This window comes from Mycobacterium sp. M26, from assembly GCF_001494595.1.
In the GTDB taxonomy this organism is placed as follows: domain Bacteria; phylum Actinomycetota; class Actinomycetes; order Mycobacteriales; family Mycobacteriaceae; genus Mycobacterium.
Window position 1 is genome coordinate 2459086 of the sequence record NZ_LN929908.1, and the last position, 230686, is coordinate 2689771.

207 protein-coding genes, 9 pseudogenes and 1 riboswitch (2 of these 217 running past the window's edge) are annotated in these 230686 nt (G+C 68.3%); of the genes and pseudogenes, 64 read left to right on the top strand and 152 right to left on the bottom strand.

Annotated elements, in window-relative coordinates; genetic code table 11:
• From trpB to BN3385_RS21105, 4 genes are all read right to left on the bottom strand, one after another.
• On the bottom strand, positions 1 to 954 hold the 5' portion of the coding sequence (gene trpB, locus BN3385_RS21090; protein ID WP_059019683.1) for a tryptophan synthase subunit beta. 318 nt of this gene lie to the left of the window's left edge; 954 of the gene's 1272 nt are visible here — the first part of the coding sequence; it begins with the start codon at positions 952 to 954; its stop codon lies beyond the left edge, outside the window.
• Positions 955 to 957: 3 nt separating this feature from the next.
• Entirely contained in the window at positions 958 to 1776 is an 819-nt protein-coding gene (gene trpC, locus BN3385_RS21095; RefSeq protein WP_059019685.1) for an indole-3-glycerol phosphate synthase TrpC, read from the bottom strand.
• An 80-nt stretch (positions 1777 to 1856) separates the two neighbouring features.
• Positions 1857 to 2438 carry a TIGR02234 family membrane protein gene (locus tag BN3385_RS21100; RefSeq protein WP_059019686.1) on the bottom strand — a complete coding sequence of 194 codons (582 nt, stop codon included), beginning with the start codon at positions 2436 to 2438 and terminating at the stop codon, positions 1857 to 1859.
• On the bottom strand, positions 2435 to 3955 hold the full coding sequence (locus BN3385_RS21105; RefSeq protein ID WP_059019688.1) for an anthranilate synthase component I: 1521 nt from the start codon (positions 3953 to 3955) through the stop codon (positions 2435 to 2437). The genes BN3385_RS21100 and BN3385_RS21105 overlap by 4 nt, the downstream gene beginning before the upstream one ends.
• Positions 3956 to 4010: 55 nt before the next feature.
• Between BN3385_RS21105 and BN3385_RS21110 the strand changes: the two genes are divergently transcribed.
• Positions 4011 to 4475: a peroxiredoxin gene (locus BN3385_RS21110; RefSeq protein WP_059019690.1), complete on the top strand. Its 465-nt coding sequence runs from the start codon at positions 4011 to 4013 to the stop codon at positions 4473 to 4475.
• Positions 4476 to 4634: 159 nt separating this feature from the next.
• Here the strand turns inward: BN3385_RS21110 and BN3385_RS21115 are convergent, their stop codons facing one another.
• Positions 4635 to 5348, bottom strand: coding sequence for a LysR family transcriptional regulator substrate-binding protein (locus BN3385_RS21115; protein ID WP_059019692.1), 714 nt, complete (start codon positions 5346 to 5348; stop codon positions 4635 to 4637).
• A 29-nt stretch (positions 5349 to 5377) separates the two neighbouring features.
• Here BN3385_RS21115 and BN3385_RS21120 point away from each other — a divergent pair, with 29 nt between their 5' ends.
• Positions 5378 to 5761, top strand: coding sequence for a DUF5997 family protein (locus tag BN3385_RS21120; RefSeq protein WP_059019694.1), 384 nt, complete (start codon positions 5378 to 5380; stop codon positions 5759 to 5761).
• Here the strand turns inward: BN3385_RS21120 and hisI are convergent, their stop codons facing one another.
• From hisI to hisD, 8 genes are read right to left on the bottom strand one after another with little or no spacing between them, the layout of a single operon-like run.
• Positions 5762 to 6106: a phosphoribosyl-AMP cyclohydrolase gene (gene hisI, locus BN3385_RS21125; protein ID WP_059019696.1), complete on the bottom strand. Its 345-nt coding sequence runs from the start codon at positions 6104 to 6106 to the stop codon at positions 5762 to 5764.
• Positions 6103 to 6876, bottom strand: coding sequence for an imidazole glycerol phosphate synthase subunit HisF (gene hisF, locus BN3385_RS21130; RefSeq protein ID WP_059019698.1), 774 nt, complete (start codon positions 6874 to 6876; stop codon positions 6103 to 6105). The genes hisI and hisF overlap by 4 nt, the downstream gene beginning before the upstream one ends.
• A complete protein-coding gene (locus tag BN3385_RS21135; protein WP_059019700.1) occupies positions 6876 to 7679 on the bottom strand; it encodes an inositol monophosphatase family protein in 804 nt (267 codons plus the stop codon). Before BN3385_RS21135 ends, hisF begins: the two co-directional genes overlap by 1 nt.
• Positions 7679 to 8413, bottom strand: coding sequence for a bifunctional 1-(5-phosphoribosyl)-5-((5-phosphoribosylamino)methylideneamino)imidazole-4-carboxamide isomerase/phosphoribosylanthranilate isomerase PriA (gene priA / locus BN3385_RS21140; RefSeq protein ID WP_059019702.1), 735 nt, complete (start codon positions 8411 to 8413; stop codon positions 7679 to 7681). Before priA ends, BN3385_RS21135 begins: the two co-directional genes overlap by 1 nt.
• 2 nt (positions 8414 to 8415) lie before the next feature.
• Positions 8416 to 9036 (bottom strand): imidazole glycerol phosphate synthase subunit HisH, encoded by a 621-nt coding sequence (hisH, locus tag BN3385_RS21145; protein WP_059019704.1) that lies wholly within the window; start codon positions 9034 to 9036, stop codon positions 8416 to 8418.
• Positions 9033 to 9659 carry an imidazoleglycerol-phosphate dehydratase HisB gene (gene hisB, locus BN3385_RS21150; protein ID WP_059019705.1) on the bottom strand — a complete coding sequence of 209 codons (627 nt, stop codon included), beginning with the start codon at positions 9657 to 9659 and terminating at the stop codon, positions 9033 to 9035. Before hisB ends, hisH begins: the two co-directional genes overlap by 4 nt.
• The gene (locus BN3385_RS21155) at positions 9656 to 10789 is read right to left on the bottom strand and encodes a histidinol-phosphate transaminase (RefSeq protein ID WP_059019707.1); all 1134 of its coding nucleotides are present in this window, start codon (positions 10787 to 10789) and stop codon (positions 9656 to 9658) included. Before BN3385_RS21155 ends, hisB begins: the two co-directional genes overlap by 4 nt.
• Positions 10786 to 12114, bottom strand: coding sequence for a histidinol dehydrogenase (gene hisD / locus BN3385_RS21160; protein ID WP_059019709.1), 1329 nt, complete (start codon positions 12112 to 12114; stop codon positions 10786 to 10788). The genes BN3385_RS21155 and hisD overlap by 4 nt, the downstream gene beginning before the upstream one ends.
• Before the next feature lie 78 nt (positions 12115 to 12192).
• On the opposite strand from hisD, the gene BN3385_RS21165 reads away from it, so the two are divergent.
• Both BN3385_RS21165 and BN3385_RS21170 read left to right on the top strand, forming a co-directional pair.
• Positions 12193 to 12831, top strand: a complete 639-nt coding sequence (locus BN3385_RS21165; protein WP_059019711.1) for a LysE family transporter — start codon at positions 12193 to 12195, stop codon at positions 12829 to 12831.
• An 8-nt stretch (positions 12832 to 12839) separates the two neighbouring features.
• Entirely contained in the window at positions 12840 to 13253 is a 414-nt protein-coding gene (locus BN3385_RS21170) for a nitroreductase family deazaflavin-dependent oxidoreductase (protein WP_059022267.1), read from the top strand.
• Between the two features lie 4 nt (positions 13254 to 13257).
• On the opposite strand, the gene nadC is transcribed toward BN3385_RS21170, so the two are convergent.
• The 3 genes from nadC to nadA are packed head-to-tail and all read right to left on the bottom strand — an operon-like array spanning position 13258 to position 16723.
• A complete protein-coding gene (gene nadC, locus BN3385_RS21175) occupies positions 13258 to 14115 on the bottom strand; it encodes a carboxylating nicotinate-nucleotide diphosphorylase (protein WP_059019713.1) in 858 nt (285 codons plus the stop codon).
• Positions 14112 to 15677, bottom strand: a complete 1566-nt coding sequence (locus BN3385_RS21180) for an L-aspartate oxidase (protein WP_059019716.1) — start codon at positions 15675 to 15677, stop codon at positions 14112 to 14114. The genes nadC and BN3385_RS21180 overlap by 4 nt, the downstream gene beginning before the upstream one ends.
• Positions 15674 to 16723, bottom strand: coding sequence for a quinolinate synthase NadA (nadA, locus tag BN3385_RS21185; RefSeq protein WP_059019718.1), 1050 nt, complete (start codon positions 16721 to 16723; stop codon positions 15674 to 15676). The genes BN3385_RS21180 and nadA overlap by 4 nt, the downstream gene beginning before the upstream one ends.
• 48 nt (positions 16724 to 16771) lie before the next feature.
• Between nadA and BN3385_RS21190 the strand changes: the two genes are divergently transcribed.
• Both BN3385_RS21190 and BN3385_RS21195 read left to right on the top strand, forming a co-directional pair.
• Positions 16772 to 17464, top strand: coding sequence for an NUDIX hydrolase (locus BN3385_RS21190; protein WP_059019720.1), 693 nt, complete (start codon positions 16772 to 16774; stop codon positions 17462 to 17464).
• Positions 17465 to 17508: 44 nt separating this feature from the next.
• Positions 17509 to 18840, top strand: coding sequence for a lipase family protein (locus BN3385_RS21195; protein WP_059019722.1), 1332 nt, complete (start codon positions 17509 to 17511; stop codon positions 18838 to 18840).
• 4 nt (positions 18841 to 18844) lie between these two features.
• Here the strand turns inward: BN3385_RS21195 and BN3385_RS21200 are convergent, their stop codons facing one another.
• The 4 genes from BN3385_RS21200 to bioB are packed head-to-tail and all read right to left on the bottom strand — an operon-like array spanning position 18845 to position 21464.
• Positions 18845 to 19570, bottom strand: a complete 726-nt coding sequence (locus BN3385_RS21200; RefSeq protein WP_059019724.1) for a maleylpyruvate isomerase family mycothiol-dependent enzyme — start codon at positions 19568 to 19570, stop codon at positions 18845 to 18847.
• A 51-nt stretch (positions 19571 to 19621) separates the two neighbouring features.
• Complete coding sequence (locus tag BN3385_RS21205) at positions 19622 to 20227, bottom strand: DUF2567 domain-containing protein (RefSeq protein WP_059019726.1); 606 nt, start codon at positions 20225 to 20227, stop codon at positions 19622 to 19624.
• A complete protein-coding gene (gene bsaP, locus BN3385_RS21210) occupies positions 20224 to 20451 on the bottom strand; it encodes a biotin synthase auxiliary protein BsaP (RefSeq protein WP_059022270.1) in 228 nt (75 codons plus the stop codon). Before bsaP ends, BN3385_RS21205 begins: the two co-directional genes overlap by 4 nt.
• 5 nt (positions 20452 to 20456) lie before the next feature.
• Positions 20457 to 21464: a biotin synthase BioB gene (bioB, locus tag BN3385_RS21215; protein ID WP_059019727.1), complete on the bottom strand. Its 1008-nt coding sequence runs from the start codon at positions 21462 to 21464 to the stop codon at positions 20457 to 20459.
• A gap of 58 nt (positions 21465 to 21522) precedes the next feature.
• Between bioB and BN3385_RS21220 the strand changes: the two genes are divergently transcribed.
• Positions 21523 to 22116, top strand: coding sequence for a TetR/AcrR family transcriptional regulator C-terminal domain-containing protein (locus BN3385_RS21220; RefSeq protein ID WP_059019730.1), 594 nt, complete (start codon positions 21523 to 21525; stop codon positions 22114 to 22116).
• Here BN3385_RS21220 and BN3385_RS21225 read toward each other — a convergent pair.
• The 4 genes from BN3385_RS21225 to BN3385_RS21240 form a co-directional block, all read right to left on the bottom strand.
• Complete coding sequence (locus tag BN3385_RS21225; protein ID WP_059019732.1) at positions 22113 to 22640, bottom strand: 2'-5' RNA ligase family protein; 528 nt, start codon at positions 22638 to 22640, stop codon at positions 22113 to 22115. The genes BN3385_RS21220 and BN3385_RS21225 overlap by 4 nt on opposite strands.
• Before the next feature lie 5 nt (positions 22641 to 22645).
• The gene (gene bioD, locus BN3385_RS21230) at positions 22646 to 23320 is read right to left on the bottom strand and encodes a dethiobiotin synthase (RefSeq protein WP_059019733.1); all 675 of its coding nucleotides are present in this window, start codon (positions 23318 to 23320) and stop codon (positions 22646 to 22648) included.
• Positions 23317 to 24465: an 8-amino-7-oxononanoate synthase gene (locus BN3385_RS21235; RefSeq protein ID WP_059019735.1), complete on the bottom strand. Its 1149-nt coding sequence runs from the start codon at positions 24463 to 24465 to the stop codon at positions 23317 to 23319. The genes bioD and BN3385_RS21235 overlap by 4 nt, the downstream gene beginning before the upstream one ends.
• A 141-nt stretch (positions 24466 to 24606) precedes the next feature.
• Positions 24607 to 25899, bottom strand: coding sequence for an adenosylmethionine--8-amino-7-oxononanoate transaminase (locus tag BN3385_RS21240; protein ID WP_059022271.1), 1293 nt, complete (start codon positions 25897 to 25899; stop codon positions 24607 to 24609).
• A gap of 138 nt (positions 25900 to 26037) precedes the next feature.
• Between BN3385_RS21240 and sucT the strand changes: the two genes are divergently transcribed.
• Genes sucT through BN3385_RS21275 form a run of 7 tightly spaced genes read left to right on the top strand, consistent with a single transcriptional unit; the run spans position 26038 to position 35563 of the window.
• The gene (sucT, locus tag BN3385_RS21245) at positions 26038 to 28212 is read left to right on the top strand and encodes an acetyltransferase SucT (RefSeq protein ID WP_059019738.1); all 2175 of its coding nucleotides are present in this window, start codon (positions 26038 to 26040) and stop codon (positions 28210 to 28212) included.
• A 40-nt stretch (positions 28213 to 28252) separates the two neighbouring features.
• A complete protein-coding gene (gene glgX / locus BN3385_RS21250) occupies positions 28253 to 30391 on the top strand; it encodes a glycogen debranching protein GlgX (RefSeq protein WP_059019740.1) in 2139 nt (712 codons plus the stop codon).
• A 17-nt stretch (positions 30392 to 30408) separates the two neighbouring features.
• Positions 30409 to 32694 carry a malto-oligosyltrehalose synthase gene (gene treY / locus BN3385_RS21255; protein WP_059019742.1) on the top strand — a complete coding sequence of 762 codons (2286 nt, stop codon included), beginning with the start codon at positions 30409 to 30411 and terminating at the stop codon, positions 32692 to 32694.
• Entirely contained in the window at positions 32687 to 34411 is a 1725-nt protein-coding gene (treZ, locus tag BN3385_RS21260) for a malto-oligosyltrehalose trehalohydrolase (RefSeq protein WP_059019744.1), read from the top strand. Before treY ends, treZ begins: the two co-directional genes overlap by 8 nt.
• Positions 34412 to 34467: 56 nt before the next feature.
• On the top strand, positions 34468 to 34884 hold the full coding sequence (locus BN3385_RS21265) for a hypothetical protein (protein WP_059019747.1): 417 nt from the start codon (positions 34468 to 34470) through the stop codon (positions 34882 to 34884).
• Positions 34885 to 34901: 17 nt separating this feature from the next.
• On the top strand, positions 34902 to 35168 hold the full coding sequence (locus BN3385_RS21270) for a type II toxin-antitoxin system Phd/YefM family antitoxin (RefSeq protein ID WP_059019748.1): 267 nt from the start codon (positions 34902 to 34904) through the stop codon (positions 35166 to 35168).
• Positions 35168 to 35563: a type II toxin-antitoxin system VapC family toxin gene (locus BN3385_RS21275; protein WP_059019750.1), complete on the top strand. Its 396-nt coding sequence runs from the start codon at positions 35168 to 35170 to the stop codon at positions 35561 to 35563. Before BN3385_RS21270 ends, BN3385_RS21275 begins: the two co-directional genes overlap by 1 nt.
• A gap of 6 nt (positions 35564 to 35569) precedes the next feature.
• Here BN3385_RS21275 and ilvA read toward each other — a convergent pair whose 3' ends face one another.
• Together ilvA and BN3385_RS21285 are read right to left on the bottom strand one after the other, a co-directional pair.
• Complete coding sequence (gene ilvA / locus BN3385_RS21280; protein WP_059019752.1) at positions 35570 to 36850, bottom strand: threonine ammonia-lyase IlvA; 1281 nt, start codon at positions 36848 to 36850, stop codon at positions 35570 to 35572.
• A 59-nt stretch (positions 36851 to 36909) separates the two neighbouring features.
• Positions 36910 to 37587, bottom strand: coding sequence for an energy-coupling factor ABC transporter permease (locus BN3385_RS21285; RefSeq protein ID WP_059019754.1), 678 nt, complete (start codon positions 37585 to 37587; stop codon positions 36910 to 36912).
• Between the two features lie 68 nt (positions 37588 to 37655).
• A riboswitch (cobalamin riboswitch) is annotated at positions 37656 to 37892 on the bottom strand.
• Positions 37893 to 37932: 40 nt separating this feature from the next.
• Here BN3385_RS21285 and BN3385_RS21290 point away from each other — a divergent pair.
• The 4 genes from BN3385_RS21290 to BN3385_RS21305 all read left to right on the top strand — a co-directional run bounded on the left by BN3385_RS21290 (position 37933) and on the right by BN3385_RS21305 (position 41237).
• Complete coding sequence (locus tag BN3385_RS21290; RefSeq protein WP_059019756.1) at positions 37933 to 38547, top strand: TetR/AcrR family transcriptional regulator; 615 nt, start codon at positions 37933 to 37935, stop codon at positions 38545 to 38547.
• Positions 38548 to 38620: 73 nt separating this feature from the next.
• A complete protein-coding gene (locus BN3385_RS21295; RefSeq protein WP_082690580.1) occupies positions 38621 to 40186 on the top strand; it encodes an MFS transporter in 1566 nt (521 codons plus the stop codon).
• Positions 40183 to 40983: an SDR family NAD(P)-dependent oxidoreductase gene (locus BN3385_RS21300; RefSeq protein WP_059019757.1), complete on the top strand. Its 801-nt coding sequence runs from the start codon at positions 40183 to 40185 to the stop codon at positions 40981 to 40983. The genes BN3385_RS21295 and BN3385_RS21300 overlap by 4 nt, the downstream gene beginning before the upstream one ends.
• A gap of 23 nt (positions 40984 to 41006) precedes the next feature.
• Positions 41007 to 41237 carry a hypothetical protein gene (locus BN3385_RS21305; RefSeq protein WP_059019759.1) on the top strand — a complete coding sequence of 77 codons (231 nt, stop codon included), beginning with the start codon at positions 41007 to 41009 and terminating at the stop codon, positions 41235 to 41237.
• Here the strand turns inward: BN3385_RS21305 and BN3385_RS21310 are convergent.
• A complete protein-coding gene (locus BN3385_RS21310) occupies positions 41234 to 41647 on the bottom strand; it encodes an SRPBCC family protein (RefSeq protein ID WP_059019761.1) in 414 nt (137 codons plus the stop codon). The two genes, BN3385_RS21305 and BN3385_RS21310, sit on opposite strands and share 4 nt — an antisense overlap.
• 29 nt (positions 41648 to 41676) lie before the next feature.
• Between BN3385_RS21310 and BN3385_RS21315 the strand changes: the two genes are divergently transcribed.
• Positions 41677 to 42348 (top strand): hypothetical protein, encoded by a 672-nt coding sequence (locus BN3385_RS21315; protein WP_059019763.1) that lies wholly within the window; start codon positions 41677 to 41679, stop codon positions 42346 to 42348.
• Between the two features lie 122 nt (positions 42349 to 42470).
• Here the strand turns inward: BN3385_RS21315 and dnaE are convergent, their stop codons facing one another.
• The 5 genes from dnaE to lspA form a co-directional block, all read right to left on the bottom strand.
• Positions 42471 to 46016 carry a DNA polymerase III subunit alpha gene (gene dnaE, locus BN3385_RS21320; RefSeq protein WP_059019765.1) on the bottom strand — a complete coding sequence of 1182 codons (3546 nt, stop codon included), beginning with the start codon at positions 46014 to 46016 and terminating at the stop codon, positions 42471 to 42473.
• 83 nt (positions 46017 to 46099) lie between these two features.
• The gene (locus BN3385_RS21325) at positions 46100 to 46690 is read right to left on the bottom strand and encodes a SecDF P1 head subdomain-containing protein (protein ID WP_059019767.1); all 591 of its coding nucleotides are present in this window, start codon (positions 46688 to 46690) and stop codon (positions 46100 to 46102) included.
• The gene (rarD, locus tag BN3385_RS21330) at positions 46668 to 47618 is read right to left on the bottom strand and encodes an EamA family transporter RarD (RefSeq protein ID WP_059019768.1); all 951 of its coding nucleotides are present in this window, start codon (positions 47616 to 47618) and stop codon (positions 46668 to 46670) included. Before rarD ends, BN3385_RS21325 begins: the two co-directional genes overlap by 23 nt.
• Positions 47615 to 48541, bottom strand: coding sequence for an RluA family pseudouridine synthase (locus tag BN3385_RS21335; RefSeq protein WP_059019770.1), 927 nt, complete (start codon positions 48539 to 48541; stop codon positions 47615 to 47617). Before BN3385_RS21335 ends, rarD begins: the two co-directional genes overlap by 4 nt.
• The gene (gene lspA / locus BN3385_RS21340) at positions 48541 to 49128 is read right to left on the bottom strand and encodes a signal peptidase II (protein WP_059019772.1); all 588 of its coding nucleotides are present in this window, start codon (positions 49126 to 49128) and stop codon (positions 48541 to 48543) included. Before lspA ends, BN3385_RS21335 begins: the two co-directional genes overlap by 1 nt.
• A 64-nt stretch (positions 49129 to 49192) precedes the next feature.
• On the opposite strand from lspA, the gene BN3385_RS21345 reads away from it, so the two are divergent.
• A complete protein-coding gene (locus tag BN3385_RS21345) occupies positions 49193 to 50110 on the top strand; it encodes an asparaginase (protein WP_059019773.1) in 918 nt (305 codons plus the stop codon).
• On the opposite strand, the gene BN3385_RS21350 is transcribed toward BN3385_RS21345, so the two are convergent.
• The 3 genes from BN3385_RS21350 to BN3385_RS21360 all read right to left on the bottom strand — a co-directional run bounded on the left by BN3385_RS21350 (position 50075) and on the right by BN3385_RS21360 (position 55458).
• Entirely contained in the window at positions 50075 to 51484 is a 1410-nt protein-coding gene (locus BN3385_RS21350) for a DNA polymerase IV (RefSeq protein ID WP_082690581.1), read from the bottom strand. The genes BN3385_RS21345 and BN3385_RS21350 overlap by 36 nt on opposite strands.
• Positions 51485 to 51509: 25 nt before the next feature.
• Complete coding sequence (gene ileS, locus BN3385_RS21355) at positions 51510 to 54626, bottom strand: isoleucine--tRNA ligase (RefSeq protein WP_059019775.1); 3117 nt, start codon at positions 54624 to 54626, stop codon at positions 51510 to 51512.
• 241 nt (positions 54627 to 54867) lie between these two features.
• On the bottom strand, positions 54868 to 55458 hold the full coding sequence (locus BN3385_RS21360; protein ID WP_156432841.1) for a hypothetical protein: 591 nt from the start codon (positions 55456 to 55458) through the stop codon (positions 54868 to 54870).
• A gap of 134 nt (positions 55459 to 55592) precedes the next feature.
• Between BN3385_RS21360 and BN3385_RS21365 the strand changes: the two genes are divergently transcribed.
• The 4 genes from BN3385_RS21365 (at position 55593) to BN3385_RS21380 (ending at position 58801) form a co-directional block, all read left to right on the top strand.
• Positions 55593 to 55949, top strand: a complete 357-nt coding sequence (locus tag BN3385_RS21365; RefSeq protein ID WP_059019778.1) for a transcriptional regulator — start codon at positions 55593 to 55595, stop codon at positions 55947 to 55949.
• 38 nt (positions 55950 to 55987) lie between these two features.
• Positions 55988 to 56722, top strand: a complete 735-nt coding sequence (locus BN3385_RS21370; protein WP_059019781.1) for a hypothetical protein — start codon at positions 55988 to 55990, stop codon at positions 56720 to 56722.
• Positions 56723 to 56791: 69 nt separating this feature from the next.
• A complete protein-coding gene (locus BN3385_RS21375; RefSeq protein WP_059019783.1) occupies positions 56792 to 58039 on the top strand; it encodes a glycosyltransferase in 1248 nt (415 codons plus the stop codon).
• Positions 58040 to 58084: 45 nt separating this feature from the next.
• Entirely contained in the window at positions 58085 to 58801 is a 717-nt protein-coding gene (locus BN3385_RS21380; protein ID WP_059019785.1) for a GAP family protein, read from the top strand.
• Between the two features lies 1 nt (position 58802).
• Here BN3385_RS21380 and BN3385_RS21385 read toward each other — a convergent pair whose 3' ends face one another.
• The 8 genes from BN3385_RS21385 to mutA form a co-directional block, all read right to left on the bottom strand.
• Entirely contained in the window at positions 58803 to 60212 is a 1410-nt protein-coding gene (locus BN3385_RS21385; RefSeq protein WP_059019787.1) for a wax ester/triacylglycerol synthase domain-containing protein, read from the bottom strand.
• A gap of 9 nt (positions 60213 to 60221) precedes the next feature.
• Positions 60222 to 61562, bottom strand: a complete 1341-nt coding sequence (locus BN3385_RS21390) for a WS/DGAT/MGAT family O-acyltransferase (RefSeq protein ID WP_059022277.1) — start codon at positions 61560 to 61562, stop codon at positions 60222 to 60224.
• Positions 61563 to 61576: 14 nt separating this feature from the next.
• On the bottom strand, positions 61577 to 63013 hold the full coding sequence (locus BN3385_RS21395) for a condensation domain-containing protein (protein ID WP_059019789.1): 1437 nt from the start codon (positions 63011 to 63013) through the stop codon (positions 61577 to 61579).
• 25 nt (positions 63014 to 63038) lie between these two features.
• Positions 63039 to 69329 carry a sulfolipid-1 biosynthesis phthioceranic/hydroxyphthioceranic acid synthase gene (gene pks2, locus BN3385_RS21400; protein ID WP_082690582.1) on the bottom strand — a complete coding sequence of 2097 codons (6291 nt, stop codon included), beginning with the start codon at positions 69327 to 69329 and terminating at the stop codon, positions 63039 to 63041.
• A gap of 1006 nt (positions 69330 to 70335) precedes the next feature.
• Positions 70336 to 71604, bottom strand: coding sequence for an esterase/beta-lactamase LipL (gene lipL, locus BN3385_RS21405; RefSeq protein WP_502688084.1), 1269 nt, complete (start codon positions 71602 to 71604; stop codon positions 70336 to 70338).
• A 71-nt stretch (positions 71605 to 71675) separates the two neighbouring features.
• Positions 71676 to 72659: a methylmalonyl Co-A mutase-associated GTPase MeaB gene (gene meaB, locus BN3385_RS21410; RefSeq protein ID WP_059019795.1), complete on the bottom strand. Its 984-nt coding sequence runs from the start codon at positions 72657 to 72659 to the stop codon at positions 71676 to 71678.
• Complete coding sequence (gene scpA / locus BN3385_RS21415; protein WP_059019797.1) at positions 72659 to 74926, bottom strand: methylmalonyl-CoA mutase; 2268 nt, start codon at positions 74924 to 74926, stop codon at positions 72659 to 72661. The genes meaB and scpA overlap by 1 nt, the downstream gene beginning before the upstream one ends.
• Positions 74927 to 74931: 5 nt before the next feature.
• On the bottom strand, positions 74932 to 76791 hold the full coding sequence (gene mutA, locus BN3385_RS21420) for a methylmalonyl-CoA mutase small subunit (protein WP_059019799.1): 1860 nt from the start codon (positions 76789 to 76791) through the stop codon (positions 74932 to 74934).
• A 159-nt stretch (positions 76792 to 76950) separates the two neighbouring features.
• Here mutA and BN3385_RS21425 point away from each other — a divergent pair, with 159 nt between their 5' ends.
• A complete protein-coding gene (locus BN3385_RS21425) occupies positions 76951 to 77685 on the top strand; it encodes a TVP38/TMEM64 family protein (protein WP_059019801.1) in 735 nt (244 codons plus the stop codon).
• Here BN3385_RS21425 and BN3385_RS21430 read toward each other — a convergent pair.
• On the bottom strand, positions 77682 to 78899 hold the full coding sequence (locus BN3385_RS21430; protein ID WP_059019803.1) for an SPFH domain-containing protein: 1218 nt from the start codon (positions 78897 to 78899) through the stop codon (positions 77682 to 77684). The genes BN3385_RS21425 and BN3385_RS21430 overlap by 4 nt on opposite strands.
• Positions 78900 to 78934: 35 nt before the next feature.
• Positions 78935 to 79369 (bottom strand): NfeD family protein, encoded by a 435-nt coding sequence (locus tag BN3385_RS21435; protein ID WP_059019805.1) that lies wholly within the window; start codon positions 79367 to 79369, stop codon positions 78935 to 78937.
• Between the two features lie 78 nt (positions 79370 to 79447).
• Between BN3385_RS21435 and BN3385_RS21440 the strand changes: the two genes are divergently transcribed.
• Complete coding sequence (locus BN3385_RS21440) at positions 79448 to 80320, top strand: Rv1486c family protein (protein WP_059019806.1); 873 nt, start codon at positions 79448 to 79450, stop codon at positions 80318 to 80320.
• Here BN3385_RS21440 and BN3385_RS21445 read toward each other — a convergent pair.
• The 9 genes from BN3385_RS21445 to BN3385_RS21485 all read right to left on the bottom strand — a co-directional run bounded on the left by BN3385_RS21445 (position 80286) and on the right by BN3385_RS21485 (position 89171).
• Positions 80286 to 81359, bottom strand: coding sequence for a ferrochelatase (locus BN3385_RS21445; protein WP_082690584.1), 1074 nt, complete (start codon positions 81357 to 81359; stop codon positions 80286 to 80288). The two genes, BN3385_RS21440 and BN3385_RS21445, sit on opposite strands and share 35 nt — an antisense overlap.
• On the bottom strand, positions 81356 to 82165 hold the full coding sequence (inhA, locus tag BN3385_RS21450) for an NADH-dependent enoyl-ACP reductase InhA (protein ID WP_059019808.1): 810 nt from the start codon (positions 82163 to 82165) through the stop codon (positions 81356 to 81358). Before inhA ends, BN3385_RS21445 begins: the two co-directional genes overlap by 4 nt.
• Positions 82166 to 82199: 34 nt before the next feature.
• Positions 82200 to 82940: a 3-oxoacyl-ACP reductase FabG1 gene (gene fabG1 / locus BN3385_RS21455; protein WP_059019810.1), complete on the bottom strand. Its 741-nt coding sequence runs from the start codon at positions 82938 to 82940 to the stop codon at positions 82200 to 82202.
• Positions 82941 to 83004: 64 nt separating this feature from the next.
• Entirely contained in the window at positions 83005 to 84012 is a 1008-nt protein-coding gene (locus BN3385_RS21460) for a VWA domain-containing protein (protein ID WP_059019812.1), read from the bottom strand.
• On the bottom strand, positions 84009 to 84953 hold the full coding sequence (locus BN3385_RS21465) for a DUF58 domain-containing protein (protein WP_059019814.1): 945 nt from the start codon (positions 84951 to 84953) through the stop codon (positions 84009 to 84011). The genes BN3385_RS21460 and BN3385_RS21465 overlap by 4 nt, the downstream gene beginning before the upstream one ends.
• Positions 84950 to 86077 carry a chaperone MoxR1 gene (moxR1, locus tag BN3385_RS21470; RefSeq protein WP_059019816.1) on the bottom strand — a complete coding sequence of 376 codons (1128 nt, stop codon included), beginning with the start codon at positions 86075 to 86077 and terminating at the stop codon, positions 84950 to 84952. Before moxR1 ends, BN3385_RS21465 begins: the two co-directional genes overlap by 4 nt.
• Before the next feature lie 151 nt (positions 86078 to 86228).
• On the bottom strand, positions 86229 to 86924 hold the full coding sequence (gene ripB, locus BN3385_RS21475; RefSeq protein WP_059019818.1) for an NlpC/P60 family peptidoglycan endopeptidase RipB: 696 nt from the start codon (positions 86922 to 86924) through the stop codon (positions 86229 to 86231).
• Between the two features lie 24 nt (positions 86925 to 86948).
• Positions 86949 to 88415 (bottom strand): NlpC/P60 family peptidoglycan endopeptidase RipA, encoded by a 1467-nt coding sequence (gene ripA / locus BN3385_RS21480; RefSeq protein ID WP_059019820.1) that lies wholly within the window; start codon positions 88413 to 88415, stop codon positions 86949 to 86951.
• 192 nt (positions 88416 to 88607) lie between these two features.
• Positions 88608 to 89171, bottom strand: coding sequence for an Rv1476 family membrane protein (locus BN3385_RS21485; RefSeq protein WP_059019823.1), 564 nt, complete (start codon positions 89169 to 89171; stop codon positions 88608 to 88610).
• A gap of 187 nt (positions 89172 to 89358) precedes the next feature.
• On the opposite strand from BN3385_RS21485, the gene BN3385_RS21490 reads away from it, so the two are divergent.
• Positions 89359 to 92175 carry an aconitate hydratase gene (locus tag BN3385_RS21490; RefSeq protein ID WP_059019825.1) on the top strand — a complete coding sequence of 939 codons (2817 nt, stop codon included), beginning with the start codon at positions 89359 to 89361 and terminating at the stop codon, positions 92173 to 92175.
• Between the two features lie 22 nt (positions 92176 to 92197).
• Positions 92198 to 92761: a TetR/AcrR family transcriptional regulator gene (locus BN3385_RS21495; RefSeq protein WP_059019827.1), complete on the top strand. Its 564-nt coding sequence runs from the start codon at positions 92198 to 92200 to the stop codon at positions 92759 to 92761.
• Here BN3385_RS21495 and BN3385_RS21500 read toward each other — a convergent pair.
• The 16 genes and pseudogenes from BN3385_RS21500 to BN3385_RS21575 form a co-directional block, all read right to left on the bottom strand.
• Positions 92758 to 92949, bottom strand: a complete 192-nt coding sequence (locus BN3385_RS21500) for a helix-turn-helix domain-containing protein (RefSeq protein ID WP_197415253.1) — start codon at positions 92947 to 92949, stop codon at positions 92758 to 92760. The genes BN3385_RS21495 and BN3385_RS21500 overlap by 4 nt on opposite strands.
• Before the next feature lie 98 nt (positions 92950 to 93047).
• A complete protein-coding gene (locus BN3385_RS21505) occupies positions 93048 to 94676 on the bottom strand; it encodes an ABC-F family ATP-binding cassette domain-containing protein (protein WP_059019830.1) in 1629 nt (542 codons plus the stop codon).
• 35 nt (positions 94677 to 94711) lie between these two features.
• Complete coding sequence (locus BN3385_RS21510; RefSeq protein ID WP_059019831.1) at positions 94712 to 95533, bottom strand: enoyl-CoA hydratase; 822 nt, start codon at positions 95531 to 95533, stop codon at positions 94712 to 94714.
• A gap of 34 nt (positions 95534 to 95567) precedes the next feature.
• Positions 95568 to 95930 (bottom strand): thioredoxin, encoded by a 363-nt coding sequence (gene trxA / locus BN3385_RS21515; protein WP_059019832.1) that lies wholly within the window; start codon positions 95928 to 95930, stop codon positions 95568 to 95570.
• Positions 95931 to 95974: 44 nt separating this feature from the next.
• Positions 95975 to 97093, bottom strand: a complete 1119-nt coding sequence (locus BN3385_RS21520; protein ID WP_059019834.1) for an NADH:flavin oxidoreductase — start codon at positions 97091 to 97093, stop codon at positions 95975 to 95977.
• A 38-nt stretch (positions 97094 to 97131) separates the two neighbouring features.
• Positions 97132 to 97380, bottom strand: a complete 249-nt coding sequence (locus BN3385_RS21525) for an anti-sigma factor family protein (protein ID WP_082690585.1) — start codon at positions 97378 to 97380, stop codon at positions 97132 to 97134.
• Positions 97377 to 98009: an RNA polymerase sigma factor gene (locus tag BN3385_RS21530; protein ID WP_059019838.1), complete on the bottom strand. Its 633-nt coding sequence runs from the start codon at positions 98007 to 98009 to the stop codon at positions 97377 to 97379. The genes BN3385_RS21525 and BN3385_RS21530 overlap by 4 nt, the downstream gene beginning before the upstream one ends.
• Before the next feature lie 20 nt (positions 98010 to 98029).
• A complete protein-coding gene (locus BN3385_RS21535) occupies positions 98030 to 98671 on the bottom strand; it encodes a hypothetical protein (RefSeq protein ID WP_059019839.1) in 642 nt (213 codons plus the stop codon).
• A gap of 14 nt (positions 98672 to 98685) precedes the next feature.
• A complete protein-coding gene (locus BN3385_RS21540; RefSeq protein WP_059019841.1) occupies positions 98686 to 99042 on the bottom strand; it encodes a metal-sulfur cluster assembly factor in 357 nt (118 codons plus the stop codon).
• A pseudogene (gene sufU, locus BN3385_RS21545) lies at positions 99020 to 99488 on the bottom strand (Fe-S cluster assembly sulfur transfer protein SufU). The gene BN3385_RS21540 and the pseudogene sufU overlap by 23 nt, the downstream one beginning before the upstream one ends.
• Positions 99489 to 99506: 18 nt before the next feature.
• Positions 99507 to 100763: a SufS family cysteine desulfurase gene (locus tag BN3385_RS21550; protein ID WP_059019845.1), complete on the bottom strand. Its 1257-nt coding sequence runs from the start codon at positions 100761 to 100763 to the stop codon at positions 99507 to 99509.
• Between the two features lies 1 nt (position 100764).
• The gene (sufC, locus tag BN3385_RS21555; protein ID WP_059019846.1) at positions 100765 to 101538 is read right to left on the bottom strand and encodes a Fe-S cluster assembly ATPase SufC; all 774 of its coding nucleotides are present in this window, start codon (positions 101536 to 101538) and stop codon (positions 100765 to 100767) included.
• Positions 101535 to 102584 (bottom strand): annotated as a pseudogene (sufD, locus tag BN3385_RS21560) (Fe-S cluster assembly protein SufD); the annotation flags it as partial. The gene sufC and the pseudogene sufD, both read right to left, overlap by 4 nt.
• Positions 102585 to 102688: 104 nt before the next feature.
• A pseudogene (locus BN3385_RS29480) lies at positions 102689 to 102823 on the bottom strand (Fe-S cluster assembly protein SufD); the annotation flags it as partial.
• Complete coding sequence (gene sufB, locus BN3385_RS21570; RefSeq protein ID WP_059019850.1) at positions 102823 to 104265, bottom strand: Fe-S cluster assembly protein SufB; 1443 nt, start codon at positions 104263 to 104265, stop codon at positions 102823 to 102825. The pseudogene BN3385_RS29480 and the gene sufB, both read right to left, overlap by 1 nt.
• 61 nt (positions 104266 to 104326) lie before the next feature.
• On the bottom strand, positions 104327 to 105040 hold the full coding sequence (locus tag BN3385_RS21575) for a helix-turn-helix transcriptional regulator (RefSeq protein ID WP_059019852.1): 714 nt from the start codon (positions 105038 to 105040) through the stop codon (positions 104327 to 104329).
• A 74-nt stretch (positions 105041 to 105114) separates the two neighbouring features.
• Between BN3385_RS21575 and mptB the strand changes: the two genes are divergently transcribed.
• Genes mptB through BN3385_RS21595 form a run of 4 tightly spaced genes read left to right on the top strand, consistent with a single transcriptional unit; the run spans position 105115 to position 109531 of the window.
• The gene (gene mptB / locus BN3385_RS21580; protein ID WP_059022282.1) at positions 105115 to 106836 is read left to right on the top strand and encodes a polyprenol phosphomannose-dependent alpha 1,6 mannosyltransferase MptB; all 1722 of its coding nucleotides are present in this window, start codon (positions 105115 to 105117) and stop codon (positions 106834 to 106836) included.
• A complete protein-coding gene (locus BN3385_RS21585; RefSeq protein ID WP_059019856.1) occupies positions 106833 to 107765 on the top strand; it encodes an ABC transporter ATP-binding protein in 933 nt (310 codons plus the stop codon). The genes mptB and BN3385_RS21585 overlap by 4 nt, the downstream gene beginning before the upstream one ends.
• Positions 107762 to 108535 carry an ABC transporter permease gene (locus tag BN3385_RS21590; protein WP_059019861.1) on the top strand — a complete coding sequence of 258 codons (774 nt, stop codon included), beginning with the start codon at positions 107762 to 107764 and terminating at the stop codon, positions 108533 to 108535. The genes BN3385_RS21585 and BN3385_RS21590 overlap by 4 nt, the downstream gene beginning before the upstream one ends.
• A gap of 48 nt (positions 108536 to 108583) precedes the next feature.
• Positions 108584 to 109531 (top strand): COX15/CtaA family protein, encoded by a 948-nt coding sequence (locus tag BN3385_RS21595; RefSeq protein ID WP_059019867.1) that lies wholly within the window; start codon positions 108584 to 108586, stop codon positions 109529 to 109531.
• Here BN3385_RS21595 and BN3385_RS21600 read toward each other — a convergent pair.
• On the bottom strand, positions 109481 to 110419 hold the full coding sequence (locus BN3385_RS21600) for an ATP-grasp domain-containing protein (protein WP_059022284.1): 939 nt from the start codon (positions 110417 to 110419) through the stop codon (positions 109481 to 109483). The two genes, BN3385_RS21595 and BN3385_RS21600, sit on opposite strands and share 51 nt — an antisense overlap.
• A gap of 30 nt (positions 110420 to 110449) precedes the next feature.
• On the opposite strand from BN3385_RS21600, the gene BN3385_RS21605 reads away from it, so the two are divergent.
• On the top strand, positions 110450 to 111424 hold the full coding sequence (locus BN3385_RS21605) for a quinone oxidoreductase family protein (RefSeq protein ID WP_059019868.1): 975 nt from the start codon (positions 110450 to 110452) through the stop codon (positions 111422 to 111424).
• Here the strand turns inward: BN3385_RS21605 and BN3385_RS21610 are convergent.
• On the bottom strand, positions 111421 to 112350 hold the full coding sequence (locus BN3385_RS21610) for a heme o synthase (protein WP_059019869.1): 930 nt from the start codon (positions 112348 to 112350) through the stop codon (positions 111421 to 111423). The two genes, BN3385_RS21605 and BN3385_RS21610, sit on opposite strands and share 4 nt — an antisense overlap.
• Before the next feature lie 245 nt (positions 112351 to 112595).
• On the opposite strand from BN3385_RS21610, the gene tkt reads away from it, so the two are divergent.
• Genes tkt through BN3385_RS21640 form a run of 6 tightly spaced genes read left to right on the top strand, consistent with a single transcriptional unit; the run spans position 112596 to position 119463 of the window.
• Positions 112596 to 114689 carry a transketolase gene (tkt, locus tag BN3385_RS21615; RefSeq protein WP_059019870.1) on the top strand — a complete coding sequence of 698 codons (2094 nt, stop codon included), beginning with the start codon at positions 112596 to 112598 and terminating at the stop codon, positions 114687 to 114689.
• A gap of 27 nt (positions 114690 to 114716) precedes the next feature.
• Entirely contained in the window at positions 114717 to 115832 is a 1116-nt protein-coding gene (gene tal / locus BN3385_RS21620) for a transaldolase (RefSeq protein ID WP_059019872.1), read from the top strand.
• Complete coding sequence (gene zwf, locus BN3385_RS21625) at positions 115829 to 117400, top strand: glucose-6-phosphate dehydrogenase (RefSeq protein WP_059019873.1); 1572 nt, start codon at positions 115829 to 115831, stop codon at positions 117398 to 117400. The genes tal and zwf overlap by 4 nt, the downstream gene beginning before the upstream one ends.
• Positions 117397 to 118308, top strand: coding sequence for a glucose-6-phosphate dehydrogenase assembly protein OpcA (gene opcA, locus BN3385_RS21630; RefSeq protein WP_059022286.1), 912 nt, complete (start codon positions 117397 to 117399; stop codon positions 118306 to 118308). The genes zwf and opcA overlap by 4 nt, the downstream gene beginning before the upstream one ends.
• Positions 118309 to 118324: 16 nt before the next feature.
• A complete protein-coding gene (gene pgl / locus BN3385_RS21635; protein WP_059019874.1) occupies positions 118325 to 119068 on the top strand; it encodes a 6-phosphogluconolactonase in 744 nt (247 codons plus the stop codon).
• 5 nt (positions 119069 to 119073) lie between these two features.
• Positions 119074 to 119463: a hypothetical protein gene (locus tag BN3385_RS21640; protein WP_059019876.1), complete on the top strand. Its 390-nt coding sequence runs from the start codon at positions 119074 to 119076 to the stop codon at positions 119461 to 119463.
• Here the strand turns inward: BN3385_RS21640 and BN3385_RS21645 are convergent.
• From BN3385_RS21645 to ppc, 3 genes are all read right to left on the bottom strand, one after another.
• Positions 119460 to 119867 carry a hypothetical protein gene (locus BN3385_RS21645; protein ID WP_059019878.1) on the bottom strand — a complete coding sequence of 136 codons (408 nt, stop codon included), beginning with the start codon at positions 119865 to 119867 and terminating at the stop codon, positions 119460 to 119462. The two genes, BN3385_RS21640 and BN3385_RS21645, sit on opposite strands and share 4 nt — an antisense overlap.
• Before the next feature lie 205 nt (positions 119868 to 120072).
• A complete protein-coding gene (locus BN3385_RS28330) occupies positions 120073 to 120237 on the bottom strand; it encodes a hypothetical protein (protein WP_156432843.1) in 165 nt (54 codons plus the stop codon).
• Entirely contained in the window at positions 120238 to 123171 is a 2934-nt protein-coding gene (gene ppc, locus BN3385_RS21650) for a phosphoenolpyruvate carboxylase (RefSeq protein ID WP_059019879.1), read from the bottom strand.
• Between the two features lie 129 nt (positions 123172 to 123300).
• On the opposite strand from ppc, the gene BN3385_RS21655 reads away from it, so the two are divergent.
• Complete coding sequence (locus tag BN3385_RS21655) at positions 123301 to 124674, top strand: HNH endonuclease signature motif containing protein (protein WP_059019882.1); 1374 nt, start codon at positions 123301 to 123303, stop codon at positions 124672 to 124674.
• Here the strand turns inward: BN3385_RS21655 and secG are convergent.
• The 5 genes from secG to BN3385_RS21680 all read right to left on the bottom strand — a co-directional run bounded on the left by secG (position 124661) and on the right by BN3385_RS21680 (position 128785).
• On the bottom strand, positions 124661 to 124894 hold the full coding sequence (secG, locus tag BN3385_RS21660; RefSeq protein ID WP_059019884.1) for a preprotein translocase subunit SecG: 234 nt from the start codon (positions 124892 to 124894) through the stop codon (positions 124661 to 124663). The two genes, BN3385_RS21655 and secG, sit on opposite strands and share 14 nt — an antisense overlap.
• Positions 124895 to 124924: 30 nt before the next feature.
• On the bottom strand, positions 124925 to 125710 hold the full coding sequence (gene tpiA, locus BN3385_RS21665) for a triose-phosphate isomerase (protein ID WP_059019886.1): 786 nt from the start codon (positions 125708 to 125710) through the stop codon (positions 124925 to 124927).
• 7 nt (positions 125711 to 125717) lie between these two features.
• Positions 125718 to 126926 carry a phosphoglycerate kinase gene (locus BN3385_RS21670; RefSeq protein ID WP_059019888.1) on the bottom strand — a complete coding sequence of 403 codons (1209 nt, stop codon included), beginning with the start codon at positions 126924 to 126926 and terminating at the stop codon, positions 125718 to 125720.
• Positions 126927 to 126931: 5 nt separating this feature from the next.
• The gene (gap, locus tag BN3385_RS21675; protein WP_059019890.1) at positions 126932 to 127954 is read right to left on the bottom strand and encodes a type I glyceraldehyde-3-phosphate dehydrogenase; all 1023 of its coding nucleotides are present in this window, start codon (positions 127952 to 127954) and stop codon (positions 126932 to 126934) included.
• A 105-nt stretch (positions 127955 to 128059) separates the two neighbouring features.
• Positions 128060 to 128785 carry an ABC transporter substrate-binding protein gene (locus tag BN3385_RS21680; protein WP_059019892.1) on the bottom strand — a complete coding sequence of 242 codons (726 nt, stop codon included), beginning with the start codon at positions 128783 to 128785 and terminating at the stop codon, positions 128060 to 128062.
• A gap of 66 nt (positions 128786 to 128851) precedes the next feature.
• Here BN3385_RS21680 and BN3385_RS21685 point away from each other — a divergent pair, with 66 nt between their 5' ends.
• A complete protein-coding gene (locus BN3385_RS21685) occupies positions 128852 to 129871 on the top strand; it encodes an oxygenase MpaB family protein (protein ID WP_059019894.1) in 1020 nt (339 codons plus the stop codon).
• 3 nt (positions 129872 to 129874) lie between these two features.
• Here the strand turns inward: BN3385_RS21685 and whiA are convergent, their stop codons facing one another.
• The 4 genes from whiA to uvrC are packed head-to-tail and all read right to left on the bottom strand — an operon-like array spanning position 129875 to position 134845.
• Positions 129875 to 130852, bottom strand: coding sequence for a DNA-binding protein WhiA (gene whiA, locus BN3385_RS21690; protein WP_082690760.1), 978 nt, complete (start codon positions 130850 to 130852; stop codon positions 129875 to 129877).
• Complete coding sequence (locus BN3385_RS21695) at positions 130849 to 131934, bottom strand: gluconeogenesis factor YvcK family protein (RefSeq protein WP_059019898.1); 1086 nt, start codon at positions 131932 to 131934, stop codon at positions 130849 to 130851. The genes whiA and BN3385_RS21695 overlap by 4 nt, the downstream gene beginning before the upstream one ends.
• Complete coding sequence (gene rapZ, locus BN3385_RS21700) at positions 131931 to 132851, bottom strand: RNase adapter RapZ (protein ID WP_059019899.1); 921 nt, start codon at positions 132849 to 132851, stop codon at positions 131931 to 131933. The genes BN3385_RS21695 and rapZ overlap by 4 nt, the downstream gene beginning before the upstream one ends.
• Positions 132848 to 134845, bottom strand: a complete 1998-nt coding sequence (gene uvrC / locus BN3385_RS21705; RefSeq protein WP_059019901.1) for an excinuclease ABC subunit UvrC — start codon at positions 134843 to 134845, stop codon at positions 132848 to 132850. The genes rapZ and uvrC overlap by 4 nt, the downstream gene beginning before the upstream one ends.
• 26 nt (positions 134846 to 134871) lie before the next feature.
• Between uvrC and BN3385_RS21710 the strand changes: the two genes are divergently transcribed.
• A complete protein-coding gene (locus BN3385_RS21710) occupies positions 134872 to 135333 on the top strand; it encodes a GNAT family N-acetyltransferase (RefSeq protein WP_059019903.1) in 462 nt (153 codons plus the stop codon).
• Here the strand turns inward: BN3385_RS21710 and BN3385_RS21715 are convergent.
• The 5 genes from BN3385_RS21715 to BN3385_RS21735 form a co-directional block, all read right to left on the bottom strand.
• Positions 135320 to 135784: a PH domain-containing protein gene (locus tag BN3385_RS21715; protein WP_059019905.1), complete on the bottom strand. Its 465-nt coding sequence runs from the start codon at positions 135782 to 135784 to the stop codon at positions 135320 to 135322. The genes BN3385_RS21710 and BN3385_RS21715 overlap by 14 nt on opposite strands.
• Positions 135781 to 136260: a 6,7-dimethyl-8-ribityllumazine synthase gene (ribH, locus tag BN3385_RS21720; RefSeq protein ID WP_059019908.1), complete on the bottom strand. Its 480-nt coding sequence runs from the start codon at positions 136258 to 136260 to the stop codon at positions 135781 to 135783. The genes BN3385_RS21715 and ribH overlap by 4 nt, the downstream gene beginning before the upstream one ends.
• A 10-nt stretch (positions 136261 to 136270) precedes the next feature.
• Complete coding sequence (locus BN3385_RS21725; RefSeq protein ID WP_059019909.1) at positions 136271 to 137548, bottom strand: bifunctional 3,4-dihydroxy-2-butanone-4-phosphate synthase/GTP cyclohydrolase II; 1278 nt, start codon at positions 137546 to 137548, stop codon at positions 136271 to 136273.
• A gap of 188 nt (positions 137549 to 137736) precedes the next feature.
• Complete coding sequence (locus BN3385_RS21730) at positions 137737 to 143550, bottom strand: beta strand repeat-containing protein (RefSeq protein ID WP_156432844.1); 5814 nt, start codon at positions 143548 to 143550, stop codon at positions 137737 to 137739.
• 232 nt (positions 143551 to 143782) lie between these two features.
• A complete protein-coding gene (locus BN3385_RS21735) occupies positions 143783 to 144382 on the bottom strand; it encodes a riboflavin synthase (protein ID WP_059019913.1) in 600 nt (199 codons plus the stop codon).
• 176 nt (positions 144383 to 144558) lie between these two features.
• On the opposite strand from BN3385_RS21735, the gene BN3385_RS21740 reads away from it, so the two are divergent.
• Both BN3385_RS21740 and BN3385_RS21745 read left to right on the top strand, forming a co-directional pair.
• Positions 144559 to 145254, top strand: a complete 696-nt coding sequence (locus BN3385_RS21740) for an LppX_LprAFG lipoprotein (protein ID WP_059019915.1) — start codon at positions 144559 to 144561, stop codon at positions 145252 to 145254.
• Between the two features lie 15 nt (positions 145255 to 145269).
• A complete protein-coding gene (locus BN3385_RS21745) occupies positions 145270 to 146808 on the top strand; it encodes an MFS transporter (protein WP_059019917.1) in 1539 nt (512 codons plus the stop codon).
• Here BN3385_RS21745 and lysA read toward each other — a convergent pair.
• Positions 146791 to 148068, bottom strand: a complete 1278-nt coding sequence (lysA, locus tag BN3385_RS21750) for a diaminopimelate decarboxylase (protein ID WP_231748786.1) — start codon at positions 148066 to 148068, stop codon at positions 146791 to 146793. The genes BN3385_RS21745 and lysA overlap by 18 nt on opposite strands.
• 51 nt (positions 148069 to 148119) lie before the next feature.
• On the opposite strand from lysA, the gene BN3385_RS21755 reads away from it, so the two are divergent.
• On the top strand, positions 148120 to 148671 hold the full coding sequence (locus BN3385_RS21755; protein ID WP_059019921.1) for a type 1 glutamine amidotransferase domain-containing protein: 552 nt from the start codon (positions 148120 to 148122) through the stop codon (positions 148669 to 148671).
• Between the two features lie 26 nt (positions 148672 to 148697).
• Here the strand turns inward: BN3385_RS21755 and ribD are convergent, their stop codons facing one another.
• The 9 genes and pseudogenes from ribD to BN3385_RS21800 form a co-directional block, all read right to left on the bottom strand.
• Positions 148698 to 149717 (bottom strand): bifunctional diaminohydroxyphosphoribosylaminopyrimidine deaminase/5-amino-6-(5-phosphoribosylamino)uracil reductase RibD, encoded by a 1020-nt coding sequence (gene ribD / locus BN3385_RS21760; protein WP_059019923.1) that lies wholly within the window; start codon positions 149715 to 149717, stop codon positions 148698 to 148700.
• The gene (rpe, locus tag BN3385_RS21765; protein WP_059019925.1) at positions 149714 to 150400 is read right to left on the bottom strand and encodes a ribulose-phosphate 3-epimerase; all 687 of its coding nucleotides are present in this window, start codon (positions 150398 to 150400) and stop codon (positions 149714 to 149716) included. Before rpe ends, ribD begins: the two co-directional genes overlap by 4 nt.
• A gap of 21 nt (positions 150401 to 150421) precedes the next feature.
• Entirely contained in the window at positions 150422 to 151930 is a 1509-nt protein-coding gene (locus tag BN3385_RS21770; RefSeq protein ID WP_082690587.1) for an RsmB/NOP family class I SAM-dependent RNA methyltransferase, read from the bottom strand.
• On the bottom strand, positions 151927 to 152856 hold the full coding sequence (gene fmt / locus BN3385_RS21775; protein WP_059019927.1) for a methionyl-tRNA formyltransferase: 930 nt from the start codon (positions 152854 to 152856) through the stop codon (positions 151927 to 151929). The genes BN3385_RS21770 and fmt overlap by 4 nt, the downstream gene beginning before the upstream one ends.
• A 3-nt stretch (positions 152857 to 152859) precedes the next feature.
• Entirely contained in the window at positions 152860 to 153396 is a 537-nt protein-coding gene (locus BN3385_RS21780; protein WP_059019929.1) for a LemA family protein, read from the bottom strand.
• Positions 153390 to 155235 (bottom strand): annotated as a pseudogene (locus BN3385_RS21785) (DUF2207 domain-containing protein). Before BN3385_RS21785 ends, BN3385_RS21780 begins: the two are co-directional and overlap by 7 nt.
• Positions 155236 to 155264: 29 nt before the next feature.
• Positions 155265 to 157208, bottom strand: a complete 1944-nt coding sequence (locus BN3385_RS21790) for a primosomal protein N' (RefSeq protein ID WP_156432957.1) — start codon at positions 157206 to 157208, stop codon at positions 155265 to 155267.
• Positions 157209 to 157286: 78 nt separating this feature from the next.
• On the bottom strand, positions 157287 to 157931 hold the full coding sequence (locus BN3385_RS21795; RefSeq protein WP_059022290.1) for a vWA domain-containing protein: 645 nt from the start codon (positions 157929 to 157931) through the stop codon (positions 157287 to 157289).
• Between the two features lie 57 nt (positions 157932 to 157988).
• Positions 157989 to 158696: a lysoplasmalogenase gene (locus tag BN3385_RS21800; RefSeq protein ID WP_231748787.1), complete on the bottom strand. Its 708-nt coding sequence runs from the start codon at positions 158694 to 158696 to the stop codon at positions 157989 to 157991.
• Between BN3385_RS21800 and lipI the strand changes: the two genes are divergently transcribed.
• From lipI to BN3385_RS21815, 3 genes are all read left to right on the top strand, one after another.
• A complete protein-coding gene (gene lipI / locus BN3385_RS21805) occupies positions 158695 to 159636 on the top strand; it encodes an esterase LipI (protein ID WP_059019934.1) in 942 nt (313 codons plus the stop codon). The two genes, BN3385_RS21800 and lipI, sit on opposite strands and share 2 nt — an antisense overlap.
• Before the next feature lie 76 nt (positions 159637 to 159712).
• A complete protein-coding gene (locus BN3385_RS21810; protein ID WP_059019937.1) occupies positions 159713 to 160108 on the top strand; it encodes a hemophore-related protein in 396 nt (131 codons plus the stop codon).
• Between the two features lie 51 nt (positions 160109 to 160159).
• Complete coding sequence (locus BN3385_RS21815; RefSeq protein ID WP_059019939.1) at positions 160160 to 161635, top strand: flavin-containing monooxygenase; 1476 nt, start codon at positions 160160 to 160162, stop codon at positions 161633 to 161635.
• An 8-nt stretch (positions 161636 to 161643) separates the two neighbouring features.
• Here the strand turns inward: BN3385_RS21815 and metK are convergent, their stop codons facing one another.
• From metK to mihF, 5 genes are all read right to left on the bottom strand, one after another.
• Positions 161644 to 162855, bottom strand: coding sequence for a methionine adenosyltransferase (metK, locus tag BN3385_RS21820; RefSeq protein WP_059022292.1), 1212 nt, complete (start codon positions 162853 to 162855; stop codon positions 161644 to 161646).
• 118 nt (positions 162856 to 162973) lie between these two features.
• Complete coding sequence (coaBC, locus tag BN3385_RS21825) at positions 162974 to 164221, bottom strand: bifunctional phosphopantothenoylcysteine decarboxylase/phosphopantothenate--cysteine ligase CoaBC (protein WP_059019940.1); 1248 nt, start codon at positions 164219 to 164221, stop codon at positions 162974 to 162976.
• Between the two features lie 22 nt (positions 164222 to 164243).
• Complete coding sequence (gene rpoZ, locus BN3385_RS21830) at positions 164244 to 164546, bottom strand: DNA-directed RNA polymerase subunit omega (protein ID WP_059019942.1); 303 nt, start codon at positions 164544 to 164546, stop codon at positions 164244 to 164246.
• Between the two features lie 95 nt (positions 164547 to 164641).
• Positions 164642 to 165259: a guanylate kinase gene (gene gmk, locus BN3385_RS21835; protein WP_156432845.1), complete on the bottom strand. Its 618-nt coding sequence runs from the start codon at positions 165257 to 165259 to the stop codon at positions 164642 to 164644.
• A gap of 8 nt (positions 165260 to 165267) precedes the next feature.
• Positions 165268 to 165585 (bottom strand): integration host factor, actinobacterial type, encoded by a 318-nt coding sequence (gene mihF / locus BN3385_RS21840; RefSeq protein ID WP_011894593.1) that lies wholly within the window; start codon positions 165583 to 165585, stop codon positions 165268 to 165270.
• A gap of 486 nt (positions 165586 to 166071) precedes the next feature.
• Between mihF and ctaD the strand changes: the two genes are divergently transcribed.
• Entirely contained in the window at positions 166072 to 167793 is a 1722-nt protein-coding gene (gene ctaD, locus BN3385_RS21845) for an aa3-type cytochrome oxidase subunit I (RefSeq protein WP_059022295.1), read from the top strand.
• A 38-nt stretch (positions 167794 to 167831) separates the two neighbouring features.
• On the opposite strand, the gene pyrF is transcribed toward ctaD, so the two are convergent.
• The 7 genes from pyrF to pyrR form a co-directional block, all read right to left on the bottom strand.
• On the bottom strand, positions 167832 to 168659 hold the full coding sequence (pyrF, locus tag BN3385_RS21850; RefSeq protein ID WP_059019944.1) for an orotidine-5'-phosphate decarboxylase: 828 nt from the start codon (positions 168657 to 168659) through the stop codon (positions 167832 to 167834).
• Positions 168652 to 171993, bottom strand: a complete 3342-nt coding sequence (gene carB, locus BN3385_RS21855) for a carbamoyl-phosphate synthase large subunit (RefSeq protein WP_059019946.1) — start codon at positions 171991 to 171993, stop codon at positions 168652 to 168654. The genes pyrF and carB overlap by 8 nt, the downstream gene beginning before the upstream one ends.
• 85 nt (positions 171994 to 172078) lie before the next feature.
• Positions 172079 to 173218 (bottom strand): glutamine-hydrolyzing carbamoyl-phosphate synthase small subunit, encoded by a 1140-nt coding sequence (gene carA / locus BN3385_RS21860; RefSeq protein WP_059019948.1) that lies wholly within the window; start codon positions 173216 to 173218, stop codon positions 172079 to 172081.
• On the bottom strand, positions 173197 to 173712 hold the full coding sequence (locus BN3385_RS21865) for a PH-like domain-containing protein (RefSeq protein WP_059019950.1): 516 nt from the start codon (positions 173710 to 173712) through the stop codon (positions 173197 to 173199). The genes carA and BN3385_RS21865 overlap by 22 nt, the downstream gene beginning before the upstream one ends.
• Before the next feature lie 73 nt (positions 173713 to 173785).
• Positions 173786 to 175114 carry a dihydroorotase gene (locus BN3385_RS21870; protein WP_059019952.1) on the bottom strand — a complete coding sequence of 443 codons (1329 nt, stop codon included), beginning with the start codon at positions 175112 to 175114 and terminating at the stop codon, positions 173786 to 173788.
• Positions 175111 to 176064: an aspartate carbamoyltransferase catalytic subunit gene (locus tag BN3385_RS21875; protein WP_059019954.1), complete on the bottom strand. Its 954-nt coding sequence runs from the start codon at positions 176062 to 176064 to the stop codon at positions 175111 to 175113. The genes BN3385_RS21870 and BN3385_RS21875 overlap by 4 nt, the downstream gene beginning before the upstream one ends.
• Positions 176061 to 176627, bottom strand: a complete 567-nt coding sequence (gene pyrR / locus BN3385_RS21880) for a bifunctional pyr operon transcriptional regulator/uracil phosphoribosyltransferase PyrR (RefSeq protein WP_059019956.1) — start codon at positions 176625 to 176627, stop codon at positions 176061 to 176063. The genes BN3385_RS21875 and pyrR overlap by 4 nt, the downstream gene beginning before the upstream one ends.
• A 122-nt stretch (positions 176628 to 176749) precedes the next feature.
• Here pyrR and BN3385_RS21885 point away from each other — a divergent pair, with 122 nt between their 5' ends.
• Positions 176750 to 177952, top strand: coding sequence for a serine hydrolase domain-containing protein (locus BN3385_RS21885; protein WP_059019959.1), 1203 nt, complete (start codon positions 176750 to 176752; stop codon positions 177950 to 177952).
• Here BN3385_RS21885 and BN3385_RS21890 read toward each other — a convergent pair.
• From BN3385_RS21890 to BN3385_RS21925, 8 genes are read right to left on the bottom strand one after another with little or no spacing between them, the layout of a single operon-like run.
• Positions 177931 to 178707 carry an inositol monophosphatase family protein gene (locus BN3385_RS21890; RefSeq protein ID WP_059019961.1) on the bottom strand — a complete coding sequence of 259 codons (777 nt, stop codon included), beginning with the start codon at positions 178705 to 178707 and terminating at the stop codon, positions 177931 to 177933. The two genes, BN3385_RS21885 and BN3385_RS21890, sit on opposite strands and share 22 nt — an antisense overlap.
• Positions 178697 to 179785, bottom strand: coding sequence for an ABC transporter ATP-binding protein (locus tag BN3385_RS21895; protein WP_059019963.1), 1089 nt, complete (start codon positions 179783 to 179785; stop codon positions 178697 to 178699). The genes BN3385_RS21890 and BN3385_RS21895 overlap by 11 nt, the downstream gene beginning before the upstream one ends.
• 27 nt (positions 179786 to 179812) lie before the next feature.
• Positions 179813 to 180604, bottom strand: a complete 792-nt coding sequence (locus BN3385_RS21900) for a carbohydrate ABC transporter permease (protein ID WP_502688110.1) — start codon at positions 180602 to 180604, stop codon at positions 179813 to 179815.
• Between the two features lie 20 nt (positions 180605 to 180624).
• Positions 180625 to 181479, bottom strand: a complete 855-nt coding sequence (locus BN3385_RS21905) for a carbohydrate ABC transporter permease (RefSeq protein WP_059019967.1) — start codon at positions 181477 to 181479, stop codon at positions 180625 to 180627.
• 45 nt (positions 181480 to 181524) lie between these two features.
• On the bottom strand, positions 181525 to 182841 hold the full coding sequence (locus BN3385_RS21910) for an ABC transporter substrate-binding protein (protein ID WP_059019969.1): 1317 nt from the start codon (positions 182839 to 182841) through the stop codon (positions 181525 to 181527).
• 23 nt (positions 182842 to 182864) lie between these two features.
• Entirely contained in the window at positions 182865 to 183638 is a 774-nt protein-coding gene (locus BN3385_RS21915) for an SDR family NAD(P)-dependent oxidoreductase (RefSeq protein WP_059019971.1), read from the bottom strand.
• A complete protein-coding gene (locus tag BN3385_RS21920; protein WP_059019972.1) occupies positions 183635 to 185119 on the bottom strand; it encodes an FGGY-family carbohydrate kinase in 1485 nt (494 codons plus the stop codon). Before BN3385_RS21920 ends, BN3385_RS21915 begins: the two co-directional genes overlap by 4 nt.
• Positions 185116 to 185913 (bottom strand): DeoR/GlpR family DNA-binding transcription regulator, encoded by a 798-nt coding sequence (locus BN3385_RS21925; protein WP_197415254.1) that lies wholly within the window; start codon positions 185911 to 185913, stop codon positions 185116 to 185118. The genes BN3385_RS21920 and BN3385_RS21925 overlap by 4 nt, the downstream gene beginning before the upstream one ends.
• 165 nt (positions 185914 to 186078) lie before the next feature.
• On the opposite strand from BN3385_RS21925, the gene BN3385_RS21930 reads away from it, so the two are divergent.
• Entirely contained in the window at positions 186079 to 186885 is an 807-nt protein-coding gene (locus tag BN3385_RS21930) for a BtpA/SgcQ family protein (RefSeq protein ID WP_059019977.1), read from the top strand.
• Between the two features lie 10 nt (positions 186886 to 186895).
• Here the strand turns inward: BN3385_RS21930 and BN3385_RS21935 are convergent, their stop codons facing one another.
• From BN3385_RS21935 to BN3385_RS21960, 6 genes are all read right to left on the bottom strand, one after another.
• The gene (locus BN3385_RS21935) at positions 186896 to 188035 is read right to left on the bottom strand and encodes an acyl-CoA dehydrogenase family protein (protein WP_059019980.1); all 1140 of its coding nucleotides are present in this window, start codon (positions 188033 to 188035) and stop codon (positions 186896 to 186898) included.
• A gap of 52 nt (positions 188036 to 188087) precedes the next feature.
• Positions 188088 to 188645 carry a TetR/AcrR family transcriptional regulator gene (locus BN3385_RS21940; protein ID WP_059019982.1) on the bottom strand — a complete coding sequence of 186 codons (558 nt, stop codon included), beginning with the start codon at positions 188643 to 188645 and terminating at the stop codon, positions 188088 to 188090.
• A 4-nt stretch (positions 188646 to 188649) separates the two neighbouring features.
• The gene (gene nusB / locus BN3385_RS21945; protein ID WP_059019984.1) at positions 188650 to 189129 is read right to left on the bottom strand and encodes a transcription antitermination factor NusB; all 480 of its coding nucleotides are present in this window, start codon (positions 189127 to 189129) and stop codon (positions 188650 to 188652) included.
• Between the two features lies 1 nt (position 189130).
• Positions 189131 to 189694: an elongation factor P gene (efp, locus tag BN3385_RS21950; protein WP_059019986.1), complete on the bottom strand. Its 564-nt coding sequence runs from the start codon at positions 189692 to 189694 to the stop codon at positions 189131 to 189133.
• A gap of 94 nt (positions 189695 to 189788) precedes the next feature.
• Positions 189789 to 190655: a hypothetical protein gene (locus tag BN3385_RS21955; RefSeq protein WP_156432846.1), complete on the bottom strand. Its 867-nt coding sequence runs from the start codon at positions 190653 to 190655 to the stop codon at positions 189789 to 189791.
• A gap of 102 nt (positions 190656 to 190757) precedes the next feature.
• On the bottom strand, positions 190758 to 191852 hold the full coding sequence (locus BN3385_RS21960) for a M24 family metallopeptidase (RefSeq protein ID WP_059019990.1): 1095 nt from the start codon (positions 191850 to 191852) through the stop codon (positions 190758 to 190760).
• 33 nt (positions 191853 to 191885) lie between these two features.
• On the opposite strand from BN3385_RS21960, the gene BN3385_RS21965 reads away from it, so the two are divergent.
• Both BN3385_RS21965 and BN3385_RS21970 read left to right on the top strand, forming a co-directional pair.
• On the top strand, positions 191886 to 192455 hold the full coding sequence (locus tag BN3385_RS21965) for a B-4DMT family transporter (protein WP_082690591.1): 570 nt from the start codon (positions 191886 to 191888) through the stop codon (positions 192453 to 192455).
• Between the two features lie 71 nt (positions 192456 to 192526).
• Positions 192527 to 193342 (top strand): hypothetical protein, encoded by an 816-nt coding sequence (locus BN3385_RS21970; RefSeq protein WP_231748789.1) that lies wholly within the window; start codon positions 192527 to 192529, stop codon positions 193340 to 193342.
• A 4-nt stretch (positions 193343 to 193346) separates the two neighbouring features.
• Here BN3385_RS21970 and aroQ (BN3385_RS21975) read toward each other — a convergent pair whose 3' ends face one another.
• The 6 genes and pseudogenes from aroQ (BN3385_RS21975) to BN3385_RS21990 form a co-directional block, all read right to left on the bottom strand.
• Positions 193347 to 193796 (bottom strand): type II 3-dehydroquinate dehydratase, encoded by a 450-nt coding sequence (gene aroQ, locus BN3385_RS21975; RefSeq protein WP_059019995.1) that lies wholly within the window; start codon positions 193794 to 193796, stop codon positions 193347 to 193349.
• Positions 193793 to 194890: a 3-dehydroquinate synthase gene (aroB, locus tag BN3385_RS29060; protein ID WP_059022297.1), complete on the bottom strand. Its 1098-nt coding sequence runs from the start codon at positions 194888 to 194890 to the stop codon at positions 193793 to 193795. Before aroB (BN3385_RS29060) ends, aroQ (BN3385_RS21975) begins: the two co-directional genes overlap by 4 nt.
• A 164-nt stretch (positions 194891 to 195054) precedes the next feature.
• Positions 195055 to 195550 (bottom strand): annotated as a pseudogene (locus tag BN3385_RS29065) (shikimate kinase); the annotation flags it as partial.
• Between the two features lie 5 nt (positions 195551 to 195555).
• On the bottom strand, positions 195556 to 196764 hold the full coding sequence (gene aroC / locus BN3385_RS21985; protein WP_197415255.1) for a chorismate synthase: 1209 nt from the start codon (positions 196762 to 196764) through the stop codon (positions 195556 to 195558).
• A 63-nt stretch (positions 196765 to 196827) separates the two neighbouring features.
• Positions 196828 to 196989 carry a hypothetical protein gene (locus BN3385_RS28340; protein WP_156432847.1) on the bottom strand — a complete coding sequence of 54 codons (162 nt, stop codon included), beginning with the start codon at positions 196987 to 196989 and terminating at the stop codon, positions 196828 to 196830.
• 13 nt (positions 196990 to 197002) lie between these two features.
• A pseudogene (locus tag BN3385_RS21990) lies at positions 197003 to 197791 on the bottom strand (M24 family metallopeptidase); the annotation flags it as partial.
• Between the two features lie 33 nt (positions 197792 to 197824).
• On the opposite strand from BN3385_RS21990, the gene BN3385_RS21995 reads away from it, so the two are divergent.
• Together BN3385_RS21995 and BN3385_RS22000 are read left to right on the top strand one after the other, a co-directional pair.
• A complete protein-coding gene (locus tag BN3385_RS21995; protein WP_082690591.1) occupies positions 197825 to 198394 on the top strand; it encodes a B-4DMT family transporter in 570 nt (189 codons plus the stop codon).
• Positions 198395 to 198465: 71 nt separating this feature from the next.
• Complete coding sequence (locus BN3385_RS22000; RefSeq protein WP_231748789.1) at positions 198466 to 199281, top strand: hypothetical protein; 816 nt, start codon at positions 198466 to 198468, stop codon at positions 199279 to 199281.
• 4 nt (positions 199282 to 199285) lie between these two features.
• Here BN3385_RS22000 and aroQ (BN3385_RS22005) read toward each other — a convergent pair whose 3' ends face one another.
• The 9 genes and pseudogenes from aroQ (BN3385_RS22005) to BN3385_RS22040 all read right to left on the bottom strand — a co-directional run bounded on the left by aroQ (BN3385_RS22005) (position 199286) and on the right by BN3385_RS22040 (position 207337).
• The gene (gene aroQ, locus BN3385_RS22005; RefSeq protein WP_059019995.1) at positions 199286 to 199735 is read right to left on the bottom strand and encodes a type II 3-dehydroquinate dehydratase; all 450 of its coding nucleotides are present in this window, start codon (positions 199733 to 199735) and stop codon (positions 199286 to 199288) included.
• Entirely contained in the window at positions 199732 to 200829 is a 1098-nt protein-coding gene (gene aroB / locus BN3385_RS22010) for a 3-dehydroquinate synthase (protein ID WP_059022297.1), read from the bottom strand. Before aroB (BN3385_RS22010) ends, aroQ (BN3385_RS22005) begins: the two co-directional genes overlap by 4 nt.
• Positions 200826 to 201068 (bottom strand): annotated as a pseudogene (locus BN3385_RS29070) (shikimate kinase); the annotation flags it as partial. The pseudogene BN3385_RS29070 and the gene aroB (BN3385_RS22010), both read right to left, overlap by 4 nt.
• A 108-nt stretch (positions 201069 to 201176) precedes the next feature.
• Complete coding sequence (locus BN3385_RS22015; RefSeq protein ID WP_502688111.1) at positions 201177 to 201584, bottom strand: prepilin peptidase; 408 nt, start codon at positions 201582 to 201584, stop codon at positions 201177 to 201179.
• 19 nt (positions 201585 to 201603) lie between these two features.
• Positions 201604 to 202432, bottom strand: a pseudogene (locus tag BN3385_RS22020) (shikimate dehydrogenase).
• A complete protein-coding gene (locus BN3385_RS22025; RefSeq protein WP_059019999.1) occupies positions 202407 to 203654 on the bottom strand; it encodes an endolytic transglycosylase MltG in 1248 nt (415 codons plus the stop codon). Before BN3385_RS22025 ends, BN3385_RS22020 begins: the two are co-directional and overlap by 26 nt.
• A complete protein-coding gene (ruvX, locus tag BN3385_RS22030) occupies positions 203647 to 204153 on the bottom strand; it encodes a Holliday junction resolvase RuvX (protein WP_059020002.1) in 507 nt (168 codons plus the stop codon). The genes BN3385_RS22025 and ruvX overlap by 8 nt, the downstream gene beginning before the upstream one ends.
• Positions 204154 to 204158: 5 nt before the next feature.
• Complete coding sequence (alaS, locus tag BN3385_RS22035) at positions 204159 to 206861, bottom strand: alanine--tRNA ligase (protein WP_059020003.1); 2703 nt, start codon at positions 206859 to 206861, stop codon at positions 204159 to 204161.
• Positions 206862 to 206938: 77 nt separating this feature from the next.
• Positions 206939 to 207337 (bottom strand): secondary thiamine-phosphate synthase enzyme YjbQ, encoded by a 399-nt coding sequence (locus tag BN3385_RS22040; RefSeq protein WP_197415325.1) that lies wholly within the window; start codon positions 207335 to 207337, stop codon positions 206939 to 206941.
• 126 nt (positions 207338 to 207463) lie between these two features.
• Between BN3385_RS22040 and BN3385_RS22045 the strand changes: the two genes are divergently transcribed.
• Positions 207464 to 208084, top strand: a complete 621-nt coding sequence (locus BN3385_RS22045; RefSeq protein WP_059020007.1) for an antibiotic biosynthesis monooxygenase — start codon at positions 207464 to 207466, stop codon at positions 208082 to 208084.
• A 56-nt stretch (positions 208085 to 208140) separates the two neighbouring features.
• A complete protein-coding gene (locus BN3385_RS22050) occupies positions 208141 to 208797 on the top strand; it encodes a hypothetical protein (protein WP_059020010.1) in 657 nt (218 codons plus the stop codon).
• Positions 208798 to 208824: 27 nt separating this feature from the next.
• On the opposite strand, the gene BN3385_RS22055 is transcribed toward BN3385_RS22050, so the two are convergent.
• Complete coding sequence (locus BN3385_RS22055; RefSeq protein WP_059022301.1) at positions 208825 to 210153, bottom strand: replication-associated recombination protein A; 1329 nt, start codon at positions 210151 to 210153, stop codon at positions 208825 to 208827.
• Positions 210154 to 210188: 35 nt separating this feature from the next.
• On the opposite strand from BN3385_RS22055, the gene BN3385_RS22060 reads away from it, so the two are divergent.
• Positions 210189 to 211070, top strand: coding sequence for a DMT family transporter (locus tag BN3385_RS22060; protein WP_059022303.1), 882 nt, complete (start codon positions 210189 to 210191; stop codon positions 211068 to 211070).
• Here BN3385_RS22060 and BN3385_RS22065 read toward each other — a convergent pair.
• Positions 211047 to 211628 (bottom strand): TetR/AcrR family transcriptional regulator, encoded by a 582-nt coding sequence (locus tag BN3385_RS22065; RefSeq protein ID WP_059020012.1) that lies wholly within the window; start codon positions 211626 to 211628, stop codon positions 211047 to 211049. The two genes, BN3385_RS22060 and BN3385_RS22065, sit on opposite strands and share 24 nt — an antisense overlap.
• A gap of 75 nt (positions 211629 to 211703) precedes the next feature.
• On the opposite strand from BN3385_RS22065, the gene BN3385_RS22070 reads away from it, so the two are divergent.
• The gene (locus tag BN3385_RS22070; protein ID WP_059020014.1) at positions 211704 to 212516 is read left to right on the top strand and encodes an SDR family NAD(P)-dependent oxidoreductase; all 813 of its coding nucleotides are present in this window, start codon (positions 211704 to 211706) and stop codon (positions 212514 to 212516) included.
• A 6-nt stretch (positions 212517 to 212522) separates the two neighbouring features.
• Here BN3385_RS22070 and BN3385_RS22075 read toward each other — a convergent pair whose 3' ends face one another.
• The gene (locus BN3385_RS22075; RefSeq protein WP_059020015.1) at positions 212523 to 213248 is read right to left on the bottom strand and encodes an IclR family transcriptional regulator; all 726 of its coding nucleotides are present in this window, start codon (positions 213246 to 213248) and stop codon (positions 212523 to 212525) included.
• Between the two features lie 107 nt (positions 213249 to 213355).
• Between BN3385_RS22075 and BN3385_RS22080 the strand changes: the two genes are divergently transcribed.
• The 3 genes from BN3385_RS22080 to BN3385_RS22090 are packed head-to-tail and all read left to right on the top strand — an operon-like array spanning position 213356 to position 215474.
• Positions 213356 to 214225 carry an LLM class F420-dependent oxidoreductase gene (locus tag BN3385_RS22080; protein WP_059020017.1) on the top strand — a complete coding sequence of 290 codons (870 nt, stop codon included), beginning with the start codon at positions 213356 to 213358 and terminating at the stop codon, positions 214223 to 214225.
• Positions 214222 to 214701 carry a nuclear transport factor 2 family protein gene (locus tag BN3385_RS22085; RefSeq protein WP_059020019.1) on the top strand — a complete coding sequence of 160 codons (480 nt, stop codon included), beginning with the start codon at positions 214222 to 214224 and terminating at the stop codon, positions 214699 to 214701. Before BN3385_RS22080 ends, BN3385_RS22085 begins: the two co-directional genes overlap by 4 nt.
• Positions 214698 to 215474 (top strand): SDR family NAD(P)-dependent oxidoreductase, encoded by a 777-nt coding sequence (locus BN3385_RS22090; RefSeq protein ID WP_059020021.1) that lies wholly within the window; start codon positions 214698 to 214700, stop codon positions 215472 to 215474. Before BN3385_RS22085 ends, BN3385_RS22090 begins: the two co-directional genes overlap by 4 nt.
• 25 nt (positions 215475 to 215499) lie before the next feature.
• Here the strand turns inward: BN3385_RS22090 and BN3385_RS22095 are convergent, their stop codons facing one another.
• On the bottom strand, positions 215500 to 216339 hold the full coding sequence (locus tag BN3385_RS22095) for a DUF3097 domain-containing protein (protein WP_059020023.1): 840 nt from the start codon (positions 216337 to 216339) through the stop codon (positions 215500 to 215502).
• A gap of 321 nt (positions 216340 to 216660) precedes the next feature.
• Between BN3385_RS22095 and BN3385_RS22100 the strand changes: the two genes are divergently transcribed.
• On the top strand, positions 216661 to 217491 hold the full coding sequence (locus tag BN3385_RS22100; protein WP_059020025.1) for an LGFP repeat-containing protein: 831 nt from the start codon (positions 216661 to 216663) through the stop codon (positions 217489 to 217491).
• Here the strand turns inward: BN3385_RS22100 and BN3385_RS22105 are convergent.
• The 5 genes and pseudogenes from BN3385_RS22105 to BN3385_RS22125 form a co-directional block, all read right to left on the bottom strand.
• Complete coding sequence (locus BN3385_RS22105; RefSeq protein WP_059022305.1) at positions 217469 to 218509, bottom strand: zinc-binding metallopeptidase family protein; 1041 nt, start codon at positions 218507 to 218509, stop codon at positions 217469 to 217471. The two genes, BN3385_RS22100 and BN3385_RS22105, sit on opposite strands and share 23 nt — an antisense overlap.
• Entirely contained in the window at positions 218502 to 219431 is a 930-nt protein-coding gene (locus BN3385_RS22110) for a transglutaminase family protein (RefSeq protein WP_059020027.1), read from the bottom strand. The genes BN3385_RS22105 and BN3385_RS22110 overlap by 8 nt, the downstream gene beginning before the upstream one ends.
• 76 nt (positions 219432 to 219507) lie before the next feature.
• The gene (locus BN3385_RS22115; RefSeq protein WP_059022306.1) at positions 219508 to 222180 is read right to left on the bottom strand and encodes a circularly permuted type 2 ATP-grasp protein; all 2673 of its coding nucleotides are present in this window, start codon (positions 222178 to 222180) and stop codon (positions 219508 to 219510) included.
• Between the two features lie 88 nt (positions 222181 to 222268).
• Positions 222269 to 225583: a transglutaminase family protein gene (locus BN3385_RS22120; RefSeq protein WP_059020029.1), complete on the bottom strand. Its 3315-nt coding sequence runs from the start codon at positions 225581 to 225583 to the stop codon at positions 222269 to 222271.
• 61 nt (positions 225584 to 225644) lie between these two features.
• Positions 225645 to 226656 (bottom strand): annotated as a pseudogene (locus BN3385_RS22125) (DUF389 domain-containing protein).
• A 41-nt stretch (positions 226657 to 226697) separates the two neighbouring features.
• On the opposite strand from BN3385_RS22125, the gene BN3385_RS22130 reads away from it, so the two are divergent.
• Positions 226698 to 226988: a hypothetical protein gene (locus BN3385_RS22130; protein ID WP_156432848.1), complete on the top strand. Its 291-nt coding sequence runs from the start codon at positions 226698 to 226700 to the stop codon at positions 226986 to 226988.
• Positions 226989 to 226995: 7 nt separating this feature from the next.
• Here BN3385_RS22130 and BN3385_RS22135 read toward each other — a convergent pair whose 3' ends face one another.
• The 3 genes from BN3385_RS22135 to BN3385_RS22145 form a co-directional block, all read right to left on the bottom strand.
• Positions 226996 to 229887 carry an MMPL/RND family transporter gene (locus BN3385_RS22135; protein WP_059020033.1) on the bottom strand — a complete coding sequence of 964 codons (2892 nt, stop codon included), beginning with the start codon at positions 229885 to 229887 and terminating at the stop codon, positions 226996 to 226998.
• A complete protein-coding gene (locus tag BN3385_RS22140) occupies positions 229884 to 230315 on the bottom strand; it encodes an MmpS family transport accessory protein (RefSeq protein ID WP_059022308.1) in 432 nt (143 codons plus the stop codon). Before BN3385_RS22140 ends, BN3385_RS22135 begins: the two co-directional genes overlap by 4 nt.
• Positions 230316 to 230579: 264 nt before the next feature.
• A protein-coding gene (locus tag BN3385_RS22145; RefSeq protein WP_059020035.1) for a hypothetical protein crosses the window boundary here: on the bottom strand, positions 230580 to 230686 show its end. The gene runs 1225 nt beyond the window's last position; the window shows 107 of its 1332 coding nt (coding positions 1226–1332); the start codon falls outside the window, past its right edge; it ends in the stop codon at positions 230580 to 230582.

Below are 230686 nucleotides of genomic sequence, written 5' to 3' on the forward strand. Positions count from 1 at the left end.
TTCGATGGTCTGGCCGTCCTCGTTCTGCAGCAGATACGAGTACGAACCCTGGAACGCGCCTTTCGTGCCACCGGTGAAAGTGGCTGCGTGCCTACCGGTTTCCACACCGTCGCCGGCCGCCTCGTAGCCGACCAGGCGAACAGCCGGATCGTCGATGAACGCGTGGAAGATGCCGATGGCATTGGAGCCGCCACCGACGCACGCGGTCACCGCATCCGGCAACCGGCCGGCCTGGGCCAGCATCTGGGTGCGGGCTTCCAAGCCGATGACGCGCTGGAAGTCGCGCACCATCAGCGGGAACGGGTGCGGGCCGGCCGCGGTGCCGAAGCAGTAGTAGGTCTCGTCGGCGTTGGTAACCCAGTCCCGGAACGCGTCGTTGATGGCGTCCTTCAGGGTCTTGGATCCGGACTCCACCGACACCACCTCGGCACCGAGCAGGCGCATCCGCGCCACGTTCAGCGCCTGGCGCGCGGTGTCCACCGCGCCCATGTAGATCACGCACTCCAGACCCAGCAGCGCGCACGCCGTCGCCGTGGCCACACCGTGCTGGCCGGCGCCGGTCTCGGCGATCACCCGGGTCTTGCCCATCTGCTTGGCCAGCAGCGCCTGACCGAGCACGTTGTTGATCTTGTGCGAGCCGGTGTGGTTGAGGTCTTCGCGCTTGAGGAAGATGCGCGCCCCACCGACGTGCTCGGACAGCCGGACCGCCTCATACAGCGGCGACGGGCGCCCCGCGTAGTGGGTCTGCAGGTTGTCGAGCCGGTCCAGGAACGCCTGATCGGTGCGGGCCTTCTCGTAGGCCGCGGTCACCTCTTCGATGACCGCCATCAGCGCCTCGGGGACATACCGTCCGCCGAACACCCCAAAATGGCCGCGGGCATCGGGATCGTGGGTGGTGGGCTCGGCGACGGCCGCACTGGTACGCGGCACGTTCGGAGTCGAGATGTCAGCCACGACTCAGCGGGCGGGTTTGGGGCAGGACGGATGGGCTCCCGCAGTCACCAGGTCAGCCACCGCACCACGGGGATCCCCGCTGGTGACCAGACCTTCGCCGACCAGCACCGCGTCGGCGCCGGCACCGGCGTAGGCCAGCAGGTCGGCGGTGCCGCGCACGCCGGACTCGGCGACGCGGATGATGTCCGACGGCAAGCCCGGCGCGATCCGCGCGAAGCAGTCCCGGTCCACTTCCAGCGTCTTGAGGTCGCGGGCGTTGACACCGATGACCTTGGCCCCGGCCTGCAACGCCCGGTCCGCCTCCTCCTCGGTGTGCACCTCGACCAGAGCCGTCATGCCGAGGGATTCGGTGCGCTCCAGCATCGACTCCAGCGCCGGCTGCTCGAGGGCCGCGACGATCAGGAGCAGCATGTCCGCGCCGTGCGCGCGGGCCTCATGGATCTGGTACGGCCGGACGATGAAGTCCTTGCGCAGCACCGGAATTCTGACCGCCGCACGCACCGCGTCGAGGTCGGCGAGCGACCCGTGGAAACGGCGCTCCTCAGTGAGCACGCTGATCACCCGGGCGCCGCCGCTCTGATAGGCGCGGGCCAATTCGGCCGGGTCTGCGATGTTGGCCAGCTGGCCGCGTGACGGGCTGGCGCGCTTGACTTCCGCGATGACCGCGATCCCCGGCGCGCGCAGTGCCGCAAGCACGTCGAGCGGGGCGGGGGCGGACTCGGCGGCTGCCTTGACCTCGTCGAGGCTCACAATGGCCTCGCGGGCGGCAACGTCAGCGCGGACTCCCTCGATGATGGAGTCGAGCACGGTTGCCGAACTCATGCCAGTCGGGTCCCTTCTTGCCGGTTCTGACCGTGACATTGATGTCCGTGAAAGGGTAGCCGCTCCATACGTGTCACCCGTCACCGACCCTCGGTGTTGGACTCGGTCGGATCGTGGCCCTCGTCGAGGGCATCCCACATGGTCCGCTCCGACACTTCCCCGCCCTCGGCGACCGTTCGTCGCGCTCCCGGAGCGGCGTACTTGGCGGCCGCCTGCCGGGCGGTGCCCGCTGAGCGCATCATCAGCACAGCGGCCAGTAGCGTGCAGGCGGCAGCCGCCAGCGTCACCACGGCGCCCAGAGAGTGCCGCTCACTGCCCACCAGGGACGCCACCGGCACCTGCGCCAGCTCCGCGGCGCGCGGCGCGATATCGGGCATCACGATCAAGCTGACACCCAGATAACCCAGCACCAGGCTCACCGCCGCCACCAGCACCGCAACCACCCGCAGGCCCCAGCCGTGCACGGCCAGGCCGGCCACCGCGGCGGCCAGCAGCAACACCGCCATCGGCACCAGGGCGTTCGACCACGTCGCCCCGTTCAGGGTCGACGTTTTGGGCTGGCCGAGGCCGTCGGACGACGTGATCGCCGCCCACGGCAGTCGCGAGGCCACCCACAGGCCGATCGCCGAGATGACCAACAGCAGCTGCCCGATCCGGATCACGGGGCGCCCAGGGTCTCGGCAGCGGCGATGGCGTTGAGCACCGCCTTGGCCTTGTTAGAGGCCTCGTTGTACTCGTAGGGCCCGTTGGAGTCCGCGACGACGCCGCCACCGGCCTGGACGTAGGCCGTCCCGTCCCGCATCAGGGCGGTGCGGATCGCGATCGCGAAGTCGGCGTTGCCGGCGAAGTCGAGGTAGCCGACCACCCCGCCGTAGAGCCCGCGACGGGTCTTCTCGACCTCCTCGATGAGCTCCATCGCCCGGACCTTCGGGGCGCCGGTGAGGGTGCCAGCCGGGAAGCACGCCGTGACCGCGTCCAGTGCGGTGCGGTGCTCGGCCAGCAGGCCGGTGACCGTCGACACCAGGTGCATGACGTGGCTGTAGCGCTCGATGTGGCTGTAGTCCTCGACCCGCACCGTGCCCGGCACGCACACCCGGCCGAGGTCGTTGCGGCCCAGATCGACGAGCATCAGGTGCTCGGCGCGTTCCTTCTCGTCGGACAGCAGTTCCTTTTCCAGCAGCTGGTCTTCCTCTTCGGTCTGGCCGCGCCACCGGGTCCCGGCGATGGGATGTGTTGTGGCCCAACCGTCCTGCACTGTCACCAGCGCCTCGGGGCTGGAGCCGACGATCGAAAAAGCCGTTCCGCCAGACTCATTCGGAATCTGCAGCAGGTACATGTAGGGGCTCGGGTTGGTCACCCGCAGCATCCGGTAGACGTCGATCGGGTCGACGTCGGTGTCCATCTCGAAGCGCTGCGAAGGCACCACCTGGAAGGCCTCGCCGGCCTCGATCTCCTTGACCAGACGCTCCACCACGGCGCTGTACTCCTCCAGCGTCCGCTGCGACCGCTGCCGGGGGGCGGGGCGGGAGAACGTGGCGACCGTGGACGGCAGCGGCTGACCGAGCGCCTCGGTCATCACGTCGAGGCGGGTGACGGCGTCGTCGTAGGCCCAGTCGACCCGTTCGTCGCTGCCATCCCAGTTGACCGCGTTGGCGATCAGGGTGATGGTGCCCTCGTGGTGGTCGACGGCGGCGATGTCGGTGGCCAGCAGGAGCAGCATGTCGGGCAGCCCGAGGTCGTCGACGACCAGTTCCGGCAGGCGCTCGAGGCGGCGGACGAAGTCGTAGGCGAAGAAGCCCACCATCCCGCCGGACAGCGGCGGCACACCGGCCAGCGGTCCGGTGGACAACAACTCGACGGTCTGACGCAGCGCCTGCAGCGGGTCACCGCCGGTGGGTGCACCCTTCGGCGTGGTCCCCAGCCATACCGCCTGGCCGTCGCGGACCGTCAGCGCCGAGGGCGCTCCGGCGCCGATGAACGACCACCGCGACCATGACCGGCCGTTCTCAGCAGACTCGAGCAGGAACGTTCCCGGGCGGTTGGCGGCCAGCTTTCGGTACGCCGACAGGGGTGTTTCGCTGTCGGCAAGCACCTTGCGGGTCACCGGCACCACGCGATGTTCGGCGGCCAGGACCCGGAACTCGTCGCGCGTGGTCGTGACGGCGAGGTTGGAATGCACGGCTACATCTTCCCAGACTCACCGCGTCTGATTTACCGGCGTAGCCTGGTCACCCATGAAACGTGGTGACCGTGTAGCCGACTTCGAACTGCCGGACCAGACCGGCACTGTGCGCTCGCTGAGCAGCCTGCTCGCCGACGGGCCGATCGTGCTGTTCTTCTACCCCGCCGCGATGACACCCGGATGTACCAAGGAGGCCTGTCACTTCCGGGACCTGGCATCGGAGTTCGCCGCCATGGGCGCCTCCCGGGTTGGCATCAGCACCGACGAGGTGGACAAGCAGGCGAAGTTCGCCGAGTCGCAGCGCTTCGACTACCCGCTGCTCTCGGATGCCGACGGTGCGGTGGCCACGGCGTTCGGCGTCAAGCGCGGGCTGCTGGGCAAGTTCCTGCCCGTCAAGCGCACGACGTTCGTCATCGATACCGACCGCACCGTCCTGGAGGTCATCTCCAGCGAGGTCAACATGGACACCCACGCCGACAAGGCGCTCGAGGTGCTGCGGGCCCGCAAGACGGCGTAGAGCTGCCGCCCAGTGGCCACTTGCGTCACGCTTCGGCGCGTTTTGCGTGACGTAACTGGCCACTCGTGGCGGGGTGTGTGGCGGGGTGTGTGGGGCTCAGCGCTTTTGCGTGACGTAACTGGCCACTCGTGGCGGGGTGTGTGGCGGGGTGTGTGGGGCTCAGCGCCGACCGCGTTTGGGCGGGTCGGGTTTGCGGGCGACCTTGCCCGCGGCGGCGCGGGCGGCCTGGCGGGCCAGCGTCTTCTCCCGCGCAGTGCGTTTAGGTGTCGGCTGGGTCTGGCCGCGCGACGAGCTGGGCTTGCGGCCCCGCACGATCCCGATGAACTCCTCGACGAGCTCGCTCTGCGGACCGGCCGGGACGGCCAGGGCCACCGGACACGCGGGCGCGTCGGCGATCGGGCGATAGGTCAGGTCCTTGCGATGGTACAGCCGGGCCAGTGACTGCGGCGCGATCAGGACACCCAGCCCGGCAGCGACGAGTTCGATTGCCGCCTCAGTAGTTTCGGGCCGGTGATCGATCGGGACGCCCGGAGCCGACGGCCAGTCCACGACGTCGTCGAGCGGGATCAGCCGCGACTCGTCGGCCAGGTCGTCAGGGCTGACCTCATCGACAGCTGACAGGAGGTGGTCGGCGGGGACGACCACCACCGTCGTCTCGTCGTAGAGCGGGATGACGGCCAGCCCGGTGGCATCGGTCGGCAGCCGCAGCAGGGCCACGTCGACGACTCCGGAACGCACCGCATCGGCGGCCTGCGCCGCGGTGAGTGCCGTCAACGTCAGCGGTGTGTCCGGGTGGCGTTGTGCCCAGTTGCGCGCCCACTTCGCCGGTGTCCCACCCGGGACGTACCCGACGGTGATGCGGGGCGCGGTCACCGCATCAGGTTACCGATACCCTTGACGGCATGAGCAGGCCTGATGCGCAGTCCATGAAGCCGGCGACGGCAGCCAAGAAGCTGGACGTGTATCTGCCGGCGACCCCGGAGGACTTCCAGCAGAACGCCATCACCCGCACCGAACTGGAGGCGCTGGCGGCCGACCCGCCGCAGTGGCTCAAGGATCTGCGCAAGAACGGGCCGCACCCGAAGAACCTGGTCGCCGCCAAGCTCGGTGTGTCGATCGCCGGGCTGGCCCGCGGCGGGGTGACCGAGGCGCTGACCACCGAACAGATCAACGCGCTACTGGCGGACAAGCCGGACTGGCTGGTCGCCGAACGCGAGAGCTACCAGAACGTCCTCAGCGAGGAGCGCCGGCTCAAGGCGCTGCGGGCGGAGAAGGCGAAGAAGTAGCTATTCCTCGCCGATCAGCAGGTCGGCGTCGAAGCAGCTGTGATCGCCGGTGTGGCAGGCCCCGCCGACCTGATCGACTTCGAGCAGCACCGCGTCACCGTCGCAGTCCAGGCGGACGCTGTGCACGTGCTGGGTGTGCCCGGACGTCGCACCCTTGACCCAGTACTCGCCGCGTGAGCGCGAGTAGTAGGTGGCTTCCCGGGTTTCCAGGGTGCGGGCCAGCGCCTCGTCGTCCATCCAGGCGATCATCAGCACGTCGCCGGTGCCGCGCTCCTGGGCGATCGCCGCGAACAGGCCGTTGGCGTCGCGCTTGAGCCGTGCGGCGATGGCGGGGTCCAGGCTCATCGGACCACGATTCCTTCCCCCGCCATGGCCGCCTTGACCTCACCGATGGTCAGCTCGCGGAAGTGAAAGACGCTGGCCGCCAACACCGCATCGGCACCGGCCTGAACGGCGGGCGCGAAGTGCTCGACGGCCCCGGCGCCACCGCTGGCGATCACCGGCACGGTCACCGCCTTGCGCACCGCCTTAAGCATCGTGATGTCGAAGCCGGCCTTGGTGCCGTCGGCGTCCATCGAATTCAGCAGGATCTCCCCCACACCCAACTCGGCTCCGCGGGTGGCCCATTCGACGGCGTCGATCCCGGTGCCCTGGCGGCCGCCGTGGGTGGTCACCTCCCAGCCCGACGGGGTTGGCTGCGAACCCTGAGGAACGGTGCGGGCGTCGACGGACAGCACGATGCACTGTGAGCCGAACTGGCGGGACAGCTCAGCGAGCAACTCGGGGCGACCGATCGCCGCGGTGTTCACCGACACCTTGTCGGCACCAGCGCGCAGCAGCGAATCCACATCGGCCACCGAACGCACCCCGCCGCCGACGGTCAGCGGGATGAACACCTGCTCGGCGGTGCGGCGCACCACGTCGAGCATGGTGGCCCGCCCCGACGACGACGCCGTGACGTCCAGGAAGCACAGTTCGTCGGCGCCCTCGGCGTCGTAGGCCGCGGCGAGTTCGACGGGATCGCCTGCATCACGCAGGTTCTCGAAGTTCACACCTTTGACCACCCGCCCGGCGTCAACGTCCAGGCAGGGAATCACGCGTACTGCTACGTCCATTACCGGTAGCCCTCCGGGGAGCCCACTCGATCCACAATTTCCATCAGGTGTTCGTGCACCCCCGGGGCCGCCGCGAGCGCCGAGCGCGACGTCGCGGTCCACGGTTCGCCCGACAAGTCGGTGACGACTCCCCCGGCCGCCCGCACCAGCGCCACCCCGGCCGCATGGTCCCAGATGTGGTGGCCGAAACTGATGGCACCACCCAGGATTCCGGCGCTCACGTAGGCGATATCGATGCCGGTGGCACCGTGCATCCGCATCTTGGAGCACACCCGGCTCAGTTCTTCCAGGACCGCCAGCCGGTAGCGCCCCGGGAAGCGGCCACCCCAGTCGACGTTGAAGGTGCCGATCCCGATGACGCACTGCGCGATATCGCCGCGGCCGATCGGCGGCTGCGCCACCCCGTTGAAGTAGACCGGGCCACCCTGCACCGCGGTGTAGCGCTGGTCGGTGAACGGCAGCCAGGTCAGGCCCGCCACCGGTTCGCCGTCGCACAGCAGGCCCAGCAGGATCGCCGCCATCGGCGAACCCGCCGCGTAGTTGAAGGTGCCGTCGATCGGGTCCAGCACCCACACCAGTGGCGAATCGATGTCCGCGCCGCCGAATTCCTCGCCGTGCACACCGATTCCGGTAGCTGCCTCCAGCGCCTCGACCACTTGGCGCTCGATGGCCAGATCGACCTCGGTGGCGAAGTCGTTGCCCTTCTTCTGCACGGCAGAGTCGGCCCGGTGGCCCGCGACGAACGGCTTGGCCGCCTCGTCGAGGATCGCCGCGGCCTGCGCCACGAGGGCGTCGAGATCCACTACCGGCTCACCGCGGCCAGCGCCTCCGGCAACGTGAAGCGACCCGCGTACAACGCCTTACCGACGATCGCGCCCTCCACACCGCTTCCGGTCAGCGTCGCGATGGCCCGCAGATCATCCAGGCTGGATACCCCACCGGAGGCGATCACCGGGGCGTCGGTGCACTCGGCGACACCTTCGAGCAGATCGAGATTGGGTCCGGTCAGCGTGCCGTCCTTGGTGACGTCGGTGACGACGAACCGCGAACATCCCTCGCTGTCAAGGCGTTCCAGCACCTGCCACAGGTCACCGCCGTCGGTCTCCCAGCCACGGCCACGCAGCCGGTGCTCGCCCTCGACGATCTGTACATCGAGGCCGACCGCGACCTTGTCACCGTGCTCGGCGATCGCGGCCGCACACCACAGCGGGTTCTCCAGTGCGGCGGTGCCGATGTTGACCCGCGCGCAGCCGGTGGCCAGCGCCGCCTTGAGCGACTCGTCGTCGCGGATACCGCCGGACAGTTCGACCTTGACGTCCAGCTGACCGACAACCTCGGCCAGCAGTTCGCGGTTGGAGCCGCGACCGAATGCCGCATCCAGGTCGACCAGGTGGATCCACTCGGCGCCGTCGCGCTGCCAGGTCAGCGCGGCGTCGATCGCCGAGCCGTACTCTGTCTCGCTACCGGCCTTGCCCTGCACCAGGCGGACCGCCTTGCCGTCGACCACGTCAACGGCAGGAAGAAGAATCAGTGCCACTCTTAAAGCCCCTCAACCCAATTCGCGAGCAGCGCCGCCCCGGCGTCGCCGCTCTTCTCCGGATGAAACTGTGTGGCCGACAACGGGCCGTCCTCGACGGCGGCCAGGAACCGCACGTGATGGGTGGCCCATGTCAGCAGCGCGTCGGATGCGCCCTCCCACTCCTGCGCCGCGTAGGAGTGCACGAAGTAGAACCGGGTATCGGCGTCCAGACCCTTGAAGAGCGCACTGCCGGGTGCGGCCTCGACGACGTTCCAGCCCATATGCGGGATGACCGGGGCATCGAGCCGGGTTACCGAGCCCGGCCACTGTCCGCAGCCCACCGACTCGACACCGAACTCCACACCGCGCGCGAACAGGATCTGCATCCCGACACACACTCCGAGCACCGGCCGGCCAGCGGCCACCCGGTCGGCGATGATGCGCTCACCGCCGATACCCCGCAACCCGGTCATGCAGGCTTCGTAGGCGCCCACACCGGGAACCAGCAGACCATCGGCCGCCAAGGCGCGGTCGGCATCCGCGGTGACCTCGACGTCGGCGCCGACCCGTTCCAGCGCACGCTGCGCCGAGCGCAGGTTGCCCGATCCGTAGTCGAGCACCACCACCGATTTGGCTGTCACAGTGCGCCTTTGGTGGACGGCACACCGGCCACCCGCGGGTCGGGCTCGACGGCCTGCCGAAGCGCACGGGCCACTGCCTTGTACTGCGCCTCGGTGATGTGGTGCGGGTCGCGGCCGTACAGGGTGCGCACGTGCAGCGCGATACGGGCGTTGAACGCCAGCGACTCGAAGACGTGACGGTTCACCACGGTGTGGTATGGCACGCTGGAACCCGCAATCGTGAACTCCACCATGAACTCCGGCTCGCCGGTGTGCACGAAGTACGGCCGGCCGGACAGGTCGACGGCGGCATGCGCCAGGGTCTCGTCCATCGGGATGTAGGCGTCACCGAAGCGGCGGATGCCCTTCTTGTCGCCGAGGGCCTGACCGAGTGCGGTGCCTAGCACGATCGCGGTGTCCTCGATGGTGTGGTGACCCTCGATGTCGACGTCCCCGCGGGCGGTGACGGTCATGTCGAAGCTGGCGTGGGTGCCCAGTGAGGTCAGCATGTGGTCGAAGAACGGCACCCCGGTGTCCACCCGGACATCGCCGGTTCCGTCAAGGTCGAGTTCGACGACGATGTCGGATTCCTTGGTCTTGCGTTCGACCTTCGCGCGGCGGGCGGGGCTGTCGATGGCAGTCATGGTGCTCCTATGTGAGCCAGTTCGGTGGCGGCCAGCCGTGCGCTGGCAGCCAGGAAAGCGTCGTTCTCGTCGGCCAATCCGATGGTGGTGCGCAGATATCCGGGGATCCCGACGTCACGGATGAGGATGCCGTTGTCCAGGTAGCGCTGCCAGGCGGCCGCGGCGTCGGCGAATTCACCGAAGAGGACGAAGTTGGCGTCGCTGGGGATCACCCGGTAGCCCTGCTCCTCGAGTGCGGCGCTGACCCGGTTTCGTTCGGCGATGAGTTCGGCGACGCTGGCCAGGGTGTCGTCGGCGTGCCGCAGTGCCGCGCGGGCAGCGGCCTGGGTGACCACCGACAGGTGGTAGGGCAGCCGGACCAGGAGCACGGCGTCGATGATCGCCGGAGCGGCGACGAGATAGCCCAGCCTGCCGCCGGCGAAGGCGAAGGCCTTACTCATCGTGCGGCTGACGATCACCCGGGTCGGGTACTCGTCGATCAGCGCAATGGCGCTGGGCTGGCTGGAGAACTCGCCGTAGGCCTCGTCGACAATCAGGATGCCGTGCGTCATCGCGTCCAGCAGGCGGCGCAGGTCGTCGAGCGGAATGCTCTGTCCCGACGGGTTGTTCGGGCTGGTCACGAAGACCACGTCGGGATTCCGGTCGGCGATGACCGCCACGGCGGCGGGCACGTCGAGGCTGAAATCGCTGGCCCGCGTCGACTCGATCCACTCGGTCTGGGTGCCATTGGAGATGATCGGGTGCATCGAGTACGACGGCACGAAGCCGATCGCGGAGCGGCCGGGTCCACCGAACGCCTGCAGCAGCTGCTGCAGGATCTCGTTGGATCCGTTTGCCGCCCAGAGGTTCTCGACACCCACCGGAACACCGGTCTGGGTCCGCAGGTAGGCGGCGAGGTCGCGGCGCAACTCGACCGCATCGCGGTCGGGATAGCGGTGCAGGTCGGCGGCGGCGGCCTGCACCGAGCGCGCGACATCGTCGATGAGCGCCTGGCTCGGCGGGTGCGGGTTCTCGTTGGTGTTCAGCCGCACCGGAACGTCGAGTTGCGGTGCGCCGTAGGGCGACTTGCCGCGCAGGTCGTCGCGCAGCGGCAGATCGGACAGACCGATGCCGGCGCCGGGCACCGTCATCTCTCGAACCTCCGGCGGACCGCCTCACCGTGGGCGGGCAGGTCCTCGGCCTTGGCGAGGGTGATGACGTGACCGGCGACGTCCTTGAGGGCGGCCTCGGTGTAGTCGACGACGTGGATACCGCGCAGGAACGTCTGCACCGATAGTCCACTGGAGTGCCGCGCACAGCCCGCGGTGGGCAGCACGTGGTTGGAACCAGCGCAGTAGTCACCCAGGCTCACCGGCGACCACGGCCCGACGAAGATCGCCCCGGCCGCACGCACGCGGCTCGCCACCTCGTTGGCTTCCACGGTCTGGATCTCCAAATGCTCTGCGGCATAAGCGTTCACCACCCGAAGACCAGTGTCGATGTCGTCGACCAGGACGATGGCCGACTGCTTGCCGGTCAGCGCCTCGGTGACCCGCTCACGGTGCACGGTGGTCTGCAGCTGATCGCCCAGCTCGATGTCGGTGGCATCGGCCAGGGCCACACTGTCGGTGACCAGCACGCTGGCGGCCATCACGTCATGCTCGGCCTGGCTGATCAGGTCGGCAGCGACATGCACCGGATCGGCGGTGTAGTCGGCCAGGATCGCGATCTCGGTCGGGCCTGCCTCGGCGTCGATACCCACCTGAGAGCGGCAGATGCGCTTGGCGGCGGTGACGTATATGTTGCCCGGCCCGGTGATCATGTCCACTGGTGCCAGTTCGGTGCCGTCGGTGTCGGTGCCGCCGAAGGCCAGCAGTGCGACCGACTGCGCGCCGCCGACGGCCCACACCTCGTCCACACCGAGCAGCCGCGCGGCGGCGAGGATGGTCGGGTGCGGCAAGCCACCGAATTGGGCCTGCGGCGGGCTGGCCACCACCAGCGATTCGACGCCGGCGGCCTGGGCCGGCACCACGTTCATCACGACACTGGACGGGTACACCGCGTTGCCGCCCGGCACGTAGAGGCCGACCCGCTCGACCGGAACCCAGCGTTCGGTGACGGCGGCGCCGTTGTCGAACAGCGTGGTGGTGTCGGTGCGCCGCTGATCGGCGTGCACCGCACGGGTCCGCTCGATGGCCACCTCGAGGGCGGTGCGCACCGCCGGGTCCAGATCAGCCAGCGCGTCGGCCAGTGCCGACTCGGGCACCCGCACCGCCTGCGGCCGCACCCCGTCGAACTTCTCGCCGGACTCCAGTGCCGCAACAGCGCCGCGGGCGGCCACATCGTCGACGATGGGACGCACCGTCGGAACGACCGCGTCGACGTCCACCCCGCCCCGGGGCAGCGCTGAGCGCAACTGGGCGGCGGTCAGGTGTGCACCGCGCAGGTCGATCCGGGACATCGCGAAGCTGGTCATCCCTGCAATTGTCCCGTATCGGTGCACCCGAATAAAAATCGATTGGGCACCGGCGGGCACAGCCCCGATACTGCGGTAATGCAATGGGACCTGTGGTTGGCGTTCATCGGCGCCTCGATCGCGATCAGCGTCTCCCCCGGAGCCGGTGCGATCCAGTCGATGTCCACCGGTCTGAGCTGCGGTCTGCGCCGCGGTTACTGGAGTATCACCGGCCTGGAGATCGGGCTGATGGTGCAGCTGGCGGCGGTGGCCGTGGGGCTGGGCGCGGCCGTGGCCCAGTCCGTCGTCGCGTTCACCGTGATCAAGTGGATCGGGGTGGCCTACCTGGTGTTCCTGGCCGTGCGGCAATGGCGAATCCGCCCCGGCGACCTCGGCGAGCAACTCAATGCGTCAGCGGACTGCGGGCGATTGTCCCTGGTGGTGCGCGGGTTCCTGGTCAATGTGACCAATCCGAAGGGCCTGGTGTTCCTGCTGGCGGTGCTGCCGCAGTTCGTGGTGCCGACGGCGCCGCTGCTACCCCAGTATCTGGCGATCGCGGCGACGATGGTGGTGGTCGACCTGGTGGTGATGGGCGCCTACACCGGGCTCGCCGCCCGGCTGCTGCGGTGGCTGCGCACCCCGCGTCAGCAGACGATCATGAACCGCACCTTCTCCGGGTTGTTCGCCGCGGCGGCCGTGGTGCTCTCCCTGGTGCGCCGCGCCGCCACGACGGCATGATGGTCGCCATGGCGACCAAAGATCACCCCAACAATGCCCCCGGCGTGCCGATGAAGGTTCCGGTGTGGGCGGAGAACTTCCAGATCAAGTACCTCAACCCGATCATCCAGCCGCTCGCCAAGTACCTGCCGGGCATGGCCGTCATCAAGCATCGCGGCCGGACGTCGGGCACGCAGTACGAGACGGTCGTGACGCCCTACCGGACCGGCAACACCGTGGTGATCATGCTGATCCACGGAAAGACGAACTGGGTCAAGAACATCCTGGCCGCCGGTGAGGCCGATATTCATGTCAAGGGCGAGGACCTGCATCTGGTCAATCCCCGGGTGCTGCCGGCCGGCTCCGACGAACCGGGTCTGCCGCGTATGGCCCGCACTCAGCTACGGCGGGGCGTCGGGGCCTTCGCGGCCGATATCGCCTAGCGGCTCACAGGTCCAGGCCGACGTCGAGGACCCGCACCGAGTGCGTCAGCGCGCCGACGGCCAGGTAGTCCACCCCGGTGCCGGCGTACTCGGCGGCGGTGTCCAGGCTCAGCCCGCCGGATGACTCCAGCAGCACTCCGGGGGCACGGGCGTCGCGGCGCTGAACGGCGATCTGGGTCTGCCAGACCGGGAAGTTGTCCAGCAGGATCAGCTGCACATCCTCGGCGAGCACCTCGTCGAGCTGTTCGAGAGTGTCGACTTCGACTTCGCACGGCAGATCCGGCGCTGCCGCCCGAACGGCGTGCAGGGCGGCCACGACCGATCCTGCGGCCGCGACATGGTTGTCCTTGATCAGGGCGGCGTCGCCGAGACCCATCCGGTGATTCACCCCGCCGCCGACGCGGACCGCGTACTTCTGCAGGGCACGCAGGCCGGGCAGCGTCTTGCGGGTGTCCCGGATCTTCGCGTTGGTGCCCTCGACGGCGTCGACCCAGGCGGCGGTGGCCGTCGCGATCCCGGACAGGTGGCAGACGAGGTTCAGCAACGTGCGCTCGGCGGTCAGTAGGCCGCGGGTGGGCCCCTGCACCCGCAGCAACGTCGAGCCGGCCTCCAGGCGGGTGCCGTCGTCGACCCGCTCGAGGACCTGGTAGCCATCGGCGCCGAGGACCTCATCGAGCACCAGCAGCGCCACATCGATGCCGGCGGCCACCCCGGGTTCGCGAGCGACCAGGGAGGCGACGGTGGTGGCGTCCTCGGGCACGGTGGCCACCGTGGTGACGTCGGGCCCGTAGCGCAGATCCTCGTCGAGGCCGCGGCGAATCGTGCTCAGCGCTTGCGCGCGCTCGTCGTCGGTCAGTGTCATGACAGGCAGGCGGTGGCCGGTTCGGCATGCAGGCTACGGCTGAACGCCTGCGCCGGATCGGTGTCCGGGTAGTCACTGCGGTGGTGGCAGCCGCGGGATTCGGTGCGGGCCAGCGCAGCTGCCGTGACGACGCGGGCGGTGGCCGTCAACGCGACGTCTTCGAAGTCGGCGCGGCTGGTCAGCCGGCGGTCCGTCGCCGTCGACAACAGTTCGGTGAGCGTCTGCAGCCCACCGCCGTCCCGAACCACCGAGGCGTAGTGCGTCATCGCCGACTGCAAAACCCGTCGATCCAGCGAATCACGCTGCACCGGTGTCGCTTTCGCCAGCGGCACACCGGCACTCTCGGCGTGTGCGGCCGCCAGCCTGCCGGCCCGGCCACCGACCACCAGGCCTTCCAACAGGCTGTTGGACGCCAGCCGGTTGGCGCCGTGCATGCCGGTGCGGGCCACCTCACCGGCGGCGAACAAGCCGGGAAGTTCGGTACGGCCGTACACGTCGGTGAGCACCCCGCCGCAGCTGTAGTGCGCGCCGGGAACCACCGGAATCGGTTGTGCCGTCGGGTCGATTCCCGCGGCGAGGCAGGCCGCGGTGACCGTCGGGAAGCGGCGCTCGAGGTCGTCGATCGACCGCGCGTCGAGGAAGACGCACTCGTCGCCGGTTTCGCGCAGCCTGGCTTCGATGGCCGCGGCGACCACGTCGCGCGGAGCCAGATCACCCATCGGGTGCACCCCGGCGGTAACCGACTGTCCGCGGGCGTCGCGCAACACCGCTCCCTCGCCGCGCAGCGCTTCGGTGATCAGCGGCCTACGCCCGCCGGCGTCCCGGCTGAACAGCATGGTGGGGTGAAACTGGACGAACTCGACGTCACTGACCCCGACACCGGCCCACAGCGCCAGCGCGATGCCGTCACCGGTGGAGCCCTCGGGATTGGTGGTGGCGCTGTACAGATGGCCCGCGCCGCCGGTGGCCAGGATGACCGACGGGGCGTGCACCACACCGAGCCCGTCGGAGTTACGCACCAGCACTCCGGTGACGGCGGCACCGTCGTGCAGGATCTCCAGTGCCACATGGTTGCGCCGGATGTCGAGGGTGGCCGCAGCGTGATTGAGGGCGCGCTGCACCTCGGCCCCGGTCGCGTCGCCACCGGCGTGGATGATGCGGCGCATGGAATGGCCGCCCTCGCGGGTCAGCGCCCACTGGCCGGGTGCGCTCTCGTCGAAACGGGCACCGTCATCCACCAGATCGGCCACCGCGCGGTAGCCGTCGGCGACGATCGAACGCACGGCGTCCGGGTCGCACAGACCCGCACCAGCCGCAAGCGTGTCGCGGACGTGAGCCTCCACGGAGTCCTCGGTATGCGGCAGGACCACCGCGATGCCGCCCTGCGCGTAGAACGTCGCCGTGTCATCGGCCTTGCTGACGATGACGGTGCGACGGCCCTTGCGGTGCGCCGCCAGCGCGGCGGCCAGGCCGGCCACGCCGGTGCCGATCACAACGACATCGGCGCGCTGCTGCCAGTCGAGGCCCGCGCTGTTGGCACCGCAGGCCGCGGGGCGTGTCATTCCCCGCCGCCAGGTTGACCGATCTCGATCATCCGCTGCACGCTGGCGCGGGCCAGGCGGGCGGTCTCGGGATCGACGTCGACTTCGTCGGCGGCCTCGATCAGGCAGCGCAGCAGGGCGGCAGGCGTGATCATCTTCATGTACTTGCAGGACGCCCGATCGTTGACCGCCTGGAAGTCGATACCCGGTGCGGCACGGCGCAACTGGTGCAGCATGCCGACCTCGGTGGCCACCAGGACCTGCTTGGCGTGCGACTCCTTGGCCGCGTCGAGCATCCCGCCGGTGGACAGGATCTTGACCCGGTCAGCCGGGAAGGCACCCTCACCGGCCAGATACAACGCCGATGTGGCGCAACCACATTCGGGGTGGACGAACAGCTCGGCGTCGGGGTGGCTGCGAGCCTGATCGGCCAGCTCGTCACCGTTGATGCCGGCGTGCACGTGGCATTCACCGGCCCAGATGTGCAAGTTCTCCCGGCCGGTGACCCGGCGGACGTGGGCTCCCAGGAATTGATCGGGGCAGAACAACACCTCGCGATCGGCGGGGATGGAGGCCACCACCTCAACGGCGTTCGACGACGTGCAGCAGATGTCGGTCAGCGCCTTCACCGCGGCCGTGGTGTTGACGTAGGACACCACGACAGCGTCCGGGTACTCGGCCTTCCACGCCCGCAGTTCGTCGGCCGTGATGGAGTCGGCCAGTGAGCAGCCGGCCCGCTGATCGGGGATCAGGACGGTCTTGTCCGGGCTCAGAATCTTGGCCGTCTCGGCCATGAAGTGCACACCGCAGAACACGATGGTGTCCTCGGGGGCGTCGGCCGCGATCCGGGACAGCGCCAGCGAGTCACCGACATGATCGGCCACATCCTGGATGGCAGGCAGCTGGTAGTTGTGCGCCAGGATGGTCGCGCCGCGCAGTGTCGCCAGCCGGCGCACCTCGGCAGCCCACTCCTCGTCACCGATCACGCCGGTGTAGCCACCGGGGCCGTCGGTGATATGCGCGGCCAGGCCGTTGGCGGCCGCATCCGCACGATCCAGGACGGTCATTGCCGCCTCCTGTCTGGTGTCCGGGGTTTTCGACTTATAATCGAAAACATGGGTCATACTAGCACTGAACATGAAGTGCTCGCCGTCGTATTCCAGGTTGGTGACGTCACCTCCCGGAAACCCGCGCTCAACGTGCTGTTATGGCAGCGGGCGCTGGATCCCGAGCGCGGCAAATGGGCCCTGCCCGGCGGCCGACTGCGCGACGACGAAGATTTGACGACGTCAGTTCGCCGGCAGCTTGCCGAGAAGGTCGACGTGCGTGAGATCGCCCACTTGGAGCAACTCGCGGTGTTCTCCGATCCGGGCCGGGTGCCCGGCGTCCGCACCATCGCCTCCACGTTCCTCGGCCTGGTGCCCTCCCCCGCGACCCCCGAACTGCCGCCGGACACCCGGTGGCACCCGGTGAACGCGCTGCCCCCGATGGCCTTCGACCACGGACCCATGGTGGCCTACGCCCAAGCCCGCCTGGTGGCCAAGCTGTCCTATACCAATATCGGATTCGCCCTGGCACCAAGGGAATTCGCCCTTTCCACGCTGCGTGATATCTACGGCGCGGCACTGGGCTACCAGGTTGATGCGACCAACCTGCAGCGGGTGCTGGCCCGCCGGGGCGTCATCACCCCCACCGGAACCACCGCTCACCCGGGCCGCAGCGGGGGCCGGCCGGCCGCGCTATATCGCTTCACCGACTCCCAGATCCGGGTCACCGACGAGTTCGCCGCACTGCGTCCACCCGGGTGAGTCGACTGGATTCTTAGACCCTTCTTAAGGTAAGAAGGTTTGCGATGACTGTTGCTGCCGGGGCCCCGAGCCCTGAATGGATCGGCCGCGCACCGCACGAGGAGCTCGTACGGGGTGGCCGTCCGGTGCTGCCCAGCAACGACCCGTTCTACGAACCGCCGGCCGGCTTCGAGCACGCCGAGCCGGGCACGGTGCTGCGCTCCCGCGACGTCGAACTGGGCTTTCTCGGGCTGGTTCCGCAGCGGGTGAACGCCACCCAACTGCTGTACCGCTCGCACGATCTCAACGGCAACCCGCAGGCCGCCGTCACCACGGTGCTGGTGCCCGCCGGCCACAGCCCCGAGCACACCCGCCACGTGGTGTCCTACCAGTGCGCCATCGATGCGGTGTCCTCGCGCTGCTTCCCGTCGTATGCGATGCGCAGGCGGGCCAAGGCGGTCGGTTCGCTGGCTCAGCTTGAATACCTGCTGGTGGCTGCCGCCCTGGCCGAGGGCTGGGTGGTGTCGGTACCCGATCACGAAGGTCCCGACGGCATGTGGGGCGCCCCGCACGAGCCCGGCTATCGGGTGCTCGACGGCCTGCGCGCCACCTTGAACTTCGAACGGTTCGGTTTGGCCAAGGACACCCGGGTCGGCCTGTGGGGCTACTCCGGCGGCGGGCTGGCCAGCGCCTGGGCCGCCGAGGTGCACGCCGAATACGCGCCCGAACTCAATATCGTCGGTGCCGTGCTGGGCTCCCCGGTGGGCGATCTGGGCAACACGTTCCGCAGACTCAACGGCTCCAACCTGGCGGCGCTGCCCGCGCTGGTGGTCTCGGCCCTGGCCAAGACCTTCCCCGACCTCAACCGGGTGATCGAGGAGCACGCCACCGAGGATGGCCGCGCGCTGCTGGCCAGCCTGGAACGGATGACCACCCTGGAAGCCATCATCCGGCTGTTCCGCAAAGACATGGACGACCTGGTGCGCCCGCCGCTCGATGAGGTTCTCGAGATGCCTGAGGTGCAGGACGTTTTCGCCAGCATCAAGCTGGGCGGCACCGCGCCGAGCCTGCCGGTGCTGATCGTGCAGGCGGTGCACGACTCGGTGATCGCGGTGGAGGACATCGACGATCTGGCGCAGACCTATTACGCCGGTGGCGCGCAGGTGACCTACCACCGCGACATGTTCAGCGAGCACATGCTGCTGCACCCGATGTCGGCCCCGATGACGTTGCGCTGGCTGACCGACCGGTTCGCCGGGCGGCCGCTGGACGCTCACATCATCCGCACGCACTGGCCGACACTGCTCAACCCGATGACCTATGCCGGGATGTGGCGCCTGGGCGGCATCGTCACCCGGGTGATGTCGGGTGGCCGCGTTCCGTTCCGCCCGCTGTAATCCGTTACGGGCACAGCATTCCCACCAGTGCCGCGACGGTGTCCGGGTCACCGACCGGTGCGGGCAACCCCTCGGGGCGTCGGCCCCACAGCAGAAGCGTCCGTGCCGCGGGATGGCAGACCACCGCCGGGTAGTCCCCCCGCTCGCCGGCAAGCGTGACGCTCGTGACCGCACCGCCCGTCACCGCCACATCGCGTGCGCCGCAGGCGCGTAACAGGATCGTCCGGTGCGGACCGGAGCGGGCCGGAAAGACGTTGGGCCGCATACCTGTCACAGTGTTGACGGCGTGATCCCCCAACCGCGGATCGCTGAGCAGGTCGACACCGAGATCGTCGGAGCCGACCAGATCCCAGCGGTGCAGCACGAGCTCGCTCTCGATATGTGCCACCAGGGTCGCCGCATCCAGGCGTACGCCGGTGAACCACACCTGGGCTCCGGCTTCGGCCAATCGCTCGGTGGCCGCCGCAGCCCGCAGTGCTTCGCGAAAGAACGCCTCCCGCACCACTTCTGGGGCCAGTGCGCGATAGGGCGATTCCCGTTCTTCAAAGTCCCGGGTCGGCCGACTCGGGCCCCCTTCGAGCTCACCATCGACCACGTCGGCGATCTCGGCCGATCCGGCCGCCAGGTGAGCAGTCAATTCGTGGACCGACCAGCCGGCACATGCGGTCGGAGCGTCAGGCTTCACCGATAACAGCGCGTCGACGAAGGCGTTGACAACCTGAGTGTTCATGGCACTAACCACACCATCGGCGGAGCCGGGGTGCTGGCGGGTTTGCGACGTCTAGGGTTGCGCGGGAATCGGGAGCGCGGGATGCTCCTGCGCCGGCCACGCCCCGAGGTCGTCGCGCGGGGTGGCCACCGCGATCAACGCGTAGGTCAGGGCCGCGATCGCCGCCGGGAACAACAGCGTGGTGGCGATCTGCAACGGCCCGTGCGCGAAGAACACCGGCGGCGCCTCGGTGAAGTAGTAGACGCGGTTCTCCGGCGTCACCGGGGCCGTCTCGAACGGGACGGCGCCGTAGCGCCAATGCACCAGTGCCGCACCGACTCCGGCGGCAGCAGCCGCAGCCGCCACCGATCCGGCCCACAGCGCCGTCACCAGCACCGGCCCGCGATGCGCCCGCCACTGCCACACCAGGACCGCGGCGATGATCGCCAGTGGCGTGAGCATGCCGATCAACATGGCTGCCGCCACGAACAGGTGATCGGACTCGCTACCCAGATACGTCTGGATGCGCTGACCCGACCGGGTCAACGCCACCACGCCGTGTGCCGGCGGGGCCAGCCAGGACCACAACGCACCCACAAGCGCACCGGCCACGGCCAACCCGACCACCACGGTGACCGCAGCCTGCCGCCGGGAGAACCGCGGAGCCGAGACGCTCATCGCTCCGTCTCCAGGTCCTTGGAGTCCACGTGGCCGTGCCGGGAACACTCGGCCCACCAGCCGTCCGGACGGACCTGCACCACCATCCGCCGGCCGCATTCGGCACAGAACCGCGGCGGCTCGAGGCCCAGCTGAGCGGCGGTCGGCACCGCGCTGCCCGCCTGCGCCCCGGTGTAGACGTTGTAGATCCCGGCGCCGACCGGCGCGGGCAACTGCGCGACCATCTCCACTACAGGCTGGCGTTCAGAGCCTTGATCGGCATCTGCAGATCATCGAGCAATTCGAGATCAGCCTCGGCGGGCCGCCCCAGCGTGGTCAGGTAGTTGCCGACGATGACAGCGTTCACACCGCCCAGGATGCCCTTCTTCGCGCCGAGGTCACCCAGGGTGATCTCCCGGCCGCCGGCGAAGCGCAGCATCGTGCGCGGCAGTGCGAGGCGGAACGCGGCCACCGCCTTGAGCGCCTCGGCGGCGGGCAGCACCTCGAGGTCACCGAACGGCGTGCCGGGACGCGGGTTCAGGAAGTTCAGCGGCACCTCGTGCGGATCGAGCTCGGCGAGGTTGGCGGCGAACTCGGCGCGCTGCTCCAGCGTCTCGCCCATTCCGAGGATGCCGCCGCAGCACACCTCCATCCCGGCGTCGCGGACCATCTGCAGCGTCTCCCAGCGCTCCTCCCAGGTGTGGGTGGTGACCACGTTGGGGAAGAACGACTTCGCCGTCTCCAGGTTGTGGTTGTAGCGGTGCACACCCATCTCGGCCAGCCGGTCCACCTGCTCCTGGTTGAGCATGCCCAGCGAGCAGGCGACGTGGATCTCCACTTCGTTGCGGATGGCCTCGATACCGGCGGCGACCTGGGACATCAGCCGCTCGTCGGGGCCACGGACAGCAGCGACAATGCAGAACTCGGTGGCGCCGGTCTTGGCGGTCTGCTTGGCGGCTTCGACGAGGCTCGGGATGTCCAGCCAGGCGCTGCGCACCGGCGAGGAGAACAGACCCGACTGCGAGCAGAAGTGGCAATCCTCAGGGCAGCCGCCGGTTTTCAAGCTGATGATGCCCTCGACCTCGACCTCGGGACCGCACCAGCGCATCCGGACCTCATGGGCCAGGGCGAGCAGTTCTTCGAGCCGATCGTCGGGCAGCTGCAGGACTTCGAGGATCTGCTCCTGGGACAGGCCCTCACCGCGCTCGAGAACCTGTTCCCGGGCCGATGCCAATACGTCCACAGCTGCCTGCGTCACCGGCGCGCTCCTCCTGCTACGTGTCGAACTTGAACAGCGTTCAGGTTAGAGTAATCGCGTGCAGCTGCACAAACGCGACGTGGTGGCCAAGGCCGCCGCCATCCTGGACAACTACGGCATCGCCGACCTCACGATGCGCCGGCTCGCCCGCGAGCTCGACGTGACGCCCGGCGCGCTGTATTGGCATTTCGCCAACAAGCAGGAACTGCTCGGCGCCGTGGCCGACGAGGTGCTGGCCCCGGCCTGCGCGGAGCTGCCCGCTGCCGGCTGGCGAGAGCGCATCGAGCTGGTGTGCCGGGCCCTGCGCGATGCTCTGCTGTCGCATACCGACGGCGCCGAACTGGTGTCGGCGAGTTTCGCGGCCGGGCAATCCCGCGCCGTCGAGCACATCCTGGGCGTGCTGGCCGAGGCGGCCGGTGAAGCCGGCGTAGACCCCGGACACCGGGTGCAGGCCGCGCGGACGGTGTTGCACTACGTGCTGGGTGTCACCGCCGACGAACAGTCCCGGCTGCAGTGGGACGCCGCCGGGGCGGATCTGCCCGATCAGCAGTCGGTGCTCTCGTCGGATCCGTCGGCGGGGTTCACCTTCGGCCTGCAGCTGCTGACCGACGGGCTGGCCGCCCAGCGGCTGGCCACCGCCGACGCGCCCTAACCGATCAGCATGGTTTCGACCCGCTGGTCACCGTCCCAGCGGCGCAGCCCGACGATGCGGGCGCTGATATCGGCGCAGAGCCCGTCGATGACCTGGATCGCAGTGCCGATCTGCTCCGGGGTGAACCGGCGGCCCAAGGTGACGTGCGGGGTCCAGCGCCCGGGTGCACTGTGCCCATACGGCTCCCCCGGCACATGCGCCAGGCAGCGTTCGTAGACCTCACGGTGCAGGTCCAGAAGCTGCTCCGAGGCCACGCCGAGCCGGGCCAGGGTGAGCCGTCCGCCCCCGAAGATCAGCGGCGCTCCCACCAGGACGGCCAGCGGGAAGGACGGCTCGAGTTTCAGCAGAGAGTCGTCGACTTCCGGCGCGATCCGCTCGGCGGCGATCAGCGTGATGTGGGGGCGGTTGGACGCCGACTTCACCCGCACCTGGCTGGGCAATCCGGCGTCATCGAGCGCCGTCCAGACCTGGCGGATCGCGGCGTCGCTGCGGTCGTCGAGCAATACCTCGATCGAGTGCGCCATCGGGTCTAGAGACCGGCGAACCAGTCCGGGTCGAACGCCCGCGCGCTCAACAGCTCGAAGTCCTTGGGTGACACTGTGGACACCCCGGCGGGCAGCGCGGCGCGCACCGGAGCCATCTGGGCCAGCGCGTCGCGATTGGACTTCTCGACGGTGCCCGGTTGCGCCGGCCATGCACCGATGACCAGGCCGGCCGTCGAAAGTCCTTTATTCGCAAGGGCTTCCAGATTCAAAGCGGTGTGGTTGAGCGTGCCCAGCCCGGCCTCGGTGACGATGAGCACCGGGGCGCTCAGCTCGACGGCCAGGTCGCGCAGTGTCGCACCGCCTTCGGCGAGTTCGACCAGCAGCCCGCCGGCGCCCTCGACGAGGGTGAGCCGACCGGGGCGGTCGACGGCGCGGATGGCGGCCAGCAGGTCAGCAGCCGTCGGCAGTGGCAGACCGGCCTGCTCGGCGGCGGCCACCGGCGCCAGCGGTTGCGGATATCTGGCCACGCCGACCAGTTCGGTGACACCGGCCAGCCGCCGGATCTCGGCGAGGTCGTCGTCTCCGTCGGCGGTGCCGGTCTGGACCGGTTTGACCACCGCGACATCGCGGCCCGTCAGCCGGGCATGGCAGGCCAGCGCGGCGGTGGCGACGGTCTTGCCGACCCCGGTGTTGGTTCCGGTGATGACGACGACGCTCATGACCGCTGCGTCCCCAGTACGGTGGTGAAGACCTCGCGGGCCAGTTCCATCTCGTCGTCGGTGAGCGATGCCCGCGCGGTCAGGCGCAGCCGCGACGTGCCCGCGGGCACGGTCGGCGGGCGGAAGCAGCCCACCCGCACACCGGCGTCGAGGCAGGCGGCGGCGGTGGCGACCGCGACCTCGGGATCGCCCAGGATCACCGATACCACCGCGGACTCGGGGGCTTCCGGAACGTCGCACATCTCGGCGAGGGCGCCGGCCCGGCTGATGACGGCCTCGGCGCGCCACGGTTCGTCGATCAGCACGCCTAGGGCGGCCGCGGCGGCGCCGACGGCCGCGGGGGTGAGCCCGGTGTCGAAGATGAAGGTGCGGGCCGCATCGATCAGGTGGTCACGGACCGCGATCGGACCCAGGACCACCCCGCCCTGGCTACCCAGCGATTTGGACATCGTCGTGGTCACGACGATGTCGGGTTCACCGGCCAGTCCGGCCTCGTGGACCAGGCCGCGGCCACCGGTGCCGCGGACCCCCAGGCCGTGCGCCTCGTCGACGAGCAGCAGCGCGCGGTGCCTGCGGCAGACCTCGTGCAGGTGACGCAACGGCGCCAGCGCACCGTCGGTGCTGAACACCGAGTCGGTGATCACCAGCGCGCGTTCCTCGTCTCGGCCGGCCAGCGCGGCTTCGACGGCGTCGACGTCGTTGTGCGCGGTGACAGCCACCCGGGCCCGGGACAGCCGGCAGGCGTCCACCAAGGAGGCGTGGGCCAATGCATCGGAGACGACGAGGGAGCCCGCTCCGGACAGCGCCGTCACCGCACCGAGGTTGGCGGCGTAGCCGGACGAGAAGACCAGCGCCGACTCGGCACCCATGAACTCGGCGAGCGCGGTTTCGAATTGTTCGTGCAGTTCGGTGTTACCGGTGACGAGGCGCGATCCGGTGGACCCGGCACCCCACGTGCGCAGTGCGGCGACACCGCCGTCGATGACGGCCGGGTGCTGGGACAGCCCGAGGTAGTCGTTGGAGGCCAGGTCCAGTTCGCAGGCCACCGCGGGCCGTTGGCGCAGCGACCGGCGCAGCCCGGCCTGCCGGCGCTGCTGCTCGACGGTCTCGAGCCAGGCCAGCGGGGAAACACCGACGCGCGTCACACGGCACTCCTCAAGGGCGTGAATTGAACACCGTTCAGGTTAGCGTGACGACGAGCCCCGGGGAACGAGGGGTGAGGAGTCGCGCAGTCAGACCCAGCGTGACGACGAGGCCCGAGGAACGAGGGGTGAGTGGTCGCGCAGTCACGGCAGGGCACGGGCGGCGGCAACCATCGCCGAGGTGATCTGCTCTATTTCGTCCGGGGTGCAGATGAACGGCGGCATCGCGTAGATGAGATTGCGGAACGGCCGCAGCCACACCCCGTGGTCCAGGGCGACGCGGGTGGCGGTCGGGACGTGCACGGGTTCGCGGGTCTCGATAACCCCGATGGCCCCGCAGACCCGGACGTCGGCCACTCCCGGCAACGCCCTGGCAGGTTCCAGCCCGCGAGTGAGCCCGGCGCTGATCTCGGCGACCCGGGCACGCCAGTCCTGGCCGAGCAGTACCTCCACGGAGGCCACCGAGACCGCACAGGCCAGGGCGTTGGCCATGAACGTCGGTCCGTGCATCAGCGCCCCGGCCTCGCTGCCGCTGATGGTCCCCGCGATGTCGAGCGTGCACAGCGTCGCCGCCAGGGTGACGTAACCGCCCGTCAGCGCCTTACCCACGCACATGATGTCGGGGCTGACCCCGGCGTGGTCGGCGGCGAACATCTCACCGGTGCGCCCGAAGCCGGTGGCGATCTCGTCGAAGATCAGCAGCACGTCGTTGCGCTCGCAGATCGCCCGCAGATCCACCAGGTAGCGCGGATCGTGGAAGCGCATTCCGCCGGCCCCTTGCACCACGGGCTCGACGATCACGGCCGCCACCTCATCGGCGTGCTGACGCAGCTGGGCTTCAAAGGCCTCGATGTAGGCGGGGTCGTAGTCCGTCGGCACGGCCGGGGCGAACAGTTGGGGGAACAAGACGTCGGTCCACAGCGAGTGCATGCCGCCCTCGGGGTCGCACACACTCATCGGGGTAAAGGTGTCGCCGTGGTAGCCGCCGCGCCAGGTCATCAGCCGGTTCTTGCCGAACCGGCCCAGGCTGCGCCAGTACTGCAGCGCCATCTTGATCGCGACCTCGACAGCCACCGAGCCGGAGTCGGAGAAGAACACGGTGTCCAGGCCCTGCGGCGTGATGTCGACGAGCAGCTGGGCCAGGCGGGCGGCCGGCTCGTGGGTGAGGCCGCCGAACATGACGTGGTTCATCACCGACAGCTGACGGCGGATGGCCTCGTCGAGAACCGGGTGGCCGTGGCCGTGCACTGCTGTCCACCAGGAAGCCATCGCATCGAGGGCCTGCACCTCGGCACCATCGCGAACCAGGGTGAGCCAAGCACCGCGGGCGGCCACCGCCACCACCGGCGCCATCGCCTCGGCGCCGATTGTGCTGTACGGGTGCCACACATGCGCGGCGTCGATGGCGCTGATCTGTTCAGGGGTCAACGCCGACACGTTGCGCAAGCCTAGTGCAGTGCGAAGGACGGCCCGGCCAGCTCACCGCCGGCCTTTGCTCATCGGCGATCAGCAGCCGGGAGAACGGTTCGCTGGAGATGAGCCACCCGTCGCGGTTCGGTAGATTATGCCTCGATCATGATGACCCTCACCCCGGCCCGACCGTCGGCAGCGACCACAGCGGGTCCTGCTCCGACTGCGGCCATGGGGACCCGGAAATCCGGGTTCTACCGGCACGATCTCGATGGGCTGCGCGGTGTCGCGATCGCTCTGGTGGCCGTGTTCCATGTCTGGTTCGGGCGGGTGTCCGGCGGGGTCGACGTGTTTCTGGTGCTGTCCGGCTTCTTCTTCGGGGGTTCGCTGCTGCGCACCGCGCTGAAGCCGGAATCGTCCCTGTCGCCGTGGCCCGAGATCGTCCGACTGGTGCGCCGACTGCTTCCCGCACTCGTGATCGTGCTTGCCGCCGCAGCGGTCCTGACGATCCTGGTGCAGCCGGAGACCCGCTGGGAGACGTTTGCTGACCAGAGCCTGGCGAGCCTGGGTTACTACCAGAACTGGGAGCTGGCGGCCACCGCGTCCAACTACTTGCGCGCCGGTGAAGCGGTCAGTCCCCTGCAGCACATCTGGTCGATGTCTGTTCAGGGCCAGTTCTACATCGCGTTCCTCGTGCTTGTCTTTCTGTTTGCCTACGCGCTGCGCCGGCCACTGGGCAAACGGTTGCGGCCCACCTTCATCGTTTTGCTGAGCGCGCTGACGATCGCGTCCTTCGTCTTTGCCATCATCGCCCACCAGGCCGACCAGAGCACCGCCTACTACAACAGCTTCGCCCGGGCGTGGGAGTTGCTAGTGGGCGCGCTTGTCGGGGCTCTGGTCCCCTACGTCGCGTGGCCGATGTGGCTGCGCACACTGGCCGCCAGCATCGGTCTGGCGGTGATCGCCTCCTGCGGTGCCCTGATCGACGGCGTCAAAGAATTCCCGGGGCCGTGGGCGCTGGTGCCGGTCGGTGCCGCGCTGTTGATGATCCTGGCGGCCGCCAACCGGCAATCCCGCCCGGATACTGCGGACCGCTTGCCGGTGCCCAGCCGATTCCTGGCGACCGCGCCACTGGTGACGCTGGGTTCGATGGCCTACTCGCTGTATCTGTGGCACTGGCCTCTGCTGATCTTCTGGCTGGCCTACACCGGCGAAGCCCATGCCGGCCTGCTCGACGGCGCGGCGATCCTGGCCATCTCGGGCGTGCTGGCCTACCTGACCATGCGCTTCGTCGAGGAACCCCTTCGGTACCGGCGCCCCGCCGCATCGGCCGCCCCCCAGGCCAACGTCATCCCCTGGCGGACCCGGTTGCGCCGTCCCACCATCGCGCTGGGCACCTCGGTAGCCCTGCTCGGTGTCGCCCTGACCGCGACATCCTTCACCTGGCGTGAGCACGTCACCGTGCAGCGGGCCAGTGGCAAGGAACTGGCCGGGCTGTCCTCGGACGGCTATCCGGGTGCCCGCGCCCTCACCGAGCACGCCCGGGTGCCCCAGCTGCCGATGCGGCCCACCGTCCTGGAGGCGCAGGACGACCTGCCCGAGTCCACCAACGACGGCTGCATCAGTGATTTCGACAACGTCGGCATCATCAACTGCACCTACGGCGACGCCTCGGCCACCCGCACCATCGCGCTGGCCGGCGGATCGCATGCCGAGCACTGGATCACCGCCCTGGACATCCTGGGCAAGATGCACAACTTCAAGATCGTCACCTATCTGAAGATGGGCTGCCCGCTGACCACCGAACAGGTGCCGCTGGTGATGGGTGACAACCGGCCCTACCCGAAGTGCCACACCTGGAACGAACGGGTGATGGACAAACTCATCAAAGACCACCCGGATTTCGTGTTCACCACCTCGACCCGGCCGTGGAACATCAAGCCCGGCGACGTCATGCCCGCCACCTACATCGGAATCTGGAAGACGTTGTCGGACAACAATATTCCGATTCTCGCCATGCGTGACACACCATGGATGGTGCGCAACGGCAAGCCGTTCTTCCCGTCGGACTGCCTGGCCAAGGGCGGTGATGCGGTCTCGTGCGGCATCAAACGCTCCGAAGTGCTCTCCGCCCGCAACCAGACACTGGACTTCCTCGGGCAGTTCCCGATGATGCACGTCCTGGATCTCAGCGACGCGGTGTGCCGGCCCGACTGGTGTCGCGCCGTGGAGGGAAATGTGCTGCTCTACCACGATTCTCACCATCTGTCAGCGACCTACATGCGCACCCTGGTTCCCGAACTGGGGCGTCAATTAGGTGCGGCGACGGGTTGGTGGTGAGTACCGAGCGACGCGGCCCCGCCGCCGATAAGGTCAGACAATGTCGTCGAGCGTGACCACGGTGTGGCCCGGCACTCCCTACCCTCTGGGTGCCACCTACGACGGTGCGGGCACCAACTTCTCGGTGTTCTCCGAAGTGGCCGAGAAGGTCGAGCTGTGCCTGATCGCCAAGGACGGCACCGAGACCCGGATCGAACTCGACGAGGTCGACGGCTTCGTCTGGCACGCCTACCTGCCCACGATCACCCCCGGCCAGCGCTACGGGTTCCGGGTGTACGGCCCGTGGGATCCCGCCGCCGGACACCGCTGCGACCCCAGCAAGCTGCTGCTGGACCCCTACGGCAAGTCATTCCACGGCGACTTCGAGTTCACCCAGGCGCTGTACTCCTATGACATGACCGCCGAGGACCTGGCCACCGGCGGCACGCCGCCGATGATCGACTCACTCGGCCACACGATGACCAGCGTGGTCATCAACCCGTTTTTCCACTGGGGATCCGACCACCCGCCACGAACCCCGTATCACGAGACGATCATCTACGAAGCGCACGTGAAAGGGATGACCCAGACCCACCCGGGCATCCCCGAGGATCTGCGCGGCACGTATGCCGGCCTGGGACATCCGGCGGTGATCGACCATCTCAAGAGCCTCAACGTCACCGCGATCGAGCTGATGCCGGTACACCAGTTCCTGCACGACCACCGGCTGGTCGACCTCGGACTGCGAAACTACTGGGGCTACAACACATTCGGCTTCTTCGCGCCGCACTACCAATACGCGGCAACCCAGCACGCGGGCGCGGCGGTGGCCGAATTCAAGACAATGGTGCGCTCGTTCCACGAGGCGGGTATCGAGGTGATCCTCGATGTGGTCTACAACCACACCGCCGAAGGTAACCACCTCGGCCCGACGATCAACTTCCGCGGAATCGACAACGCCGCCTATTACCGGCTGCTCGACGACGACAAGCGGTTCTACAAAGACTTCACCGGCACGGGCAACAGCCTCAACGCCCGCCACCCGCATACCCTGCAGCTGATCATGGACTCGCTGCGCTACTGGGTACTGGAGATGCACGTCGACGGGTTCCGCTTCGACCTGGCCTCCACCCTGGCCCGCGAGTTCTACGACGTCGACCGCCTGAGCGCGTTCTTCGACCTGGTGCAGCAGGACCCGGTGGTCAGCCAGGTGAAGCTGATCGCCGAACCGTGGGATGTCGGCGAGGGCGGCTACCAGGTGGGCAACTTCCCCGGACTGTGGACGGAGTGGAACGGCAAGTACCGCGACACCGTGCGCGACTACTGGCGCGGTGAACCCGCCACCCTCGGCGAGTTCGCCTCCCGGCTGACCGGCTCGTCGGACCTCTACGAGGCCACCGGGCGGCGGCCGTCGGCCAGCATCAACTTCGTCACCTGCCACGACGGCTTCACCCTGGCCGACCTGGTGTCCTACAACGAGAAGCACAACGAAGCCAACGGCGAGGACAACCGCGACGGCGAAAGCCACAACCGGTCATGGAACTGCGGTGTCGAGGGCCCGACCGACGACCCGGAGATCCTGGCCCTGCGCCATCAGCAGATGCGCAACATCCTGGCCACGCTGATGCTCTCGCAGGGCACACCGATGATCTCCCACGGTGATGAGATCGGCCGAACTCAGTTGGGCAACAACAACGTCTACTGCCAGGATTCGCCGATCTCCTGGATCGACTGGAATCTGCGCGATACCAACGCCGACCTGCTGGACTTCACCCGCAAGGTGACCGCGCTGCGCAAGAACCATCCGGTGTTCCGCCGCCGCCGGTTCTTCGACGGGAAACCGATCCGCAGTGGTGATCAGGTGCGCGACATCGCGTGGCTGACCCCGGCCGGCCAGGAGATGACGCCGGAGGACTGGGGCAGCGGGTTCGGTCAGTGCGTCGCGGTCTACCTCAACGGGGAGGCCATCTCGGCACCCAACGCCCGCGGGGAACGGGTGGTGGACGACTCGTTCCTGCTGTGCTTCAACTCGCACGACCAGACGGTCGACTTCGTCACACCGGACGGGGATTACGCCGAGCAGTGGACCGCGATGCTGTCGACTGCCGAGCCGACCGACGGCGGTGGCCTGGTCGTCACCGCGGGCGAGAAGGTGACGCTGCCGGCGCGTTCCGTTCTCGTGCTTCAAAAGACGGCCTAGCGGGAACAGGGACAGCTATGGCCTACCCGGTGCTGTCCACCTACCGCCTCCAACTCCGCGACGGATTCACCCTCGCCGACGCGGAGAAGATAGTCGACTATCTCGACGACCTCGGCGTCACGCACATCTACCTGTCCCCCATCCTGACCGCCGCCCCCGGCTCCGAGCACGGCTACGACGTCACCGACCCCACCACGGTTTCTGCCGAACTGGGCGGTGCCGACGGGTTGGCGGGTCTGGCGGCGGCCGCCCAGGCCCGCGGTCTGGGTCTGGTGGTCGACATCGTGCCCAACCACGTCGGTGTCGAACGCCCGGAACACAACCCGTGGTGGTGGGACCTGCTGCGCTACGGCCGCGACTCCGACTACGCCGGCTTCTTCGACGTCGACTGGTCGCTCGACCCTGACGGGCGAATCGTGTTGCCCGTCTTGGGATCTGATGACGATGTCGCGTCTCTGGAAGTGGACGGCGACACGCTGCGGCTCGGCGACCTGGTGTTCCCCATCGCCCCGGGCACCGGCGGGGGCGACGGCTCAGAGGTTCATTCGCGACAGCACTACCGGCTGACCGGCTGGCGCACGAACATCTGCGGGTACCGCCGGTTTTTCTCGATCACCTCGCTGGCCGGTCTGCGTCAGGAAGACCCGGCGGTGTTCGAGGCCAGCCACGCCGAGGTGGCGCGCTGGTTCTCCGAAGGCCTGGTCGACGGGGTGCGGATCGACCATCCCGACGGACTCACCGACCCGTCCGGCTACCTGGTTCGGCTGCGCGAGCTGGTCGGGCCACGGGCCTGGATCGTGATCGAGAAGATCCTGGCCGTCGGGGAGCCGCTGGATCCTGCACTGCCGATTGACGGAACCACCGGCTACGACGTGCTGCGCGATGTCGGCGGGGTGTTCATCGATCCGACCGGAGCCCAGGCGCTGACCGAACTGGTGGACGCCGCCGGGTTCGACTACGCGAGTGCCCCGAACATGATGCGGGAGTTGAAGATCACGGCCGCCACCGAGACCTTGGCCAGTGAACTCGCCCGGGTGTGCCGGGTGATGACGGCCGCCGCCGGTACCGGGCACCCGCGGCTCGCCGAAGCGGTGACCGCACTGCTGACCAATGTCGGCGTCTACCGGTGCGACTACCAGAACCTGGCACAGCTGCTGGGCGCGGCGATCGCACGCACGGTCACCGAGCATCCCGATCTGGCGGGAGCACTGGATGTGGTGGCCACCGCGCTGGCCTCCGATCCCGAGGCGGGTGCCCGGTTCCAGCAGCTGTGCGGGGCGATGACGGCCAAGTCGGTCGAGGACTGTTACTTCTACCGGGATGCTCGCCTGGTGTCGCTCAATGAGGTCGGCGGTGAGCCGACGCACTTCGGGGTCAGCGCCGCGGAGTTCCACCGCAGTGCCACGGTGCGGTCGCAGCTGTGGCCGCACACCATGACCACCCTGTCGACGCATGACACCAAGCGCGGCGAGGACGTGCGGGCCCGCATCGGGGTGCTCTCCCAGGTTCCCTCACTGTGGGCGCAGTTCCTCACCCGGTGGGAGAAGACCACGCCGTCCCCGGATCCGCTGACCGGATTGTTTCTGTGGCAGAACATCTTCGGCGTCTGGCCGAACACCGGTGACGTCACACCCGAGTTGCGCGAGCGGCTGCATCGCTACACCGAGAAGGCCATCCGCGAGGCCGGTTCGCGTACCACCTGGACCGCTCCGGACACCGAGTTCGAGGAGGCCGTGCACCGGTGGCTGGATGCGGTGTTCGACGGTCCGGTGGCCGGTGAACTGACCGAGCTGGTGGCCCAGTTGGCACCGCACGCGCACAACGATGCGCTGGGTCAGAAGCTGCTGGCGCTCACGGTTCCCGGGGTGCCGGATGTCTACCAGGGCACCGAGGTGTGGGAAGACAGCCTGGTCGACCCGGACAACCGGCGGTTGGTCGACTACAGCGCACGTCGCGCCGAACTAGAGCGTGGCACCCACCCCAAGGTCAGGGTGGTCACCGCCGCCCTGCAGGCCCGCCGGCAACGGCCGCAGACCTTCCTGGACGGCGGGTACCTGCCGGTGCTGCCCCGCGGGCAGGCCGCCGAGCACATCATCGCCTTCCGTCGTGGCGAGGACGTTCTGGTGGCGGTCGCACGCTGGACGGTGCGGTTGGACGAACGCGGCTGGGGCGATACCGTTCTGCCGCTGCCGGAGGGTACGTGGCGGGACCGGATCACCGGCGCGAGCTGGACGGGCGCGGCCCCGGCCGCCGACGTGTTCGCCGAGCTGCCCGTGACGCTGTTGGAGAGGTCCGATGACTGAGTTCGCTGTGTGGGCGCCGCTGCCGAAGACCGTAGAGGTGGACGTCGACGGCACCCGCCACGAGATGACGCAGGGCGCCGATGACTGGTGGCGCGCCGAGGTGCAGTGTGCGCCCGATGCGCGTTACGGCTTCGTCCTCGACGACGATGCGACGGTACTGCCCGATCCGCGGTCGGCTCGGCAGCCCGACGGAGTGCACGAGCGCTCCCAACTCTGGAACCCCACTTCGGCGCGGTGGACCGACCAGAGCTGGGCGGGCCGGTCGATCGAAGGCTCGGTGATCTACGAGCTGCACACCGGAACCTTCACCGAGACAGGCACATTCGACGCCGCGATCGAGAAGCTGGACTATCTGGTGGATCTGGGCATCGACTTCGTGCAGTTGATGCCGGTGAACGCGTTCAACGGCACGCACGGCTGGGGCTACGACGGGGTGCTGTGGTACGCGGTACACGAACCGTACGGCGGGCCCGACGGCCTGGTGCGGCTGGTGGATGCCTGCCACCGCCGCGGGCTGGGCGTCCTGATCGACGCGGTGTTCAACCACTTCGGGCCGTCCGGCAACTACCTGCCGAAGTTCGGGCCGTACCTGTCGTCGGTGAGCAATCCGTGGGGCGAGGGTGTGAACCTGGCCGGGCCGGATGCCGACGAGGTGCGCCGCTACATCATCGACTGCGCGCTGCGCTGGATGCGGGATTTCCACGTCGACGGGCTGCGACTGGACGCCGTGCACGCGCTGGTGGACAACACCGCGATCCATATCCTGGAGGAGCTGGCCGCCGAAACCGACGCCCTTTCAGCCGAACTGGGCCGGCCGCTGTCGCTGATCGCCGAGAGTGACCTCAACGACCCGCGGTTGATCACTCCCCGCGATCGCGGCGGGTACGGGCTGACCGCCCAGTGGGATGACGATATCCACCACGCGATCCACACGGCGGTCAGCGGCGAACGGCAAGGGTATTACGCCGATTTCGGCTCACTGGAGACGCTGGCGATCACCCTGCGCAACGGCTACTTCCATGCCGGCACCTACTCGTCGTTCCGGCACCGCAGACACGGTAGGCCGCTGGACACCTCGTCGATTCCGGCCACCCGGCTGATGGCCTACACCTGCACCCACGACCAGGTGGGCAACCGCGCCGTCGGTGATCGACCGTCTCAGAACCTCGACGACGGCCAGCTGGCGATCAAGGCCACCCTGGCGCTCGGATCGCCCTATACTGCAATGCTTTTCATGGGTGAAGAATGGGCGTCGTCGCATCCCTTCCAGTTCTTCAGCTCACACACCGAACCCGAACTCGCGATCGCCACCGCCGAGGGACGCAAGGCCGAGTTCGCCGATCACGGCTGGGATGCCGACGACATCCCCGACCCGCAGGACCCGGAGACGTTCCAGCGCTCGAAGCTCGATTGGGACGAGGTGAACGCGGCCGAGCACGCCGACCTGCTGGCGTTCTACCGCGGGCTGATCGCCCTGCGGCGTACCGAGCCCGACATGGCCGATCCGTGGCTGCCCCACCTGGGCGTCGACTACGACGAGGAGCACCGCTGGATCGTGCTGCGGCGCGGCGCGATCGCGATCGCGTGCAACCTCGGCGAGCAGGCGACGTCGGTGCCGGTCACCGGCGAGGTGCTACTGGCCTGGGGTGAGGTCGAAGTCGGCGCTGCCCAGACCGGCCTGCCGGGGCATTCGGTGGTGGTGACCCGCAGCCCCTGACGGGGGCTGTGGATAACCGAAGTCGTCGCCCAGTGTCATCGCCGACGATGACTGCCATGACCGATCTGCTGCCGATCCCCCCGATCGAGACCGCCACCGATCCGATCCACTCCCCTGCCGATATGCGTGCCCGCTGGCGAGCCCTGATGGGGCCGTTGGGTTTTGGCGAGCGGCTGCTCTGGGTCGGCTTCGTCGGGCCCGACCGGTGCATGCACAAGATGCTCACCCAGATGCCCATCGGGCGCTGGCCGAACCGCACTGTCGTCGAGAATCTGCTGGGCGGCTTGGCGACTGTGCTCGAGCAGTCCGCCCGAGGCAGTTCGCTGGCATTGCTGGTGACCCGGCCGGGTTACGACCACATCAGTGCAGAGGACCGGCGGTGGTCAGAGGTGCTCGATGAGACGGCACGCGAGATCGGAGTCCGCCTGGAGCCGATGTTTCGCGCCAACGACGCCGACCTGCTGCCGCTTTGAGTGCTACCTTGTGCTACATGGATCGGATCGGACTGCGCGAACTCCGCCAGCACGCCAGCCGTTACGTCGGACGGGTGGCCGGTGGCGAGTCGATCGAGATTGCCGTCCGAGGGCGATTGGTGGCCCGGCTGGTCCCCGCCTCCGACAGTGGGTGGCAGGACCTGATCCGCCGCGGCGACGTCCACCCGGCATCCTCACTCCAGGGATTGCTTGACGAGCCCGCCGGCGACTACGGCATCGGCGGCTCGGCAGCACTGGAGCAGATGCGCCGCGACGACCGGTGATGCAGCTGTATCTGGACACCTCGGCGTTGGTCAAAGTCGTTGTCGCCGAGCGAGAAAGCGCGTCACTGCGCGACTATCTCGCCGAGCACCCGGAAGATGTTCGCTTTACCGCCGCGCTGAGCAGAACCGAGCTGCTACGGGCGGTCGGGCGCGGCGGATCGTTCGATGCCGTCGCACACGCCCGTCGCGTTTTGAGCAGGATCGACATGGTGGCACTCACCCATCGGCTTCTCGATGAGGCCGGTTCGCTGGGACCGCCCTGGCTGCGAACTCTCGACGCCATCCACTTGGCGGCGGCGCTCACCGCTCCGGCGTTGCGCGGGTTCGTCACCTACGACGCCCGCTTGGCCCAGGCTGCCGAGTCGATCGGGATCACCGTGGTGACGCCGGGCTGACGGCGGTTAGGTCAGGTAGCGGTAGGCCGGTGAGCCGGGTTCGAGGGCTTCCACGTGCAGGCCGGAGGTTTCCATCCGCTCGCGCAGTCCCTCGTAGTCGGCTGCCGAGCTCAGCTCGATGCCGACGAGCGCCTCACCGGTCTCCCGGTTGTTGCGCTTGACGTACTCGAAGAGCGTGATGTCGTCGCCCGGTCCGAGCACCTCGTCGAGGAAGCGACGCAGCGCGCCCGGCTCTTGCGGGAAGTCCACCAGGAAGTAGTGCTTGAGACCCAGGTGCACCAGCGAGCGTTCCAGCACCTCGCCGTAGCGCGACACGTCGTTGTTGCCGCCGGAGATCAGGCAGACCACCGTCGACCCCGGGGTCACGTCAGCCTCCAGCAGACCGGCCACCGACAGCGCGCCCGCAGGCTCGGCGATGATCCCCTCGTTCTGATACAGGTCGAGCATCGCGGTGCAGACCGCACCCTCGTCGACGGTACTGACCGACACCATGTCGCCGGCCGCGGCCAGCGCCCGATAGGTCAGCGCACCGGCCCGCTTGACCGCGGCACCGTCGACGAACTGGTCGACGTGCTCGAGGTCCACCGGCTCACCGGCGGCCAGCGCAGCCATCATCGAGGGGGCGCCGGCGGGCTCGATGCCCAGTACCGCGGTGTTGGTGGTCCGCTCGGCCAGGTAGGTGGTGATCCCGGCGATGCAGCCGCCACCGCCGACCGGAACCACGACCAGGTCCGGCTCGGAGTCCAGCTGGTCGAGGAGCTCGACGGCGATGGTGCCCTGCCCGGCCATGGTCCGCGGGTCGTCATAGGGCGGGACCAGCGTGGCGCCGGTACGCGCGACGTCGTCGAGGGCCGCCGCCGCCGCCAGGTCGTAGGTGGCACCGCCAACGATCAGCTCGATGAATTCGCCGCCGTGGTAGCGGATGCGGTCACGCTTCTGCTTGGGCGTCTTGCCCGGCACGTAGACGCGACCACGCACCCCCATCGAGCGGCACGCGAGGGCGAAGCCCTGGGCGTGGTTGCCGGCCGAGGCGCACACCACACCGGCCCGCAACTCCTCCTCGGAGAGCTGCATGAGCAGGTTGTAGGCGCCACGCAGCTTGTAGGACCGCACGACCTGCAGGTCCTCGCGCTTGAGGTACACCTGGGCGCCGGTGGCGGCCGACAGCCGGTCGCTGTACTGCAGCGGGCTGGTGGAGACCACGCCGGAAATTCGCCGCGCAGCCTCGTCGATGTCAGCCGCGGTAAGCGGCGCTGACAATCGGCTCTGGCTCACTTCGGCGGTCACCGGACAATGGTCCCACCAACCACGCGAAATCAGTGAATCGGGGCAAGCCCGAACCGCGGTCAGGCCGGGTTGAGCAGCCTGGGGTTGACCAGCATCGAATCCTTCATGCGGTGCAGGCCCTTGGCGGCGGCAAGCACGCCGAGGTCGGCCAGCGGTTCAACGATGATCACGGTCAGGTAGGCCGCGCCGAAGGTCGCGATGCTGGCCACCGTCTGGCCGCTGAACCCTTCGCCGTACAGCGCCCAGAAGGCGACCCACGACACGATGCCGGCCTGGTAGGTGGTCGACAGCGCGAGTGCCTGGCGGTACTGGAGCTGGACGTACGGCGTGTTCGACGGGATCACCCGGTTGGCGACCATGGACAGCGCGAACAGCGGCACCAGCAGGGTGGTGACGTTCATGCCGTACTGCGGCAGGTCGAACGGGGCGAAGAACAGGCCCTGCAGGAGCAGACCGCCGGCCAGGCCGATCGCCGCGGGGGCCGCGCCGAACAGCAGGAACAGCGTCGAACCGAGGATCAGGTGCACCTCGGAGATCCCGACCGGGTAGTGCGGGAACACCTGGAAGAACGTGAACACCAGCGCGGTGGTCGCCGCACTGCGGGCGAGCAGGGCGCCCAGGCCGCGGTCTTTGATGAGCTGCCAGGCGGTGTAGGCGCTGTAGGCTCCGACTCCGCCTGCGGTGACATAACTGAGGACGATTTTCGGGCCTTCGACGATTCCCGGCTCGATGTGCATGGATGAATCCCTTCGGGACGCAGCAAGGGCATCGCCCGAATCCACGGGGCGATACACCGCCGGGCGCGGCGCGCCCGGCGCAGCTGGCAGGTCTTCGGACTCGCAGGCGCGCACCTGCCGGTGCCTCTACTGGCCGTCGCTTCCCGGCCGCACGTGGTGCGGCCAGTGCCGATGACGGCGGTCGTTCCTGCATACCGCTGCGGGACAGTCCCGGATTCGCACCGGGTTCCCTCTCGCGACGCGCCGACTGCTCGCCCCGCTCGATCCCGGGACAAGCCCGGAAAACCATCTGCGCGGTGGACATTACCTTCCGGCTGGTCGACTGACGATGTAAGACTTGTCAACATGGCGACCGCGTCCTACCACCACGGCAACCTGCGCCAGGCCCTGCTCGAGCACGGCGTTGAACTCGCCCGCACCGGCGGTCCCGACGCGGTGGTGCTGCGCGATGTGCAACGGCTGGCCGGGGTCAGCAACTCGGCCGCCTACCGGCACTATGCCGACCGGCAGGCCCTGCTGGCCGCGGTGAAGACCTACGCGATGAATCAGCTCGGCGAGGCCATGCTGGAAAGGCTTGCCGCCGTGTCGAATCGGGGTTCCAAGGAGCGCCGGGCCCTCAACCGGCTGCAGGCGACCGGACAGGCCTACATCGATTTCGCGCTGGCCGAGCCCGGGCTGTTCCGCACCGCCTTCGCCCCCGGTAACACGCAACCCGTCGCCTACGAAACGATGGAGCCGGGACACCACCCGTTTCAGATCCTCGTCGGATGCCTCGATGACCTGGTGAGTGCCGGCGTCTTGGACGCCAGCCGCCGCGACGGTCTGGACGAGGCTGCATGGGCGGCCGTGCACGGCGCCGCCACCCTGTTTCTCGACGGACCACTCGTTACCGCCGACGCCGCACGCAAGCAGGTGATCACCGATCGCCTGCTCGAAGTGATCGGCGAGGGCATCCGCTAACACATGTTGACAGCGTTAACTTGCACTGTCATGCTTGCCGATGTTAACGCCGTCAACATGAAAGTCCCCGCCCATGACCACTGGCACCGTCCCCCGGCATCACCAGACCGGCGCGCACGCCGCGCCCCCACGGGTCCGCCCTGTCGCGATCCTCGCCGTCGTCCTGGTGGCCGCGCTGGCCATCAACGTGGAAACCACGATCGTCAATGTCGCTCTGCCCACGCTGAATTCGTCACTGGACGCCTCAACCCGCGGCCTGCAGTGGATCGTCGACGCCTACAACCTGGCGTTCGCCGCGCTGGTCCTGGCCGGCGGGACGGTCGGCGACAAGTTCGGCCGCCGTGGCACCCTGATCGCCGGCCTGATCCTGTTCGCGATCAGTAGTGTCGGTGCCGCGCTGTGCACCACCACCGGCCAGCTGATCGCGATGCGCCTGGTCATGGGAATCGCCTCAGCCCTCATCTACCCCACCACGCTGGCGATCATCACCGACACCTTCCGCGATCCGCGCAAGCGGGCGGCAGCCATCGGCGTGTGGGGCGCCGTCACCGGTCTCGGGGTGGCCATCGGCCCGATCCTGGGCGGCGCACTGCTGGAGGTCTTCTGGTGGGGCAGCCTGTTCCTGGCACTGGTCCCCATCGCACTGCTCGCGGCGGTCGCCGCACCCTTCGTCATCCCGGCGTCCTCGCGAGACCGGCAATCCCGGGTCGACCGCGGTGGGCTGGTGCTGTCCGTAGTGATGCTGGGGGCGCTGGTCTACACGATCATCGAAGCTCCGGTACACGGCTGGTCGAGTGCGCACACGCTGACCGGTTTCGCCATCGCCCTGGCTGCCGCGGTGACCTTCGCGTGGTGGGAGCGCCGGCATCCCGATCCGCTGATCGACGTCACGCTGTTCACCAACCTGCGCTTCAGCGCGGCCAGCGGCGCAGTCACCGTGGCGTTCTTCGCACTGTTCGGGTTCATCTTCATCATCACCCAGTTCATGCAGCTGCTGCAGGGCTACGGCCCGCTGGAGACCGGCGTCCGGATTCTTCCCGTCGCCCTGTCCATCGCCATCGGGTCGGTGCTCGGCACGCAGTTGGCCGTCACCCGGATCGGCACCAAAGTCATTGTCGTCGTTGGCCTTCTGATGATGGCGGCCTCGTTCGCCTGGATCGCGGTGATCGACCTCGGCGTCACCTACCCGGTAATGGCCGCGCAGATGGTCCTGCTCGGTGGCGGACTGGGACTGACCACCGCACCGGCCACCGACTCCATCATGGGAGTCGTGCGGCCCGAGCAGGCCGGGGCCGGATCCGCGGTCAATGACGCCACCCGCCAGGTCGGCGGCACCCTCGGTGTCGCGGTGATCGGCAGCGTGTTCTCCACGCTCTACATCCGGCATCTGGCCGACAGCCAGGTGCTGGCGGCCATGCCCGAGGCGGCGCGCTCGACCGCACAGGAAGGTCTGGCGCAGGGGTTGGCGGTGGCCGCGCAGTCACCGCCGCCGGTCGCCGGGGCAGTCCGCAGCACGGTCGAGACCGCCTTCCTGTCCGGGATGCAGGCCGGCTGCCTGACCGCCGCGGCCGTCTGCGCCGCCGGTGCCCTGTTCGCCCTGGCCGTACTGCCCGCGCATCCCAAGGTGGTGCAGGCATGACCGGGCTGGATCGCTACGGGCCGTGGGCGCTGATCACCGGCGCCAGCGACGGTATCGGCCGGGCGATGGCCGAGCGCCTCGCAGCGAGCCGACTCCATGTAGTGCTGGCCGCGCGCCGTGAACCCGAGCTGCGGGCACTGGCCCGGCAGATCGAGGAGGCCCACGCGGTCCAGACCCGGGTGGTGGCCGTCGACCTATCCGACCCGGCGGGTGTGGCGGCGCTGGCGACCCACACCGCCGGGCTGGACATCGGCTTGGCGGTGCTGGCCGCCGGATTCGGCAGTGCCGGTCCGTTCGTCCAATCCGTCCTCGCCGACGAGCTGGCGATGATCGCCGTCAATGTGACCGCCGTGACCGAGCTGACCCACGTCCTGTCCGGACGGATGGTCAACCGGGGTGCCGGTGGAATCGTGCTGTTCGGCTCGATCCTGGGCTGGCAGGGGGTGGCAGGTCAGGCCAATTACGCCGCCACCAAGGCCTATGTGCAGAGCTTCGCCGAGGCACTGCGTCGCGAGCTCAAACCCGTCGGGGTCGACGTCCTGTCCGTCGCGCCCGGGCCGGTGCACACCGGTTTCGCCGACCGGGCCGGGCTGACGATGACGTCGGCGGCCACACCGGAGGTGGTGGCGACGGCGGCGCTCAAGGCGCTGGGCCGCCGCACCACGGTGGTGCCCGGTGCACGCGCGAAGTTCCTCACCGCGTCGCTGGCCACTCTGCCGCGGCGGCTGCGCACCGCGATCCTGAGCAAGGTCATGGCGGACATGCGCCGGGATCAGGTTTCGGCTACCCGAAACTGAAGATACGGGGTACCCTCGCTGGCATGACGAGTGTTGAACAGGTGCGTTCGGCCCTCACGTCATCCGATTCGCACGTCTCCATCGCCGGTGTGCCATGGCCGCTGTACAAGCTGGTGGCCCTCGGCGCCGGGCTGCTCACTCTGGTCGTGGTCGGCGCCGTCACCACCAGCGCCGCACCGGCGGTTCTGACCGCCGCCACCGTCGCCACCCTGATCTGGGTGGCGTTCGGCGTCCGCAGGCACCCGCGGGCCTAACGCTCCAGAATCCGCTTCAGCGACGCGAGGTCGGCCGTTACCGCCGCCGCGTCCTTGATGAAGTCGTCATCGGACATCCCAGGCCTGCGCCGCAGCGTGAACACCACCTCGCACCAGTCGGCACCGGCCGGAACGACCCGCAGCGGATTGAAGACCGGCTCACCGGACGGCAGCGTCACCACGTGGTCGAGAACCCCGAGATCGTTGGCCGGGGTGAACTCCACGGTGACCTCTCCCATCGGCGACTGGGCCACCCAGGTGTCCCCGACCTTGGTCAGCTCGCCCTGGGCCAGCCCGGCCGCCCACTGCGGCAGATGCGAAGGATCCGAGGCGAACCGGTAAACATCAGCGGCCGACCGGTTGATCCACGCACTGATGTGGCGAGACTCGCCGGAGGTGTCAGCGTCCATCTGTCCATCGTGACCGACAGACTGGACCGATGAACAGCGTTTCGTCCGGACATGGGTGGCTACGTCCGGCACCGGAGAGCTCGGTACCTGTCCTGGTCGCCCTGGTGGCGACGATGGCGCTGCAGGTCGCCATTCCGATCCGCTACACCCTGGTGCCGCGCTGGCCGCTGATCGCCCTGGAGATCCTGTTGGTGTTGGTGCTGCTCGGCCTCAACCCACTGCGGCTGACCCGTCGTACGACGCTCGGCCGGACCACGACGCTGGTTCTGTTGGGCGCCATCACCTTCGACAACACCGCATCGGCGATCCTGCTCGACTGGCACATTGTCACCGGCAAGGTCAGCAACAACGCCGCCGTGCTGTTGGGAAGTGGCGCAGCCATTTTCGTCACCAACGTGCTGGTGTTCGGCATCTGGTACTGGGAGCTCGACCGCGGCGGGCCGCTGGCCCGGGTCGACGGCGTCCGCCGCTGGCCCGATTTCCTGTTCCCGCAAATGGCCAGTCCGGATGTGGCACCGAAGGATTGGGCACCGCGGTTCATGGACTACCTCTACGTGAGCCTGACCAATGTGATGGCGTTCTCCCCCACCGACACCATGCCGATGGCGCGGTGGGCCAAGGCGATGATGGCTGTACAGGCGATGGTGGCGGTCTCACTGCTGGCGCTGGTGTTCGCGCGCGCAGTCAATGTGCTGAGCTGATCGGCCGGTGAATCCCGCACGAGCAGTCGTCGATCGACGGGCACGTGCAGGCCATCCCCCACTCGGCGGGCGCGGCACCGCTCACTGTGGCCCGACAGCGCCATCGTGCGGGTGGAGCTGGGCTAGCCGCCCAGGCAGCCGGGCCCGAGCAGTGCCTTGAGGTCACCCATCAGCGCCGAAGAGGGAGTGACCCGCAGCGACTGGTCGAGTTCCAGGGTGGTGATCCGGTCGCCGCTGATCAGCCGCAGATGCACCTGCGACGTACCCGGGTGGCGGGCGAGCACCTGCTTGAGCGCGGTCACCTTGTCGATGGTGCACTGCCGGGTAGGCAGGCTGACCGCCAGCGGCCGGTCCACCTGGGCGTTCGAGAAGTCCGGCACCACAAGCTCGTTGGCGATCAGTGAGATCCGGTCATCCTGCATGCGGACCTTACCCCCGACGAGCACCACCGCGTCGTCGGCGATCTCCGCACCGAACATCGAGTACGTCTGCGGGAAGAACATCACCTCGATACCGCCGCTGAGGTCCTCCAACTGGGCTGAGGCCCAGGGCATTCCGTTCTTGTTCACCCGGCGGTTCACCCCGGCGAGAATGCCACCGACCCGCACCTGAGTGTCGTTGGCGATGTCACCGTCGAGGATGGCCGGGATCTGCGTGTCGACCTGGGTGGCCAGCAGGTGGGCCACCCCGTTGAGCGGATGGCCGGACACGTACAGACCCAGCATCTCGCGCTCGAGGGCCAGCTTGTGCTTGTCGTCCCACTCCTCGTCGGGCACCCGGATGGTGAACGCCGACTCACCGGTATCGCTGCCGTCGTCCCCGCCGCCGAACAGGTCGAACTGACCTATCGCCTCGGCCTTCTTGGTGCCCAGCACCGAGTCGACCGCGTCGGTGTGCACCAGGAACAGACCCTTACGCGGATGGCTCAGCGAATCGAATGCGCCTGCCTTGATGAGAGATTCGGTGACCTTCTTGTTGCAGGCGGCGATGTCGATTTTGTTCAGGTAGTCGGAGAAGTCGGTGTACTTGCCCTTCTCGGCGCGGGTGGCGACCAGCGAGCTGACGACATTGGCGCCCACGTTGCGGACCGCGCCCAGACCGAACCGGATGTCGTTACCCACCGAGGCGAAGTTCTGCACCGACTCGTTGACGTCGGGCGGCAGCACCGTGATGCCCAGGCGCCGGCAGTCGGCGAGGTAGACCGCGGCCTTGTCCTTGTCGTCACCGACCGAGGTCAGCAGACCGGCCATGTACTCGGCGGGATAGTTGGCCTTCAGGTACGCCGTCCAGTACGACACCAGGCCGTAGCCGGCGGCATGCGATTTGTTGAATGCGTAGCCGGCGAACGGAAGGATGGTGTCCCACAGCGCCTTCACGGCCTTCTCGGAGAAGCCGTTGGCGGTCATGCCCTCCTTGAAGCCCTGGTACTCGGCTTCGAGGACCTCGAGTTTCTTCTTGCCCATGGCTTTTCGTAGCGCGTCGGCCTTACCCATCGAGTAGGAGGCGACCTTCTGGGCGATGAACATGATCTGCTCTTGGTAGACGATCAGGCCGTAGGTCTCGGACAGGATCTCTTTGAGCGGCTCTTCGAGCTCCGGGTGAATGGGCTTGATGGGCTGGCGGCCGTTCTTGCGGTCGGCGTAGTCGTTGTGCGCGTTCATGCCCATCGGGCCGGGCCGGTACAGCGCCAGCACCGCGACGATGTCGTTGAACTCGGTGGGCTGCATGCGCCGCAGCAGGTCTCGCATCGGGCCACCGTCGAGCTGGAACACCCCCAAGGTGTCGCCGCGGCCGAGCAGTTCGTAGGCCTTCGGATCATCCAGCGGCAGGGCGTCGAGATCCAGATCGATACCGCGGTTGGCTTTGATGTTCTCGATGCAGTCGCCGATGATCGTCAGGTTCCGCAGGCCGAGGAAGTCCATCTTCAGCAGGCCGATGGCCTCGCACGACGGGTAGTCCCAGCCGGTGATGACCGCACCGTCCTGCGGTCGCCGCCACAGCGGGATCGCCTCGATGAGCGGCTCGGAGCTCATGATGACCGCGCAGGCGTGCACGCCGGCGTTGCGGACCAGACCCTCCAGCCCGCGCGCCGTCTCGTAGATGGTGCGGACGTCAGGGTCGGTGTCGATCAGGCCGCGGACCTCGGCGGCCTCCTTGTAGCGCTCATGGTTGGGGTCGGTGATCCCGGACAGCGGGATGTCTTTGGCCATGATCGGCGGGGGCAGCGCCTTGGTGATGCGGTCGGCGATGGCGAAACCGGGCTGCCCGTAGTGCACCCGGGCCGAATCCTTCAGCGCGGCTTTGGTTTTGATGGTGCCGAAGGTGATGACCTGGGCGACCCGGTCACTTCCCCACTTCTCGGCGGCATAGCGCACCATCTCGCCGCGGCGACGGTCGTCGAAGTCGATATCGATATCGGGGGCCGACGGGCGTTCGGGGTTGAGGAAGCGCTCGAACAGCAGACCGTGCGGGATGGGGTCGATGTTGGTGATGCCCAGCGCGTAGGCGACCAGCGAGCCGGCCGCCGAGCCACGGCCCGGCCCCACCCGGATGTCGATGGATTTCGCGTAGTTGATCAGGTCGGCCACGATCAGGAAGTAGGACGGGAAGCCCTTGCCGCAGATGACGTCGATCTCGTAGCTGGCCCGGTCGGTGTACTCCTGGGGCACCCCGCCGGGGAACCGGCGACGCAAACCGGCTTCGACCTCGTGACGCAACCAGGAACCCTGGTCATGGCCGTCGGGTACCGGGAAGATCGGCATCCGGTCCACCGGCGCCCAGACGTCGGCGTAGGACTGCACCCGCTCGGCGATCAGCAGCGTCGAGTCGCACGCCCCGGGGATCTCGCCGTCCCAGAGCGCCCGCATCTCAGCGGCCGACTTCAGGTAGTAGCCGTCACCATCGAACTTGAACCGGTTGGGGTCCGAGAGCGTCTTGCCGGTCTGGATGCACAGCAGCGCCTCGTGGTTCTGCGAGGCGTCGCGGGTGACGTAGTGGCAGTCGTTGGTGGCCAGCGGCCGGATGTCCAGCTTGCGGCCGACCTCCAGCAGGCCCTCACGCACGCGGCGCTCGATGGACAGGCCGTGGTCCATCAGCTCGAGGAAGAAGTTCTCCGGCCCGAAGATTTCCCGCCACTTGGCCGCGGCCTCCAGGGCTTCGCGGTCGTGGCCCAGCCGCAGCCGGGTCTGCACCTCGCCGGACGGGCAGCCGGTGGTGGCGATGATGCCCTCGGCATGCTCGGCGATGATCTCGGCGTCCATCCGGGACCACTTGCCCAGCTGGCCCTCGAAGGAGGCCAGTGAGGACAGCTTGAACAGGTTGCGCAGGCCGGTGGCGTTCTCGGCCATCATCGTCATGTGGGTGTAGGACCCGCTGCCGGAGACGTCGTCGCTCTTCTGGCCGGGATCACCCCACAGGATCCGGCGGGTGTCAAAGCGGGACCCGGGCGCGATGTAGGCCTCGACACCGATGATCGGCTTGATGCCGACCTTGGTGGCGGCGTTGTAGAACTCGCTGGCCCCGAACATGTTTCCGTGGTCGGTCATGCCGATGGCGGGCATCTCCAGGCGCTGCGCCTCCGCCAGCATGGGCGTGATCTTCGCGGCACCGTCGAGCATCGAGTACTCGGTGTGATTGTGCAGGTGCACGAAGGAGTCGTTGTTGCCCATAGGCCCGTCAGTCTAGGGGCGCGGACCGACACGTTTCGGCGTGTCGCGGCTCGTGTCCCGCGGTGAGTTCACCCACGCGCGGGTCAGGCCTCGTCACGCAGCATCCGGGCGATCTCCTGGGCCTGTTCGGCGGTCACCTCACCGGACAACTGCAGCACCTGGCCGTCGATCGGTTCGGTGATCTTCGGGGCCCACACGACGATCCCGGACCGCACGAACGCCACCTGCTGGTTGATGTGTGCAGCGGTGTAGCGGGCGAAATCCGCCGTCGACTCGTTCGTCATGGTGATCTGCACCAGTTGCTTACCAGTCAGCGGGTTGAGGAACGCGTCGACGTCGGTGAGCTGGATCCGCAGATCTTCCGGGGCCAGGTCGTAGACCGCGGTCTTGGTGATGTCGCAGGTGCGCAGCGGCTGGTCCGGCGGTGTCGGTGGCGGCGGCACGCAGTCCTCGGGCTTGATGACGAACGCGCCGTTGACCGGCCGCAGGGCCACCGGCTTGATGGTCAGCGGCGGTTTGGTCGTGGTGGTCGTCGTGATCGGGGTGTTCGCCTGGTTCTTCGTCATCGCCGGTGCCAGCAGCACACCCAGCACCGGAAGCACGATCGCCGCGGCGGCCAGCGCCGCGGTGATGGCGATCAGGATCCGCCGGTTACGGCGACTGGTGTCGGTCATCGGTTCCTCGGGCTCGGCGCTGGGACTGTCCCGTGAAGCTACCGGAGCGGCGCAGCGCGTCACCGCTGAACACGGCCAGTGCCACCCAGATCAGCGCGAAGCCCACCCAGCGGGCCGGTGGCATGGGCTCATGGCCGACGACCACACCCCAGGTCATCTGCATCGCCGGGGTCAGATACATCAGCAGACCCAGCGTCACCAGCGGCAGCCGCTGGGCGGCGGCGGCGAAAAACAACAGCGGGATCGCCGTGAGCGGCCCGGACAGCATGGTCAGCACGACGTGGCCCGCGCCGTGGTTGGCGAACTGGCCGTGCCCGGTCAGCTGGATCGCCGCGATGTAGGCGATCGCGAAGGGCGCGGCGATCCCGGCCTCCAGCCCGACGCTGACCCGCGGGTCGACGGGCACCACCTTCTTGACCGCGCCGTAGAGCCCGAAGGTGAAGGCCAGCCCGAGTGCGACCCAGGGCGGCCCGCCCACCTCGACGCCGAGCAGGATGACGGCTGCCAGCGCGATCAGCACAGCCGCGGCCTGGGCCCGGGTCAGCCGCTCCCGGAACAGCACCACGCCGAGCAGGACACTGACCAGAGGATTGATGAAGTAGCCGAGGGCGGCGTCGACGACGTGGCCGTTGTTGACGGCGTAGACGTAGATGACCCAGTTCCCCGATACCAGCGCCGAGGCGCAGATCAGCAGCAGCCAGGTCCGCCTTGAGATCGTGCGGATATCCGCCAGCCGCCGCATCACCACCAGCACGGCGGCCATCAACACCAGGGTCCACACGATGCGGTGCGCCAGGACCTCAAGTGCCCCAGCGGGTTTCAGCAGCGGGAAGAACGCCGGGAACAAACCCCACGACGCGTAGGCGCCGATCCCGAACAGCAGGCCACTAGCCTGCGACTTTCCGGTTTCCTGCCCCGGCGACGTCACGAGTCGGCGCGCAACACGTCCAGTGCGTGCTGCAGATCCGCCGGATACGGGCTGGTGATCTCGATCCGCCGGCCGTCGGCGGGATGGGCGAAGGCCAGCGACCGGGCGTGCAGCCACTGCCGTTCCAGGCCGAGCCGCTTGGCCAGCACCGGATCGGCCCCGTAGGTCAGATCACCGGCGCACGGGTGGTGCAGCGCGGCGAAGTGCACCCGGATCTGATGGGTGCGACCGGTCTCCAGGTGGATGTCGAGAAGGCTTGCCGCCCGGAACATTTCGACGGTGTCGTAGTGGGTGATGCTGTGCCTGCCGGTCTCGGTGACCGCGAACTTCCAGTCGTGCCCGCGATGCCGGCCGATCGGCGCGTCGATGGTGCCGCTGGACGGGTCCGGATGCCCTTGCACCACAGCGTGATAGCGCTTGTCGACGGTCCTTTGTTTGAAGGCCCGCTTGAGCAGGGTGTAGGCGCGCTCGGACAACGCGACCACCATGACCCCGGAGGTGCCGACGTCGAGGCGGTGCACGATCCCCTGCCGCTCGTGGATCCCGGAGGTGCTGATCCGGAAGCCCGCAGCGGCCAGGCCGCCGAGCACCGTGGGGCCGTGCCAGCCGACGGTGGCGTGGGCGGCGACCCCGGGTGGTTTGTCGACAGCGACGATGTCGTCATCGGAGTAGAGGATGGTCATGCCCTCGATCTCGACGGGCGTGTTCTCCGGCGGCGCAGGCGCTTCGGGCAGCGTCACGCGCAGCCACGCCCCGGCGTCCAGCCGGTCGGACTTGCCGACTGCCACACCGTCGATCTCCACCCCGCCGTCCTCGGCGATGGCTGCGGCCGCGGTCCGGGACAGCCCCAGCAGCCTGGCCAGACCCGCGTCAACCCGCATGCCGGCCAGGCCCTCGGGAACCGGCATCGACCGTTCAGCCATCAGGTCGCAGGTTCGTCGTCGGCGGTCGGGCCCTTGCGCCTGCCTATGGTGTCGAAGTCGAAGCCGAACAGTGACAGCACGACCAGCAGAATGGCCCCGCCGACGACCGCGGGGTCGGCGACATTGAACACCGGCCACCAACCGATCGACAGAAAGTCGACGACGTGGCCGCGCAGCGGACCCGGGGATCGGAAGAAGCGGTCCACCAGGTTGCCCAGCGCGCCGCCCAGGATCATGCCCAGCCCGACGGCCCACCAGGGCGACACCAGACGCCGGCCCATCCAGAAGATGCCGACCACGACGCCGGTGGCGACCAGCGTCAGCACCCAGGTGTAGCCGGTGGCCATCGAGAACGCCGCACCGGAGTTGCGCACCAGCGTCCAGGTCACGGTGTCGCCGATGATCGACACCGGCTGACCAGGCGTGAGCAGCTTGACCGCGAGGACTTTGGTGACCACGTCGAGGGCCAGCACCACGCCCGCCACCGACAGCAGCAACTTCAACCGGCGCCGCGCCGGCGGCTGGCCGGTCTGCTCCTCGCCCGCCTCGGTCACCGGTTCGGTGCCTTCCGTGGTTTCGTCACTCACGCCCCCATCATTCCCTAGCCTGCTCACCGGGCCACCCCCCGGCCGATGCTGACATGATGTCGGCATGCCCCGACTCGTCGTCGTGACCACCGGCGGGACGATCGCGACCAGCGCCGACGCCGACGGCGTCCTGCGTCCGGTACACGGCGGCGCCGAGCTGGCGGCCGGTCTGGATGCCGAGACCATCGACGTGCTCAACATCGATTCCTCGCGCCTGACGCCGGCCGACTGGCTGCGCATTTCGGCGGCGGTGACGGCGGCAGCGCAGGGTGGCGCCGACGGCATCGTCGTCACCCACGGCACCGACTCGATGGAGGAGACGGCGCTGTGGCTGGCACTGACCTACGGCGGTTCGGTGCCGGTGGTGTTGACCGGGGCGGCGTACTCGGCGGACTCCCCCAATTCCGACGGACCGGGCAATCTGCGCGACGCACTGGCGGTGGCGGGGAGCCCGCAGGCCCGCGCCTTCGGCGTGCTGCTCTGCTTCGCCGGATCGGTGTACGCGCCGCTGGGCACCACCAAGGTCGGCGGTCCCGGTCTGTTCGGCGGCACGCTCATCGGCACGGTGCACGACGGGACGGTGGCGATCAGCGGTTCGGCCGAACGCCCCTTCCTGGGCGAAGTCACCGGGGTGCCGCGGGTGGACATCGTCTCGGCCTACCCGGGCGCCGACGGGGTGGCCGTCGACGCGTTCGTTGCCGCGGGTGCCCGCGGACTGGTGCTGGAGGCCATGGGGGCGGGTAATGCCGGGATCCCGGTGGTGGATGCGGTGGGACGTGCGTGCACCGCCGGGGTGAGCGTGGTGGTGACCACGCGGGTTCCGGCCGGGCGCACCTACGCGGCCTATGGACCCGGCCACGACCTGGTGAGCTCGGGTGCGGTGCTGGTGCCGCGGCTGCGGGCCAGCCAGGCCCGGGTGCTGCTGATGGTGGCGCTCGGTCTGGGGCTACCCGTGGCTGACGTCGTCACCCGCTGGGGCTGACCGGTTCAGTTCCTCGACGTCCGGCGGGCAGGAGCGAAGCGACTCGGGGATGACCGAGTCTGGCCAGTCCAGGCTGTCCACCGGGTTGGCCCGGGTCAGCTCGGCTTCCTCGACGGCGAAGGTGCGCATCAGGCCGGGCCCGCTGCTGCGGGTCTCGAAGCGCACGCTGACCACACCGTGGCCGGCGCCCTGTACCCAGCCGTGGCCGAACTCCGGGTGGCCCACGTCGTCACCGATGCGCCAGCCGCCGGCGTCGGCCTCGGGTTGGGGCACCGGGATGTGAGTGTCGGAGAACTCGGCCTCCTGCTGGTCGAGATCCGGGAACAGCGATTCCTGACGGACGTCGGACAAGCCCGAAAAGCCAACGCCGAGAAGGCGAATGGGGCCGACCTCGCGCGGGTCGAGCAGCAGCCGGCGCGCGGTGGCGGTCAGCGTGCCCATATCGGCGGTGGCATACGGCAGGGTCGCCGAGCGGGTCAGTGTGCTCATGTCGGTCTTCTTGAGCTTGACCGTGACGGTGCGGGCGCCGCGACCGTCACGTTCGAGCCGTTTGTGGGCGTGCTCGGCGATCGGGCCTGCGGCCTCACGGAGTTGCTCGATGGTGGTGAGGTCGACGGCGAAGGTGGACTCGGCGCTGATCTGCTTGGCCTCAGCCCGCTCCATGACCGGACGGTCATCGATACCGCGGGCAAGCCGGTGCAACGCTGGCCCGATGGTGGCACCCAGGATGCTGGCCGCCTCGGCGTCGCTGAGCGCCGCGAGTTGGCCGACGGTCTCGATGCCCAGGCGGTGCAGCTTCTCCTCGGCGACGGGCCCGATCCCCCACAGTCGCCGCACCGGCAGACCGTCGAGCAGCGGGCGTTCCTCGTCGCGGCGGATCACCCGCAGCCCGTCCGGCTTGGCCAACTCGGAGGCGATCTTGGCGATCTGCTTGCCGGATCCGGCACCGACCGAGGCCACCAGCCCGGTCTCCTCCCGCACCCGCCGCCGCAGGTGGACGCAGAACTGCTCGACGTCCTGTGCCGTTGCGCCGACCAGCTCGGCGGGCTCGCCGAACGCCTCGTCGAAAGACAGCTGTTCGAGCACCGGCACCATCGCCCGCACGGTGTCCAGGACGCGGCGGCTGGCCACCCCGTAGACCACGCCGCGTGGCGGCAGCACTACTGCGGAGACGCCGACCATCCGGCGGGCCTGGTGCATCGGCATGGCCGAGCGGGCGCCGAACACCCGCGCCTCATAGCTGGCACCGGCCACCACGCCGCGACCGCCCAGGCCGCCGACCAGCACGGGACGGCCGCGCAAGGTGGGTCGGGTCAGCTGCTCCACGGATGCGAAAAAGGCATCCATGTCGAAATGCAGGACCCACCGCTCCACGGGTCGATGGTATTGCCCGGGCCCGTCAGGCCTTGGCGATCGCCACCCGTACGCCGTCGCCGATCTCGGTGCCGTCGACGGGATCGCCGAACTCGAAGCTGGTGGCCAGGATCTCGCCGGCGATCAGGTCGCTGTGCGTGCGGGCCCAGTCTTCGTGGGCGGGGGGCACTGAGATCACCACACTGATCCGGTCGCTGACCTCCAGGCCGGTGGACTTGCGCAGGTCCTGCAGTTCGCGGATGCGGTCCTTGGCCCAGCCCTCGGCCTCCAACTCCGGAGTGACGGTGCCGTCTAGCACCACCAGTCCGGCGCCGTCCGGCAGCGCCGCCGTCCACTCCGGGTCGGCGGCGACCAGCCGGGAGCTGTACTCCTCGGCGGTGAGCACCACATCCCCGGCACTCAGTGTGCCGTCCGGGTTGAGCACACCCTGGCCGGCCTTGACCGCCTTGATGGCGTCCTGTACGGCCTTGCCCAGCCGCGGACCGGCAGCCCGGGCATTGACGGTCAGCTCGAAGCGGCCGTAGGTCGCGATGTCGTCGGTGAGCTCGACAGCCTTGACGTTGAGCTCGTCGGCGATCAGATCCGCAAAAGGCTCCAAACGCGCCGGATCCTCCACGGCGACAGTCAGTTTCGGCAGCGGCAGCCGGACCCGCAGCTTCTTGGCCTTGCGCAGCGAGGAGCCGGTCGAGCACACCTCGCGGACCTGGTCCATCGCGGCCACCAACTCGGGGTCGGCGGGCACTATCCCGGCTTGCGGCCAGTCCGCCAGGTGCACCGAACGCTCGCCGGTGATGCCCCGCCAGATCACCTCGGTGGCCATCGGCAGCAGCGGCGCAGCCAGCCGGGTGGTCACTTCCAGCACGGTGTGCAGGGTGTCGATGGCGTCGGCGTCCTCCTCCCAGAACCGCGACCGGGACCGCCGGACATACCAGTTGGTCAGCGCTTCGGTGAACTGCCGCAGCTGTTCGCAGGCACCGGAGATGTCGCAGACGTCCATCGCGGCGGTCAGGTCATCGCGGAGCTCGGCGAGCTTGGCCAGGATGTAGCGGTCCAGGACGTGGGTCGAATTCGTGCGCCAGGTACCGACTTTCGGGGCGTAGAGCGACAGGAAGCTGTAGGCGTTCCACAGCGGCAGCAGGACCTGACGTACACCTTCGCGGATGCCCTGCTCGGTGACGATGAGGTTGCCGCCGCGCAGGATCGGCGAAGCCATCAGGAACCAGCGCATGGCATCGGAGCCGTCGCGGTCGAAGACCTCGTTGACGTCGGGATAGTTGCGCAGCGACTTGCTCATCTTCTGGCCGTCGTTGCCGAGCACGATGCCATGGGACACACAGGTTTTGAACGCCGGCCGGTCGAACAGCGCGGTGGCCAAAACGTGCAGCGTGTAGAACCAGCCGCGGGTCTGGCCGATGTACTCGACGATGAAGTCGCCGGGGAAATGACTCGCGAACCAGTCCTCGTTCTCGAATGGGTAGTGCACCTGGGCGTACGGCATGGACCCGGAGTCGAACCACACGTCGAAGACGTCCTCGATGCGCCGCATCGTCGCGCGACCTGTCGGGTCGTCGGGGTTGGGCCGGGTCAGCTCGTCGATGTAGGGCCGGTGCAGGTTGTCCGGGCGCACCCCGAAATCGCGTTCCAACTCGTCGAGACTGCCGTAGACGTCGATCCTCGGGTAGGCCGGATCGTCGGACACCCACACCGGGATCGGCGTGCCCCAGTACCGGTTTCGGGAGATCGACCAGTCCCGGGCGCCGGAGAGCCACTTGCCGAACTGGCCGTCTTTGACGTGTTCGGGATACCAGGTGATCTGCTGGTTGAGCTCGACCATCCGGTCGCGGAACTCGGTGACCTTGACGAACCACGACGACACCGCCCGGTAGATCAGCGGGTTGCGGCACCGCCAGCAGTGCGGATAGGAGTGCTCATACGTCTCGTGCCGGATCAGGACCGGGGTGTTGACGGCTGCGGCAGCCGTACCGTTCTTGAGGTCCCGGATGATCTGCGGGTTGGCGTCGAACACGTGCTGGCCCTGATAGTCGGGCACGGTCGCGTCGAAGCGCCCCTTGGAGTCGACCGGCGTGACGGGCACGATCCCGACGGTGTCGGTGGTGGCTTTGTCGTCCTCGCCGTAGGCGGGTGCCATGTGGACGATGCCGGTGCCGTCCTCGGTGGTGACGAAGTCGCCGCGCAGCACCTGGAAGGCGTTCGCGGAATCGGCGAAGTACGGGAAGGGCGGCAGATAGCGCAGCCCCAGCAACTGTTCGCCGGGCAGGGCCGCAAGGACCTCGGGCTCCTCGCCGAGTTCGCGGGCATACGCCGCCAGCCGGGCCTGCGCCAGAACCAGGCGCCGGTCCTCCACGCGCACAACGGCATACATGACATCGGGGTTGACCGCGACCGCCTGGTTCGATGGCAGGGTCCACGGCGTGGTGGTCCAGACCACCAGGTAGGCGCCGTCAAGATCGGATCCGGGCGCGGTGACCTGGAATCCCACGGTGATCGCCGGGTCCTGCCGGCTCTGGTAGACGTCGTCGTCCATCCGCAGTTCGTGGCTGGACAACGGGGTCTCGTCATTCCAGCAGTACGGCAGGACACGCACCCCCTCGTAGGCCAGGCCCTTGTCCCACAGCTGCTTGAACGCCCAGATGACCGACTCCATGAAGGACAGGTCCAGCGTCTTGTAGTCGTTGTCGAAGTCCACCCAGCGCGCCTGGCGGGTCACGTAGTCGCGCCACTCGTTGGTGTACTTGAGCACCGAGGCGCGGCAGGCATCGTTGAACTTCTCGATGCCCATCTCCTCGATCTGCGCCTTGTCGGTGATGCCGAGCTGACGCTGCACCTCGAGTTCGGCGGGCAGGCCGTGGGTGTCCCAGCCGAACCGGCGTTCCACCTTGTACCCGCGCATGGTGCGGTACCGGGGCACGATGTCCTTGACGTAGCCGGTCAGCAGATGGCCGTAGTGCGGCAGGCCATTGGCGAACGGCGGGCCGTCGTAGAAGACGTACTCCTGCGCATCGTCGCGGTTGGCGATGCTGGCGCGGAAGGTGTCATCAGCAGCCCAGTAGTCCAGGACCTCGCGTTCGAGGGACGGGAAATGGGGCGAACCGCCGACCTTCGGGTAGCCGTTCTCGGTCACGATGTGCGCTCGTCTCCTGTGCCGGATCGTCAGGCACGGGGACGACGACGCGCTGGTGCGCGAGCGCCGCGGTACCACCCCGCTTACCCACGAGTGTGTGGGTCGCTCATTACAGGCTGTGACGGGCCTGCCCGTTCGGTTCTACTGAGCCCAGTGCGCGGGCGGTTCTTCCGAAGGCTCCCCGGTGATGGCCGGATCGGTGCCGTTGCAGGAATTCTAGCGTCGCCTCGGCGGCGCTGACTCACGCGGCCGGGGTGACCTCGGAGGTCAGCCCGATCAGCCCGAGCCGGAACTGCCCGGCGAGCTCCTCGACCGTGCAGGCGTCCAGCCGTCGGCCGTCGTACCACCAGTCCATCTGCAGCACCCCGCCGGACCGGTAGGCCAAGACGCTGAGCGCCGGGCCGTCGGCCAGGTGCAGCGGACCCACAGCAGCGTCCGGCGCCATACCGAGGAAGGAGAACATCACGTCGGCCGGGCCGTGGGTGCCCTGCGGCGCGGCGACCAGCGCCCGGCGCACATCGGCCACCAGGCCGTCGGCGTCGAGACCGGACTCCAGCGCACAGGCGAGCCGCACAGGACTGACCGTCGTCAGGCCGCCGACGGTCACCACGCCGACACCGATGGTCCGGGCGATGGCCCGGCCCAGCGCTGCCAACAGGATCTCTTCGATGCCGACAGCGGATACCTCTAGCGCGCCGTCGAGTTCGTCGGTCAGTTCACGACCCAATGGCGCTGCCATCAGAACCATGTCTTCCGGTCGCGGAAGGCCTGCAATTTCTTCGTCGACTACCCGCACGTTGCTCGACGGGTTGGTCACGGGAGGAGCAACCATGCCCCCACCGTAGCGGTCGATTCCCAAAATTGGGAGACCATTCCCATAACTGTGACGGCTGTGTCAATTAATTGAATTGTCTGCCCCGCAAGGTTGCCAGTACCCATTACCGGGAGTTCGGGTATCGTGATTCCGTGCCCAGGACCGACGAAAACGGCAGACAGCTCAAGGCGCTCCTCGAGTACCTGCTCGACGGTGATGTCGACGCCAAGGACATCTATGACGCGCTGGGTATTTCCAGCTCAACGTATTACCGGCGGATCAAGGAGCACGACTATCCGAACGCTGAAGAGCTGCGTTTCGTGGCAGGGCGTTTCGGCCTGAGCTACCCCGACCTGCAGGTTCGATTCGGCCTCATGACCCGCGAAGAAGTATGGAATTACGTCGAATCTCCCGCATTTACGGTGACGACAATTAATTCACCCACCACTTTGCGCATAGCGCCCAAACTCGCCGAATTGCGGCCTCGACAGGACGCGCCTCCCCTGTAATATTTACTGAGGTTATTCGGGGGTAAAGGTAGTCGGATATGGCTGTTGGTGTTCTCATCGCCATCACCCTCGCGTGTATCGCGTGGAGCCTGTGGATCAGGCGGGTGACGTGGAACTGCCGCTGGGAAGTCGCGGCGACGCTCAACATCGCCTTGCAGGGTGCTGCCGTGGCGCTGATGTCGCCGCTGGCTTCGGAGACCATCGGCCGTCAGCTCTACAACCTCACCGGCAAGTGGAACCTCGAGGACTATCTCGGCCACGACTGCTACATCGTGGCGGCCTCGGCGATCGTCTACAACGCCCTGGGCCGGCTCCAGGAGGACGACGCCTTGCAGTTGGCGTTCAAGCAGTACGTCGAGCGCCCGGCGACCTTGTGCATTCCGCTGCTGCTGGCCACCTTCTCATTCGGCAACGGGGCGGCGATCTATCGGCCCGATTTCTTCCAGGTGCCCACCGATTTCTGGCTCAGCGCCTACTGGCTGCTGCTGTGCGGAACACTCATCTATCTGCTGGTGTACGGGTCACGGGCATTGCTGATCCTGCGGAAGGACCCCCGCTCGCGATTCATCGCCAACGTCTATCTGCTGGCCTCGGCCGCCGGAGTCGTGGCCTGCTCGATCCGGATCATCACGGCCTACGTCACCCCCTTCCAGTCGCTGGAAGGCGGCAAGCTGGTCTGGTTGTTCGCCTGCCTCTGCGGCGCCGGTTTCGCCCTGGCCTCTGCGCATTCCTGGCGGATCAAGATGAAGTGGTTCTCCAAGACGTCGCACTGAGCTGTTGTGATCTAATCGCAGGGGCCGCCGGCCCTGGCTGCGCAGCTCATTCGTCGAAAGTACGGTCAATTGAAATTCGCCGTGGCGGTCCACGGGACGCGGGGGGACATCGAACCCTGCGCCGCGCTCGCCCTTGAACTGGTGCGCCGCGGCCACGAGGTGAGCCTGGCCGTGCCGCCCAACCTCGTCGCCTTCGTGGAAGCGGCCGGCCTGGGACCGGCCCTGCCCTACGGCGTGGACTCGCAGAAGCAGATCGAAGCCGACGTCTTCACCAATTGGTGGAAGGTCGGCAACCCGGTCTCGGTGTTCCGGCAGGCCCGCGACTACATCAGTGACGGCTGGGCGCAGATGAACGAGGCACTCACCACCATCTCCGAGGGGGCCGACCTGATCCTGACCGGCACCACCTATCAGGAGGTCGCCGCCAACGTCGCCGAATACCGGCACCTCCCGCTGGCGGCCCTGCACTACTTCCCGTGCCGCCCCAACAGCCACACCATGCCCATCCCGTTGCCGGCACCGCTGCTCGGGCCGGCCTGGTCGGTGGTCGAGTGGGGGCACTGGCGGCTGTACAAGAAGGCCGAGGACGAGCAGCGTCGCGTCCTGGGACTACCGAAGGCGACCACCCGCGGGGTACGCCGCGTCGTCGAAGGCGGGGCTCTCGAGATCCAGGCCTACGACCCGGTGTTCTTCCCCGGGCTGGCCGAGGAGTGGGCGGGCAAGCGCCCGCTGATCGGGTCGCTGACGATGGCGCTGCCGACCGCTGTCGACGATGCGGTGAGTTCGTGGATCAGTGCCGGGCCGCCGCCGATCTACTTCGGCTGGGGCAGCATGCCCGTCGACTCCCCCGCCGACGCGGTCGCGATGATCACCGAGGTCTGTGCGGAACTCGGCGAACGGGCCCTGATCTGTACGGGCGTCTGGGACGTCGCGGGCATCCCCGACACCGACCAGGTGAAGGTGGTCGCCTCGGTCAACCACTCCGCGGTGTTCCCGCTGTGCCGGGCCATCGTCCACCATGGCGGCGCCGGAACCACATCGGCCAGCGTGCGCTCCGGCGTGCCCACCATCATCCTGTGGGTCGGTGCGGATCAGCCGGTATGGGCAAACCAGGTGTCGCGACTGAAGGTCGGCACCTCACGACGGTTCACCGCGACCACCAAAGACACCCTGCTCAAGGACCTCAGGACCGTTCTCACACCGGAATACGCCGAGCGCGCCCGCGCGGTGGCCGCCCGGATGACCCCGGCCGCGACCAGCGTGACGACGGCCGCCGACCTGCTGGAAGCCGCCGCCCGCAAACACCGCACCGCGTAGTCGGCGAATCGGTCGCCGGGCCCCGGCAAGGTAAAGTCAGCAGCCATGTGGACGACCGTGCTGGTGCTCGCCATCGCGGTCAATTTCGAACCGACCCGCATCGGCCTGATCGCCCTGATGCTGACCAGGCGGCATCCGATCCGCCAGCTGCTGATCTTCCTGCTGAGCGGGTTCACGCTCAGCGCCAGCGTCGGTCTGTTGGTGTTGTTCGTGTTCCACCGCGGCCTGTTCGGGCCGACCAACTTCGACGGCTCCAAGATCCAGATCGGCATCGGCGTGGCCGTGCTGCTGATCGCCGCGATTCTGGCCAGCAATGTCCCGCTCGGCCGGTTCGCCCGTAACCCGCTGGCCCCGCCGGACCCCGCCGAGGACGACGGCTCGGCCGATGCGACCGCGACGACCACCACCGGACGGGTGGCCATCCGCGCGAAGAACATCATCCACGGTGAGTCGCACTGGTTCTCCAGCTTCGCCGGGCTGGGCCTGGCCATGCCGGGCGTGGAGTACATGGCGCTGCTGGCGCTGATCATCGCGTCCAACGAACCGCCCGCGATCCAGGGGCTGGCCTTGTTCGTCTTCTTGTTCCTGGCCAACGCCATCTCGGCGATCCCGCTGGTGAGCTATCTGATCGCCCCGCAGCGGACCGCCGCCTGGGTGCAGTCGTTCAACGCCTGGATCCGGGCCAGGACCCGACGGCAGGTGTCGCTGGTGCTCGGGTTGGTCGGCGCGATCCTCCTGATCGCCGGGATCGTCAGCCTCTGAACTACTCGATGCTGCCGTTGAGCTCGAACTCGGCCAGCGTCTGCGCCGCCATGGCCCGCAACCGCGGCTTGCTGTTCTCCGCGCCGATCTCGTAGGCCTCCACCGAGATCACCACCTTGCCGTTGATCCGCCCCGACACCACGACCAGCTGGCCGTGCGAGCGCTGGATCTCGCGCATCGACACGTGCTGGTCGAGTGCGCGGATCAGGACGTACTCCGCGTCGGTGCCGTCGAGCTGGGCCAGCTGCGGAGGCAGGTCGCCGAGGTTCGAGCAGGACACCGGAAGGTCCTCGGAGTAGGCGAACAGCAACTCGGCCACCCCCTTGACCGCGGGCTTGGGCAGCCACGGCATCAGCGGCAGCAGCTCCAGGGTCGGGTCGGGCTGCGACTTGGCGCTCTCGCGGGCGGTTCGCACCACGGCACGGGCCTCGGTCAGATCGGTGGTCACCTGGGTCGGGTCGACGGTGGCGTTGGCGAAGGCCATCGCCAGTGCCCGGTCGTCATCCAGGCTCTCCCGCAGGTTGATCGCGATCACCAGGGTGACCGCACCGTCGGAGCTGCGACGCCGGCCCAGGTGCTCGGCCATCTTGGCCGCGAACCCGGCCACCAGCGAATAGCTGTTCCCACCAAGGGCTTCCGCGCGGGCGTCCCACTCCTTGGCGTCGACGAAAATGGCGACCGACGGCACCACCACGGTGCTATCAAGGTCGACGCCGGGCTCAGGGGACGGTTGCAGCGCGCGCGAACGGGCGAGTTCCTTGCGCTGGGCGGCAACGAGCTTGGCCGCCTTGACCGCGGTGCGGGCGGTGACCGGGAGGTCCCGGGCGGCCTGGCGCAGGTCGGCTGCCAGAGCCTGGACCGTCGAACGCGACTTGGGCCTCGCATACCCCATATCGCGGACGTTGCCGGTGATGCCCTCGAAGATCGCCAGCAGCGCGCCGACACCGTCACCGATGCAATGCGAGCCCAAGATCGAGATCGCGGTCGAACCGTCGGTCAACGGCTGCACCACCATGTGCCAAGCCGGACCATGCTCGGGATCCATCGGCAGCGTGCCCAGTTCGTCGGCCCAGTCCATCAATTCGCTGCGCGGCCTGGGCTGCTCGGCGAATCGGATCGGGCTCGGCGGGCCCACCGGGTCCACCCAGCGCGGACGGCCGAACGGCAACGGCGACGGCTCGATCAACCGGCCGGCCAGCGATGCACTGAAGTTGTCGTGGAATCTCTTGAGCCCCTCGACGTCCACGGGATGCTCGTAGACCCAGACGCACTGCATCAGCTGACTGCGTCCGGTGGCGCGCATCAGCTCGAACGCGGTCTGGTCGAGGAACTCCAGCCGGTGCTCGGATTGTTCAGCGCCCGCTGCGCGACGCGCGAAAAGCTTTCGCCTGGTCCGTGTTTCAGTCGTCAAGGGTGAACCTCACTCGATCACGCCGGTCAGCTCGAAGTCGGCGAGAGTCTGGGCCACCACGTCACGCAGACGGGCAGTGGTGTTCTCCAGACCAGGCTGGTAAGCCACCACCGCGATGGTCACTTTGTCGCCGACGCGCCCCGACACCAGCGTCAGGATTCCGTGCCGCTTCTGCAGCGCCTCCTCGGTGATGTACCGGTCGACGCCGCGAAGGTTGATGTACTCCGCCGCAGTGCCGTCGATGCGCAGCAGATCCGCCGACAGGTCACCCAGGTTGGAACAGGAGACCGGCAGGTCTTCGGAGAATCCGAAGGTCATGTCCACCGTTTTCGCGAAGGCGCGCTTGGGCAGGAACGGGATCAGCGGAAGCAGCGCCACCATCTCGTCGGGTGTTTCCCGGGCAGTCTTCAGGCCGGTCCGGATGGCGGCCCGGGCACCCGACAGATCTTTCGTCACCGGTGCGGGATCGAAGCTGACGTTGGCGATAGACACCACGTTGCCGCCGGTGTCGTCGTCGCCCTGCCGTTCGTTGACCGGGATCATCAGGGTGACCACACCGTCGGAGGCCCGGACCCGGCCCTGCTGCTCGGCCAGCTTGGCGCAGAACCCGGCCAGCAGCGAATAGGCATTGCCGCCGAGGCTTTCCGCGCGGGTGTCCCAGTCCTTGGCGTCGATGTAGACGGCGACATTGGGAACCTGCACCTGATGACTGCCACCCGCGACGGCCGGCTGCGCGGCCTTCGGCCGCACCAGTTCGTGCCTGCGGGATACCGCCACCTTGGCCGCACGCCTCAGGGTGCGGCCGATCTCCGGCAGGTCGCGGACGGTCTGACGCAGGTCAGCCGCGACGGCCTGACGCCGGGTACGCGAACCGGCGGGCGGGTAACCCAGATCCCGATTCTTGCCGTTGATGGTGTCGATGGCACGGCCGATGAACGCGCCACCGTCGGCGACGCAGTGCGTGGCCACCAGGCTGACCGCGGTCGAGCCGTCGTCGAACCGCTGCACCCCCATCCGCCAGCCCGGACCGCGCTGCGGATCGATCGGCAGTTGCAGGTGTTCGTTCACCCAGGTGAGCAGCTCGGCGCGCGGCCGAATCGAGTCGTCCATATCGATCGGACACTGCGGACCATTGGCCGCCACCCAGCGGTGCCTGCCGAACGGAACCGGTGACGGTTCGACATACCGGGCCACCAGACCCTGGCCGAAGTCGCGGTGGAACTTCCTCAACCCGTCGAGGTCGACGGGATGCTGATAGGTCCAGACGATCTGCATGGCGGCTTCTTCGCCGGTTCCACGCAGCGCCAGGAACAACGCCTGGTCGGTGTAGGGCACGACATTGTCTGACACCCCGGCCACCGGGATCAGACCGTCGCTTTGGGTATGCGCGGAGACGACAGCGACTCGGCGCGACCGTCGGCCACCCGCAGATAGGTGCACTTCATCTGCTCGACGAACTCCGCGATGGACTCCCGGGCGATCGGGTTGTCCGGGTATGCGACGGTGATGATGGTGCCGTTGGCGCGCCGGTTCACCCACATGCCGACCTGGTTGGCGGCACCGAGATCGGTGTAGAGCCGGCCGTTGAGACCGTGCCACTGCGCCATGATCATCGGGTTCAGCGGCGGCAGCCCGACGTCGAGGTAGGACAGCATCGGGACGCCGGGGCCCGGGGTGTGGATCTGCGGCAGCGACTCCGCCAGCTCGAACACCCGCTCGATGGGCACGTTGGCGATCGGCATACCGGAATCGAAGGACTCCTGGGCGGCCTTGGCCACCTCGGCGAACGACCGCGCGGCCACCGGCACCGACAACGGCACCAGCCCGGTGAACCAGCCCGTGGTGACGAACTCCTCGGGCGTGCTGCGGGTGGTGGTCGGGGTGATCACGTAGTAGGTGTCATCCCCGGTGAGCTCGCGGTGCGCGATCGCCGCGCAGGCGAACACGCCGCCGATGAAACGCACCCCGGCCGATGTGCAGGCCGACTCGAACCGATCGGTCTCGTGATCGTCCATCAACTGCACGGTGAGCAGATCACCCGTACACGGTTCCGACGAATCACCAAGGGGCAGAGGGAAAGTCGGCAACGAGCCGCCGGCGTTCTCCAGGAACTCGATCCACTTGCGGACGTCGGGCGAGTCCAGCGTGAGCGTCGAGGTGAACTCGTGCTGACGCACGCAGTAATCGTGGTAGCTGCCGGCGTCCGGCAGCTTGATCGGAGCACCGCCGCCGGCCAGCGCCTCGTAGTTCATGTGCAACTCGACGAACAGCGCCACCATGAACATCGCGTCGGCGTGCAGGTGGTCGATGCTGACGTAGAAGGTGAAGTGGTCGGCCCGCTGGATGACGCCGAACCGGAAGCAGTCCCACTGCAGCGGACTCGGGGTCTCCAGGACGTGCTCACGCCACTGCGCCGCCGTCATCTCACCCTGTTTGGTGGCGACGAACTGGATGTCGGCCGGATTGCTCACCGTGTGCCGGACGACGCTGTCGTCCTCGCCGAACTCGAACCAGCTGTGGTACGTGTCGTGGCGGCGCAGGTAGGAGTTGATGACATAGGTCATCGCCCGGATGTCACACCGGCCCGGCATGTTCCAGGCCGGAATGAGCAGCCGGGCCATCTCCAGCCCGTTCTCGGAGTGCTTCCGGTATGTCCGGATGTGCTGTTCCTGCTGGTAACTGGCAGGCACATCACTGACCGGGGCATCCTGAAGCTTCTTCAGGCACGCCGGAGACGGACTCCACGAGGTAACCGTCCCCGGCGCGTCGACCCAGTCATGGATTGCAGTAAGCGCAACCACTCTGTTGTTCCCCTATTCGCGCCTGTCAGCGGGATGGAGCTGACGAAATCACACCGGCCAACGTCTCGCACAGGCCCTCGGCCAGCGCCCGGACGGTGGTGATGTCCATCGACCGCACTCGGATGCCCGTCTCGGTTTCGATCCGGGTACGCAGTTCGAGGTTGCCCAGCGAATCCAGACCATACTCGGAAATCGGGCGGTCCGGGTCGATCGAGCGACGCAAGATCAAGCTGAGTTGCTCGGAGACCAGGCGACGGACCCGGGTGGGCCACTCGTCGCGCGGCAGCGTGTGCAGCTCGGCGCGGAACGTGCTGGTGTCGGCGGGGCGGTCCGAGCTGGACTGGAACGCCTCGGCGAACGGGCTGCGCGCAGCCAGATCGGTCAGCCACGGGGTGCCGATCAGCGGGGCGTAGCCGCTGTAGGCGCGGTCGTGACGCAGCAGCGCCTCGAAGGCGTGTGCACCCTCTTCCGGGCTGATCATCGCGGTCTCGCCACCGGCGGCCAGATGCTTACCGGCACCGATCTCGTCCCACGCCGCCCACGCGATCGCGGTGGCGGGCAGGCCCTGCGAACGACGCCACTGGGTGAATCCGTCGAGCCAGCTGTTGGCCGCCGCGTAGGCGCCCTGGCCCGGCGAGCCCATCAGGGCCGCCGCCGAGGAGAACGAGCAGAACCAGTCCAGCGGCTGCGCGGTGGTGGCGCGGTGCAGATGCCACGCGCCGTACACCTTGGGAGCCCAGTCCCGGTCCACCAGTTCGTCGGTGATGTTGGTCAGGATCGCGTCCTCGACCACCGCGGCGGCGTGCAGCACGCCGCGCACCGGCAGGCCGGTGGCGGTGGCGGCCGCCACCAGACGGTCGACGGTCTCCGACTGCGCGATGTCACCGGTCACGACCTCGACCTGGGCACCGGCGGCACGCATCCGCGCGATCTCCTCCAGCGCTTCCGGCTTCGGCTGCGACCGCGAGTTCAGCACGATCCGGCCGCAACCGGCCGCAGCCATCTTGGCGCCCAGGAACAAGCCCAGACCGCCGAGACCACCGGTGATGATGTAGGAACCGTCCCGGCGGAAGACCCGGGCCTGCTCGGGCGGCACCACGACGCTGCTGTGGCCGACCTTGGGCACCGACAGCAGCAGCTTGCCGGTGTGCTCGGCGGCACCCATCACGCGGATGGCGGTGGCCGCGTCGGCCAGCGGGTAGTGCGTGGTCTCCGGCTGCGGCAGCACGCCTTCGGCGGTCAGCCGGTACACGGTGTCCAGCAGGTCGCGGATCTGCTCGGGGTGGGTGCTGGCCATCAGGGCCAGGTCCACGCCGTAGAAGGACAGGTTGCGACGGAACGGGAACAGTCCCATCCGGGTGTCGCCGTAGATGTCCTTCTTGCCGATCTCGACGAAGCGGCCACCGAAGGCCAGCAGCTCCACGCCGGCCCGCTGGGAGGCACCGGTCAGCGAGTTGAGCACGATGTCGACGCCGTAGCCGTCGGTGTCCTTACGGATCTGCTCGCCGAACGCCGGGGTGCGCGAGTCGTAGACATGGGTGATGCCCATGGCCCGCAGGATGTCGCGGCGCTCCTCGGTGCCGGCCGTTGCGTAGATCTCGGCGCCGGCGGCCCGGGCGATGGCGATCGCGGCCTGGCCCACGCCACCGGTGGCGGAGTGGATCAGCACCTTGTCGCCGGCCTTGATGTGGGCCAGGTCGTGCAGGCCGTACCAGGCCGTGGCCGACGCGGTGGTCACCGCGGCCGCCTGATCGTCACGCAGACCCGCGGGCAAGGTCACTGCCACGTCGGCGTCGCAGGTGACGAAGGAGCCCCAGCAGCCGTTGGTCGACATGCCACCAACATGGTCACCGACCCGGTGGGTGGTGACCTGCGGACCGACCGCGGTCACCACACCGGCGAAGTCCAGACCCAGCTGGGGCGCCAAGCCCTCGAAGCTCGGGTACCGGCCGAAGGCCAGCAGGACGTCGGCGAAGTTGAGGCTGGACGCGGTGACGGCCACCTCGATCTGGCCCGGTCCGGGCGGGATGCGGTCGAACGCAGCCAGCTCCAGGGTCTCGATGTCACCCGGGGTGCGGATCTGCAGGCGCATGCCGTCGCGGGCATGGTCGACCACGGTGGTGTAGCGCTCATCCGGCCGCAGCGGGCTCGGGTAGAGATGCGCGGTGTACCACTGGCCCTTGCGGAAGGCGGTCTCGTCCTCCTCGCTGCCGGTGAGCAGCTGGCAGGCGATCAGCTTGGCGTCCGACGCGTCATCGACGTCGATCTGGGACGGCCGCAGCTGCGGATGTTCGGCGCCGATCACGCGCAGCAGACCACGAAGGCCGGCCTGCTCGAGGTTGGGCCGCTCGTCCGCCAACACCGTCTGGGCGTTGCGGGTCACGACGTACAGCCGTGGCGCCTCCCCCGCGGTCTCGGCCAGCTCACGGGCGATGCGCACCAGATGGCGCACCTGCTCGCCGCCGCGGTGCGGAAGCTGCTCCTCGGGGCAGCCGTTGCGCGACGGGGTGACCACGACGACGTTGTCGAAACCGCCCTCGGAGAAGTACGAGCCCAGCATCTCCGCGTTGTAGGCGTGGTCGGCGTGCTGCGGCCACGACATGGTGGTGACGTCGGCATCGTTGAGCTTGAGCGCGTCGGTCAGGGCCGAGGCCAGCAGGTCAGCAGCATCAGAGGTGCTGACCACCAGCCACGTCGCCGAGTTGGCGTGGGTGACCTCGGCAAGCTGCTGCTGGCGCCATTCGATGGCCAGCAGGCGCTCGTTGAGCACCCGGTCGCCCTCATGGGCCTCGGACATTCCGCTGCCCATGCGCAGACCCTGGACACCGAACAGCACGGTGCCGTAGTCGTCGAGCAGCTCGATGTCGGCCTCAACGGTCGAGCCGTCCAGCGAGGTCAGGCGGGTCAGGCAGTAACGGGCGTTGCGGGTCGGGCCGAACACCCGCAGCCGGCGCACACCCAGCGGCAGCAGCAGACCACCGGTACCGGAGGACTGCACACCCGGGTGGGCGGCCACCGACTGGAAGCAGGCATCGAGCAGCGCGGGATGCACGCCGTAGGCGGTCTGCTGGTTGCGGATCGAGGACGGCAGGCCGATCTCGGCCAGCACCGTGTCAGCCGACTCGTCACCGGAGTTCACGGCCACCAGGCCGCTGAACGCCGGGCCGAACTGCACGCCGCGGCCGTCGAACCAGGTGCGCACCTCGTTGCCGTCGGCACGGTTGTCGTGGCCGGCGAGCAGTGCGTCCATGTCGTGGGCGGCGGGCTGCTCATCGGCGTCGGCGACGTGCAGGACCGCACTGGCGCGCAGCTCGCGCTCACCGTCGTGGTCGGTCTCGACGAGGAACTCCAGCGCGCCCGGCGTCTGCATCGAGGCCACGGCGCTGACCGGGGTCTCCTCGTTGAGCAGCAGCATCGCGTCGAAGGTCACGTCGCGGACCTCGGAGGCCTCGCCCAGAGCCGTACGGGCAGCGGCCAGAGCCATCTCGCAGTACGCGGCACCCGGCAGGGCCGGGACGTTATTGACCTGATGGTCCACCAGCCACGGGTGCGCACCGGTGCCGACCTCGGCAGCCCAGGCGTGCCGCTCGGGCTCCTCCAGCAGCCGGACATGCGAACCGAGCAGCGGGTGGGCGGCGACCAGGTGGGCACCACGGGCCTGCTGATCGGCACCGTCGGAGACCAGGACCAGGTTGCGATGGGTCCAGGTGGGCAGCGGCGCATCGACCAGGTCACCGGCCGGGTAGAGCACCGAGAAGTCCACCTGCGCGCCGGCGGCGTAGAGGTTGCCGAGGAACTCACCGAGCCCGTGCGGCACCTCCTGGCCGCGACGCATACCGGCGACGGCGGCCACCGAGATGTCGAGCGTGGCGGCGGTCTGGTCGATCGGACGGGTCAGCAGCGGGTGCGGCGCCAGCTCGCCGAACACCCGGAAGCCGTCCTCGAGCGCGGTCTGCACGGCGGCCGAGAAACGCACGGTGTGGCGCAGGTTGTCGACCCAGTAGTCGGCGTCGCAGTACGGCTGCTCGCGCGGGTCGAACGAGGTGGCGGAGTAGTACGGGATCTCCGGGGCCATCGGGGTGATATCGGCCAGCATCTCCGACAGCTCGTCGAGGATCGGCTCGACCTGCGGCGAGTGCGAGGCGACGTCGACGTTGACCTCGCGGGCCATGATCTCGCGGGCCTCCCAGGCCGCGACGATGTCGCGGACGGTCTGGGTGGCGCCACCGATCACGGTGGAGTTCGGGGACGCCACGACGGCGACCACGACGTCTTCGATGCCCTGCTTCTCCAGCTCCTCACGGACCTGCTGGGCGGGCATCTCGACGGATGCCATCGCGCCACCGCCGGCCAGTCGCAGGCACAGCAGCGACCGACGGCAGATGACCTTGACGCCGTCCTCGAGCGACAGTGCGCCGGAGACGACGGCGGCAGCGACCTCACCCAGCGAGTGGCCGATGACGGCGCCCGGCTGCACGCCGTAGGCCTTCATCGTGGCGGCCATCGCGACCTGCATCGCGAAGATGGCCGGCTGCACCTTGTGGATGCCCTCGACGGTCTCGGGGGCGGTGATGGCCTCGGTGACCGAGAATCCGGACTCCGCGGCGATCAGCGGCTCGATCTCGGCGATCTTCGCGGCGAACACGGGCTCGGTGGCCAGCAGGCCGACGCCCATCGACGCCCACTGCGAACCCTGGCCGGAGAAGATCCAGACCGGGCCGCGGTCGTCGTGGCCGACGGCAGCCTGGTAGGGGTCGTCGCCCTTGGCGACCTCACGCAGCCGCTCGACAAGCTCGGCGCGGTCATGCGCGATGACGGCGGTACGCACCGGGCGGTGTCCGCGGCGGCGGGCCAGCGTGTAGGCCAGGTCGCGCAGCGACAGGTCGGCGGCGCTGTTCTCCACCCAGTCGGCGAGGCGCTCGGCAGTGCGGCGCAGCTCCTCAGCGGAGGTGGAGCAGACCGGGAAGACCAGCAGGCCGGCATCGGCGTCGGTCGACGCCCCGGTGCTGCTGGACGCGGTCTCGGGGGCCTGCTCGAGCACGGCGTGGACGTTGGTGCCGGACATGCCGTACGACGACACCGCGGCACGGCGCGGGCCGGCCTCGTCCCGGGTCGGCCAGTCGGTGGTCTCCTCCGGAACGAACAATCCGGTCTCAACCTTGGCCAGATGCTCGGGCAGACGATTGAAATGCAGGTTTTGGGGAACAACACCGTGGTGCACCGACAGCACGGTCTTCATCAGACCCAGCACGCCTGCGGCCGACTCGGCGTGGCCGAAGTTGCTCTTGACCGAGGTCAGAGCGGTCGGGCCGGCGTGGCCGTAGACGGTGGAGATGCTGGTGAACTCTTTGGTGTCGCCGACCGGGGTACCGGTGCCGTGGCCCTCGACCATGCCGACGGTGGCGGGGTCGACGCCGGCAGCGGCCAGCGCGGCCTGGAACACCGAAACCTGCGCCTCGGAGGACGGGGTCAGGATGTTCTCGGTGCGACCGTCCTGGTTGGAGGCGGTGCCCTTGATGACGGCCAGGATGCGGTCGCCGTCGCGCTCGGCGTCGTCGAGACGCTTGAGCAGCACGATGCCGCACCCCTCGGAGCGGACGAAGCCGTCAGCGGCGACGTCGAAGGCGTGGCAGCGACCGGTGGGCGACAGCATGCCCTGGCCTGAGGCCGAGGCGTACAGCCGCTGGTCGAGCATCAGCATCACACCGCCGGCCAGCGCCATGTCGCTCTCGCCCTCGTGCAGGCTGCGGCACGCGGCGTGGACGGCCACCAGGCTCGAGGAGCAGGCGGTGTCCATGGTCAGGGCGGGCCCCTGCAGACCCAGGGCGTGCGAGATGCGGCCGGAGGCCATGCTGAACGGCGTGCCGGTGAAGGCGTAGGCCTGGTCGAAGGAGCCCGCGGCACTGGTGACCATCGCGTAGTCGTCGTGCGACATACCGATGAAGACACCCGTCGAGGTGCCCGACATCTGGGCAGGCGTGTGGCCGGAGTGCTCGACGGCCTCCCATGCGGTCTCCAGCAGCATGCGGTGCTGCGGGTCCATCGCGGTGGCCTCGCGCTCGTTGATGCCGAAGAAGTCCGGATCGAAGCCCGTCACGTCGTCGACGAACGCGCCCCAGCGCGACACCGAGCGGCCGGGCACGCCCGGCTCCGGGTCGAAGTACTCGTCGGCATCCCACCGGTCGGCGGGAATCTCGGTGACGAGGTCGGCGCCCTCCAGTAACGCCTCCCACAGCTTGTGAGGCGAGTCGATCCCTCCGGGCAGCCGGCAGGCCATACCAACGACTGCAACCGGGGTGACAGATGTCTCACGCACGTCCGCTCACACCTCACTCTTCGTCAACTCAGGGCACGGCAGCTTGCCTGATTCTGGTTCGGAACCCTCAAGCGAAGTTGCCAACGTGCTCGGTAGCTTAGCGGCTTTTTCTAACGACTGCGACAAATGTTTTGTGATTTTGATTGGAGATTGGGCAATGTTACCGTGCACGACAAGCCCGACCAGCACCGCAGCGGATATCCGGTAGCTGGGCTTTCCGCAACTCGTAGCGCAAACACCTTCGAAATGCCCGAGTCGATCGCTCGAAAACCCCTGTAGGACAAGGCTTTTCCTGCGGAAACGAGACAGCGGACGGCCTGTGGTCTCACCCGGAGTCGTCCCGAACCGGGCCCTGGACACCGTTGCAGCAGGTTAACTAACGCGATTTGAGCGCTATTCCCCCAAAATGACGGCATAGCAAATAACCGAATCGCCCCGGTTTCGCGCTTTCCGATATTCCGGCCGGACCGCCGCGACGTGGCCACCGAATAACGAGGTTGCGGCACGGATGCGGACACCGTGTGAGGCTCGCCACACGGCTATTCCTGAGAGTTTCCGCTACTGCGACTCAGCTTCCTGTAAGCACACGACCTGGCATTTTGGCTGCAAGCTGTGCAAGATGGCAACTGACCTGAGAGTAGCCTGAGAGTAGCGTCTCAGCAGTTCATTATCGGTGATTCAGGACACATTCAGGAGCATCAGAACACGGTCGTTATCGGATTATTCTGACATTTTCCCAAGAGTCAGCAAACGCCTTTTGCTAAACGACCGGCTATTCGACACTAATTGGCGTACTTGCCTCCGAAAATGCACTCAAGGCGTCCGGAAAGAGCCGGAAGGTGACCCCAGTCACTGCTAGTCAGAGGCGGTATGAACGTTGGGTCGAAGTTTGCTGTGAGCCAGATATGAGGGTGCTTTGCGTCCGTTAGGTCCGGCGAGTCTTGCGCGACACGCCGAGAACGCGACACGACAGAACCCGTGCGGACACGATCAACAGGGCGTGCAGCTAGCCCGCGACGACTCCGGCGGCCTGGGGTGCGAACGTCGCACCGAACTCCTGCACGGGGGCGAAACCGTTCTTACGCGCCGCCGCCGCTCCGTGCCGAATCAGCGCGGCTGTGGCGACAAAGCCCGCCTGATCGGTGACCACGAACGGCGTCAGCAGCCGGTTGTGGACGAAACCGAAGGACAATCCCTTATCCGGTATCGCCCAGCCCAGCGAGCCACCGAGACCGACGTGACCGAACCCGGGCAGCACGCCGGGGAACGGCAACGAGTGATAGCCCAGGTGGAACGCCATCGGCAGGATCAGATTGCGGTCCGGGGCCAGGCTCGGCCGCCCGGTCAGGCCGGCAACCAGCTCCGAGGAGAGGTACCGCTGGCCGTCGATCTCGCCACCATTGGCGATAGCGCCGTACATCCGGGCCAGGCTGCGTGCGGTGGCGACACCGTTGGCCGAGGGCAGCTCGCTGTCGAGCAGCGGCATATCGCCCTGCACCACGGCCTTCATCCCCGGGAAGTACATGGAGCCGAAGATGGCGGACACCTCGAAGGCAGCCACCCGGGGCGCGATCGCGTTGAACACCGGGTTGGGGATGTTGAGCTGTGGCCCGACGATGCGGGCGGCCCGGGTCGGGGCACCAACCGGCGGACGGCCCAGATGGATGCCGTCGGTGTTGAGCGGCTCGGCCACCTCGATACGGATCAGTTCGCGCATCCCCTTGCCGGTGACCGCGCGGGCCAGGCCGGACAGCAGCCAGCCGTAGGTGATGGCGTGATAGGCCGGCTTGCCGAAGTGCCTGCCCACGGGTGCCGCGGCGATCCGCTCCTCCATATGGAGGTGGTCGAGCAGCTCGCGCTTGCGGACGCCACGCAGGTGCGCCAGACCGGCCCGGTGGCGCATGACGTCGCGCACGGTGATCTCGGCCTTGCCGTTGGCACCGAACTCCGGCCAGTACTCGGCGACCGGTGCGTCGTAGTCGATGAGACCGCGGTCGACGAGCCGGTGAATCACCGTGGAGGCGACTCCTTTGGTCGCGGAGAACACCATGGCGCCGGTATCGGCCGACCAATGGACTCGTCCGCGCCGGTCCGACCAGCCGGTCCAGACGTCGACCACCGGCTGACCGTCGAGGTAGACCGCCAGCGCGCCGCCGCCGAACCGCGGGTGCGGGAACAGGTTCGCGAAACTGCGCACGGCGTACGCAAAGTTCGGGTCTGCCGCGCCCTGTACCCCGCGCGGCAGCACCGAAGGATCACGTGTCACCTGTGCCACAGGAGAAATTTAACCGGCCTAAGCACCAGCGCGAAGAAATGTTGCCAATTCGTTAAGTGCGCACCGGCCGGTCAGCTTGACTGCTCGGCGGCGTCCAGGATCTGCTGTGCGGCCAGTGCCGGGGTGAGCTCACCGTCGCGGACCTGTCGCTCGATCTCGGCGCGACGGGTCTTCACCGCAGGATGCGTGAGTACCCGGTCCAGTACCGCATCGCGCACCATCGACCAGGTCCAGTCCACCTGCTGGGCGCGCCGGCGGGCGTCGAACTCGCCGGCCTTGGTCAACACGTCGCGATGCGCCAGCACGGTGTCCCACAGTTCGGCCAGTCCGGTCCCCTCCACCGCGCTCATCGTCAAAACAGGTGGACGCCAGAGGGTTTCGCGAGGATAGATCAGTCGTAGCGCGGCGGACAGTTCACGTGCGGCGGCCTTGGCCTCGGTGGCGTGCGCACCGTCGGCCTTGTTCACCACGACGATGTCGGCCAGTTCCAGCACACCCTTCTTGATGCCCTGCAACTGGTCACCGGTGCGGGCGAGGGTGAGGAAGACAAAGGTGTCCACCATGTTGGCGACGGCCACCTCGGACTGTCCCACCCCCACGGTCTCCACCAGGATCACGTTGAACCCGGCGGCCTCGAGCAACACGATCGTCTCGCGGGTGGCCCTGGCCACCCCGCCGAGAGTGCCCGATGTCGGCGACGGGCGGATGTAGGCCTCCGGTTGTACCGCCAGCTGCGCCATCCGGGTCTTGTCGCCCAGGATGGAGCCGCCGGTACGGGTCGAGGACGGGTCCACCGCCAATACCGCCACCCGGTGACCCTGCCCGATCAGGTACATCCCCAGCGCCTCGATGGTGGTCGACTTCCCCACCCCGGGCACGCCGGTGATACCGACGTGCAGCGCCTTACCGGCATCCGGCATCAGTTCCAGCAGTAGGCGCTGGGCCTGCTCGCGGTGGTCGGCCCGGGTCGACTCCACCAGCGTGATGGCCCGCGGCAGCGCCGCCCGGTCACCGCTGCGGATCGCCCCGGCCAGGGCAGCGACGTCGAAGGACATCAGGAGAGGTCGTAACCCAGTCGGTCGGCCAACTTCTGCACCAGGTCGACCGCGGCGTCGGCGATAACGGTTCCCGGCGGGAAGATCGCCGTGGCCCCGGCCGCGTAGAGCTCGTCGAAGTCACCGGGCGGGATGACCCCGCCCACCACGATCATGATGTCGGGGCGCCCGACCTCGGCCAGCGCGTCGCGCAGCGCCGGAACCAGGGTCAGGTGCCCGGCTGCCAGAGAGGACACGCCGACCACGTGCACGTCGTTGTCGGCGGCCTGGCGGGCCACCTCCTCGGGCGTGGAGAACAAGGAACCCACGTCGACGTCGAAGCCGATGTCGGCGAAGGCGGTGGCGATCACCTTCTGCCCGCGGTCGTGGCCATCCTGACCCATCTTGGCCACCAGGATGCGCGGCCGGCGGCCGTCGGCCTCGGCGAACTTCTGCACCAATTCGGTTGCGGCAGTCACGTTCTGGGCCTTTCCGACCTCGTCGCGGTACACCCCGGCGATGGTGCGGATCTCGGCCTGATGCCTTCCGTACACCTTCTCCAGGGCATCGGAGATCTCGCCGAGGGTGGCCTTGGCCCGCGCGGCGTCGATGGCCAGCGCCAACAGGTTGTTGCCCAGACCGTCCTCCCCTGCTGGGCCGGTCGCTCCGGCCGCCCGGGACAGTTCGGCCAGCGCTGCCTGGCAGGCGGCCTCATCTCTTTCCGCACGCAGCTGCTGCAGTTTGGCCAGTTGCTCGGCACGCACCCGGCTGTTCTCGACCTTGAGGACCTCGATCTCCTGGTCCTCGGCGACCTGGTACTTGTTCACCCCGATCAGCGGCTGGGCGCCGGAGTCGATGCGGGCCTGGGTGCGGGCGGCGGCCTCCTCGATACGCAGCTTCGGGATGCCGTCGCTGATCGCCTGGGCCATCCCGCCGTGCGCGGTGACCTCCTCGATGTGCGCCCGCGCCCGCTGCGCCAGCTGATGGGTCAGCCACTCAACGTAGTACGACCCCGCCCAGGGATCGATCGGCCGGGTGGTGCCCGATTCCTGCTGCAGCAGCAGCTGGGTGTTGCGTGCGATGCGGGCCGAGAAGTCGGTGGGCAGCGCCAGCGCCTCGTCGAGAGCGTTGGTGTGCAGCGACTGGGTGTGACCCTGGGTAGCCGCCATCGCCTCGATGCAGGTGCGGGCAACGTTGTTGAACACGTCCTGGGCGGTCAGCGACCACCCTGAGGTCTGCGAATGCGTGCGCAGCGACAGCGATTTCGGGCTCTTGGCCCCGAAGCCGGCAACCAGCTCGCTCCACAGCAGCCGGCCCGCGCGCAGCTTGGCGACCTCCATGAAGAAGTTCATCCCGATGCCCCAGAAGAAAGACAACCGGGGGGCGAACTTGTCGATGTCCAGCCCGGCGTCCAAGCCGGCCTTGATGTAGTCCACACCGTCGGCCAGCGTGTAGGCCAGCTCCAGATCGGCTGTGGCACCGGCTTCCTGGATGTGGTAGCCGGAGATCGAGATGGAGTTGAACTTCGGCATCTTGGCGCTGGTGTAGGCGAAGATGTCGGAGATGATCCGCATCGAGGGCTTCGGCGGATAGATGTAGGTGTTGCGGACCATGAACTCTTTGAGGATGTCGTTCTGGATGGTCCCGGCCAGCTTCTCCGGCGGAACGCCCTGCTCCTCGGCGGCCACCACATACAGCGCGAGGATCGGCAGCACTGCGCCGTTCATCGTCATCGACACCGACACCGACGACAGGTCGATACCGTCGAAGAGCTGCCGCATGTCCAGGATCGAGTCGATCGCCACCCCGGCCATCCCGACGTCACCCTGCACCCGCGGGTGATCGGAGTCGTAGCCGCGGTGGGTGGCCAGATCGAATGCCACCGACAGACCCTTCTGGCCGGCAGCCAGGTTGCGGCGGTAGAAGGCGTTGGAATCGGCCGCCGTCGAGAACCCGGCGTACTGCCGGATGGTCCAGGGCTGGTTGACGTACATCGTCGGGTAGGGCCCGCGGATGAACGGCGGCTCGCCGGGGAAGCTGTCCAGTGGATAGCCGTCGGCCACCACAGCATCGCGGTCGGCGCCGACGTAGACCGGCTTGACGGCGATGCCTTCCGGCGTCTGCCAGTCCAGCTGCTCGGCGGCATAGCCGTGTGCGGCGGCAGCAGCCGAAACATGCTCAGCCACATCAGTTTCGGTGGGGCGCGCCACAGTGGTGTCGCCGTGCAGCGGAACGTCGGCGAAGCTGGGTACCTGCGCGGTTGCGGCAGCGATATCGGACTGAGTCATGGCGGTCAGGCCCCCAATCGGGTGAGCAGGGACGAAAGCGCTTCGACCGCATCGATCTTCGCGGTCAGATACCCATCCGGTTTGGCGTCGGCCGAATTGTCGGCGACGGCCTTCTCCGGACCGGCAAGGAAAATCTGGTCGACACCGGCCGAACGGGCCGCCTGCACCACCGCGGCACTGTCGGTGCCGTAGCGGACGTCGGTGCCGCAGAGCACCGCGACGGAGGCTCCGGAGTCGGCGACCGCGGCCGCCACTCCCGCGGCGTCGACGGTTCCCGGGTTCACCGCTTCGATGCCGCCGGATGCCAGCAGGTTGGCGGCGAAGGTGGTCCGGATGTTGTGTTCGGCGAGCGGGCCCAGCGGCAGCAGCAGCACCGACGGGCGGGCACCGGTGCGCTCCAGGTAGGCATCGGAGCGGTCACGCAGCGCCTCGAAACCGGCTGCGTAGCGCTGCACGGTCACCGCCGAGTCGCTTTGCGGGAGAGCCGCTTCGGCCAGGTTCGGGAACTCGTTGACACCGGTGATCGCCGTGCGGCGGTGGGCGATGTCGTCAGCCCGCTGGGCCCGCACCTGCTCCACCTGCTCGGCGACATGGTCGCGCGCGGCGATGAACCCGCCGCGGGCTTCGATGTCCTGGAAATGCGACCATGCCTGGGCCGCAAGGCTTTCGGTGAGATCCTCGACGTACCAGGATCCGCCCGCCGGGTCCAGCACCCGGCCGATGTGGGATTCCTCGAGCAGCAGCAACTGGGTGTTGCGTGCGATCCGCCGCGAGAAGCCCTGCCCGACACCGGGGAATCCGCCGGGGATCGCCACGTCGAAGGTCAGCACCTGCACGGTGTCAGCTCCCCCGACACCCGCGCCGAAGGCAGCCAGCGTGGCCCGCAGCATGTTCACCCACGGGTCGCGCTGAGTCATCATCGGCAGCGAGGTGACGGCATGCAGCACCGCCGCACCGCTGTCCGGCTGACCGAGCACCTCGGCGACCCGGGCCCACAGCAGACGCGCGGCACGGAACTTCGCGATCGTCATGAACTGGTCGTCGTCGGCCACCAGCCGGAAGCTGATCTGCCGCAACGCCTCGGCGACGCCGATGCCGGCCTCGGTGAGCACCCGCACGTAGCTCACCGCAGCGCCCAGGGCGCCGGCGAGTTCCCACGCGGCGTTCGCACCGCGGTTGTGCAGTGCGGTGCCGTCGACGGTAATCGCCCGCACGCCCGGCTTGCCGGCCAGGCCTGTCGCGACAGCCACCACATCCTGAACCGACGCCGTCTCGCGGCCGCTGAGCGGCGCGGTCAGCGGATCGGCGCCGAGGTCGATCGACATCGACGCCCGCTTGGCGTCGTCGGCGCCGGCCACCAGCGCCAGCACCGCGTCGGCCGCCGCCGTGAAGTCACTGCCCGCGTCCAGGATCACCGGCGCCAGGTCCAGATAGACACCTTCGAGCAGGCGATCCACATCGGCGGGGGCCACCCCGGACGAACCGACGCGCAGCACCAGCGCACTGACACCGTCGGCGAGCGCATCGAGCACGGCGGCGTTGCCGTCGGTCACCGCCACGGTGGCGGCCGGAAAGGCTTCGGCCACTTTCCATCCCGCGATCACATCCCGGCGAGCATCACCGCCGCGCAGGAACGGCCAGGCACCCGGCAGCGGCGCCTCAGGCAGCTCGTCGAGCGAGGTGTACAGGGGGCGGATCGAAAAGCCCTCGTAGGTGGCCGAGTCCAGCAGGCGCTCGGGTTCGGGCGGCAGGTCGGCCGGATCACGACGGGTGCTCTTGGCGAGCACACCGGCCACCGCAGTGCGCCAGCGGGCGCGCTCCTCGTCCACCTTCACCGACACCGGCAACTCCTGTTGTCGCAGCATGTGGCGGCCCCGGGACCAGCCATCTGACCATCAGGCTAAATGATCATTTTTTCCGTGACGCGGCCGACTACGCGTACCCGTCGGTAACCCGCGCCGCACCCGGCAAGTCGGCGCCCGGGGGCCGTAACCTTGGTGAACGTGACATCGAAGACTCGCAGCATGTGGCGCAGTGCGTGGTCAGCGCTGATCGCCACCGCGCGTCAGGTGTCCCGAACCCGGCTCGTCCTGACCCTGCTGGCCACTGTGATCCTCGTCGCAATCGCACTTCTGGTGCCGCTGCCGACCGCCGTTCAGCTCCGAGACTGGGCCACGTCCGTCGGCCCGTGGTTCCCGTTGGCATTCCTGGGCGCCCACATCGTGGTCACCGTGTTCCCGTTCCCCAGGACCGCCTTCACCCTGGCTGCCGGCCTACTCTTCGGCCCCGCCCTCGGAGTCGGCATCGCGGTGGTCGCCAGCACGCTCAGCGCGGTGATTGCCCTGATCCTGGTGCGGGCACTGGGCTGGCAGCTCAGCACTCTGGTTAGCCACCCGGCGATCGAATCGGTCGACGCCCGGCTGCGCGCCCGGGGCTGGCCGGCGATCCTGTCCCTGCGGATGATCCCGGCCGTGCCGTTCTCTGTGCTCAACTACGCGGCCGGGGCCTCGGCCGTGCGCCTGACGCCCTACCTGCTGGCCACCGTCATCGGGCTGCTGCCGGGCACCGCGGCGGTCGTGATCCTCGGTGACGCGCTGACCGGCAACGTCAGCCCGCTGCTGGTGCTGGTCTCCCTGTGCACCGCCTGCCTCGGGCTCACCGGGCTGGCCTACGAGACCCGGCAGTACCGGCGCCACCATCGGCTGGCGCAGCCAACACCGGCCGACGAATCCGACACCGAACCGGCGTCGACCAGCTAGGCCTCTGTGGATCCGTGCCGCGGGCCCGACGAATCGGCCTGCTGCTGGGACAGCGGCGGGTACTGCATCGGGGGCAGCGGGTCGACCGGAGCCGCGGTGAGGGCACCGAGGTCGGTCGACCGGGCGTCGGCGACGGCGGCTGCCACGGCCTGGGCGATCTCAGGGTCGGTCTGGGTGTTGAACCAGTCCTTGACTTCGTCGCTGTCGTCCTCGGGCTTGGGCAGGTTGTCATCGACCGGCGAGGGCGTGTAGCGGAACACACCGTCGTCGCCGGGCGCGCCGAGCAGCTTGGTGAAGCCCTGCAACGCCGAGCCGAAGTCGCTGGGCACCACCCACACCTTGTTCGCCTCACCCTTGGCCATCAGCGGCAGGGTCTGCAGGTACTGGTAGGCCAGCAACTCCGGGGTGGGCCGCCCAGCCTTGATCGCCGCGAACGTCTTCTCGATCGCCTTGGCCTGGCCCTGCGCCTGCAGGTACTGGGCGGCCCGTTCACCCTGGGCGCGCAGCATCCGGGACTGGCGGTCGGCCTCGGCGGCCAGGATGGCGGCCTGCTTGGCGCCCTCGGCAGCCAGGATCTGGGCCTGCTTGGCGCCCTCGGCCTGCTTGATCGATGCCTCCCGGGTGCCCTCGGCGGTGAGGATCATGGCGCGCTTCTCGCGGTCGGCACGCATCTGCTTTTCCATCGAGTCCTGGATCGACGGCGGCGGGTCGATGCTGCGCAGTTCCACCCGGGCCACCCGCAGTCCCCAGCGGCCGGTGGCCTCGTCGAGCACGCCGCGCAGCTGTCCGTTGATCTGGTCGCGCGAGGTCAGCGTCTGCTCCAGGGTCATGCCGCCGACCACGTTGCGCAGGGTCGTGGTGGTCAGCTGCTCCACGCCGACGATGTAGTTGCTGATCTGGTAGACCGCGGCCTGCGGGTTGGTCACCTGGAAGTAGACGACGGTGTCGATGTTGACCGTCAGGTTGTCCTCGGTGATCACCGGCTGCGGCGGGAACGAGACCACCCGCTCACGCAGGTCGACCCGGGCCCGGATCCGGTCGATGAACGGCACCAGCAGGGTCAGCTGCCCGGACACCGTCTTGCTGTAGCGGCCCAGCCGTTCGATGACCGCGGCCTCGGCCTGCGGGATCAGGGCGACCGATTTCGCGACGACGATGACGGCGAAGATCACCAGCACCGCCAGCAGTACGAGGCCGGCTATGGCACCGTCCATTGCGGATTCTCCTTAGTGGGATTGAGCCTGATTTCTCACGCGTTCTTCCAGACCACGGCAGTGGCGCCGTCGATGTGCATGACGGTGACGTGATCACCCGGTTCGTACACATCGTTGTCGTTGTACGGGCGGGCCGTCCAGACCTCGCCGTCGAGTTTCACCTGGCCTTCATGCTGGGACACCCGGCCGAGCACCAGCGCATTCTTGCCCTCCAGCGCCTTGACCGGGTCGGGCAGCCCCTTGCCGGCGCTCAGCTTTCGCCGCAAGGTCGGCCGAACCAGCACCAGCAGCAGGATCGAGACCACCAGGAACACCGCGCCGTCGACCCACACCGGCAGGTCCAGTAGCCAGCTCGACCCGGCCGCGGCCAGCGCACCACCGGAGAGCATCAGCAGGAACATGTCACCGGTGAGTGCTTCGGCACCGGCAAGGCCCAGTGCGAACACGAGCCAGATCAGCGCCCCGGGCATAAGGCCAGGATACGCGGGAAAACGAAGCCGTGGTTGCGGACGGCCACTTCAAGGTCCACCCATTACACTGCCAGCATCATGTGGTGCCCGAGTGTTTCGCTGTCGATGTGGGCCAACGCCTGGCTGGCCGGCCAGGCGGCGCCCGATGACGTCCTGGACGCGTTATCCTCCTGGGCGCCAACGCATTCCGTGACCGCATACGACTCGGTGGCGGCGGGCCGGACCGGCCTGCCCTGGCCCGATGTCGACGATGCCGGTGCGGTATCACTGCTGCAGACGGTGCGCAGCGTCGCCGGTGGCCGCGCCGACATCGGCTGGCCTTCGCGGCCTTCGATATCGGTTGCTCTGCCGGTTCCCGGCGACGTTCGCGGACTGGCGGCCGGTACCCAATTCCAGCGCGACGCGCTGGCATCGGGCGAGGCGATGATCATCACCGGCGCAGGCGGTGACGTCGTCGGACTGGTCCCCGACTTCGAATACGACGACGTCGACGACGAACTCCCCGATGGCGACCGGGTTCCGGAACTGTGCGCTCTGTCCTGGACGGTCTACTCGCTGCCGGCCGGCCCGCCGCCGGACCACGTCGACCTCGGCGAGGCCGAGTACGCGCTGCGCTCGGCGGTGCGCTCAGCCGCCGAAGCACTCGGTGCCCTGCAACTGGGATCGGCCGGTGCGGTGGACGACCCGCGGGGACTCGTCGAGCAGGTGCTGGAGACCAACCAGCATCACCGCGCCCCCGACCATGCGCCGACCCGCGCGCTGCGAGTGCTGGAGAACGCGGCCCGGGTGGACGCCATCATCACCGTGAGTTCAGGGCTGATGCCGATCGGCACGCAGAGCGCCTCGGAGGCTCAGATCGCCAGCGAGGCACTGCGGCCGCTGGCCGGCGTGGTGCGTTCGGCCCGGATGGCCGCGGTCAGCGCGATCCTGGAGTCGGCCTGGCAGCGTTAGCCGCTGCGGCCGCGGTGGCTACGCATTCGGCCGTGCAGAACTGGCCGTTGACGCTGGACCCGTAGCCCGGAACTGGCTGGGCACCAACGACTCTGGCGGGTTCCCGGCCGTCGCGGGCCTCGTCGAGCAGATCGAGCACCATGCGGGCGAAGCGGCGCTGCGCGTTCGGCGTCGAGGCCCTGGCCAAGGCGATACCGAGGTCGTCGGCCTGCTCCTTGAGTTCGTTGTCCAGATCCCAGATGACCTCGATGTGGTCGGAGACGAAGCCGACCGGGCAGGCGATGACGGCCTCGGTACCAGCCGCCGCCAGGGCCGAAAGGTGATCGCCCACATCAGGTTCCAGCCAGGGCACCTGCGGCGGCCCGGAACGCGACTGCCACACCTGGTCATAGTCGTCGTATCCGGCGGCGGCCGCCACCAGCCCCGCACAGTAAGCCACCTGCCGGGCGTAGAGGTCCGGCCCGCACCGATTGGCCGCGCGCAGCGGGATCGAGTGCGCGGTGAACACCAATCTGGCCTTCTGGCGCAGTGATTCGGGCAGGGTGGCCGCGGCGTCTGCAATCGCCTCGGCGAACAGTTCGATCAGCAACGGATGGTCGAAGAACTGCCGCAGCTTGATGAGTTCGGGCGCACCGTCACCGACCGCGGCCCGGGCCCTGGTCAGATCCTCCTGGTACTGCGCACATCCGGAGTAGCCACCCCAGGCCGACGTGGTGAACACCGCGGCGCGGCGCACGCCGTCGGCCGTCATGGTGGCCAAGGTGTCCTCGACGAACGGATGCCAGTTGCGGTTGCCGAAGTACACCGGCAGTTGCTCACCGCGATCGGCGAGTTCGGCGACAATCTCGTCGATGAGTGCGCGATTGATCGCGTTGATGGGCGAGACGCCGCCGAAGTGCAGATAGTGCTCGGCGACACCGGCGAGCCGCTCCGGCGGGATACCGCGCCCGCGGGTGACGTTCTCCAGGAACGGCATCACCTCGTCGGGCCCTTCGGGCCCGCCGAAGGACAGCACCAGGAGCGCGTCGACGTCCGTCACAGCAACTGGGTGCTGGCGCCGCCGTCGGCGTAGATGATGGTGCCGGTGGTGGCAGGCAGCCACTCCGAGATCAGGGCGCAGACGGTCTTGGCCACCGGGGTCGGGTCCTTCATGTCCCAGCCGAGCGGGGCGCGCTGGTCCCAACCCTCTTCGAGCAGCTGCATCTGGGCACCGGCCTCGTCGCCGAGCGCACCGCCGACGATGGCGCTCATGGCCAGGGTCCGGATCGGGCCTGCGGCAACGAGATTGGAGCGCACACCGTAGGCGCCGGCCTCGCGGGCCACGAACCGGTTCACCGACTCCAGCGCGCTCTTGGCCACCGTCATCCAGTTGTAGGCGGGCATCGCCCGGGTGGGGTCGAAGTCCATGCCGACGATGCCGCCGCCGGCGTTCATGATCGGCAGGGTGGCCTTGGCCAGCGAGGCGTAGGAGTAGGCCGAGATGTGGATGCCCTTGGCGACATCCTCGTAGGGGGCGTCGAAGAAGGGGTTGACGCCCATCCCGGTCTGCGGCATGAAGCCGATCGAGTGCACCACGCCGTCGAGCTTGTTGCCCTCGCCGATGACCTCGCTGATACGGCCGGCCAGGCTGTCGAGGTGCTCGGAGTTCTGCACGTCCAGTTCCAGCAAGGGTGCCGGGTTGGGCAACCGGTCGATGATGCGCTGGATCAGACGGAGGCGGTCGAAGCCGGTGCACACGATCTCGGCGCCCTGCTCCTGGGCGACCCGTGCGATGTGGAACGCGATCGACGAGTCGGTGATGATCCCGGTGACCAGGATCCGCTTACCTTCGAGCAAACCTGCCATGTGAAAGTCCTTCTCCTCTATTGGCTCTCGGGGCCTAGTGGCCCATTCCCATGCCGCCGTCGACGGGGATCACCGCACCGGCGATGTAACTGGCGTCCTCGGAGGCCAGGAAGCTGACCGCACCGGCCACCTCTTCGGCCGTCCCCACCCGCTTGGCGGGAATGAAGTCCAGGGCGCCGGCCTGAATCCGTTCGTCGAGGGCACGTGTCATCTCGGTGTCGATGTATCCGGGCGCGACCACGTTGGCGGTGACACCGGCCTTCGACAGTTCCCGGGAGATCGAGCGCGCCATGCCGATCAGACCGGCCTTGGCGGCCGCGTAGTTGGCCTGATTGCCGATGCCCCACATGCCGGAGACCGAGCCGATGAAGATGATGCGGCCGAACCGATTGCGCTGCATGCTGCGGCAGGCCCGCTGGGCCACCCGGAACGCGCCGGTGAGGTTGGCGTCGATGACCTCGGTGAACCGCTCCTCGGTCATCCGCATCAGGAAGGCGTCCTTGGAGATGCCGGCGTTGGACACCAGCACCTCGACGGGACCCTGGTGCTCCTCGACCTCTTTGAACGCGCGGTCGACGGCCTCGCTGTCGGTGACGTCACACACCACGCCGAACAATCCTTCGGGGGCGCCGGATCCGCGGTGGGTGACGGCCACCTTGTGACCGTCAGCCGCCAGCCGCTGCGCGATCGCCAGGCCGATGCCCCGGTTGCCGCCGGTGACCAGCACCGAGCGGGAGACGAACGGAGGTTTACCGCCCACAGCGTTATCGGTCATGCCCGTCAACTTAGTGCCTGCCACCGGTCGCGCCGAAATCGACACCAGGGCTGCACGCCCGGCATCAGCCGGGCAGACGCCGGTTGATCAGCAGGGCGGCCAGCGCCGCCAAAGCCAGAACCAGTGCACCGAGCCGCAGCCAGCCGGTGCTGGCGTCGCCCTTGATGGTCTCGTAGCCGATCTGCTCCTGCAGCGAGGTGAAGACCTCTTTGAGCTGCTCGAGGCTCGACGCGGTGTAGGCGTTGCCCCCGGAGAGTTCGGCGATCTTCTTGAGCATGTCGTCGTCGACCGGGACCGGCTGGCGCTGGTCGTTGATCTCGACGTAGCCGTACGGGGTGCCAAAGGACACCGTGGAGATCGGCACCCCCTGGTCCTTGGCGGTGCGCGCGGCGGTGAACGCACCCTTGGGGTTGTCCGGGTTGGACGGCACGGTCTCCTTACCGTCCGACATCAGCACGATGCGGGCCGGCGGCGGGGTGTCACCGCCGCCGATCACGGCGCCGACGGTCGCGATCGCCTGCAGCCCGGTGAAGATGGCCTCACCGGTGGCGGTGCGGTCGGCCAGTTGCAGCTTGTCGATCGCCGCCTTGGTGGCCTCGCGGTTGGTGGTCGGCGAGACGAGCACGGTGGCGGTACCGGCATAGGCGATCAGCCCGAGGTTGATGCCGGGGGTCAGCTGGTCGGCGAACTGCTTGGCGGCCTCCTGGGCGGCGGCCAGACGGCTGGGCTCGACATCGGTGGCGCGCATGGATTGCGAGACGTCGATGGTCAGCATCACCACAGCCCGATTGCGCGGAATCCGCACATCGTTGGTGGGGCCCGCCATCGCCACCGTCAGCAACACCAGTGAGGCCACCAAAAGGGCGGCCGGCAGGTGGCGCCACTTGTTCGGCCGTTTGGGCGCAACGCTTTCCAGCAGTTCCATGTTGGCGAACCGCAGGATGCGCCGCTGCCGGGCGAACTGGACGACGATGTAGAGGCCGACCAATCCCGCCACGACGAGCAGGAACAGAAAGAACCAGGGGTGTTCGAAGCCGGACAGCGTCATCGGCCCGAGCAACGGCAATGTCATTGGCTACCTGCCAGGGCGCCGCGGCGCCGGGACGCGACGAACCGCACGATGTCGGCGATCCAGTCGCGGTCGGTGCGCAGGGTCATCAGTGGCGCCCCGCACCGGCGCAGCGTGCGCGCGACCTCGTCGCGGTGGGCCGACGCAGCCCGGGCGAAGTCATCGCGCAACTGGGCGTCGATGGTGAATTCACGGGTGACACCGGACTCGGTGTCCTGCAGGATCACATCCCCGACATCGGGCAGTTCGACGTCACGCGGGTCGAGCACCTCGATACCCAATACCTCGTGCCGGGCGGCGATGGCCCGCAGCGGGCGCATCCAGTTGATCGGGCCGAGGAAGTCACTGATCACCACGGCCATCCCGCGGCGGCGCTCCGGCCGGCGCAGGGCGTCGATCGCCGCAGCCAGGTCACCGCGCACACCCAGCGGGGCGCGCGGCGAGGTCGCGATCGCGCGCAGCAGGGTCTGCTCGTGCTGGCGCCCGGCCCGCGCCGGCACCCGCACCACCTGGTCGCCGTTGGCGATCAGAGCGCCGATCCGGTTGCCACCGCCGCTGTTGAGGTAGGTGATCGCCGCGGCGGCGGCCACCGCGAGGTCACGCTTCTCGCAGCCCGCGGTGCCGAAGTCCAGGCTGGCCGACATGTCGACCACCATCCAGGTCTCCAGCTCGCGGTCGGCGATCATCTGCCGGACGTGCGGGTGGGTGGTGCGTGCCGTCACCGACCAGTCCATCCGGCGCACGTCGTCGCCGGGCTGATACATCCGCGACTCCCCCGGCTCCGAGCCGGGGCCGGGGATCAGGCCGAGGTGATTTCCCTGCAGCACCCCGTCGAGCTTGCGCTTGACGGTGAGCTCCAGGGTCCGCAGTGCGGCCGACAGCTTGGCGTCACCGATCTCACCGCGCTGGAACGACGGCGGGTGGACGGTCTCGGACTCGCTCACCGACCGTTGGAGCCTGCCGCGGCGGGAACCACCGGGGGCACCGAATGTCCTTGCTGCGGAACAGCATTCACCTGAGGCAGCGCGACGGTCTGCAGAATCCGGCTGATCACCGTCTCGGCCTTGACGTCATCGGCCAGGGCGTCGTAGGTGAGCACCAGACGGTGCCGCAGCACGTCGGGGATGACGTCGATGACGTCCTGCGGGATCACGTAGTCGCGGCCGCGGACCAGAGCCAGCGCCCGGGCCGCAGCGATGATGCCCAGCGAGGCACGCGGCGAGGCACCGAAGGCGATCCAGGACTTGACGTCGTTGAGGCCGAACTGCTCGGGCCGGCGGGTCGCGGTGACCACGCGCACCACGTAGTCGACCAGTGCGTGATGCACGAAGTTGTTGGCGGCCACCTCCTGCAGGCGCAGCAGGTCGCCGGTCTCCAGGATCTGCTTGGGCTCCGGCGGGGTGACACCCATCCGGTAGATGATCTCGCGCTCTTCTTCCGGCGACGGATAGTCGACGTTGATCTTGAACAGGAAGCGGTCGCGCTGCGCTTCGGGCAGCGGGTAGACGCCTTCGTTCTCAATCGGGTTCTGGGTCGCCATGACCAGGAACGGCTTGGGCAGCGGGTAGGTCTTGCCGCCGATGGAGATCTTGCGCTCGGCCATCACCTCGAGCAGCGCCGACTGGACCTTTGCCGGGGCGCGGTTGATCTCGTCGGCGAGCAGGAAGTTCACCACCACCGGGCCAAGTTCGATGTCGAACTCCTCGCGGCCCTGGCGGTAGATGCGGGTACCGATGATGTCGGTGGGCACCAGGTCAGGGGTGAACTGGATGCGCGCGAAGGTGCCGCCGACGACCTTGGCGAACGTCTCGACCGCCAGCGTCTTGGCCACGCCGGGCACACCTTCGAGCAGCACGTGCCCCTTGGCGAGCAGGCCCACCAGGATGCGTTCGACCAGTTGGTCCTGGCCGACGATGATGCGCTTGACCTCGAAGATCGCCCGCTCCAGGGTGTGTACCTCGCCGGCCAGCCCATTACCGCCGGACGGCGGCGCGGCCGGGGCTCCACTCGGGCCGGCGAAACCCCCGGGGACTCCAGAACCCGGGACCGACCCACCTGGTGACGTCATCAACTTCCTCCACAGCTGTTGGATTCCTCGGGCGCCACCGTTGTGCACGGCCGCGCCCTGACACAACTATTCCAGGCGTTCCTGAATCCGTCGACGTGCCCGCTTGCTGGCGCGTCGGACGCACCGCGGCGAATCCGACGGCCCAGGACGCTCAGGTCTCGATGATGCGCGTCAGATACGGCGTCATGCCCGCGGTCCGGACCGGGCTGACGGTGACCTGGCCGGCCGCCGAGGACGCCTCCAGCATCTGGCCGTTGCCCAGGTAGATGGTGACGTGCTGGGTGCCGCCGGGGCCGTAGAAGATCAGGTCGCCGCGCTTGGCCTCGGCGGGCGAGACGTGCCGGCCGGCGTTGTACTGGTCACCGGAGTACTTGGGCAGCAGCACGCCGACCCCGGCGAAGGCGTAGCGGACGAAGCCCGAGCAGTCGTAGCCGACTTTGCCTGCGTCCTGCTCGACACCGGCACTGGGTCCGTTGACGGCGCCGCCGCCCCAGGAGTAGGGCACCCCGCGCTGGGAGGCTCCGCGGGCGATCACGTACTCGATGGCCTGCGGGCCACGGACCCGGCCGCCGGGCAACGCGGACGGCGAGCCGCCGCCGAAGCCGAGGCCGGCCAGGAACTTGCGGCCCAGGTCCATGGTGGCCTGGGCGGCCTGCTGGGTCACCTGCAGCGAGGCGTTGGCCAACGCCACCGGGTCACCGGGGGCGCCGGCGCTGAGGATCTTCGGCAATGTCGGATCCCACTCGCCCGGATCCGCCTGCGCCGGACTGGCGAGGCCGACGGTCAGCGCCAGAGCGGTCAGGATCGTCCCGATGGCCTGTAGGCATCGAGATGCATTGCGCGACATGGGATGGCTCCGTAGGTGTCGGTGTCAGTATTCGATGTAGCGGACGACGTAGGGGGTCATGCCGCTGGTGCGGACGGGTGAGATCTTCACCGTCGAACCGGTGTAGGGCGCTTCGAGCATCTGCCCGTTGCCGAGGTAGATGGTGACGTGCTGGCTGCCACCCGGGCCGTAGAAGATCACGTCACCGCGACGCATCTCGGCCGAGGGGATCTTGCGGCCCATGTTGTACTGCGAGCCGGAGTAGTGCGGCAGCTTGATGCCGACACCGGCGAAGGAGTAGAGCACCAGGCCCGAGCAGTCGAATCCGACCGTGCCCGCACCGCTGTCGATTCCGTTGCTCGGCCCGTTGGCGGTGCCGCCACCCCACGAGTAGGGCACCCCCATCTGCGACATCCCGCGCCGGATCACATACTCGACGGCCTGCGAGCCGTAGACGTAGGGAATCGCACCGTTGGTGATACCGGTGTCGGTCGGCTTGAGAATGCCCAGCTTCTCCAGGAAGCTGCGGCCGAGCTGCTGGGTGGTCTGCAGTGAGCTCGAGGCGATCTGCAGTACGGCGTTGATGATCTGGATCGGGTCGCCGGAGACGAACGCGCTGGGCACCGCGGGCAGCGTCAGGTCCCACTCGGAGGCCTTGCCGTAGGGCACTTTCGCGTCGCCGGGTGCGGCGGCCGAACCCGGCGAAGCCGGATCCCACCGGTCCCCCGACCCTCCCGCACCCGACGACGCAGCCTGGGGGGTGGCCGCCGGAACAGCCGCTGCCGGACCGGCCGGGGCCGACCACTGGCGTGCGGCGTCCAGCTTCTGCTGCGCGGTCTTTCGCTCAGCGGCCAACCGGTCGATCTCGGCCTGCTGGGCCTTGAACGTCTTCTGCGCCTCGGTCAGCGCGTTCACTGCCGCGGTCTGGCTGGCCTCGGCGTCCACCACGGCCTGGTCGGCCTTCTGCTTGGCCAGCCGCGCCGCGGATTCCTTGTTCACCACTTCGGTGCGGGCCCGCTCCAGGTCGGTCATCACCTGGTTGGCGCTGACCGCCAGGGTCTGGTTGGCGGTGGCACTGGAGATGATCTGGTCCGGGTCGGACGCCATCACCAGCGAGGCCGACGGGCCGTTGATATAGCTGGCCGCGGCGAAAGTGTCGAACCGCTTCTGGGCGGCACCGATCGCGGCGTCGGCAGCCTTGACCTCATCCTGGCTGGCAGTGACCTGCTGCTGTGCGGTCGCCGCGGCGTCACGCGCCTCCTGGACGTCGACGAGGGCCTTGTTGACGCTCTCCTGCTGCTGCTGCACCTGGGCGCCGATGTCGTCGAGGCGCTGGTTGGCCGTGGCGACGTCAGCGATGAGGGCGGCCAGCGAGTTGGGGCCCTGGCTCGGCTCGGCTTGCGCCAGCCCCGGTGTGCTCAGCATCAGCCCGACGCTGAGCACCAGCGGGCACATCGGTTTCGAGAAACGGACGGCCGGCTGGAAGAGAGAGCCGTGATCAGAACTTCTCATGCGACTCAGGTCCCCTTTGCTCCACACACACAGTCACGCCAGTAACAGATGTCACATCAGTCACATCAATAACAATGGCGACAGTTGCACCGTACGTCACATTTGTCGCAAGGGAAACTTCAGGCAAGAATTACATGTTTGTCATTTACGGGATGTTGCCGAAAAGTAATCTTATTGATTTGCCAGAGTTGGTTATTTCCGCAGCTCAGCAGCGATTTCGTTATTTGACGTTTGCGAAGTGCGACGCTGCAGAACTCGGGTCAAAACAGCCGCTGCGGCGACCCCGATGACCAATCCGATCGTTAATCCCATCCAGGGGAAATCGGGAGTTTGCAACTGGTCGACGAATGCCTGAGTGCCGACCACCGGGTTGGGCGCGGTCTTGGCCACATCCTGGCCCGCTTCCAGCGTCACCCGGTCGAAAGAGGTGCTGTAGGTGCCGGCCCAGCCGGGGCTCAGCACGAGCACTGTCGAACCCGGATTGGCCTGGCCGATCTCGGTCGCGACATCGCGCAGCGGGGTGTCGATCGGCGGGCTGGTCGGCATTACCACGACCTTCAGGTCGATGCCGTTGCCCTTAGCCGCGGTGACGATCTTCTGCAGATCCGCGACGTCGGCAGGAGGAGCGGCTACCCCGTCCTTGGCCACGTCGGCCTGCAGGGCGCTCATGCACTGTTCGAGCGGCGTCGCCGGGGCCAGGCCCACGGTGCTGCACACATCCACCGGTATATATGTCGGCGCGTGCGGAATCGTCACGATCCCAGACCGTACCTCGCGCCACTGTCAGGGGTGGCACCACGCGCCGAGTGCGACAAGACTGGTACCAGGCACCACTGCCGGAATCGGGCAGGGGTCCGCCCGCTTTGCAGGACAAACGTACTGTTAGTATTCAGACCGATGTCGACACAGCCCGTCGGCATCGAAGACAACGCCGGGAGTTGATGTGAGCAGCAATGATTCACTGAATTCGTTTGGAGCGCGCGCCACCTTGAAGGTCGGCGACAACAGCTACGAGATCTATCGCCTCGACGCGGTGCCCGGGACCGAGAAGCTCCCCTACAGCCTCAAGGTGCTCGCCGAGAACCTGCTGCGCACCGAAGACGGCGCCAACATCACCACCGACCACATCCAGGCCATCGCCAACTGGGATCCCTCGGCCGAGCCGAGCATCGAGATCCAGTTCACCCCCGCCCGGGTGCTGATGCAGGACTTCACCGGGGTGCCGTGCATCGTCGACCTGGCCACCATGCGCGAGGCCGTCACCCAGCTCGGCGGTGACCCGAACAAGGTCAACCCGCTGTCCCCCGCCGAGATGGTCATCGACCACTCAGTCATCCTCGACTTCTTCGGCGGCCCCGAGGCCTTCGAAAGGAATGTCGCGCTGGAATACGAACGGAATGGTGAGCGCTACCAGTTCCTGCGCTGGGGCCAGGGCGCGTTCGACGACTTCAAGGTCGTCCCCCCGGGCACCGGCATCGTGCACCAGGTCAACATCGAGTACCTGGCCCGCGTCGTGATGACCCGCAACGGGTTCGCCTACCCGGACACCTGCGTGGGCACCGACAGCCACACCACGATGGAGAACGGCCTGGGCGTCCTGGGCTGGGGTGTGGGCGGTATCGAGGCCGAGGCGGCCATGCTGGGCCAGCCGGTATCGATGCTCATCCCCCGTGTCGTCGGCTTCAAGCTGACCGGGGAGATCAAGCCCGGCGTGACCGCCACCGACGTCGTGCTCACCGTCACCGACATGCTGCGTAAGCACGGAGTGGTCGGCAAGTTCGTCGAGTTCTACGGCAAGGGTGTGGCCGAGGTTCCGCTGGCCAACCGCGCCACCCTGGGCAACATGAGCCCCGAGTTCGGCTCCACCGCAGCGATGTTCCCGATCGACGAAGAGACCATCAACTACCTGCGGCTGACCGGCCGGACCGAGGAGCAGCTGGCCCTGGTCGAGGCCTACGCCAAAGAACAGGGCATGTGGCACGACCCGGACTCCGAGCCGGTGTTCTCCGAGTACCTGGAGCTGGACCTGTCCACCGTGGTGCCGTCGATCGCCGGGCCGAAGCGGCCGCAGGACCGCATCGAGCTGTCCGACGCGAAGACCGCGTTCCGCAAGGACATCCACAACTACGTCGAGGAGAACCACCCGGCTCCGGAGACCAAGCTCGACGAGGCTGTCGAGGAGTCGTTCCCAGCCAGCGACCCGGTGTCGCTGTCCTTCGCCGACGACGGTGCGGTCGACGCCCGGCCGTCGGCCGCCAACGGATCCTCGGGCCGGCCGAGCAAGCCGGTCCTGGTGCGCTCGGCCGAGCGCGGGGACTTCGTCCTCGACCACGGCGCGGTCGTGGTCGCCGGCATCACGTCGTGCACCAACACCTCGAACCCGTCGGTCATGCTGGGCGCCGCCCTGCTGGCCAAGAAGGCCGTCGAGAAGGGACTGACCACCAAGCCGTGGGTCAAGACCAACATGGCTCCGGGCTCGCAGGTGGTCACCGACTACTACACCAAGGCCGGCCTGTGGCCGTACCTGGAGAAGCTCGGCTACTACCTGGGCGGCTACGGATGTACGACGTGTATCGGCAACACCGGCCCGCTGCCTGACGAGATCAGCAAGGCCGTCAACGACAACGACCTGTCGGTCACCGCAGTGCTCTCGGGTAACCGCAACTTCGAGGGCCGCATCTCCCCCGACGTCAAGATGAACTACCTGGCCTCCCCGCCGCTGGTGATCGCCTACGGCATCGCGGGCACCATGGACTTCGACTTCGAAGCCGATCCGCTGGGTCAGGACACCGACGGCAACGACGTGTTCCTCAAGGACATTTGGCCGACGCAGAAGGAGATCGAGGACACCATCGCCTCCTCGATCAACCGGGACATGTTCACCGGCAGCTACGCCGATGTGTTCAAGGGCGACGAGCGCTGGCAGAACCTGCCGACCCCGTCGGGCAACACCTTCGAGTGGGACGAGGCGTCGACCTACGTGCGCAAGGCGCCGTACTTCGACGGTATGCCCGCCGAGCCGGAGCCGGTCACCGACATCAAGGGCGCGAGAGTCCTTGCGCTGCTGGGTGATTCGGTGACCACCGACCACATCTCGCCGGCCGGCAGCATCAAGAAGGGCACCCCGGCCGCACAGTACCTGGAGGCCAACGGCGTCAAGCCGGAGGACTTCAACTCGCTGGGATCGCGGCGCGGCAACCACGAGGTGATGATCCGCGGCACGTTCGCGAACATCCGGCTGCGCAACCAGCTGCTCGACGATGTGTCCGGTGGCTACACCCGCGACTTCACCCAGCCCGACGGCCCGCAGGCGTTCATCTACGACGCCGCGCAAAACTATGCGGCGCAGAACATTCCGCTGGTGGTGCTCGGCGGCAAGGAGTACGGCTCGGGGTCGTCGCGGGACTGGGCGGCCAAGGGCACCAGCCTGCTGGGTGTGCGCGCGGTCATCACCGAGTCCTTCGAGCGCATCCACCGCTCGAACCTGATCGGCATGGGTGTGATCCCGCTGCAGTTCCCGGCAGGCGAATCGGCGGCGTCGCTCAAGCTCGACGGCACCGAGGTGTTCGACATCACCGGCATCGAGGAGCTCAACTCGGGCAAGACCCCGAAGACGGTGAAGGTGACCGCCACCAAGGCCGACGGCAGCAAGGTGGAATTCGACGCGGTGGTGCGCATCGACACCCCCGGTGAGGCCGACTACTACCGCAACGGCGGCATCCTGCAGTACGTGCTGCGCAACATGTTGCGGGCCGGCTAGCCGGCCACGGTCGGATCAGGAGATGCCCCGGGTCAGCGAGGATCATCTGGCGGCGCGCCGCCGCCAGATCCTCGACGGCGCACGGCGCTGCTTCGCCCAGTACGGGTACGACAAGGCGACGGTGCGCCGGCTCGAACAGACCATCGGTCTGTCGCGCGGTGCGATCTTTCACCACTTCCGCGACAAGGACACGTTGTTCTTCGAGCTGGCCCGGGAGGACGCCGAGCGGATGGCCGAGGTGGCCTCCCGCGAGGGTCTGATCCAGGTGATGCGGGAGATGCTTGCGGCGCCGGACCAATTCGATTGGCTGGCCACACGATTGGAGATCGCCCGCAAGCTGCGCAATGACCCGGTGTTCAACCAGGGGTGGGCGGAACGCTCAGCGGAGTTGTCGGCGGCCACCAGCGACCGGTTGCACCGGCAGAAGCAGGCGGGCCGGTTGCGCGACGACGTGCCGCGGGATGTGTTGCAGTGCTACCTCGACTTGGTGCTCGACGGGCTGGTGGCCCGGTTGGCCGCAGGTGAGGATCCGGCGCGGTTGTCGGCGGTCCTCGATGTGGTCGAGGCCTCGGTCCGCGCCGACTAGCGAGCGCGGGTGCGGTGGTTCGGGCCGCCGCGGCTGCGCATCGCGGTGCCCGACTCCCGCAGCATCGCGTGGATCGAGCCGTACGAGCGGCCGGTGGATGCCACCAGGGTTCGGATACTGGCACCGCCCTCGTACGCGTGACGCAAGTCATTCACCAGTTGGTCACGAGCTTGGTTCGGTTTCCTCATCAACATCCTCCCCGGTTGAGCTGGCCCCCGTTGCTCCACAGAGTAGGAGTGCTGATCGGCGATGTGGCCGGAATGACCGAAATGGTTTGGGCCCGAACTCAGGCGAGTTCGATCAGGTCCCGATAGTCCTCGGACCAGTAATCCTCGGTACCGTCCGGCAGCAGCACCACCCGCTGCGGGTCGAGCGCCTCGGCCGCTCCCGGGTCGTGGGTCACCAGCACCACCGCACCGACATAGCTGCGCAGCGCGTCGAGCACCTGCTCGCGTGACGCCGGGTCGAGGTTGTTGGTCGGTTCGTCGAGCAGCAGCACGTTGGCGGTCGAGGCGACCAGGCCGGCCAGGGCCAGCCGGGTTTTCTCACCGCCGGACAGGGTGCCGGCCGGCTGGTCGAGCTGCGGGCCGCTGAACATGAAGGCGCCCAGCAGAGATCGCAGCTCCTGCTCGCCGGTGTCGGGTGCGGCGTGGCGGATGTTCTCCCAGACCGTCGCGTTGTTGTCCAACGTGTCGTGTTCCTGGGCGAAGTACCCGATCTTGAGACCGTGCCCGGGTTCCAGGCCGCCGGCGTCCGGCGTCTCCACCCCGGCCAGCAGGCGCAGCAGTGTGGTCTTGCCCGCACCGTTGAGACCGAGAACCACCACCCGCGAACCGCGGTCGATCGCCAGGTCGACCCCGGTGAACACCTCCAGCGAGCCGTAATTCTTCGTCAAACCCTTGACCACCAGCGGGGTGCGCCCGCACGGCGCGGGCACCGGGAATCGGATCTTGGCGACCTTGTCGGCCACCCGCTCGGCGTCGAGTTCGGCGATCATTCGTTCCGCGCGCCGCAACATGTTCTGTGCGGCAACAGCTTTGGTGGCCTTGGCACCCATCTTGGCGGCCTGTGTGCGCAACGCCGACGCCTTCTTCTCGGCGTTGGCGCGCTCACGGCGGCGGCGCTGTTCGTCGGTGGCGCGGGCGTCGAGGTATTTCTGCCAGCCCATGTTGTAGACGTCGGCCTCACCGCGCACGGCATCGAGGAACCACACCCGGTTGACCACCTCGGCGAGCAGTTCGACGTTGTGGCTGATGATCACCAGGCCGCCGGTGTGCGCCTTGAGGAAGTCGCGCAGCCAGCCGATCGAGTCGGCATCGAGGTGGTTGGTCGGTTCGTCGAGCAACAGTGTGGTGCTCGACCCGGCTCCGGTGTCGCTGGCGGCGAACAGGATCCGGGCCAGTTCCACCCGGCGCCGCTGCCCGCCGGACAACGTGCGCAGCGACTGGGTGAGCACCCGGTCGGGCAAGCCGAGGCTCGCGCAAATCCGGCCGGCCTCGCTCTCGGCGGCATACCCGCCGAGCGCGGCGAAGCGCTCCTCGAGTTGGCCGTAGCGCCGGACTGCTTTGTCGCGGGCGGCCTCGTCGACCACCTCGGACATCAGCACCTGCTGCTTCTCCAGATCGGCGAGCAGGGTGTCCAACCCGCGGGCCGAGAGCACCCGGTCGCGAGCCAGCACGTCGAGGTCACCCTCCCGGGGATCCTGCGGCAGGTAGCCGATCTCGCCGGACCGGATGACCGTGCCGGCATAGGGCTCACCCTCGCCGGCCAGGATGCGCATGGTCGTGGTCTTGCCGGCGCCGTTGCGGCCGACCAGGCCGATGCGGTCACCGGGTTGCACCCGCAGCGCCGGACCTTCGGCCAGCAGCAGTGTGCGCGCGCCGGCGCGGACCTCCAGGTCCGTCGCGGTAATCACGCTGCTGCCCTCCTGTACCTTCTGCCCCCGAGGGCCTACTTCTCGTCGGTGAAGACCGGGGCCCGCTTCTCGGCGCGCGCGGCGACCGCCTCTTCGAAGTTGGCGGTGAGCAGGCGAACGTAGAGCTGCCCGAGGCCCTCGGCCTGCATGTGCCCCTCTAGGGTACTGGCGTCCAGACCCGTCCACAGCGTCCGCTTGGTCAGTTCGGTGCCGGGGCGGGAGAAGCCGGCGATCCGCTCGGCGATCTCGTAACAGCTCGGCAGTAGCGCCTCGGCGGGCACCTGCTTGGAGACCAGGCCGATCCGCTCGGCCTCCTGCGCGTCGACGTCACGCCCGGTGAGCATGATCTCGAAGGCCCGCGACGAGCCGATCGCCCGAGGTAGCAGGTAACTCAGACCCAATTCGCTGGCTGTCAGCCCGTTGTTGATCCCGGCGGCTCGGAAGTACGCATCGCTGGCGGCGACCCGGATGTCGGCGGCCAGCGCCAGGCACAGCCCGCCGCCGATCGCCGCGCCGTTGACCGCCGCGATGATCGGCTGGTGCAGCCGTCGCATGGCCAGAATCACATCGTCGAGCAGCTCCATCGACCGCAGACCGTAGGACGGCCGGGTCAATCCGCCGACGTGCGGCACCGAGCCGGCCGATTTGTGGTCCGCACCCGACGAGAAGCCCCGCCCGGCACCGGTGAGCACGACAACGCGCACGGAATTGTCGTAGGTGAGCTCGGTGAGCACCTCTTTGAGCGGCACCATGACGTCGAAGGCCATGGAGTTCATCCGCTCGGGGCGGTTCAGGGTGACCAGAGCGACGTGCGGCTGGGGTTGCTCGACGAGGACGAAACCAGTGTCACGAATCACCGTTGCACGCTATCGCGTGCCGGGCGCGTAGAACTCAGACGTCCTCTGACTGGGACTGGGCCACGGCCGCGTCGACGTCGAACTCCTTGACCTGGCGAATCAGGTCCTCGAGCGCGGCGGGCGGCAGCGCTCCGGCCTGGTTGAAGATCAGCTTGCCCTTCTTGAACGCCATCAGCGTCGGGATGGAGCGGATCTCGGCCGCGGCGGCCAGCTGCTGCTCGGCCTCGGTGTCGACCTTGGCGAACACCACGTCGGGGTGCTTCTCCGACGAGGCGGAGAAGGTCGGCGCGAAGGCACGGCACGGACCACACCACGAAGCCCAGAAATCGACCAGCACGATGTCGTTGCCGGTGATGGTGTCGTTGAATTCGTCTGCGGTGAGGTCTCGAGTAGCCACGGAAGTCCTAACGTCGGAGTAAACCTGGATGTTCCCTGTCGGGATCAATACAAACGGGACAGCGCCGTCGCCGCATCGAATCCGGCGAACTCGCCGAGCGCGCCGTCGCGCAGGTGATTCACCCAGGCGGGGTCGGCGAGCAGCGCCCGCCCGACGGCGATGATGTCGAACTCACCGGCATCGAACTGGTCGAGCAGCCGGTCGACGGGCGCGGGCGGGATCGGACCGCCGGGCTCACCGGGCTTGAATTCGGTTTCCAGCCCCACCGACCCGACAGCGATGACCGGCAGTCCGGTGAGCTTCTTGGTCCACCCGGCCAGGCTCAGCTGCGGATCCTCGTCGGGGAAACCGGGCAGGTAGTGCCGGCGAGTGGACGGGTGCAGCACGTCGACGCCGGCATCGACCAGCGGGGCCAGCACCTGCTCGAGTTCGGCGGGGGTCTCGGCGATCGACGCGTCGTAGCGGTTCATCTTCCACTGGGAGAAGCGGTAGATGATCGGGAAGCCGGGTCCGACCGCTTCCCGCACGGCGGCGACGACCTCGGCGGGGAACCGGGTGCGGGCCTGCAGCGAGCCGCCATAGCCGTCCGTGCGGTGATTCGTTTCGGCCCAGAGGAACTGGTCGAGTAGGTAGCCGTGGGCGCCGTGAATCTCCACGGCATCGAAACCGGCGTCGTGGGCGTTGCGGGCGCCGAGCGCGAAGGCCTGCGCCACCGCGGGCAGTTCTTCGGTGGCCAGGGCGCGACCCACCGGGCTGCCGGTGACGTCGAGCCCGGACGGGCTGACCGGCGCCTGCTCGGCGGTGTCGCCGTCGTGCACGCCGCGGGCTGCGCCCTGATGCCACAGCTGCGCGGCGATGGCGCCGCCCTCGGCGTGCACCGCGTCGGTGACCGCGCGCCAGCCGTCGAGCACTTCGGTGCCGTCGAGTGCGGGGATGGCCTCGGGCCAGCCGGCCGCCGGGTGCGGCATGCGGACACCTTCGGTGATCAGCAGTGCGGTTCCACCGGCCGCGCGGCGCGCGTAGTACTCCGCCACGTTCGGGCCGGGAACACCGCCGGGCGAGGCAGCCCGGGTCATCGGGGCCATCGCAAACCGGTTACGCAGCGTCAGCGATCCGATCGTCAGCGGCGCGAACAGTTCCTGGATTCGTGCGTCGTCCACCATGTGGCAAGTCAACACCGAATGCGGCAGACGACATTCCCTCAGGTCTCGAAGTCGCGGAAGGCCTGCATCAGCCGGTCGCGGAAATCGGGATCCAGGTCGTCGCGCTCGATGCGGCCGAGCGTGTCGACGGTGCCGCGGAACTGCTGCAGGTAGTTCTCGCAGCCGTCGCAGTCGGCCAGGTGCAGATCGAACCGGGCCCGGGTGTCGTGGTCGAGGGCACCGTCGAGGTAAGCGGTGACCAGTTCGACCAGTTCGTCGCAGTTCAGCGGGGTCAGCGGCGTTGTCATGAGCGCTCCGTCAGGTAGGCCTCGAGAGCCTGGCGCACGGCGGCCCGGCCCCGATGCAGCAGCACGCGCTGGTTGGCGGCGCTGATCTCGAGCAGGTCGCAGACCTCGCTCGACTCGAAGCCCAGCATGTCGCGCATGGTCACCACCTGTCGCTGCCGCTCCGGCAGTTTGTCGAGTTCGGCCCTGGCCACATCGGCGAGTTCGCGGCCCAGCACCGATCCTTCCGGGGTGTCCGGGAACGGCGCGGGCTGCTCACCGCTCTTCCAGTGCCCGGCCCACCGGTCTCCCGGCGGCCGAAACCGGGCCGCCTCGACCGTCCCACCGGTGAACGCGGCGATCTCGGCGTCGTCACTGCGCCGCTCCCGAATCCCACGGGCCTTGGCGATGTTGATCAGGACGGCGAACAGCCAGGTGCGCAGCGAGGACCGGCCTTCGAACTTGTCGATGCCCTTCACGAGGGCGATCCACGTCTCCTGCACCACTTCTTCGGCGATCTCGCGGCTCGGTACGTAGCCCCGGGCCACGCGCAGCAACGCCGGGGTGTGCTCGTCGACCAGCTTGGCGAACACCAATTCATCGCGGGCGCGCAGCGCCGCGATCACCGCCGACTCGTCCGCCGCACCTGCCATCGCCTGCAGATGCTAGCCCGCTACAGATCGGCCTGTGCGGCGCGGAAGAAATCGGCGATCTCGGCGGCCTGCGCGTCGACATCGGCGTCGAGGTTCACCGGCCGCAGCGCCCCGAAGGGGGCATTCCACAACTTGCCCCGGCGTGGGTTGGTGGCGAAATCCCACGGACCCACATACGCGTACGGCAGCGGGTGGCCGTCGTCGCCCGCAGACACCCCGTAGTTGACCTCATCGTGGGTGGCCGCGACGTCGAGATGCTCCGGCCACAGCACCGGATGGCCTTGGGAGAGAACGGTTGTGATGGCGAACCCGCCCGCGTAGAGGGCGCGGTAGACGACATCGGCCGCGCCGGGATCGATATCCAGCACGGTGTCGAGGTCCAGGGGCGCGACGGAGTGATAGAGCTCAGCAGGTGGCGGGCCGATGTCCAGGCCGGCGGCCGCCGCGAGATCGCGCACCGGCCCGGCCAGCGGTGCCGATCCGTCCTGCCATTCCAGGGTGGTGCCGTGCACCGCGATCGGGACCGCGGTGGCGGCGAAGCCGTCCGGGCGCACGGCGAGCCGAATAGTGCCGGCCGCGCGGTACTGCGGTCCGGCAACGACACTTTCGGCGATGCCGTGCAGTTGGCGGCGGGTCGCGACGATGGTCTGTGCGACGCTCACCGCGATACCTCCCGCTAGACCGTGAAGCCGAGGGCGCGCAGTTGCTCGCGGCCGTCCTCGGTGATCTTGTCGGGCCCCCACGGCGGGTTCCAGACCCAGTTGATCTTCGCCTCGTTGACCAGGCCGGCGCCCACCAGGGCGGTCAGCGTCTGGTCCTCGATGACGTCGGTGAGCGGGCAGGCCGCCGACGTCAGCGTCATGTCGATCAGCGCCACCGTGCCGGTGTCACCTTTCTCCACGTTCATCCCGTAGACCAGACCGAGGTCGACGACGTTGATCCCGAGTTCGGGATCAACGACATCGCGCATCGCCTCCTCGATGTCGGCCAACAATTCGTCAGAGACGGTCTCAGTGGCTTCCTGCTCGCTCATTTCTTGTCCTCCACGTCTTTTCGGTGCGAGGCCTGGGCCACCGCGTCTTTGAAAGCCAGCCAGCCCAGCAGCGCACATTTGACCCGCGCCGGGTACTTCGCCACCCCGGCGAAGGCCACGCCGTCGCCGAGTACGTCCTCGTCGCCGTCGATAGTGCCGCGGGAAGACACCATCTCGGAGAACGCCGCGACCGTCTTGAGCGCATCCCCCACGCTCTGGCCGATCACCTGATCGGTCAGCACCGAGGTAGCGGCCTGACTGATCGAGCACCCCTGCCCGTCGTAGGACACGTCCTGCACAGTCTCGCCGTCGGCAGACAGCGCCACCCGCAGGGTCACCTCGTCACCGCAGGTGGGGTTGACGTGGTAGACCTCGGCGCCGAACGGTTCCCGCAGCCCGCGGTGATGCGGGTGCTTGTAGTGGTCCAGGATCACTTCCTGGTACATCTGTTCCAGTCGCACGTCTTACCTGCCGAAGAACTCGATCGCGCGGCGGATGCCGGCGACCAGCCGGTCCACCTCGTCGAGAGTGTTGTAGACGGCGAAGGAGGCGCGGACGGTGGCGGCGACACCGAAGCGCCGGTGCAGTGGCCACGCGCAGTGGTGCCCGACCCGCACGGCGACACCGTCGTCGTCGAGCACCTGGCCCACATCGTGGGCGTGCACGCCGTCGACCACGAATGCCACCGGCGAGCGGCGCCCGGCAGGGTCGGTCGGCCCGATGATGCGCACCTGCGGGATCTCGGCCAGACCCGCCAGCGCGGCGGCCACCAATGTGTGCTCGTGCGCGGCGACCGCCGCCATCCCGATCGAATCGAGATACCGTGCGGCGGCGGCCAATCCGACCACCTGAGAGATCATCTGGGTGCCGGCCTCGAAGCGCTGTGGTGGCGGCGCGTAGGTGGCGCCCTCCATCGTGACGGTCTCGATCATCGACCCGCCGGTCAGGAACGGCGGCAGCGCCTCCAGAACCTCGGCGCGACCGTAGAGGGCGCCGATGCCGGTGGGCCCCAGCATCTTGTGGCCGGAGAACGCCGCGAAATCGACGCCGAGCGCACCGAAATCCACCGACTGGTGGGGCACCGACTGGCAGGCGTCGAGCACCGTCAGCGCACCGACCGCCTTGGCACGGGCGACCATCTCGGCCACCGCGGGTGCGGTCCCGGTGACGTTCGACTGATGGGTGAAGGCAACGACCTTGACCCGCTCGTCGAGTTCCAGCGAGTCCAGGTCGACGTTTCCGTCATCGGTCACGCCGTACCACGTCAGGGTGGCCCCGGTCCGGCGGGCCAACTCCTGCCAGGGAATCAGGTTGGCGTGGTGTTCCAGCTCGGTGGTGACGATGACGTCACCGGGCCCGACCGCGCCACCAAATCGGCTGTCCCCCAGCACATACGACACCAGGTTGAGCGCCTCGGTCGCATTCTTGGTGAAGGCCAGCTGATCCGGGGTGGCGCCGACGAACGCCGCGATATCGGCGCGGCCCTGCTCGTAAGCGTCGGTGGACTCCTCCATCAGCTGATGGGCGCCGCGGTGCACCGCCCCGTAATGGTTGAGCAGGAAGTCGCGCTCGGCGTCGAGCACCTGCAGCGGTTTCTGCGAGGTCGCCCCGGAATCGAGGTACGCCAGCTGGTGCCCGCCCCGCATGACCCGGCTCAGGATCGGGAAATCGGCGCGGATCTTGGCCAGGTTGGCGACGTCGAGATCGACCGAGGCGGTCATATCAGGCCCCTGCCGGTGCAGCCTGCTGGGTGAAGCGCTCGTAGCCGTTTTCTTCGAGTTCGTCGGCCAGCTCGGGGCCACCGGACTCCACGATGCGGCCGTCGACGAAGACGTGCACGAACTGCGGCTGGATGTAGCGCAGGATGCGGGTGTAGTGGGTGATGAGCAGCACGCCGGCGTGCTCGGCCTCGGCGTAGCGGTTCACGCCTTCGCTGACCACGCGCAGCGCGTCGACGTCCAGACCGGAGTCGGTCTCGTCGAGGATGGCGATCTTCGGCTTGAGCAGACCCAGCTGCAGAATCTCGTGACGCTTCTTCTCACCACCGGAGAAGCCCTCGTTGACACTGCGCTCGGCGAACTGCGGGTCGATGCCGAGGTCGGCCATCGCGGCCTTGACCTCCTTGACCCACAGCCGCAGCTTGGGCGCCTCGCCGCGCACGGCGGTGGCGGCGGTGCGCAGGAAGTTCGACATCGAGACCCCGGGCACCTCGACCGGGTACTGCATGGCCAGGAAGAGTCCGGCGCGGGCACGCTCGTCGACGCTCATCTCCAGGACGTCCTGACCGTCGAGGGTGATCGACCCCGACGTCACGGTGTACTTGGGGTGACCGGCGATGGCGTAGGACAGCGTCGACTTGCCGGATCCGTTGGGGCCCATGACCGCATGGGTCTCCCCCGACTTCACGGTCAGGTTGACGCCCTTGAGGATCTCCTTGGCGCTGCCGTCCTCGTTGGCGACGCTGACGTGAAGGTCCTTGATTTCCAGAGTGCTCACTGTGTTCTCGATTCGGTAATAGCGAGTTCGCGTTCGATGGCGTCGGTCAGGCGGTCGCGGATGTCGGGCACGGCGATCTTGGCGATGATCTCGCCGAAGAAGCCGCGCACCACCAGCCGGCGGGCCTGCTCCTCGGGGATGCCGCGGGCCTGGAGGTAGAACAGCTGCTCGTCGTCGAAACGGCCGGTGGCACTGGCGTGCCCGGCGCCGACGATTTCGCCGGTCTCGATCTCCAGATTGGGCACCGAGTCGGCGCGGGCGCCGTCGGTGAGGACCAGGTTGCGGTTGACCTCGAAGGTGTCGGTGCCGGTGGCCTCGGCGCGGATCAGCACGTCACCCACCCAGACGGTATGGGCGTCGGGCTTGGCCGAGGCCGGATCGCCCTGCAGCGCACCCTTGTAGAGCACGTTGGACTTGCAGTTCGGCTGCGAGTGGTCGACCAGCAGCCGCGATTCCAGGTGCTGGCCCTCGTCGGCGAAGTACAGGCCGAGCAGTTCGGCGTCGCCGCCTGCTGCGTCGTAGCGCACTGTCGCCGACATCCGGACCACCTCACCGCCGAGGGTCACGGCCACGTGCCGCAGCACCGCGTCCTTGCCCAGGCGGGCGTGCTGGGCGTTGACGTGCACCACGTCGTCGGCCCAGTCGGCGATCCACACGACGGTCAGCCGGGCGGCATTACCGAGCACGAATTCGACGTTGTCGGCGTAGGTTCCGCTGCCGCGATGGTCGATGACCACGACGGCCTCGGCAAGTTCCTCGGCGCGGATCTGCAGGTGTCCGTAGGCGGTGGCACCCGCTCCGGGGCCGGTGACGACGATCTCGACCGGAGCCTCGACCTGCGTGCCACGCGCCACGGTGACGACCGTCGCCTCGTTGAACGACGAGAAGGCCTGGGCGGCAACCCGATCGGCGGGAACCCCGCCCTGGCCGAGCCGGTCGTCGCCGCGGCGGACGGTCTCCACGGTCACGCCGGGCTGGGCGGTGACAACGATCTGCGCGCTACCGCTGGCGGGCGCCGAACCGTTGTGCAGCCCGCGCAGTCGTCGCCGCGGCGGACGGTCTCCACGGTCACGCCGGGCTGGGCGGTGACAACGATCTGCGCGCTACCGCTGGCGGGCGCCGAACCGTTGTGCAGCCCGCGCAGCCGCTTGAGCGGGGTGAACCGCCAGACTTCGTCACGACCGCCGGGGACCTCGAAGGCGTCGACGTCGAACGAACTGAATTGCTCGCCCTTGTTGATGGCGGTAAGGCGCGAACCCTCGACCGCCTTGGTGAGATTGCTCATTAGCCGACCGCGCCTTCCATCTGCAGCTCGATCAGCCGGTTCAGCTCGAGTGCGTATTCCATCGGCAGTTCCTTGGCAATCGGCTCGACGAAGCCGCGCACCACCATGGCCATCGCCTCGTCCTCGGTCATGCCGCGGCTCATCAGGTAGAACAGCTGATCGGCGCTGACCTTCGACACGGTGGCCTCATGGCCCATGGTGACGTCGTCCTCACGGATGTCGACGTACGGGTAGGTGTCGCTGCGGCTGATCGTATCGACAAGCAGCGCATCGCATTTCACCGAGGAGCGTGAGCCGTGTGCGCCCTTGTTGACCTGAACCAGACCGCGGTAGGAGGCCCGGCCACCGCCGCGCGCCACCGACTTGGACACGATGTTGCTGCTGGTGTTCGGAGCCAGGTGGACCATCTTGGCGCCGGTGTCCTGGTGCTGACCCTCACCGGCGAACGCCACCGAAAGCACCTCACCCTTGGCGTGCTCACCGGTCATCCACACCGCCGGGTACTTCATGGTGACCTTCGAACCGATATTGCCGTCGACCCATTCCATGGTGGCGCCGGCCTCGGCCCGGGCCCGCTTGGTGACCAGGTTGTAGACGTTGTTCGACCAGTTCTGGATCGTCGTGTAGCGCACCCGGGCACCAGGCTTGACGATGATCTCCACGACCGCGGAGTGCAGCGAGTCGCTCTTGTAGATCGGCGCGGTGCAGCCCTCCACGTAGTGGATGTAGGAGCCCTCGTCGGCGATGATCAGCGTGCGCTCGAACTGGCCCATGTTCTCGGTGTTGATCCGGAAGTAGGCCTGCAGCGGGATATCGACGTGCACACCCGGCGGGACGTAGATGAACGACCCGCCCGACCACACCGCGGTATTGAGCGCGGAGAACTTGTTGTCGCCGGCCGGGATCACCGTGCCGAAGTACTGCCGGAAAATCTCCGGGTGTTCCTTCAGACCGCTGTCGGTGTCCAGGAAGATGACGCCCTGGGCCTCGAGGTCCTCGCGGATCTGGTGGTAGACCACTTCGCTCTCGTACTGCGCGGCCACACCGGCGACCAGCCGCTGCTTCTCGGCCTCCGGGATGCCCAGGCGGTCGTAGGTGTTGCGGATGTCCTCGGGCAGGTCCTCCCAGGAGGCGGCCTGCTTCTCGGTGGAGCGCACGAAGTACTTGATGTTGTCGAAGTCGATGCCCTCGAGGTTGGAGCCCCAGTTCGGCATCGGCTTCTTGTCGAAGGTGCGCAGCGCCTTGAGCCGGATGTCGAGCATCCACTCCGGCTCGTTCTTCTTCGCGGAGATGTCACGCACCACCGCTTCCGACAGACCGCGGCGGGCCGAGGCGCCCGCGACGTCGGCGTCTGCCCAGCCGTAGCCGTAGCGGCCCAGCGAGGCGATGGTCTCCTCCTGGGACAGCGGCTCGACCGGCTTGGCGTCCGGGGTGAGTGTCATGGCGACGCTCCTTCGGCGTTGTGGTGGCTTCGGCGCGGGGCTGTGCACCGAAGGTGAAGCTCTAGGGCTGTACCGGGTTCAGCGGTACATGGGTGGTGCAGGCGCAGTCGCCGTTGGCGATGGTGGCCAATCGTTGTACATGGGTGCCGAGGATCTCCGACATGGCCTGCTGCTCGGCCTCGCACAATTCCGGAAACTCCTCTGCCACATGGGAAACCGGGCAGTGGTGCTGGCAGATCTGGATACCCTGGATCGGTCCGCGAACCTGGGTGGTGGTGGTCGCGTACCCGGCCTTGCTCAGCGCGTCGGCCACCCGCTCGGCCGTCGACTCGACGTCGTCGGGACCGTCGGTGACGCCGGCCAGGATGGTGTCGATGCGACGGCGGGCGAAGGTCTGCACGGCCTCGTCACCGCCGATCTCGCGGAGCTGGCGCATGGCCGCCGAGGCCAGGTCGTCATAGGTGTGCTCGAGTTTGGCACGGCCTGCCGGGGTCAACCGGTAGCGCTTGGCCGGCCGGCCGCGACCGACCTGTTGCCAGGACGCAGCGGCCATCGCCTCGGCGTCACCGCCGTCGATCAGGGCGTCGAGGTGACGGCGCACCCCGGCGGCGGAGATGCCCAACCGTTGGCCGATCTCGGCAGCGGTGATCGATCCCGACTCCAGCAGCAGCCGCACGATCGCGCGCCGCGTCTGGCCGTCATGCGCCGCCACCGCGCCCGCAGCGGGCACGGGATGGACGTCGGACGGGATTTTCACAACACCAGTGTGACGCAATTCCTCGGGCGGTGTCCAGCAAGGGCACCCTCAGCAGCCTCGGGCGCCGATGCGCCGGCAGTTAGAGTGCTGTGGTGGCAGCCCGCCAACACTCCCTGAGCACCTCGATCGCCCGTCTGCACGGCGACGAACGGACTGTTGCGCCGCCACTGAATGCCGCCGAAGCACGGGCGATGCGCCGTACCCGGCTGTTCGGGGCCACCGGAACGGTCCTGATGGGAATCGGCGCGCTCGGCGCCGGCGCCCGGCCGGTCGTCCAAGACCCCACTTTCGGGGTGCGGCTGCTGAACCTGCCGTCGCGCATCCAGACCGTGTCGCTGACCATGACCACCACCGGCGCGGTGATGATGGCGCTCGCCTGGCTGATGCTGGGCCGCTTCACCCTGGGACCGCGGCGGATGTCGCGCAGCCAGCTCGACCACACGCTGCTGCTGTGGATGGTGCCGCTGCTGATCGCGCCGCCGATGTACTCCAAGGACGTGTACTCCTACCTGGCGCAGAGCCAGATCTCCCGGATCGGGCTCAACCCGTACAAGGTCGGGCCCGCCCCCGGCCTGGGCCTCGACCACGTCTTCACGCTGTCGGTGCCCAGCCTGTGGCGCGAAACCCCGGCGCCCTACGGGCCGCTGTTCCTGTGGATCGGCCGCGGCATCTCCGCCCTGACCGGCGAGGACATCGTCGCCGCGGTGCTCAGTCACCGCCTGGTGGTCCTCTTCGGCGTCAGCCTCATCGTCTGGGCGGTCCCGCGGCTGGCCCGCCGGTGTGGGGTCGCCGAGGTCAGCGCGCTGTGGCTGGGAGCGGCCAACCCGCTGCTGCTGATGCACCTGGTCGCCGGGATCCACAACGAAGCCCTGATGCTCGGCCTGATGCTGACCGGCACCGAGTTCGCATTGCGCGGCATCGACTCGGCCCGTTCGCTGCTGCCCAGGCCGGTGCACTGGCCGCGCGGGCGGGAGCAGTGGGCGGCCTGGGTGCCGCTACTCATGCTCATCACCGGCGCTGTCCTGATCACCATGTCGTCGCAGGTCAAGTTGCCCAGCTTGCTGGCGCTCGGCTTCGTGGCGATGGCACTGGCCCATCGCTGGGGCGCCACTATCAAGGCCTTCCTGCTGGCGAGCACCTTCATGCTGAGCATCTCGCTGGTGGTGATGGCGATCATCGGCTGGGCCAGCGGTCTGGGCTTCGGCTGGATCTTCACCCTGGGTACCGCGAATGTGGTGCGCAGCTGGATGTCCCCGCCGACGCTGCTGGCGTTGGGCACCGGTCAGGTCGGCATTCTGCTCGGTCTGGGCGACCACACCACCGCGGTGCTGTCGCTGACCCGCGCCATGGGTGTGTTGATCATCACCATCACCGTCACCTGGCTGCTGCTCGCCGTCCTGCGCGGGCGACTGCACCCGGTCGGCGGCCTCGGCGTCGCGCTGGGCGCGACGGTGTTGCTGTTCCCCGTCGTGCAGCCGTGGTACCTGCTGTGGGCGATCATCCCGCTGGCGGCGTGGGCCACCCGCCCCGGTTTCCGCATCGCCACCATCGCCGTGACCTTGATCGTCGGCATCTTCGGGCCCACCGCCAACGGGGATCGCTTCGCCCTGTTCCAGATCGTCGACGCGACCGTCGCCAGCACCGTCATCGTGCTGCTGCTGATCGCGCTCACGCTCAACCGGCTGCCCTGGCGCACCGTGCCCGGGACCACCGAGACGTTCAGCGGTCAGGACCCCGATCCGCCGTCGTCCGACCCGCCGACCCAACCGCCCACGCCGCGTCCGGCGCCGGACGCCTACGCTGAGTCTCCGTGAGTTCCGGCTCCGAAATCCCCGTGCAGTTGCGCGGGGTCACCAAACGCTATGGGTCGACGACGGCTGTCTCGAACCTCGATCTCGACGTGCACGCCGCCGAGGTGCTGGCCCTGCTGGGCCCCAACGGCGCGGGCAAGACCACCACGGTCGAGATGTGCGAGGGCTTCGTCAAGCCGGACGAGGGCACGATCTCGGTGCTCGGCCTGGACCCGGTGGCCGACAACGCGCGGGTCCGTGAGCGGGTGGGCGTGATGCTGCAGGGCGGCGGCGGTTACCCCGCCGCCAAGGCCGGCGAGATGCTCAAGCTGGTCGCCTCCTACGCCGCCGACCCGCTGGACCCGGCCTGGCTGCTGGACACCCTCGGGCTCACCGATGCCGCTCGCACCACCTACCGCCGGCTGTCCGGCGGCCAGCAGCAGCGGCTGGCGCTGGCCTGCGCGCTGGTCGGCAGGCCGGAGTTGGTGTTTCTCGACGAGCCGACCGCCGGCATGGATGCCCACGCCCGGCTGGTGGTGTGGGAGCTGATCGACGCCTTGCGCCGCGACGGGGTCACGGTGGTGCTGACGACCCACCAGCTCAAGGAGGCCGAGGAACTGGCCGACCGGATCGTCATCATCGACCACGGCTCGTCGGTGGCCGCCGGAACCCCTGCGGACCTGATGCGTGACGGTGCCGAGGGTCAGCTGCGGTTCACCGCGCCGCGCCGCCTGGACCTCTCGCTGTTGGTCTCCGCGCTGCCGGAGAACTACGTCGCCTCCGAGGTCTCGCCCGGCGAGTACCTGGTTGAGGGCGATATCGATCCCCAGGTCCTGGCGACCGTGACCGCCTGGTGTGCCCGGCTCAACGTGCTGGCCACCGACGTGCGGGTCGAGCAGCGCAGCCTCGAGGACGTGTTCCTCGACCTGACCGGCAAGGAGCTGCGGCCATGACAGAGCTCTTCCCGGCCGGCACCTTCCGTCCGGATCCGCGGCCGAACACCGTGCCGAAGATGCTGGCCGCCCAGTACGGCCTCGAACTGAAGTTGTTGCTACGCAACGGCGAACAGCTGCTGCTGACCATGTTCATCCCGATCACGCTGCTGATCGGCCTCACGCTTTTGCCGCTGGGCTCGTTCGGCGACAACCGAGTAGCCGTCTTCGTGCCGATGATCATGGCGCTCGCGGTGATCTCGACGGCGTTCACCGGGCAGGCCATCGCGGTGGCGTTCGACCGGCGCTACGGCGCGCTCAAACGCCTGGGCGCCACTGCTCTGCCGGTGTGGGGCATCATCGCCGGCAAAGCACTGGCCGTCGTCACGGTGGTGTTCCTGCAGGCGCTGTTACTCGGCGGGATCGGCCTGGCCCTGGGCTGGCGTCCGGCGCCGGTGGGCCTGCTGCTCGGGGCGGTCATCATCGCGCTGGGCACCGCCGGGTTCGCCGCGATGGGCCTGCTGCTCGGCGGGACGCTGCGCGCCGAGATCGTGCTGGCGGTGGCCAACCTGCTGTGGTTCGTCTTCGCCGGGCTGGGTGCGCTGACGCTGGAGACCGCGGCCATCCCCCGCGCGGTGGCGTGGGTGGCGCGCCTGACGCCATCGGGCGCCCTGACCGAGGCGCTGACCCAGGCGATGTCGCTGTCGGTGGACTGGTTCGGCATCGCGGTGCTCGCAGCCTGGGGCGCGGTGTCGGCCCTGGCGGCGCTGCGCTGGTTCCGCTTCACCTGAGCACAGCCCTACTACGGTCCGTAGTTCGCCGTCCTCTACGATCGGGCCGTGCGGTTATTCCTGCGGTTGGTGGACCTTCTTCCGCTGCCCAGCCTGCGCACCCAGCGCATCATCGCCGCCGCCGTCCTACTCACCCAGGCCGGTATCGCGGTCACCGGCGCGATCGTGCGCGTCACCGCCTCCGGCCTCGGCTGCCCCACCTGGCCGCAGTGCTTCCCGGGGAGCTTCACCCCGCAACCGCATCCCGAGGTACCCGGCATCCATCAGGCCGTGGAGTTCGGCAATCGGATGATCACGTTCCTGGTGGTGATCACCGCGATCCTGGCCGTGTTGGCCGTCACCCGCGCCCGGCGGCGCCGCGAGGTGCTGATCTACGCCTGGCTGATGCCGGCGTCGACGGTGCTGCAAGCCGTCATCGGCGGGATCACGGTGCTGACCGGTCTGCTGTGGTGGACCGTCGCGATCCACATGCTGGCCTCGATGCTGATGGTCTGGCTGGCAACCCTGCTGTACGTGAAGATCGGTGAACCCGACGACGGCATCCCGACCGCCCTGGTGCCGAAACCGTTGCGCCACTTGACCGTTCTGAGCGCACTGGCCCTGTCGGCGACGCTGATCACCGGGACCACCGTCACCGGGGCCGGGCCGCACGCCGGCGACAAGAGCCCGCAACGGGTGGTGCCCCGCCTTGAGGTCGAGATCATCACGCTGGTGCACGCGCACTCGACGTTCCTGTTCATCTACCTGTCGCTGCTGATCGGGCTGGGGGCGGGCCTGTTCGCCGTGTACGCCCCGCGGCTGATCATGCGTCGCCTGGCTGTACTCGTCGCTCTGGTGATCGCCCAGGGTCTGCTCGGCGCGATCCAGTTCTTCTCCGGGGTGCCGGCCGCGCTGGTGGCCCTGCACGTTGCCGGTGCGGCGGCCTGCACCGCGGCCACCGCGGCGCTATGGGCGTCGATGCGACAGCGGACCGAGCCCAAGACGCTCCAAAGCTGACTCCACGCAGACCGCGAACGCCCGCTGCTGCAATGCCCTGGCCTCCTCGCCGAGTTGGCGCCAGCCCAGCGACGGCTCGATCAGTTCCAGTTCGAGCAGCAGAGGTGCGTCCGGGCCGCCGATGAGATCGACGCGGGCGTACAGCAGTTCCGCCCTGGCGATACCCAGGTGCGCAGCGGCGGCGTCAAGCGCGGCATATCCGACATCCCACATGGCGAAGTCGGGGTCAGCGCCGGTCAGCGACTCCTCGGCGAAAGTGCCCGACTCGTCGAGGTCGGGCAGCTTGCCCTCGGGCGGCAGCATCGGGCCCTTGGTGAAGGCGTGGGACTGTTCGCCGCCCAGAAACACCAGTGCGGTCTCACCGGCCTCCACACGGGCGTCGTAGGGCTGCACCAGCGCGGTGCGGCCACTGTCCTGCAGGGCGGCGGCGTGGGCGCGAGCGGCGGCCCGGTCGGTGAAGCGGCGGGTGTCGATGGAGCCGGCGCCGATCGCGGGTTTGACCACGACCTCACCCTTGGGCAGCCGCACCTTCTGCCCGGGTTCGAAGAAGTAGGACGGCAGCGTCGGCACACCGGCGGCAGCCAGGTCGTCGAGGTAGTGCTTGTCGCTGTTCCAGGCGACCACCGCCGGAGCGTTCAACAGGTTGCGCACCCGGGTGGTCCAGGCCAGGAACTCGTCGCGGCGCTCGGCGTAGTCCCAGGTGGCACGCAGGATGACGAGGTCAGCCGTCTCGGTCTGCGGGTCGTCCCACGACAGCCAGTGGGCATGCAGGCCGCGGGTGCGCAGCGCCTCGAGGACGCCGTCGTCGTCGCCGTCGCCCTCGACCAACTGGGGGCATCCGGCCAGCACGATCTTGGGGTGGAACAGATCTGGACGTGCCAGCGACACGGGCGACTTCACACCGGGGATGATAGTGACATGCACGCAATCGAAGTCGCCCAGACAGGCGGTCCCGAGGTCCTGAGCTACGTCGAGAAGGACAAGCCCTCCCCCGGACCCGGCGAGGTGCTGATCCAGGCCGACGCCATCGGGGTGAACTACATCGACACCTACTTCCGGTCCGGGCAATACCCGCGTCCGGTGCCGTTCATTCTGGGCAGCGAGGTGTGCGGGACGGTGGCCGCGGTGGGCGACGAGGTCGCTGCGATCGCGCCGGGTGATCGGGTGGTCACTGCGAACGCCGCGGGCGCGTACGCCGAATTCTGCACGGCCCCAGCTGATTTCGTGGCCTACGTGCCGGATGCGGTGCAATCCGACGCGGTCGCCTCAGCGCTGCTGAAGGGGATGACGGCGCACTACCTGATCAAGTCGGTGTATGAGGTGCAGCCCCGCGACACGGTGCTGGTGCATGCCGGTGCCGGCGGGGTGGGCCTGATCCTCACGCAGTGGGCCACCAGCCTGGGGGCCCGGGTGATCACCACCGCGTCGACTCCGGAGAAGGCCGAGCTGTCGCGGCAAGCCGGCGCCGTCGAGGTGCTCGACTACCCCGAGGACCCGGCCGAGTTCGCCGCCGCGATCCGTGAGCTCACCGGCGGGCACGGGGTGGCCGCGGTGTACGACGGCGTCGGCAAGTCGACGTTCGACGCGAGCCTGGCCAGCCTCGCGGTGCGCGGCACGCTGGCCTTGTTCGGCGCGTCCAGCGGACCGGTGCCGCCGGTGGACCCGCAGCGGCTCAACGCCGCCGGTTCGGTGTACCTGACCCGGCCGAACCTGGCCCACTTCACCCGCACACCCGACGAGTTCGCGTGGCGGGCCGGCGAGCTGCTCGACGCGATCGCCGACGGCTCGATCACGATCACCGTCGGCGGGCACTACCCGCTGGCCGAGGCCGAGCAGGCCCATCGCGATCTGCAGGGCCGCAAGACCACGGGATCGATCGTCCTGCTGCCCTAGGAGAAGAGCGTGGGCAAGTTCAGCGCAGAGTCGACGGCCAGGGCCACGAAGACCAGCGCCAGGTAGTTGTTCGACTGCAGGAACAGCCGCAGCGGCTTGACCGACTCGCCGCGGCGCACCCCGGCGTGCAGACGGTGCGCCATCACCAGGAACCAGGCCCCGGCCAGGGCGGCCACCGAGGCGTACAACCAGCCGGTCGCCGGAATGAGCGCCAGGGTGGCGACCACGGTGAGCCAGGTATAGATGACGACCTGCCGGGTGACCTGGAGTTCGGTCGCCACCACGGGAAGCATCGGCACCCCGGCGGCGGCGTAGTCGTCCTTGTACTTCATCGCCAGCGCCCAGGTGTGCGGCGGAGTCCAGAAGAAGATGATGGCGAACATCACCAGCGCCTGCCAGCCGATCGTGCCGGTCACCGCCGACCAGCCGATCATCACCGGCATGCAGCCGGCCGCGCCGCCCCAGACCACGTTCTGCGAGGTCCGGCGCTTGAGCAGCAGCGTGTAGACCAGGACGTAGAACGCGATGGTCGCGGCGGCCAGATGCGCCGAGAGCATGTTGGTGGTCCACCACAGCCAGAAGAAGGACGCCACCGACAGCGCCAGACCGAAGACCAGCGCGTGGCTGCGGGGCACGGTGGCCCGGGCCAGCGGCCGGCGCTCGGTGCGCTTCATCACCTTGTCGATATCGGCGTCGGCCACGCAGTTCAGCGCGTTGGCGCCGGCCGCGGCCAGCATGCCGCCGAACAGGGTGTTGGCGATCAGCAGCGGATCAACGGTGCCCCGCGCCGCCAGCAGCATGGCCGGGATGGTGGTGACCAGAAGCAGTTCGATGACGCGCGGTTTGGTCAGTGCGAGGTAGCCCAGAAGTCTGTCGCGGAACCGGACCGGCGCCCCTTCGACGAGGTGCACTTCGCGAACTCTCACGCAACTGACTCCTGACAACTGGCGGCTACGCCAACGATCTACTACAGGCGATGGTAGACCGCGGCACCCCCGCGCCGGAACTCAAGGGGCAATTCACGGCGATTTCACCTCGATGAGAGAGTCGGAGGCGTAATTCTTCCCCTGCTGGTAACGCTGCAGGCAGCACTGTGCAGCGATCCCCCATCCGGCACTAGGGTAAGAGAAGGCCCCAGCTTGCCCGCCGACCTGACGCCAGGAGTGAGTTAGTGACCACGCTCGAACAGATTTCCGCCCTGACCGAACCGCACCACCCCGACGACTGGACCGAGGTCGACTCGCGTTCCGTCGACACGGTTCGCGTCCTGGCCGCCGACGCGGTGCAGAAGGTCGGCAACGGCCACCCCGGCACCGCGATGAGCCTGGCGCCGCTGGCGTACACGCTGTTCCAGCGGGTGATGCGTCATGACCCCAGCGATACCCACTGGCTGGGCCGCGACCGCTTCGTGCTGTCCTGTGGGCACAGCAGCCTGACCCTGTACCTGCAGCTGTACCTGGGCGGCTTCGGTCTGGAGCTTTCCGATATCGAGTCGCTGCGGACCTGGGGGTCCAAGACCCCGGGCCACCCGGAATTCCGGCACACCAAGGGCGTGGAGATCACCACCGGCCCGCTGGGCCAGGGCCTGGCCTCGGCGGTCGGGATGGCGATGGCGTCGCGCTACGAGCGCGGCCTGTTCGACCCGGACGCCCCCGCGGGCACCAGCCCGTTCGATCACTTCATCTATGTGATCGCCTCCGACGGTGACATCGAAGAGGGTGTCACCAGTGAGGCCTCGTCGCTCGCCGGCACCCAGCAGCTGGGCAACCTCATCGTGTTCTACGACAAGAACCACATCTCGATCGAGCACGACACCGACATCGCGCTCTCGGAGAACGTCGCCGACCGGTACCGCGCCTATGGCTGGCACGTGCAGGAGGTCGAGGGCGGCGAAAACGTGGTCGGTATTGAGAAGGCCATCGAAGAGGCCAAGAAGGTCACCGACAAGCCGTCGTTCATTTCGGTGCGCACCATCATCGGCTATCCCTCCCCGACGAAGATGAACACCGGCGGGGTGCACGGCTCGGCCCTGGGCGCCGACGAGGTGGCGGCCACCAAGAAGGTGCTGGGCTTCGATCCGGACAAGACCTTTGAGGTCTCCGACGAGGTGATCGGTCATACCCGCAAGCTCGTCGACCGGGGGCGCGAGGCGCACCAGAAGTGGCAGGGCGAGTTCGATGCCTGGGCCGAGCGTGAGCCGGAGCGCAAGGCGCTGCTGGACCGCCTGCTTGCCCAGGAGCTGCCCGAAGGCTGGGACGCGGACCTCACCTACTGGGAGCCGGGCTCCAAGGCCATCGCGACCCGCGCCGCCTTCGGCCAGGTGCTCAACGACGTCGCACCGAAGCTGCCCGAATTGTGGGGCGGCTCGGCTGATCTCGCCGGCAGCAACAACACCACGATCAACGGCGTGAAATCGTTTGGGCCGCCGAGCATCTCCACCGACGACTTCACCGCCGACTGGTACGGACGCGTTCTGCACTTCGGGATCCGTGAGCACGCGATGGGCTCGATCCTGTCCGGCATCGTGCTGCACGGACCGACCCGGGCCTTCGGCGGCACCTTCCTGCAGTTCGCCGATTACATGCGACCGGCAGTCCGGCTGGCCGCGCTGATGGACATCGACACGATCTACATCTGGACGCACGATTCGATCGGCCTCGGCGAGGACGGTCCGACGCACCAGCCCATCGAGCACCTGGCGGCGCTGCGGGCCATCCCCCGGCTCGCCGTGGTTCGCCCGGGCGACCCGAACGAGACGGCTTATGCGTGGCGCAGCATCATCGCCCGTGGAAACGGCAGTGGCCCGGTTGGTTTCATCCTCACCCGGCAGGGCATCCCTGTTCTGGAGGGCACCAGCAGCGAGGGGGTGGCCAGGGGCGGTTACGTCCTGGGCGGAGGAAACCCGGCCGATGACGCCGACGTGATCATCATCGCCACCGGCTCTGAACTCCAACTTGCGGTAGAGGCGCAAAAGCTGCTGGCCGACAAGGATATTCGCGCCTATGTCGTGTCGATGCCCTGCGTCGAGTGGTTCGAGGCACAGCCGCAGGAGTACCGGGACAGCGTGCTGCCGCCGGATGTGTCGGCCCGCGTCGCGGTGGAGGCCGGTATCGCCCAGAGTTGGTACAAGTACGTCGGTGACACCGGCGAGATCATCTCCATCGAGCACTACGGCGAATCCGCCGACGACAAGACGCTGTTCCGCGAATTCGGCTTCACCCCAGAGGCTGTCGCCGCGGCTGCTGAACGCGCTATCGACAACTGATCGACGACTGCAGACAAGGAACCCGCCATGGCACAGAATCCCCATCTCGCGGCGCTGGCCGCCGCGGGCGTCTCCGTCTGGCTCGACGACCTGTCCCGGGACCGGTTGAAGTCGGGCAACCTCCAGGAGCTGATCGACACCAAGAGTGTGGTGGGTGTGACCACCAACCCGTCGATCTTCCAGGCAGCCCTGTCCAAGGGCACCGCCTACGACGCCCAGGTCGCCGAGCTCGCCGAGCGCGGGGCCGACGTGGACGCCACCATCCGCACCGTCACCACCGATGACGTGCGCGCCGCGTGTGACGTGCTGCGTCCGCAGTGGGAGGCCTCTAACGGGGTGGACGGCCGGGTCTCGATCGAGGTGGATCCGCGGCTGGCCCACGACACCGACAAGACCGTGCTGCAGGCCATCGAGCTGTGGAAGATCGTCGATCGGCCCAACCTGCTCATCAAGATCCCGGCCACCGAGGCGGGCCTGCCCGCTATCACCGCCGTTCTGGCTGAGGGTATTTCGGTCAACGTCACGCTGATCTTCTCGGTGGAGCGCCACCGCGCGGTGATGGACGCCTACCTGGCCGGCCTGGAGGCCGCCCAGCAGGCCGGCCACGATCTCAACACCATCCACTCGGTCGCGTCGTTCTTCGTCTCCCGGGTGGACACCGAGATCGATGCCCGGCTGGAGAAGATCGGCACGCCCGAAGCGCTGGCGCTGCGTGGCAAGGCCGGGGTGGCCAACGCCCGGTTGGCCTACGCGGCCTACGAGGAGGTTTTCGTCGGCGGCAAGCGTTTCGAGCCGCTGGCCGAGGCGGGCGCCTGGGTGCAGCGACCGCTATGGGCTTCGACCGGCGTCAAGAACCCGGACTACTCCGACACGCTGTACGTCACCGAACTGGTGGCGCCCAACACGGTGAACACCATGCCGGAGAAGACAATTGACGCCGTCGCCGATCACGGCGTGGTCACCGGTGACACGATCACCGGAACCGCCGCGGAGTCGCAGGAGGTGTTCGACAAGCTCGAGGCCATCGGTATCGATCTGCGCGACGTGTTCCTGGTCCTCGAGAACGAGGGCGTGGACAAGTTCGAGAAGTCGTGGCAAGAACTGCTCGACGCAACACAGGGCCAGCTCGACGCCGCCAAATGAGCGGCAGCCAGCAGCCCGTGCCCGGGGTGGTCGCACCCGCCCCGGCGGGTTGGCATAACCCGCTGCGCGACAAGCGCGACAAGCGGATGCCCCGGATCGCCGGGCCGTGCGGTGTCGTCATCTTCGGTGTCACGGGTGACCTGGCCCGCAAGAAGTTGATGCCGGCGATCTACGACCTGGCCAACCGGGGGCTGTTGCCGCCGTCGTTCTCTCTGGTCGGGTTCGCCCGACGGGATTGGGCTGATGAGGATTTCGGGAAGATCGTCTACGACGCGGTCAAGGAACACGCCCGCACCCCGTTCCGCCAGGAGGTCTGGGACCGGCTGGCCGAAGGTATCCGGTTCGTCTGCGGCACCTTCGATGACGAGGGGGCTTTCGCCCGGCTGTCGGAGACGCTGGAGAAGCTCGACATCGAGCGCGGCACCGGCGGCAATCACGCCTTCTACCTGTCGATCCCACCGAAGGCGTTCCCTCAGGTGTGCGAGCAGCTGAAGAAGTCCGGCCTGGCCCGCCAGCAGGAGGGCCGCTGGAGCCGGGTGGTGATCGAGAAGCCGTTCGGCCATGACCTTGACAGTGCGATCGAGCTGAACTCGTTGGTCAACAGCGTCTTTCCCGAGGAGTCGGTGTTCCGCATCGACCACTACCTCGGCAAGGAGACGGTGCAGAACATTCTGGCGCTGCGCTTTGCCAACGAACTCTACGAGCCGATCTGGAACAGCCACTACGTCGACAGCGTGCAGATCACCATGGCCGAGGACATCGGCCTGGGCGGCCGGGGCGGCTACTACGACGGTATCGGTGCAGCCCGCGACGTGATTCAGAACCACCTGCTGCAGCTGCTGGCACTGACGGCGATGGAAGAGCCGGTGAGCTTCCACCCCAGCGAGGTTCGGGCCGAGAAGATCAAGGTGCTCTCGGCGACATCGCTGACGCAGCCGCTGGATCTGACCACCTCACGCGGCCAGTACACGGCCGGCTGGCAAGGCGGCGAGAAGGTGGTGGGCCTGCTCGACGAAGAGGACTTCTCCAAGGACTCCACCACCGAGACCTTCGCGGCGATCACCCTTGAGGTGGACACCCGGCGCTGGGCCGGGGTGCCGTTCTATCTGCGCACCGGAAAACGGTTGGGCCGCAGGGTCACCGAGATCGCACTGGTGTTCAAGCGGGCACCGCATCTGCCGTTCGATGCGACGATGACCGAGGAGTTGGGGCAGAACGCCCTGGTGATCCGCGTGCAGCCCGACGAGGGCATCACGCTGCGGTTCGGTTCGAAGGTGCCGGGCACCGCGATGGAAGTGCGTGACGTGAACATGGACTTCTCCTACGGGTCGGCGTTTGCCGAGGATTCCCCGGAGGCTTACGAACGGTTGATCCTGGACGTGCTGCTGGGCGAGCCGTCGCTGTTCCCCGGTAACGCCGAGGTCGAATTATCCTGGGAGATACTGGATCCCGTGCTCGACTATTGGGCGTCGCATGGCAAGCCCGACCCGTATGAGTCGGGCACCTGGGGGCCGGAGTCGGCGTTCGAGATGCTGCAGCGCACCGGTCGGGAATGGAGGCGGCCGTGATAGTCGATCTGCCCGCCACCACCACCAATGACCTCAACAAGCGGATCACCTCGCTGCGCGAGGAAGGCGGTGCGATCACCCTCGGCCGGGTCCTGACCCTGGTGATCGCCCCGGACAGCCTCGATCTGGTCGAGGACGCCATCGACGCCGCCACCGCAGCCAGCCGCGAGCACCCCTGTCGGATCATCGTCGTGGTTCCCGACGACCGGCTGGCCGCCGAGCCGCGACTCGACGGCCAGTTGCGAGTCGGCGGGGACGCCGGCGCCGGCGAAGTCGTGGTGCTCAAGATCTCCGGCCCGCTGGCGAACCATGCCAGCAGTGTGGTGCTGCCCTTCCTGCTGCCCGACACCCCGGTGGTGGCCTGGTGGCCCGGCGCCGCCCCGGCGGTACCCGCTCAGGACCCGTTGGGCTGCTTGGCAATTCGCCGGATCACCGACGCCACCGGTGCGGCCGATCCATTGGCGTCGATCAAGGGCAGGCTCGCCGGATACACCAACGGTGACACCGACCTTGCGTGGAGTCGGATCACCTACTGGCGTGCGCTGCTGGCCTCGGCGCTGGACCAGCCGCCGTATGAGCCGGTGACCTCGGCCCTGGTGTCCGGCCTGAAGGACGAACCGGCGCTGGACATCCTGGCCGGCTGGCTGGCCAGCCGCATCGACGGCACGGTCACCCGCGCCACCGGCGAGTTGAAGGTCGAACTCGTGCGGCCCACCGAAACGGTGACGCTGAGCCGGCCGCAGGACGGGGTAACCGCCACCCTGACCCGCACCGCCAGGCCCGACGCCCTGCTGCCCCTGCCGCGCCGCGAGACCCGTGACTGTCTGGCCGAGGATCTGCGCCGCCTCGACCCCGATGAGATCTATCGCGAGGCGTTGGCCGGAATCGACAAGGTGACCTACGCGTGAGGGGTTCCACACTGCCATGACCCGAATCGTCGAAACCTATCCCGACACCGCCGCCCTGGTCGCGGCCGCCGGCGACCGGTTGGTCGCCGCGATCCGCGGCGCCATCGCCGCCCGCGGGAAGGCGCTGATCGTGCTGACCGGCGGAGGCACCGGCATCGGCTTGCTCAAGCATGTGGGCGCCCACGACGAGGGCATCGACTGGTCGAAGGTTCACCTGTTCTGGGGTGACGAACGGTTCGTGCCCGCCGACGACGATGAGCGCAACGCCAAGCAGGCGTATGAGGTGCTGATCGACCACATCGCGATCCCCGCAGCCAATGTTCATCCCATGGCTGCCAGCGACGGCGAGTTCGGTGACGACCTGCAGGCGGCCGCGGCGGCGTACCAGGACGTGCTGGCCGCCAATGCCGAACCCGGCGAGCCCGCACCGGATTTCGACGTCCACCTGCTCGGGATGGGCGGCGAGGGGCATATCAACTCGCTGTTCCCGCACTCCCCCGCGACGCTGGAAACCGAGCGTCTGGTGGTGGGTGTAGAGGATTCGCCGAAGCCGCCGCCGCGCCGCATCACGCTGACGCTGCCTGCGGTGCAGCGGTCCCGCGAGGTGTGGCTGGTGGTCTCCGGGGAGGCCAAGGCCGACGCGGTAGCCGACGCGATCGGCGGGGCATCCCCGGCGGACATTCCGTCAGGCGGCGCGATCGGGCGCGAGGCCACGGTGTGGCTTCTCGACACCACGGCGGCGAGCAAGCTGCCACACTGAGCCCCATGGCTGACAAGACGCCGCCGCGCAGCGGCCGCGACCGGATCAAGACGCTCGCGCAGGCTGCGCTGAACGCCGACGTGACCGTCGACCAGCTCGACACCATCCTCGAGGGGATGAGCGAGGCCCTCACCGATCTGAACAAGACGATGAGCGGAATGAACGGCACCATGGAGTACTTCGAGGAGACGCTGGGCGTCTTCAACTCCACGCTGACCAGGATCGATGAGTTGGCGCCCAGGCTCACTGCTGTCGTCGAGCGGATGGAGCGGATCGTCGAGCGCGTCGAGCGGATCGTCGGGATCAGTGAGGCCGTGATGTCGCCGCTGGCGGCGACCGAATCGGCGGTGCGCGGAGTGGTCAACGCCGTGCGGCGCGCCACCACCGACCGCTAGCTGGGCTGCTTCTCGGGCAGCAGGCGACGGATGCGATGGTGCTGCGCGAAACGGGCGATCGCGTCGTCGGCGGCGTCGGCGGCGGCTTCGGTGGCGTCATGGGCGACCCGAACGAGGTGGGTCGCGCCGAACAGATAGGTCGCCAATTCCGGCACGTGGGCAAATTCGTCGCGGACCTTGCGCAGGTAACTACCCGACACGCTGACGGCGCTGACACGCGCCGGCAGGTCCGCACCGTGGAACGCGTGATAGTCGACGCCGAGCGGCAGCCCGACGGCGGCTGATTCCGTCTGGGCCGTGCAATGCCTGGCCCCCGCGACCGCGGCCGCGTTGATCCCGAAGCAATCCAGCATGGATTCGGCCAGAGCGCGGGCCGATGCGTGTGGTGCGGCGACGAACAACACGTGAGTCACGGTCAATGAGCCTCCGGGTAGCGGAACGACGCCCAGCCGGCAATACCGGTGGACGGTGAATGATGTCACAACTCCGAGCAGGACAATACCCAAATATTGCCAAGGATGTGCGTCATGAAAAATGTTGCGACTCAGGCGAACAGCGCCTGAGGTAACCGTGACACCCGGATGGCGAACGCTGGCAAACCCGACGGCCTCACCACCAGCCGTCGGCCGGGTCGGCGACGGTCCAGTCGGCCAGGACGGGTGGGGGCACCATCGGCAGCGGGCCGATCAGTGCAGCGGTGTTCTCCATCGACACCTCACCGGGTTGGGTCATATCCGGTTCGACGCGGGCGGGCGCCGATCGGTTCCCGACCATCTAGCCGCTGTTGCGCAGGGCGGTCGCCAGACCGCTCATCGTGAGCAGGATGCCGCGCTGCACCAGTTCGTCGGTGTCCCCGGAGCGGTACCTCCGCAGCAGCTCGACCTGCAGGTGGTTCAGCGGCTCGAGGTAGGGGAACCGGTTGAACACCGAACGGGCGAGTGCCGGGTTGTCGGCGAGCAGATCGTCGTGGCCGGTGATGAGCTTATGCATCCGGATGGTGCGCTCGTGTTCGGCGACAATCTTGTCGAACACCCGGTGCCGCAGTTCGGCATCGTCGACCAGTTCGGCGTAGCGGGCGGCCAGTCCCATATCCGATTTCGCCAGCACCTGGGCCATATTGGAGAGCACGGTGGCGAAGAACGGCCACTTGGCATAAAGGTCCTGGAGCACCTCGAGGCGCCCTTGCCCCTCGGCGATCCACTGCTCGAACGCGGTGCCCGTGCCGTACCAGCCGGGCAGCATCACCCGCGACTGGCTCCAGGCCAGCACCCACGGAATGGCCCGCAGGTCCGAGATCGACGTCGTCGGCTTACGGGAGGTGGGCCGGCTGCCGATGTTGAGTGAGCCGATCTCACTGACCGGGGTGGAGGCCTTGAAGTACTCCACGAAGCCGGGTGTCTCGTGCACCAGCTCGGAGTAGGCCCGCTGCGCCCGGGCGGCCAGGTCGTCGAGCACCTCGTAGGCCGGACCGGCGGCATCCCCCAGACCCTCCACGTCGAGCAGGGTGGACTCCAGGGTGGCGGCCAGCAGGGTCTCCAGGTTGCGGTGTGCGATGCGGGGCTCGGCGTACTTGGCGGCGATCACCTCGCCCTGTTCGGTGAGCCGTAGCGAGCCGTTCACCGCGCCGGGCGGCTGGGCCAGGATCGCGTCGTAGCTGGGGCCGCCGCCGCGGCCGACGGTGCCGCCGCGGCCGTGGAAGAGCCGCAGCCGGATTCCGGTCTTGCGGGCCGATTCGACAAGGTCGAGCTCGGCCCGGTACAGCGCCCAGTTTGCGGCCAGGTACCCACCGTCCTTGTTGGAGTCGGAGTAGCCCAGCATCACCTCCTGGCTCTCGCCGCGGGCGTGCACCATCGCCCGGTACAGCGGCAGATCCAGGATGGACTCCAGGATGGACGAGCCGCGCTGCAAGTCGTCGATCGTCTCGAACAGCGGCACGATTCCGACCGGGGCGTAGGCGGTTTCACCTGAAACATCGAGCAGCCCAGCCTCTTTCAGCAGGATCGCCGCTTCGAGCATGTCGGAGACCGACTGACACATCGAGATGATGTAGTTGGGAACCGCCTGTGCGCCGAACACCCGCACCGCACGCGCCGCCGCGAACACGATGTCGAGTTCCTTGCGCGCCAGTTCGGACAGTTCGGCGTCATCGCGGATCAGCGGACGACGGGTCGACAGCTCGCCCACCAGGAGCTCGACGCGTTCCGGCTCGGGTAGTGAGGCATAGTCCGGATGGACACCGGCCCAGGCCAGCAGCTCGGCGATCACCTGCTCGTGCATCTCGGAGTTCTGCCGCATGTCCAGGCCGCTGAGGTGGAAGCCGAAGGCGTCCACGGCGTCGCGCAGCCGTGCCAGCCGGTCGTCAGCCAGCAGCGCGCTGCCGTTGCGCCGCAACGATTCTCCGATGGTGTCCAGATCGGCGAGCAGTTCGGCCGGGGTGGCATACGGCGGCAGGCCCAGATCGAGGATGTGCTCGGGCTGGCGGTCCAGGATCTGCGCGGCGGTGGCGGTCAGCCGGGCGTGCACGGCGCGCAGCGCCCGCCGGTAGGGCTCGTCGAAGCGGGCCGGCTCATCGAGGGTGGCGGCCAGTTCGGTGAGCTCATCGGAGGTCTTGACCAGCCGGGCGGACATCGAGAGCTCCTGCTCCAGTGCCGTCAACTCGGCGAAGTAGTGCGCCAGCGCCGTGAAGGCAGCGCTACCGGTGGCCAGTCGCACCACATCGGCGGTGACGTTCGGGTTGCCGTCGCGGTCACCGCCGATCCAGGAACCGGGTCGCAGGATCGGCTGCGGCAGCAGGTCGGCACCCGGCCAGCGGGCTCGCAACGCGTCTCGCACCTCGGTGGCCAGTCGCCCCACATCGGCGGTGACGTTCGGGTTGCCGTCGCGGTCACCGCCGATCCAGGAACCGGGTCGCAGGATCGGCTGCGGCAGCAGGTCGGCACCCGGCCAGCGGGCTCGCAACGCGTCTCGCACCTCGGCGTTGACCTTGGGGATCACCTCGAAGAAGGCCGCTGGATAGTAGCGCAGGCCCACTTCGATCTCGTCCTGAATTTTCAAGCGGGACAACCGGATCAGCGCCGTCTGCCAGAGCGTCAGGATCTGCAGACGCAGCTCGGTTTCGATCGGCCGGCCGTCTTCGGTCTCGGTCTGGCCGTGCAGGCGCAACCGCATGAGCTGGGTGATGCGGTGCTGGGTGTCGAACACGGTGCGCCGGCGGGTCTCGGTCGGGTGGGCGGTGATGACCGGCGACACCAGTGCGCCCCGCAGCGCCGCGGCGACGGTGTCGGCGTCGAGTTCGGCGGCCTCGAGCTTGCGGTAGGTCGCGGCCAGCGTGCTGTTCAGGGGCGGCTCACCCGCGGCGACGTGCACGGCCCGGCGACGCTCCCGGTGAATGTCCTCGGCCACGTTGGCCAGCAGGGCGAAGTGGGTGAAGGCGCGGATCACCGGGATCGCCTGATGGATGTCCACACCATCGAAGAGCCGGGCCAGTTCGGCCCGGTCGATCTCGGAGCGCCGAACCCGGAAGGACTCCACCCGGGCCCGTTCGACGAGGTCGAACACCTCCGCACCGTTCTGCTCACGCACCGTGTCGCCGAGGATCGCCCCGAGCAGCCGGATGTCCTGACGCATCGGTTCGGTGGCCTCCCGCCCGACCTGGGTGCGGTGCACGGCACCGATCGGTTCGAGCGTGGTGTCCGAGACCTCTGCCATGCCTCCAGTATCGATGGGCCGGGGGCATGGCGCAGGGTGAGAGCCGTCGGTCTATCCCCAGACGCCGTTTCATCCACAGCCGGGCCGCCGACCGGCCCGATGGGAACATATGTTCGATACCGTGGAGCCATGACCAGGTGCGAACCGTTGACTGCCGAGGCGGTACAGGCGTTGGTTCGCACCGAACTCGACGCGATCGACCTGGCCTATGACCGATTGCGCTCGACGTGTACTGATCTGGCGGGCAATGCTTTTCGAATCGAGGTCGCCGAACGATTAGAGACTCAGCATCGCATCAACCGGGGGCTGTCGTATCGCATGTTTGGCGAGATCGAGCAACCGGCGGACGGGGCCGGTCGGGTCGCGGTGCGTGATGCGCTGGCCACCCGGCTGCGGCTCACCGCCGGGGAGGTGCGGCGACGGTTCCGGGTGGCGGCCCGGATCCGGCCCCGGCGTTCCCTCACCGGGCCCGCGCTGCCACCGGAACTCCCGGAGCTCGCTGCCGCGGTGGCGTCCGGCGAGGTCGGAGACGACCACATCGCCGTGATCACCCGGGCCCTCGACCTGCTGCCGTCCGCGGTGTCTGCCGTCGACCGCGACAAGGCCGAGCGCACCCTGGTGCGCCATGCGCGCGAACAGGATTCGCAATTCGTCGCCGTGATCGGTGCGACGATCGCCGACTGCCTGAATCCGGACGGCACCTTCACCGACGAGGATCGGGCCCGGCGCCGCGGCGTGCTGCTCGGCCGGCAGGGCCCGGACGGAATGAGCCGGCTGTCCGGCTGGCTCGATCCGGAGACCCGGGCGTATCTGGAGGCGGTGACCGCGGCCGTCCGCCCAGGGCGGCACCAGCCCGACGGCGAGGAACGCGACACCAGAACCCCGGAACAACGCCGCCATGACGCCGTGAAGATCGCCTTGAAGGCGGCGATGGGGTCAGGGTCGTTCGGCAGTCACCGCGGGATGCCGGTCACCGTTGTGGTGACGACGACGATGTCCGAACTCGACCAGGCGGCCCGCGCGGCGCGTGATCCCGGCGTACCGATGCCGGCAGCGGCCAGAACCGGCGGAACGGGCCGGCTTCCGATGCGCGATGTCATCCGGATGGCGGCCGGATCGGTGCACTATCTCGCGGTCTTCGAAGACCATTCGGAACGGCCGCTCTACCTCGGCCGGTCCAAACGGCTCGCCACCGCCGATCACCGGATCATCTGCCATGCCCGCGACGGCGGATGCACCAAACCGAACTGCTTGGTGCGGGGTTACGACTGCGAGGTGCATCATGCCCGGGGCTGGAGTTCAGGCGGGGCGACCGATGCCGACAATCTCTACTTCGGCTGCGACGGCGACCATGACGCGGTGACCGACGGTGTCTACGACACCACCGTGACGGAAGACGGGCGCATCGCCTGGTCAGACGGGACGGGCCCGCCGCGGGTCAATGACGTGCATCATCCCGAGCGATTACTCGGGAAGGACGAAGACGGGTTCAGGAGTACTTGATCTGCAGCGCCATACCGACGATGGACACCACCCAGATGCCGACGACGAACAGCGTCAGCCGGTCGAGGTTCTTCTCCACCACGGTCGAGCCCGACAGGCTGGACTGCACACCGCCGCCGAACAGGGTCGACAGGCCGCCGCCCTTGGCGCGGTGCAGCAACACCAGCAGCACGATGAGCAGGCTGGTGATCACCAGGATGATCTGCAGGGCCAAAACCATGCCGACCAGAATACCTGGTGGTGGCCCCGATCAGGGCAGCGGGCCACCCGCGGCGATCGCCGACAGCATGGCGAACTGCTCGCCGTCCAGCGACGCCCCGCCGACCAGCGCACCGTCGACGTCCTGCTGGGCGACGATCTCGCCGACATTCTTGGCGTTGACCGAGCCGCCGTAGAGCACCCGCACACCTGCCGCGATCTGCGGGGTGGCGAGCGCCCCCAGTTCCTTGCGGATGGCTTCACACACCTCCTGGGCGTCGGCGGCGCTGGCCACCCGTCCGGTGCCGATGGCCCACACCGGCTCGTAGGCGATCACGACGTTGGCCAGCTGCTCGTTGGTCAGCCCGGCCAGCGAACCGCGCAGCGAGTTGACGTTGAACTCCACGTGGTTGCCGGCTTCGCGCACGTCGAGCTGTTCTCCGATGCAGACGATCGGGACCAGTCCGTGCCGGAAGGCGGCGGCGGCTTTCGTCGCCACCACGGCGTCGTCCTCATGGTGGTAAGTACGACGCTCGGAGTGACCCACAACGACGAACGTGCACCCCAGCTTGGCCAGGAACGCCCCGCTGATGTCGCCGGTATAGGCGCCCGAATCGTGCTCGGAGAGGTCCTGGGCGCCGTAGGTCAGCCGCAGCTTGTCGCCGTCCACCAAGGTCTGCACGCTGCGCAGGTCGGTGAACGGCGGGATGACGGTGACATCGACCTTGTCGAAGTACTTGTCCGGCAACGAGAATGCGATCTTCTGAACCAGCGCGATGGCCTCGAAGTGATTGAGGTTCATCTTCCAGTTGCCGGCGATCAGCGGCTTACGGGACACAGGGCTCCTAATTCAGAATCTCGATACCGGGCAGCGATTTGCCCTCAAGGTATTCCAGCGATGCACCGCCGCCGGTCGAAATGTGCGAGAAACCGTCCTCGGGCAGACCGAGCAGGCGCACGGCGGCTGCCGAGTCGCCGCCACCGACCACGCTGAACGCCCCCTTGGCGGTGGCACCGATGATGGCCTCTGCCACGCCCTTGGTCCCGGCCGAGAACGCCGGGAACTCGAACACCCCCATCGGCCCGTTCCAGAAGACAGTGCGGGCGTTGGACAGCAGCGTGCTGAACCGCTTGACCGACTCCGGTCCGATGTCCAGACCCATCTTGTCGGACGGGATCTGGTCAGCGGCCACCGTCTCCGGCGGCGAGTCAGCAGCGAACTTCTCGGCCACCACGATGTCGACCGGCAGGTGGATCACGTCACCGTAGGTGTCCAGCAGCTGGCGGCAGGTGTCGATCATCTCCTCCTGAAGCAGCGAGGTGCCCACCGAAAGCCCTTGGGCGGCAAGGAAGGTGAAGCACATGCCGCCGCCGATGATCAGGCTGTCGGCCTTGGTCGCCAGGTTCTCGATCACGGCGAGCTTGTCGGAGACCTTCGAGCCGCCGAGTACCACCGCGTAGGGCCGCTCGCCGGCACTGGTCAGCTGTTCGAGCACCTTGACCTCGGCGGCCACCAGCGTGCCCGCGTAATGCGGCAGCAGGGTGGCCACGTCGTACACCGAGGCCTGCTTGCGGTGCACCACCCCGAACCCGTCGGACACGAACGCACCGTCATCGCCGACGAGTTCGACCAGCGCCTTGGCCAGAGCCAGCCGCTCGGCATCGTCCTTGCTGGTCTCACGCGGATCGAAGCGGATGTTCTCCAGCAGCAGCACGTCGCCGTCGGTGAGTCCTTCGGCACGGGCCAGCGCATCGGTGCCGACCACATCACCGGCGAGCTGCACATGGCGGCCCAGCTGCTCCCCCAGCGCCGCGGCGACCGGGGCCAACGAGTACTTCGGCTCCGGGCCGCCCTTGGGTCGGCCCAGGTGCGCGGTCACGATGACCTTGGCGCCGGCGTCGGCCAGCGCCTTGAGCGTCGGTACCGAGGCGATGATGCGGCCCGGGTCGGTGATCACCCCGTCGTCGAGGGGGACGTTCAGGTCGGAGCGCACCAGAACGCCCCGACCTTCCACGCCCTCGGCGAGCAGATCGGACAGAGTCTTGACGGCCATCGCTGTTAGAGGGACTTGCCGACCAGGCCGACCAGGTCGACCAGGCGGTTGGAGTAGCCCCACTCGTTGTCGTACCACGACACGGCCTTGGCCTGGTTGCCAATGACCTTGGTCAGGCCCGAGTCGAAGATCGAGCTGTGCGGGTCGGTGACGATGTCACTGGACACGATCGGGGCGTCGTAGTACTTGAGGATGCCCTTGAGCTTGCCCTCGGCGGCGGCCTTCATCGCGGCGTTGATATCGGCCGCGCTGGCCTCCTTGGCCAGCTCGACGGTCAGGTCGGTGCACGAGCCGGTGGGGATCGGTACGCGCAGCGCGTAGCCGTCCAGCTTGCCCTTCAGCTCGGGCAGCACCAGGCCGATGGCCTTGGCGGCACCGGTGGAGGTGGGCACGATGTTCAGCGCGGCGGCACGGGCCCGGCGCAGATCGCTGTGCGGGCCGTCCTGCAGGTTCTGGTCCTGGGTATAGGCGTGCACGGTGGTCATCAGGCCCTTGACGATGCCGAACTCGTCGTTGAGCACCTTGGCGAACGGGCCGAGGCAGTTCGTGGTGCACGAGGCGTTGGAGATGATGTTCTGGCTGCCGTCGTACTTGTCGTCGTTGACGCCCATCACGATCGTGATGTCCTCGTCGGTGGCCGGCGCGGAGATGATGACCTTCTTGGCTCCCGCATCGAGGTGGCCCTTGGCCTTCTCGGCTTTGGTGAAGATACCGGTGGACTCGACGACGACGTCGACGCCGAGGTCGCCCCACGGCAAGGCGGCCGGACCTTCCTTGACCTCGAGGGCCTTGATCTTGGTGTTGCCGATGACGATGGTGTCCTCGCCCTCGAGGCTGACGTCCTCGGGAAGCCGACCCAGGATCGAGTCGAACTTGAGCAGGTGCGCGAGGGTGGCGTTGTCGGTCAGGTCGTTGACCGCCACGATTTCGATGTCTTTGGCCTTGCCCAACGCCTGCTGGGTGGCCAGGGCCCGGTAGAAGTTGCGTCCGATGCGGCCGAAGCCGTTAACGCCAACCCGGATCGTCACGTCTGTCTCCTTGAGTCGCTTCGAGTGCTCGGGGTCAGCCTAGTGGCGACGCCACCGCCATGCGCGACCGGTTGCGGAGTTGGTTCCAACTCCCGTCGAACTGGGTCAGGCGCCGGTCTGGTCAAGACGGGCCGAGCCGGTCCAGCGCTGCCGGATCGAGGGCAATGTCCCGTCGGCCTCCAACTCGGCCTGCACGGCGTTGATCCGAGCCAGCAGCGCGGCGTCACTAGTGGGGACGGCGATGGCGACCTTCTCGGCGGTGATGCCGCGCTGGACCACGCCGATGCCCGATAGCGGTTCGACGAGGTCGGTCAGCACCGGCGCCAGCTTCATCACCGCATCACAGCGCCCGGTGGTCAGATCGCGCAGCGCGGTGCGAATGCTGCCGTAGTCGTAGACCCGCACCCGCGCGGCCTTGCCGTCGGCGACCAGCCGGTTGGCGATCGGCTGACTCGTGTTGCCCTTCTGCACGCCGATGGTCAGCCCGTCCAGGTCATCGATCGACCGCACCTCGGGCAGCCGTGCGGTGTCGACGGCCAGCGCCTGCCCGGAGATCAGGTAGGGCTCGCAGAACGATGCCTTGAGCGCCCGGGAACCGGTGATGGTGGTGCCCGACGTGACGCAGTCGAACTCGCCGGAGTCCAGCGCGTCGAAGATGCCGTTGAAGTCACGGCCCGCGTAGCGGACGAACTCCACCGTGCGGCCCAGGGCGCGACCGATCGCCGACATCAGGTCGAGGTCGAGCCCACCGTGGCCATCGGCGCCCGCCGAGTTGAACGGCGGATCGGGGAACGCCGCACCGACACGCAGGACATCCGCACCGCCGGTCATGGCGAAACCGTAACGAACGCCCGACGTGATCGACAGCCACTCGGCGCACCGCGTAGCGTCGCGCTCATGGCGATCACCCCGGACCTCGGCCCGGTCCGAAAGCGCCTCGGGCAGGGCCTGTTCGCGATGGTCGCGGGTCCCGAAGGCCCGGAGAACCGGGAGCGCATCCACAACTCCCCCGGGCCCCGATGGTTCGCCGACGACCGTCCCATCCGGCAGGTGCACGCCGACGCGTCGATGTTCGTCGGGGGCCTGCGCGCCCTGTTGCTGCAGTCGCTGCATCCGCTGGCGATGGCCGGTGTCGCCGAGCATTCGGATTACCGCGGCGACCCGTGGGGCCGGCTGCAGCGCACCAGCACGTTCCTGGCCGTCACCACCTTCGGCACCGCGCAGGACGCCCAGCGCGCCGTCGACCGGGTTCGCGGCATCCACCGCCGGGTCCACGGCACCGCAACCGACGGTAGGCCGTACCGCGCCGACGACCCGCATCTGCTGGAGTGGGTGCACATCGCTGAGGTGGACAGTTTCCTGCTGGCGCATCAGCTCTACGGCGCGGCACCGCTGGATCAGGACGGTCGCGACGGCTACATCGCCGACGCGGCACGTACCGCCGAGGCGCTCGGTGTGCCCAACCCGCCGCGTACCGAGGCCGAACTCGCCGAGCGGCTGGCGGCCTACCGCCCGGAGTTGCGCAGCACCGAGGCCGCCCGGGACGCCGCCCGCTTCCTGCTACTGACCCCGCCGCTGCCACTGGTGGCCCGCGTGCCGTACGGCGTGCTCGCCGCCGCGGCGGTGGCGATGCTGCCGGCGTGGGCCCGGTTGCCCCTGCGTCTGCCGTACCTACCCCTTGCCCGGGTCCTGCCCCCGCCGCTGCCACTGGTGGCCCGCGTGCCGTACGGCGTGCTCGCCGCCGCGGCGGTGGCGATGCTGCCGGCGTGGGCCCGGTTGCCCCTGCGTCTGCCGTACCTACCCCTGGCCGAGGCCACCGGAATTCGCCTCGCCGGACGGGTGCTGGTCGGCACGATCCGCTGGGCACTGGCCGCCAATCAGCCCGAAATCACTACCGGCGAACAACTTTCGGTGTGAAGCTCAGGCGTCTTCGAGCAGGTCGGGAGTAACCGCCGACTCGGTGTCGGGAATGCCGTCCTGCTTGGCTTTGCGATCGGCCATCGACAGCAGTCGCCGAATACGCCCTGCCACAGCATCTTTCGTCATCGGCGGATCTGCCAGCCGACCCAACTCCTCCAGCGACGCCTGGCGGTGTTCGACCCGCAGCCGGCCCGCGGCGGCCAGATGTTCGGGCACGGTGTCGGCGAGGATCTCCAGCGCCCGTTCGACCCGGGCCGCGGCAGCTACCGCGGCGCGCGCCGAGCGACGCAGGTTGGCGTCATCGAAGTTGGCCAGCCGGTTCGCGGTCGCGCGAACCTCGCGACGCATCCGCCGCTCCTCCCAGATCAACCGGGTGTCCTGGGCGCCCATCCGGGTCAGCAGCGCGCCGATGGCCTCGCCGTCGCGCACCACCACCCGGTCGGTGCCACGCACCTCACGGGCCTTGGCGCTCACCCCCAGCCGGCGCGCCGCGCCGACGAGAGCCAGCGCCGCCTCGGGCCCGGGGCAGCTCACCTCGAGCGCCGAGGAACGGCCGGGTTCGGTGAGCGAGCCGTGCGCGAGAAACGCTCCGCGCCAGGCGGCCTCGGCGTCACCGACACTGCCGCCGACCACCTGGGCGGGCAGGCCGCGCACCGGCCGGCCCCGCATGTCCAGAAGGCCGGTCTGACGGGCCAACGCCTCCCCGTCTTTGGCGACACGGACCAGGTAGCGGGTGCTCTTGCGGATACCGCTGGCCGACAGGACGTGGACCACCGCGTTGTAGCCGTAGAGGTCGTAGATGTCCTTACGCAGCCGCCGGGCGATGATGCCCAGATCGACCTCGGCTTCGACGACCACCCGGCCGGCCACGATGTGCAGGCCGCCAGCGAACCTCAGCAGCGAGGCCACCTCCGCCCGTCGAGCGCTCACGGAGTTGACCACCAGACGGCTCAGTTCGTCCTTCACCTCGGCAGTCATCGCCACGGGTCGTCACCTCTCGGTCCGTTGCCACTCGGTCCCTCCACCCCGTCCCCCTGTCGCGTTGCCCCAGCTCGCATTGGGGCAGCGGCCGGAAGAGTCTGTGTCGCGGGAACGGTTCCCCGTGTGCGCACACCTTCGAGCGCTGCGGCCAGCTTCGCCGGGTCATGTAAAGGTGTACCAGGTCTGGACACGTCAGCAAACTGAACTGACGCTTCTATCACGCTCGCGGTGCGGCGAAGTTGATCACGTTCGCGGTCCGAGGGCACCGAAGCGGCGTCCACGATGATCTCGTGTACGGAGAAGCCGGGAGCGTGCTGGGTCAGGACATGGAGATGGCGCTCTGCCGAGAAGCCCGCCGTCTCCCCCGGCTCGGCGGCCAGGTTGAGTACCAGGGCCCGCCGCGCGGTGGTGTTCTTCAGTGCCGCCGCCAGTCCGGGCACCAGCACGTGCGGGATCACACTGGTGAACCAGGAACCCGGACCCAGCACCACCAGATCGGCCGCCATGATCGCGTCGACCGCCTGACGGGTGGCGGGCGGATCGCCGGGCAGCAGCCGCACCCGGCGCACCTTGCCCGGGGTGGTGGCCACGGCCACCTGGCCGCGGATCACCCGGCTCATCCGGGGGTCACCTTCCAGCCCGGCGACGTCAGCCTCGATCTGCAGCGCGATCGGGCACATCGGGAGTACCCGGCCCTTCACACCGAGCACCCGGCCGAGCTCGTCGAGCGCGGCCACCGGATCGGCCAGCACCTCGTTGAGGCCGGCCAGGATGAGGTTGCCGATCGGGTGGCCGGCCAGGGCACCGCTACCACCGAACCGGTGCTGGATGATCGTGGCCCACAACCGGCCGTGCGGACTGTCAGAAGCCAACGCCGCCAACGCCATTCGCAGATCACCCGGGGGCACCACGTCGAGCTCGCTGCGCAGCCGGCCGGATGATCCACCGTCGTCGGCCACGGTGACCACGGCCGTGACATGCGGGGTGATCCGGCGTGCCGCCGACAGCGTCGCATAGAGGCCGTGCCCACCGCCGAGCGCGACGATGCGCGGGCTGACCTCACCGGTCGTCACACTCATTCGCGACCCAGATCCCGGTGCAGCACGCGCACGGTCAGTCCCCGGTTCTCGTCGAGCAGGCCGGCCAGCGCCTCGGCCATCGCCACGCTGCGGTGCTTGCCGCCCGTGCAACCGATGGCCACCGTCATGTATCGCTTCCCCTCTCGGCTGTAGCCGTCCACCACGAGCTTCAGCAGCTGATGGTAGGTCTGCAGGAACTCCGTGGCGCCGGGTTGGCTCAAGACGTAATCCCGGACCGCCGGATGCTGACCGGTCTGCGGGCGCAGCTCGTCGACCCAGTGCGGGTTGGGCAGGAACCGGACGTCCATCACCATGTCGGCGTCCATCGGCAGCCCGTATTTGAATCCGAACGATTCGACAGTAACGCTGGTCTGGGCGACGGCCTCCCCGCCGAAGGCCCGCTCGATGCTTTCCCGCAGCGCGCGCACCGACAGGGTCGAGGTGTCGATCACCAGGTCGGCGGTGGCTCGCACCGGGGCCAGCATGGCCCGTTCCGCCGCGATCCCTTCGGCCAGAGTCTGGTTGCCCTGGAGCGGATGACTGCGCCGATTGTTCTCGTAGCGCCGCACCAGGATGTCGTCGGAGGCCTCCATAAACAGCACCCGCGGGTGGATGCCACGAGTGGCCAGTTCGCTGCGGACCGAGTCCAGGTCACCGGTGAAGCCGCGGGAGCGCACATCCATCACGACGGCCAACTGGGTGATGCGCGATCCGGCCGCCAGGCCCAGGTCCACCATCCGGGCGATCAGCTCCGGGGGCAGGTTGTCGGCCACATACCAGCCGAGGTCCTCGAGCACCTTGGCGGCGGTCCCCCGCCCCGCCCCGGACAGTCCGGTGACCAGCACTACGTCGATACCCGCCTCGGGCTCGGCCACCACGGCGGTCCGCCTGTCTTCGTCTGTGTCGTGTTCGGTCATAGCGATGCCTGCTGTGCAGTCCGATCATCGTCGACGGGCTCGGCCGTCGCAGCCGTTCCCGGCGAATCCGCCGACACCCCTAGCGCTTCCAGCACGGCAGCGGCGGTGGCGACGCCGATTCCCGGCACCGCGGTGATCTCCTCGACGCTGGCCTGCCGTAGCCGCGCCAACGATCCGAAGTGGGTCACCAGGGCCTTGCGGCGCGCCTCGCCCAGCCCGCGCACCGAGTCCAGCGCCGAGGCCGTCATCCGCTTGGACCGCTTGCTGCGGTGGTAGGAGATGGCGAACCGGTGCGCCTCGTCACGGACCCGCTGCAACAGGTACAGCCCTTCGCTGTTGCGCGGCATGATCAGCGGGTCGGCTTCGGACGGCACCCACACTTCCTCGAGGCGTTTGGCCAGCCCGATCACCGCGACGTCGTCGACGCCGAGTTCGTCGAGCACCGCCTGGGCGGCGTTCACCTGGGGTGCGCCGCCGTCCACTACGTAGAGGTTGGGCGGGTAGGCGAATCTGCGCGACTTGCCTTCCGGGGCCAGTTCATCGAGGGTCTGCTGGTCGCTGACGTGCCGCAGGAATCGGCGCCGGGTCACCTCGGCGATGGACGCGACGTCATCGGATCGGCCCTCGCCGGCAGCCTCCCGGATCGCGAAGTGCCGGTAGTCCGACTTACGCGGCAGGCCGTCCTCGAACACCACCAGCGAGGCCACCACATCGGTGCCCTGCACGTGACTGATGTCCACACATTCGATCCGCAACGGGGCATCGGCCAGACCGAGGGACTCCTGAATGTTCTGCAGCGCAGCCGATCTCGCCGTGAAGTCGCCGGCCCGCTTGAGCTTGTGCTGCTGCAGCGCCTCCTGGGCATTGCGATGGACGGTCTCGGCGAGCGCCTTCTTGTCGCCGCGTTGCGGCACCCGCAGTGCCACCCGGGAGCCACGCAGCCCGGACAGCCAGTTGGCCAGCTCCTCGGCGTTGGGCGGCAGGCAGGGCACCAGCACCTCACGTGGCACCGGGTTGGTGGATTCATCTGCCGCGCTGCCCAATTCGGCTTGCTCACCGTAGAACTGAGTGAGGAACTGCTCGACCAACTGGGCCTCGGCGGAGTCGCCGGGATCGCCCGGCTTCTCGATCACCCAGCCGCGCTGACCGCGCACCCGCCCACCGCGGACATGGAACACCTGCACGGCGGCCTCGAGGTCGTCGTCGGCAAACGCGACCACGTCCGCGTCGGTGCCGTCCCCGAGCACCACGGCCTGCTTCTCCAGCGCCCGTTTGAGCGCCCCGATGTCGTCGCGCAACCGGGCGGCCCGTTCGAAGTCGAGGTCGGCGGCGGCGGCGTTCATCTGGTGTTCGAGCTCGCGGGCGAACCGGTCGGTCCGGCCGGACAGGAAGTCGCAGAAGTCGGTGACGATCTTGCGGTGCTCGTCGGCGCTGACCCGGTCGACGCACGGCGCTGAACACTTGTCGATGTAGCCCAGCAGGCAGGGCCGGCCGATCTGGTTGTGCCGCTTGAACACTCCCGCGGAGCAGGTGCGGGCCGGGAACACCCGGGTCAGCAGATCGAGAGTCTCCCGGATTGCCCAGGCATGCGAGTACGGCCCGAAGTAGCGGACACCTTTGCGGCGCGGACCGCGGTAGACGAACAGCCGCGGGTATTCCTCGTTCAGGGTCACCGCCAGCACCGGGTAGGACTTGTCGTCGCGGTAGCGGACGTTGAACCGCGGGTCGAACTCCTTGATCCAGTTGTATTCCAGCTGCAGCGCCTCGACCTCGGTGTTGACCACCGTCCACTCCACCTTGGCGGCGGTGGTCACCATCTGCCGAGTTCTGGGGTGCAGGCTGGACAGGTCGGCGAAGTAGGAGGTCAGTCGGCTGCGCAGGCTCTTGGCCTTGCCGACGTAGATCACCCTGCCGTGGGGGTCCCGGAATCGGTAGACACCCGGCTCGACGGGGATGGATCCGGGCGCCGGGCGGTACGTCGCGGGATCGGGCACATTCTCAGGTTAGTACCGTCGATGGCGTGCCCACGGCGCGCATCACCCGCCTCACCGAGTCGGACTGGGAGCAGTTCGCCCACCTCCGACTGCGGGCGCTGGCCGATGCCCTGGGCACGTCGGACGAGCAGTACCTGGCAGAGTCGACGATGACGCCGGCGCACTGGCGGGAAAGGTTGCGCGACCACGCCCAATTCGTGGTGTTCGTCACCAACCGGCCGGCCGGCCTGATTGCCGCCCATCAGGAGGACCCCGGCACGGTGTACCTGTACTCGCTATGGCTGGATCCACGGGTCCGGGGCAGAGGGCTGGGCCGGCAGCTCGTCGCCGCGGCCCTGGACTGGGCCCGGCGCTGCGGGGCCCGGGTGGTGACGCTACGGATGGCGCGGGACAACCACGTGGCCCGCGCGGTCTACGAGGGCCTCGGGTTCGCCGAGGTCCCCGACGACAGCCTCACCGAAGTGGCGATGACGCTCAGGATCGGGTGATGTCCGGCCGGTAGGTCGCCAGCAGCGAGCGCATGGTCTCCATCGCCTCGACAGCTCGTTCGCCGTCCACCGACTGAATGGCCACCACGGGCACATACTCGAAGTCGGCGATGTCCACCCGGGCCCAACGCGAGCCCTCGGGGAAGCTCACGTCGACGACCTCGTCCCAGGGCACGACCCGCTCCACCAGGAGGTTGCGCACCCCGATCCCGGCGGGACCGATCCGCACCCGCGGCATGGCGAGCAGCAGGATGGCCGCACCCAGAACGATGCCGAGCAATCCCATCGCGAATTGGTCAGCAGGCTGGATGTAGGCGCCGGTGAATTTGATCGTGGAAAAGATTCCGACGGTGATGCCCGCCGTGGCGACGATGAAGGCCGCGATGTAGGCGACGATCGGGACCAGTCGCGGCCGAAGCACGACATCCCATTCCGTGGTGGATTCGCTCATGCCCCGCGAAGGTGACGCAGCGTCAAGGCGGTCGAGAGAGCAGCGGCCGCCGCCTGGGCGCCCTTGTCCTCGGCCGAACCGGGCAGACCAGCCCGGTCGAGGGCCTGCTCCTCGTTGTTGGTCGTCAGCACCCCGTTGGCCACCGGCGTCGCTTCGTCCAGCGACACCCGGGTCAGCCCCTGCGTCACCGCGTCGCACACGTAGTCGAAATGCGGTGTCTGTCCGCGGATCACCACACCGAGGGCCACCACCGCATCGTGGGTGCGCGCGAGTTCCTGTGCCACAACCGGGATTTCGATGGCCCCGAGCACGCGGACCACCGTAGGCTCGGCGATACCGGAATCCTCGGCGACCCGACGGGCACCGTCGAGCAGTGCATTGCAGATCTTCGCGTGCCAGGTGCTGGCGACGATGGCCAGCGACAGCTCGGATGCATCCATCTCCGGAAGGTCCGGAATGCCTGCGCCGCCGCTCATTTGGCGAACCTCACAGGGCGCCGCCCAGATCGCCGGGCAGCCGCACAGCCTCATCGAAGTCGTCCAGACCGGTCAGGTCGTGCCCCATCCGGTCCCGCTTGGTCATCAGGTACCGGATGTTCTCGGCGTTGGCGCGGACCGGCAGCGGGACGCGCTCGATGATGTGCAAGCCGTACCCGTCCAGACCGACACGCTTGGCCGGGTTGTTGGTGAGCAGCCGCATCGAGCGCACACCGAGGTCCACCAGAATCTGGGCGCCGATGCCGTAGTCGCGGGCGTCGGCGGGCAGGCCGAGTTCCAGATTGGCGTCGACGGTGTCGGCGCCGGCGTCCTGCAGCTGATAGGCCTGCAGCTTGTGCATGAGGCCGATGCCGCGGCCCTCGTGGCCGCGCATATAGAGCACGATGCCGCGGCCTTCGCGGGCCACCATGGCCAGTGCGGCATCCAGCTGCGGGCCGCAGTCGCAGCGCCGGGAACCGAACACGTCACCGGTGAGGCATTCGGAGTGCACCCGGACCAGGACGTCGTGGCCGTCGTTCTCCGGGCCGGCGATGTCACCGCGTACCAGAGCGACGTGTTCGACCTCTTCGTAGACGCTGGAGTAGCCGACGGCGCGGAACTCGCCGTGCCGGGTCGGGATGCGCGCCTCGGCGATGCGCTCGATGTGCTTCTCGTGCTTGCGGCGCCATTCGATGAGGTCGGCGATGGAGATCAGGGCCAGGTTGTGCTCGTCGGCGAAGACCCGCAGCTCGTCGGTCTGGGCCATCGCGCCTTCGTCCTTCTGGCTGACGATCTCGCAGATGGCACCGGCCGGCTGCAGACCGGCCATCCGGGCCAGGTCGACGGCGGCTTCGGTGTGGCCGGGGCGGCGCAGTACGCCGCCGTCCTTGGCCCGCAGCGGCACGACGTGGCCGGGCTTGGAGAAGTCTTCGGCGACACTGGTCGGATCAGCCAGCAACCGCATCGTGGTCGCCCGGTCCGAGGCCGAAATGCCGGTTCCGACACCAATTTTGGCGTCGACGGTGACGGTGTAGGCGGTGCCGTGCTTGTCCTGGTTGACCGCGTACATCGGCAGCAGTCCGAGCCGATCGCAGATCTCGCCGTCCAGCGGCACACACAGATAGCCGGAGGTGTAGCGGACCATGAACGCCACGAGTTCGGGGGTGGCCTTCTCGGCGGCGAAGATGAGGTCGCCCTCGTTCTCGCGGTCCTCGTCATCGATGACGACGACGGCCTTCCCTGCCGCGATATCGGCAACCGCCCTCTCGACGGTATCCAGCCTCGTCATCTTTGCCGCCTGCTCTCTGACCTGATCTTGCTGCACACAGTATGAACCACGAGTGGACCCAAGTTATTGCCCGTCCTCGTCAGTGGTCCGCTTAGTTGGTCGGCGAGGGTCCGCGACACCGATATGCGCAGGCCAGGGCGTGGTGTGACGTGGGCGACAGGATGGGCCGCCGCGGGGATCAGGGTGGATCAGACCTGCTTCTGGCCCGGCGTGCTGGTCACCACGCCGTTGAGGGTCCTCCAGTACCCGTCGTAGACGGTGATGGTGAAGGAGGAGAACTTGGTGAGGGCGGCGGTGCCGAGGTTGAGGCTGCCGGTCAGGGAGTCCCCGGTGGAGACGATGTATCCCGAGCCGGGGTTGGCGTTACTGGGCGGGGCGCTGAGTCTCGTGGTCGAGATCGTCTCGCCATCGGGATCAGTCGCCTTGATGGACGTCCAGCTATTGCCGACCTTGACGGCGCTCGTAACCGGGTCCCGGTTTTCGGCGTAGATCGGGACGACCACCTTAACGGTGCTGGTGCCGCCGTAACCGTCGGTGACGGTGACGTTGAACCAGTCGGTCGTTTGCGCCGTGGTGGCCCCCATCTTGGCCGCGGCGTGGAAGTAGGCCGCGCTCTGGCTGATCGAATACGACATGGTGCCGTTGGAGTTGACGGTCACGGTGCCGCCGTTGGCGGTGGTGATGGTGCCGCCGCTGGCCAGGGCGAAGGTCGTGCCGGTGCCGTCGAACTTGTTGTTGATCAGGAGTGCGTCGGAGTCGCCGTCGCTGGCGGCGAACGTGAGGCCGGTGATCGTCTGGACTCCGGCCGCGTTGGGGTTGGTCTTGGATCCCGGACTGGACAACGTGACCGTCCCGGAGCCGCCGTTGACCGTCACCGTGGGTGCGGTGTTGGCGACCGTCGGGGCGACGTTGATGGTGGCGATGACCACCGACTTGCCGGTGGCATCGGTGGCCGTGATGGTGAACGAATCGTCCGGGGTCGTCGTGTGGCCCAAACCGGCTGTGCGGGTGTAGGTGTAGGTGCCGTTGGCGTTGACCACCACCGTGCCCTTCGACGGGCCGGTACCCAGGCTGTAGCTCAGACCCAGGCCGGTGTCGCCGGCCGGGACGTTCAGCGAGCCGCTCGTGGAACCGGGCACACCGTTGGTGTTGGTCTGCGGCGACGGTGTGGTCAGGCCGTTCAGCGTGACCGTCGCGGTGGTGACCCCGCCGTGATTGTCGTCGACCTGCACCTGGAACGAATCCGAGGTGACCCCCACCTTGGGGATGTAGGTGAACGAGGTGCCGCTCATCGTGACAATGCCGCCATTGGTGGTGTACGCCGATCCGCCACTGGCGTTGAGCAGGCTGTAGGTCAGGCTGTCGCCGTCACCGTCGGAGCCGCCCGAGATGCTGCCGCGCACCACGCCAAGGCCACTGGTACTCGAACTCGCGACACTGCCGCTCAACGTCGGCGCCGCGTTCTGCTTTTCGATCGGGACCCCATACGTCACGTTGGTGGTGCCGCCGAACGCATCGCTGACCGCGACTGTGAACGTGTCACCGGGGTCACCGACCACCGCGTGGTCATGCCAGTAACTGTCCGAGACCCCGAACCACGCATACTTCTGGTTCGTGTAGGTGAACGACCCGTTGGCGGCGACTGTGATGGTCCCACCATTGGCGGTGCTGTAGGTACCCGCCGCCCACGTGACCGTATCACCTTCAGCGTCAAGGGCTTTCAACGTGCCCGACGTGCTCTGCTTGTCGTACGGACCGACAATCCGATCCAGCGACGAGCTGGCCACGGTCACACCGTTACCCACCGGTGCGGTGTTGGCGACCGTCGGGGCGACGTTGATGGTGGCGATGACCACCGACTTGCCGGTGGCATCGGTGGCCATGATGGTGAACGAATCGTTCGGGGTCGTGGTGTGGCCCAAACCGGCTGTGCGGGTGTAGGTGTAGGTGCCGTTGGCGTTGACCACCACGGTGCCCTTCGACGGGCCGGTGCCCAAGCTGTAGGTCAGACCCAGTCCGGTATCGCCAGCCGGGACGTTCAGCGAACCGTTGGTGACACCGCCGGTGGCGTTGATATTGGTCTGCGGCGACGGTGTGGTCAGGCCGTTCAGCGTGACCGTCGCCGTGGTCACACCACCGTGACCGTCGTCGACCTGCACCTGGAACGAATCCGAGCTGACACCCACCTTGGGGACGTAGGTGAACGAGGTGCCACTCATCGTGACGATCCCACCGTTGGTGGTGTACGCCGATCCGCCACTGGTGTTGAGCAATTGGTAGGTCAGGCTGTCGCCGTCACCGTCGGAGCCGCCCGAGATGGTGCCCCGCACCACGCCTAGGCCACTGGTGCTCGAACTGGCGACACTGCCACTCAACGTCGGCGCCTTGTTGAGCGATGCGATCGGCACCGAGTAGGTCACCGCAGTGGTGCCACCGAAGTCATCACTGACGTTGACGGTGAAGGTGTCAACCGCTCCGACAGGCTGGTGCCAGTAGGCATCATGGGTGTGGATCAGCAACCCGTCGTCGTAGGCGTCCTTCTCCATCTTGTAGCTGAACGTGCCGTCGGCGTTGACCGTGACCGTGCCGCCGTTGGTCGTGGTGTAGGTACCAGCGGCGAAATGCACCGCATCGTTGTTGGGGTCGGTCGCGTGAAGCGTGCCGGCCGTCAGCTGGATGTCGGACCAGTTGAGGACTCCGACATTGGTGTAGACCGGCGGACCGACGGGTGAGTTCGTGGTGAGCCCGGTGCCCACCGGCGCGCTGTTGGCGACGGTCGGGTTGACGGCGAAACTCATGGTGACCGTGCGACCGTTGGCGTCGGTGGCGATCACCGTGACCACGTCACCGGGTGTCGTCGTATGACCCAGGCTCGAGTCGCGCGTGTAGGTGAAGGCGCCCGTGGCCGGATTCCACGCCGTGACGGTGCCCTTCGACGGGGCGCCGCCCAGCGTGTAGGTGAACATTCCCGAATCGAGGGCCGGTGTCGGCACGTTCCCGGTCACCACGTTCTGCGTCGAGGTGTTGATGTTGGCAGGGGTGAGCGTGGTGCTGTTGGCCACCGTGACCGTCGTGATGGTGCTGCCGCCGTGGGCATCGGTCATCTGCACCTGGAAGGACTGCGTGGCACCCGCTGTCGACGTCGAGACGTAGGTGAAACTTCCGTCTGCGTTGAGGGTGATGATGCCGCCGTTGCTGCTGCCGTTCTTGGTGTAGGCCGAGTTGCCGCTGAGGCCGTTGACCGAGGAGCCCACCAGCGAATAGGTCAGGTGGTCGCCGTCGGAGTCGCTGCCGCCGACGCTGCCGCGCACCACGCCCAACCCGTCGGCGCTCCCTGTCGTGGGAGATGCCGTCGGATTGCTGTTGATCCCGCCGACGATCTGAATCTTTTGCGTGACAAGGTAATTCTGGCCGTCGGCGCCCTTCACGGTGACCTGCACCGTGTCGTACCTGTCGTCCGGGTTGTCTGAGGTAGCGGCGTGGAAGTACGCGTCACCGGGCAAGGTCTGGGTGTAGGAGAAGCCACCGCCGTTGCTGTTGATCGTGACCAGGGCACCCCAGGCTGAGGTGTACGTGTTCCCAGCGGCCGGCGAGTAGCTCGCGGCATTGCCGTTCTGATCAACCGCATGGAATGTGCCGTACGCGTACTGGGAGCCGAGAACCTTGCTCGGGTAGCCAGAGTTGTAGCTGGTGCTCGTCGTGAAACTCGTTCCGGGCAAGGGTGTATTCGCGACGGTGAGAATCTTGACCTGGAAGGTGAGCGTGTACGGGGCGCCGTCCACCGACGTCACGGGAATACTCACGGTGTCGTACTGGCCGGCAGCACCTGCAGCGAAGAACGCCGGTCCGGGAAGCGTGTTGGTGTAGGTGTATCCACCGTCATAGGTGTTGATGGTGACCAGCGCGCCCCACGCCGAGGTGTAGGTCTTCCCGTCGGCGGGCTGGAAGCTGACGGTGTTGCCGTTCTGGTCGACAGCGTGGAACGATCCGGCCGCGTACTGAGAGGCGGTCTCGGGCGTCAATCCTATTGTGTACAGCCAACTCTCGTACGTCGTACTCTTCGTGTAGTTCAGCAGCGCCGCCATTTCCTGGAAGCGCTTGTACATCCCGACGAAAGCCACGTAGGTAACCACCGTGAACGGATTTACCTGCGCCGCGGTCCAGGTCGGCAGCGTGATGTCCCAGGCCCGAGTCGGGTCGTAAAACGCACCACCGTCGGTGAGCCCGAAGGTCAAGGTCGCCCCGGCCTGCGCCGCAACGACCTTGCTGATGAGACTGGCCGAGTCCGTCAGATCGGCACGGGTGACCGTGGCACCGGTGGTCGCCTTGATGACATCGATCTCCCACTGGGCCGGGTCATAGATGCCGTTGAGCATGTCCTGCAGCACGGTGGCGGTGCCGACCACCGTGGCGGCCATGATCTTGTACGGGTTGATGATGTCGAACGTGCCGGCCCCGGGGGCGATCGTGAACGGCGGCACGATCCGGTTCAGGAAATCGCCCCACGCATTGAGCGTGGCCGTGAATGTGTAGTTGGGCAGCGCGGATTGGAAGAACATCCCGAAGATGCCGAGGAGGTCGTTCACCCAGCGCGCCGGACTGCCCGCAATCGCAGTGTCGATCAAGTTCTGCAACTGAAGGTCGGCGAGGTCCAGACTCTGGTCAGTCTGGTAGTTCGTGATGTCAACGAACTTCCCGGGCGTACCGGGCCAGCCCGCGAGCCGGTTGACCGCCCAGGTCAGGGCGCCTTGGAAGTACCACTCGGCCGTCCCGACCGCAGGAGTCGTCGCGGCAGCGGGTGAAGCGGCGGCCGCGGACAGCACAGTTGCGGTCGCCCCCGCCGGCGCGGTGAGGCTGTGCAGAGCCGAGGCGATCGGCTGACCGAACACCGGAACCATTCCGATGAGATCTTTTGCCACATCGCCGATTTCATCGGCCACGTCGACTCCGTCACGATTGAGCACCGCGGTGCCCAGTTCCGCGAGGTCGCCGAGAAGGCTGATCGCATTGATCACCGGCGCCAGAACGATGTTCACCAGGTTTGTCGGCTGGAGACCGAATTGCAGGGCCTCGTGCGCGGTTTCGACCGACCCGTTGGCGCTGTAGGCCGCCGTCAGGGTGGCGACGGCATCCTCGGGAGTGATGGTGGTGACCGCAGCGGCCTTGGGCTCGCTGGGCGAAGCGCCCCCCGTCGCCGATGTCGTGTCGGTGGTGGGCGGACCGGACGTGGTGGTGGTGCCGGTGGTCGACGAGCTTTGGGCGCCTTTGGGAGAACGGATCTCGCGAACGGCTAGGGCCAGCGATTCCTCCAGGCCATGTCCGACCCAGTTCAGCACATCGCCGATATTGGTGAAAACCGGTGCCGCCGAGACAGTTCCGGGGGTGACGGTGTTGGTCACCGCCGCTGCCGCCGGAACCGCCGTGACCGTCGCGGTGGTGGCCGCCTCAGCAGTGCTGGCGGCCGCAGCGGGGGCCTTGTCGGCGGCATCTGATGACGCAGGCGAGCTAGTCGGCGCCGAGGCCGAGTCCGCGCCAGAAGACTTGCGCGGCTTGGTCTTTATCTGAGGTTGTGCGCGCTTGTTCGCATTCGCGGCCGCGGGTTTATCGGTTGCGCTCGAACCGTTCGCGTCGGCGTCGGCATCAGCTTTGGATCCGCCGGAGCTGTCCTTGTCGGTCGTGTCGTCGCCCTGGCCGGACACCTTGGTCGTGGGCGGGCGCTTGGTCCCCGTCTTCTTGGGCGTGGACCCGGTTGTTGCGGCCTGATCCCCTGCCGACGAGGGCGACGATGGACCAGTGTCGGCTGCATCCTTGGCGGGACCGGCGTTCGACGAATCGTCCGGGGCGGCCGATGCAATACCCTGCCCGCTGGCGATCGCCGCACCCAACCCGATACCGACGGTTCCGACTCGAAGCCATTGCGCGCAATTCGACGAATCGAACGTCGAAGGCTTCCGGTGGCGGCCCTTGGTCCGACGCGGGTTGCGTGGGCTCGCGGCAGCCACAGCAGCTCCTTTGCGTCGGGGTGACCGCTCTCACCTCGCCCGACCGGGGGAGACACGCGCCACACGTCGCCCTGCAACTTAACATCGCTTCGCCAGTTTGGCTAAGACAAATCTCAGGTTCGATTTGCGAAATACCGCTGAACTGGGTCTTCGACCCCTCGTTGCCCAAAATGGACCACCGTGTCAATTTACTCAGCTGTGCTCAGGGTCGCTATTTCAGCAAAGCAGCGCGTCAGCGCAGCCGATCGCCGAGCAGCCGTTCCACATATTTCGCTATGACGTCCACCTCGAGGTTGACCGGTGCCCCCACCGGAGCACGGCCAAGGGTGGTCAGCGCCAGCGTGGTCGGGATCAGTGAGACCTCGAACCAGTCGTCACCCAGAGCGGACACCGTCAGCGAGATGCCGTCGACGGTGATGGACCCCTTCTCGACGACGTACCGGGACAGCTCCGGCGGCAGCGCGATGCGGACCACTTCCCAGTGCTCCGAGGGTGTTCTGGACACGACGTGACCGGTGCCGTCCACGTGGCCCTGCACGATATGACCGCCCAGCCTGCTGTCGACCGCCGCGGCCCGCTCCAGGTTCACCGCACTGCCCACGTCCACGGCGGCCAAGCTGGAGCGCTTCAGCGTCTCAGCCATGACATCGGCGCTGAACTGGCCGTCGGGCATGATCTCGACGACCGTCAGACAGACGCCGTTGACGGCGATCGAGTCGCCATGACGAGCATCCGCAGTGACGACGGGCCCGCGGATGACGAACCGGGCGGAGTCGCCCAGGTCGTCCTTGCCGACGATTTCGCCCAGCTCCTCGACGATTCCGGTGAACACGGCACCTAATCTAGCGTCCTGACGCGGCCCACCGTCCACCGCCGACGGCGCTCCCCCGGCGACCGCTGAAATGGCAGGTCACCGCCCCTACACGCGCTCGTACCGACCTGGTCACGACTAGGCCACCGCAGCGTCGCGAATGAGGCCGGGTCCGGCCGACCCACTACGATGCAGCTATGCCGACGCGCCGCCGAATGTTCGCCGTCCTTGCCGCCCTGCTCTCGACAGCCACACTGGTCGTCGCGGGCTGCTCGTCGAAACCCGCCGAGAACCTGCCCGAAGCGCAAGGCCTCCTACAGCAATCCATCACCGCCACCAAGGCCCTCAAGAGCGCCCACCTGGAGATCGCCATCGACGGCAAGATCGACGGGCTGCCGGTCAAGAAGCTCTCCGGTGACCTGACGAATATCCCCACCGTCGCCGTCTCGGGCAGTTCCACCATCTCGATGGGCGGCTCCGACGTCGACATTCAGCTGGTGGTCCTCGAAGGCACCCTGTATGCCGCACTGACCCCGAACAACTGGCTCGACATGGGACCGGCCGCCGACGTCTACGACCCCTCGGTGATCCTCAACCCCGACACCGGCCTGGCCAACATGCTGGCCAGCGTCTCCGACGCCAAGTCCGAGGCCAGCGACACCATCAACGGTGTGGATACCGTCCGGATCTCGGGCAAGGTCACCGGCGACGCGGTGAACAAGCTCATCCCCCAGGTCAAGGCGACCGGATCGGTGCCTGCCACGGTGTGGATCCAGAAGGCTGACCCGCATCAGCTGGTCCAGGCCAAGGTGGAGCCGAGCAGCGGAAACAGCATCTCGCTGACGCTCTCGGACTGGGACAAGCCGGTCACCGTCACCAAGCCCGCGGTCTGATCACCGGCGCGTTCGATGACTGACGCCCACACCTCCGGCCGGAGCCGACGGATCGCGATCGGGGCGGGCAGCCTGGCTGTGCTGCTCGGCGCCCTCGACACCTATGTCGTGGTCACGATCATGACCGACATCATGCAGACCGTCGGCATCCCGGTGAACAAGATCCAGCAGGTCACCCCGATCATCACGGTCTACCTGCTGGGCTACATCGCCGCGATGCCGCTGCTGGGCCGGCTGTCCGACCGCTTCGGCCGCAAACTCATCCTTCAGCTCAGCCTGGCCACGTTCGCGGTCGGATCGGTCGTGACGGCACTGTCGACCGACCTGACGATGCTCGTCATCGGCCGGCTGATCCAGGGTGTGGCCAGCGGCGCGCTGCTTCCGGTCACCCTGGCGCTGGCCGCCGACCTGTGGGCCGCGCGCAGCCGGGCCGCCGTCCTCGGCGGGATCGGCGCGGCCCAGGAACTGGGCAGTGTGCTGGGGCCGCTGTACGGCATCGCCGTGGTGACGGTGCTGTCGAAGTGGCAGGACGTGTTCTGGATCAACGTGCCGCTGACGGTGATCGCGATGGTGCTGATCCACTTCAGCCTGCCGTCCCACGACCGCAGCTCGAATCCGGAGCGCGTTGATGTGGTCGGCGGTGTGCTGTTGGCTATCGCCCTGGGACTGGCCGTGATCGGGCTCTACAACCCCAATCCGGACGGCAAGCAGATTCTGCCGAGTTACGGACTGCCGCTGGTGCTCGGCGCGGTGGCCGCGGCGATCGCCTTCGCGGTGTGGGAGCGTTTCGCCAACACCCGGCTGATCGAGCCCGCCGGGGTGCGGTTCATTCCGTTCCTGGCGTCGTTGGGCACGTCGCTGTGTGCGGGCGCAGCCCTGATGGTGACGTTGGTCAACGTCGAGTTGTTCGGTCAGGGCGTGCTGGGCAAGGACCCGAAGGAAACCGTATTCATGTTGGTTCACTTCCTCTTTGCCCTGCCTATCGGCGCCCTGGTCGGTGGTTGGGTCGCCACCAGGATCGGTGACCGGATCGTGGCGGTGGTCGGCATGCTGATCGCCGCGGGCGGCTACTGGCTGATCTCGAAGTGGGACGTCGACGTGCTGACCGCCCACCATCACCTGGGTCCCGTGTCGCTGCCGGTGCTGGGCACCGACCTCGCAGTCGCCGGTCTCGGACTGGGCCTGGTGATCGGCCCGCTGACGTCAGCCGCGCTGCGGGTGGTCCCCGCCGCCCAGCATGGCATCGCGTCGTCCCTGGTGGTTGTCGCCCGGATGACCGGCATGCTGATCGGTGTTGCCGCGCTGAGCGCCTGGGGCCTCTACCGGTTCAACCAGATCATGGCGACCATGCCCAAGCCCACCGGCACCAACGTGCTCGAGATCGCCGCACAACTGGCGGCGAACGGCCGCAAGGCCTTCGCCATGCAGTACGGGTCGATCTTCTTCATCACCGTGATCGTCTGCCTGGTGGGTGCGGCGCTCGCGATCTTTATCGGCGGCAAGACGGAACACGCCGACGCCGACGAGTCCGAGGAGCTAGCCGCTCTGCGCTGAGGCCGGGACGTCACGGGCGAGTAGGTCGGCCCAGGTATCCCGGCGCACCACCAGCCGGGCCTGGCCGTCGGCCACAAACACCACCGGGATGCGACGTGCGCCGTTGTACTGGTTGGACATCGTGTAGCAGTACGCCCCGGTGACGGGCACGGCCAGCAGGTCCCCGACCGCCGGATCGGCAAGGGGCACAACGTCGATGAGCTCGTCACCGGATTCGCAGTGCCGGCCCACCACGGTCACTGGCTGCCCGCCGCCGACCCGGTCGACCACCGTCGCCTCGAACCGCTGGCCGTAGAGCGAGACCTCGAGGTTGTCCCCCATTCCGCCGTCCACCGCGACGTGCGTCCGCTCGCCGCGTTTGACCGTGGTGACCCGGTAGACGGTGCAGGCGGCGGCCGCGGTCATCGACCGGCCCGGCTCGACGATGATCCGCGCCTCGGCGGGGACCAGCCCGCGGGCCCGCTCGACCATCATCGCCGCATAATCCTGCACCGAGGGCGGGTGATCGTCGTAGGTGTAGCGCACCCCCAACCCGCCACCGAAGTCGTACACGTCGAAGCTGCCCAATGCGGCGACCGGCTCCACCGCCGCAGCCAATTGCGCGGCGTCCAGCAGCTGCGAACCCACGTGGGTGTGCACCCCGTCGCAGCGCAGCACTCGGCTGCGCCGGATCCGCTCGATCGCGACACACGCATCGGCCGGCAGCAGCCCGAACTTCGAACCGGCGTGGCCGGTGGCGATCGCCGCGTGGGTACTGGCCTGCACACCGGGTACCACCCGCACCAGACACGCCTGCCGGCGGCCGGGTTCGACGATCCGTTCCAGCCGGTCAATGTCGTCGAAGTTGTCCACCACCACCAGTCCGACACCCTTGTCGACCGCCAGCGCAAGTTCCTCATCGGTTTTGGCGTTGCCGTGCAACAGCATTCGCGCCGGGTCGGCCCCCGCCGCCAGCGCGGTGATGATCTCTCCCCCACCGGCGACGTCGAGATGCAGCCCCTCGTCAGTCATCAGCCGCTGAATCGCGGTGCAGGGAAACGCCTTCGACGCGAACGCCACATCCGAGCGCGGCCACAGATCCCGGAACGCGGTGAGATACTCGCGCGCCCTGGCCCGCAGTGCCGACTCGTCGACCACCATCACCGGAGTGCCGAATTCGGCGGCGATCTCGTCAAGGCGGCAGCCGCCGACCTCCAGGGTGCCGTCGGCGGCGAGGCGGCTGCCCGGTGGGAAGAGGCTCAGAACATCGGGTTCGGTCATCGTGTCCATTCTGACAGTGTCGGACCTAATGCCTGTGGGTATGCGCCACGCATGACCAATGAACTGACCAACAAGCGCATCGCATTCCTGGTCGCCCCCGAGGGCACTGAGCAGGTCGAACTGACCACCCCATGGCAGGCTGTCGAGCAGGCCGGTGGCACACCTGAATTGATCTCCACCGAGGTGGGCAAGATCCAGGCGTTCAATCACCTCACGCCCGCAGACACCTTTGACGCCGAGAAGGCCGCCGAGGACGTCTCGGCCGCCGACTACGACGGGCTGGTACTGCCCGGCGGGGTGGCCAACCCGGACTATCTGCGAACCGACTCCGCCGCCGTCGGCTTCACCAAAGGCTTCTTCGAGGCGGGAAAGCCGGTCGCAGTGATCTGCCACGGGCCGTGGACCCTGGTGGAGGCCGACGTCGTCGAGGGTAGGCAGCTCACCTCGTGGCCCAGTCTGCAGACCGATCTGCGCAATGCCGGCGCGCATTGGGTCGATGACGAGGTGGTGGTGTGCACCGACGGCCCGAACACCCTGGTGTCCAGCCGCAAGCCCGACGACCTGCCCGCGTTCTGCGCGAAATTGGTGGAAGCCTTCGCCTGAGCAGCCGCGCTGCGCGACCAGGACGACTAGACCGGCACCAGGCTCAGCAGCAGATCGGGCCCGATCCGGTCGACACCGTCGTAGCGCCAGCGCAGCGCCTTGGCAATACTGGGCACCCCCACGTCGTCGACGGCGGTGACCGGTCCACCCAGCAGGATCGGCGCGACGTAGGACAGGATCCGGTCGATCACCCCGGCACGCAGGAACGCACCCGCCAGCGTCGGGCCACCTTCGAGCAGGACGTCGGTGCGATCCGACAACGCGCGGATCACCTCGTGCGGATCGTGGGTGCGGATCACCATGGTGCGCGAATCATCGTTGAGCACATTGGCTTCCGTCGAGATCTCGCGCTTGCCTACCACCACCCGAAGCGGCTGGCGGTCGGCCAGGCCACCACCGGGCAGCCGCGCGGTCAGCGTCGGATTGTCGACGAACACCGTTCCGGTTCCCACCACGATGGCATCTGCCGCCGCACGGCGCCGGTGCACATCGGCGCGGGCGGATTCGCTGGTGATCCACTGCGAGGACCCGTCGGCGGCGGCGCTGCGCCCGTCGACACTGGTGGCGAACTTCCAGGTGACATGCGGTCGACCGGTGCGCTGCTTGTGCAACCACTCGCGCAGCGGACCGGTGACGACCTCCTGGGCGCACACCCCGTCACTGACCGTGATCCCCGCGGCCCTGAGTCGGCTGGCTCCCCCGGCGGCCACCGGATTGGGATCGGCGACCGCGTACACCACCGCGGCCACCCCGGCGTTGATCAGGGCGTCCACACAGGGTGGGGTGCGGCCGTGATGATTACACGGCTCGAGGGTGACCACCGCGGTACCGCCCCTGGCGAGTTGTCCCGCCGCGCGCAGTGCCACCACCTCGGCGTGCGGACCACCCGTCGGCTCAGTGCCGCCGACACCGACGACATCGCCCTCCGGGCCCAGGATCACCGCTCCCACAGGCGGATTCGGATACGTCGCGCCTTTGACCCGCTGCGAACGCTCCACGGCCAGCCGCATCGCGGCCTCGATCACCGCCGGCGCCGGAGCGGTCATAGCACCAGATGCGGTGAGGCGGCACCGGCCTGTCGGCGCAGGGCCTCCACCGCCGCACCCGGGTCCTTGGCCCCGTAGACCGCCGAGCCCGCCACGAAGCAGTCCACCCCGGCCGCTGCGGCCTGTTCGATGGTGTCGGCGTTGATCCCGCCGTCGATCTCCACCACGATCGTCAGCTCGCCCGAATCCACCAGGCGGCGCGCGGTCTCGACCTTGGCCAGCACCTCGGGGATGAAGCTCTGCCCGCCGAATCCGGGTTCCACCGACATCACCAGCAGCGTGTCGAAGTCCCGCAGGATTTCCAGATAGGGCTCCAGCGGGGTACCCGGCTTGACCGAGAGACCGGCCTTGGCCCCCGCGGCGCGGATGTCGCGGGCCACCCCGACGGGATTGTCGGTCGCCTCGGCGTGGAAGGTCACGTTGTAGGCGCCGGCCTCGGCGTAGCCTGGAGCCCAGCGGTCCGGGTTCTCGATCATCAGATGGCAGTCCATCGGAATGTCGGTGGCTTTGAGCAGGCTCTCGACCACGGGCAGCCCGAGGGTCAGGTTCGGCACGAAATGCGCGTCCATGACGTCCACATGCAGCCAGTCCGCGCCTTCGACAGCCGCGGCCTCCTCGGCGAGGCGGGCGAAATCGGCGGACAGGATCGACGGTGCGATGAGTGGTCGGGACGGCGTAACCATGGCAGTCAGCCTAAAGGGGGCTCAGGGCAGCTTCTGCAACGCGGCGGCGAACATGGCGTCGGTGCCGTGCCGGTGCGGCCACAACTGCACGTACGGGCCGGGCCCGAGCCCGTCGACCGGGGCGAACAGCGGCCGGGTGTCCAGCGCGGTCACCGGCTGACGCCGCAGCGCATCGGACACCACCCCGACGGTCTCGGCTAGATGCGGTGAGCAGGTGGCGTACAACACCACCCCACCGGGGCGGACCAGCCGGATCGCCGCGGCCAGCAGTTCGCGCTGCAGCTTGGCCAGGGCCGGCACGTCGGCAGGAGTGCGCCGCCAGCGGGCCTCCGGGCGCCGGCGCAGCGCCCCGAGCCCGGTGCACGGCGCGTCGACCAGCACCCGGTCGAAGCTGTCGGGCTCCAGCGCAGACTCGCGGCCGTCGACCCTGAGCACCTCGACCGGCAGTCCCCGGGTGTTGAGCTCGACCAGGTCGGCCCGGCGCGGGGCGGGCTCGATCGCGGTGACGGTGCCACCCTGCTGGGCGGCGATCGCGGCGATCAGGGCGGTCTTGCCGCCCGGGCCCGAGCACAGATCCAGCCACCGTCCGCCGTCCGCGCCGATCACCGGGGCCAAGGTCAGGGCGCGGGCCACCAGCTGGCTGCCCTCGTCCTGCACCAGGGCCTTGGCATCGCGGACCGCCGCCAGCTGACCGGGGTCACCGCCGGACAGGTACACCGCGTACGGCGAGTAGCGGCCGACGGTGGCATCGGCTTCCTGCGCGAGATCCTCGGCGGTGAGCACGCCCGGGCGGGCGGCCAGGTGCACGGCGGGGCGGGCGTCGTCGGCGGCCAGCGCGGCATCCAGTTCCCCCGCGTCGGCGCCCAGCGCGTCGGTGAACGCCTGGGCGATCCAGCGCGGATGGGCGTGCACGAAGGCCGCATGGCCCACCGGATCACTGTCCAGCGGGGGCGCCAGCTCCGCCACCCAGGACGCCTCGTCGCGGCCGGAGATCGTCCGCAGCACACCGTTGACGAAACCTGCTCGTGCACTGTCGAATTCGATGCCGGCCTGCTCGACGGTGGTGGACACCGCGGCGTGCGGGGCCACGCTGGTGCGCAGCAGCTGATAGCTGCCCAGCCGCAGCAGATCGAGCAGCACCGGGTCGATCTGGTCAGCCGGCCGGCCCGCCGCGGCGGCGATCACCGCGTCGAGCAGGCCGCGCGTGCGGGACGTGCCGTAGGCCAGTTCGGTGGCGAAGGCCGCGTCCCGGCCGCTGATCCCCCGCTCGGCCAGCAGGGCGGGCAAGACGAGGTTGGCGTAGGCGTCCCGTTCGGAGACCGCGCGCAACACGTCGAAGGCGACCTGGCGGGCGGGATCCAGCGGAGTACGGCGCGGACGCCGGGGCGGCCGTTGCTGGCCGGGGTCGCGGCGCGGCGGCCCACCGGCCTTCCCGTCCCGACCGTCGCGCCCTCGGCCGTGAAAAGGTTTGCCGCTGCTGCCTTTTCCGCGGTCCCGGTCGCGTCCGCCGCGGGGTGAGTGTTCGCTCATGTCGCCTGGACCGTCTCATCGAGCCGTGCTCCGCGGGCCCAGTCGGCGGCATTCATCGGCTTCTTGCCGGGCGGCTGCACCTGTCCGAGTAGCACCGGCTGCGAGCCGGTACCCACCCGCACCGCCGCACGCTCAGCCCGGATCTGCCCTGGCGCCAACGGATCTCCCGCCTCATCGACGGTCACCGGCCCGACCTTCACCCGGATATCGCCGACCATCGTCCACGCACCGGGGGCGGGCGTCACGGCACGGATCCGGCGGTCGACGACGTGGGCGGGCAGCTCCCAGCGGATGCGCGCCTCCTCGACTGTGATCTTGGGCGCCACGCTGATGCCCTCGGCGGGCTGCGGCACCGGGGTCAGTGTGCCGTCCTCGATCCCGTCCAGCGTGGTCTCCAGCAATCCGGCGCCCGAGGTCGCCAGCCTGCCCAGCAGGTCTCCGGCAGTGTCGGCGGGACGGATGGTCTCGGTGACCACGCCGTAGACCGGGCCGGAGTCCAGGCTGGGTTCGATGAGGAAAGTCGTTGCGCCCGTGACGGTGTCACCGGCGGCGATGGCGGCCTGCACGGGGGCGGCACCGCGCCAGGCGGGCAGCAGCGAGAAGTGCAGGTTGACCCAGCCCCGCGGCGGCACGGCCAGCAGCGCCTCGCTGAGCAGCGCGCCGTAGGCCACCACGGCGCAGCAGTCGGGGCCGAGGTCGGTGAGTTCGGCGATGAACTCCGGGGAGTTCGGCCGCGGCGGCCGCAACACCGGGATCCCTGAGTCGAGCGCCAGTTGCGCCACCGGCGACGGCGCCGGTTTGCCGCGCCGGCCCGCGGCCGCGTCGGGACGGGTCAGCACGGCGATGACCTCATGTCGCGGCGAGTCGAGGAACCGCTGCAGCGACGGCAGTGCCGGTTCGGGTGTCCCTGCGAAAACGATGCGCATGGGTTACTTCGGCACCTGATAGAACTCACGTTGCTTGACCCCCGCCATCCCGGCCACAAACATCCACGGGATGGTGGTGGTGAGTTTGTTCACCGTGGCCACCGCATCGTTGTAGTACTGGCGGGCGAAGGCCAGCTTGTCCTCGGTGTCGGCGAGGTTCTGCTGCAGGTTCAGGAAGTTGTTCGACGAGTTGAGCTGCGGGTAGCTCTGCCCGAGCGCGAGCACCTGCCCCACCGCGGTGTCGAATTCCTTTTCCGCTGCACCGCGTTGCGCCACCGACTTACCGCTGGTCGCCGCGGCCAGGGCGGTCTGCGCGTCGGCGACGTGGTCGAGGATCGCCTTCTCGTGGGCGGCGAAGGTCTGCACCGTGCTGATCAGGCTGGGGATCAGCGACGCACGGCGGGTCAACTGCACGTCGATACCGCCGAGCGCCTCATCGACATGGACGTCGGCCGCCCGAACCTTGTTGTAGCCCAGCACGAATCCGCCGAGCACCAACACTGCGATCAGCAGCACCACTACGAGCACGAAGGTCACCATGACCCGCCTCCTCCTCCGCCGCCGCCGCCACCGCCACCACCGCTGAACCCGCCGCCGCCTCCACTGCTGCTGCTGGACGCCGCCGCCTCCACTGCTGCTGCTGGACGACGACTGCGACGCGGAGTAGGCGCTGATCGAGGACGACAATGCCGACTCGAAGCTGTCGAAACTAGCACCACCACCGGTCGAGGAATGCCAGCTGGTCCCCGACGACGAGTGATACCAGTCGGGTTGCGGCGGCACCTCCTGGGTGGCGGCCTGATACTTGCGGGCCCACAGCGCCGCCACGCCACCGGCGACGGCGAACGGGATGTAGGCGGTGTAGAGGTCCTTGCGGGCAGCGAAATCGAAGCGCGACTCGGCCGAGTCGGTGGCCAGCATCCGGTGGAAACCGCCGATCTGCGACCACAATTGGCGCCCGGCGGCGGTGCGTCGGCTCCCGACGCCGCTGCGCCAGGCGGGTGCGGTGAGGATGAAGAACACCGCGAACGGCAGGCCCCACAGCGTGATCGGGAAGAACCAGCGGAAGAATCCGCAGACCGCCAGGGCCAGCGCCACGAAGTTGGCGAATCGCAGCCACAATTCGGCGCGGCGCTTGACCATGAGGCCTTCGTCGAAGGCCCACTTGCGGACCGAGGTCGCCATGTCGGCCTTGGCTGTGGTGAGCTTCTTGCCCGCCGTCACTGTGCCGTTGGCGTCGAACTCGCGGCCGGGCCCCAGCACGCCGAGCGCCGAGGCGATGTCGACACTGACCGGGTCCACGTCGGCCCAGGCGGCCTTCTCCGCAGTGCCGCGCACGGTCCACTTCTTGGAGCCGACCTGGTTGAGGGACACCAGTTTGCGCTCGCCGAGGTAGAACAGCGTCGCCGTCACTCCGCTCTCGGGCACCTTCTCGGTGCGGATGTACTCGCACTGCACCGGCCCGAGGCCCGGCGGCGGGGCGTACTGCAGCGGGAATCCCGGCGAGGGTTCGACGGTGGTCCGCCACCACAGGAAGCCACCCAGGCCCGCGGCCAGCGTCAGCCCCAGCAGCCACACGGTGCCGGGCACCGAGCGTCCCAGCACCCGGTCCCAGTGATAGGACCACGGCAGTTCGGCGCGCGCCGGGGTCGGGACGTCGACAGCCGCCCGCACCGTCACCGGCGTGCGCGGCGGAAGCGCCGTCGCCGACAACCGGACCGTGTCGCCGTCGACGGTCAGAGCGCTGCAGGCGCGGCCCACTCCCGTGCCGACCGAACACTGCGCACCGGGGACCCCGCCGGGCAGGGTGATGGTGATGTCGGCGCGGTCGATCTGGTTGTTCCACGCCGGGGCGATGACGTTCCAGAAGAATGCCGACGGCGCCGACTGGCTACCGGTCGTGGACGCGAAGGTCTTGTTGGCGCCGGTGCTCCCGGGATCGAGCACGCCGTCGATGGTGTAGCTGATCCGGAACACGTGGGTGCCGTAGTCGAGGAGCCGGTGCGGATCGCCGATCTTGGCCACCCGGAAACGCTCGCCACTCTCCCACAGCATCTGGTACGGGATCGGCTGGTCGTCCATCAGGATTTCGGTGACCTGCGGGATCTGCCGGACGTGTGGGTCGTTCTGGTTGGCGATGTCCCAGTAGCGGAAGATTCCGTGCCGGTCGCCGGGGAACTTGCCGGTGATGATCTCGGTTGCCGCCAGCCGGCCGTCGCGGTCGACGACGAAGTCGGCGCGGTAGTTGGTGATCACCACCGGGTCGTAGACGGCGCCGCTGCTGCTGGGCAGGAAACTGAATGCCACCGGCCACAGCAGGCCAATCATCATGAGCAGCAACGAGATCGACCACGCGATGGCACGGCCGAACGCCTTCATGACACCTCCGCTGTGTGTTCTGCCCGGGATTACCCTATGTGCAAAGGGTCGATCTGTACCCGAACCGCCTCGTGATCGTGGCGGGCGCTGGCGATCGCGATGGCGTGGCGGAGCGACGCGGCCAGCGCCAGGCCCTCGTCCCGGCCCACCCGGATCAGCATCCGGATGGCGGGCTCCCCCGCGGTCATCGCTGGTGGCCGGCGCACTCCGAGGGGCAGGTCGACCGGGCCGAGCAGGTCGGCGTCCTCGGGCAGTTCGGCGTGGTCGAGCAGCGCGGCCACCGCCGCGGAGCTGCCGTCGACCGCGGCCATGTGCACGCTCGGCGGTAGACCGACCTCGGTGCGGGCCTCCAGTTCTGCCTCAGCGTGCCCGACCGGATCCCACTTGACCAGGGCCTGCACCGTGGGAATGGTCGACTCGGCGACCGCGGCCACCACGCCGCCATCGCCGCGGGGTTGAACCAGCGCGGCCGCGGCCATCCACCGCCGCAGGGTGTCCTCGGCGGCGCGCAGATCCTGCCGTCCCAGCATGGCCCAGCTGTCGAGCAGCAGCGCGGCGCCGTACCCGTCGGGGGCGCGCGGCTCGGCACCCGGGGTGGCGACGACGAGCGCAGGACCGGGACCGATCTGGCTGTGCACCGAATCTCCGGCCGAGGTCACCACCGGAGTGCCCGGGAAGGCCCGGCCCATCTCCTCCGCGGTGCGCCGTGCGCCGACGACGACTGCGCGGATCGCGTCGGAGCCGCACCGCCCGCAGCGCGGGGCCGGGTCGATGCGACCGCACCATCGGCATACCGCTCCGGCTCCGGCGCCGGACAGCGAAAGCGGGCCGGTGCAGTGCCGGCAACGCGCGACGGTACGGCACCGTGCACAGGCGATCGCGGGGACGTAGCCGCGGCGGGGCACCTGGATCAGGACGGGTGCGCCGCGCTCGACGGCGGCGCGGGCGGCCCGCAGTGCCACCGACGGCAGCCGTGCCGTCCGGGCGGCGGGATCACGCTCCTCGGCATACCCGCCGTCCTCGAGGGCCACCACCCGCGGTGAGCAGGCCCGCACCACCGGCCGGGGCGCCACCAGGTCGTGCGCCCACCCGCTGCGGACCAGAGCGTGCGCCTCGGTGGTGCGGGCGTAGCCACCGATCACCGCGGCGCAGCGCAGCTGATGCGCGCGCAGCATCGCGACCTCACGGGCATGCGGGTAGGGCGCACGCGGCTCGGCCAGGGTGTCGTCGCCGTCGTCCCAGACGATGACCAGCCCGAGCCGCTCCACCGGGGCGAATACCGCACTGCGGGTGCCGATCACCAGCCGGGCCTGCCCGCGCAGCACCGACAGCCAGCGCCGGTAGCGCGCCGACGGTCCCAGGCCGGCCGATAGCGCCACCACGGCGGACTGGTCGATCCGTGCGGTGGCCGCGGCGAACAGCGCGTCGATATCGCGCTGGTCGGGTACGACTGCCAGCACCCCGTAACCGCCGCTGACCGCGGCGGCGGCGGCCTCGGCGATCCGGTCGCACCACTGCTCGCCGGGCAGCGCCTGCCAGACCGCCCGCGCGGCGCGGCCCTCCCGCAGGGCCTCCAGAAACTGCTCGCCGCGCCCGTAGCGGGCCCAGCCGGCGGGGTCGACGGGATCGATCACCGGCAGCAACGGGGTGGCGGCCTCGGTCTTCTCGGCGCGGGCGTGCCGCGGCGGGATCGCCAGCCGTAGGACGTCGGGGCGGGTGCCGGCATAGCGGGCCGCGACCGCGTCAACCAGCCGGCGCACCTCGGGGGTGAGGACCGGTTCGGCCGAGATCACCCGGTCCAGCCAGCCGAGCTGACCGACATGGTCGGTGTCCGAGCGGCGTTCGAGCACGAAGGCGTCCACCAGCCGGCCGTGGAACCGGACCCGGACCCGCACGCCGGGCTGGGCGTCATCGGACTGCTCGGCCGACACCAGATAGTCGAACTCACGGTCCAAGTGCGGCACCGACAGCATCGGCAACACCCGGGCGATGGGTTCGTGCTCAGCGGCCTGCCGGTGGGAGGTGCTCACCTGCTCCCGCCCGGTTGTGGGTCATCGGCCCTGCGCCCCTTGGCGTTCGGCATCGTCGAAGACTACCGATGCGGCGGGCCGCTGGCCCCGGCTGCGCTTACGCGAGGTGTAGTTGGCCACGGCCGCAAACGCTCCGTCCACCCCGGTGGGCGACGCGTCGTAGGTCAGGGACTTCCCTGGTGCGAAGCCGAGGTCGGTTCCGACGTCGATAGCGTCCATGTTGGCGCCGAGGAACACGAAGTCCCAGTCGTAGACCTTCTCCTGTTGCGAAATGAGCGCGCGCACAGCCTCTTTGGTCCACTCCTGGCTGGCGTTCTCGTGCCCGTCGGTCATCACAACAATGGTGACGTCGCCCGGCCTGTCCTGTTCGGGCAAAGCCGCCAGGGCAGTTCCGACCTCGGTGACGAACCGGCCCACGGCGTCGAGCAGCGCGGTCATCCCGCGTGGCTCCAACGTCAGCGACGGAACGTCCTCGACGGGCCGGTTCTGATAGACGACGTCGTAGACGTTGTCGAACTGTGCCAACGTCACCAATGTGGTCCCGGGCTGGCCCCGTTGGGCGGCGATGTAGGCATCGAAGCCGCCGCGGGTGTCGTCGGCGATCGACTCCATCGAGCCGGAGCGGTCGAGCAGTGCGGCGATCAGCGCAACATCGGGATTGGTCATCATGACTCCTCGTCGGTCGGTTGAGCGCACGCTATCGACGGCCACCGACAAGAAGTTTCAGTCGTCGGCCGCCGTCGTCCTGCCGAAGAAGAAGCCGGCCGTGATCAGGATCTGGGAGGTGGCGTACACCCACCAGATCGGCACTTCCAGCGCGTTGGATTCCAGCACGAACTTGCCGATGCCGATCATCCCGTCGGAGATCGCGAAGCACACCGCGCCCAGCGCCGTCCACACCGTTGGCAGCTGTGCCACCAGCGCCGCGCACACCATCGCACCGAGGACGCCGATATAAACCGTGACCGGGATCGTCAGCCCCTCGGTGACCAGCTTGGGCCAGAACACGACCAGAAGTCCGATGCAGAGCACCACCATCGCCGCCGCCGCAACCAGCCGCGGACCGCCCCGGCCGCGCAACGGCAGCAGGGCACCGAGATAGCAGAGGTGGGCGATCAGGAACGAGCCCAGGCCGAGCACGAACGACGGCTTCCACCACGGCATCGCCAGGAAGAAGTCGCCGCCGGCCGAGAACAGCAGTGCCGCGATCAGCCAGCGCCGCTCCCGGACGATCGGGTGCCACAACGCGGCCACCGCGAGCAACACCGCCATCAGGGCCTTCACTGCGGGCTGTCCCAGGAACCGTCCCGTCAGCTCGGCGTTCGCCGGTAGCTGCACCGCGGTGACCACGAGAAAGACGCCGTAGCCGAGGGCGGCAGCCGCCGCTGCCACCCACCACGCCGTCAGTGCCCGTGCGTACGGTGGGCTCATGCCAAGTTCGGACGACAGACCGCCGGTGGACGCCATCCTGCAGAAGGTACTGGACGCCGTGCCGTTCCAGTTGACGGTCGACGGCGGAATCGACGAAGCCCGCCGCCGCCTACGCGAGCTGCCGCGCCGCCCGGTCCATCCCGACCTGCGGGTCGAGGAACATCAGATCGACGGCCCCGGCGGCCCGATCCCGGTCCGCGTCTACTGGCCCGATGACGTGGTCAACCCACCGGTCACGATGTATTTCCACGGTGGCGGGTTCGCCGTAGGTGATCTCGACACCCATGACGGGACGGCTCGCGAGCACGCGGTGGCTGCAGAAACACTCGTGGTGTCGGTCGACTACCGGCTGGCCCCGGAGCACCCCTATCCCGCCGCCGTCGAGGATGTCTGGGCCGCCACCCGCTGGGTCGCCGAGAACGCCGGACAGTTCGGCGCCGACGCCTCCCGGCTGGCGGTGGCCGGCGATTCGGCCGGCGGCACGCTGTCGGCGGTCGTCGCTCAGCTGGCCCGCGACAGCGCCGGACCGCAGCTGGCCTTCCAGCTGCTCTGGTATCCCTCCACGATGTGGGACACCTCGCTGCCGTCGTTCGCCGAGAATGCCGATGCACCGGTGCTCGACAACGCCGCGATCGAGGCGTTCACCCGCTGGTATGCCGGTCACCTGGACCTGAGCAACCCGCCCGCCACGCTGGCGCCCGGGCGAGCTGAGGACTTGTCCGGGTTGGCTCCGGCCTACGTCGCGACCGCGGGCCACGACCCGTTGCGCGACGACGGCGCCCGCTACGCCGAGCTGCTCGCGGCTGCCGGTGTAACAGTTGAGCTGCACAATGCCGACACACTGGTGCATGGCTATCTTGGCTACGCGGGTGTGGTCCCGGCGGCGACCGAGGCGACACAGCGGGGTCTGGCGGCTTTGCGGGCAGCTTTACACGGCTGACCAGCCAACCTTGTCGCGGCCGTCCGCGACGGGCCACAATGGCAACACACGCCACAACAGGTAAGGACGCACCCCCATGAAGTTTGCTCAAGGAGCCACGACCCGGCGCATCGTCGGCCTCGGTGCCAGCTCGCTCGTCGCGGGTGTGGCCCTCGCCGTGGTCGCCGCACCGTCGGCCTTCGCGGCGCCCGACTGCAGCAAGGCGGGTGTCGACAGCGCCGTGGCCAACATCCAGAACCAGGCCCAGGCCTACATGAACAGCCATCCGGACGGCCAGAAGGTCCTGATGACGGCGGCCCTGCAGCCGCGGCCGCAGGCCGAGCAGACGCTCCGCAACTACGCCTCGGCCAACCCGCAGGAGTACGCCGACTTCAAGGCGATCCTGGCCCCGCTCGGAACGTTGCAGGACCAGTGCGGCGTGCAGGTGGTCCCGCCGCAGTTCCAGTGGGCGTTCGACGCGTTCGTCGGCTAACACTCGGCTGGTTCAGCGGGGCCACCGCCACCCGGATCGGAGGGACCGGAGATGCCGGATTTCCAGACGTTGATCGTCGGAGCCGGCTTCTCCGGCATCGGCGCGGCCATCATGCTCGACCGGGCCGGCCTCGGCGACTACCAGATCATCGAGGCCGGCGACGGCCCGGGCGGCACCTGGTACTGGAACACCTACCCCGGCATCGCGGTGGACATCCCGTCGTTCTCCTACCAATTCTCTTTCGAGCAGAGTTCGCAGTGGTCGCGGACCTATGCCCCGGGCCACGAGTTGCGGGCCTACGCCGAGCACTGTGTCGACAAGTACGGTCTGCGCTCGCGGATCCTGTTCAACACCACCGTCGCCGGGGCGGTGTTCGACGAGGCCGACGACCTGTGGCGGGTCCAGCTCGACTCCGGTGAGACCGTGACCGGCCGCTACCTGGTCAACGCCAGCGGTGTGCTCACGATCCCGAACCTGCCCGACATTCCCGGTGTCGACTCATTCGCCGGCCAAACTGTGCACACCGCCCGCTGGGATCACAGCGTCGACCTGACCGGCAAACGGGTGGCGGTGATCGGAACGGGCGCCTCGGCGGTACAGGTGATCCCCGAGATCGCGCCAATCGTGCAGCAGCTCAACGTTTTTCAGCGAACGCCGATCTGGTGCTTCCCGAAGGTCGACGTACCGATCTCGCGCGCCGCGCGGCTGGCCATGCGAATTCCGGGCGGCAAGGCCGTCCAGCGACTGCTGAGCCAGGCCTACGTGGAGCTGACGTTTCCCCTTGCAGCGCATTACTTCACGCTCAACCCGATGGCCAAGAAGATGTCGGAGGCCGGAAAGGCCTACTTACGCAAGCAGGTTCACGATCCGGTGGTTCGCGACAAGCTCACGCCCCGCTATGCGGTGGGGTGCAAGCGCCCCGGCTTCCACAACACGTATCTGTCGACCTACAACCGCGACAACGTCGACCTGGTCACTGAGCCCATCGACAAGATCACCGGCTCCGGGGTGGCCACCACCGACGGCGCCAGCTACGACGTCGACGTCCTGATCCTGGCCACCGGGTTCAAGGTGATGGACACCGACAGCGTGCCGACCTACCCGGTGACCGGCATCGGCGGGCAGAGCCTGGCGCAGTTCTGGGACACCAACCGCCTGCAGGCCTACGAGGGGGTCAGCGTTCCCGGCTTCCCGAACATGTTCACCGTGTTCGGCCCCTACGGTTATGTCGGATCCTCGTACTTCGCGCTGATCGAGGCCCAGACCCACCACATCGTGCGGTGCCTCAAGCAGGCCGAGCGCCGGCGGGCCACCCGGATCGAGGTCAAGCAGGAGGCCAACGACCGCTTCTTCGCCTCGATGCTGCGCAAGCGGCACCGCCAGATCTTCTGGCAGGACAGCTGCACGCTGGCCAACAGCTACTACTTCGACAAGAACGGCGACGTGCCGCTGCGGCCGGCCAGCACGCTCGAGGCGTACTGGCACAGCCGGCGGTTCCCGCTCGAGGACTACCGCTTCACGGCCTGACGGCCGCTCTAGACCGAGTTCTTGAGGTCCTCGACCTTGTCGAGGCGCTCCCACGGCAGGTCGATGTCAGTGCGGCCGAAGTGGCCGTAGGCGGCAGTCTGGGCGTAGATCGGCCGCTTGAGGTCCAGATCGCGGATGATCGCGCCGGGCCGCAGGTCGAAGACGGCGGTGATGGCCTTCTCGATGCGGGCCGGGTCGACGGTCTCGGAACCGAAGGTCTCGACGAACAGGCCGACCGGAGCCGCCTTGCCGATGGCGTAGGCCACCTGGACCTCCACCCGCTCGGCCAGACCAGCGGCAACCACGTTCTTGGCGACCCAGCGCATCGCGTAGGCGGCCGAGCGGTCGACCTTGGACGGATCCTTGCCGGAGAAGGCGCCGCCACCGTGCCGGGCCCAGCCGCCATAGGTGTCGACGATGATTTTGCGGCCGGTCAGGCCGGCGTCACCCATCGGGCCGCCGAGCACGAACTTGCCGGTCGGGTTGACCAGCAGCCGGAAGTCGGAGGTGTCCAGGCTCTCGTGGGCGAGTTCGTCGAGGACCGTGCTGACCACCTCGGCGCGGATGTCGGGGGCCAGCTGGCCGTCGAGGTCGATGCCCTCGGCGTGCTGGGTGGACAGCACCACGGTGTCCAGCCGCACCGGTGTGGTGCCGGCGTACTCGATGGTGACCTGGGTCTTGCCGTCCGGTCGCAGGTAGGCGAGCTTGCCGCTCTTGCGGGCTTCGGTCAGCCGCCGCGACAGGCGGTGGGCCAGCGCAATCGGCAGCGGCATCAGCTCGGGGGTGTCGCGGATGGCGTAGCCGAACATCAGGCCCTGGTCACCGGCGCCCTGGGCGTCCAGCGGGTCGGCAGCGCCCTCGACGCGCGCCTCATGCGCGGTGTCGACGCCCTGGGCGATGTCCGGCGACTGCGCGCCGATGCCAATGTTCACGCCGCAGGTGGTGCCGTCGAAACCCTTCTCCGACGAGTCGTAACCGATGTCGAGGATGCGTTCGCGCACCGTGTTGGTGATGTCGGCGAACGCCTCTTTGGCGTTGGTGGTCACCTCGCCGACGACATGGACCTGACCGGTGGTGACCAGGGTCTCCACCGCGACGCGGGAGCTCGGGTCCTGCGCCAGGAGCGCATCGAGCACCGAGTCGCTGATCGCGTCACAGATCTTGTCGGGGTGTCCTTCGGTCACCGACTCACTGGTGAACAGCCGACCCTTATCGCTCACGGTCACATCCCTTCCAATACTTAGTTGGGCAAATCGTATCGTTGGCCCCCCAAGACCCAACCGGGGCATCCCGTCCCGCGCAAGGTTTCAGCGCAATCCGAACGAGATCCCCTACCGCCTACCCGTCACTGCCGCGCAGGAACAAGGCGATCGCGTCCACGATACGGCTCGCCATGAGGGTCTTGGAACCGTGCTCCAGGGCGGCCTCGGTCCCGTCGGATCCGAGCAGCCAGCCGTCGTTGCTATCCACCTCGAAGGCGCGCCCCTCACCGACGGCGTTGACCACGAGTAGATCGCAGCCCTTGCGGGCGAGCTTGGCCCGGGCATGGAACAGCACATCGCCGTTGGCGTCACCGGTCTCGGCAGCGAACCCGACGATGGCCCGCATGTTGGGCAGCTGGCCGTCGGCACGCTGGCGCACGGCGCCGGCCAGTACATCGTCGGTGCGGACCAGCTCGATCGTCGGCCCCTCCAGGACGCCCGGTTGCTTCTTGATCTTGTTGGTCGCCACCGTCGCGGGCCGGAAGTCGGCCACTGCGGCCGCCATTACCAGCACGTTGGCGTCCGGTGCGTGCTTGGACACCGCTTCGTGTAGCTGGGCCGCCGAGGTGATGTGCAGGACGTGTACGCCCGCCGGGTCGGCCAGGCCGGCGGTGTTGCCGGCGATCAGCGTGACGTCGGCGCCGCGTTGAGCGGCCACTCGCGCGACGGCATAGCCCTGTTTGCCGGAGCTGCGATTGCCGATGAAACGGACCGGGTCGAGCGCCTCACGGGTTCCGCCCGCGGTCACCAGCACCTTGACGCCGGCCAGGTCGTGCGGCAGCGCGTCATGGCGGGACAGCAGCAATTCGGCGAAGGTGGTGATCTCCTCGGGCTCGGGGAGCCGCCCGGCACCGCTGTCGGAACCGGTGAGCCGTCCCGAGGCCGGCTCCAGCACCACCGACCCGCGCTCGCGCAGGGTGGCCACGTTGTGCTGGGTGGCCGGATGCTGCCACATCTCGGTGTGCATGGCCGGAGCGAACAGCACCGGACAGCGGGCGGTGAGCAGAGTGGCGGTCAGCAGGTCGTCCGCGCGGCCGGCGACGGCACGGGCGAGCAGGTCGGCGGTGGCCGGTGCGACAACGACGAGATCGGCCTCCTGACCGAGCCGGACGTGAGGAACTTCGTCGACGTCCTGGAACACCCCGGTGCGAACCGGATGTCCGGAGAGCGCCTCGAAAGTGGCGGCGCCGACGAAGCGCAGGGCGGACTCGGTGGGGATGACGCGCACGTCATGGCCGGCCTCACTGAGCTGGCGAACGACCGAGCACGCCTTGTAGGCGGCGATGCCTCCGGCCACGCCGACGATGATCCGCTTCGGGTTCATCTACCCGCCCGGCCCGGTACGACTACTCGCCTTCGGTGTGTTCGAGCAGGTCGGCGTGGATCTCGCGGAGCGCGATCGACAGCGGCTTCTCCTGCAAGCCCGGCTCGACCAGCGGGCCGACGTACTCGAGGATGCCGTCACCGAGCTGGTTGTAATAGTCGTTGATCTGGCGGGCCCGCTTGGCGGCGTAGATCACCAGCGCGTACTTGCTCGACACCCGGTCCAGCAACTCGTCGATGGGCGGATTGGTGATGCCCAGCGGCGTGTCATAGGCCGTAGCGGCACCCGGGGCCGGGTCGTAGTGATCCGTGCTGGCTTGCGTCACGTAGAGCTTCTTCCTGGGGGTAGATCGGGTCGAGATCGAGTCAGAACTGAGTCTGGTGGGGCAATTGTTCGGTCCGTGTCGGCCGCGCGCGCCCGCTACGGCGCGTTGCCCACCAGCAAGGATACCAATTCAGCGCACGCCGACTCCAATTGGCTGTTGACGACGACCACGTCGAACGAGTCCTGAGCGGCCAGTTCGGCGCGGGCGGTGTCCAACCGGCGCGCCATCACCTCGGGGGTTTCGGTACCGCGGCCGACGAGACGCTGTTCGAGGGCCTCCCAGCTGGGCGGCGCCAAGAACACCGACACCGCCTCGGGCATCGCCTTCTTGACGGCGGCCGCACCCGCCAGATCGACCTCGATCAGCACGGGATGGCCGGTCTCGGCCGCATGGGCCACCGGAGCGGCCAATGTGCCGGACCGATGCAGTCCGCCGTGGATGTCCGCCCACTCCAGCAGCTCACCGCGATCGATGAGCTGCTGGAACTCCCCGGGGGTGACGAAGTGGTAGTCGACGCCGTCCACCTCACCCGGGCGCGGGGCCCGGGTGGTGGCCGACACGCTGAAATGCAGGTCGGGCACCTGCTCGCGCAGGCGGCGGACGACGGTCGACTTCCCTACCGCAGAAGGCCCGGACAGCACCAGCACGCGACCCTGAGCCGCCTGCATCGGGGGCTCAGCGCCCCCGCCGTCCGGCCTTCCGCCGGCTTCCATCGACCTCCCTAGGAGAAGTCGAACTTTTCCAGCAGTGCCTTGCGCTGCCGATCGCCGAGGCCGCGCAGACGACGCGTCGGGGCGATCTCCAGCTCGGTCATGATTTCCTGCGCCTTGACCTTGCCAACCTTGGGCAGGGCCTCCAGGAGCGCGGAAACCTTCATCTTGCCGAGGACCTCGTCGGTCTCAGCGTCGGTGAGCACCTGCTTCAGGTTGGTGCCACCGCGCTTGAGCCGATCCTTGAGCTCAGCTCGCGCACGACGCGCGGCAGCAGCCTTTTCCAATGCGGCTGCGCGCTGCTCGTCGGTCAACTGGGGAAGGGCCACGGGTTCCTCCGTCTCATCACCATCATTGTTGTGCCTGGGCCGGGTTCTTCAGCCAGCGACGACGACCGTACCCACGCTGTCTGACGAAATCTAACCCCACCCCCTCGTTAGGGGTGCAAACCCGCAGGATATGGCCGAACAAGGTTGGTGCCGAATCTGCCCGGGGCAAAGGTTCTTGGGCCGTTGTGCGTGGCGACGGGATCGGCGGGAGAATCGGAAAATGCTCCCCTAGCTGCAGGTTTACTGGCGAGTAAATATTGGGCGGGTCGGGGGGCGATCCGGCCACCGCGATTTGTGGCCAATTTTCAGCCTTTGCGCACGCAGACGGCGTGTCGGGCGTGTCGCCGGACGCTGTTCGCGCAGAGCCGAGAGCGCGGTGTGGCAGCCGACACCCGGCCAACACGGGGGTATGGGCGGTGGATCCTCCGGCGACGGTCTAGAGTGCTCCACAGGGTGCTGTAGGAAAACTAGATGTTGGGAGACATCGTGGTTTCTGAGGCGCCCGAGGCTGCCCTTTTGCCGGCAAAGCGGCCCTTCCCCCATGGGGTTGGTCCGAAAGGTAATTTGATCTACAAGGTCATCACGACCACCGATCACAAGCTGATCGGGATCATGTACGTGATCACCTGTTTCGTCTTCTTCGCGGTCGCCGGTGTGATGGCGCTGTTCATCCGCGCCGAATTGGCGGTACCGGGTCTGCAGTTCCTGTCGAACGAGCAGTACAACCAGCTGTTCACCATGCACGGCACGGCGATGCTGCTGTTCTACGCCACCCCGATCGTGTTCGGGTTCGCCAACCTGGTGCTGCCGCTGCAGATCGGCGCCCCCGACGTGGCCTTCCCCCGGCTGAACGCACTGTCGTTCTGGCTGTTCCTGTTCGGCGCGCTGATCGCGCTGGGCGGCTTCATCACCCCCGGCGGTGCCGCCGACTTCGGCTGGACGGTCTATGTGCCGCTGTCCGATGCGGTGCACAGCCCCGGCGCCGGTGCGGATCTGTGGATCCTCGGCGTCGCGGTCGGCGGTCTGGGCACCATCCTCGGCGCGGTCAACATGATCACCACGATCGTCTGCATGCGCTGCCCCGGCATGACGATGTTCCGGATGCCGATCTTCACCTGGAACATCTTCGTCACGTCGATCCTGGTGCTGCTGATCTTCCCGCTGCTGACCGCCGCAGCGTTCGGCCTGGCCGCCGACCGGCGCCTGGGTGCGCACATCTACGACCCGGCCAACGGCGGTGTCACGCTGTTCCAGCACCTGTTCTGGTACTTCGGCCACCCCGAGGTGTACGTGCTGGCGCTGCCGTTCTTCGGCATCGTCTCGGAGATCTTCCCGGTGTTCTCGCGCAAGCCGATCTTCGGCTACACCACCCTGATCTACGCCACGATCAGCATCGCGGCACTGTCGGTGGCGGTGTGGGCGCACCACATGTACGTCACGGGAGCCGTTCTGCTGCCGTTCTTCTCGTTCATGACGTTCCTGATCGCGGTGCCGACCGGCATCAAGTTCTTCAACTGGATCGGCACGATGTGGCGAGGCAGGCTCACCTTCGAGACGCCGATGCTGTTCTCCATCGGCTTCCTGGTGATCTTCCTGCTCGGTGGTCTGTCCGGCGTGCTGCTGGCCAGCCCGCCGCTCGACTTCCACGTCAGCGACACCTATTTCGTGATCGCCCACTTCCACTACGTGCTGTTCGGCGTGATCGTGTTCGCCACCTACGCCGGCATCTACTTCTGGTTCCCGAAGATGACGGGGCGCCTGCTCGACGAGCGGCTGGGCAAGCTGCACTTCTGGCTCACCGTCATCGGATTCAACCTGACGTTCCTGGTGCAGCACTGGCTGGGCAACATGGGCATGCCGCGCCGCTACGCCGACTACCTGCCGTCTGACGGGTTCACCACCCTGAACATCGTCTCGACCGTGGGCTCGTTCATCCTCGGCATCTCGATGCTGCCGTTCCTGTGGAACGTATTCCGCAGCTGGCGTTACGGCGAGGTCGTCACCGTCGACGATCCGTGGGGCTACGGCAACTCGCTGGAGTGGGCGACCTCCTGCCCGCCGCCGCGGCACAACTTCACCGAGCTGCCGAACATCCGCTCCGAGCGGCCCGCCTTCGAGCTGCACTACCCGCACATGGTCGAGCGAATGCGGCGCGAAGCCCACGTCGGCCGTGAGCACCACCACGATGGGGAGAAGGCGAAGGTCTGAGGCCAGGGCCTGAGGCCAAGGGTTGAGGCGTCGCTCGCCTACCCCGCGAGGTAGGCGAGCGCGTCGCGCATCGACTCTCCTGCGCGCCGGACCGCAGCGAAATCCGGTCCGGCGCGCAGTATTTCGCGCGAGACCGCGGGCAGCAGCTGGCCCGGCCGGGCGCCGCCCAGACCACCGAGTGTCTCCGGCCGACCGCCCTGTGCGCCCACCCCGGGTACCAGCACCGGCCCGCCGAGATCGCTGACGTCGGGTACCTGGTCCAGGGTGGCGCCGATGACGACACCGACCGAGCCCGGCTGCGGAAGCACCGCCCGGTTGACGGTGGCGGCGGCATCGACGATCGTCTGCGCGACGGTGCGCTCCCCCGCCCGGGCCAGTTGCACGCTGGCGCCCTCCGGGTTCGACGTGGCGGCCAGCACGAACACACCGCGGCCGTTGGCGGCGGCAAGGTCCAGAAGTGGTTGCAGCGAGCCGAATCCGAGATACGGCGAGGCGGTGACGGCATCAGCGGCCAATGGGCCGTCGCCGGCCCAGGCCTGCGCGTAGGCCGCCATCGTCGACCCGATATCACCGCGCTTGGCGTCGGCGAGCACCAGCACCCCGGCTTCCTGCAGCGCCGCGGTGGTGCGCTCGAGGACGGCGAAACCCGCTGAGCCGTAGGCCTCGAAGAACGCCACCTGCGGCTTGGCCACAGCGAAGCCCGCATACGCCTGTACGCAGATGTCGCAGAACCGGGCCAGCCCGTCGACCGAGACCGGCAGATCCCAGGCGGTCAGCAGCTCGGGATGCGGGTCGATACCCACACACAGCGGACCGCGCGAGGCAATCGCCGCGGCCAGCCGGGCCCCGAAGCCCTCCTCACTCATGGCCGAGCGTGGCGTGCAGCTCCTGCAGCGAGCGCACGTCGATGTCGCCGCGGATACCGGCCTCGATGCCCTGCACCGCCGCCGAGGCTCCCTGCACCGTGGTGATACACGGGATGTTCATCGACACCGCCGCCGCGCGGATCTCGTAGCCGTCGATGCGGGGACCCGAGTTGCCGTACGGGGTGTTGATGACCATGTTGACCTCACCGGCCAGGATCGCGTCGATGGCCGACATAGCGGGCCGCCCGTCACCGGGTTCCTCGAAGTGCTTACGCACCACGTCACACGGAATTCCGTTGCGCCGCAACATCTCCGCGGTACCCTCGGTGGCCAGCACCCGGAAGCCGAGATCGGCCAGGCGCTTGACCGGGAACACCAGGGAGCGCTTGTCCCGGTTCGCGACCGAGACGAACACCGTGCCGTCGATCGGCAGTGAGCCGTAGGCGGCGGTCTGGCTCTTGGCGAAGGCGCTGCCGAAGTCGTGGTCGATGCCCATGACCTCGCCGGTGGACTTCATCTCCGGGCCGAGCAGCGAATCGATACCCGTGCCGTCGGCGCGGCGGAAGCGGTGGAACGGCAGCACCGCCTCCTTGACCGCGATCGGCGCGTTCGGCGCCACGCTGGCCCCGTCACCGGTGCGGGCCAGCACACCTTCGGCGCGCAACTGGGAGATGCTGGCGCCCAGCATGACCCGGGCACAGGCCTTGGCCAGCGGAATGGCGGTGGCCTTGGAGACGAACGGGACGGTGCGGCTGGCACGCGGGTTGGCCTCCAGCACGTAGAGCACATCGTCCTTCAGTGCGTACTGCACGTTGAGCAGGCCGACCACCCCGACCCCGTGGGCGATCGCCTCGGTGGCACGCCGGACGGCCTCGATATCGCTGCGCCCCAACGTCACCGGGGGCAGTGCGCAGGCGGAGTCACCGGAGTGGATCCCGGCTTCCTCGATGTGCTCCATCACTCCGCCGATGTAGACCTCGGTGCCGTCGCACAGGGCGTCGACGTCGATCTCGATGGCGTCTTCCAGGAAGCGGTCCACCAGCACCGGATGCTCCGGGGACAGCTGGGTGGCCCTGGTGATGTAGCCGTGCAGGGTCTGCTCGTCGTAGACGATCTCCATGCCCCGCCCGCCCAGGACGTAGGACGGCCGCACCAGAACCGGGTAGCCGATCCGGGCCGCGATGTCGCGGGCCTGCTCAAAACTGGTGGCGGTGCCGAACTTCGGCGCGGGCAGGCCCGCATTCGTCAGCACCTGACCGAACCGGCCGCGGTCCTCGGCCAGGTCGATCGCCTCGGGCCGGGTGCCGACGATCGGCACCCCGGCATCGGACAGTCGCTTGGCCAGGCCCAGCGGCGTCTGTCCACCGAGTTGCACGATGACCCCGACGACGCCGGGACCGCCCTGCCCGGACTCCGATTCGGCGTGGTAGACCTCCAGGACGTCCTCGAAGGTCAGCGGCTCGAAGTACAGCCGGTCGGCGGTGTCGTAGTCGGTCGAGACGGTCTCGGGGTTGCAGTTGACCATCACCGTCTCGAATCCGGCCTCGGTCAGCGTGGTGGCGGCATGCACACAGCTGTAGTCGAATTCGATGCCCTGGCCGATGCGGTTGGGTCCCGAGCCCAGGATGAGCACCTTGGGCTTCTCGGTCTGCGGGGCCACCTCGGTCTCGGCGGCCGGATCGAGTTCGTAGCTCGAGTAGTGGTAGGGCGTCTTGGCCTCGAACTCCGCCGCGCAGGTGTCGACGGTCTTGAACACCGGGTGGATGTCGAGCCGCTGACGTAGCGCCCGAACCCCGGCCTCCCCGGCCAATTCCGGCCGCAGCGCGGAGATCTGGCGGTCCGAAAGGCCGTTGTGCTTGGCCCGGCGCAGCAGTTCCTCGTCCAGGACGGGGGCGTCGATCAACTCGCGGCGCAACGCCACCAGACCGTTGATCTGCTCGACGAACCACGGGTCCACCCCGGAGGCCTCGGCGACCTCTTCGACACCGGCGCCCAGCCGCAGCGCCAGTTCAATGTCATAGAGCCGGCCCTCGGTGGGCGTGCGCAGCCGGTCCAGCACGTCAGAGACCCAGCCGTCGTCGTCCGGCCCGGTCCAGAATCCGGCCTTGGTGGTCTCCAGCGAGCGCATCACCTTGCCGAGCGCCTCGATAAAGTTGCGGCCCAACGACATCGCCTCGCCCACCGACTTCATCGTGGTGGTCAGCGTCGGGTCGGCGCCGGGGAACTTCTCGAAGGCGAACCGCGGCGCCTTGACCACCACGTAATCCAGGGTCGGCTCGAAACAGGCCGGGGTTTCCTTGGTGATGTCGTTGACGATCTCGTCCAGGGTGTAGCCGATGGCCAGCTTGGCGGCGATCTTGGCGATCGGGAAGCCGGTGGCCTTCGAAGCCAGCGCACTCGACCGCGACACCCGGGGGTTCATCTCGATGACGATCAGGCGACCGTCCTTGGGGTCCACCGCAAACTGGATGTTGCAGCCGCCGGTGTCCACGCCGACCTCACGCAGGATCGCGATACCCAGATCGCGCATGGTCTGGTATTCCCGGTCGGTCAGTGTCATCGCCGGGGCCACGGTCACCGAGTCGCCGGTGTGCACGCCCATCGGATCGACGTTCTCGATCGAGCAGACCACGACCACGTTGTCGCGGCCGTCACGCATCAGTTCGAGTTCGTATTCCTTCCACCCGTAGATGGATTCCTCGATGAGCACGTTGGCAGACGGTGATGCCGCCAGGCCGTCTCCGGCCATCCGCTCGACGTCCTCCAGTGAGTGCGCCATGCCGGATCCCAGGCCGCCCATGGTGAACGAGGGCCGCACCACCACCGGCAGGCCGAGCTCGCCGACGGTCTCGCGGACTTCGGCCATGGTGTAACACACTCGGCTGCGGGCAGATTCACCGCCGACCTTGGCGACGATGTCCTTGAACTTCTGCCGGTCCTCGCCGCGCTGGATGGCTTCGAAGTCCGCCCCGATGAGCTCCACGCCGTAGCGTTCCAGCGCGCCGTTCTCGTAGAGCGCGACTGCGGTGTTGAGCGCGGTCTGACCACCCAGGGTGGCCAGCAGCGCGTCGATGCGGTTGCCGCGGGCGGCCTGCTGGGCGAACACCTTCTCGACGAAGGCCGGGGTGATCGGCTCGACGTAGGTGTAGTCGGCGTACTCCGGGTCGGTCATGATCGTCGCCGGGTTGGAGTTGACCAGGCTGACGGTCAGCCCTTCCGAGCGCAGCACCCGGCAGGCCTGGGTGCCCGAGTAGTCGAACTCGCAGGCCTGTCCGATGACGATCGGCCCGGAGCCGATGACCAGAACGTGGTTGAGGTCGGTGCGGCGCGGCATTATTTCTCCTCGCGAGCGTGCGCGAACGGTACGGAATTGGCGGCGTGTCGCGTACCAACACGCACGGTCGCGGTGAAGGGCGCGCTCACTTGCGTCCTTCCATCAGCTCGACGAACTGGTCGAACAAGTAGTTGGCGTCATGGGGGCCGGCGGCGGCCTCGGGGTGGTACTGCACCGAGAACGCTCTTCCGTCAACGAGTTTGATGCCCTCGACCACACCGTCGTTGGCGCAGGTGTGGCTGACCACGGCGGGCCCGAAGTCGGTGGCGAACTGTTCACCGGCCTCCCCCTCGAGGGCGAAGCCGTGGTTTTGGGCGGTGATGGCGACTGCACCGGTGGCGTGGTCGATCACCGGCACGTTGATACCGCGGTGGCCGAACGTCATCTTGTAGGTGGAGCGGCCCAGCGCCCGGCCCAGGATCTGGTTGCCGAAACAGATGCCGAACAACGGGGTTCCCGAGCCCAGCACCTCGCGGGTGACACCGACGACGTGGTCGGCGGTGGCGGGGTCGCCGGGACCGTTGGACAGGAACACCCCGTCGGGCTTGAGGTCGGCGATCTGGTCGAAGGTGGCACTCGAGGGCAGCACATGGGTCCGGATGCCACGCAGCGCGAAATTGCGCGGCGTATTGGTCTTGATGCCCAGATCCAGGGCGACGACGGTGAACCGATGTGCGCCTTCGGGTTCCACGATATAGGTGTCGGTGGTGCTGACCTCACCGGCCAGGTCGGCGCCCAGCATGGCGGGCTGGCTGCGGACACGGCGCAGCAGCTCGTCGGTATCGGCCAGCGCGTTACCGGAGAACACACCGGCCTTCATCGACCCCTGGGTGCGCAGATGACGCACGATGGCCCGGGTGTCGACACCGGCGATGCCGACAATGTGCTGGCGCTTGAGTTCGTCGTCGAGGCTGCCGGTGGCCCGCCAGTTCGACGCCCGGGGTGAGGGGTCACGCACCACGTAGCCCGCCACCCAGATCTTGTCGCCACGGCTTTCGGCGTCCTCATGGTTCCAGCCGGTGTTGCCGATCTGCGGGGCCGTGGCGACCACGATCTGGCGGTGGTAGCTCGGGTCGGTGAGGGTCTCCTGGTAGCCGGACATGCCGGTGGAGAACACCGCCTCCCCCAATGTCTCGCCGACGGCACCGAACTCGGTTCCGGTGTAGATCCGCCCGTCCTCCAGCACGAGATGGGCTTTACCCGTCACGCTGCCTCTCCTGTCCATCTGGCGTATTCGCTGCGGTCGTCGCCGCGGAAGCCGGTGTCGATTTCGGTACCCGACGGCAGCCGCCATCGGATCGTGAGAATGCCTGCGGACGAACCGCTGCCACCCGGGATGACCTTGCCGGCCATCGCCCGCTCGGTGCGGATCGAGCTGATCGCGTCCTGCGGGATCCAGATCGGGGTGGCACCGGAGCGCTCCAGCAGGATGCCCTCCGGGTAGCGGGTCAGCACCGCCTTGGACCGGTAGCCCACGTCACCGACGGTGATGCGCTCCAGCCAGTTCGGCGCCAGCACGCTGCCGAGGTAGAGGCCGCGGGTCGGAGCGACGGTCGCCGCGCCCAGCATGTCGGGCATCGCCGGGAACTCACCGACCGCCTCGGTCTGCCGCTGCGCGCGGTGCTTCCAGCCCCGCAGCATCCGGCGGATCACCGCACCGATGATCACGACGATGAAGAACGCGAAGATGAACGACGCCACCGCCGTGCCGGTATTCACACCTCACCTCGCCCAAACCGACAAACGGGCGGACAACTGCTTGTAGACCGCACCATTTCGTCGATGTCGCCGCTCACGCCGGACTCTTCCCGTCCCTCGCGGTGACCTTGCCCCGCAGCAGCGTGGCAGTGACCTTGGCGGGCAACGTCATTGCCGCGTAAGGGGTGTTGGCCGAGCGGCTCGCCAGTTCGGCACCGTCGACCACCCAGGACGCGTCGGGATCGACGACCACCAGGTTGGCCGGCTCGCCGACCTCCAGTGGGCGGCCCTGATCGTTCAGGCCGACGATGCGGGCCGGGTTCTCGCTCATCACCCGGGCCACCCCGCGCCAGTCCAGCAGTCCGGTCCGCACCATGGCGTCCACCACCACCGACAGTGCCGTCTGCAGCCCCAGCATGCCCGGGCGGGCGACGGAGAACTCGCAGCACTTCTCGTGCTCGGCGTGCGGTGCGTGGTCGGTGGCCACGCAGTCGATGACGCCGTCGGCCAGGGCCTGGCGCAGCGCCACCGCATCGGAGGCCTCGCGGAGCGGCGGGTTCACCCGGTTCACCCCGTCGTAGCTGGACAGCCGGCTGTCGTCGAGCAACAGATGGTGCGGGGTCACCTCGGCGGTGATCGAAATGCCCTGCTGCTTAGCCCACTTCACCAGCTCGACGGTGCCGGCGGTGGAGGCGTGGCAGATGTGCACCCGGGCACCGGCATCCCGGGCGAGCAGGGCATCGCGCGCGACGATCGACTCCTCGGCGGCCCGCGGCCAGCCCGCCAGCCCCAGCTTGGCGGCGTTGGGGCCCTCGTGCGCCACCGCACCGACGGTCAGCCTGGGCTCCTCGGCGTGCTGGGCGATCAGCACACCGAGGCCGGTGGCGTACTCCAGCGCGCGGCGCATCACCAGCGGATCGTCCACGCAGACACCGTCATCGGAGAACATCTTGACCTGGGCCAGTCCGCCGGCCATCAGGCCCATCTCGGTGAGCTGCTTCCCCTTCAGACCCACCGTGACCGCACCCACCGGGTGGACGTCAACCAGGCCGACCTGCTGCCCGCGCCGCCACACATGGTCGGTCACCACCGGGCTGTCGGCCACCGGGTCGGTGTTAGCCATCGCGAACACCGCAGTGAATCCACCCAGAGCCGCTGCCGCCGAACCGGTTTCGATGTCCTCGGCGTACTCGCGGCCCGGCTCGCGCAGGTGGGTGTGCAGGTCGACGAAGCCGGGCAGCAGCACCTGACCGGTGGCGTCGATGACGTCGGCGTCGGCCGGGATGTCGAGGTTCGCGCCGATCTGGGCGATCTGGCCGTCGGCGACCAGCACGTCGACCTGGTCGCCCTGGCCGTAGAGGCGCACACCGCGAATCAGGACCGGTGGGCAGGAGCGAAGCGACCCGGGACTTGAATCTGTCATACCGTCACCGCCTCATCCGTGCCGACCAGCAGATGGAAGAGCACCGCCATCCGCACGTGCACACCGTTGGAAACCTGTTGCAGCACAGCCGATTGCGATGAGTCGGCCACCGAGAATGAGATCTCCATGCCGCGCAGCATCGGGCCGGGATGCATCACCACAGCATGCCCGGGCAGCAGCGCCTGCCGCTTGTCGGACAGTCCGTAGCGGATCGAGTACTCCCGCTCGGAGGGGAAGAATCCGCCGTTCATCCGCTCGGCTTGCACGCGCAGCATCATCACCGCATCGGCGCCGGGCAGTTCGGCGTCCAGGTCGTGCGACACCGTCACCGGCCAGTCCGAGACCCCCACCGGCAGCAGCGTCGGCGGCGAGACCAGCACCACCTCGGCGCCCAGGGTGTCCAGCAGCGTCACATTCGAGCGCGCCACCCGGCTGTGCAGGATGTCGCCGACGATGACGACGCGGCGGCCCTCGATGTCGCCGAGGCGCTGGCGCAGGGTCATGGCGTCCAGCAGCGCCTGGGTGGGGTGCTCGTGGGTGCCGTCACCGGCGTTGATCACTGACGGGCCTGTGCCGTCGTCCTCGAGCGTCCACTCGGCCAGTTGCTGGGCGGCGCCGGAAGCCGGGTGCCGGATGATCAGGGCGTCGGCACCGGCGGCCCGCAGCGTGAGGGCGGTGTCGCGCAACGACTCCCCCTTGGACACCGAGGAGCCCGAGGCGCTGACATTGATCACGTCGGCGCTCATCCACTTGCCCGCCACCTCAAACGACACCCGGGTGCGGGTGGAGTTCTCGTAGAACATCGTGATGATGGTGCGCCCGCGCAGGGTCGGCAGCTTCTTGACCTCACGGCCCAGCAACGCCTGCTTGAAACGGTCGGCGTTGTCCAGGATGGCGACGGCCTCATCACGGGTGAGGTCTCCTGCCGACAGCAGGTGCCTGATCGTCATCTCGGCGGTCCTCCCTCCGGAGCGATCCAGATACCTTCGACACCGTCGTCCTCCACGAGCCGGACCTTGACGTTCTCGCTGCGGGAGGTGGGGACGTTCTTGCCGACGTAGTCGGCCCGCAGCGGCAGCTCGCGGTGGCCGCGGTCGACCAGGACCGCCAGCTGCACCGCGGTGGGCCTGCCGATATCGCGCAGCGCGTCGAGGGCGGAGCGCACCGAGCGGCCGGTGTAGAGCACGTCGTCGACGAGGATCACCAGGGCGTTGTCGATACCGCCGGCCGGAATGGAGGTTTCCTCGAGCGCCCGGGGCGGCTTGAAGTCGAGGTCGTCGCGGTAGAGCGTGATGTCCAGGCCGCCGCAGGCGACGCTGACACCGGCGAATTCGTGGATCTTGGCGGCCAGCCGATTGGCCAGCGTGACGCCTCTGGTGGGGATACCCAGCAACACGATGCGCGGGGCATCGGGGCCATCCAGGGCGGTTTTCTCGATGATCTGATGGGCGATGCGGGAGACGGTCCTGCCGACGTCCGCGGCAGACATCAATTCCCGGTCGGTGGAGCCCACGAGCTGACCAGACCTCCTTCTCCGCCTCTCTGGACGGATCGTTAAAGGATGTCGAACTGTCGGGCAGCTTAGCACCCATTCGGCGCGATGGGCTCGTCGGCGGGCTGAGTAGACTTCCTCCGATGACGCTCGCGGACAACCGCACCTCGATCGCCCAGGCGGTAGACGACGGACTGCTGGCAGGTGCCGTCACCCTGGTCTGGCAACACGGAAATGTGCTGCAGGTCAACGCAATCGGCTCGCGTGATGTGGAAGCGAACCTGCCGATGCAGCGCGACACCATCTTCCGCATCGCCTCGATGACCAAACCGGTGACCGTGGCCGCGGCGATGTCGCTGGCCGAAGAGGGCAAGCTCACACTCAACGATCCGGTCACCCGCTGGTTGCCGGAACTGACCGACCTGCAGGTGCTGGTCGACCCGACGGGGCCGCTGGACCGCACGGTTCCGGCGCGCCGGCCGATCACCGTCGACGATCTGATGACCCACCGCAGCGGCCTGGCCTACATGTTCTCTGTGGCCGGCCCGCTGTCGCAGGCCTACGGCCGGGTGTCGCTGCGCCAGGACCAGGACCACTGGCTGGCCGAAGTCGCCACTCTGCCCCTGGTCCACCAGCCCGGTGACCGGCTGACCTACAGCCACGCCACCGAGGTGCTGGGCATTCTCATCTCGCGGATCGAAGGCAAGTCCCTGCACGCCGTCCTCACCGAGCGGATCTTCGAGCCGCTGGGCATGGCCGATACCGGGTTCTTCATCTCCCCCGACAAGCGGGCCCGCGCGGCCACGATGTACCGCCTCGATGAGGAAACCGGTCTGCACCACGACGCGATGGGACCGATACCGGTCACCGAACCGCGGTTCTGCCAGGGCGGCGCCAGTCTGGTGACCACCGTCGACGACTACCTGCGCTTCGCCCGGATGTTGTTGAACGGCGGCGAGGTCGACGGTGTCCGGGTGCTCTCCGAGGAATCGGTTCGGCTGATGCGCACCGACCGGCTGACCGAGGAGCAGAAGAAGGTCCCGTTCCTGGGGATGCCGTTCTGGATGGGGCGCGGATTCGGGCTGAATCTTTCGGTGGTGACCGATCCGTCGAAGTCCGCGCAGCTGTACGGCCCCGGCGGGCTGGGCACGTTCAGCTGGCCGGGTGCCTACGGGACCTGGTGGCAGGCGGATCCGGCCAACGACCTGATCATGATCTATCTGGTGCAGAACTATCCGAACCTGAGCGCACCGGCAGCCGCGGTGGCCGGCAACACCTCGCTGGCCAAACTGCAGTCGGTACAGCCGAAGTTCGTGCGCCGCACCTACAACGCGCTCGGGCTGTAGTCAGCCCGCTCGACGCGCAGCGCACGTGAGTGCGGTCCGGGCCGCTCGACGTGCAGGCCGGCCTGTTCGGCGACGACGGCCGCTGCCGCCCAGTCGTGCTCGCCAAGGTCGGTCTCGATGAAGCCGTCCAGTGTTCCTTCCGCGACAGCGCAGATGGCCAGGGCGGCCGATCCCAGGATCCGGGCATCGGTGTAGTGCTGCATGTGCTCGGCGGTCTCGGTGAACTGCTGTGCCCGCATCTGCGCGGAATAGGAGAAGCCCATCCCGAGCAGCCGAGCGCCCGGGTCGCGGGCCGGTCCGGTGAGACGCCGCACGCCGCGGTGATCGGCAAGCCAGGCTCCGCTTCCACGGCTGGCGAAGTACGTCTTGGCCAGGGCCGGAGCGGCGACCACGCCGGCCACCCAGTCACCGGCGGTATCCACGGCACCGACACACGTCGCGAAGTACGGGAACCCGCGGATGTAGTTCGTGGTGCCGTCCAGCGGGTCGATCGACCATCGCACCGCCGCGGTGTCGCGGGGGGATGTCGGGGGAAGTTCTTCGCCTGTGACGCCGTCGACCGGGCGGCGGGCTTCGATCACCGTGCGGACCGCCTGCTCGGCCGCGACGTCGATGTCGGTGACCAGGTTCCCGGCCTCGCCCTTGGTCGTCACGTCGAGGGTCGCCCGGACTCCTGCGGTCAGGACTTCGGCGCCTGCGCGCGCCGCCGCCAATGCCACGTCGAGCAACTCGGCCGGGTCAAGTTCAGCCGGCACGGCGTTCGCCGGTTTCGGTGTCGAAGAGGTGGACGGCTCCGGAGCGCACCGACAGGCCGGCCGACTCCCCCTCACCGAGCCCGCCGAGGTCGGCGATGTCGACGACGCTGACCAGTGTGCACCCGGGTGCCTCGACGGCGACGATGGCCCGAGGCCCGAGATGTTCGATGAGGGCGATGCGCCCGGTCGCGCCCGCCGGCGCGTCGGCACCGATGTCCGCAGGCCGGGTCAGGACGAGATGTTCGGGCCGGAATCCGAGCGTGACGCCAGTGCTCTGCCTGGGCACACCGGCACCGAGCGCTAGGACCAGACCGTCGGCCGACCGGAACACACCGTCCTCGATGACACCGGCGACCAGGTTCATCTTCGGGCTGCCGACGAAACCGGCGACGAAGGTATTGGCCGGGGCGTTGTAGACGTCCAATGGTGCACCCTGCTGGGCCACCCGGCCGTCGCGCATCACGACCATCCGGTCCGAGAGCGTCATCGCCTCTTCCTGGTCGTGCGTGACGTACAGCGATGTGATGCCGAGCCGGCGTTGGATGCGCAGGAGCTCGGTGCGGGTCTCGACCCGTAGTTTGGCGTCGAGGTTGCTCAGCGGTTCGTCGAACAGGAACACCGACGGCTGGCGGATGATGGCCCGGCCGATCGCCACCCGCTGCTGCTGACCGCCGCTGAGGTCCTTGGGCTTTCGCGACAACGCACCACCGAGGCCCAGGGTCTCGGCGACCGCGACGGCACGCTGGTGGGCTTCCTTCTTCGCCACCTTCTGCGCGCGTAGCGGGAAGGCGATGTTCTGTTCGACGGTCAGGTGCGGGTACAAGGCGTAGTTCTGGAACACCATCGCGATATCGCGATCCTTGGGTTCCAGCTCCGTCACGTCGCGCTCGCCGATCCGGATCGTGCCCCCCGACACCGACTCCAGACCGGCCAGCATCCGCAGTGTTGTGGACTTACCGCAGCCCGACGGTCCCACCAGCACGGTGAAGGAGCCGTCCGGCATCTCCAGATCGAGGTCGTGCACGATCCGGACGTCGCCGTAGGACTTGTTGACGGCATTGAAAGTGACTGTGGCCATGACCGTTTCGAATTCTCCTGCCGTAACCTAGCTCTTGACCGCTCCGCCGCTGATGCCCTGCACCAGCCGACGCTGAACGAAGAAGCTCGCGATGATCACCGGAACCACGGCGATCAGGATGGCCGCGCACATCGAGCCGATCTGTACGCCGCGGAAGGTGTTGAATCCGGCGATCGCCACCGGGAGGATCTTGGCGTTCCCGGGCGCCAGGATCAGGCCGTAGAACATGTCGTTCCAGGACAGGGTGAACCCGAAGATCGCCGAGGCACCGATCCCGGGCAGCACCTGGGGCAGCACCACCAGTAGGAAGGCGCGAAAGCGTCCGAGCCCGTCGACGCGGGCCTGCTCCTCGATGGAGGCCGGTACCGCGTCGAAGAAGCCGATGAGAAACCAGGTCACCACCGGTGCCACGAAGCTCAGGTGCGCGAAGATCACCGGGACCAGGCTGTCCTGCAGCCGCAGCGCGTAGGCCATCGTGAGGAACGGAAAGACCAGCACGGCGGGCGGGATCATTTGGGCGGCAAGGATTCCGAACCGGGTGGCGGTACCGCCCGCCCGGTACTTGGTGATCGCGTAGGCGCCCATACAGCCCACGACCAGGCTGATGGCCACACTGATGGAGGCCACCAGGAAGCTGCGCAGCGCGGCGTCGAGGATGCCCGAGGAGAGCACCGAACGCCAGCTGTCGAGGTTGGGCTGGAAGAAAATCAGTGCCGGATCATTCAGCTGGGCAGGCGTTTTGAAACTTGCCAGCACAATCCAGGCGATCGGGATCACCACGACCACCACACCCACCCACAGCACCAGGATGCGGGCCAGCGTGTACCCCTTGAGGTTGTTCACGCTTCCCGATTCCTCTCCAGCAGCCGGAAGGTGATCACGACGGCCGTCAGGACCACGGCCAGCACCACGAACGCCATCGACGCGGCACTGCCGAGCCGGAAGAACTGCACACCGGTCTGATACGTGTAGTACTGCAGGGTCTGGGTTTCGGTGCCGGGACCGCCTTTGGTGGTGGCGTAGACGTACTCGAACACCTTCATCGCGTCGAGCGCCCGCAGCAGCACGGCAACGGCCAGCACCGGCCGCAGCAGCGGCAGAATCACCCGCCAGAACACGTAGCGCGGCGGGGCGCCGTCGACCCGCGCGGCCTCCAGCGGCTGTTTGGGAATGGATTCCAGGCCGGCCAGCAGCAGCAACACCATGAAGGGCGTCCACTGCCAGACGTCGATGAGCGCCAGGGTGTAGAGCGCATGGCCGCTGCCCAGGAAATCGATGTCGATGCCGAGCTTCTTGAGCACGAACGGGATGGCGCCGAGTTGGTCGTTGAGCAGGAAGCGGAAGGTCAGCCCGACCGCGACGGGGGTGATGAACATGGGTGCCAGCAGCATGGCCCGGGTGAGGTCGCGCGCCCACTTCTGGCGTTGCAGCGCCATCGCCAGCATCAGGCCGATGATGAGCTCCAGTGTCACGGCCACCAGGACGTAGGTGGCGGTGGTGCCGAAGGCCTGCCAGAAGTCGGCGTTGGTCAGGGTGTTGAGGTAGTTCGTCAGACCGACGAAATGCGGTGCGCGCCGGTCGGTCAGCTTGTAGTCGGTGACGCTGAGATACAGCGCATAGACCAGTGGGAATCCGACGACCGCGACAAACAGGGCCAGCAGCGGACTCAACATCCCGTATTTCAACTTGGTCATGTCGGTCCTCCTCGGTTGTCGCGGTCGTCGGATGGGGTCACTCGATCAGCCCCGCGTCTTCTCCGCGGCAGCCTGCGCATCGCGCAGCGCGTCGTCGATGCTCTTGGTGCCGGCTACGGCCTCGTTGAGCTCGGTACCGACCGCCTGGATCATCTCCTCGGCGTTGGTCTGGTTACTCAGCGGCTTGGCCTTGGACAGGATGTCCTTGACGACCGCGTAGTAGTCGGCCCCGAATCCGTCCTTGAGCACCTTCTGATCCTCGGTGCTGCTGGTGCGGATCACCGCGCCGCCCTTGACCACCCGCTCGACGTCGATCGGCTTGGAGGTCAGCCACGAGGCGAATGCCCAAGCGGCGTCGGCATTTCCCGAGTTGGACGGAATGGCCCAGCTCCACGAGCCCAGCACGTCGACACCACCGGGCATGGCGGCGAGCTTGAACGGTCCGACACCGGACTTCGCCGCGGTGCCATCCGGGGCGTTCAGCGATGGCAGGTTCCAGTTGTAGCTCACCAGCGATGCCGCCTGCCCGCTGGACACCGAACGACCGGCCTCATCGAAGCCCCAGTTCAGGCTGTTCTTGGGCGCAGCCGTGTTGTAGAGATCGACATAGGCGGCCAGTGCCCGCTTGGCCTCGGGGGTGTCCAGGGTGTAGTTGCCGGCGTCGTCATAGATCGTGCCGCCCGCGGCGAACAGGAAGTTGGCCCACTCCTCGAAGACCTTGTAGCCGCGCTGCGGTTGCATGGCGATACCGGCCCGGTCGCCCTGGACCAGCTTCTTGGAGTTGGCGATCAGTTCATCCAGCGAGGTGGGCGGGGTCAGACCGGCCTTCTCGTAGTCCGGCACGTTGTAGATGTAGCCCAGCGCGTAGTTGTAGAACGGCACGGCGTACCGCTTGCCGTCGACGGTGTCGATATCGGTGAGCGGCTTGAAGAAGTCGGCGTAGTCGTAGTCGGGGGTGGAATCGATCCGGGAATCCAACGGCTGCAACCAGTTCGCGGCGACGAAGTCCTTCATCCACACGTTGTCGACGACGACGAGGTCATAGGTTGCCTTCGGCGCCTGGAACGACGCGACCAGCTTGTCCCGGATCTGATCGTAGGTCTGCGGCTCGATGGTGACCTTGATGTTCGGGTACTTCTTGTTGAACTCCGGGATCAGCGACTTCACGATGTCGGTGTCCGGGACGTTCTCCATCAGGATGTTGACGGTGCCCGACGTGTCGGTCGGCACCTGACCCGAACCGGTGGCGGTCGCGGTGTCGGGTCCCCCGCTGCCCGCACACCCGGCCAGGAGTAGCGCCGAAGCGCCAAGCGCGCCGAGAGCGGTTGCGGCGCGCCGCAACCCCGGTGTTGTCAACTTCATTGCTCCTCTTTTCAGTGGTTGGGCTAATCCATGTAGGCGCCGCCGTTGACGGCAAGCGCTTCGCCGGTAATGAACCGGGCGTCATCGGACAGCAGGAACGCGACGGTGTAGGCCACGTCCTCCGGCTGTTGCAAACGGCCCAGCGGTGTGTCGTCGATCCACATCTGCTTGACCTCCTCCGGTGTCGAACCGCGAAGTTGCGCCTCCCACTCCAACTCCCGCGTCTGCATCGGCGTGGCGACGAACCCCGGACACACCGAGTTGACGGTGATGCCGTGGGCGGCGAGCTCGTAGGCCATGGCCTGCGTCAGCCCGACGACCCCGTGTTTGGAGGCGACATAGTCGGCCAGATACGGGACCCGACCCTGCTTGCCCGCCATCGATGCGGTGTTCACGATCGTGCCTCGGCGCCCGGTCCGGACCATCGCCCGGGCCGCCGCCTGACCGCAGACGAACACGCCCTTGAGGTTGATGTCCAGGGTCAGTACGTAGTTCTCCAGCGAGGCCTCGAGGAACGGGGTCATGAACGAGATGCCGGCATTGTTGATCCAGGCGTTCAGCCCCAGCCGGTCGGCCACGTCATCGGCGACCGCCGCCGCTTCGTCGGGATCGGTGACATCCAGCCGTACCGCCTCGTGGCCGAGCCGGTCTGTGCCCTTGAGTCCGGCCGCCACCGCGCTGGCCGCATCGGCGTCGATATCGGTGACGATCACCCGCCAATCACGTTGGGCGAGAACGCCCGCGATGGCTTTTCCGATACCTGATCCGGCACCGGTGATAACCACGGTCCTGCTCACTGACGAGTCCTTTCAGCGATCGAATGAGAAATAGGGGCGGTGGCCGAGGCCAGCTCACGCCAGTCCCGATAGGCCGCGTCGTAGACGGCGACGTGATCGGGGTCGGGGACGACGGGCTCCCCGAGGACGACGAAGCGCCGGCACTGATCCCATCCGGCTAGGGCGCCGACTCCGACGGCCGCGATCATCGCCGCCCCCAGCGAGGCGCCCGGATGGTCGACGATCGGGTGGACGGGCACACCGAGGACTTCGGCGTGGATCTGCTTCCACAGGGTGGACTTGCTGCCGCCGTTGGTGATCGATGCGCGGCCCAGCTCGATACCCAGCTCGCCGAACACCTCGACGTGGTGGCGGAAGCCGAAGGCGATGGCCTCCAACGTCGACCGGTACATGTCAGCACGGGTGGTTCCCAGGTGCAGGCCCGCGTACACACCCCGCAGATCGGGATCGTGCAGCGGGCTCTTCTCGCCGAGGAAGTAGGGCAGGCACAGCACTTCGGCGGGGCGGCGCTGCTGGGCCTCGCGGTCGAGGGCCAGCAGATCCTCACCACCGACCAGGCTCTGGAACCAGCGGATCAGGCTGCCGCTGGTGGCCATACACCCGTTGGGCAGCCATCGTCCCGGCACCGGGTGCGCGTCCAGATACAGCCGCGCATCGACGATCGGGGTGTCGCTGGCGACCAGAATGTCGCCGGCCCCACCGAGTTTCACCAGCCAGTCGCCGTGCTCCTCGACGCCGGCGGCGAAGGCGGACAGCACATGATCGGCACCCCCGACCACCAGCGGGGTACCGGCCAGCAAGCCGGTCTCCTGCGCCATGGCCGCACTGAGCCCGCCGACCACGTCTCCCGGGTTGCGGACCGGTGCCACGACCGCAGCCTCGATACCGGCCGCCGCCATCACCGCGTCGACCGGCGCGCCGGCGATGGTGAACAAACCCGACTCCAGAGCCCAGTTCTTTTCGACGTGGACATCGGCACCCAGGGCGATCAGCAACCAGTCGTAGGAGCCGACGAGGTGTGCCGTGCGCGCGGCCACCTCAGGCTCGTGATCGCCTAACCAGCGGGCCGTCGGGGCGACCGATTGCTGGGTCAGCGCGGCGCCGGTGAGCTCGACGAGGTCGATGTCGGCCAGAGCGGCTGCCAGAGAGCGGATCTCGGCGGTGGCGCGGGCGTCGTTCTGCAGGATGGCCCGCCGCAGCGGCCGGCCGGTCGCGTCGACGGGGATGACGGCGGGCACCATCCCGGTGGTGGCGATGGCCTTGACGTCGGTCGGCGCGACGCCGGCGGTGCCCACCACCTCGGCGATGGAACCAACCACATTGGCCAACCACTGGTGCGGGTCGGCTTCAGCCCAGCCGGGATTGTCGCTGTACAGCGTTGCGGTCCTGCTGGTTTGAGCAACGATGCCGCCGTCCGAGTCGAACAGGACGGTCTTTGTGCCCGTCGTGCCCAGGTCGACGCCGATGGTGAATGAGCTCACTGGCCGTTGTCCGCCGTCCGGCCGTCTCGATCCACGCAGACCACCTCGACGCCCAGCCCGCGCGCGGCCACCAGGGTGGGGTGATCGGGGTCGCTGTCGGTGACGATATGGCTGGCCGCACTCAGCGGTGCGACCGTGAGCAGTTGCACGCGGCCGAGTTTCGACTCATCGGCCACAACGATGATCCGATCCGCAGAACCCGCTGCGGCACGCTTGGCGCTGCCCTCGACGCGGTGGTAGTCGGTCAGGCCCCGGGCGGGGTCCACCCCGGCGACACCCATGATGAAGGTGTCGCAGTTGTACATCTGGTAGGCCGATTCGGTTTCGAAGCCGATCAGGCTCAGTTCGCCGGGGCGCAGGTTGCCACCGGTAACGATGATCGTGGTGTCCGGTTCGTCGGCGAGTTCGATCGCCGCCAGCAGGCTGGGTGTGACGATCGTCAGGCCCAGCCGCCGGCCGCGGATGGCGCGGGCGACGGCCAGCACGGTGCTGCCGCTGTCCAGGATGACGGTCTCCCCGGGCTCGAGAAGGTCGACGGCCGCCTCGGCGATGTGCATCTTCTCCGTCGCCGAGCGCAGCGCCCGGCTCTCGAACGGGGGTTCCTCGGCCTTGCGGTAGGCCACGATCGCCCCGCCGGTGACCCGGCGAACCACACCCGTTGCCTCCAGGGCGTCGACGTCGCGGCGGATCGTCATCTCCGATACGCCGTACTCCTGCGCCAGGGACGCGTACTCGATCTCCCCTTCGCTGAGGACCCGTTGTTCGATCTGCGCTCGCCGCGTCTTGGCTGACACCCGTTCGCCACTCCTGTGATTGATTCACGCTTTGTTGGGCTCAACGTAAGGGAATCACGGAGTCTCTGCAAGGCTTGGGCGGGATTTTCCAGCCTGGTTGTGAAACTCTTGCAGTATTGCCGGTGGCTGGGTTAGAAATGGTCACACAAAGACGAAAGGATCCACATGGCCGACTGGGTGCGAGAGGTCTTCTCCGTGCAGAAGCCCGTCATCGCGATGCTCCACCTCTCCGCACTGCCGGGCGATCCTGGATTCGACACCGCAGCGGGCCTGTCGGCCGTGATCGATCGCGCCAAGGAAGAACTCGACGCGCTCCAGCAGGGCGGCGTCGACGGCATCATGATCTCCAATGAGTTCAGCCTTCCCTACCTGACCAAGACCGAACCGATCACCGCGATCACGATGGCCCGGATCATCGGCCAGCTCCTCGGCGACATCTCGGTCCCCTACGGCGTCAACGTGTTGTGGGACGGCAGGGCCTCCATCGACCTGGCCGTCGCGACCGGCGCGCAGTTCGTCCGGGAGATCTTCACCGGCGTCTACGCCAGCGATTTCGGCCTGTGGGACACCAACATCGGCGAGGTCGCCCGTCATCGCGCGCGCATCGGCGGCTCCGGAGTCCGGTTGTTCTTCAACATCGTCCCTGAGTCCGCCACCTACCTCGCCCACCGTGATCTGGAATCCATCACCCGGACAACGGTTTTCGCCACCCTGCCGGATGCCATCTGTGTGTCGGGGCTGACCGCGGGCGCCCCCACCGATCTCGAGGCGCTCTCGGTGGTCAAGGAGGCGGCAGGAACCGTTCCGGTGTTCGTCAACACCGGGGTCAAGGCGCACAACGTGGCCGATCAGCTGGCGCTGGCCGACGGCGCGATCGTCGGAACCTACTTCAAAGAGGACGGCGTCTTCGAGAACCGGGCGCGCCGCGAACGCGTCGAAGAACTGATGGCCAATGCCAGGAGCGCCCGCTAGCGCAGCCCGGTCAGATCATCGCCACCGGGGAGACGGGCACTCCGACCTCAAGTGCGCCGGCCAGTTCCGCACTGACGTCGTAGTCGAAGACGACGTGGCCGGAGATGACGTCGACGTCCCGCTTGGCCCGCTGCAGTGGACTGGACAGGAATTGCGCACTGGCGCCTGATGATTCGAGCAGGTCGGCGATGACCGACCGGGATTCGTGGACGATGTGGGCGGCCGCCAGGCGGGCCTGCGCTCGCATTGCACGCGGGACGCGGACGCCTTCGGCCACCGCCGCCTCTAGACACTGGACAGTCTCATGCAGCAGTCCGTCGAGCGCCCGCAGCCGCACCCGGGCCTGCCCGAGCCGGATCTGTGCGGCGGGCTGCTGCTTCTGCGGCACACCCGAATAGGCCAGCACCCGCTCCCCCAGCCGCGTTGCGAACAAGTCGGCCACCTGTTCGGCCGCACCGAGGGCCGGCATCGCCGCCACCAGAGCCAGGGCCGGCACCATCGGCCACCGGTAGCTGTCGGCATCGTGCAGCGCCGCTCCCGGTGCGGTGCCGCCGTAGATGTCGGCGACCGACACCAGGCGATGTGCGGGCACGAGGACGTCCTCGATGACGACGTCGTTGGATCCGGTGGCCCGCATCCCCGCGGTGTGCCAAACATCCTGCACCTCAACCTGATCGGCGGGCAGTAGCGCCAACGCGGGGTAGATCGCATCGTCGGGTCCGCAGAGCGCTCCCACCATCACCCAGTCGGCGGCCATCACACCGGTGGCCCACGACCACCGCCCGGTCAGCCGGACACCACCCTCGACCGGAACACCGCGCCCGGTGGGCGCCAGCGGCGCCGGGCACAGCACCGGACCGTCGGCGAACACCTCGTCCTGAGCCAGCTCGTCGAACAACGCCAGCATCCAGTTGTGCAGCATGTAGAACCCGAGCGTCCAGGCACTGGAGACGCAGCCGCGGGCCATCGCCCGCACCGGCTCCAGAATGGCCGGGAACGGGGCTTGCTCGCCGCCGTAGCGGGCGGGAAGCAGCAACCGCGCCAGCCCGCTGTCACGGAACTCGGCGATCGTGGCGTCCGGCAGTCGGCGCAGATCCTCGGCATCGGCCGCCCGCTCGGCAAGCCGCTGGACGAACTCGTCGTCGATCACACCGGCACAATACCGTACTTTTTGGTATGGAAGAAGCCAGTCGGTGAAACGTTCAGGGCCGCAACATGATGTCCAGGAAGTCCTGGTACCGGGCGTGGGCCCGGGCATCGGGTGCCGACGGCGATAGGTGCAGCACCCCGATCCCGAGCGCGAACGTGGCGTCGGCGCGTACCTGCGCGTCTTCCCGGTCGAACCCGGCATCGAGGTAGACCTGCCGGACCGCGCGGCGCACCCGACGGTCGGAAGCCGCCACGGCCTGCGCGGCGGTGGCATCGGAGCGGGCCCACTCCCGCATCGCCCGCTCCAGCATCCACTGCCGATCCCCCAGCAGCACGGCCATCATCATGGTGAGGCGCTGCCGCGGTGAGAGGTCGCCGGGGTCGTCGAAATCGCTGCGCTCGCTGTCCTGCAGCGCCGCCCACGCCTCCATCAACGTCGAGCGGTAGGCACCGAGATCGCTGAAATGCCAGTAGAAGCTGCCCTTGGTGACACCGGCCCGCCGGCACAACCGATCCAGCGTCAAGGCCTTGACGCCCTCTTCGGCCAACAGCCCAAACCCGGCTTCCACCCAGTCAGACACCGTCAACCGGCGCGTGCCACCGTCTGCCACGTTGCTACGCCTCCGGCGCACTCCCCCGGACGGCGGCGGCCGCGGCACGAATCTGCGGGGTCACCAGCATCACCTGGCCCAGCACTCCGTTGACGAATCCTGGGGAGTCGTCGGTGGACAGCTCCTTGGCCAGTTCCACCGCCTCGTCGACGGCCACCGGCTCGGGCACGTCCTCGGCGTGCAGCAACTCCCACACCGCCACCCGCAGGATCGCGCGGTCGACGGCGGGCAGCCGCTCCAGGGTCCAGCCCTGCAGATGTGAGGTGATCAGTTCGTCGATGTGCTCGGCGTGCTCGCTGACCCCACGCGCCACCGTGACGGTGTACGGGTTGAGCGCGGACACCTCGGCGTTGGACTCGGCCAGCGCGATGCGCGCGTCGGCCACCTCGGCGGAGGTCAGTCCCCGCGCCTCGGCTTCGAAGAGCAGATCGACGGCACGCTTGCGCGCCTGATGCCGACCCTTGTCGGCCTTGCGGTCGGGCATGCTAGGCGTTCACGCGGCCCAGATAGCTTCCGTCGCGGGAGTCGACCTTGAGCTTGTCGCCGGTGTTGATGAACAGCGGCACCTGGATCTCAGCGCCTGTCTCCAGCGTCGCGGGCTTGGTGCCCGCGCTGGAGCGGTCGCCCTGCAGGCCGGGCTCGGTGTGGCTGACCTCGAGCTCGACGGTCACCGGGAGCTCCAGGTACAGCGGGGCGCCCTCGTTGAAGGCGATCTGCACGGGCATACCCTCCAGCAGGAAGCCGGCCAGGCGCCCCACCAGGGCCTCCGGCAACGGGTGCTGCTCGAAGTCCTCGGAGTCCATGAACACGAAGTCCGCGCCGTCGCGGTAGAGGTAGGTGGCGTCGCGGCGGTCCACCGTCGCGGTCTCCACCTTCACCCCGGCGTTGTAGGTCTTGTCGACGACCTTGCCCGACAGGATGTTCTTGAGCTTGGTGCGCACGAACGCGGGGCCCTTGCCGGGTTTGACGTGCTGGAACTCGATGATCTGCCACAGCTGGCCCTCGATGTTCAGCACGAGGCCGTTCTTGAAGTCGGCAGTTGTTGCCACGGTCGGTCGTTCTCCTATGCGTCTAAGTGATGGCGAGCAGTCCGCACATCCAGCGGAGCTTACCCGCGCACCGGCACCGACCCGACAAGCGCGGCTACCGCTCGGTGCTGCCGCGGCCCGACCGTGCGTGTCCGACAGCCTTGGATCCGCCCGTCTTGGACGCGCTGGCCGGGGCCGCAGTGCGACTGCGGGACACCCCGGCTGCCGTGTTGGGCACTTTGAAGCCGTTGACGTTGATGCCCGGCTCTGACTTGTTGACCGGCTGACCTGTCTGCAGGGTCGACACGGCGATAGCGAGCGGGCCGGGTCCTGAGGTCACCGTGTTGCTGTCGCCCAGGACCTGCAGGGCCACGTTCAGGGCCGCGGTCCCGCCACCACCGGCATTGACGGTGTTCTGGTCTCCGCCGACGTTCGCGGCGATGTTGGCGATCCCGCCGGAGGTGACCGATCGCAAGATGAGACTGTTGTTGGTGCCGAACAGGTTCACCGCGATGTTGCCCACACCGCCAGCCTGCGTCCGATACGACGCCAGGTTGGTCGGCGAGAGGTTGACCGCGATGTTGAAGCCGAGGTTTCCCAGCGACCCACCACCTTCGGTCAACGCCTGGGTGTGCGGCCCGAGCGCCGCGGCGATGCCGAACAGCCCATTGGCGTTCGACAGCGTCTGGTAGCCCGCCGATATCGCGAAGGTGAACGGGTCACCGGTTCCCGCCGCCGACGCGTCGCCCACCGAGAACGCCGCGCCGAACAATCCGGCTGCATTCGCCTGGGCGCCGGTGCCGATCGCGATGGCGATGCTGAACGGGGTGCTGTAGCAGTCCGCGTTGTTGCCGATCGAGAAGAACGACGCGCAGGACGCGTTGGCGGCCGGCGCCGAACCGAAACCGGCGACGGCCAGTGCGCCGACCATGGTCGCGGCGGCCAGCCTGGTGGTTCCTCCCACGGTGGGGCGACGATCCATGGCGACCTCCCAGTTCACAAGGGTTCGATGGGAGGTATTCAACTACTTACACCCACGTCAATTTCGTGAATCGCCGAAACCGCGTTGACGGCCGCAGCGCCGCTACAGAACAGTCAGTTCCTTGGGGAACCGGGTGATCAGCTCGGGGCCCCGCTCGCCGACCACCAGGGTGTCCTCGATTCGGACACCGCCACGGTCGGGCAGGTACACGCCTGGTTCCACGGTCACCACGGAGCCGGCAAGCAGGGTGCCGGCGGCCGCGGAGTTGATTCCCGGCGCTTCGTGGATCTGCAGTCCGACGCCGTGGCCCAGCCCGTGGCCGAAGTTCTCGGCGTAGCCGGCATCGGCGATGACCTGGCGCGCCGCACCGTCCACCTCGCTGAGCGTGGCCCCCACCTCCAGCGCCTCCCGCCCGGCGCGCTGGGCGTCGGCGACCAGGGTGTAGATCTCGCGCTGCCAGTCGGCGATCGAGCCGAGCACGAAGGTGCGGGTCATGTCCGAGTGGTAACCGCCGACCAGAGCGCCGAAGTCGATCTTCACGAAGTCGCCGGTGGCCAGGACGGCCTCGGTGGGCCGGTGGTGCGGGATCGCCGAGTTGGCTCCGGCGGCCACGATGGTCTCGAAGGACGGCCCGTCAGCGCCGTGCTCGAGCATCAGCCCCTCCAGCTCGCGGCCGACCTCTTTCTCGGTGCGGCCCGGCCGCAGCCCGCCACGCCGGATCAGCTCGGCCAGCGCGGCGTCGGCCGCCTCACACGCCAGCCGCAGCAGCGCCACCTCTCCGGCGTCCTTGACCTCCCGCAACGCCTCCACTACACCGGAGGCCCGCACCAGCTCCGCGGCCGACGAGTGCTCGCCGAGTTCGGTGGCCAGCGTGTCGAATCCGTCGACGGTCACCACATGGCTCTCGAAACCGATCCGCCCGGCCCCGTCGGTCACCGCCCGGCCGACCAGATGCCGCCCGCAGGCGCGCTCGATCACCGTCTCCAGATCCGGTGCCTGGCGGGCGGCCTGGGTGCGGTAGCGCGAGTCGGTGGCCAGCACCGCCGGCGTGTCGCCGGCGAACACCAGCAACGCCGCATTGGACCCGGTGAAACCCGACAGATAACGGACGTTGACCAGGTCACTGACCAGCATCGCGTCCAGTCCGTCGGCAGCCAATCGGGCGCCCAGCCGCTCTCGGCGTTGGGAATGTGTCACGGTCGCCGACGGTACTCGCTACGCTGATGCCCCATGAACAGTTGGTTGTTGCGCGGACTGGCGTTCGCGGCCGGGATGGTTGTGGTCCGCCTGGTGCAGGGAACGCTGATCAACCAGTTCCCCACCAAGGCCGGATTGATCAGCATCGTGCTCGTGGTGCTGTTCGCCATCGCGGCCTTGATCTGGGGTCTGCTGGACGGTCGCGCCGACGCCAACGCCAACCCGGATCCCGACCGCCGCCGCGATCTGGCGATGACCTGGCTGCTGGCCGGGCTGTTCGCGGGCGTGGTCAGCGGCTTCGTCGCCTGGCTGATCTCGCTGTTCTACAAGGCGGTCTACGTCGAGGGTCTGGTCAGTGAGGTGACCACCTTCGCGGCCTTCACCGCACTCGTCGTGTTCATCCCCGCGATCGCCGCAGTGGCCATCGGCCGCTGGCGCGTCGACCGCAGCCGGCCGCCGCAGGCCCGCCGGCGGGTCACCGACGGCGCTGACGACACCGACGTGTTCGACGCGGTTCGCGATGACGACCGCACCGGCCCTGTCGCGGTCGGGGCACCTGCCACCGAACCGGTCGACTATCCCGAGGAACAGGGCAAAGCCTGACCCGTAACTGACGCGATTCCTCGGCGGGCGCCGTGAACCCCGATCAGTCGTGTACCTCCGATCAATGGAGCATGCTCACTTCGGCTGCCTCCATCTCGCAGTTGGCGGGTGTTCTCGGCGGTTTTCTCATCACCGCGATCGCGCTGCTGTTCGACCGGAGTAATCGCGAATCAGTCCACACCATCGCGCTGTTCTCGTCGGCGGTGCTGATTCTGATGCTCGACAGCTACCTGTTCAGCATCATGACCGGGTCGGTGGTGCCCGATGACGGTGACCGTCGCGGCATCTGCAGCATCGTGTGGACGCAGGGTGCCGTCTCGACCGGCATGCTCGCCGCGGGTACCACCGCACTGTTCGGCGGGCTGGGCTGGATGCTGGCCAGCCATGCGGTCAGTCGCTCAACCGACCAGGATGACGACGACATCCGCGATTACTGCTTCCTGGCAGATCTGGGTGGTTGGCTGACGTTCGCCGCGGCGATGGCGATGACGCTGGTGCTGAGCGAAACCTCGATCGACTACCTGCATTTCATGTACGGGGAGCGACCACCACTGTGGGTGGTCGGGCTCATCACCGTGTCGGCGGCCGCCATCATCCTGTTCAATTTCGGGCTGGTCTACGTCCGGACCCGGGCCCTGCGGCGGTCCATGGCCGATCTCGCGACCCCCACCCGAATCACCCTGCGCTCCATCAAGTTCGCCACGATCGCCATGACCCTGCTGGCCATCATCGGCGCCTGGCTGACGATGAGCATCAACCGATTCCCCAAGGACTGGCTGACCACGCCCAACATGGCCGTGGTGATCTTCGTGCTGGCGCTGACCTACATCGTGCCGTCACTGGTGGCGACGACGATCTGCAACTCGGTGGCCAGCACCAAGCAGTAGGACCTCAGTCTGCGGGGTCGGGCGAGACGGTCTCCGCCACATAGCGCAGGGCCAGCAGATAGCCCTGCACACCCAGACCGACGATCACACCGGTCGCCACCGCACTCAGATAGGAGTGGTGGCGGAATTCCTCGCGCGCATGCACATTCGAGATGTGCACCTCGATCAGCGGCCCGCGGAGCTCGGCGCACGCGTCCCGCAGCGCGATCGAGGTGTGGGTGAAGGCACCGGCGTTGATGATCACCGGATCACCGGCGTCGGCGGCAGCGTGGATCCAGTCGATCAGCTGGGCCTCGCTGTTGCTCTGCCGCACAACGGCTTCCAGACCGAGCTCGGTGGCCTTGGCTTCGATGGTGGCCACCAGGTCGTCGTAGGTGGTGCTGCCGTAGATCTCGGGCTCGCGGCGGCCGAGGCGGTCCAGATTGGGACCGTTGAGAACCAGAACCGTGGTCATGCGCTCTGCGCCACCTCCGCGTAGGCCGCCGCCAGCAGCGACGGGTCGGGACCTTCCAGCCGGCCGGGTTTGGCCAGTCCGTCGAGCACCACGAAGCGCAGCACGCCGGAACGGGTCTTCTTGTCTCCCGCCATCGTCTCGATCAGCTGCGGCAGCGCGTCGGCGTCGTAGCTCACCGGCAGCCCGAGGGCGGTCAGCACCGAACGGTGCCGATCGGCCGTGGCATCGTCGAGGCGGCCGGCCAGCCTGCCGAGTTCCGCCGCGAACACCAGTCCCACCGAGACCGCCGCGCCGTGGCGCCAGCGGTACTGCTCACGGCGCTCGATGGCGTGAGCCAGTGTGTGGCCGTAGTTGAGGATCTCGCGCAGCGCCGACTCCTTCTCGTCGGCGGCCACCACCTCGGCCTTGACCGCGATCGCCCGCCGGATCAGTTCGGGCAGAACGGTTCCGGCGGGGTCCACGGCAGCTTCCGGGTCCGCCTCGATGAGGTCCAGGATCACCGGGTCGGCAATGAAACCGGCCTTGACGATCTCGGCCATGCCGGCCACCAGTTCGTTGCGCGGCAGGGTTTCCAGCATGGCCAGGTCGACCAGCACGGCGGCCGGCTGGTGGAAGGCACCCACCAGGTTCTTGCCGGCGTCGGTGTTGATCCCCGTCTTGCCGCCGACCGCGGCGTCGACCATGGCCAGCAGGGTGGTCGGGATGTGCACGATGTCGACACCGCGCAACCAGGTCGCCGCGGCGAAGCCGGCCACATCGGTGGCCGCGCCGCCGCCCAGGCTGACGACGGCGTCCTTGCGGCCGATTCCGATGCGCCCCAGCACTTCCCAGATGAAGCCAACCACCGGGAGGTCCTTGCCCGCCTCGGCGTCGGGGATCTCGATGCGGTGTGCGTCGACACCCTTGTCGGCCAGGTGCGCGCGAACGGCTTCGGCGGTCTGGGCCAGCACCGGCTGGTGCAGGATCGCGACCTTGTGCCGCGACCCGAGTAACTCACCGACCTCGCCGAGCAGTCCGGTGCCGACGATCACCGGGTAGGGCGGATCGACGGCCACCTCGATGGTCACCGGGGCGGCCGGGGTGGTCTTGGTCATTTGCGAACTCCAGCGCGGCGGGCGGCCATCGCCGCCGGGGTGGCGGGCGTGACCGGTGCGGATTCGGTCGGGGTGGTACTGGGTGTGGACGGCGTTGGCTCGGAACGCTTTTCCGGCCGGTTCGCCGCCGACGAGCGTCGCCACGGCGGGCGCCGCCGCCGCGGCGGCTGCGGATTCTCCAGTCGTGCCACGATATGGCGGACGACCGCACCCGGGTTGCGGCGGTTGGTGTTGATCCCGGTACAGCGGCACCCGGTCGTTCATCAGCTTGCGGTACTTCTCGGCGTGGTCCGGACCCGCCAGCAGCGGGCGCACGGTGCTACCGCTGGTGCGCCGAACCCCTTCGGCCGCACTGATTTCCAGGAAGATCACAGTGTGACCGGTCAGGGCCTCCCGGACGCCGGGGGTGGTCACCGCGCCGCCGCCCAACGACAGGATGCCGTCGTGGTGGGCCAGCGCGTCGCGAATGACTTCTTCCTCGATGCGGCGGAACTCCGGTTCCCCGTCATTGGCGAAGATGTCGGCGATGGTGCGGCCGGTCTTCTCCTCGATCGCGGCGTCGGTGTCGAGCAGGGTGAGGCCCATCGCCTTGGCCAGGCGGCGTCCGATGGTCGATTTCCCCGAGCCGGGCAAACCGATCAGCACGGCCTTGGGCGCCACGTCGACTACCCCGATGCCCGGACGGCAGTTCCGGACGGCGTGCGCTGGGCAACCGTGGCGAGGTAACCGTCGATGTTGCGACGGGTCTCCTCCAGGGAGTCGCCGCCGAACTTCTCCAGCACCGCGCGGGCCAGCACCAGGGCCACCATGGTTTCCACGACAACTGCGGCGGCGGGTACCGCGCAGACATCGGAGCGCTGGTGGATGGCCACGGCCTCGTCACCGGTGGCCATGTCGATGGTGGCCAGCGCCCGCGGGACAGTGGAGATCGGCTTCATCGCCGCCCGCACCCGCACCGGCAGACCGTTGGTCATACCGCCTTCCAGGCCGCCGGCACGGTTGGTGGAACGCACCACACCGTCGGGCCCGGGGTACATCTCGTCATGGGCCTGGCTGCCGCGGCGGCGGGCGGTCTGGAAGCCGTCGCCGATCTCAACACCCTTGATGGCCTGGATGCCCATCACCGCGGCAGCGAGCTGGCTGTCGAGCCGGTTGTCGCCGCTGGTGAACGAGCCCAGCCCGACCGGAAGACCGTGGGCCACCACCTCGACGACGCCGCCCAGGGTGTCGCCGTCCTTCTTGGCACTCTCGATCTCGGCGATCATGCTGGCCTCGGCGGCCTTGTCGAAGGCGCGCACCGGACTCTCGTCGACAGCGGCCAGATCGTCCGCAGCCGGCGGCGGGCCGTCGTAGGGATCCGAGGCGCCGATGGAGATGACGTGGGACACCACCTCGACGCCGGCCACCTGGCGGAGGAATTCGCGTGCCACGGTACCGGCGGCCACCCGGGCCGCGGTCTCGCGGGCGCTGGCCCGCTCGAGCACCGGGCGGGCGTCGTCGAAGCCGTACTTGAGCATGCCGGCGAAGTCGGCGTGGCCCGGTCGCGGCCGGGTCAGCGGGGCATTGCGCGCGACATCGAGTTCGGCGGGGTCGACCGGGTCGGAGGCCATCACGGTCTCCCACTTCGGCCACTCGGTATTGCCGATCTCGATGGCGATCGGGCCGCCGAGCGTACTGCCGTGCCGAACCCCGGCCAGGATGGTGACCTGGTCCTGCTCGAACTTCATTCGGGCACCGCGGCCGTAACCCAGCCGTCGGCGGGCCAACTGACCGGCGATGTCCTCGGAGGTGACCCGGACACCGGCGACCATGCCTTCGACCATCGCTACCAGCGCGCGGCCGTGGGATTCACCAGCAGTCGTCCATCGCAACACGCGTCCCATCTTCCCACGTCGGCCATCCGGGACCCAATCTGCTCGGCGCCGGCGGGCGACGGGCTAGTGCCCCGGCCCCAGCGGCACGCCCGGGTTGGCACCCGGACTGGCTGCGGCGACGTCGTCGCCGGGGGCGCCGTTGTGGTGGCCGGGCGAGGCGGATTGCCCGCTGCCCTGGATGCCACCGTCGTGGATGGTGATGGTCACGCCGTCGTCATCGGCCATGGCGACCGCTGCCACGCCCGGCGCGAACGGCGTCGGCGACCAGGGTGTAGATCTCGCGCTGCCAGTCGGCGATCGAGCCGAGCACGAAGGTGCGGGTCATGTCCGAGTGGTAACCGCCGACCAGAGCGCCGAAGTCGATCTTCACGAAGTCGCCGGTGGCCAGGACGGCCTCGGTGGGCCGGTGGTGCGGGATCGCCGAGTTGGCTCCGGCGGCCACGATGGTCTCGAAGGACGGCCCGTCAGCGCCGTGCTCGAGCATCAGCCCCTCCAGCTCGCGGCCGACCTCTTTCTCGGTGCGGCCCGGCCGCAGCCCGCCACGCCGGATCAGCTCGGCCAGCGCGGCGTCGGCCGCCTCACACGCCAGCCGCAGCAGCGCCACCTCTCCGGCGTCCTTGACCTCCCGCAACGCCTCCACTACACCGGAGGCCCGCACCAGCTCCGCGGCCGACGAGTGCTCGCCGAGTTCGGTGGCCAGCGTGTCGAATCCGTCGACGGTCACCACATGGCTCTCGAAACCGATCCGCCCGGCCCCGTCGGTCACCGCCCGGCCGACCAGATGCCGCCCGCAGGCGCGCTCGATCACCGTCTCCAGATCCGGTGCCTGGCGGGCGGCCTGGGTGCGGTAGCGCGAGTCGGTGGCCAGCACCGCCGGCGTGTCGCCGGCGAACACCAGCAACGCCGCATTGGACCCGGTGAAACCCGACAGATAACGGACGTTGACCAGGTCACTGACCAGCATCGCGTCCAGTCCGTCGGCAGCCAATCGGGCGCCCAGCCGCTCTCGGCGTTGGGAATGTGTCACGGTCGCCGACGGTACTCGCTACGCTGATGCCCCATGAACAGTTGGTTGTTGCGCGGACTGGCGTTCGCGGCCGGGATGGTTGTGGTCCGCCTGGTGCAGGGAACGCTGATCAACCAGTTCCCCACCAAGGCCGGATTGATCAGCATCGTGCTCGTGGTGCTGTTCGCCATCGCGGCCTTGATCTGGGGTCTGCTGGACGGTCGCGCCGACGCCAACGCCAACCCGGATCCCGACCGCCGCCGCGATCTGGCGATGACCTGGCTGCTGGCCGGGCTGTTCGCGGGCGTGGTCAGCGGCTTCGTCGCCTGGCTGATCTCGCTGTTCTACAAGGCGGTCTACGTCGAGGGTCTGGTCAGTGAGGTGACCACCTTCGCGGCCTTCACCGCACTCGTCGTGTTCATCCCCGCGATCGCCGCAGTGGCCATCGGCCGCTGGCGCGTCGACCGCAGCCGGCCGCCGCAGGCCCGCCGGCGGGTCACCGACGGCGCTGACGACACCGACGTGTTCGACGCGGTTCGCGATGACGACCGCACCGGCCCTGTCGCGGTCGGGGCACCTGCCACCGAACCGGTCGACTATCCCGAGGAACAGGGCAAAGCCTGACCCGTAACTGACGCGATTCCTCGGCGGGCGCCGTGAACCCCGATCAGTCGTGTACCTCCGATCAATGGAGCATGCTCACTTCGGCTGCCTCCATCTCGCAGTTGGCGGGTGTTCTCGGCGGTTTTCTCATCACCGCGATCGCGCTGCTGTTCGACCGGAGTAATCGCGAATCAGTCCACACCATCGCGCTGTTCTCGTCGGCGGTGCTGATTCTGATGCTCGACAGCTACCTGTTCAGCATCATGACCGGGTCGGTGGTGCCCGATGACGGTGACCGTCGCGGCATCTGCAGCATCGTGTGGACGCAGGGTGCCGTCTCGACCGGCATGCTCGCCGCGGGTACCACCGCACTGTTCGGCGGGCTGGGCTGGATGCTGGCCAGCCATGCGGTCAGTCGCTCAACCGACCAGGATGACGACGACATCCGCGATTACTGCTTCCTGGCAGATCTGGGTGGTTGGCTGACGTTCGCCGCGGCGATGGCGATGACGCTGGTGCTGAGCGAAACCTCGATCGACTACCTGCATTTCATGTACGGGGAGCGACCACCACTGTGGGTGGTCGGGCTCATCACCGTGTCGGCGGCCGCCATCATCCTGTTCAATTTCGGGCTGGTCTACGTCCGGACCCGGGCCCTGCGGCGGTCCATGGCCGATCTCGCGACCCCCACCCGAATCACCCTGCGCTCCATCAAGTTCGCCACGATCGCCATGACCCTGCTGGCCATCATCGGCGCCTGGCTGACGATGAGCATCAACCGATTCCCCAAGGACTGGCTGACCACGCCCAACATGGCCGTGGTGATCTTCGTGCTGGCGCTGACCTACATCGTGCCGTCACTGGTGGCGACGACGATCTGCAACTCGGTGGCCAGCACCAAGCAGTAGGACCTCAGTCTGCGGGGTCGGGCGAGACGGTCTCCGCCACATAGCGCAGGGCCAGCAGATAGCCCTGCACACCCAGACCGACGATCACACCGGTCGCCACCGCACTCAGATAGGAGTGGTGGCGGAATTCCTCGCGCGCATGCACATTCGAGATGTGCACCTCGATCAGCGGCCCGCGGAGCTCGGCGCACGCGTCCCGCAGCGCGATCGAGGTGTGGGTGAAGGCACCGGCGTTGATGATCACCGGATCACCGGCGTCGGCGGCAGCGTGGATCCAGTCGATCAGCTGGGCCTCGCTGTTGCTCTGCCGCACAACGGCTTCCAGACCGAGCTCGGTGGCCTTGGCTTCGATGGTGGCCACCAGGTCGTCGTAGGTGGTGCTGCCGTAGATCTCGGGCTCGCGGCGGCCGAGGCGGTCCAGATTGGGACCGTTGAGAACCAGAACCGTGGTCATGCGCTCTGCGCCACCTCCGCGTAGGCCGCCGCCAGCAGCGACGGGTCGGGACCTTCCAGCCGGCCGGGTTTGGCCAGTCCGTCGAGCACCACGAAGCGCAGCACGCCGGAACGGGTCTTCTTGTCTCCCGCCATCGTCTCGATCAGCTGCGGCAGCGCGTCGGCGTCGTAGCTCACCGGCAGCCCGAGGGCGGTCAGCACCGAACGGTGCCGATCGGCCGTGGCATCGTCGAGGCGGCCGGCCAGCCTGCCGAGTTCCGCCGCGAACACCAGTCCCACCGAGACCGCCGCGCCGTGGCGCCAGCGGTACTGCTCACGGCGCTCGATGGCGTGAGCCAGTGTGTGGCCGTAGTTGAGGATCTCGCGCAGCGCCGACTCCTTCTCGTCGGCGGCCACCACCTCGGCCTTGACCGCGATCGCCCGCCGGATCAGTTCGGGCAGAACGGTTCCGGCGGGGTCCACGGCAGCTTCCGGGTCCGCCTCGATGAGGTCCAGGATCACCGGGTCGGCAATGAAACCGGCCTTGACGATCTCGGCCATGCCGGCCACCAGTTCGTTGCGCGGCAGGGTTTCCAGCATGGCCAGGTCGACCAGCACGGCGGCCGGCTGGTGGAAGGCACCCACCAGGTTCTTGCCGGCGTCGGTGTTGATCCCCGTCTTGCCGCCGACCGCGGCGTCGACCATGGCCAGCAGGGTGGTCGGGATGTGCACGATGTCGACACCGCGCAACCAGGTCGCCGCGGCGAAGCCGGCCACATCGGTGGCCGCGCCGCCGCCCAGGCTGACGACGGCGTCCTTGCGGCCGATTCCGATGCGCCCCAGCACTTCCCAGATGAAGCCAACCACCGGGAGGTCCTTGCCCGCCTCGGCGTCGGGGATCTCGATGCGGTGTGCGTCGACACCCTTGTCGGCCAGGTGCGCGCGAACGGCTTCGGCGGTCTGGGCCAGCACCGGCTGGTGCAGGATCGCGACCTTGTGCCGCGACCCGAGTAACTCACCGACCTCGCCGAGCAGTCCGGTGCCGACGATCACCGGGTAGGGCGGATCGACGGCCACCTCGATGGTCACCGGGGCGGCCGGGGTGGTCTTGGTCATTTGCGAACTCCAGCGCGGCGGGCGGCCATCGCCGCCGGGGTGGCGGGCGTGACCGGTGCGGATTCGGTCGGGGTGGTACTGGGTGTGGACGGCGTTGGCTCGGAACGCTTTTCCGGCCGGTTCGCCGCCGACGAGCGTCGCCACGGCGGGCGCCGCCGCCGCGGCGGCTGCGGATTCTCCAGTCGTGCCACGATATGGCGGACGACCGCACCCGGGTTGCGGCGGTTGGTGTTGATCTGCTAGCCGTGAACTGATCATGTGTCCTCCCGCCACGGGGAACGCCGGCGCGGCAACGCCCGATACCGGGGTGGCGGGATGTGCTCCAGGGTTGGCAGTATCCGGCCGGCTCAGAACACCGCCAGTGCCGCCGCGCTCAGGCTGGCCACACACATCGACGGGCCGTGCGGCAGCGTCCGGACCCGGCCCGCCAGGCCGCACACCGCGGTCAGCAGCGGGGCACCCAGGGCCGCGAGCACCCACACCTCCGGCCCGAACGCCCCGGTCAGCGCACCCAGGCCGATCGCGAGCTTGACGTCTCCGGCACCCATCCCACCCGCGCTGACCACATGGACGATCAGATAGAGCGCGGCCAGCCCGAGCGCGCCGACCACGGCGGGTACGCCGCGGCCGGCCACTGTCGCGACCACCAGCACCACGGCGGCGCCGGGCAGCGTCAGCCGGTTGGGCAGGCGTCGCTGCTGGATGTCGTAGCCGCTCAGCGCGACGGCCCAGCCGAGCACGGCCGCGCAGCCCAACCATCGCATGGGCGGCAGGCTAACCCAGCGCGGCCGCCATCTGGGTGCGCGGAGCAGGTTGGCCTGTGAATTGTTCGACCTGGCTGAACGCCTGGTTCAGCAGCATCTGCAGCCCACTGATCACCTCACCGCCGGCGGCCTGCACGGCGGCGGCCAGCGGCGTGGGCCACGGGTCGTAGATGGCGTCGAGCAGCACCGGCACCGGCGCGAAGGTGGTGGCGTACGCGGCGGCCGCGTCAGCCGGGATGGTGCTCACCAGCACGTCGGCGGTGGCCACCACGGCGGGCAGATCAGCCGCATCCAGGGCGCAGAAGCCGGTGGCCACCCCCACCGCGCTGCCGAGCTCGAGCAGCCGGGCCGCCTTGTCGCGGTTGCGGGCGACCACGGTGATCGAGGTGACCCCCAGCTCCCAGCTGGGCCAGGCCCGCCACGGCCGCCGGCGCGGTACCGCCCGAACCGAGCACGATCGCCCGCTGCAGGTCGCGGTGGCCGGCCAGGGCACCGGCCACCCCGTCGATATCGGTGTTGTCCGCCCGCCAGCCGTGATCGGTGCGCACCAGGGTGTTGGCCGAGCCCACCAGCTCGGCACGCCGGGTGCGTTCGTCGGCGAACTCCAGGGCAGCGAACTTACCGGGCATCGTCACCGACACGCCCACCCATTCCGGGCCGAATGCACCCACCAGAGAAGGCAATTGGTCGGCGGTGCACTCGATGCGCTCGTAGGTCCACTCGGTCAGGCCCAGCGCCCGGTAGGCCGCCAGGTGCAGCAGCGGTGACTTCGAGTGTGCGACAGGCGAACCCAGCACCGCCGCCTTACGGGCACTACCGTGCGGAATCGAGGACACCATTGCGCCGGGCCAACTCGATATTCGTCAGGTGCTGCTGATAGTCCTTGGTGAACAGGGTGGTGCCCTCCAGGTCCACCGTCACGAAGTACAGCCAGTCCCCCGGCTCGGGCCGCTCGGCGGCGGCCAGGGCCTCATCACCGGGCGAGCAGATCGGGGTCGCGGGCAGGCCGTCTGAGGCGTAGGTGTTCCACGGTGTCACCTGGGCGCGGTCGGCGTCGGTGGTGGCGACCTCCTGGCGGTCCAGCGGGTAGTTCACCGTCGAATCGAATTCGAGGCGCTGCGGGGCGGCCAGCCGGTTGTAGATGACGCGGGCGACCTTGGCGAAGTCCTGCGGCTTGGCCTCCCGCTGCACCAGCGAGCCGACCACCAGGATTTCGTAGGGCGACAGGTTCATCGCCTTGGCGGTGTCCAGCAGACCGCCCTTGACGTAGTGGGTGGTGCTCTCGGCGATCAGCGTCGCCAGGATGGCCTCCGGCGTGCCGGACGGGTCGACGTTCCAGGCTCCGGGTGCGATGAGGCCCTCGAGCCGACGGTGGTTGCCGCCCAGCGACAGCACCGGCTGCATCGCCCACTCCGGGATGTTGAGCGCGGCGGGCTCGGTCTGCTCGGCCGCCTTGCGCAGCCCCTCGGCGGACACACACTTGCGCTGGCCGTTGAGCTCCACGCAGCTGGCATTGGCGATCAGCGTGAAGATGCCGTCGGTGGTCTTGTCGGAGCCGACGGCCTTGACGTCGTCGAGTTGCCTGCCCTCCGGAATGACCAGCTTGCCTACCCGGTTGGCCGGGTCGGCCAGCCGCGTCACGGCCGCCGAGGCGGACATCTCGGTGCGCATCTTGTAGTAGCCGGGCTGGATCGCCGCGATCGCCGCGTTGTCCTTGGAGGCGTCGACGAAGGACTTGACGTTGGCCACCACGTTGGTGTCGCGCAGGGTCTGGGCCACCTGGGTGGTGGAGTCCCCGTCGTGCACCTGCACGACGACGTCGTCCTTGCCCTCACCGGTGTACTCGCTGGTGCCGCCGAAGATCTTGATACCGAGGAACACCAGCGCCACCACGACGGCGATGAGCACACCCAGTGCCCCGAGCCCGATAGCCCTGCGGCGGTTCTGGTTTCGCCGCGCGCGGACCCGATCGAGCCTGCTCATCCGGCCACGCGGCGCGCCGACGGCCTCCGGCTCGGCGCGGTCGTAGTCGTAGCGGCCGCTGTCATAAGGGTCAGGCATCGTCGCTCTCCGGCTGATGGGATGCCGCGCTGCGGCGTTGGTCGAGCCAGCCCTGCAGGATCCCCACAGCGGCGGCTTGGTCGATGACTCCGCGTTGCGCCTTGGCGCGCACACCGGCCTCACGCAGCGATCGCTGCGCAGCCACGGTGGTCAGTCGTTCGTCGGCAAGGCGTACCGGGACGGGCGCGATCCTGTCGGCCAGGGCGTCGGCGACCTCGACGGCGTCCTGCGCCGAGGTGCCGGCGCGGTCGGCCAGGGTGCGCGGGAGCCCGACGATCACCTCGACGATGTCGAACTCCTCGACGAGGTTTGCGAGCCGGCGCAGGTGCTTGCCCGTGCGTTCGCGCCGGACGGTCTCAACCGGGGTGGCGAGGATGCCGTCCGGATCGCAGACAGCCACCCCGATCCGCACGGTGCCCACATCCACACCGAGGCGCCGGCCACGGCCCGGGTCATCGTCCCCGGGCCGGTCGGGCACACGGTTGTGCGCGGGCAGCACTGACGCTAGCTCCGGGCGATCTCGGCGCGGACCGCAGCCAGCGCCGCGTCGATCCCGGCGGCATCCTTGCCGGAACCCTGGGCCAGGTCGGGCTTCCCGCCGCCGCGCCCGTCGACCGCCGTGGCGATCGCCTTGATCAGATCGTTGGCCCGCAGTCCGGCGTCCTGGGCAGCCGGGTTGGCGGCCACCACGAACGGCACGGTGCCCTCGTATCCTTCGGAGATCAGGGCCACCACGGCCGGGTCCGACCCGATCTTGCCCTTGATGTCGCCGACCAGGGAGCGCAGATCGTTGGCGGTCATCCCCGCCGACATGCGCTGCGCCACGAGACGGACCTTACCCACCTGCTCGGCGCCGGCGGCGGCATTCGCCGCGGCCGCACGAGCCGTTGCCAGCCGGGCCCGGTCGAGTTCCTTCTCGGCGGCCTTGAGCCGTTCGACCAGGGTGGCCACCCGGGCGGGCACCTCCTCGGACGGCACCTTCAGGGTCGAGGCCAGCCCCGCCATCAGGGCGCGTTCCTTGGCCAGGTGCCGGAACGAATCCAGTCCGACGTAGGCCTCGACGCGGCGCACCCCGGAGCCGACCGAGGACTCACCGAGAATCGTGATCGGGCCGATCTGGGCCGAGTTGTGCACGTGGGTGCCGCCGCACAGTTCCAGCGAGAAGGGGCCGCCGATCTCGACCACCCGCACCTCGTCGGGGTACTGCTCACCGAACATCGCCATCGCGCCCATGGCCTTGGCTTTCTCCAGAGCGGTGGTGAAGGTGTTGACCGGGAAATCGGCCTGCACGGCCTCGTTGGCCACTTCCTCCACCTGGTTGCGCTGCTCTTCACTCAGCGCACCCTGGGCGTTGAAGTCGAACCGCAGATATCCGGGACGGTTCAGCGAACCGGCCTGAACGGCGTTGGGGCCCAATACCTGTCGCAGTGCAGCGTGCACCATGTGGGTACCGGAATGCCCCTGGGTGGCACCGCGGCGCCACTGCGGGTCGACGGCGGCCACCACGGTGTCACCCTCGACGAACTCGCCGGACTCGACGGTGACCCGGTGCACCCACAGCGTCTTGGCGATCTTCTGCACGTCGGTGACCGCAGCTTTGGCGGACTCACTGCCCCCGGTGCCCGAAATCGTTCCGGCGTCGGCAATCTGACCACCGGACTCGGCGTACAGCGGGGTCCGATCGAGCACGATCTCGATACGTTCCGGGGCTTCGGAATGCACGCGCGACTCGTGGCTCACAACCGGAACCCGTTTGCCGTCGACGAAGATCCCGAGAATCCTTGCCTGCGAGGTCAATTCGTCGAAGCCGGTGAACTCGGTCGGGCCGGCGTCGACCAGCTCGCGGAAAGCCGACAGGTCGGCGTGGGCGTGCTTGCGGGCGGCGGCATCAGCCTTGGCGCGGCGGCGCTGCTCGGCCATCAACTCGCGGAACCCGAGTTCGTCGACGCTCAGTCCGGCCTCGGCGGCCATCTCCAGGGTCAGCTCGATCGGGAAGCCGTAGGTGTCATGCAGGGTGAACGCGTCCGAGCCGCCCAGCACGGTCTTGCCGGACTTCTTGGTCGCGGCGGCGGCCTCCTCGAACAGCTTGGACCCCGAAGCCAGCGTGCGGTTGAACGCCGTCTCCTCGGCCACCGCGATGCGGTTGATCCGGTCGAAGTCGGTGACCAGCTCCGGATACGACGGCCCCATCGCATCGCGCACGGTGGCCATCAGCTCGGCAATGATCGGGCGCTCGACGCCGAGCAGCTTGGCAGCCCGGATGATGCGGCGCAGCAGCCGGCGCAGCACGTAGCCGCGGCCCTCGTTACCGGGGGTGACGCCGTCGGCGATGATGATCGCCGCGGTGCGAGTGTGGTCGGCGATCACCCGGTAGCGGACGTCATCGTCGTGACTGCCGGCGCCATAGCCGCGCGGGGCGTACTCCGCCACCTTGTCGATCACCGGGCGCAGCAGGTCGGTCTCGTAGACGTTGTCGACGTCCTGCAGCAGGCAGGCGATGCGCTCCACACCCATACCGGTGTCGATGTTCTTGCGCGGCAGCGGCCCGAGGATCTCGAAGTCCTCCTTGGAGGTGCCCTCGCCGCGCTCGTTCTGCATGAACACGAGGTTCCAGATCTCGATGTAGCGGTCCTCGTTGGCCTCCGGCCCGCCTTCGATGCCGTACTCGGGACCGCGGTCGAAGTAGATCTCTGAACACGGTCCGCATGGGCCGGGGATGCCCATCGACCAGTAGTTGTCGGCCATCCCGCGGCGCTGGATGCGCTCAGGCGGCAGCCCGGCGATGTCCTGCCAGAGCTGCTCGGCCTCGTCGTCGTCGTAGAAGACCGTGGCCCACAGCCGCTCCGGGTCGAACCCGTAGCCGCCCTCCTCGACGGGATTGGTCAGCAGCGTCCAGGCCAGTTCGATGGCCCGCGCCTTGAAATAGTCCCCGAAGGAGAAGTTGCCCGCCATCTGGAAGAAGGTGTTGTGGCGGGTGGTGATGCCGACTTCGTCGATGTCAGGGGTGCGGATGCACTTCTGGATGCTGGTGGCCGTCGAGTACGGCGGGGTGCGCTGGCCCAGGAAGTAGGGCACGAACTGCACCATGCCGGCGTTGACGAACAACAGGTTCGGATCGTCGAGGATCACCGAGGCGCTGGGCACCTCGGTGTGTCCTGCGTTCACGAAGTGATCCAGGAACCGCTTCCTGATCTCATGTGTCTGCACTGGGTAGCTGTCCTTGCGTTTTGGGGTTGCGGCTCGACTGTCGCTTCGACCGCACTACATTACCGGGCCGGTCCGGTTCAGCCGCCGAGGAAGCTCAGCCGCACCGACCGGTGAGGGTTGTCCCGGTTGAGGTCCACCAGCACGATGCTTTGCCAGGTGCCCAGCAGTGGGCTGCCGTCGGCCACCGGGACGGTGATCGACGGCGCCACGATCCCCGGCAACACATGGTCGGCGCCGTGGCCCGGCGAGCCGTGCGCATGGCGGTACCGGTCATCGCGCGGCAGCAACCGTTCCAGGGTGTCGAGGAAGTCGTGGTCGGATCCCGCACCGGTCTCGATGATCGCGACACCGGCGGTGGCGTGCGGGACGAAGACGTTGCACAACCCACTGGCCTTGGGCCCGCGGGCACGGCAGAACGACCGCACCTCATCGGTGAGGTCCACGATCCGCCGCCGCGCGGTGTCGACGTCGAGCACATCGGTGTCCACTACTCCAGCCTAGGCGACCCCGGGCAGAGCATTGCCAGGTCAACCGCTGTGGAGGAAGGTGGAAGCAGCCGGTGGCGCCACCGGGGCGCTGCCCCGTCTTCGAGGAGGTGGGCCGTGCTCGCACGCTCTACCACGTTTGACGCCCGCCCTGAGTCGATCGACGCCGGAGTCGCCTACTTCCGCGACGAGGTGATGCCTGCGCTGCAGAGCATGGCGGGCTGTGTCGGGGTCTCGCTGCTGACCGACCGCGAGTCCGGGCGCTGCATCGCGACCAGTGCCTGGGAGTCCGCCGAGGCGATGGGTGCCAGCGCCGAGGAGGTCCGGCGGGTGCGCGACCGGGCGGCCGAGGCGTTTCAGGGCGCCACGACGGTGGACGAATGGCAGATCGCGGCGGTGCACCGCGATCACCGGTCCGCCGACGTCGCCTGGGTGCGGGCGACCTGGCTCACGGTGCGGCCCGATCAGTTCGACCGGGCGCTCGAGTTCTACAAGGCGTCGGTGCTTCCCGAGATCGAACGGCTCGACGGCTTCTGTAGCAGCAGCCTGATGAGCGACCGGGCCTCCGGGCGGGCGGTGGTGTCCACCACCTACGACAGCCGCGAGGCCATGGAGCGGACGCGAGAGCAGGCCCGCTCGCTGCGGACCGCACTGTTGCGCGACCTCGGTGCCGATCAGCAGGACGTCGGCGAGTTCGAGCTGACGGTGGCGCACCTGCGGGTCCCCGAAATGGCCTGACGGCGCGGGACTTAAGGCTCTGCCGCACCGGCCGGGCCACGCCTAGGTTGGCGGTTATGGGCAGGCAGAGACCGCTGCTGGCCGCGGCCATGGCGATTGCCGGCGGGGTGGGGTTCTACCGCTGGCTGGTGCGGCCGTGGATGAACACCTGGGGCGCGAGCGCCGAGGAAGCCGCTGCGGTGTTGCCCGGTGACGACCTCGTCGAACCAGGAGCGCCGCGGACCACCCGGGCGATCACCATCGACGCGCCGGTGGGGGCGGTGTGGCCGTGGCTGGCACAGATCGGCGAGGACAAGGGCGGGTTCTACAGCTACGACGTCCTGGAGCGGCTGGTCGGCTCCCGGATCCGCAACGCCGACGTCGTCCATCCGGAATGGCAGGACCTGCATGTTGGTGACACGGTGTGGCTGGCCCGCCGCTACGGACCCGGCGCCAGCCAGGAAGTAGTCGCGATGGAGCCGCCATCCCATGTTGTGCTGATGTCGCCCGCCGACGCCGAACGGGTGCGACGCGGAGAGAAGGCGTTCGGGTCGTGGGCGTTCTACCTGCGCCCGCACGGTGAGCGCACCCGGCTGATCGCCCGCGGCACCGGCGGATCGGCCGGCATCATCAGCTACGACGTCGCGCATTTCGTGATGGAGCGCGGGATGCTGCGCGGTATCCGCGAGCGGGCCGGCCATCCCCTGGGACCACGAGCAGACGCACACCCCTAACGCCCGAAACGTGCGCTTGCGCGTCGGCTATCCGCGCCGGCGACGCAGGATCGCCCGCAACTTGTCCAGCCGCCCGGAGATCTCGCGCTCGACGCCATGGCCGGTCGGTTTGTAGTAGTCGACGCCGACCAGTTCGTCGGGCGGATACTGTTGCGGCACAATGCCATCCGGGTCATCGTGCGGATAGCGGTAGCCCTGGGCGTTGCCCAGTTTCGCCGCGCCCGCGTAGTGCCCGTCGCGCAGGTGCGCCGGCACCATCCCGGCCTTACCGGCGCGGATGTCGCTCATCGCCGCGCCCAGCGCCGTCGTCACCGCATTCGACTTCGGCGCGGTGGCCAGGTGAACGGTGGCATGCGCGAGCGTCAGCTGCGCCTCGGGCATACCGATGAGCTGCACGGTCTGGGCGGCTGCCACCGCGGTCTGCAGCGCCGACGGGTCGGCCATCCCGATGTCCTCGCTGGCCAGGATCATCAGCCGGCGCGCCACGAACCGCGGGTCCTCCCCCGCCACCAGCATCCGGGCCAGGTAGTGCAGTGCGGCGTCCACATCGGAGCCGCGGATCGACTTGATGAAGGCGCTGATGACGTCGTAGTGCTGATCGCCGTCGCGGTCGTAACGCACCGCCGCCTTGTCCAGCGACTGCTCGACGACCTCGACGGTGACACGCTCGCCGGCCTCGGCGGCCACCTCCAGCGCAGTCAGCGCGCGGCGGGCGTCACCGGCGGACAGTTGCACCACCAGGTCCACCGCGTCGCCGTCGACGGCGACCCGGCCGCCCAGCCCGCGCGGATCCTCGATGGCCCGGGTGATCACGGTGCGGACGGCGTCGGCGGTCAGCGGCTGCAGTTGCAGGATCAGCGAGCGCGACAGCAGCGGGGCGACCACCGAGAACGACGGGTTCTCGGTGGTGGCCGCCACCAGCAGCACGATCCGGTTCTCCACCGCGGCCAGCAGGGCGTCCTGCTGGGTCTTGGAGAACCGGTGCACCTCGTCGATGAACAACACGGTCTGCTCGCCGTAGGCCGCGGCGCGACGGGCGTTGTCGATGACGGCCCGGACCTCTTTGACACCGGCGGTGAGCGCCGAGAGCGCCTCGAATCGCCGACCGGTGGCCTGGCTGACCAGGGAGGCCAGCGTCGTCTTCCCGGTCCCCGGCGGTCCGTAGAGGATCACCGACGCCGCGCCGGACCCTTCGACCAGCCGTCGCAGCGGTGAGCCTTGGCGCAGCAGGTTGTCCTGCCCGACGACCTCGTCCAGCGACGATGGCCGCATCCGCACGGCCAGCGGAGCCGAGGCAGGCACGTCGAGACCCGGCCGGTCGTCGTCCCCGGGCACATCGAACAGGCTGTCGGCCACGACCACAGGCTTACCACGTTCGTAATGTGGTCGTCGTGAGCGCACGCGGCTGGGTCCTGTTCGCGGCCATGAGCGTCATCTGGGGTGTCCCCTACCTGATGATCAAGGTGGCCGTCGGTGAGGTCTCCGTCCCGTTCCTGGTCTTCGTGCGATCCGCGGTCGGGGCGGCGCTACTCCTGCCGCTGGCGCTGGCCCCGGCCACCCGTGCCCTGCTGCGCAGGCACTGGAAAGCGGTGGCCGCCTTCGCGTTCTTCGAGATGATCGCCGCGTGGCTGATGCTCTCCGATGCCGAACGGCACCTGACCAGTTCGCTGACCGGTCTGCTGATCGCCGCCGCGCCGATCATCGCCGCGGTGCTTGACCGGCTCACCGGCGGCGAGCGTCTCGGGCCGTGGCGGGTCGCCGGCCTCGGGGTCGGGCTGGCCGGTGTGGCGGTGCTGGCCGGCCCGGGTCTCACCGGAGGTGGCGCCTGGCCGGTCACCGAGGTGCTGCTCACCGCGACCTGCTATGCCATCGCCCCGCTGATCGCCGCGCGCTATCTGGCCGACGTGCCCGGTCCGGCGCTGACCTCGGCGTGCCTGGGGCTGGCGGCACTGGTGTATCTGGTCCCCGCAGCACTGACCTGGCCGACGCACGCGCTGCGCGCCCAGACGTACTGGGCGATCGCCGGGCTGGCCGGTATCTGCACCGCGCTGGCGTTCGTGGTGTTCTTCGCCCTGATCCGGGAGGTCGGTGCGGCACGATCGCTGATCGTCACCTACGTCAACCCGGCGGTGGCGCTGCTGGCCGGCGTGCTGGTGCTGCGGGAGCCGCTGACGTGGTGGAACATCGCCGGGCTGGCACTGATCCTGAGCGGATCGGTACTGGCGACCCGGGCGGGGACGGCGCGGGTGTCAGAACACGCCGGCAACCAGTAGCCGGCAGGCCAGGTCGACGTCAGCCAGGGCGTCCTCGGGGCTGAGCGCCCCGCCCACTGCCCAGGTCAGGATTCCCGTGGTGGCCTGCTGCACCAGACGCAGGCGGCGGCTCTGTTCCTCGGTGGGGTCATCGATGCCCGCCACCGCAAGAATGCGCAACGCCAGCGTCGGATCCTCAGGCTCCCGGGTCTGCGCCCGGACCACCTGGGTCGAGGTGATCATCGCGTGGGCTAAATGCTTGTAGCGCAACACATTCCGGCACGCTTCGACCATGACCGCGACGATATCGTCGATCCGGTCACCGGTCGGTGGCGGCGGCCGGTAGCGCGCCACCTGGTCGGTGAGCACGGCCGCGAACACATGGTGTTTGGACGGGTAGTACCGGTAGAGCGTGCGCAACGCCACACCGGCGTCGGCGGCGATCTCCTGGGCCTGGATCCGGTCGAGCTCCTTGGCCGCGCCCAATCTGGCCGCCGCGCGCAGGATTGCACCACGGCGATTCTCCTGGTCATCGGTCGCGGGCAGGGCCGGCGCCCTGGGCTCTCCGATCCGTGGCACGCCCCAAGTATCGGGTATCACCCCTGTTGGGGCGCGGCGGTACCGATCAGCGAGACCGTCTCGATGTGCTAACTGATGACCAGACAAGATCGACTCGTGGCGTATGAGAAGTACGGTCCGTGGGCGGTGGTGGCAGGCGGTTCGGAGGGCGTGGGTGCGGAATTCGCTCGGCTGCTTGCCAGTTCGGGCATCAACCTGGTGCTGGTGGCCCGCAAGCCCGAACCGCTGGCGGACACCGCCGCCGAGTGCCGCGAGCTTGGCGTCGAAGTACGCACGCTTGCAACCGATCTCACGTCCACCGCTGCGGTCGAAGCATTGACGGAACTGACCGCTGATCTGGAAGTCGGCCTGCTGATCTACAACGCCGGCGCCAACACCTGCAGCGCAGAGTTTCTCGACGCCGACCTCGCGGACTTCCAGCGGGTGATCGATCTGAACATCACCACGATGATGGCGCTCACCCAGCACTACGGGCGGGCGATGCGGGAGCGGCGGCGCGGCGGAATTCTTCTGGTCGGCTCGATGGCCGGCTATATGGGATCAGTGCGCCACACGGTCTACGGGGGTGTGAAGGCCTACGGGCGGATCTTCGCCGAGGGGCTGTGGCTGGAATTGCGCGATCACGACGTCGACGTGCTCGAACTGGTGCTCGGTGTCACCCGGACGCCCGCGATGGAGCGGGTGGGCCTCAACTTCGACGTGCCGGGAATGCGGGTGGCGCAGCCCGCCGACGTGGCCCGGGAGGGACTGGAACAGCTGGGCAATGGGCCGGTCTATGTGGCCGGCGGCAATGCCGAGGATGTGGCGCGGCGCAACGACCCGGACCGCGCCAAGGTAGTGGCCGGGGCACACCGCATGATGGCCAAACTGATGGGTCTGGCCACCTAGAAGCGGCTAGTTCGACGAGCTGCTGAGCGCTCGGGAGATGCTGGCTGCCGCGGCAGCCACGAGCGGTTGACATCGCTGCGCCAGCACCCGGTCCGGGGTGACGATCCCGATCGCCGCGCGGCAGCCCACGGTTGCGGCCACCGACATCATGCTCTCGACGTAGTCGCCGCGGCGGGTGGTGACCCGCCGGCGCACATTGTGCAGTTCACCCCACCAGGCCGGGTCGGGCTGCCAGTTGCCGACGTAGCTCAGCTCGGCGATGACGTCTTCGGGCGAGAGTCCGGCCAGTGCGGCGACACCGAGAGCGACCCGGTGCGCGGGAATCCGACTGCCGACCGAGGTCGGGACCTGCCGTGCGGAGGCGCCGCCGAGTTTGTCCAGGTGCACGATGCAGCCGCGGTCGAGCAGACCCAGGTGGACCACCGCACCGGTGCGGACCTGCAGATCGTGCAGTACCGGGGCGGCCGCCGAGCGCAGCCGCACGTCGATACCTTCCCCGGCACTACGCCCCGAGGTCCGCGCACCCAGCCGGTAGCCGCGCCCGCAATGGGTCAGCCAGCGCAGCCGAACCAGCTGGTCAAGGATCCGATGGGTGGTGGATCGCGGGAGGTTGGCCCGGGCGGCGATCTGATCGAGGGTCAGTGACACCGACCCGTCGTCAAAGGCGTCGATGATGGCCGTGAACCGGTCCAGCATCGATGCTGGAGCGGTATCGGTCAGTGCCGCCGTCATCCACACTCCTGTCCGCTCTACGAGAATTCGTTCTACCTCACCGTAGCGGTCCCGATCACCGGGACGCAAGCATTTGCTTGGTGTGGCGGCCGATAGAACAGCATGTTGTGCGGATCGGACTGTCGACGCCGATGGTGATGCAGTTGCCCGGCGTGTCCTCCGCCTGGGAGCAGGACGCCCCGATCGCCGATCTCGCCCGGATTGCACAGTGCGCCGACGCCCTGGGCTTCGACCACCTGACCTGTGCCGAGCATGTCGCCGTTCCGGTGGACGCCGCCGGTCAGCGCGGGCTGGTGTACTGGGATCCGTTGTCCACCTTCGGTTTTCTGGCCGCGCATACGACCTCGATCAGGTTGGCGACCTCGGTGGTGGTGCTGGGCTATCACCATCCACTGGAGATCGCCAAGAGATTCGGCACCCTGGACCGGATCAGCGAAGGCCGCCTGGTGCTCGGCGTGGGGGTCGGTTCGCTGGCCGAGGAATTCGACCTGCTCGGGGCCACCTTCGACGGGCGGGGCGAGATCGCCGATGACGCGATCGGCGCCCTGCGCGCCGCCCTGTCGCAACGCAGGCCGTCCTACCAGGGCACCCACTACCGGTTTGACGGGTTCGCCGTCGAGCCGTGCGCGGTCCAGCCGCACGTCCCGATATGGGTGGGCGGGCGCACGCTGCGCTCGCTGCGCCGCGCCGTCACCCTGGCCGACGGGTGGATGCCGTTCGGCCTGAGCACCACCGAGCTCACCACCATGCTGGGCCGGGTCGAGACCCCGACCGGCTTCGAGGTGGTGCTGCCCACCGGACACGCCATCGACCCAACCGGCGATCCGGAGCGAACCACCCAGCGGCTCAACGCATTACGAGATGCGGGTGCAACCTCGGTGACCTGCTCGGTCACCGCACAGTCCGCCGAGCACTACTGCGAACAGCTGACCGCGCTATACGAGCTGGCCGGCACCCTGGAGAAAGGCAGCTCATGAGCGAAGACCGACTGGCCGCCCTCGAACGCCGCCTGGCGGCGCTGGAGGACGAACGCGCCATCGCCCGGCTCCTCGCCTCCTACGGTCCGCTGGTGGACGCCGGCGAAGCCGACGTTGTCGCCGATCTGTGGACCGCCGAGGGCACCTACGACGTAGGCGACTGGACGATGTCCGGGCACGACGAACTGGTGGCGATGGTCAACTCCGATGCCCACCGCGGTCTCATGGCCCGCGGCGCCTGCCACTTCTTCGGCCCGCCGGTGGTCACCGTCGACGGCGACGACGCCACCGCGACCTGCCACTCGATCATCCTGCTGCGCCGCGAGTCCGGCGGCTATCACGTCTGGCGTGCCGGGGTGCACCTGCTGACCCTGCGCCGCACCGCCGAAGGCTGGCGGATCGTCACCCGGGTGGCCCGCCAGCTGGACGGCAGCGACGCGGCCTTCGACCTCGTCGCCCAGGGAATCCCGAGGTGACCGGGCAGCTGGCCGGCAAGGTCGCCCTGGTCACCGGCGGCGGGGCCGGGATCGGCGCCGGGATCGCCAGGCGGTTCGCCGACGAAGGCGCCTCGGTGGTGGTGGCCGAATTCGACGCCGACACCGGCGCGGCCGTCGCCGACGAGATCGGCGGGCTGTTCGTCGCTACCGACGTCACCGACCGGGAACAGGTCGAGAATGCCGTCGCCACAACCCTCTCCGCGTACGGATCACTGGACATTCTGGTCAACAACGCCTGGGGCGGGGGTGGGATCGGCCGGGTGGAGAACAAGACCGACGAAGACCTCGCGCACGGCGTCGCGATGGGCTACTACGGCCCGTTCTGGGCGATGCGCGCCGCTTTCGGCCCCATGAAGGACCGCGGCTGGGGCCGGGTGATCAACATGTGCAGCCTCAACGGGGTCAACGCCCACATCGGCTCACTGGAGTACAACGCCGCCAAGGAAGCCCTGCGCGCGCTGACCCGCACAGCCGCCCGCGAGTGGGCGCCCACCGGCATCACCGTCAATGCCATCTGTCCGGCCGCCAAGAGTTCGGCCTTCCTGGCGGTCGTGGCCGAGCATCCCGAGATCGGGTCGATGGCTGATGCGGCCAACCCGATGGGCCGGATGGGTGACCCCTACGACGACATCGCCCCGGTGGCGGTGTTCCTGGCCGGCGAGGGCAGCCGGTATCTGACGGGCAACACGCTGTTCGTCGACGGTGGCAGCCACATCAACGGCGTGGCCTGGGCGCCGGACCTGGGACCCTAACCCGCACAACCAGATTCGAGTGTTCTCAGGCTGGTTGGGTGACGAAGTCGATGAGTTCCTCGACGCGCCCGATCAGCTCGGGCTCCAGATCCGTCCAGTCGCGCACCGAGGACCGGATGCGTTGCCACGCCCGGGCGATGTCGGCCTGGTCGCGGTGCGGCCAGCCCAACGCGTCGCAGATCCCGTGCTTCCATTCGACGCTGCGGGGCACCACCGGCCACTGCGCCAGCCCGAGGCGAGCGGGTTTGACGGCCTGCCAGATGTCGACGTACGGATGACCGACGACCAGGGTGTGCTCACCGCCGGGGCCGCGCCGCACCGCCTCGGCGATGCGGGCTTCCTTGGATCCGGTCACCAGGTGGTCGACCAGCACCCCCAGCCGGCGCCCCGGCCCGGGACGAAACGACGCGACGATGTCGGCCAGGTCGTCGACACCGCCGAGGTACTCGACCACCACACCCTCGACGCGCAGATCCTCACCCCACACCTGCTCCACCAGTTCGGCGTCGTGCCGGCCCTCCACGTAGATGCGACTGGCCAACGCCACCTTGGCGCGCGCGTCGGCCACCTTCACCGACCCCGACTTCGTTCGCTGGCTGGCGGTCGGCGCCGTCTGGCGCGGGGCCGTCAGGATCACCGGCTTACCCTCGAACAGGAACCCGGGTCCCAGCGGGAACACCCGGCGCTTGCCGCGGCGGTCCTCAAGTTCGACGCGACCGCCCTCGATCCCGACCACCGCCCCCACATACCCGGACTGCGGATCCTCCACCACCATGCCTAGCTCGGCGGCCTGCTCGGTCGAGCGGGCCCGACGCGACTGGTGCGGGTCGTTGCTGAGCACATCGGTGCCATAGCGATCTGCCACCCGGCGATCCTAGGGACCTACCGGCCGATTGCCGTCATACCGGCGCGGCGCGTCGCCCGCCTGTCGCCGAACCCACACCGCACGATTCTTTGCCGAAACCTTGCGCGGTGAATACCCGTGGCGGTACGGTGCAACCCGGCTCAACGAGTTGCGCTTGGGAGGGCGCCACTCACCGAGTCTGACTGCCGCCCGGGGGATGTCGATTCGAAACCGCGTGTATGCAGGGGTGCGGCAGCCATGCCCACAACTTGACATACGCGCGGTCGCAGCCATGCACCGTGGGACTTCCGCGACATCACGTCGCGGGCAAAGGAAGACCCCATGGCTCACATAGTCAGCCCCCTGGCCGCCGGCGCCGTCCTGGCCGTCGGCGTCATGCTCAGCGCAGCACCGGCCCATGCCAGTCCATCGGCCGACGCCATCGACGACATCGATACGCACTACGAGGCGCTCGGTTCTGTGCAGTCCGACCTCGGCCCACCGGTCAGCGACGTCTACGACGTACCCGGCGGCGCCGAGCGCGACTACCAGGGCGGCGCCATCTACTTCTCACCGGCCACCGGCGCCCGCGCGTTGTACGGACCGATTCAGCAGCGCTACCAGGCACTCGGTGGTCCGGCCGGGCCGCTCGGCTTCCCGGTGAGCGATGAAGCCGACGCCGGCAACGGCGTGGCGCACGTCGCCGACTTCAGCAAGCCCGGCGGAGCGGCCATTTTCTGGAGCCCGCAGTGGGGGGCGGTCGTGCTCGACGGCCCGGTCCTGGCGGCCTACCGCGATTCCGGCGGCGCCATCGGGCCGTTCAGCTACCCCAGTGCCGATACGGCCACCGTCAACGGGGTGCAGACCGGGACGTTCATCGGCCCGCGCGGTACCCGGATCGCCTGGTCGGCTGCCTCCGGAGTCTCGACGGTCCCCGCCTCCCTGGCCGCTTCCCTGCCGTCCGCGAAAGCTCAAGCAGCGCAGGCGGTTCGACGCAGCCAGTGGTGGTGGATTCCGGCGGCACTCGCCGTTGTCGCCGCCATGGGCGCCGCCCTGCGGGTGCTGATGCGCCGGCACTCCGGGACCACCACGCCGGCCCAGCCCGAACCATCAGGCCGCCACCGTGCGCTGTTCACCCACGAAGACGCGTTCAGCGGGCCTGTACCGCGCTGACCACCTCGTCGATCACGGTGTGGATGAAGCGCATCTTCTCCAGCACCGGCACCGGCAGCACGAACGGGTACAGATCCTCTTTGCCCATCGAGCGGTTCACCATGTTCAGCGACCAGGCCAGCGGCAGCCACATCTGGATGATCGTGTCGAAACCGCTGGGGCCCAGCATCTTCCGCTGATAGGTGGCGTTCGCCGGGGCCAGGCCGAACGACGCCGCGGTGTCCATGGTGTCGCGGATGTGCAGGTAGTGCGCGAAGGTCTCCGCCCAGTCCTCGGCCGGGTGCATGGTGGCGTAGGAGGACACATAGTTGCCCTCCCACCCCGGCGGGGGGCCCTGGTTGTAGTGGCGGTCCAAGGCGGCCTGGTAGTCGGCGTCCGGGTCACCGAACAACTCGGTGAACCGTTGCAGATACGTCGGCGACGGTCCGACCAGCCGGTAGAAGTAGTAGTGCCCGACCTCATGGCGGAAGTGGCCCAGCAGGGTGCGGTAGGGCTCGTCCATCTCGATGCGCAACTGCTCGCGGTGCACATCGTCACCCTCGGCCAGGTCCAGGGTGATCACCCCGTTGTCGTGGCCGGTGAACACCTTCTCGGTGGCACTCGAGAGCAGGTCGAAGGCCAGTCCGTACTCCGGGTCCTCGTCGCGTCCCACGATCGGCAGCCCGAGTTCGTGCAATTCGGCGATCAACCGCCGCTTGGCCCGTTCGGCCACCGCGAACGCCGCCATCGCGGGGGCATCGTCGTCGCGCGGCCGGGTCCTGGTCAGCCGGCACGAGGCGCACAGCGCCCGCACCGGTTGTACCTTGACCAGCCAATTACATTCGGCCAGATACAGATTCGCGCACAGCTGGTATTCGGCGGCATCCACCGCCCCGCCATGCTCACTGTTCTCCCCCGAGGCGATCACCAGGAACTGCTCGTCGTCCAGCGAGAACCCCACCGAGCTGCCGCAGGACAGGCATACCGAGTTCTCGAACGCCAGATGCTGACCGCAGTTCGGACAGATGAAGTCACGCATGCAGCACACCTCCCTCGAACGGGGCCACGTCCACCGAGACGTCGATCACGCTGTGATCGGAGTCCGTATAAATGATGCCGCGCAATGGCGGCACATCGGCGTAATCGCGTCCCCAGCCGACGATGATGTAGCGCTCATCGATGAGTTGGTCGTTGGTCGGATCAAGACCGAGCCAGTGGTTCTGCGGAGTCCACACCGCAGCCCAGGCATGCGTGGCGTCGACGCCGAACATCCGTTCCTTTCCCGGCGGCGGATCGGTGGCGAGGTATCCCGACACATAGCTCGCCGCCAAACCGTTGGCGCGCAGGCAGGCGATGGCCAGCCGGGCGAAGTCCTGGCATACCCCTTCCCGCGCTTCCAAAACCTGGCTCACCTGGGTGGACACCGTGGTCGAGCCGGATTTGTAGGTGAAGTCGGAGAATATCCGCGCGTTCAGATCGCGAAGCACCTCGACGAGCGGGCGGCCGGGGGCGAAGCTGGGGGCGGCATAGTCGCGGACCGCGTCGGTGATCTCCGGCGGCCGCAGGTCCAGGGTGAACTCGCAGGCCAGCACGCCGTCGCGGCCCACCGGACGGGCTGACTCCCACGGCGCCATCGCCGAGCCGCCGCCGTACAACTCGGCCGGGGGCGGGTCGACCTCGACGACGGAGTTACTGGTGACGGTCAGCGCGTGGTGGCGCTCGGTGACGTGGAAGTAGGAGCTGATGTTGCCGTAGACGTCGCGGCTGGTGGACCGGTCGGCGGGTTCGGGATCGATCTCGAGTGCATTGGTCAGGCAGCGCTGCCGGGTGGTGTCCCGGGGGGTCAGATGCCCGCGGCCGTACGAGCTGGTGACCACATCGGAGTAGCTGTACTCGGTGCGGTGGGTGATCCGGTAGACCCGGCTGTCGATCACCGGGGTGGGTCCGTCGGGAAAGCTCATCGTCTTGTCCCCCGAGTCGCTTCGCTCCAGCCCGCCGTGCCCATTCCCCCGGTCGCTTCGCTCCAGCCCGCCGGCATTAGGGCACCACCCGGCGCTGGTCCGGTCCCCACAGCGGCTGCATGCCACCGGGCAGCGACAGCTGGGTCCGGGTGATGATGTCGGACAGTTCGCGCAGCCCGATCTCCACTCCCTTGAGCAGCCCGTCCAACTCGGCGCGGCGGCCCTCGTCGTCGACCTCTTCCAGATCGGCCGGGTCCAGCCGGCGCAGCCGGGTGCTGACCTCGTCGACCAGACGCTCGGGCCGCGAGGAGCCCGACGCACCGGGCAGCGCCCGCAGGTCGGAGCGCAGCCGCTCCAGCTGGAACACCAGCGACCGCGGGTTCTCCCCGTCGAACAGCACGAGGTCGGCCACGGCAGCCACACTAACCTTGCCCAGATTGCGCCGGCGGTAGAGCACCGAGGACTCACAGGCCACCAGGGCGGACTCGGTGATGGTCTGCTCGGCGCCGGGGCTGCGTTCGATCGTCAGGGTGGCCCGCAGCAGCGCGGTCAGCCCCAGCCCGCGTTCGATTCGCTTGCCGATGTCCATCATCATCCAGCCGGCGTCGTGAACCATCGACTCGGCGGCCACCCCCGACAGGGCCAGCATGCCGGCCAGCGTCTGCTGCTGGGCAGCGGCCAGCTGGGTGTCATCGGAGACCCGCGAGCCGCGTTGCGGGGACGGCGGCGAACCGGCCTGCTGCGCCAGCGCGCGCTCGACACCGCCGAGCACCATCCAGGTGTCGTTGGACATCTGATCACGCACCGCCCGCGCAGCCAGGCCCAGCCCTTCGATCGACTGCGTCAGCGATCCCGGCCGTTGCCGGTCGGCGGTCAACGACCACATGGTGCGCTGGGCACCGGCCACCGCTTCGGCATAGGAACCCGTTGTCCCGGAGTCGGTTCCGGTGATCTGGCCCAGTGCGTCGAGCAGCACCGGCACGCACTCGCTGCCTTCCATGTCCTGGCGGTAGCGGTATTCGTGGTAGCGCTCGCGGGTGACGATGAGCAGCCGGGCCAGATGCTCGGCACGTTCGGCGTAACGGCCGATCCAGAACAGGTCGGACAGCACACGCGGGGAACTGATGAACCGGGTGCCGCTGGGCAGTTCGACCGACGGGATGGTGATGGTCTCGGCCTTGGCGCGCGTTGGCGGGCGCACCCAAAGATCCTTGGCGGCAACACTGTTGAGCTTGTAGGCGGCATTGCCGGGGGCCAGCACGTAACCGAGGCCGCCGACCATCGGGGCGTAGCCGCCGCGCTGGGACACCGTGAACAGCCGCATCCCCACACTGGCCGCCGACAGCTTGCCCGGATAGTGGTCGGTGGGTGCCGAGGAGAACTGCGGTAGCTCCTGGCCCACCCACTGCCAGGGCTGGGCCTCGATGCGGGCGGCGAGTTCCTCGCGCTCAGCCGTCGACAGGGCCGGGCCCACCACCGTCTCGGCGCCGACGGTCGACCTGATCAACAACGACGACAGCCGCGACACCAGGTGCTGGCGCTCCCGATCGAACCCGCCCCAGTACAGCTGCGGGGTGTCCAGCAGCGGCTTCTCCCCCAGCAGCCGTTCGGCCAGCTGGGGTAGGAACCGTTGCAGCCCTGGGCTTTCCAGGATTCCGGCGCCGAGAGTGTTGACCACGGTGACCGCACCGCGCCGCTGCACCTCGACCAGCCCCACCACCCCGAGGCGCGAGTCCGGCCGCAGGTCCAGCGGATCGGCGTACTCGGCGTCCACCCGGCGCAGCACCACGTCGACCCGTTTGAGGGTGCCCAGCGAGCGCATCCACAGCTTGCCGTCGCGGACCACCAGGTCGGCGCTCTCCACCAGCGGGAAACCCAGCACCGAGGCCAGGTAGGCCTGATCGAAGGCGGTTTCGGAATGGATACCGGGTGAGAGCACCACCACCACCGGATCCTCGGCGGCCTCGGGCGCGGCGTCGATGAGGGCCAGCCGCAGCGCCTGGGCGAACGGCGAGACCGGCCGCGGGCCGATCCGCTCGTAGACGTCGGGGATGGCGTGCGCGACCACCCGCCGGTCGGCCACGGCGTAGCCGGCCCCGGACGGCGCCTGGGTCCAGTCCGCATTGACCAGGAACCGGCCGTCGGCCGCCCGGCTCAGGTCGCAGCCGTGCAGGAACAGCTGATGACGGCCGGGGTTCTCGATACCGCGGGCCGCCCGGATGTAGCCGGGGTGGGCGAACAGCAACTGCGGCGGCAGGATGCCGCTGGTCAGCGCCCGGCGCTGGCCGTAGAGGTCGGACAGCACCGCATCGAGCAGCCGGGAGCGCTGTACCACGCCGGCTTCCAGGACGTCCCAGTCGGCCGCTGACAGCAGCAGCGGGATGCCGTCGAGGTGCCAGGGACCGGGCATCGAGATGCCCTGGCCATTGGTGACCGCCTCGCCGTGCCGGTCGATCTCGATGTAGGTGATGCCGTCGTTGTCGACGAGTCCGCGCACCACGCCGCGCAGCCGGTCCAGACCGGCCCGGCCGCGCTCGCCGATCAGATCGCCCAGCTCCTGCCAGGACGGCCGGATGGTGCCGGTGGCGTCGACGAACTCGTCGTAGCCGGTATCGCCAAAGGAGCTGGATCCGCCGCCGCGCAGGTCGAACAACGGCTCCTGGGCCCGGGCGGCCCGATACCCGGCCAGCAGGCGGTCCGGGTCATGGCTGGGCCGGCTGAGGTCAGAGCCGGCAGCCGACAGCGACAACGGCCCCACCTCCTGTTTCAACCCGTTCAGTAACTCTGCAAACCTACGGTTGGCTCCGCCCCGGGCAACGCCCGGGTCGGCGACCCCATCAGTTCTGCAGCACGGTACGCACCCGGCGCAGGTCGAGGATTCCCGGCGCGCCGACATCGATGGACTGGCGGGCCTGCTTCTCACGGATATCGGCCACGTCGACCTTGCCCGGGGTGAAGCCGGTGGCCTCGAAGCGGCGGCCCCGCCGCGACTCGGCCTCGACGGCGTTGACCGGCGGGCTGTCGTAGGCCCGGCCGCCAGGGTGCGACACGTGGTACGTACAGCCGCCCCGCGACGTCCCGGTGGCGATGTCGACCAGTTCGAAGCGCAGCGGACCGTCCACGGTGATCGTCGGGTGCAGGGCGCTCGGCGGCTGCCAGGCGCGGTAGCGCACCCCGCCGACCTGCACGTCGGGGTTGTCGGTGGCCAGCATCGGGATCGGGTAGCCGTTGCAGGTGACGATGTGGCGCTGGCGGTCGGCCCCGATGGTGCGCACCTGGATGCGTTCCACCGAGGAGTCGACGTAGCGCGCAGTGCCGGTGCCGGTCGATTCCTCGCCCAGGGTGTTCCAGGGTTCGATCGCCCCGCGCAACTCGATCTCGACGTGGTCGAACACCGCCGTGCCGACCCGCGGGAACCGGAACTCGGTGAACGGGTCCAGCCAGCTGGTGTCGAAGTCGATCCCGTGCGCCCGCAGCTCGGCACACACATCGGCGATATCGTGAATGATGAAGTGCGGCAACAGATATCGCCCATGCAGGTTGAGGCCGTGGCGGATCAGGGGCGCCCGCAGCGGCTCGTCCCAGAACCATGCCACCAGGGAGCGCACCAGCAGCGACTGCACCATCGCCATCTGGAAGTGCGGCGGCATCTCGAACCCGCGCAACTCCAGGATGCCCAGGCGCCCGCGGGAGCTGTCCGGGCTGTAGAGCTTGTCGATGCAGAACTCGGCGCGGTGGGTGTTGCCGGTGATGTCGGTGAGCAGGTGGCGCAGGGCCCGGTCTGTCACCCAGGGCTGGGGGGCACCCGACGCGGTCAGGCGGGCGATCTCGGAGAACGCGATCTCCAGTTCGTAGAGCGCCTCCGAACGGCCCTCGTCGACGCGGGGAGCCTGCGACGTGGTGCCGATGAAGCGCCCGGAGAACAGGTAGGACAGGGCGGGATGGCGCTGCCAGTAGGTCAGCAACGACACCAGCAGGTCAGGCCGGCGCAGCAGCGGGGAATCCGCCGGGGTGATACCGCCCAGGGTGATGTGGTTGCCGCCGCCGGTGCCGCCATGGGTGCCGTCGACATCGAAGGATTCGGTGGACAGCCGGGCCTTGCGGGCCTCCTCGTACAGCGTCTCCAACTGCTCACGCTGCTCGGCGAAACTGGCCGAGGGCGCGACGTTGACCTCGATGACACCCGGGTCGGGGGTGATCGACATCGACTCCAGACGGGCATCCGACGGCGGGCCGTAGCCCTCGACCACCAGCGCGCAGCCCACCTTGGCGGCGGCCGATTCGATCCGCGCGATGAGGTCGACGAAATGCTCGAGCTTGTCGGTCGGCGGCAGGAACACGTAGAGCACCCCGTCGCGGACCTCGGCCACCATCGCGGTGGTCGGCGAGGTCTCCGGGTCCTCCAGGACGGCGTCGCCGCTCTCCGGGTCCACCGGCAGCTCGTAGGAGCCGCTGGCGATCGGGTCGTCGTGGAATGATGTGCGCGGCGGGCGCCAGCTGATCGAGTTCAGCGGCAGCCGCAGTCCGGCGGGCGAGTCACCCTCCAGCAGCACGATGCGGCCGCGGCGCAGCCGCCAGTCGGCGCTGGCCCATGCGGAGTCGTCGTCGCGGCGGTGCACGGGCAGCACGTAGGCGGCTGGTTCGGTCACCGACTCCTCGAGCCGGGCCAGCAGCGCCGAGCGGGCCTCGGGCGCGTCGTCGGCCAGATCGTCGTCGCCCTGCACCGCTTCACCGGCCGGCAGTCGCACCTCGGCGGCCAGCCGGCTCAGCGGGTCCTCGTAGGCCGCCCGCACCTGGGTGGCGGGCAGTCCGAGGCTGGCGGCCACCCCGGCCAGCAGCTGCTCGGCGGCCTGCGGGTCGGTCTCGGAGCGGTCCGGCCCCCAGGGATCGGCCAGCAGTGCGGGGTCGCTCCACAACGGCTGACCGTCGCGGCGCCAGTACAGCCCGATCTGCCAGCGCGGCAACGGCTCTCCGGGGTACCACTTGCCCTGGTTGCGCTGCACCAGACCCTGCGGTGCCCAGACCGCCTTGAGCCGGGCCGCCAGCGCCGAGGCGCGCTCCCGCTTGTGCGGGCCGTCGGCAGCGGTGGTCCATTCCTCGTCGACCTGATTGTCGATCGAGACGAACGTGGGCTCACCGCCCATGGTCAGCCGCACATCGCGGTCGGCCAGGCGCTGGTCGATGCGCGCCCCCAGGTCGGTGATGGCCGCCCAGGCCGCGTCGGTGTAGGGCAGCGTGACCCGCGGGTCCTCGTGCACCCGGGTGACGGTGTTGGAGAAGTCCAGCGTGGTCTCAGCGACCCCGGTGGCCCCGGTGATCGGCGCCGCCGAGGACGGATGCGGGGTGGCGGCCAGTGGGATGTGCCCTTCCCCGGCGAACAGCCCCGAGGTGGGGTCCATACCGATCCAGCCGGCACCGGGAATGTAGACCTCGGTCCAGGCATGCAGATCGGTGAAGTCGGCCTCCGGGCCCGACGGGCCGTCGAGCGCCTCGACGTCCGAGGACAGCTGGACCAGGTAGCCGGAGACGAATCGGGCGGCCAGGCCGAGCTGGCGCAGCACGGACACCAGCAGCCAGGCCGAGTCTCGGCACGATCCGATGGCGCTGCGCAGGGTGTGGTCCGGGGTCTGCACACCGGGCTCCATCCGGACGCTGTAGCCGACGTCGGCGTTGACGGCCCGGTTCAGCGCGACCAGGAAGTCGATGGTCCGGGTGCCCGGTGGGACGCTGAAGTCACGCACCCAGGAGGTCACCAGATCGCCGGGGCCGGACCCTTCCTCGCCTTCGTCGACGGGCCGCAGGTAGGGCTCGAGGTCGTCCTTGAGTGCCTTGGGGTAGGTAAAGGGGTAGGTCTCGGCCCAGTCCTCGATGAAGAAGTCGAACGGGTTGATGACCTTGAGATCGGCGATCAGCCCGACCTTGATGCTCAGCTGACGGGTGCGGCTGGGAAAGACCAAGCGGCCCAGGAAATTGCCGAACGCGTCCTGCTGCCAGTTGATGAAGTGGTCGGCAGGCTCGACTTCCAGCGAGTAGGCCTCGATGGGCGTGCGGCAATGCGGGGCCGGCCGCAGCCGGACCACGTGCGGATACACCTCGACCAGCCGGTCGAACGTGTAGCTGGTTCGGTGCTCGAGCGCCACTTTGATGCCCATAGGCCGCAATCCCATCACAAGAGAAACGGGCGCGCAGGGCGCACGCGTCAGCGGGCGGGCCTTACTTGGCGGGAACGCGCGGCTGCCGGCCCGCATGCCGGCGGCGAACCGACAGCACCAGCACCCCGGCCACCGTGATGCCGACCAGGTTCACCAGCAGCTGGGCGGCGGATTCGGCGGCGATGTCCCAGTCCCCCACCGACGCGGCGACGACGGCGAAACCTGCTGCGGGAACGGTGGTTACCGAGATGAACACCCCGACCAGCGCGGCGGATTTCGCCGAGACGAGTGAGAGCATGCCCGCCGCACCGGCCAGCAGCGCGACGACAAATGACAGCGGGCCGACCTGGAAGATGAAGTCGACCTCATTGAGCTGGCGGGTGCTCTGCAGCTGGATCCACCCCAGTGCCTCACCGCCGAGCACGAACGCGGCGGTGGCTGCCATCGCCACCGGGAAGCCGACCAGCAGCGCGATCGAGCCCCGCCGGGCCAGATCCGAGCACGAACGCGGCGGTGGCTGCCATCGCCACCGGGAAGCCGAACAGCAGCGCGATCGAGGCCCGCCGGGCCAGATCCATCCGGCGGCGCACCAGGGCGACCGCCAGCGCGGCCAGCGGGCCGAACTCCGGGCCCACCACCATCGCACCGACCACGGTGACCGGCGAGTCGGTCACCACACCGACGGCGGCGATCATGCAGGCCAGGCACAGGAACAGCAGGAAGGTGACGTTGAGCGTGGATTCCTCGCGGGTGCGGGCGGCCAGTTCCTCCCACACGATCGCATCCCCGGGATCGCCATCGGCTTCCTTCTCGGCGCGGTAAGCCGCCGTGGACAACACGGTGTCGACGACGTCGAGGGTGATGGCGCCGCGGTGGCGCAGACCGAGCGCCTTGAGATCGTCGACCACCTCGTTCGCGCTCTCCCTGGCGATATCGGCGGTGATCTCGTCGCCTTCGGGTTCCAGGGCGGCGCCGCGATGCACCACGATGTGGGTGACGCCCACATGGCCGCGCAGGACGCCGACCACATCGTCGGAGAGCTCCTCGGGTGCGATCACGCGCAGATGCAGCACAACGGCGAGACTACTTCGCGGTGGGTGGAACAATCAGTGCCGTGACTCGCTGGGTGCCGCAGTGGTTGCGGCCGTGGCTGGCCAGACGGTGGTTCGTCACCGCGCTGGTGCTCGTCGTGTTCGCACTTCTCGCCGTGGTGTTCATGCTGACCTCTGAGCGCAAGGACTCGTCCTACTGGGCGGGTTACACCGACGGCCAGCGCTGGGTGCACGAGGGCGGTTATCAGGCCCGCGAGGAGTCGATCACCGTCAACTGCCGTGGCCAGGCTGCCGCGCACAGCGGACAGTTCGAGCGCGGCTGTGTCGACGGCGCGCGCAACGCCATGAAGTGATGCCGGCCTAGGTGTCGGCCGAAACCGCCTGAGCGGGAGCAGTATTGGGCTGCGGCCACGGCGAGGGCGCCGGACGTGGCCGCACCCGCTGCGGCCACCAGAACCAGCGGCCCAGCAGCGCGGCGATCGACGGTGTCATGAACGACCGGATCACCAGGGTGTCGATCAGCAGGCCCATACCGATCGTGGTGCCGACCTGGGCGATGATGGTCAGCTCACTGAACGCCATCGCCGCCATCGTCACCGCGAACACCAGGCCGGCCGAGGTCACCACCGACCCACTGCCGCCCATCGCCCGGATGATGCCGGTGTTGATCCCGGCCCCGACTTCTTCCTTGAGCCGGGCCACCAGCAGCAGGTTGTAGTCCGACCCCACGGCCAGCAGGATGATGGTCGACATCACCAGCACCATCCAGTGCAGCGGACGGCCGATGAGGTCCTGCCACACCAGCACCGACATGCCGAACGAGGTGCCCAGCGACAGCAGCACGGTGCCGACGATCGCCGCGGCGGCCACCACCGCCCGGGTGATGATCAGCATGATGATGAAAATCAGGCACAGGGCCGCGATTCCGGCGATCAGCAGGTCGTAGTTCGCGCTGTCCTGCATGTCCTTGAAGCTCGCCGCGGTGCCGGCCAGATAGATCTTGGAGCCCTCCAGCGGAGTGCCCTTGATAGCCTCGAACGCCGCATTCTTGATGGGTTCGACGTGGCTGAGGCCTTCCGGCGACATCGGGTCACCCTCGTGGGAAATGATGAACCGCACCGCGTGACCGTCCGGCGAGATGAACATCTTCATGCCGCGTTTGAAGTCGGGGTTGTCGAACGCCTCCGGCGGCAGATAGAAGGAGTCGTCGTTCTTGGCCTCGTCGAAGGCCTTGCCCATCGCGCTCTGATTCTCCTGCTGCGCGGCCATCTGGTCGTACATGCCGGCCTGCGTGCTCTGCATGGTCAGCTGCATGGTCCGCATCGACTTCATCGTCTCGATCATCGGCGGCATCAGTGTGCGCATCTGAGCCGTCAACAGGTCGAGCTGATGCAAGTTGGGCACCAGGTTCTGGAAGTCGTCGGTCATCGTGTCGATGCCGTCGAGGGTGTCGAAGACCGAGCGCATCGACCAGCACAGCGGAATGTCGTAGCAGTGCGGTTCCCAGTACAGGTAATTGCGGATCGGCCGGAAGAAGTCGTCGAAGTCGGCGATGTGGTCGCGCAGCGTCTGGATGTCGGCCAGCGTCAGGTCCATCTTGCCGACCATGCTGTGGGTGGTCTCGTTGAGCTCGCCCATCAGGTCGTACATCTGCTGCATGGTGTTGATGGAGACGTTCATGTCGTCACCCATCTTCAGCATGTCCTTCATGCGGTCATCGAGGTACGACTGGTTCATCGTCTGCGTCGTGCCCTGCATGCCGAGCAGGAACGGGATCGAGCTGTGCTCGATCGGCGAGCCCTGCGGGCGGGTGATGGTCTGCACCCGGCCGATACCCGGGGTGTGGAACATCGCCTTGGCCACCCGGTCGATCACCAGGAAGTCCGCCGAGTTCCGCAGGTCGTGGTCGCTGACCAGCATGAGCAGTTCGGGACTGAGGCGAGCGGCCGGGAAGTGCCGTTCGGCGGCGGCGAAGCCCTCGGCAGCCGGGATGTCCGCCGGCAGGTAGTGCCGGTCGTTGTAGTCGGTGTGGTAGCCGGGCAGCGCGAGCAGCCCGACCAGGCACAGTGCGGTGGTGGCCACCAGGATGGGCCCGGGCCAGCGCACGACGGCGGTACCGATGCGCCGCCAAAACCGTTCGCGAGAGGCACGTTTGGGCTCAAGGCGACCGAAGCGGCTGGCCACCGTCACCACCGACGGCCCCAGTGTCATGGCGGCGGCGACCACCACGAGCATGCCGATGAACAGGGGTATACCCATCGAACTGAACATCGGACTTCGGGTGACGTGCAGGCACAGCATGGCGCCGGCGATGGTCAGGCCCGACCCGATGATGACGTGGGCGGTGCCGTGGAACATGTCGTAGTAGGCCGACTCGACATCGGCGCCCTTGGCGCGGGCCTCCTGATAACGCCCGAACAGGAAGATCACATAGTCGGTGCCCGCGGCGATGGCCAGCATGGTCAGCAGGTTGACCGCGAACGTCGACAGCCCGATCAGATGGTGATAGCCGAGGAAGGCCACCACGCCACGAGCGGCGGCGAGTTCCAGGAACACCATGAACATCGCGAGCAGAACGGTGACGACCGAGCGGTAGACGAACAGCAGCATCACCGTGATGACGCCGAAGGTCAGCAGGGTGATCAGTTGCAGGCTGCGGTCACCGGCGATGTGGGTGTCGGCGATCAGTGCCGAGGGCCCGGTGACGTAGGCCTTCACCCCGGGTGGCGCCGGAACGCTCTCGACGATCGCCTTGGCCGCCTCGACCGACTCGTTGGCCAGCCCCTCGCCCATGTTTCCGGCGAGATAGACCTGGACGTAGGCGGACTTGCCGTCCTCGCTTTGCGCACCCGAGGCGGTCAGCGGGTCGCTCCAGAAGTCCTGAACGTGCTCGACGTGCTTCTTGTCGGCGTTGAGCTTGTTGATGATCTCGTCGTAGTACTTGTGCGCCGGATCACCCAGGGGCTGTTCGCCCTCGAGCACGATCATCACCGAGGTGTTGGAGTTGAACTCCTTGAACGTCTTGCCGATCGTGTTCATCGCGATCGTCGAGGGCGCGTCGGGCGCCGCCATCGGCACCGACTGTTCCTGACCGACGATCTCGATCTGGGGCACCACCACATTGGTGATGACGGTCAGGGCCAGCCAGGCCAGGATGATCGGGACCGACAGCCAGCGAATCCACTGGGCGATGTGCGGACGCTTGCCGTGCTCGTCAGCCTGCGGTCGTTCGTCTTTGTTCAGGGTGATCATGCGGACTTGACCAGACAGAAGGTCTGGGCATTCACGCCCGTCGACGTCTTCTGGTCCTTCAGTTCACCGTTGACGGTGATCCGGCAGCTGATGGTGTCGCTGTCGCCCTGGGCCACGATGTTGGCCGAGGCAGCCGGCGCGGTGGTGGTCAGCGTGAGCGACCACGGCAGGGTGACGTCGCGGGCGATCTGCGGGGTGGCGTCGAGGTCGAGGTAGTTGATCGTGGCCACCGTTCCCGGCGGGCCGTCGATTTCGTAGACCACGGTCTTGGGGTTGAACGGCTTGGTGTCGTTGGCCAGGCCGCTGCCGGGGCGGGTGAGTTCGGTCTTGCCGAAGACGCCGTGCAGTCGGTAGACGGCGAAGCCGGCGATGGCGACGACGATCACGATGACCAACGGCAGCCACACCTTGCGCAACCCGTGGAGCACCCCGCCACGCTTCTTCTTGGTCTTGGTGGCGTCGGCCTTACCGGCGGGCTGCGCCGACGGCGCGGGCTCGGGCTGCGAGTGCGCGGAGGTATAGGTCTGGCTGTCGAGACTCATGCCTTGACCCCCTTCGCTTCCTGCAGATCAGCCTGACGCGGTCCCACGGCTGCAGTTAGCACCGCTACATAGTAGAACTAACCGTTGTTCGATCCTAGCCCGTGTGACTAGCGTCATGGGTTGTTCACGGGTTCGGCCCAGCTCACAGCACTAGAACAGGGTCGCGGTGATTCCCATGTCCTTGAGGGCCTGGTCGAACTGTTCGGCCAACTCTTCCTTGGTGTTGGGTCCACCGGCCCGCCACGACTGCGCGAGCA

What these genes read in the sequence shown, in the direction of transcription:
- trpC (WP_059019685.1), bottom strand. Translation starts at nt 1,776, where the DNA reads ATGAGTTCGGCAACCGTGCTCGACTCCATCATCGAGGGAGTCCGCGCT.
- BN3385_RS21110 (WP_059019690.1), top strand. Translation starts at nt 4,011, where the DNA reads ATGAAACGTGGTGACCGTGTAGCCGACTTCGAACTGCCGGACCAGACC.
- BN3385_RS21120 (WP_059019694.1), top strand. Translation starts at nt 5,378, where the DNA reads ATGAGCAGGCCTGATGCGCAGTCCATGAAGCCGGCGACGGCAGCCAAG.
- hisI (WP_059019696.1), bottom strand. Translation starts at nt 6,106, where the DNA reads ATGAGCCTGGACCCCGCCATCGCCGCACGGCTCAAGCGCGACGCCAAC.
- hisF (WP_059019698.1), bottom strand. Translation starts at nt 6,876, where the DNA reads ATGGACGTAGCAGTACGCGTGATTCCCTGCCTGGACGTTGACGCCGGG.
- hisB (WP_059019705.1), bottom strand. Translation starts at nt 9,659, where the DNA reads ATGACTGCCATCGACAGCCCCGCCCGCCGCGCGAAGGTCGAACGCAAG.
- BN3385_RS21155 (WP_059019707.1), bottom strand. Translation starts at nt 10,789, where the DNA reads ATGACGGTGCCCGGCGCCGGCATCGGTCTGTCCGATCTGCCGCTGCGC.
- hisD (WP_059019709.1), bottom strand. Translation starts at nt 12,114, where the DNA reads ATGACCAGCTTCGCGATGTCCCGGATCGACCTGCGCGGTGCACACCTG.
- BN3385_RS21165 (WP_059019711.1), top strand. Translation starts at nt 12,193, where the DNA reads ATGCAATGGGACCTGTGGTTGGCGTTCATCGGCGCCTCGATCGCGATC.
- BN3385_RS21170 (WP_059022267.1), top strand. Translation starts at nt 12,840, where the DNA reads ATGGCGACCAAAGATCACCCCAACAATGCCCCCGGCGTGCCGATGAAG.
- nadC (WP_059019713.1), bottom strand. Translation starts at nt 14,115, where the DNA reads ATGACACTGACCGACGACGAGCGCGCGCAAGCGCTGAGCACGATTCGC.
- BN3385_RS21180 (WP_059019716.1), bottom strand. Translation starts at nt 15,677, where the DNA reads ATGACACGCCCCGCGGCCTGCGGTGCCAACAGCGCGGGCCTCGACTGG.
- nadA (WP_059019718.1), bottom strand. Translation starts at nt 16,723, where the DNA reads ATGACCGTCCTGGATCGTGCGGATGCGGCCGCCAACGGCCTGGCCGCG.
- BN3385_RS21190 (WP_059019720.1), top strand. Translation starts at nt 16,772, where the DNA reads ATGGGTCATACTAGCACTGAACATGAAGTGCTCGCCGTCGTATTCCAG.
- BN3385_RS21195 (WP_059019722.1), top strand. Translation starts at nt 17,509, where the DNA reads ATGACTGTTGCTGCCGGGGCCCCGAGCCCTGAATGGATCGGCCGCGCA.
- BN3385_RS21200 (WP_059019724.1), bottom strand. Translation starts at nt 19,570, where the DNA reads ATGAACACTCAGGTTGTCAACGCCTTCGTCGACGCGCTGTTATCGGTG.
- BN3385_RS21205 (WP_059019726.1), bottom strand. Translation starts at nt 20,227, where the DNA reads ATGAGCGTCTCGGCTCCGCGGTTCTCCCGGCGGCAGGCTGCGGTCACC.
- bsaP (WP_059022270.1), bottom strand. Translation starts at nt 20,451, where the DNA reads ATGGTCGCGCAGTTGCCCGCGCCGGTCGGCGCCGGGATCTACAACGTC.
- BN3385_RS21225 (WP_059019732.1), bottom strand. Translation starts at nt 22,640, where the DNA reads ATGGCGCACTCGATCGAGGTATTGCTCGACGACCGCAGCGACGCCGCG.
- bioD (WP_059019733.1), bottom strand. Translation starts at nt 23,320, where the DNA reads ATGAGCGTCGTCGTCATCACCGGAACCAACACCGGGGTCGGCAAGACC.
- sucT (WP_059019738.1), top strand. Translation starts at nt 26,038, where the DNA reads ATGATGACCCTCACCCCGGCCCGACCGTCGGCAGCGACCACAGCGGGT.
- glgX (WP_059019740.1), top strand. Translation starts at nt 28,253, where the DNA reads ATGTCGTCGAGCGTGACCACGGTGTGGCCCGGCACTCCCTACCCTCTG.
- treY (WP_059019742.1), top strand. Translation starts at nt 30,409, where the DNA reads ATGGCCTACCCGGTGCTGTCCACCTACCGCCTCCAACTCCGCGACGGA.
- treZ (WP_059019744.1), top strand. Translation starts at nt 32,687, where the DNA reads ATGACTGAGTTCGCTGTGTGGGCGCCGCTGCCGAAGACCGTAGAGGTG.
- BN3385_RS21265 (WP_059019747.1), top strand. Translation starts at nt 34,468, where the DNA reads ATGACCGATCTGCTGCCGATCCCCCCGATCGAGACCGCCACCGATCCG.
- BN3385_RS21270 (WP_059019748.1), top strand. Translation starts at nt 34,902, where the DNA reads ATGGATCGGATCGGACTGCGCGAACTCCGCCAGCACGCCAGCCGTTAC.
- BN3385_RS21275 (WP_059019750.1), top strand. Translation starts at nt 35,168, where the DNA reads ATGCAGCTGTATCTGGACACCTCGGCGTTGGTCAAAGTCGTTGTCGCC.
- BN3385_RS21285 (WP_059019754.1), bottom strand. Translation starts at nt 37,587, where the DNA reads ATGCACATCGAGCCGGGAATCGTCGAAGGCCCGAAAATCGTCCTCAGT.
- BN3385_RS21290 (WP_059019756.1), top strand. Translation starts at nt 37,933, where the DNA reads ATGGCGACCGCGTCCTACCACCACGGCAACCTGCGCCAGGCCCTGCTC.
- BN3385_RS21295 (WP_082690580.1), top strand. Translation starts at nt 38,621, where the DNA reads ATGACCACTGGCACCGTCCCCCGGCATCACCAGACCGGCGCGCACGCC.
- BN3385_RS21300 (WP_059019757.1), top strand. Translation starts at nt 40,183, where the DNA reads ATGACCGGGCTGGATCGCTACGGGCCGTGGGCGCTGATCACCGGCGCC.
- BN3385_RS21305 (WP_059019759.1), top strand. Translation starts at nt 41,007, where the DNA reads ATGACGAGTGTTGAACAGGTGCGTTCGGCCCTCACGTCATCCGATTCG.
- BN3385_RS21310 (WP_059019761.1), bottom strand. Translation starts at nt 41,647, where the DNA reads ATGGACGCTGACACCTCCGGCGAGTCTCGCCACATCAGTGCGTGGATC.
- BN3385_RS21315 (WP_059019763.1), top strand. Translation starts at nt 41,677, where the DNA reads ATGAACAGCGTTTCGTCCGGACATGGGTGGCTACGTCCGGCACCGGAG.
- dnaE (WP_059019765.1), bottom strand. Translation starts at nt 46,016, where the DNA reads ATGGGCAACAACGACTCCTTCGTGCACCTGCACAATCACACCGAGTAC.
- BN3385_RS21325 (WP_059019767.1), bottom strand. Translation starts at nt 46,690, where the DNA reads ATGACCGACACCAGTCGCCGTAACCGGCGGATCCTGATCGCCATCACC.
- BN3385_RS21335 (WP_059019770.1), bottom strand. Translation starts at nt 48,541, where the DNA reads ATGGCTGAACGGTCGATGCCGGTTCCCGAGGGCCTGGCCGGCATGCGG.
- BN3385_RS21345 (WP_059019773.1), top strand. Translation starts at nt 49,193, where the DNA reads ATGCCCCGACTCGTCGTCGTGACCACCGGCGGGACGATCGCGACCAGC.
- BN3385_RS21360 (WP_156432841.1), bottom strand. Translation starts at nt 55,458, where the DNA reads ATGGTTGCTCCTCCCGTGACCAACCCGTCGAGCAACGTGCGGGTAGTC.
- BN3385_RS21370 (WP_059019781.1), top strand. Translation starts at nt 55,988, where the DNA reads ATGGCTGTTGGTGTTCTCATCGCCATCACCCTCGCGTGTATCGCGTGG.
- BN3385_RS21380 (WP_059019785.1), top strand. Translation starts at nt 58,085, where the DNA reads ATGTGGACGACCGTGCTGGTGCTCGCCATCGCGGTCAATTTCGAACCG.
- meaB (WP_059019795.1), bottom strand. Translation starts at nt 72,659, where the DNA reads ATGTCCTTCGACGTCGCTGCCCTGGCCGGGGCGATCCGCAGCGGTGAC.
- scpA (WP_059019797.1), bottom strand. Translation starts at nt 74,926, where the DNA reads ATGACTCAGTCCGATATCGCTGCCGCAACCGCGCAGGTACCCAGCTTC.
- mutA (WP_059019799.1), bottom strand. Translation starts at nt 76,791, where the DNA reads ATGCTGCGACAACAGGAGTTGCCGGTGTCGGTGAAGGTGGACGAGGAG.
- BN3385_RS21425 (WP_059019801.1), top strand. Translation starts at nt 76,951, where the DNA reads ATGTGGCGCAGTGCGTGGTCAGCGCTGATCGCCACCGCGCGTCAGGTG.
- BN3385_RS21430 (WP_059019803.1), bottom strand. Translation starts at nt 78,899, where the DNA reads ATGGACGGTGCCATAGCCGGCCTCGTACTGCTGGCGGTGCTGGTGATC.
- BN3385_RS21435 (WP_059019805.1), bottom strand. Translation starts at nt 79,369, where the DNA reads ATGCCCGGGGCGCTGATCTGGCTCGTGTTCGCACTGGGCCTTGCCGGT.
- BN3385_RS21440 (WP_059019806.1), top strand. Translation starts at nt 79,448, where the DNA reads ATGTGGTGCCCGAGTGTTTCGCTGTCGATGTGGGCCAACGCCTGGCTG.
- inhA (WP_059019808.1), bottom strand. Translation starts at nt 82,165, where the DNA reads ATGGCAGGTTTGCTCGAAGGTAAGCGGATCCTGGTCACCGGGATCATC.
- fabG1 (WP_059019810.1), bottom strand. Translation starts at nt 82,940, where the DNA reads ATGACCGATAACGCTGTGGGCGGTAAACCTCCGTTCGTCTCCCGCTCG.
- BN3385_RS21460 (WP_059019812.1), bottom strand. Translation starts at nt 84,012, where the DNA reads ATGACATTGCCGTTGCTCGGGCCGATGACGCTGTCCGGCTTCGAACAC.
- moxR1 (WP_059019816.1), bottom strand. Translation starts at nt 86,077, where the DNA reads ATGACGTCACCAGGTGGGTCGGTCCCGGGTTCTGGAGTCCCCGGGGGT.
- ripB (WP_059019818.1), bottom strand. Translation starts at nt 86,924, where the DNA reads ATGTCGCGCAATGCATCTCGATGCCTACAGGCCATCGGGACGATCCTG.
- ripA (WP_059019820.1), bottom strand. Translation starts at nt 88,415, where the DNA reads ATGAGAAGTTCTGATCACGGCTCTCTCTTCCAGCCGGCCGTCCGTTTC.
- BN3385_RS21495 (WP_059019827.1), top strand. Translation starts at nt 92,198, where the DNA reads ATGCCCCGGGTCAGCGAGGATCATCTGGCGGCGCGCCGCCGCCAGATC.
- BN3385_RS21500 (WP_197415253.1), bottom strand. Translation starts at nt 92,949, where the DNA reads ATGAGGAAACCGAACCAAGCTCGTGACCAACTGGTGAATGACTTGCGT.
- BN3385_RS21520 (WP_059019834.1), bottom strand. Translation starts at nt 97,093, where the DNA reads ATGGTGGACGACGCACGAATCCAGGAACTGTTCGCGCCGCTGACGATC.
- BN3385_RS21525 (WP_082690585.1), bottom strand. Translation starts at nt 97,380, where the DNA reads ATGACAACGCCGCTGACCCCGCTGAACTGCGACGAACTGGTCGAACTG.
- BN3385_RS21530 (WP_059019838.1), bottom strand. Translation starts at nt 98,009, where the DNA reads ATGGCAGGTGCGGCGGACGAGTCGGCGGTGATCGCGGCGCTGCGCGCC.
- BN3385_RS21540 (WP_059019841.1), bottom strand. Translation starts at nt 99,042, where the DNA reads ATGAGCGAGCAGGAAGCCACTGAGACCGTCTCTGACGAATTGTTGGCC.
- BN3385_RS21550 (WP_059019845.1), bottom strand. Translation starts at nt 100,763, where the DNA reads ATGACCGCCTCGGTCGATCTCGACGTCGCCAACCTGGCCAAGATCCGC.
- sufB (WP_059019850.1), bottom strand. Translation starts at nt 104,265, where the DNA reads ATGACACTCACCCCGGACGCCAAGCCGGTCGAGCCGCTGTCCCAGGAG.
- BN3385_RS21590 (WP_059019861.1), top strand. Translation starts at nt 107,762, where the DNA reads ATGACAGAGCTCTTCCCGGCCGGCACCTTCCGTCCGGATCCGCGGCCG.
- BN3385_RS21605 (WP_059019868.1), top strand. Translation starts at nt 110,450, where the DNA reads ATGCACGCAATCGAAGTCGCCCAGACAGGCGGTCCCGAGGTCCTGAGC.
- tal (WP_059019872.1), top strand. Translation starts at nt 114,717, where the DNA reads ATGGCACAGAATCCCCATCTCGCGGCGCTGGCCGCCGCGGGCGTCTCC.
- zwf (WP_059019873.1), top strand. Translation starts at nt 115,829, where the DNA reads ATGAGCGGCAGCCAGCAGCCCGTGCCCGGGGTGGTCGCACCCGCCCCG.
- pgl (WP_059019874.1), top strand. Translation starts at nt 118,325, where the DNA reads ATGACCCGAATCGTCGAAACCTATCCCGACACCGCCGCCCTGGTCGCG.
- BN3385_RS21640 (WP_059019876.1), top strand. Translation starts at nt 119,074, where the DNA reads ATGGCTGACAAGACGCCGCCGCGCAGCGGCCGCGACCGGATCAAGACG.
- BN3385_RS28330 (WP_156432843.1), bottom strand. Translation starts at nt 120,237, where the DNA reads ATGGTCGGGAACCGATCGGCGCCCGCCCGCGTCGAACCGGATATGACC.
- ppc (WP_059019879.1), bottom strand. Translation starts at nt 123,171, where the DNA reads ATGGCAGAGGTCTCGGACACCACGCTCGAACCGATCGGTGCCGTGCAC.
- BN3385_RS21655 (WP_059019882.1), top strand. Translation starts at nt 123,301, where the DNA reads ATGACCAGGTGCGAACCGTTGACTGCCGAGGCGGTACAGGCGTTGGTT.
- secG (WP_059019884.1), bottom strand. Translation starts at nt 124,894, where the DNA reads ATGGTTTTGGCCCTGCAGATCATCCTGGTGATCACCAGCCTGCTCATC.
- BN3385_RS21670 (WP_059019888.1), bottom strand. Translation starts at nt 126,926, where the DNA reads ATGGCCGTCAAGACTCTGTCCGATCTGCTCGCCGAGGGCGTGGAAGGT.
- BN3385_RS21680 (WP_059019892.1), bottom strand. Translation starts at nt 128,785, where the DNA reads ATGACCGGCGGTGCGGATGTCCTGCGTGTCGGTGCGGCGTTCCCCGAT.
- BN3385_RS21685 (WP_059019894.1), top strand. Translation starts at nt 128,852, where the DNA reads ATGGCGATCACCCCGGACCTCGGCCCGGTCCGAAAGCGCCTCGGGCAG.
- whiA (WP_082690760.1), bottom strand. Translation starts at nt 130,852, where the DNA reads ATGACTGCCGAGGTGAAGGACGAACTGAGCCGTCTGGTGGTCAACTCC.
- BN3385_RS21695 (WP_059019898.1), bottom strand. Translation starts at nt 131,934, where the DNA reads ATGAGTGTGACGACCGGTGAGGTCAGCCCGCGCATCGTCGCGCTCGGC.
- rapZ (WP_059019899.1), bottom strand. Translation starts at nt 132,851, where the DNA reads ATGACCGAACACGACACAGACGAAGACAGGCGGACCGCCGTGGTGGCC.
- BN3385_RS21715 (WP_059019905.1), bottom strand. Translation starts at nt 135,784, where the DNA reads ATGAGCGAATCCACCACGGAATGGGATGTCGTGCTTCGGCCGCGACTG.
- ribH (WP_059019908.1), bottom strand. Translation starts at nt 136,260, where the DNA reads ATGAGCGGCGGCGCAGGCATTCCGGACCTTCCGGAGATGGATGCATCC.
- BN3385_RS21725 (WP_059019909.1), bottom strand. Translation starts at nt 137,548, where the DNA reads ATGACGAGGCTGGATACCGTCGAGAGGGCGGTTGCCGATATCGCGGCA.
- BN3385_RS21740 (WP_059019915.1), top strand. Translation starts at nt 144,559, where the DNA reads ATGCCGACGCGCCGCCGAATGTTCGCCGTCCTTGCCGCCCTGCTCTCG.
- BN3385_RS21745 (WP_059019917.1), top strand. Translation starts at nt 145,270, where the DNA reads ATGACTGACGCCCACACCTCCGGCCGGAGCCGACGGATCGCGATCGGG.
- lysA (WP_231748786.1), bottom strand. Translation starts at nt 148,068, where the DNA reads ATGACCGAACCCGATGTTCTGAGCCTCTTCCCACCGGGCAGCCGCCTC.
- BN3385_RS21755 (WP_059019921.1), top strand. Translation starts at nt 148,120, where the DNA reads ATGACCAATGAACTGACCAACAAGCGCATCGCATTCCTGGTCGCCCCC.
- ribD (WP_059019923.1), bottom strand. Translation starts at nt 149,717, where the DNA reads ATGACCGCTCCGGCGCCGGCGGTGATCGAGGCCGCGATGCGGCTGGCC.
- rpe (WP_059019925.1), bottom strand. Translation starts at nt 150,400, where the DNA reads ATGGTTACGCCGTCCCGACCACTCATCGCACCGTCGATCCTGTCCGCC.
- BN3385_RS21770 (WP_082690587.1), bottom strand. Translation starts at nt 151,930, where the DNA reads ATGAGCGAACACTCACCCCGCGGCGGACGCGACCGGGACCGCGGAAAA.
- fmt (WP_059019927.1), bottom strand. Translation starts at nt 152,856, where the DNA reads ATGCGCATCGTTTTCGCAGGGACACCCGAACCGGCACTGCCGTCGCTG.
- BN3385_RS21780 (WP_059019929.1), bottom strand. Translation starts at nt 153,396, where the DNA reads ATGGTGACCTTCGTGCTCGTAGTGGTGCTGCTGATCGCAGTGTTGGTG.
- BN3385_RS21790 (WP_156432957.1), bottom strand. Translation starts at nt 157,208, where the DNA reads ATGCTGTCGGTGCCGCACTTGGACCGTGAGTTCGACTATCTGGTGTCG.
- BN3385_RS21795 (WP_059022290.1), bottom strand. Translation starts at nt 157,931, where the DNA reads ATGACCAATCCCGATGTTGCGCTGATCGCCGCACTGCTCGACCGCTCC.
- lipI (WP_059019934.1), top strand. Translation starts at nt 158,695, where the DNA reads ATGCCAAGTTCGGACGACAGACCGCCGGTGGACGCCATCCTGCAGAAG.
- BN3385_RS21800 (WP_231748787.1), bottom strand. Translation starts at nt 158,696, where the DNA reads ATGAGCCCACCGTACGCACGGGCACTGACGGCGTGGTGGGTGGCAGCG.
- BN3385_RS21810 (WP_059019937.1), top strand. Translation starts at nt 159,713, where the DNA reads ATGAAGTTTGCTCAAGGAGCCACGACCCGGCGCATCGTCGGCCTCGGT.
- BN3385_RS21815 (WP_059019939.1), top strand. Translation starts at nt 160,160, where the DNA reads ATGCCGGATTTCCAGACGTTGATCGTCGGAGCCGGCTTCTCCGGCATC.
- coaBC (WP_059019940.1), bottom strand. Translation starts at nt 164,221, where the DNA reads ATGAACCCGAAGCGGATCATCGTCGGCGTGGCCGGAGGCATCGCCGCC.
- gmk (WP_156432845.1), bottom strand. Translation starts at nt 165,259, where the DNA reads ATGGAAGCCGGCGGAAGGCCGGACGGCGGGGGCGCTGAGCCCCCGATG.
- pyrF (WP_059019944.1), bottom strand. Translation starts at nt 168,659, where the DNA reads ATGAGTGAGGAGGGCTTCGGGGCCCGGCTGGCCGCGGCGATTGCCTCG.
- carB (WP_059019946.1), bottom strand. Translation starts at nt 171,993, where the DNA reads ATGCCGCGCCGCACCGACCTCAACCACGTTCTGGTCATCGGCTCCGGG.
- carA (WP_059019948.1), bottom strand. Translation starts at nt 173,218, where the DNA reads ATGGACAGGAGAGGCAGCGTGACGGGTAAAGCCCATCTCGTGCTGGAG.
- BN3385_RS21870 (WP_059019952.1), bottom strand. Translation starts at nt 175,114, where the DNA reads ATGACAGATTCAAGTCCCGGGTCGCTTCGCTCCTGCCCACCGGTCCTG.
- BN3385_RS21875 (WP_059019954.1), bottom strand. Translation starts at nt 176,064, where the DNA reads ATGACGATCAGGCACCTGCTGTCGGCAGGAGACCTCACCCGTGATGAG.
- BN3385_RS21885 (WP_059019959.1), top strand. Translation starts at nt 176,750, where the DNA reads ATGACGCTCGCGGACAACCGCACCTCGATCGCCCAGGCGGTAGACGAC.
- BN3385_RS21895 (WP_059019963.1), bottom strand. Translation starts at nt 179,785, where the DNA reads ATGGCCACAGTCACTTTCAATGCCGTCAACAAGTCCTACGGCGACGTC.
- BN3385_RS21905 (WP_059019967.1), bottom strand. Translation starts at nt 181,479, where the DNA reads ATGACCAAGTTGAAATACGGGATGTTGAGTCCGCTGCTGGCCCTGTTT.
- BN3385_RS21910 (WP_059019969.1), bottom strand. Translation starts at nt 182,841, where the DNA reads ATGAAGTTGACAACACCGGGGTTGCGGCGCGCCGCAACCGCTCTCGGC.
- BN3385_RS21930 (WP_059019977.1), top strand. Translation starts at nt 186,079, where the DNA reads ATGGCCGACTGGGTGCGAGAGGTCTTCTCCGTGCAGAAGCCCGTCATC.
- nusB (WP_059019984.1), bottom strand. Translation starts at nt 189,129, where the DNA reads ATGCCCGACCGCAAGGCCGACAAGGGTCGGCATCAGGCGCGCAAGCGT.
- BN3385_RS21955 (WP_156432846.1), bottom strand. Translation starts at nt 190,655, where the DNA reads ATGGATCGTCGCCCCACCGTGGGAGGAACCACCAGGCTGGCCGCCGCG.
- BN3385_RS21965 (WP_082690591.1), top strand. Translation starts at nt 191,886, where the DNA reads ATGAACAGTTGGTTGTTGCGCGGACTGGCGTTCGCGGCCGGGATGGTT.
- BN3385_RS21970 (WP_231748789.1), top strand. Translation starts at nt 192,527, where the DNA reads ATGCTCACTTCGGCTGCCTCCATCTCGCAGTTGGCGGGTGTTCTCGGC.
- aroQ (WP_059019995.1), bottom strand. Translation starts at nt 193,796, where the DNA reads ATGACCACGGTTCTGGTTCTCAACGGTCCCAATCTGGACCGCCTCGGC.
- aroB (WP_059022297.1), bottom strand. Translation starts at nt 194,890, where the DNA reads ATGACCAAGACCACCCCGGCCGCCCCGGTGACCATCGAGGTGGCCGTC.
- BN3385_RS28340 (WP_156432847.1), bottom strand. Translation starts at nt 196,989, where the DNA reads ATGGCCGATGACGACGGCGTGACCATCACCATCCACGACGGTGGCATC.
- BN3385_RS21995 (WP_082690591.1), top strand. Translation starts at nt 197,825, where the DNA reads ATGAACAGTTGGTTGTTGCGCGGACTGGCGTTCGCGGCCGGGATGGTT.
- BN3385_RS22000 (WP_231748789.1), top strand. Translation starts at nt 198,466, where the DNA reads ATGCTCACTTCGGCTGCCTCCATCTCGCAGTTGGCGGGTGTTCTCGGC.
- aroQ (WP_059019995.1), bottom strand. Translation starts at nt 199,735, where the DNA reads ATGACCACGGTTCTGGTTCTCAACGGTCCCAATCTGGACCGCCTCGGC.
- aroB (WP_059022297.1), bottom strand. Translation starts at nt 200,829, where the DNA reads ATGACCAAGACCACCCCGGCCGCCCCGGTGACCATCGAGGTGGCCGTC.
- BN3385_RS22025 (WP_059019999.1), bottom strand. Translation starts at nt 203,654, where the DNA reads ATGCCTGACCCTTATGACAGCGGCCGCTACGACTACGACCGCGCCGAG.
- BN3385_RS22050 (WP_059020010.1), top strand. Translation starts at nt 208,141, where the DNA reads ATGGGCAGGCAGAGACCGCTGCTGGCCGCGGCCATGGCGATTGCCGGC.
- BN3385_RS22070 (WP_059020014.1), top strand. Translation starts at nt 211,704, where the DNA reads ATGACCAGACAAGATCGACTCGTGGCGTATGAGAAGTACGGTCCGTGG.
- BN3385_RS22075 (WP_059020015.1), bottom strand. Translation starts at nt 213,248, where the DNA reads ATGACGGCGGCACTGACCGATACCGCTCCAGCATCGATGCTGGACCGG.
- BN3385_RS22085 (WP_059020019.1), top strand. Translation starts at nt 214,222, where the DNA reads ATGAGCGAAGACCGACTGGCCGCCCTCGAACGCCGCCTGGCGGCGCTG.
- BN3385_RS22100 (WP_059020025.1), top strand. Translation starts at nt 216,661, where the DNA reads ATGGCTCACATAGTCAGCCCCCTGGCCGCCGGCGCCGTCCTGGCCGTC.
- BN3385_RS22105 (WP_059022305.1), bottom strand. Translation starts at nt 218,509, where the DNA reads ATGCGTGACTTCATCTGTCCGAACTGCGGTCAGCATCTGGCGTTCGAG.
- BN3385_RS22110 (WP_059020027.1), bottom strand. Translation starts at nt 219,431, where the DNA reads ATGAGCTTTCCCGACGGACCCACCCCGGTGATCGACAGCCGGGTCTAC.
- BN3385_RS22120 (WP_059020029.1), bottom strand. Translation starts at nt 225,583, where the DNA reads ATGGGCATCAAAGTGGCGCTCGAGCACCGAACCAGCTACACGTTCGAC.
- BN3385_RS22135 (WP_059020033.1), bottom strand. Translation starts at nt 229,887, where the DNA reads ATGATCACCCTGAACAAAGACGAACGACCGCAGGCTGACGAGCACGGC.